Below are 230686 nucleotides of genomic sequence, written 5' to 3'. Positions count from 1 at the left end.
GAGGTGAGGTTGACCTCCTGGACGCGCTTCCAGGCATCGAGCCCCGTGTCCAGGATGGAGTCATCGTCGGGCGGTGAGATGCCGGCGTTGTTGAAGGCGACGTCGACGGAGCCGTAGGTGTCGTACGCCGTCCTGAACAGCGCCTCGACCTGCTCGGCGTCGGTGACGTCGACCTTCACGAACGTCCCGCCGACCTCCTCGGCGGCCCTCTTGCCCGCGGTCTCGTCGATGTCGCCGCACACCACGTGGGCGCCCTCGGCGGCGAGGCGGCGTGCGGTGGCCAGGCCGATGCCGCTGCCGGCACCGGTGATGACGGCGGTGCGGCCGACGAGGCGGCGGCAGATGATCTCTTCGGTCACAGTGACGAACCCTCCGTGCTGATGAAGACGTTCTTGGTCTCGGTGAAGGCGGTAAGGGCGTCCGGGCCCAGCTCACGCCCGAGCCCGGACTGTTCGTAGCCGCCGAAAGGCGTCCAGTAGCGCACGCTGGAGTGGGAGTTGACGGACAGGTTCCCCGCCCGTACCGCCTGGGACACGCGCAGCGCCCTGCCCACGTCCCGGGTCCAGATCGATCCGGACAGGCCGTACTCGGTGGCGTTGGCGAGGCGGACGGCCTCCGCCTCGTCGTCGAAGGGCAGCACGACGGCGACGGGCCCGAAGACCTCCTCGACGGCGACCGGTGACGTCGGCGCCGCGTCCGTGAGCACGGTGGGCGGGAACCAGAAGCCGGGCCCGTCGGGCGCGCTGCCGTGGATCCCCGCGCCGGACGGCACATAGGACCGCACCCGCTCCAGTTGGGCCCGGGAGATCAGGGGGCCCATCTGGGTCTTCTCGTCGGCGGGGTCACCGACGACGTACGACTCGACCGCGGGCGCGAGGTGCTCCAGGAACCGGTCGTACACGGAGCGCTGCACCAGGATGCGGGTGCGGGCGCAGCAGTCCTGGCCGGAGTTGTCGAGGAACGATCCGGGTGCGGCGAGGGCGGCGGCCTCCACGTCGGCGTCCGCGAAGACGATGTTCGGGCTCTTGCCGCCGAGTTCGAGGGTCAGACGCTTCACGCGGTCCGCGCACTTGGCCATGATCCGCTTGCCGACGCGGGTCGAGCCGGTGAACACGATCTTGGCGACGCCCGGGTGCTCCACGAGCGCGTCCCCGGCGACGGCACCCTCGCCGGGCAGGACCTGGAAGAGGCCCTCGGGCAGGCCTGCCTCCAGGGCGAGTTCGGCCAGGCGCAGGGCGGTCAGCGGGGTGGTCTCGGCGGGCTTGAGGAGCACCGCGTTGCCCGCCGCGAGCGCCGGGGCGGTGCCCCAGGCGGCGATGGGCATCGGGAAGTTCCAGGGCGCGATGACGCCGACGACGCCGAGGGGTTCGAGCATCGTGACGTTCAGGCCGCCGGGCACCGGGATCTGGCGGCCGTTGAGCCGCTCGACGCCGCCCGCCGCGTAGTCGAACAGGTCACGGGCGTTGCCCGCCTCCCAGCGCGCGTTGCCGATGACGTGCCCGGCCTCGCGCACCTCGATCCGGGCGAGCTCCTCGATGTGGTCGTCGATGACGGCGGCGAAGCGGCGGAGCAGCCGGGCCCGGTCGGCGGGGGCAGCGGCGGCCCAGGCCGCCTGCGCCCGGGAGGCGTGCGTGACGGCCGCGTCGACGTCCCGTGCGGTGGCCGCGGGGACGGTGGCGACGACGTCCTCCGTCGCCGGGTTCAGTACCTGAAGTGATTCGAGCAAGGAAGTGCCTCACATACGGTCGAGGGAGCGGACGTGCCTCACATACGGTCGAGGGAGCGGACGTGCCTCACATGCGTTCGAAGGAGCGGCGGAGCTCCCAGTCGGTCACCGCGGAGTCGAAGGCCTCCAGCTCGACCCGCGCCATGTTGCGGTAGTGCGCGACGACCTCGTCGCCGAACGCGGCCTTGGCGACGGGGCTGTTCTCCCAGAGCTCGGCGGCCTCGCGCAGCGTCGTCGGTACGTGCTCGTAGTCGGCGGTGTAGGCGTTGCCCGTGCAGGCGTCGGGCAGTTCGAGCTGCTGCTCCACGCCGTGCAGGCCCGCGGCGATCAGTCCGGCGACGGCCAGGTAGGGGTTGACGTCGCCGCCGGGCAGCCTGTTCTCGAAGCGCATCGAGCGGCCGTGGCCGACCACGCGCAGCGCGCAGGTGCGGTTGTCGTGGCCCCAGGCGGCGGCCGTGGGCGCGAAGGTGCCGGGCTGGAAGCGCTTGTAGGAGTTGATGTTGGGCGCGTACAGGAGCGAGAAGTCGCGCAGCGCGGCCAACTGTCCGGCGAGGAAGTGCCGCATCAGCGGGGACATGCCGCCCGGTCCTTCACCTGCCATGGCGTTGGTGCCGTCGGCGTCCTGGAGCGAGAGGTGGATGTGACAGGAGTTGCCCTCGCGCTCGTTGTACTTCGCCATGAAGGTGAGCGAGACGCCTTCCTGCGCGGCGATCTCCTTGGCGCCCGTCTTGTAGATGGAGTGCTGGTCGCAGGTGACGAGGGCCTCGTCGTAGCGGAACACGATCTCGTGCTGGCCCGGGTTGCACTCGCCCTTGGCGGACTCGACGGTCAGTCCCGCGGCCGCCATCTCGTTGCGGATGCGGCGGAGCAGCGGCTCGATGCGTCCGGTGCCGAGGACGGAGTAGTCGATGTTGTACTGGTTGGCGGGGGTGAGTCCTTGGTAGCCCGCGTCCCAGGCCTGTTCGTAGGTGTCCTTGAAGACGATGAACTCCAGCTCCGTGCCGACGTGGGCGGTGTAGCCGAGCTCGGCGAGCCGGTCCAACTGGCGGCGCAGTATCTGGCGCGGGGCGGCCACGACGGGCCCGCCGTCCTCCCAGGCGAGGTCGGCCATCAGCAGGGCCGTGCCCTCGTTCCAGGGGACGCGGCGCAGCGTCGCGAGGTCGCACCGCATGGCGAAGTCGCCGTAGCCGCGGTCCCAGGAGGACATCGCGTAACCGTCGACCGTGTTCATCTCGGTGTCGACGGCGAGGAGGTAGTTGCAGCCCTCCGTGCCGTGCTCCAGGACCTCGTCCAGGAAGAACCGGGCGGCGAACCGCTTGCCCTGGAGCCGCCCCTGCATGTCGGGGAAGGCCAGGACGACAGTGTCGATCTCGCCGCTCGCCACCAGAGCACGCAGCTCCTCGATGCCGAGCGGGGGTGTGCGGTCTGCCACGGGAAAAGCCTCCTTGGGTCAGCCGAGTGGCCATAAGGTATTGCGGAGAACCATTGCTTGGGAAGGGGGTACGGGCAGATGTCGCACGCGGAGGTCAACACCGCGCACGCCTCGGCCGACGACCGGTTGACGCAGGTCCTGCGTCCGGTCCGGGCCGGCAACGGCTTCGAGGAGGCCCTGGAGCAGATCCTCCAGGTGGTCCGGCTCGGCCTGGTGCCGGGCGGCGAACGCCTTCCGGCCGAGCGGGAGCTCGCCGACCGGCTCGGGATCAGCCGGGTCACGCTGCGCGAGGTCCTGAAGGTGCTCCAGGACCAGGGGCTCGTGGAGTCACGCCGGGGGCGCTACGGCGGTACGTTCGTGCGCCCGCGCCCGACGGCCGCCGGGGAGGACGAGCTGCGCCGGCGCATCGCGGACGTGGACGTGGAGGACGCGCTGCGCTTCCGCGAGGTCCTTGAGGTGGGGGCGGCGGGCCTGTGCGCCGCGCACGGGCTCGACGACGAGCAGGCCGAGCGCCTTCGTGCCGCGCTCGCGCGCACCCACGACGCGCCGCTCGCCGAGTACCGCCGCCTTGACACCCTGCTGCACCTCACGCTGGCCGAGCTGTGCGGCTCCCCCTCGCTGACCGCGCAGTACGCGGCGGTCCGCGCCACCGTCAACGACCTCCTGGACTGCATCCCGCTCCTGGTGCGCAACCTGGAGCACTCCCAGCGCCAGCACACCGCCTTGGTGGAGGCGGTCCTCGACGGCGACGCGGACGGCGCGCGGGAGATGATGCGCGAGCACTGCGGGGGGACGGCGGCGCTGCTGCGGGGTTTTCTGACGTGAGCAAGCCCCGGCCGACAGAGGCGTGTCCCCGGGAGTGCCGGCGCGGGGGCGCCCGGGGGCCATGGCGTGAGACTTCCCAGGACCGTCACCGCCGCGATCAACCGCGGTGTAACGCACAGGTCTTGCTTTCTCACCCCCGCCACCGCAAAGGTATGGCCTCACTCCATTGAAGTCCCGTCATACGCCGACGCAGGGAGCCGTGCCATGAGCCTGGAGTCCACCGAGCCGTCGAAGGCCCGCGCCGCCGATGATCCGGGCGACGACTATCTGGAACGGCGCGCGCTGCGCCGCGGCAACGCCGGCTGGGTGCTCCTCACCGGCCTCGGCGTCGCCTATGTCGTCTCCGGCGACTTCTCGGGGTGGAACTCCGGTCTGAAGGAGGGCGGCTTCGGCGGCCTCGGCATCGCGATGGCGCTCATGGGCGTGATGTACGCCTGCATGGTCTTCTCGCTCGCCGAGCTGTCGTCCGTCCTGCCGACGGCGGGCGGAGGCTACGGCTTCGCGCGGCGTGCGCTCGGCCCCTGGGGCGGTTTCCTCACCGGTACGGCGATCCTCATCGAGTACATCCTGGCGCCCGCCGCGATCGCCATCTTCATCGGCGACTACGTCGAGTCGCTCGACCTGTTCGGCCTGGAGTCCGGCTGGCCGGTGTACCTGGCCTGCTTCGTGATCTTCATCGGCATCCATCTGTGGGGCGTGGGCGAGGCGCTGCGCTTCAGCTTCGTCGTCACGGGGATCGCGGTGGCGGCGCTGCTCGTCTTCGCCGTGGGCGCGTTCATGGACTTCGACGCCTCCGGCCTGAACGACATCGCCGTCGACCACGACGCGTTCGGCGCCAACTCCTGGCTGCCGCTCGGTCTGCTCGGCATCTGGGCGGCGTTCCCGTTCGGCATGTGGTTCTTCCTCGGCGTGGAGGGCGTGCCGCTCGCGGCCGAGGAGACCAAGGATCCCGCGCGCACGCTGCCGCGCGCCATCCGCTGGTCCCTGTGCATCCTCGTCGCGCTCGCCCTGCTCACCTTCTTCGCCTCGGCGGGGGCGCGCGGCTCCGCGGCCATCCAGGACACCGGCAATCCGCTCGTGGACGCGCTCAAGACGGACGGCGAGGCGACGGCCCTGAGCCGCGTCATCAACTACGCGGGCCTCGCGGGCCTGGTGGCGTCGTTCTTCTCCCTGATCTACGCGGGCTCCCGCCAGCTCTTCGCCCTGTCCCGCGCGGGCTACCTCCCCCGCTTCCTCTCCCTCACGAGCAGCCGCAAGGCCCCCTACCTGGGCCTCCTCGTCCCCGGCGGGATCGGCTTCGCCCTGGCTGCGGCGACCGGCGACGGGGCGCGGATGCTGAACGTGGCGGTGTTCGGCGCCACCATCTCGTACGCGCTGATGTCGCTCTCGCACATCGTCCTGCGCCGCCGCGAGCCGCACCTGCCGCGCCCGTACCGCACTCCGGGCGGCGTCCTGACGTCCTCGGTCGCCCTTGTCCTCGCGTGCGCGGCGCTGGTCGCGACGTTCCTCGTCGACGTGACGGCGGCGTTCATCGCGCTCGGCGTGTACGGGGTCGCCCTCGCGTACTTCGGCCTCTACAGCCGCAGGCATCTGGTGGCGCGGGCCCCGGAGGAGGAGTTCGCGGCCCTCGCGGCGGCGGAGGCGGAGCTGGAACGCGACTGAGCGCGGACCAGCCCGAGCATGGCGCGGAACAGCACCGCACGGCACGGAACAGCCAGGCACCGTACAGCACAGCACAGCACGGCTCCATGGAGAACAAGGTGAACAAACCCCTCATCGGCATCAGCACCTACTGGGAGGCGAAGGCGAGCTGGGGCGTGTGGGAACTTCCCGCGGCGCTCCTGCCAGCCGGTTATCCGCGTCTGGTCCAGGCCGCGGGCGGCCTCGCGTCGATGCTGCCGCCGGACGACCCGGCGTACGCGGCCGACGTCGTCGCCCGCCTCGACGGCGTGGTCGTCGCGGGCGGCCCCGACGTGGAGCCGTCCCACTACGGAGCGGTGCGCGAGGACCTCACCGGGCCGCCCGCGCCCGAACGGGACGCCTGGGAACTCGCCCTGATCCGGGCGGCCCTCGACTCCGGCACCCCGCTGCTCGGCATCTGCCGGGGCATGCAGCTCCTGAACGTCGCCCTCGGCGGCACGCTCGTGCAGCACCTGGACGGCCATGTGGCGGCCCCCGGCGTCTTCACCACCCACCCGGTACGCCCGGTCCCCGGCACGCGCTACGCCGAGATCGTCCCCGACCCCACGGCGGACGTCCCCACGTACCACCACCAGTCCGTCGACCGCCTCGGCAGCGGCCTGCACGCCTCGGCCCACGCCGAGGACGGCACGATCGAGGCCGTGGAACTCCCCTCCCCCGCCTGGGCCCTCGGCGTCCAGTGGCACCCGGAGGCGGGGCGGGACACGCGGGTGATGGGGGCGTTGGTGCGGGCGGCGGAAAAGGGGCTAGGGCGCCGCACGAGTGAGACTCAGTAGTTCCCGTGCGGGCCCCGTCGGCACATGCCCCACCGGCCACACGGCCCGCAACTCGCGCCGGAGCCGCGCCCCGTCCACGGGAACGCTCACGAGCCGCCGAGCGGCCAGCTCCTCCCCCACGGCCAGCTCACTGAGCACCGCGGGCCCGGCCCCGCTCACAGCGGCGGACTTCACCGCGGTGGTCGAGGACAGTTCGAGCAGCGGCCGGGCGAGTTCGCCGAGGGCCGCCTCGAGGACCTGACGCGTACCGGACCCCTCCTCGCGCAGGATCAGCGGCGCGGCAGCCAGCTCAGCAGCTCCGACCGGCGCCCGCCGCCGCGCCCAGGCGTGTCCCGGCGCCACCACGACGACCAGTTGGTCCTGCGCGACGACCACCCCGTCGAGGCCCGCGGGCAGCCCGACCCCCTCCACGAACCCGACGTCGGCCTCCCCCGTGAGCAGCCGCCCGGTGACCGCCGCCGAGTTGCCCGCGAGCAGGGACACCGCGGTGTCGGGCCGCCGCGCCCGCAGGGCTATGAGCCAGTTGGGCAGCAGATACTCGGCGATGGTCATGCTGGCGGCGACCCGCAGCCGCGAGTCCCGTCGGTCCCGCAGTGCCTGCGCCCCCACGTCGAAGGCCTCGGCCGCCTCCACGATGCGCCGGGCCCAGTCCGTGACGAGCGCGCCCGCCTCCGTGAGCCGCGACCCGCGGGGCGAGCGGTCCACCAGGGCGACGCCCAACTGTCGCTCCATGGAGCGGACCCGGCCGCTGGCGGCGGGCTGGGAGATGCCGAGCTCACGCGCGGCCCGGCCGAGGCTGCCGAGCCGCGCCACGGCAAGCAGCAGCTCCAGGGCGGCCAGATCCGGCACCCGGTGCGCGAGGGGCGCCCCCGACGACGTACCGGAGCCGCCGTGGCCACCCGCCCCACCGGACCCAGCGGACCCACCCGAGGCAGAGGCACCAGAAGAACTCATAAGCTCAGGTTATGCCCTCATAGAAGAGAGGTCCCTGGTGGGCCGGGCCGCCCGCCCGCACCGTGGAGGCATGGTCACCGCCGTCCCCACCGCCGCCCCGGCCCGCCCGGCCACAGGGCCCCGCTTCGCCGCCCTGCGCCACCTCGGCCCGAACTGGTACGCCACCGTCATGGGCACCGCCATCGTCGCCAACGCGGGCGCCGCCCTGCCGGTGGACGTGCCCGGGGTGCGCACGGGCGCGACCGCGGTGTGGGCGCTCTCGTTCCTGATGCTTGCCGCACTGCTCACCGCCCGCGCCGTCCATCTCACGCACCACCGTGACCAGGCGCGCGCCCACCTGGCCGACCCGGCCCTGGCACCGTTCTACGGCTGCCTGTCGATGGCGCTCCTCGCCGTCGGCGGCGGCACGGTACTCGTGGGCGCGGACTGGCTCGGCACCACCGCGGCCGTCGCCGTCGACGCGGTCCTGTTCACCGTCGGGACGGCCGTCGGACTCGCCGCGGCCGTCGCCGTGCCGTATCTGATGGTGGTGCGGCACCGCGTGCGGCCGGGCTCCGCGTCGCCGGTGTGGCTGCTTCCGGTCGTGGCGCCCATGGTGTCGGCGGCCCTCGGACCGCTGCTCGTCCCGCACCTGCCCGCGGGCCAGGCACAGGAGGCCCTGCTCCTCGGGTGCTTCGCCATGTTCGGCCTGAGCCTGCTCGCCACCCTGCTGATGCTGCCGCTGATCTTCGGGCGTCTGGTGCACGGCGGCCCACTGCCGCCGGCTCTCACCCCCACGCTCTTCCTGGTCCTCGGCCCCCTCGGGCAGTCGACCACGGCCGCGGGCAAGTTCGCGGACGTCGCGCCGGGTGTGCTCCCGGCCCCGTACGACGAGGGCTTCGCCGTCTTCGCCGTGCTGTTCGGTGTGCCGGTGACGGGTTTCGCGCTGCTGTGGCTCGCGCTCGCCGCCGCCCTGGTGCTGCGGGCCCGGCGGCGCGGCATGGGTTTCGCGATGACCTGGTGGGCGTTCACCTTCCCCGTCGGTACGTGCGTGACGGGCGCCGAGGGCCTCGGTGCGCACACCGGCCTCGCGGCGTACGACTGGCTGGCCGTGGCGCTGTACGTCCTGCTGGTGGCGGCCTGGCTGGTGGCGCTCGTCAGAACCGTGCGCGGGGTCGCCGACGGCCGTTTGCTCGCGCCGCCGCGCTGACGGCGCGGAGGTCAGCGGCGAGCCGCCCGCAGTGCCGCGCCCAGCACGTCGGGGGCTTCGGCGAGCGACGGCCCGTACCAGGTCAGATGGCGCCCGCTGACCAGCGCGACGGGGAGCGTGGCGGGGAAGGCCTCGGGGCCGTCCGCGTGGGTGAAGCGGTACGGCTCGTCGGGCAGGACCACCAGGTCGAGCCCTGCGGAGCGCAGCTCGTCGAGAGGGACGCGCGGATAGCGCTCGGTGTGTGCCGCGTACGCGTTGTCGACCCCCAGGCGGGCCAGCACATCACCGGCGAACGTGTCCCGGCCGAGCACCATCCAGGGCCTGCGCCAGATCGGCACCGCCGCCCGCAGCCCGGCCACGGGCTCCCGCGCGGTGAGCCGACGGGACTCGGCCACGTCAAGCCACCGTGACTCGGCCACGTCAAGCCACCGGGGCCGCCCCGCGCCGCACACGGCGAGCACCCTGGCCAGCTCGTCGAAGGCCTGGCCGAGGCCGCGCACCTCCGTGACGAGCACCTCGACGCCTGCCGCCCGCAGCGCGTCGAGGTCCGGCGGACGGTTCTCCTCCTCGTTGGCGATCACCAGATCGGGGCGCAGGGCCACGATCGCCGGTACGTCGGGGTTCTTGGTGCCGCCGACGCGTACGACGTCGAGGTCCGCCGGGTGCGTGCACCAGTCGGTCGCGCCGACCAGGGCGCCCGGCAGAGTCGTGGCCACGGCTTCCGTCAGTGACGGCACCAGCGAGACCACCCGGATGTCGGACACTCGCACGGGCCCTCAGTGCCGCCCGTCGTCGACGGCCTCGATGTGGTCGCCGACGGCGACGACGAGGACGCGCGCGTCGGCCGCCGTGGCCCGCCAGCGGTGCCGCACCCCGCCCGTCAGGAACAGCGTGTCGCCGCCCCCGAGGCGGTAGGCGCGCCCCTCGGCCTCGACCTCGACGGCACCGGCGATGACGTACATCAGCTCGTCGTTGCGGTGCTGGAACTCGCGGCCCTCGTCGTGGTCGCCGACGTACTCGAACGCGTGCAGTTGGTGGTGGCCGCGCACCAGGTCACGGACGTGCGTCTCGCAGGTGCCGCCGGCCAGGCTCACCTCGTCGCCGGCGCGCACCAGGTCCACCGTGCAGGCCGGGTCGGCGGCGGCGAGCAGCTCCACGGCGGTCGTGTTCAGGGCGTCGGCGACCCGCTCCAGGGAGCGTGTGCTCGGCCGTGCCCGCTCGTTCTCCACCTGGCTGAGAAAGGGCACCGAGAGACCGCTGCGCGCGGCGACCACCGCAAGGGTGAGCTCAAGCTGGCGGCGCCGCCGCCGCACGGCCGAGCCCACCCGGAGGGTTTCCTTGCGCTCGTCCATGGCCCCGGCTCCCTTCTTCCTCTCCGGTCCACTGTGGCGTACGCGCGTACGCACGTGCACCCATCGTGCTGCCCGCGTCATCACCCCGAAGGGTTTTCTGCACCCTACGCATGTTCGCCAAACGGTTTCACCCGGTTGGGCACTCCGAGCGCCGGTTCCGGCCGCCGCGAGCCCCCGCGCACCCCGTACGCATCGTGCACGGCCGATCACGGCCGACGCCAGAGTAGGGACCGTCCTGGCCCGCGGGAACGCCCCGAGGGGTGGGCTTCGCCACAGGGCGACGCCCACCCCTCGGGGACGGGAAGGTTCCGGCCTGCTCGACGGCCGGGCTTCGTGCGCTATTGCACGGCCGTCATCTTCTCCTCGAAGCCCGGGTTCTTCTTCAGCCAGGCGTCGACGGCCTTGGGCTCATTGTTCTTGCCCGCCTTGTTGATCTCGTTCTCCAGGTCGCCCAGTTGCTTCTCGCTCATCTTGAAGTTCTTGAGCCACTTCGTGAGCTGCGGATACTGGTCGGGGAAGTCCTTGCTGGAGAGCGTGCGGATCGTGTTGCCCTTGCCGAAGCCGCCCTTGGGGTCCTTCAGCTTGGTGAGGTCGTACTCGCTGTACGCCCAGTGCGGCGACCAGAGCAGGACCGCGACCGGCTCCTTCTTGGCGTACGCGGCCTTCAGTTCGGACAGCATCGCGGGGGTCGAGCCCGCCGCTATCTCGTACTCGCCCTCCAGGCCGTAGCCGGGCAGGACCTTGTCCTTGAGCGCCTGCATCACGCCGGTGCCCGGCTCGATGCCGATGATCTTGCCCTTGAACCTGTCGCCCTTGCCCTTGAGGTCCTCGAGCGACTTCACGTCCTTGACGTAGGACGGGACGGCTACCTCCAGGGACGTCGGGCTGTACCAGGAGCCGAGGTCCTTGAGGTTGGCCTTGTTCTTCTCCCAGTACGTCTTCTGGGCGGTGGGCAGCCAGGCGTCGAGGTTGAGGTCGAGGTCGCCCTGCGCGAGACCGGTGTAGGCGGGGCCGACGTCGGCCGGGGTCAGCTCCATCTTGTAGCCGCGCTTCTCCAGGACGCGCTTCCACAGGTTGGTGACGGCGATGTTCTCGTCCCAGGCGAAGTACGCGGCCTTCAGCGGACGCTTGTTCTCGTCGCCGACGGCGTTCTTCGGCAGCGGCGCCATCTTGTCGAGCAGACCCGGGTTCTTCTTCATCCAGTTGCGCACGGCGTCCTGCTGCTTGCCCTTGCCGGCCTTGTTGATCTCCGCTTCAAGATCCGTGAGCTGCTTCTCGGTCATCTTGAAGTTCTTGAGCCACTTGCCGACCTCGGGGTTCTCCTCGGAGAAGCCCTTGCGCGCCATCGTGTGGACGCCGTCGCCCTTGCCCCAGGCACCCTTCGGGTCCTTGAGCTTCTTCAGGTCGAATTCGCTGTACGCCCAGTGCGGCGACCACAGCGTGGTGACGATCGGCTCCTTCTTGGCGTACGCGGCCTTCAGCTCGGAGAGCATCGCGGGCGTCGAGCCGTCGACGACCTTGTACTCCTTGCCGAGGCCGTACTCACCGAGGACCTTGTCCTTGAGCAGCCCCATCATTCCGGCGCTGGACTCGATGCCGGTGATCCTGCCCTTGAACGTACTGCCCTTGCCCTTGAGGTCCTCCAGGGAGTTGATGTCCTTCATGTACGCGGGGACGGTCAGCTCAAGAGAGGTGGGGCCGAACCAGGCGCCCAGGTCTTCGAGGTCCTTGCCGTACTTCTTCCAGTACGAGGCGTGGGTCGTCGGCAGCCAGGAGTCGGTCTGGAAGTCGATGTCGCCCTGCGCGAGCGAGGTGTACAGCGGACCGGCTTCGAGCTGGCTGGTGGTCACCTTGAAGCCGCGCTGCTCCAGGACCTCCTTCCAGAGGAAGGTGGAGGCGACGCCCTCGTCCCAGGGGATGTAGCCGATCTTGACTTCCTTGCCCTGGCCGACGTTCTTCGTGTCGGCCACGGTCTCGGAGTCGGTACCGCCGAAGATGCTCATGCCGCCCGCGACGAGCGCGAGGACGACGACGCCGACCATCGCGACGACGGGCCGGGGGCGGTAGTTCCAGACGTTGAGGCCCTGCGCGGCCCGCAGCTTGGCGAGCGCGCGGCGGCCGAGCGGGGAGACCTGGCCGCCGAGACCACTGGTGACGCGGTCCAGGTAGATGGCGAGGATCACGATGGAGATGCCCGCCTCCGCGCCGAGACCGACGTCGAGCTGACCGATGGCGGCGTTGACGTCGGCGCCGAGGCCCGGGGTGCCGACCATGCCGGTCAGGGCCGCCATGGACAGGCCGAGCATGATGACCTGGTTGACACCAGCCATGATCGTCGGCAGTGCGAGCGGCAGTTGGACCCGGAAGAGGGTGTTGCGCGGCGTGGTGCCGAACGCGTCGGCCGCCTCGACCAGTTCCTTGTCGACCTGGCGGATGCCCAGCTCCGTCATGCGCACACCGGGGGCGAGCGCGAAGACGATCGTGGCGACGATGCCCGCGGGGGCGCCCATCCGGAAGAACAGCAGCGCCGGGATGAGGTAGATCATCGCGGGCAGCGTCTGCATCAGGTCGAGCACCGGCCTGACGATGCCGCTGACCGTCTTGGAGCGGGCCGCCCAGATGCCCACGGGCACGGCTATGACCAGCGCCACGAAGGTCGAGACGAGCACCAGGGACAGCGTCATCATCGCGTTGTCCCACAGTTCCAGGGACACGATGAAGGCGAAGCCCACGAAGGCGAGCGCGCCGCCGAGCAGGCCGCGCAGCCAGAAGGCGATGACGGCGAAGATGCCCGCCATGAGCAGCGGCTCGGGCCCGGAGAGGACGTCGTAGACGCCGTCCCACATGTTCTGGAAGAGCGTCTTGATGAAGTCGAACAGCCAGTCCATATGGGTTCTGGACCATTCGACCGCGTCGTTGACCCAGTCGCCGAAGGGAATCCTAGGCACCGCTGCTCACCTTGCCCACGCTCTTGCCGCCGGCGTCGCCGTCGCCGTCACTGGTGTCCTTGGCGTTCTTGGTCTCCTGCGCCGGGATGACGGCGTCGAGCGGCACGTCGGCGGGTGCCATCGGCTCGCCGAGCACGGCCAGCAGCCGCGAGCTCGGCACGACGCCGACGAGTTCGCCGTCCGCGCCGGTCACGGCGACGGGCACGGTGCTCGTGGAGCACGGCGTGAACAGGTCGATGATCGGGGTGGACTCGGCCACGGCCGCGGGGGCGGCGGCCAGGACGTCCTTGGCGGTGCGCAGCTCCTTGCCGTCGGGCGCCGTGGTGCCGTAGACGGTGTCGGGGTCGGCCATGATGGCGCCCGCCGTCAGCACACGGGAGCGGTCGACGTCCTGGGTGAACGCCGCGACGTAGTCGTTGGCCGGGGTGACGAGGATGTCCTCGGCGGTGCCCGTCTGGACGATGCGGCCGTCGCGCATGACGGCGATCTGGTCGCCCAGGCGCATGGCCTCGTTCAGATCGTGGGTGATGAAGACGATGGTCTTCTTCAGGCGCTTCTGGAGTTCCAGGAGCTGGTCCTGCATGTCGCGGCGGATCAGCGGGTCGAGCGCGCTGAACGACTCGTCCATGAGCAGCAGGTCGGCGTCCGTGGCCAGGGCACGGGCCAGGCCCACGCGCTGTTGCATGCCGCCGGACAGCTCGTCGGGCCAGGACTTCTCCCAGCCCTTGAGCCCGGCGAGTTCGAGGGCCTCCGTGGCGCGCTTCTCGCGCTCGGCACGCGGCAGCCCCTGCACCTCAAGGCCGTAGGCCGCGTTCTCCAGGACGTTGCGGTGCGGGAACAGCGCGAAGTGCTGGAAGACCATGCTGATCTTCTTCGAGCGCACCTCCCGCAGCTCGCGGGCGCTCAGCCCGGTGAGGTCCTGGCCGTCGAAGAGCACCTGCCCGGCCGTGGGCTCCGACAGTCCGTTGAGCATGCGCAGCAACGTGGACTTGCCGGACCCGGAGAGACCCATGACGACGAAGATCTGGCCCGGTTCGACGGTGAAGGAAGCATCGATCACCGCGGCGGTGGTGCCCGCCGCGCGCAACTCTTCACGGTCGGTTCCGTGGCGGAGTTTCTCCACCGCGTCATCGGGTCGTCTGCCGAACACCTTGTACAGATGCTCGGCTTGCAGCCTGGACACATACACCTCTCGGGTCGAACCAAGACGGCCCGCCTCCCCCGACGACGGGCCGTGGAGCCGCGCGGCATCTATCCGCTTCACGTCAAGAAGTTGAAAACTCGACCGAGTGTGCTCCGCGTGCGTGCCTGCCCCCACTTGTACAGACCAAACCAAAGAGTGACCCAGGTCACTTCCGCACCAACCGGGCACCGCTCGGTTGTCAGTACGGTGCGGCATGATGCGAACGTGACTCAAGCAACGCGGCGGCTGATGCTGCTCGACACGGCGTCCCTGTACTTCCGGGCCTATTTCGGGGTCCCCGAATCCGTGCGGGCCCCGGACGGCACTCCGGTGAACGCGGTGCGCGGTCTGCTCGACTTCATCACGCGCCTGGTCCAGGACCACCGCCCGGACGACCTCGTCGCCTGCATGGACGCGGACTGGCGCCCGCACTGGCGCGTGGAGCTCATTCCGTCGTACAAGGCGCACCGCGTGGCCGAGGAGGCCCCCGAGGGGGCCGTCACGCCGGACACCGAAGAGGTGCCGGACACCCTCTCCCCCCAGGTCCCCGTCATCGAGGACGTCCTGGACGCCCTCGGCATCGCCCGCGTGGGCGTCAATCCGTACGAGGCGGACGACGTCATCGGCACCTACACCGCGCGGGCCGCGGGCCCGGTCGACATCGTCACGGGCGACCGCGACCTCTATCAGCTCGTGGACGACGCCAGGGGCGTCCGCGTCCTCTATCCCTTGAAGGGCGTGGGCACCCTCCAGATGACCGACGAGGCCTGGCTGCGCGAGAAGTACGGCGTGGACGGCCCCGGCTATGTGGACCTGGCGCTGCTGCGCGGCGACCCGAGCGACGGACTGCCCGGGGTGCCGGGAATCGGCGAGAAGACCGCGGCCAAGCTGCTCGACGCCTTCGGCGACCTGGCCGGGATCATGGCGGCGGTGGACGACCCCAGGTCCCGGCTCACCCCCTCACAGCGCAAGCGCCTCGACGAGTCGCGCGCCTATGTCGCCGTGGCGCCGAAGGTGGTCCGGGTCGCGAGCGACGTGCCGTTGCCCGACGTGGAGGTCGCCCGGCCGCGCGGACCCCGCGATCCGGGCGCGCTGGACGAACTGGCCGCCCGGTGGGGGCTCGGCGGCTCACTTAACCGACTGTTGACCGTCCTTCAGGCCTGAGGTGTTAGGTTAGGTAAACCTAACTAATTGTGGATGAGGGGAAGGCCGACCGCCATGGCAGAGCGACCCGCACGTAAAGCTCCCAAGCTCCACACCGCGCAGGTCGTGCGCACCGAGCGTCTGACGCCCCATATGCAGCGCGTGGTCGTCGGCGGTGCGGGGCTCGCGGAGTTCACCGCGGGTGAGTGCACGGACCACTATGTGAAGCTCCTGTTCCCGCCCGCGGGCGGGAGCTATCCGGCGGACTACGACATGGAGCGGGCCCGTGCGGAGCTGCCGCGCGATCAGTGGCCGGTGATGCGCACGTACACGGTGCGCTGGTGGGACCCCAAGGCCCGCGAGCTGGCCCTCGACTTCGTGATCCACGGCGACGAGGGCCTGGCGGGGCCGTGGGCGCGCAGCGTGCAGCCTGGCGAGACGATCCACATGGCGGGCCCCGGCGGCGGGTACGCCCCGGACCCGGCCGCCGACTGGCACCTGATCGCCGGCGACGAGAGCGCGCTGCCCGCCATCGCCGCCGCCCTGGAGGCGCTGCCCGAGGGCGCCGACGTACGCGCCTTCGTGGAGGTCGAAGGCCCCGATGAGGAGCAGCCGATCGACACCCACGCGAAGATCGTCTGGCTGCACCGCGACGGCCGCCCCGTCGGCCGGGCCCTCGTCGAGGCCGTCCGCGCCCTCGACTTCCCCTCCGGCGACCTACAGGCCTTCGTGCACGGCGAGGCGGGCTTCGTGAAGGAGATCCGCCGCATCCTGCGCATGGAACACCAGGTCCCGCGCGAGCGCCTCTCCGTCTCCGGGTACTGGCGCGTCGGCCACAACGAGGACGGCTGGCAGGCCTCGAAGCCGAAGTGGAACGCCCAGGTGGAGGCGGAGCAGGAAGCGGCGGCGTAGCGCACCCACCGGGCGCGTCGGCCGGAGGCGACGCCCTGACGGAGCCGCCGGGCGCGTCGGTTACCCATCCTGTCAGGGCGCGGTCCGCGGACGCGTCAGGGCGCGGTCCGCGGATGCGTCAGGATGCGATCCACGATCCGCGCGCGCATACGGGTCACGCTCCGCGCATGCGTCAGGATGCGATCCACGATCCGCGCGCGCATACAGGTCACGCTCCGCGCATGCGTCAGGGTGCGATCCGCGCATGCAGATGCATGTCGTGCCACCCGTCCTCATGCAGCACCGCGCTCCGCTTGGTCCCCTCCGGTACGAACCCGGTCTTCAGGGCCACGCGGCACGACGCCTCGTTCACCGTGGCGTGGGTGAGTTCGAGCCGGTGCAGCCCCACCGCGTCCAGGGCCCAGTCGGCCAGGGCGACGACGGCACGCGGTGCGACCCCCCGGCCCCGGAAACGGGGCCGGGTCCAGTACGCCATCTCCGCCTGCCCGTCGGCGAGATCGATCTCGCGCAGGGCGACCCGCCCCACCACATCGCCGGACCCGGCATCGGCGACCGCCCAGTGCGCACTCCGCTCCTCCGCCCAGTCCGCACGCCAGCCCTCGATCCACTGCCGGGCCTCGTTCTCGGAGTCGGCCACACGCGCATGCCATCGCTGCAACACCGGGTCCTGGAAGGCCTCGTACACGGCACCCGCGTCATCGGGTGACCAGGGCCGCAGGACAAGGCCGCCGGACGCGGGCAGGCAGGGCTGCTCCCGGCTCGCGAAGGTGCCGGGCTCCACCACGTTCGAGATCTTGTAAGGCATGCCGCCATCGTGCAGGCCGACAGCGGAACGGGACACCGGTTTTCCGGGGCGGCCCGGCACCCGCGCCGCCCCGTACGCTTGCCCGCTGTGACACGCAGACGCCGCATTCCGCCCGCTCCCCTGCCGCAGCGCGACGGCGTCGACCCGGTGCGGCTGCGGCTACCCCTGGACGGGGCGTGGACGACCGTGCGGGACCACCTCGTGGAGCGGCTCGCCGCCCCGCCCGGGGTCGTCGACGCGATGCTGGCCGAGGGCAGGGTCGTCGGCGCCGACGGGACGCCGGTGGCGCCGGACGCCCCGTACACGGCGGGCGCGTACGTGTGGTTCCAGCGGGACCTGCCGGACGAGCCACCGGTGCCGTACGACATCGAGGTCGTGTACCGCGACGAGCACATCGTCGTCGCCGACAAGCCGCACTTCCTCGCCACCATGCCGCGCGGCAGCCATGTCGCCCAGACCGCGCTCGCCCGGCTCCGCGACGGCCTCGGCATCCCGGCGCTCGGTGCCGCCCACCGCCTGGACCGGCTCACCGCGGGCCTGCTTCTTTTCACCGTGCGGCCCGAGGAGCGCGGCGCCTACCAGACGCTGTTCCACGACCGCCGCGTGCACAAGGAGTACGAGGCCGTGGCCGCCCACGACCCCGGCCTCGCGCTCCCGCGCACCGTACGCAGCCACATCGTGAAGGAGCGCGGGGTGCTCGCGGCCTACGAGGTCGCGGGCGCCGAGCCCAACAGCGAGAGCCGCGTCGAACTCGTCGAGCACGACGGCGGGATCGGGCGCTACCGGCTGCTCCCGCACACCGGCCGCACCCACCAGCTCCGCGTCCACATGAACGCCCTCGGCCTGCCCATCCTCGGCGACCCGCTCTACCCCGAGGTGCGCGAGCCGACCGCGCCCGACGACTTCCGGCGCCCCTTGCAACTCCTCGCCCGCTCCCTGCGGTTCACCGACCCCGTCACCGGCGCCGACCACCACTTCGTGAGCGGCCGCACCCTCCAGGCGTGGACCTCGTACGAGGAGTGGGCCCGCTGACCCGGAGGGCGCCCGGCGCTCGGGCCCCAGCAGCCGCGCCACGCCACCACCTCAGTAGCCGCGCCACCACTCCAGGAAGCGCCGCCAGGCACCCTTGCCCCGGACGGGCGCGCCCGCGGGCTGCGGTTCCGGCGGCGCGGCGGGGACCGCCGGTGCGGACGGCGGTACGGGCGCGGGCGGCGGCTCGAACGCCCGTGGCAGCGGTGACGACACCTCCCAGTGACTGCGCGGCGCCGGCGTGTGCGACCTCGGCATCGCCGTGATGTCCTGCGGCGGCCGCTTGCCGAAGTGCACCGGCAGCTCCACCAGATGCCGCGACATGATCGACGAACGCCAGCGCAGCTCCCGCTCGTCGATGGCGAGTTCCACGTCGGGCAGCCGCATAAGCAGCGCGTCCACACCGGTATCGGCGATGGCGCGGCCGATGTCCTGGCCCGGGCACTCGTGCGGTCCGCCGCTGAAGGCGAGGTGGGAGCGGTTGCCCTGCATGTTGGCGCCGAGGTCGGGGCGTACGACCGGGTCGACGTTGCCCGGTGCGATGCCGAGCAGGAGGCCGTCGCCCGCACTGATCTGCTGCCCGCCGAGCTGGGTGTCCTGCTTGGCGAAGTAGCCGAGCATCGCGCTGAACGGCGGCTCGTCCCACAGCGACTGCTCGACCGCCTCCGGCACGGTCATCTGGCCGCCGCTGAGCCGGGCGCGGAAGCGCGGGTCGGTGAGCACCACGCGCAGGACGTTCGCGATGAGGTTCGCGGTGGCCTCGTACGCCGCGATGAGCACCAGGCGCAGATGGGCGGCGACCTCGTCGTCGGTGAGCCGCGCGGGCTGGGCGATGAGGGCGCTGGTGAAGTCCTCCTCGGGCTGGGCGCGGCGGCGCACCACGAGCCGGGTGAGGGCCTCCATCACGAACTCGTTGCTGGCGATGGCCGTCTCGGTGCCCTTGATCATGTCGCGGGCGGCCTGCACCATCCGCTCGCTGTACTCCTCGGGCATGCCGAGGATGTGCAGCATCACCATCATCGGCAGGTGCTCGGCGAACTGACCGACCAGCTCGGCGCGGCCGGTCTCACAGATGCCGTTGAGGATCTTGTTGCTGTAGAGGTTGATGTGACGGCGGATACCGCGGTGGTCGAGGCCCGCCATGGCGGTGGTGACGGCCCCGCGAAGCCGCTGGTGCTCGGCGCCCTCCACGAAGCTGCACATCGGCTGCCAGGTGAAGACGGGCGCGAGGGGGTGGTCGGGGCCCGCGGTGCCGTCCCGTACGGCGTTCCACCGCCGGGAGTCGCGGGTGTACTGCGACGGCGTGCGGACCATGTGCAGGTTCTCGCTGTGGCCGAGCACCGCCCAGACGCGTACGTCGTTGTGGATCAGTGCCGGTGCCACCGCGCCGTGTTCGGCGCGCAGCTTCTCGTACACGCCCGCGAGGTCCTGGTCCGCCTCGGGGCCGTACAGGCGGCGCAGGCCGCCGGCGCCGAGGCCGGAGATGTCGTGGGCGGGGCAGTTGGGCGGCGGCGCGGCGTCCTGCCCGGTGCCGGGTGCGGCGGGGGAATAACGGGAGGGGGTCGTCACGGGTGTCGCTCCGGAGAGTTCAGGCCCTGGCCAGGGCGAGGGAGTGCAGATAGCGCACGAGGGTCATCAGGGTGTCCTTGCTGGAGGCCCGCTGACGCGCGTCGCACGACACGATCGGCACCCGCTCGTCCAGGTCGAGCGCCGTGCGCAGGGCGCTCACGGGGTGCCGCGGGGCGTTGGGGAAGTCGTTGACGGCGATGATGAACGGCACGCCGCGCTCCTCCAGGCGTCCGATCACGTCGAAGCTGACTTGCAGGCGGCGGGTGTCGATGAGCACGACGGCGCCCAGCGCGCCTTCGAAGAGGCCGTTCCACAGGAACCAGAAGCGCTCCTGGCCCGGGGTGCCGAACAGATAGAGCACCAGCTCTTCGGAGATGCTGATCCGGCCGAAGTCCATCGCCACGGTGGTGGCGGTCTTGGTCTCGGAGCCGTAGTTGTCGTCGACGCCGATGCCTGCCTGCGTCATGGTCTCTTCGGTGGTCAGCGGACGGATCTCGCTGACCGAACCCACCATCGTCGTCTTGCCGACTCCGAACCCGCCCACGATGACGATCTTCGCGGCGGCCGCGGCCGTGGCGGGCAGGACGTCCTGCTCGCGTGGGCCCGTGACGGCGCCGGGGGTGAGCGTGTCAGAGCTTTTGAAGTCCATGCATCACCGCTTCGAGGAGGGAACGGTCGGGGAGCGCGGAGCGCACGACGGGCGCACGCGCATGCACTAAGTCCGCCGCGAGCAACTCCGTGAGGAGCACGGTCACCACGCTGAACGGCAGCCCCATGTAGGCCGACAGCTCCGCGGCGGACAGCGGCGTCCGGCACAGCCGCAGCAGCGCGGTCTGCTCGGGCTGTGCCATCGGGGACGGATCACCCTTGGAGACGATCAGCGTGACCAGGTCGATGGGGGCCCGCTCGGTGTCCTCTCCGGTGAGGATGTACAGCCTCGCGGGACCGCCACCGGGGCCCGTCGGGCTCCCGGAGTCCGCCTCGGTCCCGGAGTCCGCCGGGGTCCCGGTACTCGTCGGGGCCCCGGATGTCGCCGGAGCCCGCGGACTGCGCCGTTCGCGCCGGACGGTGACCTCCGCCTGGAAGCGGGCGTCGGCGTTGTCGGGTGTCTCGTCCTGCAAGGGGTCTTGCGGAGGAGTCATACGGCCTGCCCGTCACGCCGCGGCGGGCTGGTGAGGTGGGCGCCGATCCGCACGACCAGGTCCCGCATGCGGTTGCTGATCATTCCGGCGTCGACGGTCTCCTCGGCGAGCACCGCCAGATACGCGCCGGCCCCCGCGGCCATCATGTAGAAGTAGCCGCCGTTGATCTCGATGATGACCATACGCATGTTGCCGTCGCTCTCGGGGATCTCCGTGGCGACGGCGGTGGCGAGGCTCTGCAGCCCCGCGCAGGCCGCGGCGAGGCGGTCGGCGCCGTCCGGGTCGCCGCCGTACCGCGCGATGCGCAGGCCGTCCGCGGAGAGCACCACGATCTGCCGGGTCCCGTACACGCCGTCGGCGAGTTCCTTGAGCATCCAGTCGAAGTTGGCGCGCTGCTGGATCACTTCCAGCCCCCCTCGTCGGCGTTGTCGGTGCTGCCGTGGTCGTTCTGGTCGCGGGACTGCTCCTTGGCCGCCTGGTCACCCGCGCTCCCGCGTGCGGGTGGGGCATCGCCGTTGAGACCCGCCATGAAGGCCTCGACCCACAGGCCGGGCTCCTTCTCCTCCTTCTTGGCGGGCACGAGCGGCGCCGGTGGTTGCGCGGCGATGGCCGCCTCGGTGCGGCGCTGGGCCTCGGCCTCCTGCGCGTAGCGCTCGCTGAGCGACATCGTCGCGCGGCTCCTGCGCTGCGGCAGGCCGTTGGCCGTCCACTCGGTGACCTCGGGGACCTCGTCCTCCATGGACAAGCCGATCGGCATGGAGGGGCGGGGCGCCGTGGTGACCTTGCGGGGCTTCTTGCGGCGGATGTCGCGGGCCTCTTCGATGAACGTGCCGTCCTCGTTCACCCGCGGCACGGCGGAGGCACCGATGCCGTGCGCGACGCCCGGCGCCTCCTCGGGCGTGATCATCTCGCGCGGCACGATGAGCACCGCGCGCACCCCGCCGTACGCGGACTGGCGCAGCGACACCTGGAGGTTGTACATCTGCGAGAGTCGGCCCACGACGGCCATGCCGAGGCGCGGCGTCTCGCTCAGGTCGGTCAGGCCCATGCCCTGCCGGGCCTCCTCCAGCATCTTCTCGGCCCGCCTGCGGCCCTCCTCGCTGAGGCTGACGCCGCCGTCCTCGATCTCCACGGCGATGCCCGTCTGCACCTCGATCGCGGTGACGTGCACCTTCGTCTGGGGCGGCGAGTAGCGCGTGGCGTTGTCGAGCAGTTCCGCGCAGGCGTGGATCAGCGGCTCCACCTTGGTGCCGTGGATGGCGACGTCGGCGATGGAGTGCAGGGCTACGCGCCGGTACTCCAGGATCCGGGACATGGCGCCCCGCAACACGCTGAACAGCGGTACGGGCTTGGGCCACTGGCGGCCGGGGCGGGCGCCGCCGAGCACCGTGACCGAGTCGGCGAGGCGGCCGATGAGGGCCGTGCCGTGGTCGATGCGGAGCAGGTCGTCGAAGACCTCGGGGTTGCGACCGTGGAACTCCTCCATGTCGCGCAGTTCCGCGGACTGTTGGTGGACGATGGACTGCACGCGCCGCGCGATGTTGACGAAGGCGCGCTGCGCGTTCTCGCGCATCGCCTCCTCGCGGTCCATGGTCTCCAGGAAGGAGCGCAACAGGATGCGCTGGGACTGCGGCAGACGGCGGTTGACCTCGTCGCCGTCGATCACGTTCCGGATGACCTCCGAGGGGGCCTCGCCCTGCCGGACCCGGAAGAAGGCCTCGGGCAGCACGTCGCGGCCCAGGCGGACGGTGTCCTCGTCGTGCGTCGCGATGCGGTGCTCCAGGTGGGCGATCTGCGCCGCGTGGCTCCTGCGCAGGTCCCGCAGGGCGCGCCCGCGGCGTGCGGCCTCGGCGCCGACGGCGACGACCAGGAGCGTGGCCACGGCACCGCACAGGGCGACCGCGGTCCGCGCCGGCTCCGTCACCACGGCGACGGCGGCTCCCGTCGCCGCCGCCATGACCATGGCCGGCAGCAACAGCACGCGTGCGTAAGGGACTTCTCGGCCACCGGGAGGCGATTGAACACTCACCATGTATGCCCTCTGAACACTCGTCTTGGGGGGGAGAAAGGGGAAGGATGCGGGGGTCCCCTGCACGAAAGAACGAACTATCGAATTTCAGGGAACAAGCGCACGAATCTGCTGTAACTTGTTCAACTCGCCGCGCTCCGGGCGAGCTTAGTCCGCTCGCATCACGCTGGAGTCATATTCGGCAACCCTCTGCGAGCGCCCGCGAACAGGCATACACTCGGCCCCATTTGCACGCGTGGCTACCGTCCGACCGCATGGAGTCACCCCGGCATGGCGGGCCGCCCCCCGGCGTGCGCCGCGGGCGCGGGCGGGCCGAGGACACAGCAGTGGCCCCCGCCGATTCACCCGGCGGGGGCCACTGCGATGCCGCGGACGTCAGCCGACGGAGCTGTACGCCACCACTCCGCGCAGCAGTTGCTCCACTGCCTTGCGCGCGTTCTTCCCGACCGTGCCGCCCGCGCGCGGCGCCGCCGCGGAGATCTGCCCCAGTACGTCGATGACCTGCTTGCACCAGCGCACGAAGTCACCGGCCGGCATCTCCGCCTCGCGCAGCACCTCGTCGAGGCCCTTGCCGCTCGCCCACATGTACGCCGCCCAGGCGAAGCCGAGGTCGGGCTCGCGCTGTCCGACGCCCTCCGCCTGACTGATCCGGAACTCCTCCTCCAGGGCGTCCAGGCGGCCCCAGATGCGGACCATCTCGCCGAGCGCCGCCTTGGCGTTGCCGGAGGGCAGCTTCGGGGCGAGCGCGTCGTCGCCGACCCGCGCCTCGTACACCAGGGCGGAGACACATGCCGCGAGCTCGGCCGGGCCGAGGCCCTCCCACACGCCCGCGCGCAGGCATTCGCTGGCCAGCAGGTCCAGCTCGCCGTACAACCGGGCGAGGCGCTTGCCGTGCTCGGTGACCTCGTCGCCGCGCAGATAGTCGAGCTCGGTGAGCAGAGCGACGATGCGGTCGAAGGTGCGGGCGATGGTGTTGGTGCGCCCCTCGATGCGGCGCTCCAACTGCGAGGTGTCACGCAGCAGGCGGTGATAGCGCTCGGCCCAGCGGGCGTGGTCCTCGCGCTCGTCGCAGCCGTGGCAGGGGTGCGCCCGCAGTTCCGTGCGCAGTTGGGCGATCTCGCGGTCGTCGGCGGCCGCCGCGCGGCCCTTGCGGTGCCGGTCGGGCACGATGTGCCCGGCCTTGGTGCGCAGCGCGGAGGCGAGGTCGCGGCGGGACTGCGGGGAGCGCGCGTTGAACGACTTCGGGATGCGCATCCGCTCCACGGCCTCGACCGGCACCGGGAAGTCCATCGACGCGAGCCGCTTGACCTGCCGCTCCGCGGTGAGCACCAGCGGGCGCGGCCCGTCCTGGTGCTCGAAGCCGCGATGGCCGTTGGCGCGGCCCGCGGGCAGACCGGGGTCGAGCACCAGGGCGAGGCCCGCGTACTTCCCCGTCGGCACATGGATCACGTCGCCCGGCTTGAGCTTCTCCAGGGCGGCCGCGGCGGCGACGCGGCGCTGGACGGCACCCTGCTTGGCGATCTCGTTCTCGCGGTCCTTGAGCTCGCGGCGCAGCCGCGCGTACTCCTCGAAGTCGCCGAGGTGGCAGGTCATCGAGGCCTTGTAGCCCTCGAGGCCCTCTTCGTTCTTCTGCACCTGCCGGGAGATGCCGACGACCGACTTGTCGGCCTGGAACTGGGCGAAGGAGGTCTCGAGGAGTTCGCGCGAGCGGTGCCTGCCGAACTGCTCGACCAGGTTCACCGCCATGTTGTACGACGGCTTGAAGCTGGAGCGGAGCGGATAGGTGCGCGTCCCCGCGAGGCCCGCCAGGTGCTCGGGGCTCATGGCGCGCTGCCACAGGACGACCGCGTGGCCCTCGACGTCGATGCCCCGGCGCCCGGCACGGCCGGTGAGCTGGGTGTACTCGCCCGGCGTGATGTCGGCGTGCTGCTCGCCGTTCCACTTCACCAGCTTTTCCAGGACCACGCTGCGGGCGGGCATGTTGATGCCGAGCGCCAGCGTCTCGGTGGCGAACACGGCCTTCACCAGGCCGCGCACGAACAGCTCCTCCACGACCTCCTTGAAGGTCGGCAGCATGCCCGCGTGGTGGGCGGCGATGCCGCGCTCCAGGCCTTCGAGCCATTCGTAGTACCCGAGGACGTGGAGGTCCTCGTTCGGGATCGAGGCCGTGCGCTCCTCGACCAGCTCGCGCACCCGCAGGCGGGCGTCGTCGTCGTTCAGGCGCAGGCCCGCGTACAGGCACTGCTGCACGGCGGCCTCGCAGCCCGCGCGGCTGAAGATGAACGTGATGGCGGGGAGCAGTCCCTCGGCGTCCAGGCGCTCGATGACCTCGGGACGGCCCGGCGTCCAGATCCGCGACCGCGACCTGCGCTCCCGCTCGCGGTCGGCCTCGCGGACCATCTTGCCCTTGCGGCGGTCCCGCGGGTTGTACGACCGGCTCGCCTCCAGGCGGGCCATCCGGGTCAGGTCCGGGTTGACCGTCCTGCGCCTGCCCTCGCCCTCCTCGAAGAGGTCGTACATCCGCCGGCCCGCGAGCACGTGCTGGAACAGCGGGACCGGGCGGTGCTCGGAAACGATCACTTCGGTGTCACCGCGGACCGTGTCGAGCCAGTCGCCGAACTCCTCCGCGTTCGACACCGTGGCCGACAGGGACACCAGCGTGACCGACTCCGGCAGGTGAATGATCACTTCCTCCCAGACGGCGCCGCGGAAGCGGTCCGAGAGGTAGTGCACCTCGTCCATCACCACGTGGCCGAGGCCGATCAGGGACTGCGAGCCCGCATACAGCATGTTCCGCAGGACCTCGGTGGTCATCACGACCACCGGCGCCTCGGAGTTGACGCTGTTGTCGCCCGTGAGCAGGCCGACCTTGTCCGCGCCGTACCGCTTGGCGAGGTCGGCGTACTTCTGGTTGGAGAGCGCCTTGATCGGCGTGGTGTAGAAACACTTCTTGCCCTGCTGGAGGGCGAGGTGCACGGCGAACTCGCCGACGATCGTCTTCCCTGAGCCCGTGGGGGCGGCCACGAGCACGCCCTTGCCGGCTTCGAGCGCCTGACACGCCTCGATCTGGAAGGGGTCGAGGCCGAATTCGTACATCTCGCGGAAGGACGCGAGTGCGGTGGCCTGCTCGACGGCACGCTTGCGCGCCGCCGCATACCGCTCGGCCGGTGAGAGGTCCTCTGTCATCGTGCTTTCGAGCCTACCGGCCACCACTGACAACGGACGATCATTATCGGGACCGGAAAAACCCGCAGATGACCGCCGCCCGGAAGAAACCCGCAGGTGACAGCGGTACGGCGGGCGGGCTCAGGGCCCGAGGATCCGCACCGCCCCCGGCACGCAGCGGGCGGTCAGCGGCAGCTCGCCGAGCCGTTCGCCGTCCGCGTACCCGGTGGTTGCGGCCGCCGCGAGTTCCACCTTGGCGGCGCGGTGCACGGTGACCTTCGGGTGATCGAGGTGCGTGCCCCTGTAGACCCGCGGGAACACCTTGAGCAGCGTGGTGCGGCTGCAGTCCCCCACCACCGTGACGTCGAAGAGCCCGTCGGCCATGTCCGCGCCGGCGCAGATCTTCATGCCGCCGCCGTACGAGGAGCCGTTGCCGACGGCGACGAGGGTCGCGTCCACCTCGTGGACGTCGGTGTCGTCGAGCGTGATGCGGTAGCGGATTGGCTTGAACGCGGCCAGTTCGGCGATCATGGCGAGGTCGTACTTGAACCGCCCGGCGGGCATGCGCATGCGGTCGCCGCGGTCGTTGACCCGCGAGTCGAAGCCGGCGGCGAGCACCGTCCCGAACCAGGTCGCGCCCACCCGCCCCGCGTCGATGTCCCGTATCCGGGCCTCCTTGAGCGCGGTGGCGACGACGCCGCCCGCGGCTGCGGGCTCCCGCACGGGCAGTCCGAGGGCGCGCGCGAAGTCGTTGCCGGTGCCGGCGGCGACCACTCCGAGCGGGGTTCGGGTCCCCGCCACGGCCTGCAGGGCGAGGCTCACCATGCCGTCGCCGCCGACGGCTATCAGGGCGCCGGTGCCCCCGTCGACGGCCGCGCGGGCCCGGCGCAGCGCGTCCCCGGCGTCCTCGCCGATGACGGTGCGCACCGAGAATCCCGCCGCCCGCAGGGCCGCCGCGGCGGGCTGGGCGGCGTGCGCACCGCGGCCGCGGCCCGCGGTGGGATTGACGAAGAGGGTGATCTCGCTGGTCACGGGCGGACCTTACAAGGCGGTGCGCCCCGGCAACCAGAAGGGGCCGGACGCGATGGGCGTCCGACCCCTGTCCCGGCGGCTCTCGCCCCGGTCAGGTCACGTCGTCGTAGCCGTTGTACTTGGCCGACCGGGAGCTGTCGCCGTTCACCTGCTCCGGCAGTGCCTTGGCGGCGGGAACGGAGTCGAGGGCGTCGACCGGGTCGGGCGTGAGGTCGAGGTCGGAGGCCTCGTCGTCGTCGAGTTCCGCGTCCGGGTCGCGACGGCGGCGGCGCTTGTCGTTCAGGACGGAGAAGCCGACCGCGAAGAAGTAGAGGACCACGATGGGACCGGCGAGCGCGAGCATGCCGACCGGGTCCGTGGTCGGGGTCGCGACCGCTCCGAAGACGAAAACGCCCATCACGACGCCCCGCCACCAGCCGAGCATGCGGCGTCCGGTGACCATGCCCGTCATGTTCAGCATCACGAGCAGCAGCGGCAGTTCGAACGAGGCACCGAAGACCAGGACCATCCTGACGCTGAAGTCGAGGATCTTGTCCATGGGCAGGATGTTCTCCGAGCCCTCGGGCGTGATGCCGAGGAGAACCCGGATGCTGATGGGCATGATCTCGTACGCGAGCCAGGCGCCGCCGAAGAACAGCGGTACGGCCGCGGCCACGAAGGCATAGGTGTACTTGCGCTCGTGCTTGTGCAGTCCGGGCGCGACGAAGGCCCAGAGCTGGTAAAGCCAGACCGGGCTCGCGACGACGATGCCCACCATGAGGGACACCTTCACCGTGGTGGTGAAGGGCGAGAGCAGGTCCATGTAAGCGACCTTGGCGCAGACGCCGCCCGTGGTCGCCTCGCCCTCCTCGCAGCGCGGCACGGGGTCGGCGAGGAACTTCATCAGGTCCTCGCTGTAGAACGCGGCGACGATCGAGACGATCGCGATCGCCAGCATCCCCTTGGCGAGCCGGTTGCGTAGCTCGCGCAGGTGGTCCGCGAGCGGCATCCGCCCCTCGGGGTCCCGCTCCTTGTTGCGGGCAGACTTAAGCAACCCACGTCCTCATCTCGTGCGGCAGGCCGGCTCGTCGGGGCCGGCCTTGGGGTCAGCGCTTCGTCGTGTCGGTCGGCTCGGCGACGGGACGCGAGCTGGTCACGTCGCCGGGGGCCGCCTGGATGGTGCGCTGGTGCGGAGCGGTCTGGTCGGCGGGCGGGGGCGGGTCGGCCGGGGCCTCCTCGTCCTTCTTGCCGTCCGACTTCATCGCCTTGGCCTCGCTCTTGAGGATCCTCGCCGACTTGCCGAGGGAACGGGCCATGTCCGGCAGCTTCTTCGCACCGAAGAGCAGGACCAGGATGACGAGGATCAGAATGATCTCGGTGGGGCCGAGCCTACCCATAGCTGTCTACCTTCTTCACCGAGGCGTCAGATTTCGGACCGGCTGTCGGACAGTCGTCCGACCGCCGGGCTTGGCAGCGATCGTAACCCCCTGGAGTAAACGCAGGGCAATCCCCGTGCATACTCCCAGTTGCGGCCCGCGCCTCACATTTCGGACCACTTCAGCAGCGTACCCGGCTGCCCCCGGGAGTCGACAGGCCACCGCCGCGCGGCAGGCTCAGCCGAGGTCCCGGCCCGCCCGGGCCACTCCCGCCGCGGCCTTCTCCAGGTCCTCGGCGGCGCGGTTGATCTTCTGCGTGGTCTCGGTCACCTGGCGGCCGAGCCGCTGGGCCTCCACGAAGACCTTGATCGCGAACACACTCAGGACGGCGAGGCCGCAAAATCCGAGGCCCACCGCCAGCATCGCCCAGAACATGGGGTCGAGCCTAGACGGTCGAGTGCAGCCGCAGCGTCCGCACCCCGCCCCCGGTGAGGAGCTCCACGATGCGCTCACCGGCGGGCTTGCGCACGGCGTTGCCGCACTCCGGGCAGGTGAAGGAGTAGAAGGTCGTCCGCCGGCTGGCACCGATGGCCAACCGCAACGCGCCCGCGGACAGCTCGAAACGCGCCCGGCAGTCGGGGCAGGCGGCCTTGAAGAGGACCGCGGCCACCGAAGGTGACGAAAGGGGCATCAGTGTCATACTGTGCAACTCTCCTCGACTCTCACGACCCACCCGGACTCTCACGACCCACCCGCTCGTGCTCCGGCCCCCGGGGCGCAGCCCCACGCCCGATCGCTCCCCTGCCCGGGGGCACGTCGCGGCGCGGTCACCGGTCGGACCCGTCCGACGGGTCGGCGTCGGCCCCCGGCGCCTCCGTCTCGTACGCGGCCAGCGCTTCGCGCGCCGCGCGCCGGGCGTTGTCCGCCAGGTCCTGCGGGGAGACGATGTGGCCCTCTCGGCCGAGGCGCAGGGCGAGGCGGCGCAGGGATGCCGGTTCGGGGGTGCGCAGGGTGATGCGCAGACCGCCGTCGGGCAGCTCCTCCGCGCTGTCGTGCGGGTAGTACTCGGCGACCCAGCGGCCCCCGGGTCCGACCTCGATCACGACCTCCGGGTCCTCGGCCGCGGGCTGCACGAGCCCGGCGGAGAGGTCCCGCAGCTCCACCTCCGGGGGCGCGGAAGGTTCGTCGAGGATCTTGATCTCGGCGACCCGGTCGAGCCGGAAGGTGCGCCGCGCCTCGGAGCGCCGGCACCACGCCTCCACATAGGTGTGGCCCACACTGACCAGGCGGATCGGGTCGATCTCCCGCTCGGTGAGCTGGTCACGGGCCGGGGAGTAGTAGCGGATCCAGAGTCTGCGCCGCTCGGAGATGGCGCGGTCGACGTCGGCGAAGACACCGCCCTCGGACTCGAAGGTGACCGAGAGCCGCGAGCTGGCCCCGGCCGCCTCGCCCGCCGCCTCCTCCAGCTTCGCCGTCGCGCGCAGCAGCGCGAGCCGGTCGCTCTCGCGCAGGCCGGGCAGCGTGGACACCGCGCGGGCGGCCACGAGCAGCGCCGTGGCCTCGTCGGCGGCGAGCCGCAGCGGCTCGGCGACGTCGTCCGGGTTGTGCCACCAGATGCGCTCGCCGTCGGTGTCGATGTCGAGCAGGTCACCGCCGCGGAAGCTGGTCCCGCACAGCGGCAGTACGTCCAGGTCGGAAATCAGCTCGTCCTGGCTGATGCCGAAGGCCCGGGCGACGTCGGCGACACGGGCGCCGGGGCGCTCGCGCAGATAGGTCACCAGGGACAGCATCCGCCTGGTCTGATCGATGGCATTCGTGACCATTGCTGGTTACGTTCCCCCTCAGCCCTTGGCCACGGCGCGCAGCCGGTCCACGACGTCGGCCCGCAGCTCGGCGGGCTCCAGGACCACCACGTCGGGCCCGAACTCCACCAGCCAGGCGTCGAGCCCGTGCCCGTACGGAATCTCCAACTCGTCCCAGTCCTCGTCCAGTTCCCGCGCGCCGACGGCCTTGGCGCGCAGCGGGTAGCCGGCGCCCTTGCGCAGTTGGATCAGCGCGGTGCGGTCGGCCTTCTCGCCCGCCCAGCTCGCCACCGTCTCCCGCACGGTGACCACGTCGGGCACCTCGACCCGGAACTTCCCCGCGCGCGAGCGGACCTTGCCGGTGATGCGGGAGAGCCGGAAGACGCGCTCGGCCTCACGGTCGCGGTCCCAGCCCGCCAGGTACCAGTGGCCGCGCCAGCACTCCAGGGCCCAGGGTTCGACGTGGCGCGGCTCGGGGCGCGCGGCGGTGGCCTTGCGGTACTCGAAGACGACGAGGCGCCGGTCGCGGCAGGCCAGCATCAGCGGCTCGAAGGCCGCCTCGTGCACGGGGATGCGGGGCTCAAGGGCGCCGTGTGCCTCGTAGGGGTCGACGTCCTCGGGCAGGCCCGCGGCGCGCAGCTTCTGCAGGGCGCCGCTCGCGGCGCCCGCGAGCCTGGCCTGCTGCCACACCTTCGCGGCGAGGCCCAGGGCGGCGGCCTCCTCGGCGTCGAGCCTGACGGGCGGCAGCCGGTTGCTGTCGCGGCGGGCCAGATAGCCGACCTCGCCGTCCATGTTCTCCACCGTCTCGATGACCAGGCCGAGTTCACGCAGGTCGTCCTTGTCCCGCTCGAACATACGGCTGAAGGAGTCCTCGGATCCGGCCGGCGGCCCGGAGAGCGCGCTGCGGCCGGGGCCGAAGGCCGCGCCGGGGCCCGGCCCGAAGGCCTCGACATAGGCCTCGATGGATTCCCTCAGCTCACGCTTGCTGAGCGGCCGCCTGGTCCCGAGCAGACACAGCGCCAGGTTCATGAGCCGCTCGGCCTTGGCAATGGCCATCGACGCCCTTTCTCTCTCCCGACCGATGACCGTACCGCCAGGGGGTGTCGCGGCAAAAGCCGAGGGCAGGTGATGCGGTCCTGAGGGGTTCCGGTACCGGACACGCGAGGGCCCATGCCGAGCAGGCATGGGCCCTCGTCGGACACGTCCGGTCGGACACGGTCGCGTTCGGTCGATGCGTTAGACCGGGACGCGATGTGTCAGACCGAGTCGCGTTGCGTCAGACCAAGACGCGACGCGTCAGACCAAGACTCAACGCGTTCAGACCGAGACCAGGTCGCAGACGAAGATCAGGGTCTCCCCGGGGGCGATGCGGCCGCCACCGGCCCCGCGGTCGCCGTACGCGAGGTGCGCCGGGATGGTCAGCTTGCGGCGGCCGCCGACCTTCATGCCCTGCACGCCCTGGTCCCAGCCGGCGATGACCTGACCGGCGCCGAGCTGGAACTCCAGCGGGTTGCCGCGGTTCCAGGAGGCGTCGAACTCCTCGCCGGTGGAGAAGGACACTCCCACGTAGTGGACCTTGACGAAGTCGCCCGCCTTGGCCACGGGGCCTTCGCCTTCCCAGATCTCGTCGATCTGGAGCTCCGTGGGCGCGTCGCCCTCCGGGAAGTCGATCTCGGGCTTGTCGATGTTCACGAATAACTCCTGCTCATGTGCGTGAGGGGCAACCGGGACAGTCTGCCATCCACCCCCGGGGGTGATCACATCTTGGCGAGGATGTCCACGGAGAAGACCAGCGTGGAGTCCTTCTTGATGGAGCTGCCCTGCGGCGGCTTGTCCCCATAGCCCTGCTTCGGCGGCACCACGACCAGGACGCGGCTGCCGACCTTCTTGCCGGTCAGGCCCTCCCGCCAGCCCGGAATGACCTGCGCGAGGGAGAACTGCGCGAGCTGGCCGCTCTTGTACGAGGAGTCGAAGTCCTTGCCGTCGGCCCAGAGCACGCCCCGGTACTGGCAGAGCAGCGTGTCGCTCGCCTTGACCTCGTCGCCGTCGCCCTCGATGACGTAACTCCCGACGACCTTCTTGGGGGCGTCCTTCTTGGGCACGTCGACCTTGGGGGCCTTGCCGTCGGTGTTCGTCCCGACCTTCGGCAGGTCCATGTTGTCCTGGGCGACTTCCTTGCCCTTGGCGGAGCTCTTGGTGCTGTACGTGTTCACGATGTCGACGACGAACACCAGGGTGTCCGTGCCCTTGATGCCCGCCTGCTTGTTGCCCTGCTTGCCGTACCCCAGCTCCGGGGGGATGGCGAGCTCGACGCGGCTGTCGACCTTCTTGCCGACCAGGCTCTGGTCCCAGCCAGGGATGACCTGGCCGACGCCGATCGGGAAGATCGTCGGTGCCTTGCGGTCGTAGGAGTTGTCGAAGACCTTGGCCGAGTCCCAGATCTGGCCGAGGTAGTGGGCCTGCAGATAGTCGCCCTTGGCGACCTCGACGCCCTTGCCCGCGATGAGGGTCTTGACCGCGAGGTCGGACGACGGCTTGCCGGAGCCCTTGGCGACGGTCGGCTTCTCGCCGAACTTGGTGCCCTTGGTCACGTCGGGCACCGGACCGTCGACGACCTTCGCCTTCGGCGGCGTGGAGTTCGACGGGGACGGGCTGTCCTTGTCCTTGACCTTCGACTTGTCGGACTTGTCGTCGTCGCCGCATCCGGCCAGGGTCAGCAGGCCGGCCGGAACGGCCAGAAGAAGTGAGCGTCGGCGCACGGTGGGGGCCTCGTATCGATCGATCTTGTGGGTTGGCGTGCGCGCAACTCTACGCAGTGAGAAGGGCGCCGTACGAGGAACGTACGGCGCCCCGCGTTGCGTTCCCACAACACCCCGGCGTCTCAGTGGCCACGAACCGGTGTCCAGCGATGTCCCGCCGGTCCCCCGGCGGCGCTTCGCCGGTCACATTCCGGCGATGAGCTTCTCCACCCGGTCGTCGACGGAACGGAACGGGTCCTTGCACAACACCGTGCGCTGTGCCTGGTCGTTGAGCTTCAGGTGCACCCAGTCCACCGTGAAGTCCCTGCGCTGCTCCTGAGCACGGCGGATGAAGTCGCCGCGCAGCCGGGCCCGGGTGGTCTGCGGGGGCACCGACTTGCCCTCGAAGATCTTCAAGTCGTTGCAGATCCGAGCGGCTTGGCCCTTCTTCTCCAGGAGGTAGTACAGACCGCGGCGGCGGTGGATGTCGTGGTACGCGAGGTCTATCTGCGCGACCCTCGGGTGCGACATCGTCATATTGTTCTTGGCGCGATACCGCTCGATGAGCTTGTACTTCATCACCCAGTCGATCTCGGTGGCGATACGGTCCAGATCCTCGGTCTCGATGGCTTCGAGGGTGCGGCCCCAGAGCTCGAGGACCTGCTCCACGGTGCCGGTGCGGATGCCGCGGCGGTCGACGAAGTCCACGGCCTTCTCGTAGTACTCACGCTGGACCTCCAGGGCGGAGGCCTCGCGGCCGCTGGCGAGGCGGACCTTGCGGCGGCCCGTGATGTCGTGGCTGACTTCGCGGATGGCCCGGATGGGGTTCTCAAGCGTCAGATCGCGCATCACCGTGCCCGCTTCGATCATCCGCAGGACGAGATCGGTCGCGCCCACCTTCAGGAGCATGGTCGTCTCGGACATGTTCGAGTCGCCGACGATCACATGCAGTCGGCGATAGCGCTCGGCGTCCGCGTGCGGCTCGTCACGCGTGTTGATGATCGGCCGCGAACGGGTCGTCGCGGACGAGACGCCCTCCCAGATGTGCTCGGCGCGCTGGCTCACGCAGTACACCGCGCCACGCGGGGTCTGGAGCACCTTGCCCGCACCGCACAGCAACTGCCGGGTGACGAGGAACGGAATGAGGATGTCCGCGAGCCGCGAGAACTCCCCGTGCCGGGCCACGAGATAGTTCTCGTGACAACCATAGGAGTTTCCCGCCGAGTCGGTGTTGTTCTTGAAGAGGTAGACGTCGCCCGCGATTCCCTCCTCGTGCAGGCGGCGTTCGGCGTCGACGAGCAGGCCTTCCAGAATGCGCTCGCCGGCCTTGTCGTGGGTGACCAGCTCGGTCACGTTGTCACACTCGGGGGTCGCGTATTCCGGGTGTGAGCCCACGTCGAGATACAGGCGGGCGCCGTTCCGCAGAAAGACGTTGCTGCTGCGGCCCCATGACACAACACGGCGGAAGAGGTAGCGCGCCACTTCGTCAGGCGACAGACGGCGCTGTCCCCTGAACGTGCACGTGACGCCGTACTCGTTCTCCAGCCCGAAAATGCGGCGGTCCATGACTGAACATTACGCCCGATGCCCCGCACTGAAACCGGGTTCGGCAGCACCGTTTCGATCATTTTCCGATGAAGCCGCAACGACCGCGTCGACCTGCGCCGACGCGAACACCCGCGCCGTGCACACCAACACGAGCAGCGCGGCGCCACCGGCGAGCCCCGGAACGGCGAACCCCCATGCCGTGCCGCCCCACTCGACCACGGGGCCGCCCGCCGCCGTACCCACCGAGGTGCCCACCGTGAACGTCGTGACGAACCAGGAGAACGCCTCCGTCACCGTGCCGCGCGGAGCGTGCCGGTCGACCACGATGAAGGCACAGGCGAGCGCCGGTGCGAGGAACACCCCCGCGAGCACCGTCAGGGTCACCATGCCCACCGCCCCCGGCGTCAGCACCAACGGCACGTAGCAGACCGCGAGCAGCGCGACGAGCACCATGAGGCGACGCTCCGGCACGCCGCTCCACTGCCGCGCCCCGTAGACCGTCCCGCCCATGAGCGCGCCGATCCCCACGCCCGCCATCATCCAGCCGTACACCGCGTCGCCGCCGTGCCCGTCCGCGTACGAGACACCGGCCACCGTGATGGCGCCGAGGGCCGTCCCGACGAACAGGAACGCGCCGAGGAGCGCGAGCAGGCCCGGGGAGCGCAGCGCGCCGAGCCAGTGCGCCTCGCGGGGCGCCGAACGCCACGCGCGCGACGGTCGCGACGCCACGACGGACAGCGCGCCGAGCACACCGATCGCGTTCACCACGAGCAGCGCGGCCGGGGCCGACCACAGCGACACCAGGCCCGTCACGAGCAGTGGCCCGACGGTGAACATGACCTCCTGGGCCACGGCGTCCATCGCGTACGCCGTGTGGACCTGCTCCTCCTTGTGGAGCACGTCGGACCACAGCGCGCGGAGGCCGCCCTCCAGCGGCGGGGTGAACAGGCCGGCCACCACCATCGCTCCGTAGGCGACGCCCGGGGTGTCGGGTCCTGTGCACGCGAACGCCGTCATGCCGAGCGCCGAGACGACCGCCGCCGGCAGCATCACCCGGGGCTGGCCGTAGAGGTCGACGAGGCGGCCGAGCAGTGGCTGACCGATCGCGTTCGCCACCCCGTACACCGCCGCGAGCGCGCCGGTCAAGCTGTAGGAGCCGCCCTCCGCGCGGACGAACAGCACGATGCCGATCGCCGCCGTCGCGTTCGGAAGACGGCCCACGAGGGTGCCCGCGAGGAGGCGCGTGGCGTACCGCGCCCGCAGGATCTCGCCGTATCCGGAAGCCATCAGTGAGCCTCTTCTCGCCCCGCCCGCGCGCCGCAGCGCCTCACGTTGTACGTATAACTTCGCGGGTCATACGTACCATGTGCGCTGTCCACCAGTCCACCGACCGCACACGCACCGCGGCGCGCCGCGCGGCACCGCCGCGGTGCGCGGCGAGGCCGGGACGCAGCACACTGCATGGCATCGCACGGCGCGGTGCCGCGTGGCACGGTGCCGTGTGCCATGTGGCACGGTGCCGTGTGGCATGGCACCGCACACACAGCGCCGCACGGCACGACCAGCGCCGTGGCACGGCACCGCACGACAGACACAGAGCACCGCACACGTAGCGCCGTACGGCACAACTCAGCGCGGTATGACACAGCACCGCGCGGCACAGAGCACCGCACAACACAGGGGCCGCATGGCACAGCGCCGCACGGCACGACATACGCCGTACGACACAGCACCGCACGACACGAAGCACCGCACAACACAGGTGCCGCATGGCACAGCGCCACACGGCACCGCACAACACGCGCGCCGTATGGCACAGCACCGCGCGGCACAGAGCACGCACCCACAGCGCCGTACGGCCCAGCACCGCACAACACAGCGCCGCAGGCACAAAGCGCCGCACGGCACACAGCACCGCACAGCACACAGCATCGCCCCGGCCCGCCCGGGGCCCACAGCGACCAGGAGGCGTCTCGTGGCCGGATCCCGGCACGACACCGCGGCCCCCCGCCCCACCAGCCGCGACGTCGCCCGCGCCGCGGGCGTGTCCCAGGCCACCGTCTCCCTCGTGCTCGGCGACAAGTGGCAGGGCCGGGTGGCCGAGCGGACCGCCGAGCGTGTCCGTGCCGCCGCGCGGGACCTCGGTTACCGCCCCAATCTGGCCGCCCGCAACCTGCGGCTCGGCCGCACCCGCACCGCCCTGCTCGTCGTGCCCGCGCTCACCAACGAGTTCTTCGCCCGCGTGCACACCGGCGCGGCCCGGGTCGCCGCCCGGCACGGCTTCGGCGTCGTCCTCTACCCCGCGCCGGACGTCACCGCCCCGGCCCGCGACCCCTTCGACTCGGCGCGCGCCTCCCTCGACGGCGTTCTCGCCTCCTCCATGGCCTCCGAGGCCCTCGCCACCATCCGCGGCGACGAACTCCCCCTCGTCATGCTCGACAGCGACCCCGCCCACAGCCTCGGGGCCGCCACCGTCAACCTCGACATCGCCCAGGGCATGCGCCTGGCCGCCGAGCACCTGCTCGCACTCGGCCACCGCGACTTCCTGCATCTCGCCGCGGACATCAACTCCTGGACGTTCGACGTCCGCCGCGACGCCCTGCGGAGCGTGCTGCACGGCACCGGCGCGACCGTGGCACCCGCCAGGTCCGCCCTCGCCGTCGACGCCGCCCGCACCGCCACGGAGGCCGCCCTGACGGCCTCCGGCACCCGGCCCACCGCCGTCATCTGTGACGACGACGTGCTCGCCGCGGGCGCCTGCAAGGCCGCGCGCCGCCTCGGTCTGCATGTGCCGGACGACCTCAGCGTCACCGGCTTCGACGACCTCACCCTCGCCACCGCCGTCGAACCCGAGCTCACCACCGTGTCCCTGCCCGCCGAACGCTTCGGCGAGCAGGGCATGGACACGCTCATCGCCGTCCTCGACGGCCGCACCCTCGAACCCCAGCCGCTGCCGGTGCGCCTGGTCGTCCGCGGCTCCACGGCACAGGGCCCCGCACCCCGACGCTGAACGCCGGGGCACGGGGCCCTTCCTTCAGATGTACGCAGCTATGGGGCTACGTGGCTACGACTCCTCGGACGGATCTGTCGAACCCTTCGAACCCTTCGAACCCTTCGAATCCTTTGAACCAGACGGCTTGGTCGAGTCCGTCGTGTCCGTCGTGTCCGTGCTCGACTCGGACTCGGACTCGGACTCGTCCTCGGAGTCCGAGTCCGCCGACGCGTCGCCGGATCCGTCCCCGCCGATCAGCCGCTCCAACTGGCGGCCCACGATCCGCTTGAACTTGCGCTGCTGCGGCCTCGTACGGTCGAGGACTGCCACCTCCAGGCGCTCGCCGGGGATCTCCCGCTCGCTGCCGTTGGTGTCCCGCGAGAGCGCCTGCACCGCGAGCTTCAGCGCCTCGGCGAGGGTCATGCCGTCCTGGTGGCGCTGATCGAGATAGGTGCTGATCTGCTCGGCGTTGCCACCCACCGCGACCGAGCCGTGCTCGTCCACGATCGAACCGTCGTGCGGCAGCCGGTAGATCTGGTCGCCGTCAGGGGTCGCGCCGACCTCCGCCACGACCAGCTCGACCTCATAGGGCTTCTCGGCATTGCTGGAAAAAATCGTGCCCAGCGTCTGCGCGTACACATTCGCCAGGCCGCGGGCCGTCACATCGTCGCGGTCGTATGTGTACCCGCGCAGGTCGGCGTACCTGACGCCGCCGATGCGGAGGTTCTCGTACTCGTTGTACTTGCCGGCCGCGGCGAAGCCGATGCGGTCATAGATCTCGCTGAACTTGTGCAGCGCTCGGGACGGGTTCTCACCGACGAACACAATGCCATCGGCGTACTGCAGCACGACCAGACTGCGACCGCGGGCGATGCCCTTGCGGGCGTATTCCGCCCGGTCGGCCATGGCCTGCTGGGGTGAGACATAGAACGGCGTCGACACCGGCTATCCGTCCCTTTCTGTCAAAAATTCACAACAACGACGGGGCACTCAGAGCAGCGCGGCCCTGGGGCCGTCCGGCTGCTCAAGACGGCGCGCCAGGATCGAGCGCGCGATCTCGGAGGTCTCCTCCTCCGCCAGCCTCCGGAATCCCTCCTCGGAGATCACCGTCACAATCGGATAGATGCGCCGGGCGACATCCGGGCCACCCGTCGCCGAGTCGTCGTCCGCCGCGTCGTACAGCGCCTGCACGACGAGCGTCGTCGCCTGCTCCTCGGTCAGGTCGGCGCGGAACAGCTTCTTCATCGCCCCGCGCGCGAACACCGAGCCGGAGCCCGTCGCCGCGAAGCCCTGCTCCTCGCTGCGGCCGCCCGTCACGTCGTACGAGAAGATGCGGCCCTTGCCGCGGTCCATGTCGTACCCCGCGAAGAGCGGCACGACCGCCAGGCCCTGCATCGCCATGCCCAGGTTGGACCGGATCATGGTCGACAGGCGGTTGGCCTTGCCCTCGAGGGAGAGCGTCGCCCCCTCGACCTTCTCGAAGTGCTCCAGCTCCAACTGGAAGAGCTTGACCATCTCCACGGCCAGGCCCGCCGTGCCGGCGATGCCCACCGCGGAGTACTCGTCGGCAGGGAAGACCTTCTCGATGTCGCGCTGCGCGATGACATTGCCCATCGTGGCCCTGCGGTCACCGGCGAGCACCACGCCTCCGGGGAACGTCGCCGCGACGATGGTCGTGCCGTGCGGCGCCTCGACCACGCCCTGCGTCGGAGGCAACTGCCGCTTTCCCGGCAGCATTTCCGGCTGGTGCTCGGAGAGGAAGTCCATGAAGGACGACGAACCGGGCGTCAGGAAGGCAGCCGGTAGACGCCCGGTGCTACGAGTGTTGGCTTCCACGCGTTTCCTTCCAGGTAATTGATGGCCCGACTGACGGGTCGGGATGTGCTCCCAACGTGCCGGTGGCCGAATTGCAGTTGAAGCACACTACGTCACAGGCCGACTCGCCCGCCCCGCAGCCGCCGTGCGCGGCGTGCAGAGCGAGGCGAAACCTATGCGGCCTTGGAATCGAAGGGCGGACCGGCTACTGGCCGCCCTTTTGCACGAAGGAACGGACGAAGTCCTCTGCGTTCTCCTCAAGCACGTCGTCGATCTCGTCCAGCACCGAGTCCACGTCGTCGCTCAGCTTCTCCTGGCGTTCCTTGAGGTCCTCCGAGGACTGCGCGTCCTGCGCCTGCTCCTCGACCTCCTCGGTGGAACGCGTTGCCTTCTGCTGTCCGCCGCCGGTGTCCTTGGTCGCCATCTACCTCACCCCGCTCGGTTCGACGTTTCTTGATCAGACCCTACAATCCGGGTCCGACATCGGCCCCGCACTTTCTGCAACGTGCGGGGCCCACCTCTGTGATTCCCCGGGCGCCGTGCTTTCAGCCGCTTTTCAACCGCCGGAGAGCACCCTGACCAGATCCTCTGCCGTGCGACAGCGGTCGAGCAGCTCCTTGACGTGATTACGCGTTCCGCGTAGCGGCTCGAGGGTAGGTACGCGCTGCAACGAGTCCCGCCCCGGCAGATCGAAGATCACCGAGTCCCAGGAGGCCGCCGCCACGTCGTCGGCGTACTGCTCGAGGCATCGGCCCCGGAAGTAGGCGCGGGTGTCCTCGGGAGGCTTGCTGCGGGCCCGCTCGACCTCGCTCTCGTCGAGCAGGCGCTTCATCTTGCCGCGGGCCGCGAGGCGGTTGTAGAGGCCCTTGTCGGGGCGTACGTCCGCGTACTGCAGGTCGACCAGGTGCAGGCGCGCCGCGTCCCAGTCGAGGCTGTCACGGCGGCGGTAGCCCTCCATGAGCTCCCGCTTGGCGACCCAGTCCAGCTCTCCGGAGAGGCTCATCGGGTTGTTCTCGAGCCGGTTCAGGACGTCTTCCCAGCGCGTGAGGACGTCCTTGGTCTGGTCGTCCGCGTCCGCGCCGTACCGCTCCTCGACGTACTTGCGGGCCAGCTCGAAGTACTCCATCTGGAGTTGTACGGCGGTGAGCGTACGACCGCTGCGCAGCGTGACCAGGTGCTGCAGGCTCGGGTCGTGCGAGATCTGGTGGAGGGTGCGTACGGGCTGGTCCACGGCCAGGTCCACCGCGATGAAGCCGTCCTCGATCATGGAAAGGACCAGGGAGGTGGTGCCGAGCTTCAGATAGGTGGAGATCTCCGAGAGGTTCGCGTCGCCGATGATCACGTGCAGACGGCGGTACTTCTCGGCGTCGGCGTGGGGCTCGTCGCGGGTGTTGATGATGGGCCGCTTGAGGGTGGTCTCCAGACCGACCTCGACCTCGAAGTAATCGGCCCGTTGGCTGAGCTGGAAGCCGTGCTCGTGGCCGTCCTGGCCGACGCCGACACGGCCTGCGCCGGTGAAGACCTGGCGGGAGACGAAGAAGGGCGTGAGATGGCGCACGATGTCCGAGAAGGGGGTCTCCCGCTTCATCAGATAGTTCTCGTGCGTGCCGTAGGAGGCGCCCTTGTTGTCGGTGTTGTTCTTGTAGAGGTGGATGGGCTGGGCGCCGGGGAGCGCCGCGGCGCGTTCCGCCGCCTCCGCCATGATCCGCTCGCCGGCCTTGTCCCACAGGACGGCGTCGCGGGGGTTGGTGACCTCCGGCGCGCTGTACTCGGGGTGCGCGTGGTCCACGTAGAGACGCGCCCCGTTGGTGAGGATCACGTTGGCGAGGCCGATGTCCTCATCCGTGAGCTGGCTGGAGTCGGCGGCTTCGCGGGCGAGGTCGAAGCCCCGCGCGTCCCGTAGCGGATTCTCCTCCTCGAAGTCCCAGCGGGCACGTCGCGCCCGGTGCATCGCCGCTGCGTAGGCGTTGACGATCTGGGACGAGGTGAGCATGGCATTGGCGTTGGGGTGGCCGGGGACGGAGATGCCGTACTCCGTCTCGATGCCCATTACTCGCCGTACGGTCATGCGGCCCTCCTTGCCCGGCGGCGTCCTCGGTCGGGGGCGCCGCTCAAGTACCGCTGGTTCTCCGGTGCGTGTGCGGTGCCCGTCCCCGCACTGCGCGACTCGGCGGTACGGAAGAGCCTAGAACGCCTCTGCGCTGGTGGGGAGATCATTTCCTGCTTTGCTCTCGCTGGGTCGATGACGCGGCTGCGAGGCGCCCGCGACCGGCGGAAAACAGTCGGCTGCGGGTACCCGAGGTGGGCACCCGCAGCCGCCCGCTCGCCTACAGGTACTGACCGGTGTTGGCCACCGTGTCGATGGAGCGTCCGGTGTCGGCGCCCTGCTTTCCGGTGACGAGCGTGCGGATGTACACGATCCGTTCGCCCTTCTTGCCGGAGATACGGGCCCAGTCGTCCGGGTTGGTGGTGTTGGGCAGGTCCTCGTTCTCCTTGAACTCGTCGATGCAAGCCTGGAGGAGGTGAGCGACCCTGAGGCCCTTCTGGTTCTGTTCGAGGAAGGCCTTGATGGCCATCTTCTTGGCGCGGCCGACGATGTTCTCGATCATGGCGCCGGAGTTGAAGTCCTTGAAGTACAGGACTTCCTTGTCGCCGTTGGCGTACGTCACCTCGAGGAAGCGGTTCTCCTCGGATTCGGCGTACATCTGCTCGACGACCGACTGGATCATGCCGTGCACCGTTGCGGCCCTGTCGCTGCCGTGCTCGGCGAGGTCGTCGGAGTGCAGCGGCAGGCGCTGCGTGAGGTACTTGGCGAAAATGTCCTTGGCCGCCTCGGCGTCCGGGCGCTCGATCTTGATCTTCACATCGAGGCGTCCGGGCCGCAGAATGGCCGGATCGATCATGTCCTCACGGTTGGAGGCGCCGATGACGATGACGTTCTCCAGGCCCTCCACACCGTCGATCTCGGCGAGAAGCTGCGGGACGATGGTGTTCTCCACGTCCGAGCTGACGCCGCTGCCGCGGGTGCGGAAGAGGGATTCCATCTCGTCGAAGAAGACGATGACGGGGGTGCCCTCACTCGCCTTCTCGCGTGCGCGCTGGAAGACCAGGCGGATGTGGCGCTCGGTCTCGCCGACGTACTTGTTGAGGAGCTCGGGGCCCTTGATGTTGAGGAAGAAGCTCTTCCCCGCGGGCTGTCCGGTGACCTCGGCGACCTTCTTGGCGAGCGAATTGGCCACGGCCTTGGCGATGAGCGTCTTGCCGCAACCCGGCGGGCCGTAGAGCAGGACGCCCTTCGGCGGCCGCAGTTCGTGCTCCTTGAAGAGATCGGGGTGGAGATACGGGAGCTCGACCGCGTCACGGATCATCTCGATCTGGCCGCCGAGGCCGCCGATCTTTTCATAACTGATGTCCGGGACCTCTTCGAGGACCAGTTCCTCCACTTCGCTCTTCGGTACGACCTCGTAGACGTAGCCGGAGCGGGGTTCGAGCAGGAGGGCGTCGCCGGCGCGGATGGTGACGTCCAGGAGCGGCTCGGCGAGCCTCACCACCCGTTCCTCGTCGGTGTGCCCGAGCACCAGGGCTCGTTCGCCGTCCTCAAGGATCTCCTTGAGGGTGACGATGTCTCCGACTCGCTCGTACTCCATGGCCTCGACCACGTTGAGCGCTTCGTTGAGCATGACTTCCTGGCCGCGCCTGAGCTCGTCGAGTTCGACGCTCGGGCTGACGTTCACGCGGAGCTTGCGGCCGCCGGTGAAGATGTCGGCGGTGCCGTCCTCGTTCGCCAAGAGGAAGACCCCGAAGCCGGCCGGCGGCTGTGCGAGCCGGTCGACTTCTTCCTTGAGGGCCACGATTTGATCGCGGGCCTCGCGGAGCGTGTTCGCAAGTCGTTCGTTCTGTGCGGATACGCCCGCCAGGTTGGTCTGCAGCTCGACGATCCGCTCTTCGAGAATCCTCGTGTGCCGCGGAGAGTCGGCGAGCTTGCGTCGCAGGACGGCGATTTCCTGCTCGAGATAGGCAACCTGACCGGCTGGGTCCTCAGACCCTCGCCCCGGCCGGATGCCGCGGTTGATGTCGTCGTCGTGGGCTGCCACGGTCCTCACCTCCTCCAAGGGGAGCTGGACGCTTCCTGACCCTACCTGGGTGGGTGCTGATTGAAACCCCTAGATCACAAAGACGGTGGGGGTGTGTCCGATCTTCACCCTTGCGCTCTCCCTCACGCCAGGGGAATACCCACCCAACAACATCGGAAAGCCGCCGGTTGTAGGGTCGAACTGTTCAACACCCGTCAGGGCTGGCCGGACTTGCGGCAAAGTCGGCCCTGCTCGACGCAGTTTCGGCAGGAGAGATGACCGTGCAGCACGAGGCGCAGACCGCGGGCGAGAGCCATGATCTGCTCGAGGTCTGGATCGATCAAGACCTGTGTACGGGCGACGGCATCTGCGTCCAGTACGCGCCGGAGGTCTTTGAGCTGGACATCGACGGACTGGCGTATGTGAAGAGCGCCGACGACGAGCTGCTGCAGGCGCCAGGGGCGACAACGCCCGTGCCGCTGCCGCTTCTCCGTGACGTCACCGACTCCGCGAAGGAGTGCCCGGGTGACTGTATTCACGTACGGCGAGTTTCAGACAGGGTCGAGGTCTACGGTCCGGACGCAGAGTGACCTGATTATTTCGCTCCGTGAGCAAAAGAGGGTCCGTGGTTACCGTCCGAAGGTATCCACGGGCCCTCTTCGGTGTCCGGCGGGTTCCCGCGGGGCCCACGGGTCCCGCGGTGCGGCGGCGCGTGGGGCGGCTGGGGCGCGCGGTACGTCAGGCCCTGCCCGCCGCGGCGGGTGTCGAGCGGGTGAACGCGCCGTTCTTCCACTGCCACTTGGCCTCGTCGCGGCGGTCGGGGCAGCAGCGGGGCACGTCGAGCGAGGAGTAGCCGAGCAGTGTCGCGGTCACGGCGCCGCCGCGCACCGCGAGGTCACTGACCGTGAGCTGGTCCTTGGTGTCCACAAGCGTGGCCACGACGCGCGGTTCGCCCGCGCGCGGGCGGGTGATGACGTACAGGGCTTCGGGCGGGGTGCCGGAGCCCGCCTCGCAGTGCGCGGACACCACGGTCTCGGGGCTGCCGTCGCCGTCGAGGTCACCGCTCGCCTTCTTGGCGACGACCGGCTTGGTGGGACAGACGAGCGGGAGGTCGGCGGCGGCCGGGGCGGGCGCGGGCGCCGGGGCGCTCCTGGACTGCGGCTCGGAGCCGGTCTGGGCGGCGGTGGCCGGGTCGGACTGCAGGAAGCCGGAGGCCGCGACGACGGCGGCGAGCGCGGCGGCGGTCGCCAGCCAGTGGATCGGGCGCGAGGCCCACGGCCGGTCCACCGTGTGGGCCAGTTCCGGGACGGCGGGTTGCTGCACGAGGAGTGTCTCCTGTGAGGGCTGTGCCGGTGGGGTTGGCGGCATGGTGCCACACCTCACACCGCCGCGGAACACCGGGGTCGTCGGCAGCGCCGGTGCGTTGTACGGGCATCAGGGACGGCGGACCGTGCCCCGGTGCGGGCGATCAGCGGGGGTTGCCGCCGTCGGCGTTCGGTCCGGTGTAGTCCTCGCCGTAGGCGCCCTTGGCGGGGCGGCGGCGGCGCATGGGCGGCTCGACGCCGTCGGCGAGGCGGCGGGCGGTGAGGAGGAAGCCGGTGTGGCCGATCATGCGGTGGTCCGGGCGGACGGCCAGGCCCTCGATGTGCCAGTTGCGGATCATCGACTCCCAGGCGGTCGGCTCGTTGAAGCCGCCGATCTCCCGGATCGACTCGACGGTGCGGGCGAGCTGCGTCGTCGTGGCGACGTAGGCGCACAGGATGCCGCCGGGCACGAGGGCCTTGGAGGCAGCCTCCAGGCACTCCCAGGGCGCCAGCATGTCGAGGATGACGCGGTCCACCTCGGTGTCGGACAGATTGTCCTGGAGGTCGCCGACGGTGAGCTGCCAGGCGGGGTGGGGGCCGCCGAAGTAGCGCTCCACGTTCTGCTGGGCGATCTCGGCGAAGTCCTCGCGGCGCTCGTAGGAGTGCAGCATTCCCTGGTCGCCGATGGCGCGCAGCAGGAAGGCGCTCAGCGAGCCGGAGCCCACGCCCGCCTCCACGACGCGCGCGCCGGGGAAGATGTCGGCGAAGGCCAGGATCTGCCCCGCGTCCTTGGGGTAGACCACGGCGGCGCCGCGGGGCATGGACAGGACGTAGTCGGGGAGCAGGGGGCGCAGCGCGAGGTAGGCGACGTTCCCCGTGGTGCGGACAACACTGCCCTCGGGAGCACCGATCAGCTCGTCGTGCGGGAAGGAACCCTTGTGGGTGTGGAAGTTCTTCCCGGCCTCGAGCGTGAACGTGTAGTGGCGTCCCTTGGGGTCGGTGAGCTGGACCTGGTCCCCGACCTTGAAGGGCCCGCGTCGGCGGGCGGCACCGGTCGGTTCGGACATGTGACCAGCCTACCGGCCGCGACAGGGCCCGCCGACCACCGAGGCCGGCCGGGGGCCGCCGCCGCGGGGTGTCAGTTCGGCCGTGCCATGGCCTTGACGAAGGCGCGCTCGACGTCGGCGGCGGACAGGACGCCGTAGATCTCGCCGGACTCCTCGACGACCAGGTACTCGCTCGCGGGGGTTGTCCGCAGCCGGTCCAGGAGGTCCTCCCCCGCCACGTCCGCGGGGATCCGCATGCCCTCGGTGATGTCCTGGGCGAGCCCGCCGACCGTCACCCAGGGGCGGCGGTGCTCCGGCACGCCGACGATGGCCGCCTCCCGGACCACCGACAGGGGGTCGCCGTCGGCGTCGACGACCACCAGGGCGCGGGCCCCGGCGGCGTTGGCGCGGCGCAGGGCCTCGGACAGCGGGGTGTCCGTCTCGACCGGGACGGCGCGCCGGGTCAGCGCGCGGGCGCGCAGCTCGGGCAGGTGCTCGCGCAGCCGGGCCATGCGCAGGCTGTTGCCGGCCCCGGTCCAGATGATGGCGGCCAGGATCGCGGCGAGCAGGGCGTCGGTGACGGTGTCCATGCCGCCGATGTCCTGGGTCTCGCCGCCGAGGGCGCCGGACTGGTTGAGGATCGGCAGGCCGACGAGTACGGAGATGGCGAGGGCGCGGCCGACCCAGGCGGCGGCGACGGTGCCGCTCATGGGCCTGCCGGTGATCTTCCAGACGACGGCACGCAGCATGCGGCCGCCGTCGAGGGGCAGGCCGGGCAGCAGGTTGAAGGCGGCGACGATGAGGTTGGAGATCATGAGACCGGCGAGCAGTACGCCCGGCACGGTGCCGGGTTCCACGGCCTGCATGCCCGCGTAGAAGACGCCCGCGAGGACGAGGGAGAGCAGCGGGCCGACGAACGCGAGCACGAACTCGCGTCCCGGCGTCTCGCTCTCCTTCTCGATCTCGCTGACGCCCCCGAAGAACTGGAGCTGGATGCGGCGCACCGGCAGCTTGAAGCGGAGGGCCGCGACGGTGTGGGCAAGCTCGTGGACGAGCACGGACGCGTAGAAGGCGACCGCGAAGAACAGTGACACGAGATAGCGGGCGTTGCCGAGCTCGGGCAGTACGCGGTCGAGCTGCCCGCCGAACACCCAGGTGATCAGCGCGGCCACCAGGAACCAGCTCGGGGCCACGTACACGGGCACCCCGAAGGGACGCCCCATGAGCAGACCGCCACCGGGGTTCTTCGGCTCCTCCTTGGGCGGCTCGCCCGGCGTGTGGTGGGCTTGCGCCCGCCGGGTGCGCGCCGCCCGGGCGGCCTCGCTCCCGTCGGCTCCTCGGTCGGCGGGGTGTTCCTTCCGGACGGACACGGAAGCACCGGGGCGCGGGGGCGCCGGGCGCTCACCCGGGGACCCGGCCGTGTCGCCGCCCACCGGGTCGGGCTCGCTGCCGACGCGGCGCTCACCTTCACCTGCCGGGCCGGGCGTGTCGTCGGTCCTTGGGGCGTCTCCCGGCCGCGTCCCGCCCGGCGCCGTGCCGTGCTCGCCGTCACGGGGGGGAGCGGGGTCGACCTCGGGCTGTGCCGGGCTCGTCGGCGCGCCGGGCTCGCCTTCCGCGGGGTCATGGCCCGTGGGCCTAGACGGGCCGGCCTCATCGCCGGGCCGGGTCGGATGTTCCCCCGGGGCGGACTCCTCGCCGAGGGGCCCGGCAGCCGGACGGGACGGCCCCACCGCCGGACCGGGCTCATCGGCCGGACCGGGCTCATCTGCCGGGCCGGGCTCATCTGCCGGGTCACGGCCGACCGCCGGACGGGACGGATGCTCCCCCGAGTCGGACCCCTCGTCGAGGGACCCGCCCACCGGACGGGACGGGCCCGACGCCGGGCCGGGCTCGTCGGACGGGCGGTGGCCGGCCGCCGGACGGGACGTGCTGGACGGCGCGCTCTCCGCCTGGGCGGGCGCGTTCTCGGACTGCGGCCTGCCGCTGCCGCCGCTTTCGTCCACGATGTCCCCTCGTTCGATGCGTCCCCCGCTCCTGCTCCGGCGCGGTACACGCACGATCATGCAGGGCGGGAGGGTCTGTCGTCGATGGTATGCGGCGGTTGTCAGTGGTGGGTCGTAGGGTCTGAGGTCATGGAAACCAGGACCGACGACATCCGGGTGGCCGCGCGCCCGGCGTCCCTGTCGCCCTCGCGCGCGAGCGACTTCATGCAGTGCCCGCTGCTGTATCGCTTCCGAGTGATCGACAAGCTGCCGGAGAAGCCGAGCGAGGCGGCCACCCGCGGGACCCTGGTCCACGCCGTCCTGGAGAGACTGTTCGACGCGCCCGCGACCGAGCGCACGGCGCCGCGGGCCAAGGCCCTGATCCCGGGACAGTGGGAGCGCCTGCGCGAAGCCAAGCCGGAGCTGGCAGAGCTCTTCGCGGACGACGACGCCGAGAACGCCGATGCCACGGACGACCGCACGGGCGACGCGGACGGCGTCGGCGAGCGCCTGGCCCGGTGGCTGGCCGACGCCGAGCGCCTGGTCGAGCGGTGGTTCACGCTGGAGGACCCGACGCGCCTGGAGCCCGCCGAGCGGGAGCTGTTCGTGGAGGCCGAGCTGGCCTCGGGCCTGAAGCTGCGCGGCATCATCGACCGCGTCGACGTCGCCCCGACCGGCGAGGTCCGCATCGTCGACTACAAGACCGGCAAGGCCCCCCGCCCCGAGTACGCGGAGGGCGCCCTGTTCCAGATGAAGTTCTACGCCCTCGTGGTGTGGCGCCTGAAGGGCCTCGTCCCCCGCCGCCTCCAGCTCGTGTACCTGGGCAGCGGCGACGTCATCACATACGACCCGGTCGAGGCCGACCTGGAGCGGGTCGAGCGGAAGCTGCTCTCCCTGTGGGACGCCATCGTCCGTGCCACCGAGACGGGAGAGTGGCGGCCGCGGCCGACGAAGCTGTGCGGCTGGTGCGACCACCGGGCGGTCTGTCCGGAATTCGGCGGCACGCCCCCGCCGTATCCGCTCGCGGTGAGGCCGCCGGAGTCGCCCGGTGACGAGCAGGGCAGAATGGGCCCGGGCTAGGCGAAGGAGAATTACGTGGCCATCCGCGTCCTACTGGTCGACGACCAGCCGCTGCTGCGCACGGGTTTCCGCATGATCCTGGAGGCCGAGCAGGACATCGCGGTCGTCGGCGAGGCCGGAGACGGCCTGCAGGCTCTGGACCAAGTGCGGGCACTACAGCCCGATGTGGTGCTCATGGACATCCGCATGCCGCGGATGGACGGGGTGGAGGCCACCCGGCAGATCACAGGACCCGGCAGGGACGGCCCGGCGAAGGTCCTCGTCCTGACCACCTTCGATCTCGACGAGTACGTGGTGGAGGCGCTGCGCGCGGGCGCCAGCGGGTTCCTCCTCAAGGACGCCCCGGCCAACGAGCTGGTGCAGGCGATCCGGGTGGTCGCCGGGGGCGAGGCGATGCTGGCGCCGAGCATCACCCGGCGGCTGCTCGACAAGTACGCGGGGCATCTGCCGTCCGGGGACGAGCCGGTTCCCGACACGCTGCACACGCTGACGGAGCGTGAGGTGGAGGTGTTGAAGCTGGTCGCCCGAGGGCTGTCCAACGCCGAGATCGCCGCGGACCTGTTCGTCAGCGAGACGACCGTGAAGACGCACGTGGGACACGTCCTGACGAAGCTGGGCCTTCGGGACCGGGTGCAGGCGGCCGTCTACGCCTACGAGAGCGGCCTCGTCCGGCCGGGGGCGCAGTAAGTCCCGCCCGGGACAGCAAGCAAGGAAAGGGGGGCGGATCCCGTACGGGATCCGCCCCCCTTTGCTGTTCCGCTCGGCGCGGCGCTCAGCCCTCGCTGCTCTGCTCGGCCCGGCGCTCAGCCCTTGCTGATCTCCCAGAAGCGGAAGACGGTCGACGCGTCCAGGCAGGACTCCACGCCGTACACGTTGTCGCGGACGACGGCGTACTGCTTGGCCTGCCAGACGGGCAGGATGGGCAGCTCCTCGGCGACGATGTTCTGGAGCCGGCCGTAGTCCTTGTCGGTCGACGTGCGGTCGCTCTGCGCGGCCGTATTGGGAATGATCTTCCCGGTGATGGTCGGGTTCTCGTAGTTGTTCGACAGGACGTTGTCCTTGCCGAAGAACGGCTGCGTGAAGTTGTCCGGGTCCGGATAGTCCGGCACCCAGCCCTTGACGTACACGCCGTACTTCCCGGCCTTGATGTCCTTCTCGTACTGTTCGAACTCGACGGACTTCACATCGGCCTCGAACAGACCGCTGGCGTTGAGCTGCTTGGCTATCGCGCGCAGCTCCTGGTCGGTTGCGGGGCCGTAGCGGGACGGCGTGGACCACAGCGTCAGCTTGGCCTTGCCGTCGATGCCCGCCTGGTTCAGCGCGGCCGCGGCCTTGTCCCGCTGCGGGCGGGCGCCGTAGGTGTCGAAGAAGGCCGTGTTGTGGCCGCCGATACCGGCCGGGACGATCGAGTACAGCGGCGTCGCCGTGCCCTGGTACACCTGGTCGACGAGCGCCTCGCGGTCCAGGAGATAGGCGATGGCCTTGCGCACGCCGGACTTGCCGGCCATCGGGTCCTTCATGTTGAAGACCAGGTGCTGCACCTCCGCGCTGGTGCCCTCGATGATCTCCATCTTCTGGTCGGAGGCGTTCTTCTCGATGTCGTCGATGTCCGCGGCGGCCAGGCCTCGATAGGCGACGTCGATCTCGTGGTCGGTGATCGCCTGCTTCAGGCCCTTGCGGTCGTTCTTGAAGAAGCGCAGGGTGACGCCGTCATTGCGGGTCTTGGCGGTGCCCTGGTACCGGGAGTTGACGGAGAACTGCGCCTCGTCCTTGCTGAACGAGTCGAGCTTGTACGGCCCCGAGCCCACGGCCTCGCCGTCCGTGCGCAGTTCGTCCATGGGGTATTCGCGGTGGTCGACGATGGAGCCGGCGCCGGAAGCGATCTTGCTGGGGAAGGTCGCGTCGGGGAACTTCAGCTTGAAGACGACCGTCTTGGCGTTCGGCGTCGTGACGGTGTCGAGCATCGACAGCATGGTCGCAGGACCGCCCTCGACGTCGATCTTCCGCATGCGGTCGAAGGAGTACTTGACGTCCTTCGACGTCAGGGAGTTCCCGTTGCTGAACTTCAGGCCGTCCCGCAGCGTGCAGGTGAAGACCTTGGCCTGCTGGTCGCTGAAGCCGCACTTGCGCGCGGCCTCGGGCTCCGGCTCGGTGGCTCCCTTGGGGAAGCTCAGGAGCGACTGGAAGACGTTGTTGAAGAGCAGCCACGAGCCCGGGTCGTAACCGGAGGCGGGGTCGGTGGCGAGGACGTCGTCGGACATCCCCACCACCACGGAGTCGCTGTCCTTGGCCGAGCCGCCGGTCTCCGACCCGCACCCCGTGAGCAGGGTCGCGGCGAGGCCGGAGGTGAGGGGAACGGTCAGCCACTGGTTGCGCAGTTTCACTTACGTGCCTTGTCGTTGTTTCCGTACACGGGTGCCGCGACCGGTCAGTCGCTCACACCGCGGGCGAGCTCCCAGAGCTGCAGATTCGAGGAGGAGTTCAGGGCCCATTCGACGCCCGTGATGTCGTCACGCGCGGCGATGTACTGCTTGCCCTGCCACAGCGGTAGCACCGGGACGTCCTCGGCGACGATGTCCTGGATCTTCTCGATGCTCTTGCTGGCGCTGAGGCGGTCGGCCTCGCGGCGGGAGGTGGGGATGAGTTCGTCGTTGATGGTGCGGTTGCGGTAGGGCGAGCCGAGGAAGTTGTCCTCGCCGAGGAACGGTGCCAGGAAGCTGTCTGCGTCGGGGAAGTCGGGGAACCAGCCCATGCCGTAGACGTCGTACTTGCCCTCGCGCTCCGCCGGGCGGAAGGTGTTCCAGATCTCGCCCTTGATCTGCACGTCGAAGAGGCCGCTGTCGTTGAGCTGCTTCTGCAGCGTCTCGAACTCCTTCTTCGTGGCCGGGCCGTAGTGGTCCGTGGTGTAGTGCATGGTCAGCTTGACCGGTGTGTCGATGCCGGCCTGGGAGAGCAACTGCTTGGCCTTCTTCGGGTCCGGGTTCTCGTACTTGTTGAAGAACGAGTTGGAGTGACCCGTGATGGTGGTCGGCACCAGGGAGTACAGCGGGTCGGCGGTGGAGCCGTACACGCTGCTCGCGACCTCGCCGCGGTCGACGATCTGGGCCATCGCCTGCCGCACGGCCTTGTTCTTGACGGTCGGCGCGGTGGTGTTGAAGGCGAGGTAGCGGATTTCGAGGCCGGGCATCTCGACGAGGTCGATGTCCTTGCCCGGGCTCTCGTCGAGATCCTTGATCTGCTGCGGCGACATGGTGCGGGTCATCAGGTCGATGTCGCCCTTGTCCAGCGCCTTGCCCATGCTGGCGGTGTTCATGAAGGTGCGCAGCTCGACCTTGTCGTTCGACTGCGTGTAAGAACCCTTGTAGTGGGAGTTCTTGCTGAAGACCGCCTTGACGACCTGGCCGTTCTTCACTTCCGACTTGACGGTGTACGGGCCGGAGCCGTCCACATCGAAGCCGTCGCGCAGCTTGTTCTTGCTGTACTTGTCGGGGCTGACGATGCCCGCGATCGGAGTGGCGAGCTTGAACGGGAACGTCGCGTCCGGGCTCTTGAGGTGGAAGACGATGCCGCGCTCGCCCTGGACCTCGATGGTCTCCACGTTCGACACCAGGCCGTCGACGCCGCTGGAGTTGGCCACCTTCATGTCGCGCACGCGCTCGATGGAGAACTTCACGTCGGCGGCGGTCAGCGGCTTGCCGTCGGCGAACTTCAGGTCCTTGCGCAGGGTGCACGCGTACCGCTCGTTGCCGGTGTCGGTGAAACCGCACTTCTGGGCCGCCTCGGGCTCCGGCTCGCCGCCCCCGCGCGGCATGGCCATGAGCGTTTGCAAGGTCTGGCGCAGTATGTTCCAGGTACCGGCGTCATAGGAGTACGCCGGGTCGAAGGGAGCCGGGATCTCCTTCGATACGGCGAACCGGTCCGTGGTGCCCACCGCGATGGGACCGTCGCCGTCCCCGCTGCCCGAACCGCCGCACGCGGCGAGCGTGGGGGCGAGCAGGCCTATGAGGGCCGGCAGCACCAGAGTCTTGCGGTTCATGCTGGACGTTCTCCAGAGCTCTTGATCCCGTGATTCCGACAACGGCGGGGTGGGGTTGATGAGGCACGGGGGGGGTGGGGCGATGTTCTCGCGACGAGATTAGTCCGCGCCACCAGGGGCATTGGAGGGGACTGGAGTTGAGCTCCCATCACGCAGTGATACAGGGCGTGGACGCACCGATAACCCGACACTGGAAGGTTTCGTGCACGACTGACCCAATCAGGACACAAGGTCATGCCGCCCTCGGGGAGTAAGGGCTCTCCTGCACAGGAGAGGCCCTCTGTCGACCCTCTTCGAGGTGGGAAACGTCACACTTTCAACTGGCCATGGGGCCTGGGTGTTTCAGCCATCGGCGGCTGTCGGCGGCCGGTTCGCCGGTCCCGTCCGTCAGGTCCGCACGAGCCCGCGCAGGAAGCGCAGGTCGACGTGTTCGAGTGTAGGGACGACGGTCCGGCTGTCGGACGGCGCGATCGGCGCGACGGACGGCACGGCGACGACCCGGCAGCCCGCGGCCTCCGCGGCGGCAACCCCGGTGGCGGTGTCCTCGATGACGGCGCAGCGGGCCGGGTCGGCGCCGAGGCCCGCGGCGGCGACCAGATAGGGGTCCGGGTGCGGTTTGGTGCGCGCCACCTCGTCACCGGCGACGGTGAGACGGAAGTGATGGGCGCCGATGGAGTCAAGGACCCGGTCGATGATGCGCCGGTGCGAGGCGGAGACGAGCGCCGTCGGCACGTCGTGGGCGGCGAGCTCGGTGAGCAGTCTCGCGGCTCCGGGCATCAGCGGCAGGGTGCGGCTGATGCGGTCCTCGAAGCCGTCGTTGAGCAGCACGGTCAGCTCGGGGACGGTGATGTCGGCGCCCGTGGCCTCGATGAGGAAGCCGGCGCTGCGCGTCATGGGGCCGCCAACGACCACGTCCCGCCAGGACTCGTCCAGGGCGTGGCCGAGCCCGGCGAAGACCTCGACCTCGGTGTCCCACCAGAAGCCCTCGGTGTCCACGAGGGTTCCGTCCATGTCGAGGAGAACCGCCTGCAGCGCGGAGCCTTCCGCCGTTCGGGTACCGAGCGCGGGGACCGTACTGGTCATACGGGCACACCTCCATCAGGGACGAGAAGGCCGGTCCCCCAAGGGGGACCGGCCTGAGCTGGACCGTTCAGTGTACGGGGCTTGCGTCCCGTGCGCCCTGGGATATCTCCCGGGGGCTCGGCGCCGTTGCGGGGGCTCTGCCCCCGGGCCCCCTTTATCGGCCTTCGGCCTCGTCCTCAAACGCCGGACGGGCTGGAAGATTCGGCCTCGCCGGACGAGCCGGAGGATCCAACCTCGCCGGACGGGCTGGAAGATCCAGCCTCGCCGGGCGGGCCGGCCATTGCCGGGCGGGCTGGGACGTCTACCGCGCGTTGAAGTACTTCGCCTCCGGGTGGTGGATCACGATCGCGTCCGTCGACTGCTCGGGGTGGAGCTGGAACTCCTCCGAGAGCTGGACGCCGATGCGCTCCGGCTGCAGGAGTTCGGCGATCTTGCCGCGGTCCTCCAGGTCGGGGCAGGCGCCGTAGCCGAGGGAGAAGCGGGCGCCCCGGTACTTGAGGGCGAACATGTCCTCGACGTCGGACGGGTCCTCACCGGCGAAGCCGAGTTCGGAGCGGACACGGGCGTGCCAGTACTCGGCGAGCGCCTCCGCCAACTGCACGGAGAGGCCGTGCAGCTCAAGGTAGTCGCGGTAGGAGTCGGCGGCGAACAGCTCGGCCGTGGCCTCGCCGATCCTGGAGCCGACGGTGACGACCTGGAGGCCGACGACGTCCGTCTCGCCGGACTCCTCGGGGCGGAAGAAGTCCGCGAGACACAGGCGGCGGCCGCGGCGCTGGCGCGGGAAGGAGAAGCGGGTGTGCTCGTTGCCCTGCTCGTCCAGGATGATCAGGTCGTCGCCCTTGGAGACGCACGGGAAGTAGCCGTACACCACGGCCGCTTCCAGGAGGTTCTTGGTCTGCAGCTCGTCCAGGAGGCCGCGCAGGCGCGGGCGGCCCTCGGTCTCGACCAGTTCCTCGTACGTCGGTCCGTCACCGGCGCGGGCCTGCTTCAGGCCCCACTGGCCCTTGAAGAGTGCGCCCTCGTCGAGCCAGGACGCGTACTCCTTGAGCTGAATGCCCTTGATGACGCGGGTGCCCCAGAACGGCGGCGTCGGCACGGGGGTGTCGACGGCCACGTCGGAGCGGGCCGGGCCCTCGGGCTCCTCGACGGCCACCGCGGGGGTTTCGCGCTTGGGCACGCGGCGCTGCTTGAGCTCGGGCAGGGTGGCGCCGGGCACGCCGCGCTTGACCGCGATCAGGGCATCCATCAGGCGCAGGCCCTCGAAGGCGTCGCGGGCGTAGCGGACTTCGCCCTCGTAGATCTCGTGCAGGTCCTGCTCGACATAGGCACGGGTCAGCGCGGCGCCGCCGAGGATGACCGGGTAGTCGGCGGCCATCTGGCGCTGGTTCAGCTCCTCCAGGTTCTCCTTCATGATCACCGTGGACTTCACCAGGAGGCCTGACATGCCGATGACGTCGGCCCGGTGCTCCCGCGCGGCGTCGAGGATGGCGGCGACGGGCTGCTTGATGCCGAGGTTGACGACGTTGTAGCCGTTGTTGGACAGGATGATGTCGACGAGGTTCTTGCCGATGTCGTGGACGTCGCCGCGCACGGTGGCGAGCACGATGGTGCCCTTGCCCTCGGCGTCGGTCTTCTCCATGTGCGGCTCCAGGTAGGCCACCGCGGTCTTCATGACCTCGGCGGACTGGAGCACGAAGGGCAACTGCATCTGGCCGGAGCCGAAGAGCTCGCCCACGACCTTCATGCCCTCGAGCAGCGTGTCGTTGACGATGGCCAGGGCGGGGCGGTCGACGAGGGCCTCTTCGAGGTCGGCCTCGAGGCCGTTCTTCTCGCCGTCGATGATGCGGCGCTGCAGCCGCTCGTCCAGCGGCAGGGCGAGGAGTTCCTCGGCCTTGCCGGCCTTCATGGACTTCATGTTGACGCCGTCGAAGAGCTCCATGAGCTTCTGCAGGGGGTCATAACCCTCGGCACGGCGGTCGTAGATCAGGTCGAGTGCGACCTTGACCTGCTCCTCCTCCAGGCGCGCGATCGGCAGGATCTTGGAGGCGTGCACGATGGCGGAGTCCAGGCCCGCCTTGACGCACTCGTCGAGGAAGACGGAGTTGAGGACGACGCGGGCGGCCGGGTTGAGGCCGAAGGAGATGTTGGAGAGGCCGAGCGTGGTCTGAACGTCCGGGTGGCGCCTCTTCAGCTCGCGGATCGCCTCGATGGTCGCGATGCCGTCCTTGCGGGACTCCTCCTGACCGGTGCAGATGGTGAAGGTCAGGGTGTCGATGAGGATGTCCGACTCGTGGATGCCCCAGTTCGTCGTCAGGTCCTCGATGATGCGCTCGGCGATGGCGACCTTGTTCTCGACGGTGCGGGCCTGGCCCTCCTCGTCGATGGTCAGGGCGATCAGCGCGGCACCGTGCTCCTGGGCGAGCGCGGTGACCTTGGCGAAGCGGGACTCGGGGCCGTCGCCGTCCTCGTAGTTCACCGAGTTGATGACCGCGCGGCCGCCCAGCTTCTCCAGGCCCGCCTGGATGACCGGGACCTCGGTGGAGTCCAGGACGATCGGCAGCGTGGAGGCGGTGGCGAAGCGTCCGGCCAGCTCCTCCATGTCCCGTACGCCGTCGCGGCCCACGTAGTCGACGCACAGGTCGAGCATGTGCGCGCCCTCGCGGATCTGGTCGCGGGCCATCTCCACGCAGTCGTCCCAGCGGCCGTCCAGCATGGCCTCGCGGAACTTCCTCGAGCCGTTGGCGTTGGTGCGCTCGCCGATGGCCATGTACGAGGTGTCCTGTCGGAACGGGACAGTCTGGTACAGCGAGGCGGCGCCCGGCTCGGGGCGCGGGTCGCGCTCGGGCGGGGTGAGGCCGCGGACCCGCTCGACCACCTGGCGCAGGTGCTCGGGCGTCGTACCGCAGCAGCCGCCGACCAGGGACAGGCCGTACTCGCGGACGAAGGTCTCCTGGGCGTCGGCGAGCTCGGGGGCGCTCAGCGGGTAGTGCGCGCCGTCCTTGCCTAGCACGGGCAGACCGGCGTTGGGCATGCAGGCCAGCGGGACCCGGGAGTGCCGGGCCAGATAGCGCAGGTGCTCGCTCATCTCGGCGGGCCCGGTCGCGCAGTTCAGGCCGATCATGTCGATGCCCAGGGGTTCCAGGGCGGTGAGCGCGGCGCCGATCTCGGAGCCGAGCAGCATGGTGCCGGTCGTCTCGACGGTCACGGAGCAGATGAGGGGCAGGTTGGCGCCGGTGGCGGTGAGGGCGCGGCGGGCGCCGAGGAGGGCGGCCTTCGTCTGCAGCAGGTCCTGGGTGGTCTCCACCAGGAGGGCGTCGGCACCGCCCGCGATCATGCCCTCGGCGTTCTGCTGGTAGGCGTCGCGCAGCAGCGTGTACGGGGCGTGGCCGAGGGTGGGCAGCTTGGTGCCGGGGCCCATGGAGCCGAGCACCCAGCGCTGCTGTCCGGTGGCGACGGTGAATTCGTCGGCGACCTCGCGGGCGATGCGGGCGCCGGACTCGGAGAGCTCGAAGACGCGCTCGGGGATGTCGTACTCGGCGAGCGCGGCGTGGTTCGCGCCGAAGGTGTTGGTCTCGACGCAGTCGACGCCCGCGGCGAAGTACTCCTCGTGTACGGAGCGCACGATGTCGGGGCGTGTGACGTTCAGGATTTCGTTGCAGCCCTCGAGGTTCTCGAAGTCCTCGAGGCTGGGGTCCTGTGCCTGCAGCATGGTGCCCATCGCGCCGTCAGCGACCACCACGCGGGTCGCCAGTGCTTCGCGGAGGGCGTCGGCCCGCTTCCCGGCGGAGGACTCCGCTGCGGAAACGGATGAGGGGGTCGGCAACGAGGCCATGAATGAGCTCCCTGGAGTGCGACGGCTGTCGGCTTTGCGGGTTCCTTGGGGACCCGCACCCGGTCAGGGTAGCCGGGACCTTGGTCCCACCGTGAGAGCGTCCCAGTGAGCGGACCCCTTTGCCATGTGGCCGGAAGTGTTCGCCCGGCCCCGTCCGGCGCGAATCCTGCACACGCACCCTTAGCCAGAGGTCGGCAACGACCGATAGTGTTCAGCATTGCCGAACGTCAAACGGGGATGGAGGACAGGACTGCGATGGCACGGAACATCCAGTCGCTGGAGCGGGCCGCCGCGATGCTGCGGCTGCTCGCGGGCGGCGAGCGCCGGCTCGGCCTCTCGGACATCGCATCCTCCCTCGGGCTCGCCAAGGGAACGGCCCACGGCATCCTGCGCACCCTCCAGCAGGAGGGGTTCGTCGAGCAGGACGCGGCCTCGGGGCGCTATCAGCTCGGCGCGGAGCTGCTGCGTCTTGGCAACAGTTATCTGGACGTGCACGAGCTGCGCGCCCGCGCCCTGGTGTGGACCGACGACCTGGCCCGCTCCAGCGGCGAGAGCGTGTACCTGGGCGTGCTGCACCAGCAGGGCGTCCTGATCGTCCACCACGTCTTCCGGCCCGACGACAGCAGGCAGGTCCTGGAGGTCGGGGCGATGCAGCCACTGCACTCCACGGCACTCGGCAAGGTGCTCGCCGCGTACGACCCGGTGGCGCACAGCGAGGTCATGGAAGGCGAGCGGCAGTCCTTCACCGCGCACACGGTGACCGAGGCCGAGTCCTTCGAAGGGGTCCTCGACCTCACCCGCGCGCGGGGCTACGCGGCCGACACCGAGGAGACCTGGGAGGGCATCGCGTCCGTCGCCGCCCCCATCCACGACCGCCGGCGGATGCCGGTGGGCGCGGTGGGCATCACGGGGGCCGTGGAGCGGGTCAGCCCCGAGGGCGAGCTGCGGTCCGAGCTGATCGCGGCGGTGCGGGACTGCGCCCGTGCGGTCTCCCGGGACCTGGGCGCAAGCCGGTTCTGACAGCCCGCGCTGGGCCCGGGTCGGCGCCCCTCCGCGGCCTCCTGCGGTCGCGGTGCTCCTGATAGCTCAGAACGATCAATAACGATCGTGTTTTCAATTACAGAAGTCTTGACGTGCTGGTAACCCCACGGCCAGACTCGCGTCCACCGGTCGGCATTGTCGAACACCTAACGGCATTACGCGTTACAGTGGGACAGGCCAGGGCCGGCAACGCCCTCACCTGAGGGCGCGGACCACCGGAGGGACCCGGGGTTCGCCTTCCCCTGGACGAAGGACAAAGGAGTCGCGGGTGTCCAGCTCCGACATCTTCATCGGCGAGACCATCGGTACCGCCGTGCTCATCCTGCTCGGCGGTGGCGTGTGCGCCGCCGTCACGCTCAAGCGCTCGAAGGCCAAGGACGCCGGCTGGCTCGCCATCACCTTCGGGTGGGGCTTCGCGGTGCTGACCGGCGCCTATCTGGCCGGCGGTGTCTCGGGCGCCCACCTGAACCCGGCGGTCACCATCGGCCTCGCGGTCGACGGCGGCACCAAGTGGAGCGACGTCCCGATCTACCTCGCCTCGCAGTTGCTCGGCGCCATGATCGGTGCGCTCCTGGTGTGGGCCACGTACTACGGCCAGTTCCAGGCCCATCTCACCGACCCGGAGATCATCGCCGCCCAGCCCGTCGAGGACGGCATGGTCGACCAGAAGGCGGCGCCGAAGGCGGGCCCCGTGCTCGGCGTCTTCTCCACCGGTCCCGAGATCCGCAACGTCGCGCAGAACCTCGTCACCGAGATCATCGCCACCACCGTGCTCGTCCTCGCGATCCTCACGCAGGGTCTCAACGACGGCGGCAACGGCCTCGGCACCCTCGGCGCCCTGATCACCGCACTGGTCGTGGTGGGCATCGGCCTCTCGCTCGGCGGCCCCACGGGCTACGCCATCAACCCGGTCCGCGACCTGGGCCCCCGCATCGTGCACTCCCTGCTCCCGCTCCCCAACAAGGGTGGCTCGGACTGGTCGTACGCGTGGATTCCGGTCGCAGGTCCGCTGATCGGCGGCGCTCTTGCCGCATACATCTTCAAGCTGTTCTGAGCGAACCCGCCGACCACACCACCACGTACTTCAGGAGCACACCGTGACCGACGCGCACACCGCAGGCACTCCTTCGCACGACGGCCCCTTCATCGCGGCCATCGACCAGGGCACCACGTCCAGCCGCTGCATCGTCTTCGACCGGGACGGCCGCATCGTCTCCGTCGACCAGAAGGAGCACGAGCAGATCTTCCCGAAGCCGGGCTGGGTCGAGCACAACGCCACCGAGATCTGGAACAACGTCGAGGAAGTCGTCGCCGGAGCCATCTCCAAGGCCGGCATCACCCGCGACGACATCAAGGCCATCGGCATCACCAACCAGCGTGAGACCACGCTGCTGTGGGACAGGACCACCGGCGAGCCGGTGCACAACGCCATCGTGTGGCAGGACACCCGCACCGACGGCCTCTGCAAGGAGCTCGGCCGCAACGTCGGCCAGGACCGCTTCCGCCGCGAGACGGGCCTGCCCCTCGCCTCCTACTTCGCAGGCCCCAAGGCCCGCTGGCTGCTCGACAACGTCGAGGGCCTGCGCGAGCGCGCCGAGACGGGCGACATCCTCTTCGGCACCATGGACTCCTGGGTCATCTGGAATCTGACGGGCGGTGTGAACGGCGGCAAGCACGTCACCGACGTCACCAACGCCTCCCGCACCATGCTGATGAACCTGCACACCATGAAGTGGGACGAGCGCATCGCCGACTCCATCGGCGTGCCGATGCGGATGCTCCCCGAGATCCGCTCCTCGGCCGAGGTCTACGGCGAGGTCAGCGGCGGCAAGCTCGGTGACCTGCTCGGCGGCATCCCGGTCGCCTCCGCCCTCGGCGACCAGCAGGCGGCCCTGTTCGGCCAGACCTGTTTCGAGGAGGGCGAGGCGAAGTCCACGTACGGCACCGGCACGTTCATGCTGATGAACACCGGTGAGAAGGCCATCAACTCCTACTCGGGCCTGCTCACCACCGTGGGCTACCAGATCGGCGACCAGAAGCCGGTCTACGCCCTGGAGGGCTCCATCGCCGTCACCGGTTCGCTGGTGCAGTGGATGCGCGACCAGATGGGCCTGATCAACTCCGCCGCCGAGATCGAGACCCTCGCGTCCTCGGTCGAGGACAACGGCGGCGCGTACTTCGTACCGGCCTTCTCCGGTCTGTTCGCCCCGTACTGGCGCTCCGACGCCCGCGGTGTGATCGCCGGTCTGACCCGGTACGTCACCAAGGCGCACATCGCGCGCGCCGTCCTGGAGGCCACCGCCTGGCAGACCCGCGAGATCACCGACGCCATGACGAAGGACTCCGGCGTCGAACTCGCGGCCCTCAAGGTCGACGGCGGCATGACCTCCAACAACCTGCTGATGCAGACCCTCTCGGACTTCCTTGACGCACCGGTGGTGCGCCCCATGGTCGCCGAGACGACCTGCCTCGGCGCCGCCTATGCCGCCGGTCTCGCCGTCGGCTTCTGGTCCTCCACCGACGACCTGCGTGCCAACTGGCGCCGGGCCGCGGAGTGGACCCCCCGCATGGACGCGGCCACCCGCGACCGTGAGTACAAGAGCTGGCTCAAGGCCGTCGAGCGGTCCATGGGCTGGCTCGAGGACGACGAGAGCTGAACCGCACTCAGCTCGCCTGACGAGGAGTCAATCAATCATGACCACCCTGCAGAGCGGCCCCGCCTTCCCGGCCCTCGGTACGCCCCCGGCCGCCGGCAGCGCGCCGAGCCGCGCCGAGACCCGCGACCGTCTTTCCAAGGCGTCCTACGACCTCCTGGTGATCGGTGGCGGAATCCTGGGCATCTCCACCGCCTGGCATGCCGCGCAGTCGGGTCTCAGGGTGGCCCTGGTGGACGCCGGCGACTTCGCCGGCGCCACCTCCTCCGCCTCCTCCAAGCTCCTCCACGGCGGTCTGCGCTACCTGCAGACCGGCGCGGTGAAGCTGGTCGCGGAGAACCACTTCGAGCGGCGTGCGGTGTCCCGTCAGGTGGCACCGCACCTCGCCAACCCGCTCACCTTCTACCTGCCGGTCTACAAGGGCGGCCCGCACGGCGCCGCCAAGCTCGGCGCGGGCGTCTTCGCCTACAGCGCGCTCTCCGCGTTCGGCGACGGCGTCGGCCACCTGCTCTCCCCCGCCAAGGCGGCGCAGGACGTGCCGGAGCTGCGCACCGACAACCTGAAGGCCGTGGCCGTGTACGGCGACGACCAGATGAACGACGCCCGCATGGCCCTGATGACGGTCCGCGCCGCCGCCGAGGCCGGTGCCGCCGTCCTCAACCACGCCGAGGTCACCGGCCTGCGCTTCACCGGCGGCCGGGTCACCGGAGCGGACCTCAAGGACCGCGTGGACGGCGCCGAGTTCGGTGTGAACGCCCGCCTGGTCCTGAACGCGACCGGCCCCTGGGTCGACCACCTGCGCAAGATGGAGAACCCGGACTCGGCACCCTCCATCCGCCTCTCCAAGGGCGCGCACCTGGTCCTCAAGCGCACCGCCCCCTGGAAGGCCGCGCTCGCCACGCCGATAGACAAGTACCGCATCACGTTCGCCCTGCCCTGGGAGGACATGCTGCTGCTCGGCACGACCGACGAGGAGTACGAGGGCGACCCGGCCGACGTCCGCGTCACCGAGGCCGACACCGCGCAGATCCTGGACGAGGCCGCGTTCTCCATCCGCGACCAGCAGCTCTCCCGCGACCTGATCACGTACTCCTTCGCGGGTCTGCGGGTGCTGCCCGGTGGCCCGGGCGACACCTCCAAGGCCAAGCGCGAGACGGTCGTCACCGAGGGCCGCGGCGGCATGCTGTCGGTCGCGGGCGGCAAGTGGACGACGTTCCGTCACATCGGCCGTACGGTCATGAAGAAGCTCGAGTCGCTCCCCGGCCACCCGCTCGGTGGGGCCGGCGAGGACTTCGTGCCGATCTCCGAGCTGCCGAAGAAGCTGCCGCTGCCCGGCATCGCCAACCCGCGCGCGGTCGCCCACCGCCTCCTCGTGGACGGCCCGGCCCCCGGCCCGCGCATGGCGCCCGACACCGCGCGCCACCTGGCCACGCACTACGGCTCCCTGTCCTTCGACATCGCCCGCCTGGCGAACGAGAACCCGGAGCTGGCCGAGCGCGTCCACCCCGACGCGCCGGAGATCTGGGCCCAGGTCGTGTACGCCCGCGACAACGAGTGGGCCGAGACGGCTGACGACGTGCTGCGCCGCCGTACGACGCTGACGATCCGGGGCCTTGCCACGGACGAGATCCGCGGCAAGGTCGAGGACCTGCTGGGCAAGAAGAGCTGAGCCCTTAGCAGTTGGTGAGGGTTGGTAAGGGGCGATCGCCATGGCGACCGCCCCTTACGCATGCCGGTGGGGTTACGATCCGCAGCGGCGTGGGGGGCCTCGCGGGGCGCCCCAGACCCGCCCCTTCACCGAAACTGGGGGCTCTGCCCCCAGACCCCCGCTCCTCAATCGCCGGAGGGGCTATAGATAGCCCGTCCGGCGATTGAGGACGAGCCGCGAAGCGGCGATCAGCGGGGGTCCAGGGGGCGGCAGCCCCCGGTTTCGGGAAAGGGGCGGGACTGGGGCGCACCGCGAGGCCCACCCACGCCCGCCCCCCAAGCCCCGACCAGGAGCCCCGGATGACGTCGACCGCTCAAGAGACCCTGCCCATCTCGGGCATCCCCCGCACCGGCCTCCCCGCCCACGCGATCGTCGTCGGCGACCCCGCCCGCGCCGCGGCGGTCGCCGACCTCCTGGACGACGCCAAGGAGGTCTCGTACCACCGCGAGTACCGCACCTTCACCGGAACCTGGCAGGGCCTGCCGGTCGTTGTGTCGTCGCACGGCGTGGGCGCGCCGGGGGCCCTGTGCCTCTTCCAGGAGCTGGCCGAAGCAGGTGTGACGCACTTCATCCGGCTCGGTACGGCGGGCGCGATCCGGCCCGGCGTCGGGGACGGCGATCTGGTCATCGCGGACGCGGCGGTGCGCGACGACGGCGTGACCCAGCAGCTCATCCCGGCCGAGTACCCGGCGTTCGCCGCGCCGGAGGCGGTGCTCGCTCTGCAGCGCGCGGCCCGCGCGGCGCACGCCCCGTTCCACCGTGGCGTGGTGTGGACCCGGGCGGCCTTCCAGTCGGGCTTCCTGCCGCTGCCCGCCGACGTCTACGAGCGGGCCGGGATCGCCGCGATCGAGATGGAGCTCTCGGCGCTGTACGTGTTCGCCTCGACGCGCGGCCTGCTCGCGGGCGGCGCGCTCGTCGTCGACGGCGCCAACGCCGACGACCTGGTCGACGAGGAGGCCACCGGCGGCTACGACCCGCACCGCTCCGTGGTCGCCGACGGGGTCGCCCGCGGCGCCCGGATAACCTTGGACGCACTGCGCCTGCTGGCCGCCGACGACGCCGGGCTGCCCGCGCAGCGAACGCCCGCCCCGTAGCCGTCCCCCGCACCGTCATCACCCCTTGAGGCGCAGCCCCTGGTAGCGGCCTCGGCCCCCTCCACATGGAACGGAACGCATGCTTCCCCTTGATCTCCTCGTCCACGGCGGCGACGTCCTCACCGTCGACGCGTCCGGCACCGTCGTCCCCGACGGCGCGGTCGCCGTGCGTGCCGGTGAGATCGTCGAGGTCGGCCCCGCGGCGCGGCTGCGTGCCGCGTACACGGCGACCGAGGAGATCGACGCGCGCGGGTGTCTGGTCCTGCCGGGCCTCATCAACACGCACACGCACCTGGCGATGACGCTGCTGCGCGGCTCCGCCGACGACCTGACGCTCCAGGGCTTCCTGGAGCGCGTCATCCCTCGCGAGGCCGAGCTGCTCTCCCCCGAGACGGTCGCGGCGGGCATCCGGGCGGCGATCGCGGAGTCCATACGCGGCGGGGTGACGGCCGCCCTTGACATGTACTGGTTCCATGAGGCGGCCGAGGAGGTGGCCCGCGCGGCCGGGTGGCGGCTGCTGACGGGGCCGACGTTCATGGATGTCCCGGAGCCGCCGGACGGCCGCCCCTACGCGGACCGGCTCGGCTGGGCCGACGCCCACCTGGCCGCCCGCACCCCGGCGCCGGGCACCCGGCCGGTGGTGTTCGCCCACTCCGCGTACACCCTGGCGCCCGAGCAGCTCACCGCGATCGCCTCGCTGGCCCGCGCGCACGGCGCGCTGCTGCACCTGCACGCCGCCGAGAACAGCACCGAGGTGGCGACCGTCACCGAGCTGCACGGCATGCGGCCCGTCGAACTCCTCGACTCGCTCGGCGTGCTCGGCCCGGACACCCTCCTCGCGCACGCCGTCGACCTGACCGACGCCGAGATCACGGCGCTCGCCCGCACGGGCACGGCAGTCGCGCACTGCCCGGTGTCCAACCTCAAGCTGGGCTGCGGCATAGCGCGGGTGCCGGATCTGACGGCGGCGGGCGTCACCGTGGGCCTGGGCACGGACGGCGCGGTGAGCTCCAACACGCTCGACCTGCTCGGCGCGGTGCGGATGGCCGCGCTCGTGCACAAGGCGGGCGGCGATCCGACGGCCGTGGGGGCCGAGCAGGCCGTACGGATGGCCACCATCGAGTCCGCGCGGGCCCTCGGGCTCGGCGAGCAGCTCGGTTCCCTGGAGCCGGGCAAACGCGCCGACCTGGTCGTCGTCGGCCTGGACCGCCCGCACCTGGCGCCCCCGCACGACCCGTACTCGACACTCGCGTACGCCGCCGGCGCCGCCGACGTGCGCGACACCGTCGTGGACGGCCGCGTCCTGATGCGCGAGTGGACCCTGCGTACCGTCGACGAGCGCCAGGCCGTCCGCGGTCTGCGCGACGCGGTGGGCGCCCCGCTCCCCCGCCCCCGCACCACCCCCGAGAACCTGACCGGAAAAAACGTCAGCACATGAGCTCCGAACCCACCCGCGGCTTCACCGGCCGCGCCCGCGCCGCCGACCGCGACCCGCGCCTGCCCCCGGGGCAGTACGACGCCCGCGACGGCTGGCCCGTCCTTTCCGCCGAGGTCACGCCGCGCCTGGCGGCCGCCGACTGGACGTTCCGCGTCGACGGTCTCGTGGCGCGTCCGCGCACCTGGACCTGGGACGAGGCGCACGCGCTTCCCGCGTCCGAGTACCGGGGCGACATCCACTGCGTGACGAGCTGGTCCAAGTTCGGGGTGCGCTTCGGCGGTGTGAGCCTGGACGCGTTCCTCGGCGCCGCCGAGCCGTCGGCCGTGGCCACGCATGTCGTCGCGTACTCCCACACCGGCTACACCGCGGGCCTGCCGCTCGCCGATGTGAGCGGCGGCCGGGCGTGGATCGTCTGGGAGTACGACGGCGCGCCGCTGCCGCCCGAGCACGGCGGGCCCGCCCGCCTGATCGTCCCGCACCTGTACTTCTGGAAGAGCGCCAAGTGGATCGCGGGCCTCACCCTCCTCGACCACGAAGAGCCGGGCTTCTGGGAGCAGAACGGCTACCACCACCGGGGCGACCCGTGGCGCGAGCAGCGGTACGCGGGGGACTGAGCCCATGGACAGGTCCTTCGTGCCCCCGACCGCCTTCGCCGTCCCCGGCCGCATCGCCGTGAGCAGCCGATCGGCGTCCCTGTGGCAGCCCGCCCTCATCACGGAGATCCGCCGCGAGACGCCCGCCGCCTCGACGTTCCGGCTCAAGGTGCCCGACTGGCAGGGCCACCTGCCGGGCCAGCACCTGATGCTGCGGCTCACCGCGCCGGACGGGTACGTCGCCCAACGCCACTACTCGCTGGCGTCCGCGCCCGACGAGAGCGGCGAGATCGAGCTGACCCTCGACCACGCGCCGGGCGGCGAGGTGTCCGGGCATCTGCACACCGTCGCGTGCGTCGGCGACACCGTGGAGGTGCGCGGCCCGCTGTCCGGTTTCTTCGCCTGGCCCGGTGACCGGCCCGCGCTGCTGCTCGGGGCGGGCTCCGGCGTCGTACCGCTGATGTCGATGATCCGCCACCACCGCCGCGCGGGTCTGACCGTGCCGCTGCGCCTGATCGTCTCTGCACGCACCCGTACGGATCTGATCTACGCGGACGAGTACGGCGACGAGACCACGGCCGTCCTCACCCGTACCGAAGGCCGCCTGAACGCCGGGCACTTGGCCCCTCACCTGGGGGCCGGGCAGCCCGACGGCGGCTGGGAGGCGTACATCTGCGGCTCCAACGGTTTCGCCGAGCACGCCTCACGGCTCCTGGTGGACGGCGGCCAGCCGGTGGACAGGATCAGGATCGAACGCTTCGGCTGAACCTCCTGCTCGGCGACGGCGGCGGTGGCGGGGCCTGGGCGACGGTGCACGTCGCGAGCGTGGAGCAGTGGCTGCGCTTCACCTTGTGAAGCATGCGTGACGGGCAGTTGACCTGGGCAGTGATCCCGGCACTCGGCGCCGCCGGGGGGCTGCGGAGGGCCCCGCGGGACGCCGTAAGGTTGGGGCGTACTTATGAGGAGAACGTCGGAAGGAGGCCTGGGTGATCGAGCTCGAGGGGGTACCCGAGCTGATCGACCCGGTCATGGTGGCCGCGTTCGAGGGCTGGAACGACGCCGGCGACGCCGCCTCCACCGCGGTCGCGCATCTCGACAAGGAGTGGAAGGGCGAGGTGTTCGCGGCGCTGGACGCCGAGGACTACTACGACTTCCAGGTCAACCGTCCCACGGTGTGGCTCGACGGCGGTGTGCGGAAGATCACCTGGCCGACGACCCGGCTCTCGGTGGTCCGCGTCGGCGGTGCGAAGCCGCGGGACCTCGTCCTGGTGCGGGGCATCGAGCCGTCCATGCGCTGGCGTTCGTTCTGCAACGAACTGCTCGGCTTCGCCCACGAGCTGGGCGTGGAGCTGGTCGTGATCATGGGCGCGCTGCTCGGTGACACACCGCACACCCGTCCGGTCCCGGTCAGCGGCGTCACATCGGACGCGGATCTGGCGCGCACCATGGACCTGGAGGAGACCAAGTACGAGGGCCCGACGGGCATCGTCGGCATTCTCCAGGAGGCGTGCACGCACGCGGGCGTCCCTGCGGTCAGCCTGTGGGCGGCCGTGCCGCACTACGTCTCGCAGCCGCCGAACCCGAAGGCGACGCTCGCGCTCCTCAACCGCCTGGAGGACCTGATCGACCTCAGGATCCCGCTGGGCGAGCTGGCGGAGGACGCGCGCGCCTGGCAGTTGGGCGTCGACCAGCTCGCCGCCGAGGACAGCGAGGTCGCCGAGTACGTCCAGTCCCTGGAGGAGGCGCGGGACACCGCGGAGCTTCCGGAGGCGTCCGGCGAAGCCATCGCGCGGGAGTTCGAGCGGTATCTCCGGCGGCGTGACGGCGGCGGGCCCGGCCAGGTCGCGGGCTCGGGTCCGGGCGGCCCGGGGTCCGTGGGCGGGCCCGGCCAGTTGGGCGGGCATGCCACGGACGGCGGCGAGGGTGCGGCCTATCTGCGCGACGCCCCGAGCGACCGCACCCGCCCTCCGAAGCCGCAGCCGCGACCCGGGGCGGGTACGGATGCCTCGGCCGGGGGCGCGGGCGGCGACCCGCGTGCGGGTTCCGCGCCCGGTGACGCCTCCGCCGACGCGGAGGGCACCGAGGACGCTGACGCACGGCCCGCCGCCGGTACCGATGCCGCGCCGAGCCAGGATTCCGGCACCCCGGCACTGGGCGGTCCGGACGGACCGAACAGCTCGGACGGACCGGACAGGCCGGACGGACCGGGCAAGGCCTCCGGCAAGAACGCCCGGGAGGACGCCGAAAACGGCACCGGCAGCAACGACAGCGGCGGCGCGAGCGACGTCGGCAGCGGCGGCGACAGCGGCAGCAGCGCGGGCGGTGACAGCAGCGGCGGCGCGGACGGCGGCAGCACCAGCGCGGACGGCGGCAGCGACAGCGGCGCGGAAAGCGACAGCGGCGCGGACGGCGGCAGCGGCGCGGACGGCGGCAGCAGCAGCGCAGACGGTGGCAGCGGCAGCGGCAGCGCGAACGACACCGGCGGCGCGGACCGTGGCCGGAGTGAGGCCGCGACCGACGATTCCTCGTCAGGAGATTCCTCCGAGGACTAGCCCGGGGGAGCACACGACGCCCTCCCCCGGCCCGCCCCCCGGCATACGATCCGGCCCAGCCGGAACCACAGCCCGGACGAGACCGGGACAGGCTCCCGACCCCGGGCCAGAAGCAGGGCCCGAAGCGAGGCTGAACCGAGGCCAGGACCAAGGCCCGACCCACGGCCAGGGCCAAGGCCCGAACCGAGGCCCGGCCCAGGGCCAGGACCAAGGCCAAGCCCGGCCCGGCCCGGCCCGGGGCACGGCACGTCGGCCGAGGCACACAGGGGCGACACCCGCGAGGGTGTCGCCCCTTCTCGTTGCCCAAGGCTCAGCTCAACACAACCGCCCCGCACGCCTTTGGCCGGTATGAGGCGTGACACGGGTTTCTTGATGAATTGCACACGTTTCCCAACTCAACTTGATTTCAAACTCTGTTGGGCGAAAAGGGTCTGGACGAGTGGGCGCGGCGGTAGCAGGGTGTGCAGCGACCGGAAGGCAGGCGGGACGCGGGACCGAAGGGAGCGGTGGAGCGATGACCGACCAGGTGCAGCGGGGCAGCGACCCCGGGGGCAGCGGCCCGGGACCCGACGGCGCGGGGTTCACCTACCGTGGCGCCGAGCAGGAGCTCATTCTCGTGGCCCGGCCCGAGGCCCAACTGCGCGCCCAGGAGCAGGGCGTCCGCTCGGCCACGGGCTCCGACGTGACCGCCCTGAACATGTTCCTGACTGATGAACAACTCACCCTGGAGCCGCTGTTCGGCAGCGAGGACCGGCTCCGGGCAGCCATGCCCGAGCAGGCGGACGACGTACCCGACCTGGCGCTCTTCTACCGGGTGCGGGGCGGCGAGGACCGCGCCGACGAACTGCGCGCGCGGATGGCCGCGCTGCCGGGCATCGACACCGCGTACGTGAAACCGGGCGCCGTGCCCGCCACGCTCGGCCGGGCCGGGCATGAGGGCAGCACCGGCGAGCCGGACGAGACCCGGCGCCGCAAGGAGGGCATGCCCGTCACACCGGACTTCAGCGGCCGGCAGGGCTATCTGCGCCCGGCGCCCGAGGGCGTGGACGCGTACTGGGCCTGGCAGCGGCTCGGCGGTGGCGGCGACGGCGTGACCGTCATCGACATCGAGGGCGCCTGGCAGCTCAGCCACGAGGACTTGACGGCGAAGCTCGCCGGCGTCGTGATCGGGACACCCGTCCAGGACCTCGCCTGGCGCAACCACGGCACCGCCGTGCTCGGCGTCATCGCCGGTGACCGCAACACGTTCGGCATCACCGGCATCGCGCCGGACACCGCGACGGCGGCCGCGTCCTTCATGCCGTCCGGCACGGCGGCGACCATCCACGCCGCGGCGGACCGGCTCGCGCCGGGCGACGTCATCCTCGTCCAACTGCACCGTCCTGGTCCGAAGTGCGAGTTCGAGGCGCGCGACGACCAGAAGGGGTACATCGCCCTCGAATGGTGGCCGGACGACTTCGCCGCGGTGCGCTACGCGACGGCGAAGGGCGTCATCGTGGTCGGCGCCGCGGGCAACGGGTCGGAGTCCCTTGACGACGCGGTGTACGAGCGCCGTCCCGACGAGTTCCCGTCGTGGTGGCGCAACCCGTTCAACCCCTCCAATCCGTCGTCCGACGCCGTCCTTGTGGGCGCGGGCGCACCGCCGCCCGGCACCCACGGCCGCGACCACGGCCCGGACCGCTCGCGGCTCGCGTTCTCCAACTACGGTGCGCGCGTGGACGCCCAGGGCTGGGGCCGCGAGACCACGACCACCGGCGGCTTCTGGAACCAGCCGGGCGATCTGCAGGGCGGCGTGGACGAGATCGCCTGGTACACGGACACGTTCTCCGGCACCTCATCGGCGTCCCCGGTCGTCGCCGGCGCCGTCGCCGCGCTCCAGGGCATGCTCAAGGCCGCGGGCCAGCAGCCGATGACGTCGTCACGGGCGCGCGCGCTGCTGCGGGCCACCGGCTCGCCCCAGCAGGACGCGCCGGGCCGTCCCGCCTCCCAGCGGATCGGCAACCGCCCCGACATCAAGGCGGCGGTCACCAAGCTGCTGCCGTCGGCGGTGGGTTCGGGCCGCGCCGAACGCTACTGGGACGAACTGATCCCGTACCCGCCCGAACTGCCGCCGCGGCTGCGTCTGTACGTGGCCGGTGAGTGGCGGAACCTGAACAATCCCACGCCCGAGATCCGCCATGCGGTGCACGCCGCCTTCGGCGGAGGCGCACCCGACGTACGCGTGTGGTTCTCGGACGAGGAGGTCGTGGGCCTGGTCGTCACGGGCTGAACCACGCGCGTCGGAACGCACCGAAGGAAGACATCAACGACCGACCATTGACGGAAGGTGGCACCCGCATGAGCACCACCCCGCAGATGAGTCAGCAGGGCCAGCAGGGCCAGCAGTACGGACAGCAGCAGGGCTACGGCCAGCAGCAGCACCAGCAGGGCCCGAGCACCGCGCCTCCGCAGCAGGGCCAGATCGGGCAGCAAGGCCAGATCGGGCAGCAGGGCCAGCAGCGGCAGATCGGTCAGCAGGGCCAGATCGGCCAGCAGCAGTTCCCCGGCCAGCAGGGACAGCAGCAGTTCCCGGGCCAGCAGGGGCAGCCCGGCCAGCAGCAGATGCAGCAGATCCCCCCGCAACTGCGCCAGCAGATGCAACAGCTCGGCCAGCAGCAGCCGTTCCAGCAGTTGCTCCAGCAGTTCGGGCAGCAGCAGGTCCCGCAGGCGCAGGCCCCCGAGATCTCCACGCAGGCACTCTCCGGCGCTGTCGCCGAGAGCTTCTGGGACGTCGTCCAGCCCCTCCCCGGCCAGGCCGCACTGCTGTACCTGCACGTGGACGGCGAGTGGCGCGTGTACATCAACCCCGACGACCGCACCCGCGACCAGGTACAGGAGGCGTTCGGGTACGGGCAGCCGGTGATCGGCTACTACGACACCAACAACCCGGGTCTGCTGCTCGCGATCGTGATCACCAGGTAGCGGCCCGTCCGGTGACGGCACAACCGATGGCGGCACATCCGGTGCCGCGTACCCGCGGCTGAGCCGTCCCGCGACACCGCGGCGCCGGGCGGAGTCCTTCCCGTCCGGCGCCGCTTCTCACGTCCCTGCCGGGCGAGGCCTACAGCGCGACGCCGAGCAGCGCGTCCACGGCGCGCGACACGACTCCCGGGGCGCCCTCGTCCGTGCCGCCGTCGGCGGTCTGGCGGGCGGCCCAGCGGTCGACGGCGGCCAGTGCGGCGGGCGCGTCCAGGTCCTCGGCGAGGGCCTCGCGGATCTCCGCGATGAGAGTCTCGGCCGCGGGCCCGTCGGGCCGGGACACGGCGGCGCGCCAGCGGGCGAGGCGCTCCACGGCGTCCTGGAGTACCTGGTCGGTCCACTCCCAGTCGGCGCGGTAGTGGTGCGAGAGCAGCGCGAGGCGGATCGCGGCCGGGTCCACGCCGTCGCGGCGCAGCTTGGAGACGAAGACCAGGTTGCCCTTGGACTTGGACATCTTGGCGCCGTCGAGAGCGACCATCCCCGCGTGTACGTACGCCTTGGCGAAGGGGTGTTCGCCGGTCAGGGCCTGCGCGTGCGACGCGCCCATCTCGTGGTGCGGGAACACCAGGTCGGAGCCGCCGCCCTGCACGTCGAAGCCCATGCCGAGGTGGTCGAGGGCGATCGCGACGCACTCGATGTGCCAGCCGGGCCTGCCGCGGCCGAGGGAGGCGCCGTCCCAGCTCGGCTCGCCCTCGCGGGCCGCCATCCACAGCATCGGGTCGAGCGGGTTCTTCTTGCCCGCGCGGTCCGGGTCGCCGCCGCGCTCGGCGGAGAGCAGCCGCATGGCGGCGGCGTCGAGCCCCGACACCTCGCCGAAGTGCGGGTCGGACTCGACGGAGAAGTAGACGTCGCCTTCGAGCTCATAGGCGGCGCCCATGTCCCGCAGCCGCTCGACGAGCGGGACGATGCCCGGTATCGCCTCGACGGCGCCGACGTACTGCTGCGGCGGGAGCAGCCGCAGGGCGGTCATGTCCTCACGGAACAGCGCGGTCTCGCTCTCCGCGAGGTCGGCCCAGTCCTTGCCGTCCCGCTTGGCCCGCTCCAGGAGCGGATCGTCCACGTCCGTCACGTTCTGCACGTAATGAACCTGCCGCTTGGTGTCGAGCCACACGCGTTGCACGAGGTCGAACGCGTTGTAGGTCGCCGCGTGACCTATGTGGGTCGCATCGTACGGAGTGATGCCGCAGACGTAGATGCGGGCGACGGGACCGGGGTCCAGGGTGACGAGGCCACCGGACGCGGTGTCGTGGATCCGGAGATCGCGGCCCTTGCCGGGCAGGGCGGGAACCTCAGAAGCGGGCCAGGCATACATGCCTTGAGCGTAACCGGACGCGCCATCCACATACGACCCGGGGCAACGAGATCTTCGACAGGTTTGCGCTGCCCACAGCGGGGGCAGCGACTCGCGCGCCTCTCCTACACCGGTGGCCACGGTATGGCCGGCCACTCCCCCGAGGGCACGGGATGCCGTCCCGTGGCGAGCAGCGCGGCGACCCGTTCACGGACCGCGTCCACCTCGGCGGCGGTCAGCAGTGCCCCGAGCCGTTCGGCGAGCGGTTCCCCGCCGGCGAGCGCCTCCCGCAGGGATTCGAGCGCCGTCACCGCCTCGTCGGGCAGCTTCTCACCGGCCCAGCCCCACAGGAGCGTGCGCAGTTTGTCCGCGACGTTGAACGTGACGCCGTGGTCGATGCCGAAGAGCCGCCCGTCGTGTCCGGCCAGGAGGTGTCCGCCCTTGCGGTCCGCGTTGTTGATCACGGCGTCGAGCACGGCGAGCCGTCGCAGTCGCGCGTCGTCCGCGTGCACGAGCAGCGCCGTGCGGCCCTCCTCCACCTGGGCGTACCCGATGGCCTTCCAGCCGTCACCGGGCTCGTCGCCCTCGACGAGGGCGAGCAGTTCGGTGCCCGCACCGGCCCGCTTCCCGGAGGATTCCACGGCGCTCTCGTCCGCTGGGGCGTCGGTGTCGGCCTCGCCGGCGTCCCCGGCCTCGACCCAGAGCTGGACCATGCCCTCGCCGTAGGGCCCGTCCCGCAGCACGGTGGGCGGCACGAGCCCCCAGCCGAGGGCCTCGGACACCTCGTAGGCGGCGACCTCCCGCTGGGCGAGCGTCCCGTCGGGGAAGTCCCACAGGGGGCGCTCACCGGCCACGGGTTTGTAGACACAGGCGGCGCGCTGCTCCTCGTACGCGATCGTGCAGTAGAGCACCGCGTTGGAGGCCTCCCGGATCTGTCCGCGTACGGTCAGTTCACCGCGGGTGAGCAGGTCCACGGCGGTCACGCTCCCCGCCGGTATCCGTTCTGGCGCGGACATACGTGTCCTTCCGGGTCGAGCGGGAGGCTGCACAGCGGGCACGGCGGTCGGCCCGCGTTCACGACGTCGAGCGCGCGCTTGGCGAAGGCCCTCGCCTGCGCGCCGGTGAGCCGTACGCGGAGCATCGGCGGGCCGTTCTCCTCGTCCTGCAGGAGCTTCTCCTCGGCCTCGGCGAGGTCCTCGTCGGAGTCCGCGTCCAGCTCGACCAGGGCCTGCGCCTCGACGATCATGCGCTCTTCGTCGCCGTCCCAGGCGAGCGCCATCGTGCCGACCCGGAACTCCTCCTCGACGGGCGCGTCGAGCGGCGCGCTGTCGGCGACCTCGGCGGGCGCGACGGCGGGCACCGCGGCACTGCCGCCACTGCGCCGGACGACCTCGTCGAGCAGTTCCTCCATGCGCTCGGCGAGCGCGGCCACCTGGGTCTTCTCCAGGGCGACGCTGGTCACGCGGACCCCTGCGGACGCCTGGAGGAAGAAGGTACGCCGACCGGGGAGTCCGACGGTTCCGGCGACGAAGCGTTCCGGCGGGTCGTAGAGGAACACCTGACGGGACACGTCCTGTCTCCATTGGAATCGACTGCATGTACTTGGCGTGACCACTGCACCCTACTGCGGGCGACGATCACGGTGCGCCCGCATCGCCCCCGACCTGAGCATCCGTGCTCACGGGCGCCTCGCGCGGGGCAAGGGAACCGAAGTCCCCGGTGTCCCCGAGGCGGACGAGGAACGGGCGCAGGCGCGTGTAGCGGATCGCCGTGACGGAACAGGGCTCCACGGAGATGCGCTGGAACAGATCCAGGTGCAGTCCGATGGCGTCGGCGACCAGGGACTTGATGATGTCGCCGTGGGAGCACATCAGATAGACGGCGTCGGCACCGTGATCGCGCTCCACGCGCGCGTTCCACTCGCGTACGGCCTCCGCGGCCCGCGTCTGCATGGCGCGCATGGACTCGCCGCCGGGGAAGGCCGCGGCGGACGGATGCTGCTGTACGACCTCCATGAGGGGCTCGTCCGCGAGTTCGGCGAGCTTGCGGCCCGACCAGTCGCCGTAGTGGCACTCGCCGATGCGGTCGTCGGTGTGGACGTCGAGTCCGGGGCGGGCGGCGAGCAGCGGTGCCAGGGTCTCCTGGCACCGCTGGAGCGGGCTGGTGACGACCTCGGCGAGCGGCAGCGCGGCGAGCCGTCCGGGCAGCGCCGCGGCCTGCTCGGAACCGCGCTCGTCGAGGCCGACGCCGGGCGTCCAGCCGGCGAGCAGGCCCGCGGTGTTGGCGGTCGAGCGTCCGTGGCGCACAAGGATCAGCGTGGGCATGCGGGCCAGCCTAAGCCGCGATGGGGTGCGTAAGAAGCTGAGGCTGGGAAGAATGCAGAACATGATCGTTGACTGCGCCAGCTACCGCCACGGCCACCGCGCCACCGAGGGACCGGAGGACTTCTCCGACGCCCTGGACGCGGCGCGGGCGACGGGCGACGCGTTCGTCTGGATCGGACTGCACGAGCCGACGGAGGACGAGTTCGACCTGGTGGCCAAGGAGTTCTCGCTGCACCCCCTGGCGGTGGAGGACGCCCTGAAGGCCCACCAGCGGCCGAAACTCGAGGTGTACGACGACTCCGTCTTCGTGGTCCTCAAGCCGGTGGTGTACGACCAGGAGAACGACACCGTGTCCTCCGGCGAGCTCATGATCTTCATGGGCGACTCCTTCGTGGTGACGGTCCGGCACGGCGACGGCGCGCCGCTCAGCTCCGTACGCCACCGCCTGGAGGCGGACCCCGACGTGCTGGAGCACGGGTCGACGTCCGTCCTGTACTCCATCGCCGACGCCGTCGTGGACCACTATCTGGAGGTCGCCGCCGAGCTCCAGACGGACCTGGAGGTCCTGGAGGCGGAGGTGTTCTCGCCGGACGTCGGCGGCTCGCGGAGCTCGGCGGCGCGGATCTACCAGTTCAAGCGCCAGATCCTGGAGTTCCGGCGGGCCACGGGGCCGCTCGCGATGCCGATCGCCCGCCTCGCGGGCGTGAATCCCTACGGCCGATCCGTGCCGTTCGTCGACGAGTCGGCGCAGCCGTATCTACGGGATGTCAGCGACCACCTGACGCGCGTGAACGAGTCCGTGGAAGGGCTCGACCGCCTGGTGTCGGACATCCTCTCGGCGCATCTGGCGCAGATGAGCGTGCGTCAGAACGACGACATGCGGAAGATCTCCGCGTGGGCGGCCATGGCCGCGGTGCCCACGATGATCGCGGGTGTGTACGGCATGAACTTCGACCACATGCCGGAACTCTCCTGGGGGTGGGCGTATCCGGCGGTGATCCTGCTCATGGCCGTCCTGGAGGTCGCCCTGTACCGCATGTTCAAGCGGCGGGGGTGGATGTAGGCCGCCCGGCGCCCGGAGCGCGCCGTCAGGCATCCGCCGGGTGGCGTCAGGCGGGTGGCGTCAGGCGGGTGGCATCAGGGCCGGTCGCGTCAGGCGAATTCGGGTGCCGAGGTGGCCGGTCCGCCGAGGGCGTCGCGACGCTGCGGCGTCTTCAGGGACACCATCCGCCGCCAGCCGCCCATGCGCTCGAACCCGTGCAGGCTGTGGATGCCCGCCGCGAGTGTCCTCGCCTTGGTCGGGGACCAGCCCAGGATGCGGCCCATGCACTCCATGACGGCGAGGCTGACGTCGCGGTAGACGCCGATCTCGACGAGCGCGCACTCGCGCAGCGTGCGCTGGATGGCGCGGCCGTGCCCGGCGTGCGCGAAGCGCAGCAGTTCCTCGTGGCAGTACGCCAGGTGGTTGTCCTCGTCATTCGAGATCATCTTCACGGCCCTGCCGACCTCGGGGTCGTGCCCGAAGTGCTTGCGGAGCATGTCCATCTGGTCGGCGGCCCGCTGTTCGGTGACACGGCTGTGCGCCAGGTACGTGATGATGTCCTGCTCGGTGAGCGGCTCGTCGGCGCGGAGCTTGTCGTGGGCGAGGCCGATGCCGTGCCTCTCCAGGAGCATCGTGTAGTCGGTCTCGTGCGGGACCTCGACCGGCTCGAGGCCGCGCTTCTTCAGGAGTGCGTTGAAGATCCGCCCGTGCTTGTCCTCGTCGGCACCGTGCCGGACGATCTTTGCCGCCAGCGGGCGCTGGCTCTCCGGAACGAGCGCGGCGATGCGCCCGTTCTCCCAGCCGCCCTGGGCCTCACCGCTCGCCGCGATGGAGCAGAACAGCCGGAACGACTCGTCGTTGTCGAGGATCTCCCGGAAGAGACTCCTGGCCGAAAGCATCGCAGGCACCTCCATGCCGTCACCGACCGCGCGCGGACTTCCGAGAAGCGTGCGCGGACTTACGCAAAGAACGAGTCAAATGCGCAGCGAGGCAGTAGGCAACACATGTGCGCGTCAGCTCCACCGAACGAAGGAACCGACGAGCCGCAGAAGGACTCGGACGGCCGAACGGGACCCTGCGGCCCGGCCCGGACGCAAGGTCGCGGAGCCGTAACCGGAGGGCTCGTCAGGGCGTTGTGCTCGATGACGGCCGTGGCGGGGAAGACCCCCGAGCCCCCACCACGGCCGCGGAAACCTCGCTACGCAAGTCCGGCCCGGTACTACGTGAGTCCGGCCCGCTCCAGGGCCTCGGTCCCCGCGCGCAGCGCCGCGATCCGCTCGTCCAGCGTGAAGCCCGCGGGTGCCAGCGTGAGCGTGGTGACACCGGCTTCCGCGTAGGCGCGCATCCGGTCGGCGATGCGGTCCACGGAGCCGAGCAGCGTGGTGGAATCGATCAGGGACTGCGGCAGGGCGGCGGCCGCGCCGTCCTTGTCACCGGCCAGGTACTTGTCCTGGACCTCGGCGGCCGCCTTCTCGTACCCCATCCGCTGCGCGAGCTTGTTGTAGAAGTTCTGCTTCCGGCTGCCCATGCCGCCGACGTACAACGCCGTGTAGGGGCGGAACACATCGGCGAGCGCGCTGATGTCGTCGGCCCCGTCCTTGCCGAGGGCGAGCGGCAGCGTCGGCACCACGTCGAAGCCGTCCATCGTCTTGCCCGCCTTCTCCCGGCCGGCGCGCAACGGCCGCAGCGCGGTCTCCTCCAGGTGCTCGGCGGCAGGGAAGATGAGGAGCGCGCCGTCGGCGATCTCGCCGGTCTGCTCCAGGTTCTTCGGGCCGATCGCCGCGATGTACAGCGGGATGTGCTCGCGCTGCGGGTGCACGGTCAGCTTGAGGGGCTTGCCGGGGCCGCCGGGCAGCGGCAGCGTCCAGTGCTCGCCGTCGTGGCTCAGACGCTCCCGGGCCATGGCCTTGCGCACGATGTCGACGTACTCGCGCGTGCGGGCCAGCGGCTTGTCGAACTTGACCCCGTACCAGCCCTCGGAGACCTGCGGCCCCGAGACACCGAGTCCGAGACGGAAGCGCCCGCCGGACAGCGAGTCGAGGGTCGCCGCCGTCATCGCGGTCATCGCGGGCTGACGTGCGGGAATCTGGAAGATCGCCGAGCCCACGTCGATGCGCTCGGTCTGCGCCGCCACCCAGGACAGCACGGTGGCCGCGTCCGAGCCGTAGGCCTCGGCCGCCCAGCAGACCGCATAGCCCAGCTTGTCGGCCTCCCTGGCGACGGCGAGGTTGTCCGCGTCCATCCCGGCGCCCCAGTAGCCGAGGTTGATCCCGAGCTGCATGGCCGAATCCCCTTACCCGTGAGTAACGTGCTTGTGCCGGGGACTGTAGCGCGCGGGCGGTCCATCCGTCAGGGGCGCTTGCCCGTACGCGTCGCCGCCGGTCCCCGTACGGGTCACCGAGTTGTCCACAGCCGACGGTTTGTCCACACGCCCGCCCGGCGCCGATGCGTGGCCGATAATCTCGCGGCCATGGAGCAGAGGCATCTCGGCCGAACAGGTCTGCGTGTGTCCCGGATCGGGCTCGGCACCCTCACGTGGGGGCACTCCGACGAGCTCGGGGAGAACGACGCCGCCGACCTGTTGAAGGTCTTCTGGGAGGCGGGCGGCACCCTCGTGGACACGGCCGACGTGTACGGCGACGGGGAGGCCGAGTACCTCCTCGGCCGGCTCGTCGAACGGCTCGTGCCGCGGCGCGATCTGGTCATCGCGACGAAGGCGGGCAGTGTGCCCGACCCCCTCCGGCGCTTCGACGGCTCGCGCGGCCATCTGCTGTCCGCCCTCGACGCCTCCCTGGCCCGCCTCGGTACCGATTACGTGGACCTGTGGCAGGTCCACGCTTTCGATCCCGGCACGCCCCTTGAAGAGACCCTGCAGGCCCTGGACATCGCCGTCAGCAGCGGCCGCGCACGCTACGCGGGCGTCTCCAACTTCAGCGGCTGGCAGCTCGCCAAGGCCGCGACCTGGCAGCTCGCGGCGGTGGGCACCCGCACCCGCCTCGCCAGCACACAGATGGAGTACTCCCTGCTCCAGCGCGGCGTCGAACGCGAGGTGCTGCCCGCAGCCCTCGACCTGGGCGTCGGCCTGCTGCCGTCCTCACCGCTCGGCCGCGGCGTCCTGACCGGCAAGTACCGCAACGCGACACCCGCTGACTCGCGCGGCGCGTCCGAGCAGTTCGCGCCGTTCGTCGAGCCGTATCTCGACGACGCCGCGAGCCGGGTCGTGGACGCCGTCGCGATAGCGGCGGACGGCCTCGCCGTCACGCCCCAGCAGGTGGCTCTCGCCTGGGTGCGCGACCGCCCCGGAGTGGCCGCCCCGATCGTCGGCGCGCGCAACGCGCAGCAGCTCACGGCCGCGTTGTCAGTGGAGACCCTTAGTCTTCCTGACGAGATCTGCCAGGCGCTCGACGACGTGTCGGCGCCCGTGCACCGCTACCCAGACCAGGACTGGAGCACGCTGTGAGTACGGAGTCCACCACCGCGGAGGCCACCGAGCCCGAGGCCCCGGAGGCCGGGGCCGCCCCCGCCGGGGGGACCGCACCGGCTGCCGGGGCCACCCCGGCCGGGGGAGCCGTGCCGGAAGCCGGGGACGAGGCCGCGGGTGCTCCGCGGGCAGCCGAGGGCGACGCGGGCGCGAACGCCGTGGCCGAATCCCCCGAAGCCGGGGCCGTCCCAGCCGAAGAAGCCGTGCCGGAAGCCGGGGACGAGGCCGCGGGTGCTCCGCGGGCAGCCGAGGGTGACGCGGGCGCGAACGCCGTGGCCGAGGGTGACGCGGGCGCGGACGCCCGGGACGAGGGTGACGCGGGCACGGACGCCCGGGACGAGGGTGACGCGGGCGGGGGCGCCGGGGACGAGGCCGAGGTAACCGGCGTCGGTGCCGACGCGGAGGACGGCGGCGACGGCGGCGTGACGGGCGGCGACGGCGTGGGCGGCGGAGGGGACGGTGATGCTGCGGCCGCCGTGTCCGAGGCCGAGGCCGAGCTGGCGGCGCAGCGGGAGCTGCGGGAGCGCATCGAGCAGCGCAAGGCCTCCAAGAAGGGCCCGGTCGAGGCCGGTACGGCGCTTCAGGGGACGGCCGCCGACCTGCTGGCGGCGGTGCGAGCCGTGGAGAGCGGCGAAAAACCCGTCGCCTCGGCGTTCCACGACCCCGAGCCGACCGTGCCGCGCAGGCCCGCTCCCGCCCCCGAGGCCGCACGCCGTCCGGTGTCGGAGGCCTCGTCCGCCGTCGCCGAGCCCGCGCAGGAGACCGTCGAGGCGGTGTCGGCCGTGCTGACTCAGGGCGGCGCGCCCGCGGCGCTCGCGGCCCGCGCCGCGGCGGTGCTCGGCGAGGGTGCCGACGACGTGCTCCGCGCGGACCCCTGGCAGTTGCTGCGCGTGCCCGGGATGCGCCTCGAACAGGTCGACGGTTTCGCCCGGGCGCTCCTCGGCCCCGACTGCGGCCCCGGGGACGAGCGCAGGGGCACCGCCCTCACGGTGTGGCTGCTCGAACAGGCCGCGCTCGCCGGGCACACGGCGCTCACGTCGGCCGCGCTCGGCGCCGCCCTCGGGCAGCGCGGGGTGCCGGAGCCTGATGACGCGGTGCAGCGTGCCGTCGCGGAGGGCGATGTGCTCGTCTTCCAGGACGCCCTGGACGCGGGGCCCGGAGCCGCCCCGGCCCCGCCCGCCCCGGCCGGTGAAGGCGCGGAGGAGGCCGAGGAAGCGGCGGTGCCCGTCCAGATCCTGCTCGGCCTCGAGCGCTACGCCCTGGCGGAGGAGAGCCTGGCGGACGGCCTCGCCCGGGTGCTGAACTCCCTCCCGAAGGACGACACTTCGAGCCCCTCGGCCACCGAGTGGGAGGAGGCGGCGAGCCGTGCCTCCGGCTCCGCCGCCGAGCTGATCCGCGCCGTCGCAGGCCACGGCCTCGTGCTGCACACCGGCGGCGAGGAGGCCCGCGCCGAGCCCGCCGCCCTGGTGACGGCGGCGCGCGCGCTGGGCCTGCGGGTGTGCGCGGCGACGCACGGCCCGGACGGACAGCGGAGGCTGGCGGGGCGCCTGGGCGGCGGTGTCGACGGCGCTCCGGGGGCTGGTCGCGCCGACGGTGCCGGTGGCCCGGGCGGGTCTGGCGGCGCTGACGGCTTCGGTGGCCCCGGCGACTCTGACGGCGTCGGCGGGTCTGGCGGCTCCCCCGGCTCCCGTGGCTCTGACGGCTCTGACGGCTCTGACGGCTCCCGTGGTCCTGGTGGGCCGGACGGTTCCAATCGGCCGGGGGGTTCCGATGGGCCGGACGGTTCCGGCAGGCCGGACGGTTCCGGTGGGCCGGGGGGTTCCGAGGGTGCCGGTGGCCTTGCCCCCGCGGGAGGCTCCGGCTCCGGCGGCGCAGCCTCCGAGGTGGCCGTCACCGTGGCGGGGCTGCTCTCCGGGCGCCAGGGCCCCGGGCGCGACGCGGACGGCGCGTTCGCCGTCGACCTGCTCGTGGTCCTGGACGCCCCGCAGTTGGACGTGGAGACGGCCGCGACGCTCGTCGAGTCGCTGCCGGACGGGGCCAGGCTGGTGCTCAGCGGCGACCCCGGTGTGCTGTGGTCCGCGGGCCCAGGCCGGGTGTTCGCGGACCTCCTGGCGGCCCGCTGCTGCCCGCAGGTCGTCTCGCGCACCCCGGACCCCGGCCCCCTCGGCGAGCTGGTCTCCGGCATCGGCGTGGGCGAGCTGGTCCAGGTCGAGGCACCGGGCAAGGAAGTCGTGATCGTCCCGGTGCGGGACGCGGCCGACGCGATCCACCGCACGGTGCAGTTGGTCGCGGACTCGGTGCCGCGGGCCATCGGCGTACCGGCCGAGCAGACGCAGGTCATCACGCCCGGCCACGGCGGAGCGGCGGGCACGCGGGCGCTGAACGCGGCGCTGAAGGACCGCCTCAACCCGGGCCCCGGCCGGTTCGGCGGCTTCGACCCGGGCGACCGCGTCGTCTACGCCCCGGTGCCGGGCCGCACGGCGCTCGGCAGGGTCGTCGGCGCCGACCCGCAGGGGCTGCGCCTGGACTGCGAGGGCGCGTCCGTCGTCGTACCGAAGGACCGCGTGGAGCAGGCGGTGCGGCACGCCTGGGCCGTCACCGCGCATCAGGCAGTGGGCCGCCGCTGGCCCGCGGCGGTAGTGGTCCTGCCGGGCGACGCGGCCGGCACCCTGACCCGGCCGTGGATCTACTCCGCGTTCAGCCGGGCCGAGCGTCATCTGTCGGTGGTGCAGGGTGTCGCGCAGGCGCTGCCCCAGGCGGTCGCCGAGCGCCCCGCCAAGGAGCGCACGACCCGGCTGCGGACGTTGCTGCGCCCGCAGCCGCAGCCACCGCAGGCAGAGGGCTAGGCCGGGCCGCCGGGGCCGCGCGGGGCCGTTGCCCGCCCGCGGCCCCGTCCGCAAGGACGGGCACCACGGGCACCCGAGGGGCACACCACGCACACACCCACGGGCACCCGAGGGGCACACCACGCACACACCCACGGGCACCCGACGGGAACGTCACGGGCACCCCCACGGGCACCCGACAGGCACGTCACGCACACACCCACAGGCACCCGACAGGCACACCACGCACACACCCACAGCCACCCGACAGGCACGCCACGCACACACCCACAGGCACCCAACAGGCACGCCACGGGTACCCCCGGGGCGTCCGATGGGCACGCCAGGCGCACACCCGCGGGCACGTCACGGGAAGCGGCAACCCGTGATCGCCCCGCCCCATCCCGCGGCCGACACCTCCGCTAGCCGACGCCCCCGCTCTTCCCCCGCTCGACGACCTCCACGTCGCCCGCCCCATCGGCGTCGTCAACATCGACGTCGACGGCGTCCTCGGCAACGTCGAAGGGCACGACCTCGTCCGGATCGAAGTCCAGATCCGCGTCGAGGTCGGGGTCGAGGTCGAGGTCGAGGTCGTCGGAGTCGGAGCCTCTGCGGACCCGTGCCGAGCGCACCGCCCGGTCGGCCTCGTCGAGGTCGTCATCGGTGTCGTCGTCGAAGACCGCGCTGACGTCGAAGCGGCAGACCACCCGCTGGGTGTCGGGCTGGTCGAAGGGGGACTCCAGCCACTCGCCGGGCTCCGCGGGCTCGTCCGCGGCGGTGACCCACAGCGTGGAGTCGCCCTCTTCGAGGCCGAACTCCTTGTGCCGGGAGGCGATCTCGTCCGGTTCGAACTCGCCGAAGAGCAGTCCGAGCGCGCCCGGCACGGTGCCCGCGAGGCGGCCCGACTCGATGTCCTGGTCCGCGGCCTCGACCCGCTCGGCCTGGGCGAGGAGCCGCTGCGGCTCCACGACTGCGTAGTCCCGCCGGATCAGCACGCTCAGGGCGTTCGGCTCCGCGGGTCCCTGATACGGCGGCAGGGCGTCCTCCGCCCCCGGGATCTCGAAGGGGGTGACCTCGTCGTACCGGTCGTAGAGCAGTTCGTCGTACGCCTCCGCGGCGGCGGCAAGCTCGTTGAACGCCTCGTAGACGTCGGGATCGTCCTCGCCCGACCTGCGTTCGACCGCCGCAAGGTGGCGGTCGAGCGCGGTCTTGACCGCCTCGGCGGCGGCACGTACCTCGGCAGCGGTGGGCTGCGCAGCATCAGACATAGTGCAGACGCTATCCGTACCGGGCCGGTGCCCGCACAATAGATGCGATGCCGGAATACGAATTTGTCGACGTGTACGTTCCGCGCGGGGTGTCCCGTAAGGAGGCCACTCGTCTGCTGACCGACCACGCAGAGTACGGACACTGGGAGCTGGACCGTCTCAGCCTGCATGCCGACGGAAGTCGGCGGGTGCGGTTGCGGCGGCGCATCATCCGCCAGGTGCGAGCCACTTGGTGACGGGCGGCCGGACGGACGGGCGGACCGCCGTGCCGATGCCCGGACTGACGGGCGGTGCGCAAACGGAGCGGGCCCCGCGATCGCGGGGCCCGCTCCGTTGTGCCTGACGGCCGGGGCCGCTCAGAAGACCGGAACCCGCCGCCGCGTCCCGGGCACGCCCACGTGAGGCACGCCCGTACCAGGCATACCGGACACGCCCACGTCGAGCGTCGGCACGCCTACGTCGAGCGTCGGCACGCCCATGCCGAGCATCGGCACGCCCGTGTCAGGCACGTGCCCTCCGGTACAGGACAGTGCCCGCGAGCAGCATGCCCGCGCCGACCGGCAGCGCGACGCCGAGCGGCAGAGTGCCGCCGGTCTGCGCGAGCTCGTCCTTGCCCTCGGGCGGCATGACCATGTGGGCGACCGGCGTGTTCGGCCCGCCCGCGCGGTCCGGCTGCTTCTGTCCGGGCTTGCCCGGCGAGCCGGGCTCCTGCGGCGAGCCCGGGTGCTCGGGCGTTCCGGGGTTGCCGGGCCGCTCGGGCTTGCCCGGGTGCTCCGGGTTGCCCGGGTTGCCGGGCTCCTCCGGGTTCCCGGGGTTGCCGGGCTCCTCGGGCTTCGTGGGCGGCTTCTCACCGGGTGGGGTGGAGCCGTAGCCGGACTCGTTGGTGCACTCGTTGCCGGAGGCGGGGTTGCCGAGGCCGACCCCGCTGGCGCTGTTGCCGCAGACATTCACGGGCGCGTCCACCGGCAACTGGATGTTGTTGCCGGAGCCCACACCCGGTGAGCCGCCGGCGTACCCGTCGGCGGTGGCGCCGCCCGAGGGCTTGCCGCCGTGGTCGTCGCCGTAGCCGCCGCCGTGGTCGTCGCCATAGCCGCCGCCGTGGTCGTCGCGGGACTCGTTGGCACACCTATTGCCCATTGCGGGGTTCAGGGCCCCGGCGACGTTCACGGTGTTCCCGCAGACATTGCCGGGGGCGTTCACGGGGACCTGGACGGAATTACCCGAAAGGACTCCGGGGGAATTCGAACTGCCGCCGCGGGCGTTCGAGTCGGCCTGGGCGTAACCACCGGTGACCGCGAGCACGCCGGTGGCGGCCGCAACGGTGATCAGGCCTTTGCGCGTGACCTGTCGCATAGCTTGTTCCTGCCTTGCCTTCCGGAAATGCGCACGGGCCCAGTGCGCCGTGCGCCCAATGCCCGTCGGCCCCGGAGCGCTTCATGGGCGCTCCGGGGCCGACGGACTTCACACCCTCAAGGGGCGCGGCCCCTCACGGGGTGAGGCACAGTGGCGTCACTTGTTGACGCAGTAGTTCCCGAAAGCCGGGTTCAGCAGCCCGATCACGGAGATCGTGTTGCCGCACGCGTTCACCGGGACGTGCACCGGCACCTGCACAGTGTTGCCCGAGACGACGCCCGGGGAGGCCACGGAAGCACCCTGCGCACCGGCGTCGGCGGCAGCGATGCCCGCACCGGCGAGCACCAGGCCTCCGGTGGCTACCGCAACCGCGACGATCTTCTTGATCATTATTCCTCCTAGTTGACAATGCGGTCCCAGCCGCGGACCGCACCACCTGTAACGAGGGGGAATGGTGGGGGCTACGTGGACAAAGCTGCTTTCACTCTTTTCGGTTAGCTACGCACGCATGGACGATTATTGAAGATTCGTTTCGGCCGGGGCGCTTGGCCGCGCGTTCAGCAGACGTCGACGGAAGGCCTACGGAAGGCCTACGGAAAACCGGCGCAAAGCTGACGGAAAGCCGACATGACGCAGGGCGCTTCGATGAACCGATCGTCATTCAGGACGCGTCGATGAACCGGTCGAGGACGCGTACACCGAACTTCAGTCCGTCCACCGGCACCCGCTCGTCGACGCCGTGGAACATGCCCGCGAAGTCCAGCTCCGGCGGCAGCTTCAGCGGCGCGAAGCCGAAGCCCCGGATGCCGAGGTCGTCGAAGGACTTGGCGTCCGTGCCGGCCGAGAGCATGTAGGGGACGGCCCGTGCGATCGGGTCCTCCGCCTGCAGCGCCGACTGCATGGCGTCCACGAGCGCGCCGTCGAACGTGGTCTCCAGGGCCTTGTCCGTGTGCACGTCCTCCCGCCGGACGTTCGGACCGAGGATGCGGTCGAGGTCGGCCAGGAACTCCTCCTCGTACCCCGGCAGGAAGCGGCCGTCGACGTGCGCGGTGGCCTGCCCGGGGATCACGTTCACCTTGTAGCCGGCGCCGAGCTGGGTCGGATTGGCGGTGTTCTGCAGCGAGGCGCCGATCAGCTTGGCGATGCCGCCGAGCTTGGCGAGCGTGGCGTCCATGTCCTCCGGGTCGAGCTCGGTGCCGAGGGCGTCGCCCAGCTCGTCGAGGAAGTGCCGCAGCGTCTTGGTGACGCGGATCGGGAACTTGTGGCGTCCGAGCCGCCCGACGGCCTCGGACAGCTCGGTGATCGCGTTGTCCTTGTGGATCATCGAGCCGTGGCCTGCGGTGCCGTCCACGGTCAGCTTCATCCAGTGCATGCCCTTCTGGGCGGTCTCCACGAGATAGAGGCGCAGGTTCTCGTTGACCGTGAAGGAGAAACCGCCGACCTCACTGATCGCCTCGGTCACGCCCTCGAAGAGGTCCGGGTGGTTGTCCACCAGGTGGCGCGCGCCGTACGTGCCGCCCGCCTCCTCGTCGGCGAGGAACGCGAGCACTATGTCGCGCGGCGGCTTGCGGCCGCTGCGCAGCCGGTCGCGTACGACCGCGAGGGTCATCGCGTCCATGTCCTTCATGTCGACGGCGCCCCGGCCCCACAGACAGCCGTCGGCGATCTCCCCGGAGAAGGGGTGGTGCGTCCAGTCCTGGGCGTTGGCGGGTACGACGTCGGTGTGGCCGTGGATGAGCAGCGCGGGCCGCGACGGGTCCTCGCCCTCGATGCGCGCCACGGTGGAGGCGCGCCCCGGGTGCGATTCGAAGATCTGCGGTTCGAGCCCCACCTCCGCGAGCTTCTCCGCGACGTACTCGGCCGCCTTGCGCTCCCCCGGGCCGGAGTGATCTCCGTAGTTGCTGGTGTCCATCCGGATCAGGTCCCGGCACAGGTCGACGACCTCGTCCTCACCGGAGACGGCCCGCGTCCCGTTCGCCCTGCCGCCCGTGGTCGGCTCGCTCACGCTGTTCCTCCCGCTGTTGCCCTTACGGTCCCTCCCATCCTCCCGCGCCGCGCCTCCGGGCCCAAGGCCCGACCCCCCTCGTCATACACCGTTCACCCCCGGGACCCGTGTGATCAGGGGCCCTCGAATGTTTGTCCGGGTGGCGGAATGGCAGACGCGCTAGCTTGAGGTGCTAGTGCCCTTTATCGGGCGTGGGGGTTCAAGTCCCCCCTCGGACACCAGCTAAGACCCCACTTCACGTGGGGTTTTCTGCGTTTCTGGGCAGTGGCGTGACCCACCACGTGACCAACGGTCCGGCCCGGTTCGGGGAGCACGTCACCAGGGCTACGGGCGGAGCGGTCGGCGTGGCCCTCAGGGGCTTGGAGGACCGGGCGGAGCGTCACGTGCCGTTGCTCGTCGGGTGCACCTGGCGCCAGGGGGCGAAGGCGGTGCCCGTGCGCGGGATCAGGGATGCCAGTTCGGGGCAGTGGCGCAGGATCACCGAGTTCATGCCGCCCTTCTGGACCCAGTCGATGCCCAGGGGGGTGTAGATCTCCGGGCGGAAGTCGACCGTGAGGAAGCGGTCGCTCTGGAGGCGGCGGGTCGCCATCAGGATGAAGATGCGGAACGCGGTGTCGCTGAAGCCGAAGCCGGTGGGCGGGTTCTCGGCGAAGAGGCCGACCATGGTGTCGATCTCGTCGACCGTGTTGTAGACGTCCTTCAGGCGGGCGAGGGTCTCGGGGTTCTCCGTGAGGTCCTCAAAGGCGCGGATGCGCTGCTTGTGCAGGCCCGCGCGGAAGTCGTTGTAGCGCGGCACCCCGCGGCGGCGGGTGCGGACGAGGTCGACGACGGACAGGTCGATGATCTCGCCCTCGCGCTCGAACTTCTGTAGTGCGCGCGGGAAGTTGTGCAGCGTGATCGCGCCGGGGTGGGCGATCCCGAAGGAGTACAGGCTGTTGGCGAGGCCCGTCTTGCGCAGGGCGCCCTCGGCCGCACCGCCGTTGATGTCGAGGAAGCCGACCGTCTCCAGGCGCTGCCCGAAGTGGTGCTCGCACAGGTCGAAGTCGTCCGGGATCAGCGGGTGCATGCGGTAGACGGTGACGAAGTCCTCGGTGAGGGAGTACGGGGTGCCGTGGTGGTCGGGCAGGGTCTTCGGGATGCCCGAGAGGGAGTGGGCCTCAAGAAGCCAGAGACCGAGCTTCTGGAGCCAACTGTCCGGCGGTCCTTCCCAGTTGGTGTGCAGCCCGAGGTCGATGGCGTCGGTGGCGAGGATCGCCGGGGTCCACTCCACCGTGTGGATCTTCGCGATGAGCGCGGAGACCACGAGCCGGGCCGTGTGGTAGACGGATTCCTCGCTCATGGAGGGGTACGTCCGGCGCAGCGCGGCGCAGACCGCATTGTGCTCGCGGGCGAACAGCGTGTGCATCAGGCTCAGACCGAGCCACCAGTTGTCGGTGAAGCCGGACAGCGGGACGCCGTGCGGGCCGATGGGCAGGTGCCCCTGCTCCAGGCGCAGGTCGGCGCCGCCGTCGGGGGCGCGCAACTGCCGCGCGGTCGCCTCGTCCGCGCCGTACACCTCGGAGCCGTCCCACCAGTGGGACGCGGTGTTGGCGAAGAGGACGGGCGGGCGTCCGCCGGGCACCGGCAGGCCCTCGTTCTCGGCGAACCGCATGACGTGCTCGGCGGGTCCGCCCGGTGTGTTGTGCCAGGCGGACCCGGGCGGCAGCGGCACCTCGACGGTCTTGGTGCCCGCGGGATGGCGGCGGTGGTTGACCCAGTCGTGGACCTGGAACTGGATCCAGGCGGCGGCAAGGACGTTGAGGGAGGTCGCGGGCACGAAGCTCTCGCGGTGCAGGAGCTGCCTGCTGACCGTGACCGGGTTCGGGGTGTCGAAGAGGTCGGGGCGGTAGACGGGTTCGAGGTTGCGCCCGAAGGCGGCGCCGACGGCGCCCATGGCGGGGGCGGACAGGTCGTTGAACGTACCGTCGTAGGAGCGCGAGGTGCGCAGGCTCTCGTGCGGGGGCAGAGGCACCGGTACGGCCTTCGGCGGTGCCTCGTGCACATCGGTGTCGATGAGGTTGAAGCGGCGCAGCGCCTTGCGCAGGAACACCAGGTTGAGCAGGCTCAGTTGCAGCGGAAGCCGGTGCCAGGGCACGACCCGGTTCAATGTCCTGAAGGCGGCGCCCACGGGCGCCCCGAGGACCCTGTTGCGCGGTGGCTCCTCGGTGCGGAAGCGCAGGCCCCCGCGGTACGCCGCGCTCGCCTCGTAGGCGGCCTTGCGGGCGCGGTTGAGGTTGCCGAGAGGGCGGAACCCGTCGGTGGTGTACCAGGGGTTGAAGGCGAGTTCGTCGACCCGGAGCGCGGCCGAGCGGGCCTCCGCGGTGTCCACGTCCTGGCTCGGGACGGTGAGCCGGGCGACGGGCACGGCGGGCGCGACGGCGTCCCGCCACTCCACCGAGCCGTCCTCGATGGGCGTGCGCCGCTCGTCGACGTACCGCTGCAGACACAGGTCGAAGGCGACGTCCGCGGTCACCAGGCGGTGGGCGAGGTCGCGGTGCAGATAGTTGGGGTCGCGGCGGTCGGGGCGGGGTCCCGGGGCGGCGCCGCCCGCCGGACGCAGCAGATAGCGTACGGGGCCCGCGTCGCCCCACAGCATGGCGCCGCGGCTCCAGAACGTCTCGGCGGCGAGGCTGGTCACGGTGTGGCGGGTCGCGGCCCTGATGTTGCGGCGCATGCGGTCGGCGGTGGCGAGGCCGACGGCGAGCGGGAGTTTCACGAAGAGGCCGAAGGCCTTCTGGAGCGGGGTGCGGGCGCCCGCCATGGACTTGGCGAAGGCGATGAACTCGCGGGCGTCCTTGGCGTGCGACACCGGCCAGTTGGTGGCGATCAGGTCGTGGCTCTCGTCCGCGGACACCTCCACCCGTACGGCGACGCCCCGCAGGTCAGGTACCGCGTCGGCCTGCCGGATGCCACTCGCGTTGGACAGGCGTACCGTCGCCGGATACTCGGCGCCGGGCTGCGCGAAGCCGTGGCGCAGCTCCTGCGGCAGGTCGTCGCGGAAGCGCAGGCGGGCGTTCTGCACCGCGAGCACGGCCTTGGCGTGCTGGGCACGTGCGGGCGCGCCGGCGCCCGCGGCGCGCGCGTCGGCGGCCTGCACCTTCATCAGTTCACGGGCGATGCGTTCGAAGAGGACGCGCTCCGCCTCGGGGCTGCCTCCGAGATAACGCTCGTAACTCCGCTCGTGCTGTCCCGGCTCTTGCTGTCCTGGGTCGTGCTGTCCCGGCTCGTGCTGTCCTGGCTCGTACTGTCCTGAAGAGACCATCGGGCGCTTCCTTCGTACGCAGGAGGAAACGGAGAGTAGCGGGTAGGTGGCAGGGCGCGTCGACGCTACTGGTGCCGCCGCCCGCCCGCAGCGGGCGAACCCGCCTATGTGCGTGGCCGCGCCACGGCTCCACCAGGGCCTCGAACTGCCGGTCGACTGGCGGGGTTTGGGCCCGTCAGGGGCGCGCGGCGCCCCCGGGTGGTGGCCCGCCGGATGTCCCGTGCGCGTCTCCTTCTCCGGCAGCCCCACCCGCCGGGGCCCCCGAATGGCCGGGTCCCGACGGGTGACACCGGTCAGTCCGGCGACGTCCGGTCAGTCGATGAAGTCGCCGTCCACGTACACCCACGCTCCGTCGACGCGCTCGAAGCGGCTGCGCTCGTGCAGGGCGTCGGGGCGGCCGCCGTCGGTGTAGTGGGCGCGGAAGGTGACGGTGCCGGTGGTGTGGAAGGCGGTGCCGTCGGCCGTCTCCTCGATGTCGAGCCCCGTCCAGCGCAACGCCGGGTCGAACTCGACGCGCGGCGGCCGGGTCCGCGGGTGCCAGGTGCGCAGCAGGTACGCCTCGTCGCGCCGGGCGAAGGCGGTGAAGCGCGAGCGCATCAGTTCCTCGGGGGTCGCGGCGGTGGCCTCGCCTCGGTGCAGGCGGCCGCAGCAGTCCTCGTACGGTACGGGGTGGCCGCAGGCGCAGGCTGCGGGCTGGGGTGTGGTGCGCCGGGGGCGGCGGGGCTGCTGTCGGGGCATGGGGACATTCTCCCCCCACCAGGGAGACGCGGGTTCGTCTGCCGGGAGCCTGTTCTCGTGCGTCTGCAGCGCCGTCGTGGCTGGTCGCGCAGTTCCCCGCGCCCCTTGGGGCGCCGTGGCTGGGGGGCGGGCTCCCCGCGCCCCGGCGGGGGCGGTCAGCGAGTGGGCGGCGGGGCCAGGATGTCCAGTTCGCGCAGGGCGCCCTCGGCGATCTCGCGGGTGAGGGCCTCGGCGCGGGGGCCGTCGCCCTCCCGTACCGCTTCGGCGACGCGTACGTGCAGGGTGACGGCGGCCGGGTCGGGGTCCTCGAACATCACGTCGTGGTGGGTGCGGCCCGCAAGGACCTCGGCGACCACGTCGCCGAGCCGGGCGAACATCTCGTTGCCGGAGGCGTCGAGGACGATGCGGTGGAAGGCGATGTCGTGCACGAGGTACTCCTCCAGGCGGCGGCCCCGCGAGGTGGCGACCATGCCGAGCGCGCACTCGGTGAGGGCCGCGCACTGCTCGGCGCTCGCGTGCCGCGCGGCCAGGCCCGCGGCCACCGGTTCGACCGCCGAGCGCAGCACGGTCAGGGAGCGCAACTGGCGCGGGCGGTCGGCGCCCGCGAGGCGCCAGCGGATGACCTGCGGATCGTAGACGTTCCACTGCGCGGCGGGCAGCACGGTCACGCCGACGCGGCGGCGCGATGCGACCAGATGCATGGATTCCAGGACGCGCACCACCTCACGCATCACCGAACGTGACACCTCGAACCGCTGCGCGAGTTCGTCCGTGCGCAGGACGCTGCCGGGCGGGTACTCGCCCGCGGTGATGGCGGGCCCGAGGCTGTCCAGTACGCGGGCGTGCAGCCCCCGGGCCTGTGCGGTCATGACGTCAGCGTACGAGGGAGGCACTGTGCTCAAAAAGTCAGACTTTTACATCACAGACTCTTGAATTCGTCAGACCTAATGGGTTTCAGTGGCGTGAACTGATCGATGTCGACGAGGACAGCGAGGCAACAGCAGCCATGAGCACCACCCACGTCGTCGTAGTGATGGGCGTAGCGGGCACCGGGAAGACCACGGTCGGCCCCCTGCTCGCGGCCCGGCTCGGTGTCCCGTACGCCGAGGGCGACGACTTCCACCCCGCGGCGAACATCGCCAAGATGTCGGCCGGCACCCCGCTGACCGACGAGGACCGCATGCCGTGGCTGGACGCCATCGGCGAGTGGGCCCACGGCCGGTCCGGCCTCGGCGGCGTGGTCAGCAGTTCCGCGCTGAAGCGGGCCTACAGGGACCGGCTGCGCGCGGCGGCCCCCGGCCTCGTCTTCGTCCACCTCACCGGTGACCGGGCCCTCATCGAGGACCGGATGTCCCACCGCGAGGGCCACTTCATGCCGGCCAAGCTCCTGGACTCGCAGTTCGCGACGCTTCAGCCGCTCGGTGCGGACGAGGCGGGCGTCGCTGTCGATGTCGCGGGGAGCCCCGAGGACATCGCGGACCGGGCGGTCACCGCCCTCACCGAGCTCGACGGCTGACCACCGGCTCTCTCGCACACAGCACCCTCACGTCCACGTACAAGGAACCCACCGTGACCAGTCTCAGCGTCGAGATGCTGGCAGCGGATCCCGTCGAACCGATCACCTCGGCGGGCCATGCCCAGCTCGGGATCGCCGTCCTCGCGGGCATCGCCGTCATCGTTCTGCTCATCACGAAGTTCAAGGTCCACGCCTTCCTGGCGCTGACCATCGGCTCGCTGGCGCTCGGCGCCTTCGCGGGCGCCCCGCTCGACAAGGCGATCAGCAGCTTCACCACCGGGCTCGGGTCCACCGTCGCGGGTGTCGGCGTGCTGATCGCGCTCGGCGCGATCCTCGGCAAGCTGCTCGCAGACTCCGGCGGTGCGGACCAGATCGTGGACACGATCCTGGCCAGGGCGGGCGGGCGTGCCATGCCGTGGGCGATGGTCCTCATCGCCTCGGTGATCGGGCTTCCGCTGTTCTTCGAGGTCGGCATCGTGCTGCTGATCCCGGTCGTCCTCATGGTCGCCAAGCGCGGCAACTACTCGCTGATGCGGATCGGCATCCCGGCGCTCGCCGGTCTGTCCGTGATGCACGGCCTGATCCCGCCGCACCCGGGCCCGCTCGTCGCCATCGACGCCGTGCAGGCCAACCTCGGCGTGACGCTCGCCCTCGGTGTGCTCGTCGCGGTCCCCACCGTGATCATCGCCGGTCCGGTGTTCTCGAAGGTCGCCGCGCGCTGGGTGGACGTGGCGCCGCCGGAGAAGATGATCCCGCAGCGGGCATCGGAGGAGCTTGAGAAGCGGCCCGGGTTCGGTGTCACGGTCGCCACCGTGCTGCTGCCCGTCGTCCTGATGCTCGCCAAGGCGCTCGTCGACATCGTCGTGGACGATCCCGAGGCGACCGTGCAGCGCGTGTTCGACGTCGTCGGGTCGCCGCTGATCGCGCTCCTTGCCGCGGTGCTCGTGGGCATGTTCACGTTGGGGCGGGCCGCGGGGTTCACCAAGGACCGGCTCTCCGCCACCGTGGAGAAGTCGCTCGCTCCCATCGCGGGTGTGCTGATGATCGTCGGGGCGGGGGGCGGCTTCAAGCAGACCCTCATCGACGTGGGCGTCGGGCAGATGATCCTCGACTTCTCCGAGGACTGGTCGATTCCCGCGCTGCTGCTCGCCTGGCTCATCGCCGTCGCGATCCGGCTCGCCACCGGGTCGGCGACCGTCGCCACGATCTCGGCTGCCGGGCTTGCGGCTCCGCTGGCCGCGGACATGTCCACCTCGCACACGGCGTTGCTCGTGCTGGCCATCGGGGCTGGGTCGCTCTTCTTCAGCCATGTCAACGATGCGGGGTTCTGGCTGGTGAAGGAGTACTTCGGGCTGGATGTCGGGCAGACCATCAAGACGTGGTCCGTGATGGAGTCCATCATCTCGGTGGTGGCGCTGGGGTTTGTGATGTTGCTTTCGCTGGTGTTGTAGTCCCCCACCCCGCCCCTTCCCGAAACCAGGGGCGCTGCGCCCCCTGGACCCCAGCCTTATCGACGCTCCGCGCCTCGTCCTCAATCGCCGGACGGGCTGGACTTTGCCGCACCGGTGAGAGTTTCAGCCCGTCCGGCGTTTGAGGACGAGGCCGCAGGCCGATACGGGGTCTGGGGCGGAGCCCCAGGACCGGGCGCCTCCCTAGCCCCGCTAGGCCCCCCGCTGGGCCCCCTGGCCAGAATCCGCTGCTTTCTCCAACTGGAACGCCTCGTTACCGAGGCCAATACGCGCATGCGCCGCAGGCCTGGCCGACTTCAGGTACGCCCCGTACCCGAGCCCCACCACCGCCGCCGACCCGATGATGCCCGGCAGGACCCAGGCGAGGGTGGAGTCGGGGCCCGTGCCGACGAGGACGTCGAAGTCCTTGACGGTGTAGCCGGCGATGAAGAGCAGGGCGACGGCGGCGAGTGCCGACGCGGTGATGCGCCAGATCTGGACGCGCGCGGCACCCCGCCGGACGAAGAAGACGATCACGGCCATGGACGCGGTGGCCATCAGGAGCAGCACGCCGAGGGCGCCGACGTTGCCGCCCCAGGTGAACAGGTGCAGGACGGGCGCGGTGGGGTCGCCGTGCGGGCCGTCGTCGGTGAGGGCGAAGCCGATCACGATGACGACGGAGACGACGGTCTGGAGCAGGGAACCCGTGCCGGGTGCGCCGCTCGCGCTGTTGGTGCGCCCGAACGCGGCGGGCAGCAGACCTTCGCGGCCCATGGCGAAGGCGTAGCGGGCGACGACGTTGTGGAAGCTGAGGACGGCGGCGAACATGCCGGTGACGAACAGGACGTGCATCACATCGGTGAAGGTGCCGCCGAGGCGGGGCTCGGTGAGCCCGAACAGCAGGCCCGCGCTCTGCTCCCGGGCGGCGGGCACGATGCCGGAGGGTCCGGCTGCGACAGTGAGCGCCCAGGAGCTGAGGGCGAAGAAGACGGCGACGAAGCCGACGGCGAAGAACATCACGCGGGCGACGACGACCTGGGGGCGGCTGGTCTCCTCGGCGTACACGGGTGCCTGCTCGAAGCCGGTGAACGCCGCTATGCAGAAGCACAGCGAGGTGGCGACGCCCGCGCCGGTGAGGGTGTCGGGGTTGAACGCGTGCAGCGAGAGCCCCTCCTGCGCCGGGTCGGCGACGGCGGCGACGTCGAAGATGACGACGAGGGCCACTTCGATCAGGAGCAGGACGCCGAGGACGCGCGCGTTGAGGTCGATCTTCAGCAGGCCGAGCGCGCCGACGAGGGCGACCGCGACGAGCGCGGGGATCCACCAGCCGACGGTGATGTCCAGGTACTTGTCGAGCAGCCCTGACACCTCGAAGCCCAGGATGCCGAACAGGCCTGCTTGCAGGGCGCTGTACGCCACGAGCGCGACGGCGGCGGCGCCCGCGCCGACGGTGCCGCCGAGACCGCGCGCGATATAGGCGTAGAAGGCGCCGGCGTTGTGGACGTGGCGGCTCATCTCCGCGTACCCGAAGCTGAACAGGGCCAGGACGACGCCGAGCATCAGGAAGAGCAGGGGCTGGCCCACGACGCCCATCACGCCGTAGGTGGTGGGCATGACACCGGCCACGACGAGGAGCGGCCCGGTGGCGGCGAGCACGGAGAGCAGCAGGCCCGCCGTGCCGAGGCGGCCCGCCCGCAGGGCCCGTTCCTCGCCCTTGTAGGTGTTGATACCCCCTTGGGGCGGAACCGTCCTGCCCCGTGATCCGGTACCGCCCCGGGGGCCGGTTCCGCCCCGGGGGCCGGTACCGCCCCGGGACCCCGCGCTGTCTGCACTGGTGCTCGATCTGCCCGTCGCCATGGTGCGGTGATCCTCTCCGCCCGTCAGGGGGCCGTTTGGTCTCTCAGGCCTTGCCGAGTGCCGCGCCGCGCGCGGCGTAGTAGGCCTGGTGCGGGTCGCGGTCCGGATACGACCAGGGGACTTCGGTCGGGTACCGGCCGATGCGGTGGAACAGCGCGGCGGCCTCGGCCGCCCGCCCCTCGCAGAACGTGGCGTGTGCGAGGAAGTTGAGGTCGACGAAAGCGCGCGGGTGCACCGACTCGTGCGGCATCTCCCACTCCAGCCACCAGTCGAAGGAAGCCTTCATCACCTGCCTGGCCCGCCGCGTCGACCAGTGCCCCGAGGCCACCGGGTCCCTGTTCTCGGTGCCCGCGGTGGCGAGCACGCGGTAGCGCTCGGTGTGCGCGATCACCGGGAGCACGGCCAACGGGGAGTGGTCGGGGGCCTGTTCGGCCGCCCAGGAGGCGAAGTCGTAGACCTCGTGGAGCGGGTCCTGGCCGGCGCCGGGCCGCCGTTCGGCGAGCCGGGCGACCATCAGGTGGTGCGCGTGGTGGTGCTCGGGGTGCCGGTGACGTACCTCGTCGAAGAGGCGTACGACGTCCTCCTCGTGGCCGAGCGAGCGCTCCAGGAGCATCAGCGCGAGCCAGGGGGTGGGGTCGGCGGGGGCCAGGGCGGCCGCCTCGCGGCAGGCGGCGCGGGCCTTCTCGGAGCGTCCCTTGCCGCGCAGCACCCGGTGCACGGCGGCGAAGGCGAGCAGGACCACGGCGTCGGCGCTCTCCGGCTCCGTGATCCGCCAGTCCCGGGCCCAGGCCGCGGTGGTGGGCTCGCGGCCGAGCACGTCGCAGCGGTGGCCCCTGCGGTCCCAGTCGTCGCCGGTGTCGGCGAGCAGCGCGCGTACCTCGGTCCAGCGTCCCTGCGCGAGCGCGGCGCGGGCGGCGACGAGTTCGGCGTCGTCGAGGGCGGCGTCGAAGCCGTGCGCGGCCTTCTTTCGGGAGCGGCCGAGCGGCGGGGGCGGAGGTGGAGACACCGCGGGACGTCCTCCCCGACGCGTTGGGCGAGCGTGTGATCACGCACAGCCAACCGGTAGGTGACTCTCCGCGTCAAGACTCCGTCATTGTTGAAACCTTGCCCAGCCCCTTACCAGCGGTTCTTCGTCCGTTTGTTCGCCCTTCGGTTCGGCCGGTACGGACGCGACGCCCGTCAACCTCCGTACCGGGAACCCGACTTGGCCCTATCCGACCGACTTCGCCGCCGCCCGCCCGGCGGCGCGACCCGAGAACAGACAGCCGCCGAGGAACGTCCCCTCCAGGGACCGGTAGCCGTGCACTCCCCCGCCGCCGAACCCCGCGGCCTCCCCGGCGGCGTACACCCCCGGCAGCGGGTCGCCGCCCTCCTGGAGGACGCGCGAGGACAGGTCGGTCTCCAGGCCGCCCAGGGTCTTGCGGGTGAGGATGTTCAGCCGGACGGCGATGAGCGGTCCTGCCTTGGGGTCGAGGACCGGATGCGGCGCGACCGTGCGCACGAGCCGGTCGCCGATGAACTTGCGGGCCCCGCGGATGGCGTTGACCTGGAGGTCCTTGGTGTACGGGTTGACGATCTCGCGGTCGCGCGCGGCGATGGTGCGGTGCAGAAGCGCCTCGTCGATGAGGGGTTCCTTGGTGAGGGCGTTCATGCCGCGCACCAGGGCGCCGAGGTCCCGTTCGACGACGAAGTCGACGCCGTGGTCCATGAACGCCTTGACCGGTCCCGGTACGTCGGCCCGCGCCCGTTCGACCACGCCGCGCACGGACCGGCCGGTCAGGTCGGGGTTCTGCTCGGAGCCGGAGAGCGTGAACTCCTTGCCGATGATGCGCTGGTTGAGCACGAACCAGGTGTGGTCGTACCCGGTGCCCATGATGTGGCTGAGCGTGCCGAGGGTGTCGAAGCCGGGGAACAGCGGTACGGGCAGGCGGTTGCCGCGGGCGTCCAGCCACAGCGAGGACGGTCCCGGCAGGATGCGGATGCCGTGCTTGTCCCAGATCGGGGCCCAGTTCTCGATGCCTTCGGTGTAGTGCCACATGCGGTCGCGGTTGATCAGGTGCCCGCCGGTGCGTTCGGCGATGCCGAGCATGAGGCCGTCGACGTGTGCGGGCACCCCGGAGATCATCTTCTCCGGCGGGCTCCCGAGGCGCTGCGGCCAATTGGCGCGGACCAGGTCGTGGTTGCCGCCGATGCCGCCGGAGGTGACGATCACGGCCTGGGCGCGGAACTCGAAGGAGCCCGTCACCTCGCGGCTGCTGGCCTTGCCCCGCTCGACGCCGGAGGGTTCGAGGACCTCGCCGGTGACGGTGTCCACGACGCCGCCGGTGCGGGTGAGACCCGTGACCCGGTGGCGGAACTTGAACTGGACCAGGCCCCGGTCCGCCCCCTCCTTGACGCGGCGGACGAAGGGGGCGAGGAGGCCGGGGCCCGTGCCCCAGGTGATGTGGAAGCGGGGTACCGAGTTGCCGTGGCCCTGGGCGTCGTAGCCGCCGCGCTCGGCCCAGCCGACCACGGGGAAGAACCGCACGCCCTGGCCGTGCAGCCAGGACCGCTTCTCGCCGGCCGCGAAGTCGACGTACGCCTCGGCCCACTTGCGCGGCCAGTGGTCCTCCTCGCGGTCGAACCCGGCCGTGCCCAGCCAGTCCTGGAGGGCCAGCTCCCGGTGGTCCTTGATGCGCAGGCGGCGCTGCTCCGGGGAGTTCACGAAGAACAGGCCGCCGAAGGACCAGTGTGCCTGGCCGCCGAGGCTCTGTTCCGGTTCCTGGTCGACGAGGATCACCCGGCGGCCCGCGTCGACGAGCTCGGCGGTCGCCGTGAGCCCCGCGAGGCCCGCGCCGATCACGATGACGTCTGCGTCGTAGGCCATGGGGCTCCTCCGAGGGTGTGCTGCCGCTGCCGGGCGGGGGGTGGTTACCGGTGGGTCAGATCCTGGGTCGGGCGGAGAGCGCAGTCAACCTTCCCGGCGGGGCCGTACGGTTGGATGGCGGAATGAGCGCAGATGTTTCCGCGGGCCGGGGCGACCTGGCGGGCGACCCGGCGGACGAGATCCTGGATGTCGTCGACGAGCACGACACCGTGGTGGAGCAGGTGCCGCGCGGCGAGGTCTACGCCCGCGGCCTTCGGCACCGCTGTGTGTTCATCGAGGCCCGCGACGCCGAGGGCCGCGTGTTCGTGCACCGCCGTACCCCGACGAAGCTGGTCTTCCCCTCCCTGTACGACATGTTTGTCGGCGGCGTCGTCGCGGCGGGCGAGTCCTACGACGACGCGGCGCTGCGCGAGGCCGAGGAGGAACTCGGGGTGACGGGCCTCCCCCGTCCGGTGCCGCTGTTCAAATTCCTGTACGACGACGGCGGCGGCCGCACCTGGTGGTCGGCGGTGTACGAGGTGCGGTGCGCGCAGCCGGTGACCCCGCAGGCCGAGGAGGTCGCCTGGCACGACTTCCTCACCGACGGGGAGCTGGCCGCCCGCGTGGGCGAATGGGAATGGGTGCCGGACGGCCTGGCCGCGTACGACCGCCTACGGGCCCTGCGGGCTCATGTGAGCCCGTCCGGCGATTGAGGGCGAGGCGCGGAGCGACGATACGGGTCCGGGGCGGAGCGCCGACATGGGGTCCGGGAGCCCCGGGCGGAAGGTACGCCTATCGTGCAAGAGTGATCACCTTCGTACAGAGCCTGCAACTGTGGTTCGCCCCCGGGCGGCTCCGCGAGGAGGGCGAGACGCCCGACTACCGTTTCTCGCTCGCCAACGAGCGCACCTTCCTCGCCTGGCTGCGCACCGCGCTGGCCCTGATCGGCGGCGGGTTCGCCGTGGACCAGTTCCTGCCCGACCTGCGCTGGGGGGTGCGCGTCGGCCTCGCGCTCGCCCTGCTCGTCGCGGGGGTGCTCTGCGCGCTGCGCGCGGTCAACCACTGGGTGCGCTGCGAGCGGGCCATGCGGCGCGGCGAGGACCTGCCCGCGTCGCGCTTCCCGGCTCTGCTCGGAGCGCTGGTGGCGGTGGTCGCGCTCGCCATGGTGGTGATCGTGGTGTTCGGGTGGGAGGGGTGAGCGTGGCACAGGCCGTGCCGCGGGACCCTGGGCTTCAGCCGGAGCGGACCCGCCTCGCGTGGCGGCGTACAACGCTCGCGTGCACGGTGGCCACGGCGCTCGGGGTGCGGGCGGTGCTGCACGACGGCGCGTCGGCGGCGGACGCCGTCATGTGTGCGCTCTGTCTGCTGCTGTGGCTGGGCGTCCTGGCCGTCGCGCACCGCAGGATGACGGCACTCAGCACGGCCCGCCCCCGCCCCCTCGGACCACGCGTCGCCGTGGCCGCGGCCCTAGGCACCACGGCCCTCGCGGTGTGCGCCATGGGGATGCTCTTCACCTGAGGCGGCGCACACGACGAGAGGCCGGGCCCGCCAAGGACCCGGCCTCTCGGACGGCGAACCCGCGCCTACCAGTAGGTGCGCGTGATCGTGTCAGGCAGGTGTCCCTGCCGCTCCCGCTCCTGGAAGATCACCGAGGCGGCCATCAGGAAAGCGCGCCGGATTCCCGGGTCCGGGTCGGGGTTCTCCACGTTCCCGACGCTTTTGTCGAGGAGCATGGCGCCGAGAGGATGTCCCTCCGCCGTGCACGGGCGGGCGACCGATGCCTCCGGGTCGATCAGAACGTTCCCGGTGGCTCCTTCCGCGGTCTCCCAGGTGTAGACGGCGGCGCCCGCTTCGAGGCAAGCAACCTTTTTGCACGTCAGGGATGCTGTCATCACCGGAACCCTATGCCGTACACCGCGGGAGCGTGCTCGTCCCAGGTGCGGCCGCGTCCAGGGTCGCCTGTGACGACCGTGACGGCCGGGTCAGCCCTGACCGGCGTGAGGGCCCGTCCTACTCCGCCCAGTCCACCGTCACCACGATCTTCCCCCGGGTGCGGCCCTGCTCGATCAGGCGGAAGGCGTCCGCCGCGCGGTCGAGGGGGAACGTCTCCTGGACGTTCACGGTGAGGACGCCCTGCTCGGCGAGTTCGGTGAGGCGGGTCAGGTCCTCGGCGTCGGGGCGCACGAAGCAGTACTGGCCGCCGAGGCCCACGACGGCGCCGTCCGCGACGGAGGCGAGGCGGCCGTCGGCGGCGAGGAGGTCGGCCGAGGTCTTGAGCGTCGCACCGCCGATCGTGTCGAAGGCGGCGTCGACGCCGCCGGGGGCGAGCGCGGCCACGCGTCCGGCGAGCCCGTCCCCGTACTCGACCGGCTCCGCGCCGAGATCCCGCAGGTAGGCGTGGTTGCGCTCGCTCGCGGTGCCGATGACCCGGGCGCCCACGTGCCGGGCGAGCTGCACGGCGAAGGAGCCGACCCCGCCCGCGGCGGCGTGCACGAGCACGGTGTCGCCCTCGGTGACGGCGAGGACCTTGACGATCACCTGGTAGGCGGTGAGCCCGGCCAGGGGCACCCCCGCGGCCTCGGCGAAGGACAGATTGCGGGGCTTGCGCGCGAGCGTGCGCACGGGCGCCGCCACGTACTCGGCGAGTGTGCCGCGCGACAGGAAGTCCTCACGTACGTAGCCGATGACCTCGTCACCGACGGCGAACTCCGGTGCGGCCACACCCGGCTGCACCACCACCCCGGCCACGTCCCAGCACGGGATCACCGGGAAGACGGCGTCCAGGGCCTGGTCGAGATGTCCCTCGCGGCACTTGTGGTCGACGGGGTTGAGGGCGGTGGCCCGCACCTTCACCAGGACGGAGTCGGGGCCGACCTTCGGGTCGCGCACATCGCCGTACTCGAGGACCTCGGGCCCGCCGTACGCCTGGTAGCTGATCGCCTTCATCGAGTCGCCCCATCGGATCGCCTTGCGGAGTCACGGATGCATGCGAAACACTTTCATAACGGGATCAAAGCGGCATCGAGTACTAGCCTGAGAGAGTCACACCGGCACGGCCCGCGGCGGTCGCACCGGCACGTCCGGAGAGGGTTCCCGCACAGAAGGTGTACGCCATGACCACGCTTCACCAGGAACACCCGGCGCACGAGCATGCCCACAGCCCGGGCTGCGGGCACCCGGAGGTCCCGCACGGCGACCACGTCGACTACGCGCACGACGGCCATCTGCACCGCGCGCACGAGGGCCACTACGACGAGTGCGAGCCCGCCGCGCACGTGGCCCACGAGGGGCACGACCACCGGCACGGCGAGGACTGCGGCCACCGCGCCGTGCCGCACGGGGACCACCTCGACTATGTGCACGACGGCCACCGGCACGCCGAGCACGACGGCCACTGGGACGACCACTAGACCCGCGACGACCGTTAGACCCGCTAGTCCCACCAGGCCCGCTAGACCCACCGGCCCACCAGGCCCACCAGGCCCACGGCCGACTGAACCATCCCCCCAGAGGCGCCCGGTCCCCCTTCCCCGGCCGGGCGCCCGCCCATGCGCACCCCCGCGATCCTGATCACGTTCGACGCGGACCCTCTGGACGACATACCGACTGGTCGGCATCATGAACGGCAACGCGCCGAAAGCACCGCTCACCGTTCACCGTTCACCGTCCGCCGTCCGCCGTCCGCCGTTCACGATCAGGAGCGACCCACTGATGAGCCCAGACCGCCCCCCGGGCCCGCCCGGCCTCGACCTCGACCGACTGCGCGCCCACCTCGACCGGGAGCGGCCCGGCCTCCTCGCCGCGGGTCCGCTCACGGGTCGGCTGATCGAGGGCGGCCGGTCCAACCTCACGTACGCCGTCTCGGACGGCACCGGGCACTGGGTGGTGCGGCGCCCGCCGCTCGGTCATGTCCTCGCCACCGCGCACGACATGAAGCGCGAGCACCGGGTGATCAGCGCGCTGCACCCGACGGCCGTGCCGGTGCCGCGCACGGTGCTCCTGTGTGAGGACGACGAGGTGCTCGGCGCCCCGTTCTACGTGATGGAGTTCGTGGCGGGCACGCCGTACCGCACGGCCGCCCAGCTCGCGCCGCTCGGCCCCGAGCGCACCCGCGCCGCCGTGCTCGGTCTCGTCGATACGCTGGTGGACCTGCACGCCGTGGACCCGGCGGCGGTGGGGCTCGGGGACTTCGGCCGGCCCGAGGGGTTCCTCGACCGGCAACTGCGCCGCTGGGGCAAGCAGTTGGCCGCGTCGCGCGGACGCGACCTGCCGGGCGTCGAGGAGCTGCACGCGGCCCTCGGCAGGGCGCTGCCCCCTTCGCCCGCCCCCACCGTGGTGCACGGCGACTACCGCCTGGACAACGTCCTCCTTGACACCTCCGGCGGCACCGGCAGCGCTGATCACATCACCGCGGTCCTGGACTGGGAGATGTCCACGCTCGGCGACCCGCTCACCGATCTGGGCCTGCTCGTGATGTACAGCGTCGAGCTGGAGGTGCCCGAGTCGCCGGTCAGCACCACGGCGAGCGCGGCGGGGCACCCCGACCCCGCCGAGCTGATCGAGCGCTACGCGGCCCGCTCCGGCCGTGACGTCTCCGCCGTCTCCTGGTACACGGCCTTCGCCTGGTTCAAGCTCGCCGTGATCCTGGAGGGCATCCACTACCGCTACACGCTCGGCCAGACGGTCGGCGCGGGCTTCGACCGCATCGGCGATCTCGTGCCCGTCTTCATCGAGCGCGGCCTGACCACCCTGAACGAAGGCTGAGAGGACCCGGACACCATGGATTTCGGTTACGACACCCGCACCGAGGAACTGCGCGCGAGGCTGCTCACCTTCATGGACGAGCACGTCCTGCCCGCCGAGCGGGTGGCCGAGGAACAGCGCGCCGCGCTCGCCTCGCCGTGGGACACGCCCGCCGTCGTCGGGGAGCTGAAGGCCGAGGCGCGCCGCCAGGGGCTGTGGAACCTCTTCCTGCCCGACGCCCGGCACGGTGCGGGCCTGACCAACCTCCAGTACGCGCCGCTCGCCGAAATCACCGGCCGCAGCCCGCACTTGGCGCCGACCGCCGTCAACTGCGCGGCGCCGGACACCGGCAACATGGAGGTGCTCGCCCAGTTCGGCACCGACGAGCAGCAGAAGCAGTGGCTGGAGCCGCTGCTCGCGGGTGAGATCCGCTCGGCGTTCGCCATGACGGAGCCCGATGTGGCCTCCTCCGACGCCACGAACATCACCACGCACATCCGGCGCGAGGGCGACGAGTACGTCGTCAGCGGCCGCAAGTGGTACATCTCCGGGGCGATGAACCCCGACTGCAAGGTCTTCATCGTCATGGGAAAGACCGACCCCGAAGGCCCCGACATCCGCCGCCAGCAGTCGATGGTGCTCGTCCCGCGCGACGCCCCCGGCGTCGAAGTGCGCCGCGCCATGCGGGTGTACGGGTACGAGGACCACTCCCACGGCGGCCACGCGGAGGTGGTCTTCGACCAGGCGCGGGTGCCCGTGAGCAACCTCGTCGGCGAGGAGGGCGGCGGCTTCGCCATCGCCCAGGCGCGCCTGGGTCCCGGCCGGATCCACCACTGCATGCGGCTGATCGGCATGGCCGAGCGGGCCATCGAGCTGATGTGCCGCCGGGCCGTGGAGCGCACCGCGTTCGGCAAGCCGCTGGCCCGGCAGGGCGTGGTCCAGGAGTGGATCGCGGACGCCCGGGTCGCGGTGGAGCAGGTGCGCCTGCTCGTCCTGAAGACCGCGTGGCTGATGGACACGGTGGGCAACAAGGGGGCGCACACCGAGATCCAGGCCATCAAGATCGCCACCCCGCGGACCGTGGTCGGCATCCTCGACCAGGCCGTCCAGTTGCACGGCGCGGGCGGTGTGAGCCAGGACTTCCCGCTGGCGGAGCTGTGGGCGGCGGCCCGTACGCTGCGCCTCGCCGACGGCCCCGACGAGGTGCACCAGCGCTCCCTGGCGCGGCGGGAGCTGAAGAAGTACGTCTGACGAGGCCGGGGGCGGCCCGGGGGCGGCTCTAGGGGCGCAGCGCGCGCAGCAGCAGGTCCGCGAGCTGGTCCGCGACCTCCTGGGGCGTCAGGGGCCCGTCGGGGCGGTACCACGTGGACAGGTGGTGGACGGAGCCGAAGTGGTAGTCCACCACCAGGTCCGCCGGGGTGGCCGTGGAGAAGACCCCGGCCTCCTGGCCCTCCTCGATCAGGGCGCGGAACCGCTCGTGGTAGCGCCGCCGCTCCGCCCGCACCTGCTTGTGCTTCTCCGGGCTGAGGTGGTGCATGGAGCGGAAGAAGATCGAGGCGTCGTCGAGGTGCGCGATGGTCGTGACGACGACGTCGGCCGCCGCGTCCCGCAGCCGCCGCTCCACCGGCTCGTCCGCGTCGGCGAACGCGTCGAGCCGCTCCTGCTGTACGCGAAGCAGCCGCGCGTACACCTCGTGCAGCAGGTCGTCCTTGGACCCGAAGTAGTGGTACAGGGCGCCCTTGGTGACGCCTGCCGCCTCGACGATCTCCTGCACGGACGTACGGTCGTAGCCGCGGTCGGCGAAGAGCCGGGTGGCGGCGGCGAGCAGCCGCTGCGGGACGGGCGTGCCGTCACCGTCCGTCGTTCTGGCCACTGCCGCCACCTGCCTTCCGTTCCATGGTCCTCAGCTCTTCCGGGTCGGATCTCTCGGGTCGGACCCGCGAGTCTGCTTCATGAGCGAGAACGCAGTTCCCGCCGGAGGATCTTCCCACTTGTCGTCTTCGGCAGTTCCGTCAGGACCTCCACCACGCGTGGGTACTTGTACGCGGCGAGCCGCTCCCTGCAGTACGCGACGAGTTCACCCGCGTCGGCTTCCGTACCGGCGCGCAGGCTCACGTACGCCTTGACGCTCTCCCCGCGGTAGGCGTCGGGCACGCCGACGACGGCGGCCTCGCGCACCGCCGGATGCGTGTACAGGACGTCCTCGACCTCGCGCGGCCAGACCTTGAACCCGGAGGCGTTGATCATGTCCTTCTTGCGGTCGACGACGTACAGCCAGCCGTCGGCGTCCATGAAGCCGATGTCGCCGGTGCGCAGCTCGCCGCCGGGGAAGGTGGCCGCGGTGGCGTCGGGCCGTTTCCAGTAGCCGGGTACGACCTGCGGGCCGCGCACCACGATCTCGCCGGGCGTGCCGAAGGGCACCTCCGCGCCGTGTTCGTCGAGGACGCGGACGACGGTGTCGGGCCCCGGCACGCCGACCGCGAGCGTCCCGGAGTCCGGGTCGACGGGCGCGGTGCGGCCGGGCGGCACCGAGGCGCAGGGCGCGGTGCACTCGGTCAGGCCGTAGCCGTTGTGGAGGTAGGGGCCGAAGCCCGCGCGGAACTTCTCCACGAGCGCGGGCGGCAGCGGCGCGCCGCCGCAGGAGATCAGCACGAAGGAGTCGAAGTGGGCGCGCGTGGCCCCCGGGTGGGCGGCCAGGGCCATGAAGGCGGTGGCGGGTCCGACGGTGTAGGCGGGGCGGTGCTCGGCGAAGGCGTCGAGGACGACGCCCGCCTCGAAGCGGTACGTGAGGGCGAGCGTGCCCGCGTTCGTCAGGCAGGCGGCCAGTTGGGCGACCATGCCGGTGATGTGGAAGAGCGGGGCGAGGGCGAAGTAGCAGGAGCCTTCGGGGATGCCGGATCCGGCGCGCTGCCGCTCGGCGTTGTAGGTGATGTTGCCGTGGGTGTTCGTGGCGCCCTTGGGGGTGCCGCTGGTCCCCGAGGTGTAGCTGATCAGCGCGGTGTCCGCCGGGCCCGGTTCGCGGCCGCCGGGGGCGGGGAGCCCCTGCCGGGCGACGGTCACCAGGTCGTCGGCGTCCGCGGCCTGCGGCAGCCGTTCGAAGCCGAGGACGCGCGGGTCGTTACGGGACTGGAGGTCCAGTTGGCAGGTGGTGAGGACGATGCGCACGCCGGTGCCCGCGGCAGTGTCCCGCAGATGGGTCTCCCAGGCCTGGTCGGCGCAGATCAGCGCGGTCACGTCGGCGTCGGTGAGCAGGTGCCGGGTCTCGGCCGACTTGTACATGGGGTTGACGGGCACGACGGTGGCGCCGGCCTTCCAGGCGCCGAGCAGCGCGATCACGAAGTGCGGGGTGTTCTGCAGGACGATCGCGACGCGGTCGCCGCGCACGAGGCCGCGGCCGGCGAGGTGCCCGGCGACGGAGTCGCTGAGGGCGTCGACCTCGCGGTAGCTGAGGCGGCCGTCGAAGTAGGCGAGCGCGGTGCGGTCGGGCGCGCCGACGACGGCGGCGCGGAAGGCGTGCACGACGGACGCGGCGGGGGCGACGGGGGCGCGCTGGGCGTCGTTCAGGAGCCCGAGCCAGGGCTTGGCCGCGTAGCGGGAGGAAGAAGTGGTCGCGGTGGCGGCGGGGCCGGGGTGCTCGGGGAGGGCGCCCTCGGCGGTCGGGGGGTGGCTCACTGCTCGGACGCCTCCCACTTCTGCTGGATGTGGTTCATGTTCAGCAGCCAGGTGTCGGGTTCCGTGGCCCGTGCCCGGTAGTACTCGGCGACATCGGGGTGCGGCAGGATCAGGAAGCGGTCCTCGGCCATCCCGGCGAACAGCGCGTCGACGACGTCCTCGGGCTCGATCGCGGTGGGGGCGAGCACCAGCTCGCCGGCGGAGCCCGCGGCCGTGAGCATCGCCGTGCGGACGCCCTGCGGGCAGATCGCGTGCACCTTGAGGCCGCGGTGCCGGTAGGTCAGCGAGAGCCATTCGGCGAAGGCGTACGCGCCGTGCTTGGTGACGCTGTACGGGGCCGCGCCCACCATGGTGAGCAGGCCCGCCGCGGACACCGTGGACACGAACCGGCCCTCGCCGCGCTCCAGCCAGTCGGGCAGCAGCGCGTGCGCGGCCCGGACGTGCGCCATCACGTTCACGTCCCAGGCGTCGGCCCACACCTGCTCGGCCGCCGCCTCCGTGCCGGCGGACGCGAGGCCAGCGTTGGCGCAGTACACGTCCACGGTGCCGTCGAGCGCGGCGAGGGCGTCGGCGACGATCGCGGAGGCGTCGCCCGGCACGGCCACGCCGCCCACCTCGTCGGCGACCGCCGCGGCTCTCGGGGCGTCCAGGTCGTTGACGACGACACGGGCCCCGGCCGCGGCGAAGCGGCGGGCCAGTTCGGCCCCGATCCCGCCGCCCGCACCGGTGACGACGACTCCCTTGCCCTGCAGGCTCTCCACGGGCGGTCTCCTTCGGCCTCGATCACGTATCGACAGCAGACTAACCAGTCGGTATGTCGTCGCGGAAGGGGGCTGCGCACCGGCGGGCGCACCTCCGTGGTGGAGCAGGCCCCACCACGCGTCGGGGTGCCTCCACGATGGCGGCGACGGCCCGCCGCACGGGATCGTGATCTTCGCGAGGGAAACACGATCCCAGGAGGACACACATGGCAAGGACCGCCCCCCTGCGGGCCTCTTTGGTACTGGTCACGGCGATCGGAGCGGGCACGCTCACCGCGCCGGGGGTGGCGCAGGCGGCTCCGCGCGCGGACGATCCGGTGCGGGCCATCGAGAGCGCCGCGCACCCGCTGCGCACCACAGGGCCCGGTGGCTCCACGAAGGATCTGCGGCCGCTGGACCGCATGGTGGGTGCCGCCGATGTCGTGGGGCTCGGCGAGGCCACGCACGGCACGCACGAGTTCTTCAGCATGAAGGACCGCCTCTTCCGCCATCTCGTCGAGGAGAAGGGATTTCGGACCTTCGCCCTGGAGACCAGTTGGACCACCGGCCTGCGCTTCGACGCCTACGTCCGCGGCGGCAAGGGCGACGTACGGGAGCTGGCCCGCCGCGAACTGGCGAAGGGCCCCTGGTACACCGAGGAGTACATCCGGCTGCTCACCTGGATGCGCCAGTACAACGAACGGCACCCGGACGACCCGGTGCGGTTCATGGGCAACGACCTCAATCACCCGGCCATCGGCGCCGAGCTGTTCGACGCGGTGACCGACCATGTACGCCGCAACGAGCCCGCGCTCCTCGGCCGGATCACGTCCCTGTACCGGCCGATCAGGAAGGTGTCCGACGGCGACGCCTACATGGCCCTGCCCCTCGCCGAGCGCGCCCGCCTCGCGAAGAACGCCCGGGCCGCGTACGACCTGGTCAAGAAGGTGCGGCCGGACGGGCACGACACCACGTACGCCTGGACCCTCCAGCACGCACGGTCCATCCTGCAGACGGCGGACATCTACGCCTTCGACACCGCGACCCCGCAGGGGCAGAGCGGCGCGATGCTCTACCGCGACCGGATCATGGCGGAGAACACCGCGTGGTGGCACCGGCAGACCGGCGACAAGGTCCTGGTGTCGGCGCACAACGCCCATCTCGGGTACGAGTCCTACGACCCGCGCTATCCGCGGATGCAGGGCGCCTTCCTGCGCGACACCTTCGGCACGAAGTACCGAAGCATCGGATTCACCTTCGCCCGGGGCTCCTTCATGGCGACGAACACCGACGACGAGGTGTACAAGCCGCGCACGGTCGGCGCGGCCACGCGCGGCATGAACGAGTACACCCTCGACAAGGTGTCCCACGACAACTACTACGTGGACACGCGCACCGCCCCCGCGGCCGCGCGGAAGTGGCTGGGCAAGAAGCGCCCGACCCGCAGCATCGGCACCGCCTACCCCGACGGCCCGCACGGCATCCGGCTCGGCGCCACCCACGACATCCTCATCCATCTGCACAAGACCACGGCGGCACACCGGGTGCGGTAGCGCCCGCCCCGCAGCGGGTCGGGTGCCGGGTCTCCCGCGTGTTCCGCCGCGCGTCTGGTCAGCGCCGCCTCCCGGCAGGACCATGCGGGCGTGAAGCCCTACTGGGAACTGACCTTTGACTCCGACGGCGACGTCGACGCCGCACAGCGCGGCCGGCTCCTCTCGGGAGCGGAGCGGGAGCGCGTCACCGATCTGCTGGTGTTCGCGCACGGCTGGAACAACGACCTGCGGACGGCCCGGAACCTGTACCGCAGGTTCTTCACGCCGTTCGCCCGGCTCGCGGGCTCCGGGGTGCGCCTCGGCTACGCGGGCGTCCTGTGGCCCGCGAGCCGTTTCCCCGACGAGCCGATCCCCGACTTCGAGCCGTCCGCGACACCCCGCGCGGCCACCCCGGCTCCCGTCCGCGACCCGGACGACGTCGCGCTCGACGAGCCCACCCTCCACCTCCTCGCCAGGGTGTTCCCCGGCCCGGCGGACGCGGCCCGCATCGACCGCCTCGGCCTGCTGCTCCAGGAGCGCTCCGCGGTCCGCTCCCGCCTCGACGAGTTCGTGCGGATCGTGCGCGACCTGGTGGCGGTGCGCGAGCCGAGCCCGGCGCACGAGTTCGGCCACGACATCGGCGGCGGCGAGCCCGCCATGCTCACCGACGACGCCGTCGAGGTCTGCGAGGTGTTCCTCGCCATGCTGGAGGACCGCGAGGGACGGCAGTTCCTCGGCGGGGCGCCTGGGCGGCTGTGGCGGGGCGCGAAGGAACTCCTTCGCCAGGCCACGTACTACGCGATGAAGCGACGGGCCGGTGCCATCGGCCGCCTTGGCCTCGGCCCCGCCCTCGGTCTGCTCGCCGGTGACGTGCCGGACATCCGGGTGCACCTCGTCGGGCACAGCTTCGGGGCCCGCCTGGTGTCGTACGGGGTGCAGGGGATGCCTGCCGGGGCGCGCTGCGTGAAGTCCGTGACGCTGCTCCAGGGCGCCTTCTCGCACTACGCGTTCAGCGGCAGGCTGCCGCACGACCGGTCGCGCGGCGGCGCGCTGCACAGGGTGCCGAGACGGATCGACGGCCCGCTCGTGTGCTGCTACTCGCGTCATGACGACGCGCTCGGGCGGCTCTATCCGCTCGCCTCCAAGCTGGCCGGGGACTCCTGCGGTTTCCTCGGTCTGTGGGAGCGGTGGGGCGCGCTCGGCTTCGACGGGATCAAGGCCGTCGACGGCGCCCGCAGGGTGGGGCTCGGCGCCGCCCTTCCGGCCCGCGGCTGCGTGAGCGTGGACGCCGCGGCCGTGGTGCGGCGCGGCGGGGCGCCCAACGGCGCGCACAGCGACATCTGTCACGAGGAACTGGCACGCACCGTGTGTGCCGCGGGCCGGATCGCCCTAGCCGCTGACGGCCGGTGACAGCCGCTGACAGCCACTGACGGCCGCGCGGGTGGTGGGAGCCCACGCGGCCGTCCGCTCACCGGTTCCGGCGCACCGGTCCGTTCACGGATTCCGGCGCACCGGTCCGTTCACCGGTGCCGGGGGAACTCCACCACCTGCTGGTAGGTCGGCCGGTTCTGCCACTGGACGGCCCGGTGCGTGATGCCGCCGAGCGCCCGGTGGATCACGGCGTCCGCGCACCACTGGTCACCGGCCTTGCAGCTCGCGTCGCCGGGGTAGACCTTCGACGCCGGTTCGGCAGCGGCCTTGGCGAGGGTCCCGATGAGTGCGTCCCGGCAGGCGTCGAGTGCGCCGCCCCCGCAGTACGCGTCCTTGGTCCAGCCCTTGACGGGCTGCCCGAGCACGGTCCGCAGGTCCTTGTCGGCGTAGCCCCACCACCCGTACTGGAAGGCGGAACCGGCGTGCGCGCCGGTCGGGCCGTGCCCGGCGGACGGCGCCTCGTCCACGCCGAGTTGCGCGGTGAGCGAGCCGTAGAGGCCGTCCCCGAGCCCCGGCTTGAACATGGCATCGACGAGCAGCGGCCACCAGGCGTCCATGATGCGCACGGCGTCGGGGTGCGCGTAGGCGTGCGAGCCCGGCGCGGTCTCCCTGCGCTGCGACCCCGCCTTCCGCCACGCCTCCAACTGCTCGACCGCCTTGGCGAGTTGCGGGTCCTGGACCGGTTTGCCGCGGACCACCTTCAGTAGCTCGGGCAGCACCTGTTCGCCCCGCAGGTCGGTGACGGCGGCCTCCGCCATGGCCCGGGTGAGCGAGGCGCGGGTCACGCCGCCCTGCTTCACGAGCTCGCGCACCCGGTCGTCGAGCAGGTCGCCGCGGTGCACGGCGCCCATGCCGAAGCTGGCCGCGCTGAAGTCCTTGGCCTGCTTGTTGTTCCAGGAGATGTAGTAGTCCTGGTCGACCGACTGCGGGTGCTCGGCGGGAGGTGTCTGCGCCGAGGTGTTGTCCTTCGGGTCGAAGTCCTGCCATTCGTGGTCCTGTCGGGCGTGCACCGGGAAGGACGGGTCGATGTCCTTGGCGCGCCTGGGGTTGGCGCCGCTGTTGTAGTACGCGGTGTCACGCGAGTCGGCGTAGAACCAGTTGAAGGCGTAGGAGATGTTCTCGGCGGCCTTCTTGAACGACGCGGCGTCCTTGACGTACCCGGGGTCGTTGAGCATCTGGAAGCCGATGATCGAGTCGGCCTCGTGGCGGTAGGTGGAGCGCAGCGAGACGTACGCGACGGGCTTGCCGTCGACGGTCGCGCGGTGCGTGACGATGCCGTACTTCGTGCGGAGGACCTGCATGCGGTAGGAGCCCGCGGGGGTGGAGTCGGCGACCGTCGGCTTCCACGCGTTCTCGCGCTCCAGCTTCTCCATCGGGGTGCACGTGCCCCGGTAGAGGTAGTGGGTGGCGTCCTTGGCCGGGGCGCCGCCGCCGGGGGCGCACAGCTCGACGGCGTAGGTGTCCGTGATGTCCTGTCCCGCGGACGTCGCCGACCACGCGTAGTCCTGGCCGCGGCCGAGCTGGACGTACATGCCGACCCCGGCGAAGGAGACGCCGCGCGCGCTGATGCCGGGCCCTTGCAGCTCCTGCTGCATGAGGAGCTGGGGCGCGAAGTAGCCGGTCTGCGGGCCGAAGACGGCCACCGGGTTGCCGCTCGCGGTGTGCTCGCCGGAGACCATCAGGGCGTTGGACATGCCCTTGCGGTGGGCGGGGTCGCCCGCCGCGCCGCCGAAGAGGTCGGCGGGCAGCACGCCGTCGTCGAACATGCCCTGTAGCGGCTTCAGCCTCTCCGGCGCCCGCACCGGGTCCTTCGCCGCCCGGTCCGGGCTCCGCGCACCGCCCTGACGGTCGTACACGAGCTGTTCGCGCGCCACCGAGCCCGGGTCGGGCAGGGCGGTGCCGCGGGCCTTCTCGGGCTTGCCCGCGTACGGGAAGGAGGTGCCGTCGTGGACGGTCCGCACGGTTTCGGGGTCGTTGCGGGCGCGGAAGGTCTCCCAGATCTCGGAGCCCTTCTCGACGCCGTACTTCTGCTGCGCCGCGAGCAGGGAGAGCGCGGACTCGACCTCGCCCCCGCCGCCGTTGCCGAACAGGCCGCCGACCACCGAGGCGAGCGCGATCATGTCGGTGACCTTGAAGGGCTCGATCTCGCCGACGTTGGTGATCGCGTCGATCTTGCCGGTGAGGACGTACTCGCCGGGGAAGTAGCGGCCGTTCTTGGACTTCACGCGGTAGGCGTTGAGCCCGTCGACGTAGGCCTGCGCGTCCTCCATGGCCTGCTTGCCGCGCTCTCCTTGCGCCGACTTGATGTAGTCGACCTGCCGCTCCAGGTCCTGTTCGGTGTACGGGGCCTGCGGCCAGAACTGCTGCTCAAGTCCCTGGTTGGCGGGGGCGCCGCCCGCGAACGGGGTCAGTTGACCGCGGCCGATGTGCCGGAACAGGTCGATGAGCCACAGCCGGTCCTGTCCGGCGGCGAAGCCCGCGCCGAACTCGGTGCCGTACCGCGTGGTGCCCTGGATGTGCGGTATGCCGTACTTCTTGTCGCGGGTGATCGTGACGTCGTCGCGCGGTTTGGTGACGGAGGCCACCTGGCCGGGTTCGACGCCGAAGGAGGCGTCGTTGAAGAACTCGGTCAGCTTCTCGTCGGTGAGCCCGGGATAACCGGACGAGAGCGCGTCGTAGGGACCCAACTGGTCGTCGGCGTGCGGGGGCTTGGTGCCGAGGACGCGGTGGCTGAGTATCTCGGCGAGGGTGGCGTTGCCGTTCGCGCCGGGCGGCAGGATGTCCGCGCAGTTGTCGCCGCAGTAGTCGGTGACGGGCGGCGGCTCGGCCGCGGCGGCGCCGGGGCCCGGGGCGAGCAGGAGGGAGGCCCCGAGGGCCAGGGCCGCTGACATGGTGAGGGTTCTGAGCCGTGCGGTGCGTCGTCGCATGGGTGCGCTCCTCCGGTCCTGCGGATGACCATGGGTGCCGGCCGCCATGAGTGCCACCGGCCGGCCATGAGTGCTTCGGAAGGCCGTCGGGGCGGAGGTTACTGTCGAGTTGACGAACCTGAAAGGTGAACAACCGTCGCCTTTTCACAACCGCCACACGGCGCCTGCTCCCTGTCCCCACGACCTGCGGTCCGGCACCTCCGTTCCCGGCCATGTCGCGCCTTCTCATGCATCACCGTTGGCCTGCGGGGCACGCGATCGAGGAAGCCACCGAAAATCGGATGGCACCAAAACGCGAGTCGATACGTCTACTCGTTGTCCGCGGGATCCACCGGCACGGAGCCCCGGGCGACGACCGAGATCGGGTGACGGAGGTGCAGGGCGATGGCCGGATTCCGGAGTCTCGCGAGACAGGTGCGTGATCCTTACAGCGATCTGGCGCTGCGGCGGTACTCACTGCGCAAGTGCCTGGAGAGATTCGCCCCTTATGGCCACCGGGCGACCTGGGACCATCTGTGCTCCCGCGCGGGGTTCGGTCCCGAGGACCGGTCGCCCGAACCGGCGCGGCTCGTGGCCGCGCTCGACGAACTGGAGGCGGCCCGCGCTGTCTGGCTCGCCTACGAGGAGGGCTTCGCGCGCCGCCGCCGCAAGGAGAAGCACGACGGGCTTCGCCGCCCCGGCAGCGTCGACGACTGGCACCGCTGCACATGGGGCGGGCACGGGGTCGCCTGGTGCGACGACCCCGGCGTCCATCCGTCCGCGCCGCTCGCCGACGTACTGCGCAAACTCATCACAGCCCTCGAACGGGACCCGGACGGCGTCTGCCCCGTGTGCGCCGAGCCTGACCTGGAGTGGCGTTACGGCCTGGCCCACGAACCCTCGTCGGGCCCGGTCTGCACGAGCTGCGGCATCGTGGTGCCCGCCCCCGTCCTCACCCCCGAGGCGGTGCGGCAGTCCCGTAGGCGGCGCTCGCGCACGCTGGTCTCCGCGTGAGCCCGCCGGTCATGTGGTGAGGCCGCCGGTCATGTGGTGAGGCCGCCGTTGCCGTGGTGAGCCGGGGCCGCGGGTGCCTCAGGGTCTGACGACGTCCGTCTGGATGGCCAGCTTGAACTCGGCGAGCATCAGCGGCGCGGCGATCTTCACGTCGCCCGGGCCGCGTGCGGATACCTTCAGGCCCACCGGGGTTCCGGGGTGCACGAACATCTGCCAGGAGTACGCGCGGTACTGCCCTCCGCGAGTCGGTACGGAGTCGGTGGTCGCCGTGGAGTTGTACCCCGTCGACAGGTTCAGCGGGTCCCGCACGAACCGCGAGCGGTACTCCGTCGGCCTGCTGTCCGGCTCCCAGAAGACCAGCGCCGTCAGGGTGCCCCACCCGTCGTGGCTCGGCCAGATCAGACCGGAGCGGGCGTCGGGGAACTTCGACGGGGTGGTGGTGCCGCCGCGGCCCGGGTCGTGCATGTGCCAGGGGTCGTACTGCTCCTCGCCGTGGACGTAGGGGAAGCGCACCAGGTGGTACCCGTCACTGTCGTAGACGATCTTCTGGCGTCCACTGCGGGCCGCTTCCCACTTCAACGAACAAACCGCGATGCTCATGTGGCCTCCCCCGTGCTGTGATGACGTCATGCAGGTATGTCTGAACGGCGCCAGGGGCGCGGACGACGGCGCGGCCGTGCCGCTGTCCCCCGGAGCGCTCGCCACGGCGGCCGCGGAGGCGGCCGCCGTCGGCGCACTCGATGTCCATGTACACCCCAAGACCCCGTGTGGGGAAGACACCGTGGCGCCCCGAGCGGTCGCGGCGACGCTCGAAGCGGTGCGTGCCGCCGTCAGCGTGACCGTGGGGGTGACGACGGGCGCGTGGGCCGAACCCGACCCGGCGGCGCGTGTCGCACAGGTGCGGGAGTGGACGGTGCTGCCCGACCACGCGTCCGTGAACTGGCACGAGCCGGGCGCGGAGGAGCTCGCGCGGGCCCTCCTCGATCGCGGGGTCGGCGTGGAGGCGGGCATCTGGTCCGGCACGGACGGCGCCGCGCGGTTCGCCGCGTCGCCGCTCGGGCCGCGGGTCCTTCGGGTCCTCGCGGAGGTCACCGACCCCGACCCGGCCACAGCCGAGGCCACGGCCCGCCACCTCCTCACCACCATCGGCACCGCCCACGGCCGCCCCGTACTCCTGCACGGCGAGGAGGGCAGCACCTGGCCCGTACTCACCCTGGCCACCCGCCTGCACCTGTCCCGCCGCATCGGCCTGGAGGACACCCTCCACCTACCGGACGGCCGCCGGGCGGGCTCCAACGCGGAGTTGGTGACGGCGGCGCTGAGGCTGGGGCTCTGAGGGGGCCCGCCCCGTCGCCGGGGGCCGGGCGACGGCTTCGGCCGGGGTGGGCGGGAGGAGCCGCAGGCCCGCAGGGCAGCCCGCGGCAGGCGCAGATCCCCGCAAGGCACGTGCCGCACACAAGCGTGCCGCCCGCGCGAGCGAACGCCGCCCGCCAGGACATGCCGTCCGCCGGCGCGTACCACCCGCACCCCTCGTACGAGGCACACCCCCCACGCCGGCGGCAGCCAAGGAGAGTGCGTCGCCCCCGGGCGGCGTCAGGTGCGGCGTTCGCCCAGGAGGCGGGAGCCGATGATGCGGTCGCCGAAGACGTCGTCGGGGTTGGACAGGACGCAGGTCTCCAGGGACAGGCAGCCGCAGCCGATACAGTCGGTGAGGTGGTCGCGCAGCCGTCCGAGCTGCGTGATGCGCTCGTCCAGCTCGGTCCGCCAGGTCTCGGAGAGGCGGGCCCAGTCCGTACGCGTGGGCGTGCGCCCCTCGGGCAGCTCCGCGAGGGCGTCCCGGATCGTGGCGAGCGGAATCCCCACCCGCTGGGCGGCACGGATGAAGGCGACGCGGCGCAGCGTGTCACGGTGGTAGCGCCGTTGATTGCCCGAGGTACGCCGACTGCTGATGAGTCCCTTGGTCTCGTAGAAGTGCAGCGCGGACACCGCCGCACCACTGCGCGCGGCCAACTGGCCGACGGTGAGTTCGTGGATCTTCTCTGGGATCTGGGGCACTCATCGAAGCCTACTGGCTGGTCCGTTGACAGCGGTCGGCGCCACCCCGCATGCTGAGCAAGCGCTTAGTACACCTACATCCGGGAGGCCGGGGCATGGCAGAGCCGAGGATCTTCACGTCAGCCGACGAACTGCGCGCCGCGGTCGGCGAGCAGCTCGGGTACAGCGACTGGCTGGAGATCGACCAGAAGCGCGTCGACCTGTTCGCGGACGCCACCGGCGACCACCAGTGGATCCACGTCGACCCGGAGAAGGCGGCCGCGGGCCCCTTCGGGACGACGATCGCGCACGGCTATCTGACCCTGTCCCTGCTGCCCGCCCTGGTACCGCAGGTGATGCGGGTCGAGGGTATGAGGATGGGCCTCAACTACGGTACGAACAAGGTGCGTTTCCCCGCCACCGTGCCGGTGGGCTCGCGGGTGCGGGCGACCGCGGTGCTCGCCGCGGTCGAGCCGACCAAGGACGACGGCGTCCAGGTCACGGCGCGCGTGACCGTGGAGCGCGAGGACGGTGGCGACAAGCCCGCATGTGTGGCGGAGTCGGTGTCCCGCTACTACTTCTGAACCAGTCCTGAACGGCTGACGCGTTACTTCGGGGCTGGGGCTACCTCTGCGGCGCGGCCCCGCCCGGCGGCACCGCCCCCACCATCCGCAGCACGAGGTCGGCGTACGTCGCGCCGACCTCGTCCGGCGTCCGCCGCCCCTCGACGTTGAACCAGCGGGCCACGTCGATGCACAGGGAGAGCACGGCGAGCGTGGTGCCGGGCACGTCGGGCACGTCGAACTCGCCCGCCCGCACCCCGTCGTTGATGATCTCCCGCACCGCCGCGTCGGACTGCCTGCGCAGCGCCACGATCTCGGTGCGGTGCTCGTCGCTGAGCGCGTCGAGTTCGTACTGCACGACCCGGGCGGTCGTGTGGTGTCCGGCGTGCCAGCGGACGAAGGAGCGTACGGCGGCGGAGAGCCGTTCGGCCGGGGTGCCCTCGCCGTCGGCGGCCGAGCGCAGGATGTCGAGCGCCTTGTCGTGCCCGAGCCTGCTGATGCGGTGGAGCAGCTCTTCCTTCGTCTTGTAGTGGATGTAGAGCGCGGCGGGGCTCATACCGGCGCGGCCCGCGATGTCCCTGGTGGTCGTGGCGTGATAGCCGCGCTCGGCGAAGGCCTCCACGGCGGCGATCAGCAGCCGCCTCGCCGCATCGGGACTGACCTCGGCCCACGGCTGTTCCTCGCCGAGGGTCTCCTTCGCCGCACCCATGCGTGCTCCTTCCACCGATCAGGACAGACACCCTACCCTGAGGGTGAGCAAGCGCTTAGGCAAGCGTGCCCTTCCGTGGCTGGCCACATCGCGGCGGTCAGAAGGCGGACACCCCGGTGAGCGCCCGTCCGATGACCAGCTTCTGGATCTGGCTGGTCCCCTCGTAGAGGGTCATCACGCGGGCGTCGCGCAGGAGTTTGCCCACCGGGTACTCGTCGATGTAGCCGTAGCCGCCGAACACCTGGAGCGCGTTGTTCGCCGCGCGCACCGCGGCCTCCGACGCGAACAGTTTGGCCTTGGAGGACTCGGTGGCGAACGGCAGGCCCCGGTCGATCAGGTCGGCGACCCGCCAGGTGAGGAGCCGGGCGGCGTCGACGTCCACGGCGATGTCGCTGATCAGCTCCTGCACCAACTGGTGCCGGGCGATGCTCTTGCCGAACTGCTCACGCTCCCCCGCGTACGCGACGGCCGCGTCCAGGGCGGCACGGGCGATGCCCACGCACCCGGCGGCGACCGACATCCGCCCCTTGGCGAGGGCCGACATCGCGACCGAGAACCCCTTGCCCTCGTCCGCCAGCATGGCGTCGGCGGGCACCCGCACATCGTCGAGGACAAGCTCGGCGGTGGCCTGCCCGCGCAGTCCGAGCTTGCCGTGCACGGTCCTGCGGGTCAGCCCCGGGGATTCGGTGGGCACGAGGAAGGCGGAGACGCCCTTGTGGCCCGGGGCGTCGTTGGTGCGCGCGAAGAGCAGCACCACATCGGCCCAGGTCCCGTTCGTGATGAACATCTTGGACCCGTTGACGATGTACGCGTCCCCGTCACGGACCGCCCGGGTGGCCAGATTTCCCGCGTCCGAGCCGGTGCCGGGTTCGGTGAGCCCGAAGCACCCGATGTACTCACCCGAGGTGAGCCCCGGCAGCCAGCGCCGCTTCTGCTCCTCGCTCCCCCAGGCCGCGACGGACTTGGCGACAAGGCCGAGGGAGACGGACACGATCCCGCGCACCGAGGAGTCGCCCCGCCCCAGCTCCTCCGTCACCAGGCAGTACGCCAGGTGGTCGCCGCCCGAGCCGCCGTACTCCTCGTCGATCGTCAGCCCCAGGAACCCGACGTCGCCGAGGCGCCGCACGATCGACTTGTCGACACTCTCGGCACGGTCCCAGGCGGTCACGTGCGGGGTGATCTCGCGCGCGACGAAGTCCTCGGCGAGCCGCCTGACGGCTTCCTGCTCCGTACTGAGCTCCAGGTCCATCGCGGGCACCCCACGTTCGCTTCCGGACGTACTTCCGGACATAAATTAGCACTGCTAGTTTCTGGTGGCAGCCCTACTATGTGCCGCATGGCCCGACCGCGCAAGCCCCTCCTCAGCCGAGATCGCATCGTCGAAGCGGCGCGCGCCCTCGTGGACGCCGAGGGCCTTCCCGCGCTGTCCACCCGCAGGCTTGCCGCCGAACTCGGCGTCAGCGGGCCCTCGCTCTACAACCACTTCCGCACCAAGGACCAGATCCTCGAAGCCGTCGCGGACTCGGTCAGCGCACAGGTCGACCTGTCGATGTTCGAGGACGGCAGGGACTGGCGCGGCGCGCTGCACGACTGGGCCGTCTCCTACCGCGCGGCCCTCACCCTGCATCCGAACATCGTCCCCGTCCTGGCCCGCGGGCCGGGGCGGCGCCCGGCCGGGCTGCGGGTCGCCGACGCGATGTTCGGGGCGATGGTCGACGCGGGGTGGCCGCCCGCCCAGGCCACGTCGATCGGCGCGCTCATGCGGTACTTCATCATGGGGTCCGCGCTCGGGTCCTTCGCCGGGGGGTTCGTCGACGACGAGGCCGCGTACGACCCCGCCGACTATCCGCATCTCGGGCAGGCGCATCTGCTTGCCGAGCGTCAGGAGGTCGTGGACGAGAGGGCCTTCGACGCGGGATTGCGGGCGCTGCTCGACGGCCTGGCGGTCCAGTACGAGCGCCTGCCCGCGGCGCGGCGTACGGGGTGAGGGACGCGTCCGGTACGGCGGGAAGGGCGCGTCCGGCCCCACGCACCCTCAGAACACCACGAGCGCCCGTCCGCCCCTGCCCGCCAGCATGTTCTCGAACGCCATCGGGATGTCGTCGAGGGTGATGCGGTCGGTGACGAGGGCGGCGAGGTCCAGGCGGCCCGCGCGGACGTGGTCGGCGAGGGCGGGGAGGTCGGTGGCGGGGTCGGAGTTGCCGTAGACGCAGCCGGACAGGGTGCGGCCCCAGTGGAAGATCTCCAGGGCGTTGAAGGTGACCTGCTGGTCCTTGCCGCCGATACCGACGACCGTGGTGCGCCCACCGCGCCGCGTCGACTCCCAGGCGGTACGGATCGTCACGGCACGCCCCACGCACTCCACGGCCACATCCACCCCGTGCCCCCCGCTCAGCTTGCGGATGTCACGGGCGGTGGCGCCGGAGGCGACCACGTACTCCGTGGCTCCCGCGGCACGCGCCAACTCCTCCTTCTGCGGCGACACGTCGACCGCGACAATCTGCGCCGCACCGGCGATACGGGCGGCCTGGAGGGCGGCGAGGCCCACCCCGCCGACGCCGAACACGGCCACCGTCTCGCCGGTACGCACCCGCGCCGCGTGGTGCACGGCCCCGTACCCGGTCAGGACCGCGCAGCCGAGCAGGGCGGCGTCGGTCAGCGGGATGCCGTCCGGCACCGGAAGCACGCAGGCCGCCGGGACCACCGTCTCCTGCGCGAACGCGGCGACGTTCAGGCCGGGGTACAGGTCGGTGCCGTCGGCCCGCCGCGCGTACACCGTGCCCGCACCCGTGAGCGCGTCCCCGCACAGCCACACCTCGCCGAGCTCGCAGGCGTGGCAGCGGCCGCAGGACGGGGCCCAGTTGAGGACCACACCGTCGCCGGGCACTACCTGCCCGACGCCCTCGCCGACGGCCACCACCGTGCCCGCCCCCTCGTGCCCGAGCACCGCGGGAACGGGCACCCGCATCGTGCCGTCGGACAGCGACAGGTCGGAGTGGCACACCCCGGCGGCGGCCAGCCGCACCCGCACCTGGCCGGGGCCCGGCTCGGGCAGGTCGATGTCGGTGATCTCCAGGGGGGAGCCGACGGCGGGCAGGACGGCGGCACGGACGCGGACCACGATGGCGTACTCCTAGCGGCGGAAGGCGGAGGCGGTGGTGGAGGAGCCGGTCAGAACTGGAGGGACTTGGTCTGGAGGTACTCGGCGAGCCCGTGGGCGCCGAGTTCGCGGCCCACCCCGGACTGCTTGTGACCGCCGAACGGCGCCAGCGGGTTGAAACTGCCGCCGTTGATGTCGACCTGTCCGGTCCGCAGCTTGCGGGCGAAGGCGGCGGCCTCCGCGTCGTCGCCCGCCCACACCGCGCCGGCGAGGCCGTACACGGTGCCGTTGGCGATGGCTTCGGCGTCGGCCTCGTCCTCGTACCGCAGGAGCGAGAGGACCGGGCCGAAGATCTCCTCCTGGGCGATGGTCATGTCCGGGGTGACGTCGGCGAAGACCGTCGGGCGTACGTAGTAGCCGTGCGCGCGCGGGGCGTCGGGGCCGCCCGCGACGAGGCGGGCGCCCTCCTCGACGCCGCGCTCGATATAGCCGCGTACGCGCGCACGCTGCCGCTCGCTCACCACCGGGCCGATGCGGTCGCCGTACTTGGCGGCGGCGGCCTTGGCGAGTTCCACCGCCTCGTCGTACCGGGATGTGTGCACCAGCATCCGGGTCCAGGCGCTGCACGTCTGGCCGGAGTTGGCCATGACGTTGGCGACGCCGACGTTGACGGCCTTGACCAGGTCGGCGCTCGGCAGGATGACGTTGGCGGACTTGCCGCCGAGTTCGAGGGCGACGCGCTTGACGGCCGCGCCCGCGATGGCGCCGATCTGCTTGCCGACGGCCGTGGAGCCGGTGAACGACACCAGGTCCACGCCCTCGTGCTCGGCGAGCGCCTGGCCCGCGACCGGGCCGAGGCCGGTGACGAGGTTGAACACGCCCGCGGGCAGGCCCGCGTCGTGGGCGATCTCCGCGAACAACTGCGCTGTCAGCGGGGTGTTCTCGGCGGGCTTGAGGACCACCGTGCAGCCGGCGGCGAGGGCCGGGGCGACCTTGGCGACGATCTGGTGGAGCGGGTAGTTCCAGGGCGTGATGGCACCGACGACGCCCACGGGCTCGGCGTACACCGTGGAGTTGCCGACCGTCTCCTCGAAGGGATACGTGGCCGTGAGGTCCGCGTAGGACCCCGCGACCAGGATCGGGACGGCGGCGTGCACGGCCTGTGAGAAGGCGAGCGGGGCGCCCAGTTCGGCGGTGACGGTCTCGGCGATCTCGTCCTTGCGGGCGACGAGGCCGTCGCGTACGGCACCGATCTTCGCCGCGCGTTCGGCGGGCGGGGTCGCCGACCAGGCGGGGAGCGCGGCCCCGGCAGCGCGCACGGCCGCGTCCACGTCGTCCGCGGTGCCCGCGGGGACGTGGGCGACCACCTGTTCGTCGGCCGGGTTGACGACCGGGATCGTGTCCCCCGTCGTGGCCGGGCGCCATGCGCCCGCGATGTACATCCCGTCGTGGGCCTTCATCCCGTTCCTCCCCAGCACAACCGCGCACGGGTGCCGTCCGGCACTCGTCGGGGACCCAAACTAGCGCCGTTAGTTTTTTGCCGCCAGGGCGCTCTTGTCGGGGCGGCCCAGCGGGTGCGCCGGCCGCAGCCCCAGACCCGCCGCCACCAGGAGCAGCGCGCCGAGCGTCACGAACGGCGCCCCCACCCCCGCGACGCCCGCGATGGCACCGGCGCCCGCGGGGGCGGCGACCTGGCCGAGGCGGTTTCCGGTGAGCCGCAGGGCCAGTGCCGTGGACCGCGCCTCCACGGGGGCCGCCTGGACCACCGTCGTCATGGACAGCGGCTGGCCGACGCCGAGGCAGAAGCCGAGCAGGACGAGCAGGGCGGCGAGCCCCCACACGGGCACCGGCAGCGCGATCGCGGCGCACAGCACTCCGCCGAGGAAGCATGTGACGGTGATCAGCGCGCGCCGCCCGAGGAGCCGGAGCAGCGGAGTCATCACCAGGCGGCAGGCGATCGTGGCGCCCGCCCGCAGGCTCAGCAGGATGCCGACGGTGGCGGGGGCGATCCCCCGGTGTTCGCCGACGACCGGCAGGTAGGCGGTGAGAATGTCCGTCGCGGAGAGCACGGCGAGGCTGATGAAGATGCCCGCGGGCACGCCCCGCGCCCGCAGGATCCCGAGTACGGGCACCTTGGCCGCGGTGCGGGGCGGCCCCGCGGACCCGGGCGCGCCGGTCGCCCCCGTGGGTGGGGGCGCCCCGTCCGGCCCGCGCCCGGTGACGTACTCGATCCGCCACAGCGAGGTGACCGCGGCCGCGGCCACGGCGGCCGAGGCCACCAGGGCGAGGGCGCTGCTGCGGTCCATGTCGGGGCCGATGAGGGCGCCCGCGGCGATGGGCCCCACGAGCTGGCCGAGGGAGGCGCCGATGGTGAAGTGGCCGAAGTTGCGGTCCTGTTCGGCGGGCGCCGACTGCCGGGCGACGAGGGACTGGGCACCGATGACGAAGCAGAGGTGGCCGAGGCCCATGAGCCCGCTCCACGCGGCGAGCGCGCCGAGGGACGACGCCGTACCGCTGAGCGCGCAGCCGCCTGCGATGAGGGCGACACCCACCGGGAGGAGCGGTGCGCAGCGGCCGTGGTCGGTGCGGCGGCCGAGCGGCACGGCGGCGAACAGCGGAAGCAGCGCGTACACCCCGGCGATGACGCCGACGGCCCGCTCGTCGGCGCCGAGGGACAGCGCCCGGTAGGAGACGGCGGGCCGCGCCATCGACACGGCGCCCTGCGCGAAGCTGAAGGCGATGACGAGACGCAGCAGCCAGCCCCGGCCGGGCGGCCGGGAGCCGGTGCCGCGTCCTGGCCGCATCAGATGATGCCGAAGAGGATGCCCGCGCCGAGCACGACGAGCGAGGTGAGCACGGCCCATTTGACGGTGAAGCGGGTGTGGTCGCCGAACTCCACCTTGGCCATGCCCACGAGGACGTACACGGCGGGCACGAGCGGGCTCGACATGTGCAGGGCCTGGCCCGCGATGGAGGCGCGGGCGATCTCCAGGGTGGAGACGCCGTGCGCCTGGCCCGCTTCGGCGAGGACCGGCAGGACGCCGAAGTAGAAGCCGTCGTTGGACATGAAGTAGGTGAGCGGGATCGAGAGCAGGCCGGTCACCAGGCCCATCTGGCCGCCCATGCCGTCGGGGACGGTGCCGACGAGCCAGTCGGCCATGGAGTCGACCATGCCGGTGCCGGTGAGGACGCCGGTGAAGACGGCGGCGGCGAAGACCATGCCGGTGACGTTGAGGACGTTCTCGGCGTGGGCGGCGATGCGGGCCCGCTGGTCCGGCATGTGCGGGAAGTTGACGGTGAGGGCGAGGGCCGCGCCGAGCAGGAACAGGACCGGGATCGGCAGCCACTCCATGATCATCGCGGTGAGGAGGAGGACCGTCAGACCGGCGTTGAACCAGTAGAGCTTGGGGCGCAGGGTGGGGCGGTGGGGGTCGAGCCCCTGGAAGCCGTCGTCGTCGGGCTCCCCACCGGGGGCGTCCCCACCGGCGGCGGCTCCACCGGCAGCGGCTCCACCGGAAGTGCCCTCGCCGGAGGCGGTCTCGCCGGAAGTGCCCTCGCCGGAGGTGTCGGCACCCGTTCCGGAACCCGCCCCGCCGGACGGCGACGTCTTCGTCAGGTCCGCCCGCGCCGCACCTGCGCGCGTACCGCCCCCGGCCCCGGCGCCGACGAGCACCGTCTCCCCGGCCGTCTCCGTCTCGGTCTCGGTCTCCGTCTCCTTCGTCAGGACCTCGTCGAGCGAGAGCACCCCGAGCCGCTTGCGCTCCCGCAGGCCGAGGGCGTACGCGAGGACGAAGACGGCGACGAGCCCGCAGGCGAGCGCCGGGATCATGGGGACGAAGATGTCGCCGGCGTCGACCTTGAGGGCGGTGGCCGCGCGGGCGGTGGGGCCGCCCCAGGGCAGCGTGTTCATCACGCCGTTGGCGGTGGCGGCGACACCGGTCATCACCACGAGGCTCATCTTCAGCCGCTTGTAGAGCGGATACATCGCCGAGACCGTGATCATGAAGGTGGTGGAGCCGTCGCCGTCGAGCGAGACGATCGCGGCGAGCACGGCGGTGCCGACCACGATCCGCATCGGGTCCGCCTTGCAGAAGCGCAGGATGCCGCGGACGATCGGATCGAAGAGGCCGACGTCGATCATGACGCCGAAGTACACGATGGCGAACATGAGCATCGCGGCCGTGGGCGCGAGATTGCCGACGCCTTCGAGGACGTAGTCCCCGAGGTGGGCGGCCTTTCCGACGAAGACACAGAAGAGCGCGGGAATCAGCACGAGTGCCGCGATCGGCGACATCTTCTTCATCATGATCAGCACCAGGAAGGTGGCGATCATGACGAATCCGAGGATTGTCAGCATGGGGGCTACCTAACGTTCACCATCGAACTCCCACCAGGTCTGGCGGTTTCGGATGACCGTAGGACCGGCGATCCAGCGTTAACAAGATGTTGACGCGCGAGCAATAAGCGCAAAACTCCAGGTCAGCGAAGTTCCGCCGGGCGTGGCGAGGTGACGGAGACCGGGAAGCCGTTGAGCACCGCGGTGCCGGAGAGCGGGTCGAGGAGGGTGCCGTCCAGGAGCTGGTTGACGTTCGCGCCCGGGTCGGCGGCGGCCACGCTCAGCTTGGTGCCGGGCCGGTCGTGACCCCAGCCGTGCGGCAGGCTCACGACGCCGGGGCGCACGGTGTCGGTGATCTCCACGGGTACGGTGATCTCGCCGCCCGCGGCGCCGACCCGCGCGGGCCCGCCGTCGTCGAGGCCGAGCCGGGCGGCGTCGTCGGGGTGGACGTGCAGGGTGCAGCGGTTGGAGCCGCCGACGAGGGTGGGCACGTTGTGCATCCAACTGTTGTTGGAGCGCAGATGGCGGCGGCCGACCAGGACGAGCCCGCCCCCGTCCGTGCCCGCGGCGCGCCGCGCACGTGCGTCCTCCAGGGCGGTCCTGAGGCGCGGGATGTCGGCGGCGATCGGCCCCGGCAGCAGTTCGATGTGTCCGCTGCGGGTCTTGAGGAGTTGCGGGACGCGCGGGGTGAGGGGGCCTAGGTCGATGCCGTGCGGGTGGTCGAGGAGGCGCCGGAGGCTGAGTCCTTCGGGCTCCGCGCCGAACCCGTCGCCGTACGGGCCGAGGCGCAGCATCATGTCGAGGCGCCGCTCGGGGCCGCTCTCCCCGGTGAGCCGGGCCGCGAGTTCCTCGGGGTCGCGGCCGTGCACGCGCGTGTGCGGCTCGGTGACGGCCTTGGCGAGCGCCCGCTGGACGGCCAGAGCGTCGACGGCCGCCGGGTCGGCGCCGTGCAGGCCCGTGACGGCGAGCACCAGACGGGCCTGGATCTCGGTCTCCGCCATCCTGCCCTCCTCCAGGGGCACGGCGGCGCGGGTGTAGCGGACCTGGTTGCGTACGGCGAAGGCGCTGAAGGCGAAGGCGTGGTGGGCGCTCTGCGCGGGCGGGGGCGGCGGCAGGACGACATGCGCGTGCCGCGCGGTCTCGTTCAGGTACGGGTCGACGCTGACCATGAAGTCCAGGGATGCCAGGGCCTTGTCGAGGCGGTCCCCGTCGGGGGCGGAGAGGACGGGGTTGGCGGCGATGCAGACGACGGCACGAACGGGGCTCGCACCGAGACCCCCGCCGGGCGCGGCGCCCAGTCCTCCGGCGGACCCGCCGGGCCCAGCGCCCAGACCCCCCTCCACCCCGCCGGGCCCAGCGCCCAGACCCCCCTCCGCCCCGCCGGGCACGCCGTCGATCTCCTCCGCGAGGGCGGCGAGCGGCAGTTCGCCCTTCGCCTCCGGGTGGCCGCTCGCCCGACTGCGCCAGCGCCCGAGCGCGAAGCCCCTGCCGGGTCCGGCGGGCCGCGGTGCGCGGTCCGTGGCGGCGAGGGGGAACATGGCGCCGCCGGGCCGGTCGAGGTTGCCGGTGAGGACGTTCAGGACGTCGACCAGCCAGCAGGTGAGGGTGCCGAACGCCACGGTGCTCGCGCCGACGCGTCCGTACACGGCGGCGCTCGGCGCGGCGGCGAGGTCACGGGCCAGGTCCCGGATGGTGGCGGCGGGCACGTCGCAGGCGTCCTCGACGGCTTCCGGGGTGAACTCCCGTACGGCGTCGGCGACCTCCTCGACCCCGGTCACGTGCCGGTCGAGCCTGCCCAGGGCGACGAGCCCGTCCGTGAAGAGGACCTGGACCATCGCGGCGAGCAGCAGCGCGTCCGCGCCGGGCCGGATCGCCACATGCCGGTCGGCCAGCTTCGCGGTACGGGTGCGGCGCGGGTCGACGACGGTGAGCCTGCCGCCCCGTGCGCGCAGCGCCTTGAGCCTGCCGGGGAAGTCGGGTGCGGTGCACAGGCTGCCGTTGGATTCGACCGGGTTGGCGCCGAGCACGAGCAGGTGGTCCGTGCGGTCCAGGTCCGGTACGGGGATGGCGAGCGGGTCGCCGAAGAGCAGCCCGCTGGAGACATGCTTGGGCATCTGGTCGACGGTGCTCGCGGTGAACAGGCTGCGGGTGCCGAGCCCGCCGAGCAGCAGCGGCGGATAGAGGGCGCCCGCCATGGTGTGCACGTTCGGGTTGCCGAGCACGACGCCCACGGCGTGCGGCCCGTACCGCTCGACGATTGGCCGGATCCCCGCCGCGACGGCGTCGAACGCCTCCTCCCAGGTCGCCTCCTCAAGGCGTCCGCCCCGGCGCACCAGGGGCCGCCGCAGCCGGTCCGGATCCCCGTCGGCGGCACCGAAGGACGCGCCCTTCGGGCAGATGAACCCCCGGCTGAACACGTCGTCCTTGTCGCCGCGCACACCGGTCACCCGGCTGCCTTCGACAGTGAGCGTGAGACCGCAGGTGGCTTCGCAGAGGGGGCAGATGCGCGGGGCGGTGCGGGGCATGGCGGCCTCCAGGGCGGCAGCGGCGGCAACGTGGCGACGGCGCGCGGACAAGGCGAGCGTACCGACCGGTATGCATGCTGGCGAGGGCCGAGCGCCGCCCCCGGCACGTCAGTCGAGAACTCCCGCCAGATACGCCCGCAGCACCACCCCCGCCTCCGCGACGATCGCCTCGTCCCCGGCGGGGTCGACGCGGAAGGCCAGGCGGAAGAGCGCGTCGGCGGTCTCGACGGCGACCAGGAAGGCGCGGCGCAACGCAGGGCCGGGCGGGCGGGAGAGGTGCGCGTCGGGCGGCCGGGCGAGGTGCGCGTCGGGCGGCCGGGCGAGGTAGTAGGGAGCGAGGAGGCGCGCGAGGTGGTCGGCGACGCGGTGGTTGGGGGCGGCGCCGGGGTCACCGACGGGGATCTGGGTGCCGAAGTCGACCAGGGTGAAGCCGGGGGCGGTGCGCTTCATGGTGACGTACTCGTCGAGCACCACGTCGAGGGCCGTACGCCAGTCGGCCGTCCCGGTCGCGGCGAGGCGGTGGGTGACCCGCTCGGCATAGCGCTCCAGGTTCCGGTGGGCGAGCGCGTCGGCCATCGCCCGCTTGTTGCCGAAGAAGCGGTAGACGGAGCCGATGGGGACGCCCGCGCGTTCGGCGACGGCCCGGGTGGTCAGGTCCTCGTAGCCGACCTCGTCCAGGAGCGCCGCGCAGGCGTCGAGGATGCGGGTCAGGCGCTCGGCGCTGCGGCGCTGGACGGGGGCGCGGCGCAGGGCGGCGGCGGTGGCGGCGGGCCGGTGCCCGGGGGTGCTCGGGCCGGGCGTCCCGGGAGATTCGGGCATCCCGGGAGGGTAGAGCACCGTTCACATTTCATCGATCCTCTTGCGCAGGGAAAAAGCGAATCCTACGGTGCTCCATAGGAATCAGGTCCGTGCCGCAGGGCCGGGCCTCAGGGTCAGCCTCACTGACCGGGGAGCCAAGGGAGCTGTGATGAGCGGGGAACACCCGAGCAACGACACACGCAAGACCGCCGAGGGCCTGGGTTACCTCTCCGGCTTCGGCAACGAGCACAGCTCCGAGGCCCTGCCGGGCGCCCTGCCGCACGGCCGCAACTCCCCCCAGCGCGCCCCCCTCGGGCTGTACGCGGAGCAGCTCAGCGGCACCGCGTTCACCGAGCCGCGCGCCCACAACCGCCGCTCCTGGCTCTATCGCATACGCCCGTCGGCCGCGCACCCGGCGTTCACACGCGTCGACAACGGAGCGCTCCGCACGGCCCCCTTCACCGAGGCGGTGCCCGACCCCAACCGGCTGCGCTGGAACCCGCTGCCCGCGCCCGCGCCCGGCACGGACTGGCTCGCGGGCCTGTGGACGCTCGGCGGCAACGGCGACGCCACCCAGCGCACGGGCATGGCGGTGCACCTCTACCACGCCAACTCCGCCATGACCGACCGGGTGTTCAGCGACGCCGACGGCGAGCTGCTCATCGTGCCCGAGCACGGCGGGCTCCTGCTGCGCACCGAGTTCGGGCTGCTGCGCGCGGAGCCCGGCCATGTCGCCCTGATCCCGCGCGGCGTCCGCTTCCGCGTCGAGCTGCTCGACGAGAGCGCCCGCGGCTATGTCTGCGAGAACTACGGCGCGGCCTTCCAGCTCCCCGACCTCGGCCCGATCGGCGCCAACGGCCTGGCGAACGCCCGTGACTTCCAGGCTCCCGTCGCCGCGTACGAGGACGTCGAAGGGCCGGTCGAGGTCGTCAACAAGTTCTGCGGCAACCTCTGGTCGGCGACCTACGGCCACTCCCCGCTCGACGTCGTCGCCTGGCACGGCAACCACGTCCCGTACGTGTACGACCTGCGCCGCTTCAACGTCATCGGCTCCATCTCGTACGACCACCCGGACCCGTCGATCTTCACGGTGCTCACCTCGCCATCGGACACCCCGGGCCTCGCGGGCGTCGACTTCGTGGTGTTCGCGCCGCGCTGGCTGGTCGGCGAGGACACCTTCAGGCCGCCGTACTTCCACCGGAACGTGATGAGCGAGTACATGGGCCTGATCGAGGGCGCGTACGACGCCAAGGCGGAGGGCTTCGTGCCTGGCGGCGGCTCGCTGCACAACATGATGTCGGCGCACGGCCCCGACCGGGAGACCTTCGAGAAGGCCAGTGCCGCCGAGCTGAAGCCGCAGAAGATCGACGACGGCCTCGCGTTCATGTTCGAGACCCGCTGGCCGGTCACGGCCACCGAGCAGGCGGCGAACGCGGACCACCTGCAGCGCGGCTACGACGACGTGTGGCAGGGTCTTGAGCGTCATTTCCGGCCGTAGTACCCCCACTTCCGGCCGCTGTCCGCGTCGTTACGGAAGTACGGAGTCGCTCGTGACCGCTTTCGCCCCGGACTCGATCGTCCTGAACCGAAAGCTGCCGCTCTGGTATCAGGTGTCGCAGTCGCTGCGTGCCTCGATACTCGGCCGGGCGCCGGAGGCCCCGCTGCGCCTGCCCACCGAGGAGCAGTTGGCGGGGCACTACGGCGTCAGTGTGCTCACCATGCGGCAGGCGCTCAAGGAGCTGGAGGACGAGGGCCTGATCAGCAGGCACCGCAGGCGGGGCACGTTCATCGAGCCCGGGGTGCAGCGCGGGTCGCCGGTGCGGCTGCTGGGCTCCGTCGACGCGATCGTGGCCCAGCAGTCCGGCATGGACACCGAGCTCCTGTCCCACGGGCAGGAGCCGGTGCCCGCCGAACTCGCCGAGTACTTCCCGGACGTGGACCGGGTCGCCACGTACCACCGGCTTCGCAGCGACGCCAAGACCGGTGAGCCCACCAACCACGCCCGCAACCACGTCCGTCCCGACCTCGCGGACCGCGTCGACCCCGCCGCCCTGGAGCGGTGGCCGATGACGAAGGTCCTGCGGGACGTGGTGGGCGTGGAGATCTCCCGCATCACCGACACCGTGGAGGCCCGCCTCGCCGACCCGGAGACGGCCCGCCTCCTCCAAGTGCCGCTGCTCAGCCCGATCCTGCACTACACCGGCATCACCTACGACGACCGCGGGCGGGCCCTCGACGTGGTGCGGATCCACTACCGGGGGGACCGGTTCTCCTTCACGGTCACGCTGGACGCGACCTGACGGCGGCTGACGGCGGCGGCCTGATGGCGACCCCCGGTGCCGTCGTACGATGCCGGGCGTGACGCACGACGAAGCGCCGCTGCTCGCGGATCTCATGCCGTGGTCCGTCGCGCCGCTCAGGCCGGGGCGCGGGTGGCCGATGGGGCCCGACGCCGCGTCCCTGAAGGCACGGTGGGACGCGTTCGTCCGTGCCGAGGGCGCCGACCGTGAGGCGCTGTTCGGGCCCACCCGGGCGCGGACCCTGCACACCGCCGTCGCGCAACTGCCGGGCTTCGACGGCGCCACGGAGCGGCTCGCCCGCGCGGCGGGGCCGTGTCCCGAGCCCGTCCGGGTGCTGCACGGGCCCTTCGACGAGCAGTGGCTCATCCCCGACCACCGGCTCATCGACGTGGCACGGCCCGAGCTGTGGCGGGTCCTCGGCGAGGGACAGTTGTTCCTGACCGAGCAGGGATACGTCGCCGACGCCGGCGCGGGCCCCCCGGTCCTGGCGTCCACCGTGCTGCCCGACGGACGCTCGCCCGCGGGGCGGCCCGGCCGTATCCGGCCGCTGTTCCGGCGCCCCGGCGGCGCCGAACCCAACCTGGCCCCCGGCCTGTTGCCGTTCCTCGCCACCGTGTACGGCACCGACGTCACCGCCGAGGACGTCCTCGCGTGGGTCCTCGCCGCCGCGCGGGCCTCGGCGGCCAACTGCGCGGTGCCGCTGCCCGCCGACGCCGGGACGTGGGCGCGGGGAGTGGCCGCGGGGCGGCGCCTTCGGTGGCTGCATGTGCGCGGCGCGGGCGGTGAGCGGCCCAGGCTGCCGGGCGGGCGGCGGCCCTACGTACGCTCGCCGCTGCCCGCGCGGCCCGGAGCGCTCGCGTACGCGCCCGACGACGAAGCCCTCCTGGTGGGCGACGGCGGGGTCGTCTCGCCGGTGCCCGCGGGGGCCTGGGACTTCCGGGTGAGCGGAGTACGGGTGCTCCCGCTGTGGTTCGACCGGCGCGTGGCCGCCGCGGAGCCGGGCACCCTGGAGGCCGTCCGCCCCGCCGTCTGGCCCCAGACCTGGACGTCCCAGCTCCTGGAACTGATCACGGTCCTCGCGCTCCTCGCCGAGGAGGAGCCCTTCGCCGTGGGGGACGGCGACCTGATCACCGGCGCGGAGCTGCGGGCTGCCGGGGTGCTCCCCGTACCGGAGTGGGCACGCCGTCCCGCGTCCGTGCTCGACCATCACGAGGAGGGGCCGGGGGGCCAGTTCGCGCTGCTGTGAGCGCGACGCCAGGGGCGGGGGCCGCCACACCCGCCGCTCACGGCATCCCACCCGTCCCGGGGAGCCCGGCCAGGTTGTACGCCGAGGGGCTGCCGCGGGTCCACGTCCGCGTCACGTTCCCGCTGACGCGGGCGGCGAACGCCCAGCGCGAGGCCGAGTCGGGGCACGGCCGGGGGGAGGTGGTTCTCAGCCGGGGAGGCGGGCCGAGCGGATTGTCGGCCCTTGGGGCCCGCCCGTAGGGAAAGGGACGGGTGCGGCTCAGCCAGGCAGAGCGGACCGAGTGAGTTCTCGGCCGTGGGGCCCGCCGGGGGAAAAGGGCGAGTGGGTGGGAAGAAGGACGGCGGGGCGCCACAGCCCGGTGCGGACGGCGCCCACGCCAGAGAAGAGTGGGGAAGAGACGGCGGGACGCCACGGCCCGATGCCAGCGGCGCCCACGCCAGAAACTAGTGGTTGCCGAACAGCGAGCGCCGCAACCTGCGCAGCGGTGCGAACAGCGAGACCCTGCGTACCCGAGCACGCCTCCCGCCGCTGCGGTCGTGCGCGACGTCACGCGAGGTGAGCTCGCGCATCAGCAGCGTCGCCTCGGCCGCCTCGCGCTGCGGGACGGCGGGACCGCCCAGCACCGAGAGATGACGGTCGAGGCGCGAACTGCTCGCGCCGCTCCCACAAGTGATCGCAGGGACCCTCGCCCTGCTGCGCACTGTTATCTGTTCCATGTCACTCCCCACCCGTCGAGGGCACCCGGCCCAGGGCAGGTTAACCCTATCGCCCCACCGTGACACTCGTGTATCCCGGTCACAGGATTCACCTTCCCTGCAAGGAGGTTGACGATTACTCTCCGAATCCAACTGATTTCAGGGTGAGTTGGACAACCGGCGAAGACGTGGGCCGTGACGAGCCCCCGGCCGGTTCAACGGTCACAGCGAGTGACTCCGCGCTGGTACGGAGACCGTGCGCGACGACGGGCGTCTCGCCGTCGAGGAGGCCGAGCGAGCGGGGCGGCGCCCCGGCGCGGGTCACCCACAGTTGATGCGCCCGGCCTTCGGGCGGGCCGCCGAGACCGGCGGCGGTCACCACGGCCTGTCGTCGCTCCCGAGAGGCGACGACCCCGAGACCGCGCCCGCGCGCGTCCCGCGCCTGGGCCGCGCGGGCGTCGGGCGCGGCGAGGACGTGGGCGATCTCACGTGCGGCGGCCTTCTCCTCGTCGAGCCGCGCGTCGGCACGGACCAGGGCGAAAGCGAGCAGACCGGCAGCGACCAGGGCGAGCGCGGCGGCGGAAGCGGCGAGCGCGGCGAGAACGGGCGCACAGACACGCACCGGGGCGCTCCGGCCGCCCCGCACTCCCGGCACGGGCGCTGACTGCGGATCGGGCGGCGCATCCGACTGCGGCCGCGGATGCGGCGCTTCCTGTTCCATGGCGCGCACGGCGGCCAGGATCCGTTCCCGCAGATCCGGCGGCGCCGGTACGGCGGCGGCCCGCGCCAGGCGCACGGTGTCGGCGGCGAGCGCGCGCACCTCGTCGGTGCAGCGCGGGCACCGCTCCAGATGCGTCTCGAAGCGGCGCGTCTCCGGCGGGTCGAGGGCGTGGAGCGCGTACGGCACGGCGAGCGAGTGCGGGCTGCGGCCGACGCGCAGGCCGCCCGCGTGCTGCCGGATCCGGCCGAACAGGCCGGCGCCCGGTCTCATGCGGCGGCGCCCGGACAGTCGCGCAGCCGCAGCAGTCCGTCCCGCGGTTGCGTCTTGACGGTGCCGAGCGGGACGGAGAGGTGCCGGGCGCCGGGCAGGACCCGGTGGGCGAGCCCGTACACCGGTCCGGAGACCAGGCCGTACAGCTTCTCGAAGACCTTCTGGTCGCCCCGGGCCACCCGTGGCAGCAGACAGTCGGCGTCCACTGTGTCCCTGCCCTCCCCCCCCACCGGTCCCGCTCCCGGGCGCCAATTCTGGACGCGGCAGTGGAGCAGAGCGAGCCCCCGGAGGGGGATTGGTGTTCAAGGGGGCCGCAACCGCGCTCGGTTGAGCTACTTTTGTGGAGAATCGCACGGCTGCGAAGGGGGGCCTCGTGACCGACGGAGCACGAGTGATCGCGGGGCGCTACCGCCTCCTGGCCCCGCTCGGCGAGGGCGGCATGGGCACCGTGTGGCGCGCCAGAGACGACGTCCTCGGCCGCGAGGTCGCCGTCAAGGAGGTCCGCGCGCCCGTGGGTCTTCCGGCGAGCGAGGTCGAGCGGCTCTACACCCGCCTGGAGCGCGAGGCCTGGGCTGCCGCCCGTATCCCGCACCGCAATGTGGTGACGGTGTACGACGTCGCCATGGACGAGGACCGGCCGTGGATCGTGATGGAGCTGGTGCGCGGCCTGTCCCTTTCCGACGCCCTGGAGTCCGAGGGTCCGATGCCCCCGCGGCGGGCCGCGTACATCGGCGCGGAGGTCCTGGCGGCGCTGCGGGCTGCGCACGACGCGGGGGTGCTGCACCGGGACGTCAAGCCGGGCAACGTACTCCTGGCCAACGACGGCCGTGTGGTGCTCACGGACTTCGGGATCGCGATGGTGGAGGGCAGTTCGGCCCTCACCATGACGGGCGAGGTCGTCGGCTCGCCCGAGTTCCTCGCGCCGGAGCGTGCGCTGGGGCGCCGTCCAGGGCCTGAGTCCGACCTCTGGTCCCTCGGCGTGCTCCTGTACGCGGCCGTGGAGGGCGTGTCGCCGTTCCGGCAGAACACCCCGCTGAGCACGCTGCGCGCCGTCGTCGACGAGGAGTTGCCGCCGCCGCGGAGCGCGGGACCGCTGGCGCCCGTCATCGAGGGGCTGCTGCGCAAGGACCCGGCGGAGCGCTCGCTCGCGGCGGACACCGAGCGCGATCTGCGCCTGGTGGCCGAGGGGCACCCCCCGCGCGCGGAGTCCTCCTCGTCACCGTCCTACCAGCCGACCGTCACCGCCCACCGGCGGCCCGACGCCACTCCCCCGCTCCCGCCCGCAGGCCCGCGCTCCACCGCCCCGACCAGCACGACGCCCGCCCCCGGCACCACCACGACGTCAGGGCCCCGCGAGCGCCGCGCCCGCACGGCCCTGATCGCGGGCTGCACCGTCCTGGCCCTGGCCATCGGCGGCATCACGTACGCCCTGGTGAACGACGACTCGGGCGGCGAAGGCGGCAACGACACCAGCTACGACACCGGCGGCGGGAGCGACGGCGACGGCACCGGCGGGAACGGCACGGGCGGAAGCAGCGGGGGCGCAGACGGCGGCTCCGACGGCGGGTCCGGTGCCGACGGCGGCGGGAACGGCGACAGCGGCGGCACGGACGGCGGTTCGACGGGCGGCGGCTCCACCGGCGGCAAGAACGGCGGCGCAGGGAACGGCGGCGGGGGCGGTGGCGGTGGCGACAACACCCCCCAGTCCGTGCACGTCACCGTCACCGGTCACCGCACCTCGTACACCGGCCCGTGCCCGGCGCCGTCCGCGGCGGCGCCGTCGGTCACGGCCCGGTTCACCGTGGGGCGGACGCCCGTGACCGTGCGGTACCGCTGGGTCGCCGCCGCGGGCGAGTCGAGCGATCCGGGGTGGAAGTCCCTGTCCTTCCCCGCGGGGGGCGGCAGGATCAAGGAGGCGCGGCATGTCGAGGTGCCGTCCTGGACGGATGCGGGCACGCACCGGGGCGCCGCCCACGTCGAGGTCCGAAGCCCCGCGAACGTCACGTCGAACTCCGTCGGTTACGCCGTGACCTGCGAGGACGAGGAGGAGCCCACGACCGGCGGGGGCTCCTCATCGCCCTACGGCCAGTGATGCCCCCTCAGGAGGCGGCTCCACGGAAGACGGGGAGGTAGCCGCCGGACTGACCCGCGGCCGTCGGGTGGTACGACTCGCCGATGTTGCCCAGGTTGAGGCTGTGCAGCCACGCGTCGCCGGAGCAGATCTCGTGCCCGGAGAAGGTGGAGGTGACGTCGCCGAAGGTGAAGCCGTGGTCGGCGGCGCGCTTGGCGGTGGCGGTGTTGAGGTGGTCCGCGGCACCGTTTATGGCGCGCCGCTCCCCCTCGGTGAGACCGGCGAGGCAACTGCCTCCCAGCTTGTAGAAGCGCGGGTAGCCGAGCACCACCACGCGCGCGGACGGCGCCCTGCTCTCGATCGCCGAGTAGACCCGGTCGAGCTGGCCGGGCAGGGTCGAATCGACGTACGCCTTCGCCTGGTTGACGCGGTTGACGCAGGCGGACTCGGACTGGAGCACACAGGTCGTCATCACGTCGGCGAAGCCCGCGTCGTTGCCGCCGACACTGATGGACACCAGGCCGGTGCCGGAGTTCAGCGGGCCGAGCTGGCCCGAGAGGACATCGCCGGTGCGCGCGCCGGAACACGCGGTGAAGCTGAAGCTCGCGGGTCCGTTCTGGGCGGCCCACAGGGCCGGGTAGGCACGGGTGCTGCGTTTGCAGGAGCCGCTGCCGCTGTCGTAGCTGCCGGCGCCGACGCCGGAGGAGTAGGAGTCGCCGAGGGCCACATAGGCGGGTGCCGCGGCCTTCTTGTCGCCGGAATCCGCGTGCGCCGCGGCGACCCCGGTGAGGGTGCTCGCGGCGGCCAGGAGAAGCGAGGAAGCATAAGCCGTGAATCGGGACAATCTCATAGAACCTCCCTTAGCAGGATTTCTGCCTCGACAGTGGTAGCACGCACCCCGAATCGCGGGTAGTGTCCATGTCAATTAATTCTTCAGTAATTTCTTTGCCCACCAGAGGAGTTCATCGATCGGACGGCGGTCCGACAACGAACATCTGCACACACCCTCCGCATCTTGACGGGCCGCCGGAGACTGGGTCACATTGAAGCCCGGCATCCGGCGTTTTTGGGGGGCAAATTCGCCCATGCAGAGCATCAGAAGCACATACGCGCGATATGGGCAGGACGCCGACCACGTACCGCTCCTCGCGGGCGTGGGCGTGGCCGCCGGATGCGTGGGAGCGGCCTTCGCGCTGCTCGACCTCTCCTCGCCGCTGCGCGGCCCGTTCGTGCTCTTCTTCCTCCTCGGGGCGCCGGGCTTCGCCCTGTCGCCCTGGCTGCGCGGACTCGACATCCGGGGCCGCGCCGTGGCCTGTGCCTCCGGGGCGGTCGTGGTCAATCTGTTCGTCGCCCAGGCCATGCTGGCCCTTCATGTGTGGTCGGTCCGCGGCGGTGTCGTGGCGGTCGGCGGGGTCAGCGCACTCGTCTTCCTGTCGGCACTGGCGCGGCGACGGCGACGGCGCGCCCCGAGTGGACGGACCCCATGACGTGGACATCACCGTGTACCGTCCCGGTGAACTCAGCGCCGCCGACCGGGTGGCATGGACCGGCATGCAGTCCAAGGCCCATCTGAACGGCAGCCCCGGCCTCTCGAACCCGTTCCTGTCTCCGGAGTTCACGCTCGCCATGGGACGCGTCCGCAAGAACGTACGCGTCGCCGTCGTCACGGAGGACGGCGAGCCGGCCGCGTACCTCCCGTTCCAGAGGTCGAGAACCGGCGTGGGCCGGGCCGTCGGCCTGGGTGTGTCCGACTGCCAGGGCGTGCTGCACCGCCCCGGCTACACCTGGGACGCGCACCAACTCCTGCGGGGCTGCGGCCTCGTGCTGTGGGAGTTCGACCACCTCACGGCCGGCCAGACCGCCTTCGAGACCGGGGCGACCGGCTTCTTCCCTTCCCCCGTGATGGATCTCGACCAGGGGTACGAGGCCTACCTCGACCGGGTGCGCGCCCGCTCGCCGAAGTTCCTGCGCTCCACCCTCGCCAAGGGCCGCAGGCTCAGCCGCGACCACGGCGAGCTGCGCTATGTGCACGACGAGCGCGACCCCAGGATGCTGCGCACACTGCTCGGCTGGAAGTCCGCGCAGTACCGCAGGACGGGCCGCAGCGATCGCTTCGCGCACAACTGGATCACGAGCCTCGTGCACCAGTTGTTCCACACCCGCCGCGAGACCTTCGCCGGCACGCTGTCCATGCTCTACGCCGGGGACGTCCCGGTCGCCGGGCACTTCGGGCTGCGCAGCGAGCGGGTGCTCGTGAACTGGTTCCCCGCGTACGACCCGGACTTCGCCCGGCACTCGCCGGGTCTGCTGCTCCATCTGCGCATGGCCGAGGCGGCCGCCGCGGACGGCATCGCGCACCTCGATCTGGGCCGGGGCCGGAAACAGTACAAGGATTCGCTGAAGACACGTGAGCTCACCGTGTCCGAAGGGTGGGTGGCATCGCGCCACCCCATGGCTCTCGGCCATCGTGCGCGCCGCGCTCCGGCCCGCGCGCTGCGCAACACCGTCGTCGGGCGACCGGCGTTGTTCGGACCGGCAGACCACCTGCTCAAGAGCCTGGGAAAGATCCGTTCCTGGCAGCGGAAAGAGTAGGAATCGCACAGGAAGCGACAAGGAACGTCACCGAAAAATAGAGTTCCGGACATCTGTTCAGTGTCTGAAGAGACGGTCAAATATCCGAAACGTGAGACCCCGTTCCAGGTCTTGCTATACCGTCGCAAGCATCAATACCGTCGTACATCAACCCGCATCGGTTCATCGGCTGTCGGTCTAGGGGAGGGCTCAAGACCGCGATGGTTCCGGCGTGGGGCGCGGTAGGGGGGTGCCCGTGTCCGGTGATCGAATTTCTGCCGGAACACGTGCCGCGCAGTTATGCCAGCTCGCTCGGCATGCCTGGAGATCGATTCCGGCATGGCCGCAGTGAGAATCCCCCCTTTCGAACCGGATCGACAACCGGACCACCCGGGGGCGGGCGGTCCACCGGACGAGAGGGATCAGACTCATGAGTTCTGCTGTGTGCCCGGCCGGCCCGGGACAAGATCCTTTGATGGAGCCGACCGCTAACTCGGCGGCGGGCTCCGAAAAGGCCGTACTGCCCGAAGAACCGGTCATTGTGGGATTGCCCGCCATTCCCAGTCAGCACGAATACCGGCCGGTCTCCTCACACCTGGCCATTGCGCCACCGGTGAGTGTGGTCATTCCCGCCATGAACGAGGCGGAGAATCTTCCCTACGTGTTCAAGACCTTGCCCGCGTGGGTTCATGAAGTCGTCCTGGTGGACGGCAATTCCACCGACGACACGGTCGCCGTGGCCCGGGAGCTGTGGCCGGATGTGAAGGTGGTGCGCCAGCTCGGCAAGGGCAAGGGCGACGCGCTCATCACCGGCTTCGAGGCCTGCACCGGCGACATCATCGTGATGGTCGACGCGGACGGCTCGGCGGACGGCCACGAAATAGTCAGCTATGTCTCCGCGCTCGTCTCCGGCGCCGACTTCGCCAAGGGCTCCCGCTTCGCCAACGGCGGCGGCACCGACGACATGACCTTCATCCGCAAGCTCGGCAACCACGTCCTGTGCTCCGTGGTCAACGCCAAGTTCGGCGCCCGCTACACGGACCTGTGCTACGGCTACAACGCCTTCTGGCGGCACTGCCTCGACAAGATCGAACTCGACTGCACCGGCTTCGAGGTCGAGACGCTGATGAACATCCGCGTCGTCAAGGCCGGACTCAAGGTGCAGGAGATCCCGAGCCACGAGTACCTGCGCATCCACGGCGTGAGCAACCTCCGCGCCGTGCGCGACGGCCTGCGGGTCCTCAAGGTGATCCTCACCGAACGCTCCAACAGGCGTACGCAACGACAGGGCGCGCGCACCGCGGGCCGACCACACCGGGGAGAAACTTCTTGACCTCCATCTCGGTGGTCGTCTGCGTGTACACCGAGGACCGCTGGGAGGACATCCTCGCGGCGGTCTCCTCGGTTCGCGCGCAGTCCCACAAAGCCCACGAGACCCTGCTCGTGGTGGACCACAACACGCCACTGCACGACCGCCTCGCCAGGGAGTACAAGGAAACGGGAGAGGTGCGGGTGCTCGCCAACGCGGGCCCCCGCGGCCTGTCCGCGGGCCGCAACACCGGCATCGCGGAGTCCACCGGGGAGATCATCGCCTTCCTGGACGACGACGCCGTCGCCGAGCGGGACTGGCTGCTCCGCTTCGCCGAGGGGTACACCGACCCGAAGGTGTTCGCGGTCGGCGGGCGCACCCTGCCCGCCTGGGCCTCCGGGCGCAGGCCCCGCTGGTTCCCCGAGGAGTTCGACTGGGTCGTCGGATGCATGTACCGCGGCCATCCGACGGGCCGGGCACGGGTGCGCAACGTCCTCGGCGGCAACGCCTCCTTCCGGCGCACCGCCTTCGACATCGCGGGCGGCTTCGCGAACGGCATCGGCCGCGACGGCGACAAGCTGCCGCTCGGCTGCGAGGAGACGGAGCTGTGCATCCGGCTCACCCGCGCACGGCCCGACGCGGTGCTGCTCATCGACGACCGCGCCATCATCCACCACCGGGTGCCGCCCGCGAGGGAACGCTTCGCCTACTTCCGCACCCGCGCGTACGCCGAAGGCCTCTCCAAGGCCCTGGTGTCGCGCAGTGTGGGAGCGGACAAGGGACTCGAGTCGGAGCGGCGCTACACCACCCGGGTGCTGCCCGCCGGTGTCGGCCGCGGGCTGCGGGACGCGCTCCTGGCCCGTCCCGGCGGCGCCGGGCGCGCGGGCGCCATCGTGGCGGGCGTGGCCGCGGCCGCGGGCGGGTACGTCGTCGGGAGCGCCAGGGCGCGCCGGTCGGGCGCGACGTTCTCGGTCGTGGATATCGCCGGTGCGGCGTCCGGACCGGAGACGGCCGGGGGCCCGGCGGACCCGGCGGACCCGAGTGGCGCCAAGGGCTCGCAAGGCGCCGAGGGCACAGCGGACCGGGAGGGCTCGGAGAGCGCGAAGGGCTCGGCGGGCTCGGAAGGAGCCAAGGGCTCGGCGGGCTCGGAGGGCGCGGAGGGCTCGGAGGGCGCGGAGGGCTCGGAGGGCGCGGAGGGCTCGGAGGGTGCCAAGGGCTCGGGGGGCGGGGAGGCCGCCGCATGAGCTCGGGCATACCGATCCTGATGTACCACTCGGTCGCGCGTCGGCCGAACGAGGCCACGCACGACCTGTCCGTCGCGCCGGAGGCCTTCGCCGAGCAGATGGAGGTCGTCCGCGCGCTCGGCTGCACACCGCTCACCACCGCCCAACTGGCCTGGCACTGGCGCAACCCAGGAAGGCCGCTGCCCACCCGCCCGGTCCTGATCACCTTCGACGACGGTTACGAGGGCGTGCACCGGCACGCGCTCCCGGCCCTCGCCCGGCACGGCTACGCCTCGACGCTGTTCGTCGTCACGGCCTGGCTGCGCGGGACGTACGACAACAGGGGCGGCCTCGACACCATGCTCGACTGGGACCAGGTGCGCGATCTGGCCGCGGCGGGCACGGAGATCGGCGGGCACAGCCACACGCATCCCCAGCTCGACCAACTCGGTGACGACGCGCTCTGGTTCGAGCTGGTGCGCTGTCGTGAGATCCTCGCCGACGAGCTGGGCACGCCGCCCGTGTCGTTCGCCTACCCCTACGGCTACTCGTGCCGCCGGGTACGGGATGCGGTGCGGGGTGTCGGGTTCGGGCAGTCGCTCGCCGTGGGCAACGCTCTGGCCCGGCGCCGTCAAGGCCCGTACGCTCTGCGCCGGGTGACGGTGCGGCGCAGCACGGGTGTCGACGAGTTCGAGCGCCTGTTGCTCGGCCGTTCGATCACCCGGTGCTTCGCCAGGGACCGGGTGCTCAGCAAGGGATACGCCATCGTCCGCAGAGCCCGACAAGCCCGCCGGAAGGCAGCTCGCGCCCGTGTCTGACACGAAGACCACCGCAGCGGCAGAGGTCACAGGAACCGATGCGCGGGACGGCGGGGCGCGACGCCTGCGGCTGCCCGGAGCGCGGAGGGGCGGGGGCAGCACTCCGCTCTTCCGCAACGCCTACGCGCTCATGCTCAACACCGGCATCTCCGGCCTGCTCGGCCTCGGCTTCTGGCTGGCCGCCGCCCGGTACTACTCGGAGTCGGCGGTCGGCCAGGGGTCGGCGGCCATCGCGGCGATGAAGCTCCTCGCGGGCATCACCGCCGTCACCCTCATGGGCGCGCTCGCCCGTTTCATCCCGGTGGCGGGCCGTGCCACCGGGAAGCTCATCTTCCGTACCTACGCGGGAAGTTCCGTCGTCGTCGGCCTCGCGGCACTCGCCTTCCTGTTCACCCTGGACCTGTGGGGGTCGTCCTACCGTTTCCTGCACGGCCCGCTCGCCGGTGTCGGCTTCGTCGCCGCGGTGATCGCGTGGTCGCTCCTGACGCTCCAGGACGGCGTGCTCACCGGGCTGCGCAACGCGCTGTGGGTGCCGGCGGGCAACACGGTGTTCTCGGTCGTGAAGCTGGTGCTCCTGATCGTCGTCGCGGCGGCCATACCCACGGCCGGGGTCTTCGTGTCGTGGGTGGCCGCGATCGCCTTCTCGGTGATACCGCTCGGCTGGCTGGTGTTCCGGCGGCTCGTGCCACGCCATGTCGAGGCCACCGAGGGCCGCACACGGCCGCCCTCGATGCGCGAGATATGGCGCTTCCTCGCGGGCGACTACACCGGTTCGCTGTGCTCGCTGGCCGTGGTGTACCTCGTACCGGTGATCGTGGCCGCCCAGGTGAGCTCCGAGGACAACGCGTACTTCTACATCGCCACGACCATCGGCGGCACCACGAACCTGCTCGCCATCAACATGGGCGCGTCCCTGACCGTGGAGGGCGCCCACGACCCGGCCCGGCTCGCCGCCAACACCCGGGCCGCGCTGCGCCGGATGGCCCGGATCATGCTTCCGGTGTGCGCGATCCTCTTCGTCGGCGCGCCGTACATCCTGCACGTCTTCGGCTCCGGCTACTCGGAGGCGGCGACCGGGCTGCTGCGCTGGTTCGCGGTGGGCGCGGTGCTGCGGGTCGTCATGGAGACGTACTTCGCCGTCCTGCGCGCCCAGAGCCGCACCTCCGGACTCGCCTGGCTGCAGGGACTGCTGTGCGTCCTGGTGCTCGGTCTGACGCTGCTGCTCCTGCCGCGGATGGGGCTGGCGGGCGCGGGCGTCGCGGAGATCTCCAGCCTGGCGCTGATCGTGGCGATCGCGGCGCCCAAGCTGTACGCGATCACGCGGACGGCACCGGGAGAGCGCGCGGCACCGGACGGCGACCTGGCGGATCTGGGCGCCCCGGGCTCCCCCGCGCCGCGCACGGCGCCCGCCGAAGCCGGTCAGGAGCATCCGCAGCACCCGGACCGGCGGCGGCACGGGCCCGCGTGGGCGCTGCGCGAGTCCCTCGACTCCGACACACTGCAACTGGCGGTCCAGATCGACCTGGACCATCAGGAGCGGCGTCCGGACGTACGTCCGGGTCTGACGGCACGGGGGCCCGCGGGGGCGGGCGAGGGGGACAACTCGATGACAGGACACCGGCCGACGTGGGCGGTCAGGTCGGCGCTCACGACGCCCTCCTCGGACAAGGCGGCCGAGGTGGTCGAGGACAAGGCGGTCGAGGACGAAGCGGTCGAGGACGCGCCGCCCGCCGCCCGACCCGGCAAGCGCGGGGTGGTGCTCAGCAAGGCGGGGGCCGGGCCCGCCGAGGCCGACGTTCACGACGCGGCGGGCGAGACAGCCCGAGCGGCGGCAGACGCAGCAACAGAAAGAGAAGCAGAAACAGGAACAGGAACAGGAACAGGAACAGAAACCGAAGAAGGAGTGGTGGAAGGACCGAACACGCTGGACGCGCTGGACGGCCTGAGCGACGTGGACGGCCTCGGCGGTCTGGGCGGTCTGAACGGATCGGGCGCCGCGAAGCCACCGGCGAAGGAACCCTGGCCGACCGTGGTGAACCCGATGGCTCCGCCGGCCGCCGTGCCCCCGCAGGCACTCGGCACCCGCGGAGCCAAACCCACACCGGCGGCCCCCACCACTCCCCCTGCAGCACAGGGAACCCCCGCGGTCCGCGCGACCCCGGCCGCCGCGTCCCCGCCCCGGACGGGTGCCACGCCGCGTCCGGGAGCGGACCGGGCGGCACGGCGTCGCCCCCTCGTCCTCGGCGCACTCCTCGTCGCGGCCCTCGGCCTGTACTGGCTGCCGGTGTCCGGGCTCGGCGAGCGGGACCTCGACCGCATGGGCGGGCTCGGCCTCGTCTCCGTGCTGCCGCTGCCCACGCTCCTCGGGGCCGCGCTCCTCGTGGGCGTGTTCGCGACGCTGCTGTGGCAGGAGCGCCCGCACCGGCGGCTGCTCCTGCTGACCCTGGTCGCCACCGTCGTGTCTTTGCACGCGCTCCCGGCCGTCATCGAGACGGAGCCGCGGTTCGCGACGGCCTGGCAGCACCTGGGCTTCCTCGAGTACATCGACCGGACCGGCACGGCGGTGCCCGACCTGGACGCGCGCTGGAGCTGGCCCGGCTTCTTCGCCGCCGCCACATTCATCGCGAAGGCGTGCGGCGTCTCGGACATGACCGAGGTCATCCGCTGGTGGCCGACGGCGATCCAACTGCTCTACCTGGTACCGATGCTGCTGCTCACCCGCTCCCTGCGGGCGAGCTGGCGCGCCAAGTGGGCGGGCCTGTGGATCTTCGTCCTGAGCGGCTGGGTCGGCCAGGACTACTTCTCGCCGCAGGGCTTCACGTATCTCCTGTACATCGCCTTCGTGGCCGTCCTGCTCGTGTGGTTCCGCGCGCCGCGCGTGGTCTGGACGAAGTGGCGGCCCGGCGAGGCCGAGGTCGAGCCCACCGACCGCCGCCAGCAGGCGGTGCTCCTTCTCGTCCTGCTGGGCCTGTTCGCGGGCACGGTGCCCGCCCACCAGCTCACGCCGTTCGTGATGCTCGGCGTCCTCACGGTCCTGGTCCTGGTGCGCCGCTGCGAACTGCGCGGCATGCCGCTGCTGTGCGGTGTCCTGGTCGCCGTGTGGCTCGGCTTCTTCGCGGAGCCCTACTGGTCGGGGCACTTCAGCGAGCTGTTCGGCGGGGTCGGCGGGGTCGGCGGCAATGTGTCGTCGTCGGTGTCGGGGCGCATCGAGGGCGGCAGCGAGACGCACAAGCTGGTCCTGTACGTCCGGGTGGCGCTCGCGGGTTCGGTGATGGCGCTCGCCTGCTGGGGCTGGTGGCGCAGGCGCGGGTACAAGTACCGCGAGGTGTCGCTCCTCGTCCTCACCTTCGTGCCGTTCCTCGGCTTCGGCATGCAGAGCTACGGCGGCGAGATGGCGCTGCGCGTGTTCATGTTCGCGCTGCCGGGTGCCGCGCTGCTCGCCGGGCTCGCGCTGTTCCCGCGTACGGGTGTCACGGCCGGGGAGCGCGACCGCGACAGGGGGAGCCGCGCACCGCTGGCCGCGCTGCTCGCCGGACTCGTCCTCGTCGGCGGCTTCCTGGTGGCGCGCTGGGGCAACGAGCCCTTCGAGCGGGTCAGGACCGGCGAGGTCGCCGCCATGGAGTACGTGTACGCGCACGACGACCCGACGGTACGGCTGCTGTGGATGAGCAACGACACCGTCAACAACGTCACGCCCGCGATCCCCTGGGGCAAGCAGGACGCCGAGAAGGTCGAGTACGTACCCACCCTTGCGCCCGTGGACCCGGCCCTGGTGTCGAGCCTGGTGAAGGCGCTCAAGGACGCGGGCCCGAACTCGTACCTCATGATCAACCGCAGTCAGACCGTCTATCTCCAGATGGACACCGGCTATCCGGACAACTGGGACACCCGTCTCGCCCGCTCCCTCGACAAGCGCACGGAGCTGAAGAAGGTGTACGGCAACGCCGACTCGATGCTGTACGCGCTGCGCTCGCAGCCCGAGACCCCCGTCGCGAAGGCCGAACCGGGCGCGGTCGGGCCGAAGGTGACGTGGACCCCGTGGTCGGTGGTGGGCGGCCTCGCCGTGCTCGCGCTGATCGCGCTCCTCTCGGTGCGGGAGGTCGTACGGGTGGCGGCGGCGCCCAGCGTGGGGCAGCAGCGCTGGCTGCAGAGCAGCTTCTGGTTCTCGCTGCCGCTGCTCGCGGTGTTCCTCGCGTCGCTGATCCAGCGGTTCCTGACGATGGCGTAGCGGGCGGCTCAGCGGGTGAGCCACTTCACTTCGTACGCGGCCATGGCGAACCGTTCACCGTCGACCTCGGCGCTGATCTTCCGGTCCTGGGTGTTCACCACCAGGACCGTCTCGTCATCGGCGAGGACGCGGACGTTCGACGCGTCGCCCGCGACGGACACCTTCTCGTAGCGGGTGCCGGGCGGGAAGGCGTGGGAGAAGCGGGCGAGTGTGCGCAGCATGGGCAGTTCGCGGCCGCCGTCGGGGAGCTGGGTCGCGGTCCACAGGCAGCCCGCGCACTTCTCGCCCCGCTTCTGCGGGTTCCAGTAGAAGGCGCTGGTCGCGCCGCCGCGGGCCATCGCCATCAGGCCGGAGGCGTGTACGGCGACGCGGCGCGGCTCGCTCCAGTCGTCGCGGTTGTCCTCGCTGTCGCCCAGCTCCACGTAGTACTCGGCCCACCACAGCGGCAGCCCTCCGGTGCGCTCGCGCACCCAGCGGCCGACGGCGGTCAACTTGTCCGTGGCCCCGAACTCGTCGGGCAGCAGCTCGTCGTCGACGGTGTACGTGGCCCCGTCCACGACCACGAAGTCGGCGCCCGCCTTGTGCTTGTTCCAGTAGTCGAAGGCCTCGACGGACGGCTTGTTGAGGCGGCCCCAGGGCCCCTTGACGTCCGAGGCGTTCTCGGTCTGGCGCGGGTGGACGCTGTCCATCACGAGGTAGGGGCCGCCCACCATGATGTCCTTGTTGACCTTCTTCAGGGCCTTGTACACCAGGTTGTAGAACTTGGTGTAGCCCTCGTAGTCCCAGCGGTTCTCGGGGGTGTTCCAGAAGCCCTTGAACTCGTTCCAGACGAGGAAGTGCCGTACGTCGGGGTAGCGTTTCGCGACGGTCGCGGCCAGGGCGGCGAAGTCGTCGAAGTGCTCGGGCCGGGGCGCGGTCTCCAGGGACTCCTGGCTCCAGTCCGTGTTGTCGGAGCCCGGTTCGCCGCCCTTCATCCAGTCCGGGGCGCAGCACAGCGTCACGACCGGCGCGCCCTTGGTGGCCCGGATGAAGTCGATGCGCTGGTCCATCGCCTCGAAGTCGTAACGCCCCTTGACCGGCTCGGGGTTGCCCGCGCCCCAGCCCATGAGGTGCTGGATCTGCGGCAGCGGGCGCCGCTGGTCGGCGAGGAGGCGCTTGGCGCGGCCGACCGCCGCGTCCTCGCCGTCGTCGGCGCTGTACTGCGTGTGCGTGAAGCCCCAGCCGACCTCCGGGTCCGGGTCGCCGGGAGGCATGGCGGGGGTGCCGTACACCTTGTCGCCGTCCGGAGTGGTGCCGGCCGTGCTGCCCCGGTTCTGCTCGGGGACGTTGAGCACGGTCACGACCAGGGCCAGAGCGGCCAGACCAATACCGATGAGGGCGGCGAGACGCCACCGCCGCGCATCCGAACTCCACCCATGCCGTCGCATCAAGGGCCAGGGTAGCGGCGTGTCTTCGCGCTGGGGCCGGTTCCACTCGACACGCCCGGCATGGGTGAGGGCACGGGTTGCGGACATCCGCCCCCGTGCGGCGTGCACGCCGGTACGCGGCGGCGCACTGGGGAAACCGCGTGCACGAGGGCGCATGCGTGACGGATCATGGCGGCATGTCTGCGAACCCTCAGGACGCCTTGCCGATCCGGCTCAACGTCGACGACAGCGACTCTCCGGCGGACGTCGTGGACGCGCTGTTCCTCGGCCGCTTCGCGACGGGCGAGCAGCCGTACTCGCACAGCGCCAACATCGACCGCGTCAAACCGGGGTCCGCGCTGCTCCCGCCGGGCGCGACGGTGTTGCGGGCCGCCCGTGACGACGACCGCAGCGCCACGCTCGCCCAGGGTGACGGCTGGACGCTGCTGGTGTCCCGCTGGAACCGCGGCGCGGACGTCACGGTGACGGCCGCCACCGCCGAGCTGGCCGAGAAGATCCTCAAGGAGGCCACGGACGGCGCGCAGGACGAGCCCGAGCCGCAGCCGGAGAACGTGACCATGGGGTTCTGGTACGTATCGCCGCGGCGCGGTCCGCACCGCACGACGCGGCAGATCTCGGCGGGCACGTGGGCCGAGGTGCGGGAGAACTACACCGCGCCGGTGGCCGGGGCCATGGACAAGCTGATGAAGACCACGCCGGAGGACATCTCAGGACGGCTCCTTCTGCTCCACGGCCCGCCGGGCACCGGCAAGACGTCGGCGCTGCGCACGCTCGCCCGGTCCTGGCGCGACTGGTGCCAGGTGGACTGCGTCCTGGACCCCGAGCGCCTCTTCACCGACGTCGGCTATCTGATGGACATCGCCATCGGTGAGGACGACGGCACCGCGAAGGGCCGCTGGCGGCTGCTGCTCCTAGAGGACTGCGACGAGCTGATCCGCGGCGAGGCCAAGCACACGGCGGGGCAGGCGCTCTCCCGGCTGCTCAACCTCACGGACGGGCTGCTCGGGCAGGGCCGCAATGTCCTCGTCGGTGTCACCACCAACGAGGACCTGGAGCGGTTGCACCCGGCGGTCGTGCGTCCCGGACGGTGTCTCGCTCGTATCGAGGTGGGGCCGCTCACCCCCGCGGAGTCTGCCGACTGGCTCGGCACGACGGAGGGGCTCCCTCGTGAGGGCGCGACCCTGGCCGAGCTGTACGCCCTCCGGCGGGGGTCCTCCCCCACGTCCCTTCCCTCCGCCCGGGACGGGGCCGACGCGGGGCTGTACCTGTAGCTCCCGCTGCGGGATTCCAGCCCGTCCGGCGTTTGAGGACGAGGCGCCCCGTGAGTGTTGCCCGCGGGCCAGGAACCCCAGCCCGTCCGGCGTTTGAGGACGAGGCGCGGAGCGCCGATACGGGGGCCAGGGGCGGAGCCCCGTGAGTGTTGCCTGCGGGCCGGTGGGGGTTGCGCGCGCAGTTCCCCGCGCCCCTTACGGGGCGGATCCCCCGTACGCCGCGCGCAGGGCGTCCCGGGCCACGGCCAGAGCGTCCTGTTCGGAGAGTCCGAGGCGCCGGACCCGTTCGGCATAGCCCTGCGCTGCCCCGGCGGCGCCCCGCGCGGCGGCGTCCCCCGCCGCGGCCACGAACGTCCCGTTCCGCCCCCGCGTCTCGATGACCCCGTCCTCCTCGAGGGCCCGGTACGCCTTGGCGACGGTATTCGCGGCGAGCCCCAGCGTCTGGGCGAGCCCCCGCACCGTGGGCAACTTGTACCCCACGGGCAGACTCCCGCTCCGCGCCTGCGCGGCGATCTGCTCCCGCACCTGCTCGTAGGGCGCGGCCACGGCCCGCCCCTCCGCACCCTCGTCCAGCACGATCGTCAACGTCACGCAGCGATTGTCCCGTACCCCCCGGGAGAAAAAGGAGAGGCGCCCCCCGAGCGCTCCCGCGTACGGTCCAGGCCATGACAGAAGTACTGGTCCGCGCCCTGCGCCCCACCGGCCCGGCGGACGCCTCCGCGTTCGCGGCGATCCGCCGCGCCTGTGTGCCCGCCATGCTGGCGACCTCCGCCTCCGTGGCGTTCGACGCGGCGCACGCCCATCCGGACGCGCACTACCTCCAGTTGCTCGCGGAGTCCGGCGGCGAACCGGTCGGTACCGCGCAGGTCGGCATCGCGTACGACAGCCCCGAGCCGGGGCAGGGCTTCGCGAACGTCTATGTCCACCCCGAGCACCGCGGCCGCGGCGCGGGCTCGCTGCTCGTGCGCACGGCGGAGGAGCACCTGGCGGGCAAGGGTGCGACGGCACTGTACTCCTGGGTCCTGGACGCCCCGGAGAACCTGGCGTTCGCCGCCCGCCGCGGCTACCGCGCGAGCCGGTCCGCGCACTTCCTCAGGCTGGACCTGGCCGGCGGCGAACTGCCGCCCCGGCAGTTGGTCCCGGCCGGCGTGGAACTGCGAACGGGCGCCGACTTCGCGGCCGACCCGCGCCCGCTGTTCGAGCTGGACGCGGAGACCGTGGCGGACGAACCGAGCGATGTGGCGGCCGAGTTCACGGACTACGAACACTGGCTGGCCGAGACCTGGCAGCATCCCCTCGTCGACCGCGAGCTGACCACCGTCGTGCTGGTCGAAGGGCGCCCCGCGGCGTTCACCCTGGCCCGCACGGACGACGCGTTCCGCTACGCCAGCGGCATGACCGGCACGGCGCGCGCCCACCGCGGCCGCGGCCTCGCCAAGCTCGCCAAGAACGACTCGCTGCACCGGGCCCGGGCCGCGGGCTGCACGGCGGCGTTCACCGGCAACGACGCGGAGAACGGCCCGATGCTCGCGATCAACAAGTGGTTCGGCTACGAGATCTGTGACACGGAGGTACGTCATGTCCGTACCCTCGGCTGAGCCCGCCGAGGTGGAGGTCCACCTCCGCAAGGCGGGCCGCACGAAGATCCGCTACCCGGCCCAACTGCTCGCTGACGACGGCACCCGCGTCACCGTGCGGGCGCCTTGGGCGGGCGCGGGCGTGCGGGACTTCGGTTTCGTCCGGTTCGAGCCCGGCGATGTGTTCGTCGAGCACTTCTGGCGCGACCGCTGGTACGCGGTCAAGGAGGTCCACGCCGCCGACGGCACCCTCAAGGGCTGGTACTGCGACGTGACCCGGCCCGCCGTGCGCGCGGGCGCCGTGGTGACGGTGGAGGACCTGGACCTCGACCTGTGGTGTTCCGCGGACGGCTGCACGGTCCTGCGCCTGGACGAGGACGAGTTCGCGGCGAGCTCCCTGCCCACCACGGACCCGGCCGCCGCGCGGGCCGCCCGTGCGGCCCTGGACGCACTGGAGCGGCTCGCCCGGTCCGAGGGGCTGCGCGCGGGCCTCGGGCTCCGCTCGGGACAGGAGACGTGAGTTCTGACCGGCGGCGCGGGCCCTGATCGGAAGCCTGGGTTCCGATCGAGTCGTGCTGGAGCCGACCCGCCGGTTTGTGTCATCGGGCCGTTGTGTGGGTACGGCAGGACGAACAGGCAGGGAGGCCGTATGCGCCGAGTGACCGTGCACAAGACCGTCGCGAAGTCCGCCGTTCGCCGCGAGCGGGAGAGCCGGGAGGCCCGTGAGGGCACGGACCGGTCGTCCCGTGAGCGGCCCGAGGTCCGCAGAGACGTGCTGCGTGTGTGGTGGCCCACCGAGTAGCCCGCCCCGGGCTGCTCGCCGGTGGCCGTCAGGGCGTGAGGCGCTTGCGGTAGTGGAAGCGGTCGTAGACGCCCTCGACGCGGCGCTCCACGAACTCGTAGCCGAACCGGGGGTAGATCTTCTGGTTCTCCCACATCATCGCGTTGGTGTAGAGCCGGATCTCGGGCAGGCCGAGGGCGCGTGCGCGGTCCTCGACGAATTCGAGCAGGACGCGGCCGAGGCCCTGTCCCGCCGCGTCGGGGTGGACGGCGATGTTGTCCAGGTAGAGGTGGTCCTCGTGGGCGTAGAGGACCACCAGGCCGGTGACCGTGCCCGCCGCGGGTCCGGTGACGTACACCCGCCCCGCCGCCACGTTCTCGGCGTGGTCCGACTCCATGGGGGCGGGCACACGGCCGATGCGCTCGATGTAGTGGTGGTACGCCGCGTCGGTGACCGCCTGCACGGCGGGCACGTCGGCGGCTTCGGCGGGGCGGATCTCGTACGCCGTGCGGGGTTCGGGTGTCATTCCGTCACGTTACGACGGGACTTCAGCGGGCCGCGCGCCAGTTTCCGCAGCAGCGGCCAGAGCACGATCAGCGCGACGACGGCGTACACGGACACCGAGAACGGCGTGTCCACCAGGCCGCTGACGCTGCCGTCGCTGATCTGCAGGGCGCGGCGCAACTGCTGTTCGGCGTTGGGGCCGAGGATGACGCCGATGACGGCGGGCAGGACGGGCAGCCCGTAGCGCCGCATGCCGAATCCGATCAGGCCGATGATCAGCAGGATCACCAGGTCGATCGCCTCGCCGCCGACCGCGTACGCGCCGACCGCCGCGAAGAACAGGATGCCCGCGTAGAGATAGGGGCGCGGGATGCGAAGGAGCTTCGCCCAGAGCGGGGCGAGGGGCAGGTTGAGGGCGAGCAGCAGCACCATGCCGACGAACAGGGACGCGATCAGGCCCCACACCAGCTCCGACTCCCGCTCGAAGAGCAGCGGGCCCGGCTGGATGCCGTACTGCTGGAAGGCGGCAAGCATCACGGCGGCCACCGCGGTCGTGGGCAGTCCGAGCGTCAGCATCGACACGAGGGTGCCCGCGGCCGACGCGGAGGACGCGGACTCCGGGCCCGCCACGCCCTCGATGGCGCCCTTGCCCCACTCGTCCTTGTGCTGGGAGAGGCGCTTCTCCGTGACGTAGGAGAGGAAGGTGGGGATCTCGGCGCCGCCCGCCGGGATCGCGCCGAAGGGGAAGCCGATGAGGGGGCCGCGCAGCCAGGACTTCCAGGTGCGCCGGACGTCCTGCCTGCCGAGCCAGGGGCGGCCCACGGGGATGGCCTGTCCGCTGGTGCGGCGAAGGTGCGCGGCCACCCACAGCGCCTCACCGATCGCGAACAGGCCGACGGCCACGATCACCACGTCGATGCCGTCGGCGAGTTGGAGCGAGCCGAAGGTCAGGCGCTGCTGTCCGGTCATCTGGTCCAGGCCGACCAGGCCGAGGGTGAGGCCGATGAGGAGGGAGGCGAGGCCGCGGATGCGGGAGGAGCCGAGGACGGACGTCACGGCGATGAACGCGAGCACCATGATGGCGAAGTAGTCGGGCGCGCCGATGTCGACGGCCAGGTCGGCGACCTTGGGGGCGAGCGCGACGAGCAGGACCGTGCCGATCATGCCGCCCGCGAAGTGACCGATGGCGGCGGCCGCGAGGGCCTGGGCGCCGCGCCCCGACTTGGCCATCGGGTTGCCTTCGATGGCGGCGACGACGGCGGCGCTCTCGCCGGGCGTGTTCAGCAGGATGGAGGTGGTGGAACCGCCGAACATCGCGCCGTAGTAGATGCCCGCGAACATGATGAAGGCGCCGGTGGGTTCGAGCCCGTACGTCACCGGGAGCAGCAGCGCCACCGCCATCGCGGGGCCGATGCCGGGCAGGACGCCGATGGCCGTGCCGAGGAGTACGCCGACGGCGGCCCACAGGAGGTTGATGGGGGTCAGGGCGGTGCCGAAGCCGTCCATCAGGGAGCTGAAGGCGTTCATGTCACAGCACTCCCATCAGGGGGCCGCCGGGCAGCGGCACTCCGAGCAGGTTGTTGAAGACGACGTAGGTGGCCAGGGACAGGCCCGCCGCGATCAGCGGGTCGCGGTGGAAGGACCGGCTGCCGAGGGCGTAGGCGGCGCCCCAGAACAGCAGCGCACCGGCGACGGGGAAGCCCACCGGCTCGATGAGGACGGCGGTGGCGAGGAAGACCCCGGCGAGCAGCAGCACGGTGCGCCAGTCGGCGGGTTCGGACAGGTCGACATCCTCGCCGCCCTCGGCCTTTCCGCGGCCACCGCGCAGTACGTCGACGGCGAGCAGGACGGAGACGGCGAGCAGCCCTATGCCGACGGCGACGGGCACGGTCTTCGGGCCGACGGGGCCGCGCTGGGTGATCTCGACGTCCATGGTGAGGGCGTCGGTGAGGACGACGGCACCGAGGGCGAGCAGCATGACGCAGACGCCGAGTTCGGAGTGCTCGCGCAGCCAGGTGCGGCGGTCCCGCCGCTCCGGGGGGACATCGGTGGTGGTCACAGGCCCAGCTCCGTCAGTACCGAGACGACGCGTCGGTCCTGGGCGGCGAGGAAGTCACCGAACTTGTCGCCGGGGAGGAAGGCGTCGTCCCAGCCGTTCTTCTTCAGGGACTCGCGCCACTCGGGCGAGCCGTGGAGCTCGCGGACGAGGCCGGTGAGTTTGTCGCGTTCGGCGTCGGAGAGTCCGGGCGGTGCGACGATGCCGCGCCAGTTGGTGAAGTCCACGTCGTAGCCGGACTCCTTGAGGGTGGGCCCGTCGAGTCCCTCGACCCGCTTCGGTCCGGTGACGGCGAGCAGCCGCAGTTCGCCGGACTTGATCTGGTCCAGGTACTCGCCGACCCCGGAGACGCCGAAGGCGACCTTGCTGCCGAGGATCGAGGCGAGGAGTTCGCCGCCGCCGTCGAACGGGACGTAGTTGACGTCCTTGGGCGCGATGCCCGCGGCGCGGGCCATGAGCATGGGGGCGATGTGGTCGGGCCCGCCGGGCGAGGACCCGCCGCCGACGGGCATCTTGCCCGGCTTGGCCTTCCAGGCGTCGACGAGCTGCCCGATGGTCCTGTACGGGGAGTCCTTGGCGACCACGACGACGTCCTGCTCCTCGGTGAGGCGGGCGATCGGGGTGGTGTCGGCGAGGGTCTTGGGCGCGTGGTTGGAGTGGACGGCGCCCACGACGCCGAGGCCCATGGACATCGCGAGCTTGCCGTTGCCGTGTTCGCCCACCAGGCGGCTGAGGCCGACGGTGCCGCCGGCGCCGGGCAGGTTGAACACCTCGATGTTGTGGGTGAGCCCGGCGTCCTCGGCGTTCTTGGCGGCGGTGCGGGCGGTGATGTCGTAGCCGCCGCCGGGGGTGTTGGGGACCATGAGGCGCAGTCCGGGGATCTTGGTGCCGGTGTCGTCGCCGCTGCCCGTGGTGAGCAGCGGCGGCCCCACAAGCACGAGCAGCGCGGCCCCGCACAGGGCCAGGGGGGTGCGTAGTCGCCGGGGGGTGCGTAGTCGCACGGGTGCCTCCGCCTGTCCGGCCGGATACGGGTGTGAAGTGGCCCACATGTTGCCCGGGTGTGCGGAACCTGTCTCTCTTCCGCAATCAACGGACGTTGTGGTCCTTGTGGTCACGCTCGTAACCTGCGGCGACGACGAGGGGGCGAGGGAGCGTGCCGATGACGAGGGTGCTGGTCGTCGACGACGACTTCATGGTCGCCAAGCTGCACAGCCGGTATGTCGCCACGGTGGACGGCTTCACGGTGGCGGGCGTGGCGCACAGCGGGGCGCAGGCGCTGCGCGCGGCGGAGCGGCTGCGGCCCGATCTGGTCCTGCTCGATGTGTATCTGCCGGACCTGGACGGCATCGCGGTGCTGCGGGAGCTGCGGGCGGCGGAGGAGCGGGATCCCGGCAGGGCGCCGGTGGACGTCCTGTTCATCACGGCCGCGCGGGACGCGGAGGTGGTCCGTGCCGCGCTGCGCGCCGGGGCCCTGCACTATCTGATCAAGCCCTTCAACCGGGCGGCCCTGGCAGAGCAGTTGCGGCATGTCGCGGCCCTGCGGGCCCGGCTCGACGGTCTCGCCGAGGCCCGCCAGGAGGATGTCGACCAGATCTTCGGCCCGCGCCCGCCGGGCTCCCGCGAACTCCCCAAGGGCCTCGCGCCGCACACCGCGGACCTGGTGGAGCACACCTTGCGCGGCCACCCCGCGGGCCTGTCCGCATCCGAGTGCGCCGAGGCGGGCTCCCTCTCCCGCGTCAGCGCCCGCCGCTACCTGGAGTACTTCGTGGTCACGGGCCGGGCGGAGGTGACCTTGAGGTACGGCGGTGCGGGACGGCCGCAGCGCAGGTACCGGTGGGTGACCTGAGGGGAGGCTGAGGGGGTCCTTAACGGGAGCATAAGGATCGCCTCCGCGGCGGGTGTGGCGCCGCTCGCCCTGACCGTGTTCACCGCCGCGCCCGCCGTCGCGCACGGTTCGATGACGGACCCGGTGAGCCGGGTGTCCGCCTGTTGAGCACACCCGGTCCGACTCCCCCGAGGCGTTCTACACCTGCTCGGACGTCGTCTTCGGCGGAGGCGGCCGCACCGCCACGAACCGCCAGGGGCCACGAACCGCCAGGGGTCGCGGAGACCCGTCAGCAGCCGCTAGGCCGCGAGGGAGCCCGGCACGATCGCCCCGGGGCCGAACCTCTCCCTGGCCCGGTCGGCCACCTCCTCGATGCGGCGGGCCTTGTCGTCCAGGGGGTCGAAGGTCAACTGGTAGGAGGAGTGTTCGGCGGGGTCGAGGCCTTCGGCGCGCAGGGCGATCACCCGGACGCGGGCGCGCTGGAGGCCGAGCGCCTCGTACATGTCGTACGCCGCCCTCGTCAGCGCCGCCGAGTGCGCGGTCGGTTCCTTCAGGGTGCGGCTGCGGGTGGTCGCGGAGCGGTCGGCGTAGCGGACGGTGAGGGTCAGGGTGCGGCAGACCTTGTCGAGGGCGCGCAGCCGGGTGCCCAGTTCCTCGGCGGCCGAGAGCAGGGCGCGGCGGTGCCTGCCGGCGTCCAGTTCGTCGCGGCCGAAGGGGCGTTCGGTGGCCAGGGAGCGGGAGACCCCGTTCGGGACCACCCGGCCGCGGTCGACGCCGCTCGCCTTCTCGCGCAGCTCGCGTCCCGCCTTCGCGCCGATCAGGCGCTGGAGCGTGGACAGGGGTGCGGCGGCGACAAGGCCGAGGGTGTCGAGGCCGTACTCGCACAGGGTGCGGGCGGTCGCGGGGCCGACGCCCGGCAGCGCGGCGACGGGCCGGCCGGCGAGGAACTCCGGCACGGCGTCCCCGGCCACCTCGCACACCCCTCCGGTCCTTGCCTCGCGCAGCGCCATCCGGGCCAGCATCGGCGAAGGCCCGGCGCCGATCGCGCAGTCGACGCCGTGCAGCGCGAGGGCGCGGACGCGGATCACCGACGCGAGGTCGGCGGCGCCGCGCCCGAAGTACCGTTCGGCGCCGCGCAGATCGGCGAGCGCCCCGTCCGGCGGCAGCGCCTCGACCACCGGCGTGAACTCCTCCAGGAGCCCGAGCAGCCCCGGCAGGGCCGCCTCGTACATCGGCGGCAACTGGAAACGTACGCAGAGGATGGTCATCCCGCACTCCCCGGACTCTGGTGCCACAACTTCCGTCCTGTCGCCGCCCTTTCCCCGGGTGGCGACAGGTCCGCCCATGGATGCATCTCGTATCCGGTCTCCCACCGGACGCGCCGCCCGTTGCCCGGGTCATTCCCGGCGGCGGGTGGGGCATCCGCGGCGACCGGTTCCGCCGGGCCTTTTTCGGCCAGGCGCGGCGCCACCGCTTCGAGGCCGCCCTCGCGGCGCAGCTCCACGAGCTCCGCGAGGTTCCACGCCGCCGTGCCGATGACGCTGAAGCTGCGCGGCCCGCGCCGCTGCACGACGCCGCGCACGAGCAGCAGCCAGGAGTGGAAGACGGTGTGCGCGCAGGTCTCGTGGCTGTCGTCGAAGAAGGTCAGGTCGACCAGGCCCGTGCCGTCGTCGAGGGTGGTGAAGACGATGCGCCTGCCGGAGCGGATCGCCGGGGTCTGGGTGGCCGCCTTGGCCCCCGCGACCAGGACCGTGTCGCCGTTCCGTGCCGAGCGCAGATGGCGCGCGGAGGTCACGCCGAGTTCGTCGAGGAAGGCGCGGTGGTCGTCCATCAGGTTCCGGGAGGTGTCCATGGAGAGCACCCCGAGTTCGGCGCTCAGACGCTCCGCGTCGTCGAGGTCGGGCAGGCCCGCGGACGCGGTCCGCCGTCCGCCCGGGAGCGGGAGCTGGGGGCCGCGTGCGCCCCGGGCGCCCCGTTGCAGCTCCGTCAGGTGCAGTTGCAGGTCGCGGCGGTTGGCGCCGAACGCGTCGAGCGCGCCGACCTGGGCGAGGCGGGTGGCGAGCGGACGGCTCGGCCTGGCCCGCTCCCAGAAGTCGAGCAGGGATGTGTAGGGCTGTCCTGCCGCGATGCGCTCGGCCTCCGGCTCGCTGATGCCGTGCACGTCGGACAGCGCGAGCCGCACGCCCCACTTCCCAGATTCGGACTCCAGTTCGATGCGATGGGCGACCGCGGACCGGTTCACGTCAAGGGGCAGCACCGGCACCCCGCGCCGCCGCGCGTCCGCGAGCAGCAGCCGCTTGGGGTACATGCCGGGGTCGTGCGTGAGCAGCCCCGCGTAGAACGCCGCCGGGTGATGGGCCTTCAGCCACGCGGACTGGTACGTGGGCACGGCGAAGGCCACCGCGTGCGCCTTGCAGAAGCCGTACGAGCCGAAGGCCTCGACGATCTCCCAGGCCCGCCCGATCGTCTCGGCGTCGTACCCCTTGGCGGCCGCCGCCTGCGCGAACCAGACGCGGATGCGGCCCTGCGACTCGGGGTCGGAGAGCCCGCGCCGCACCCGGTCCGCCTCGCCGCGGCCGCAGCCGGTCATCAGGTGCACGATGTCGATGATCTGCTCGTGGAAGACGACGACTCCGTAGGTCTCCTCAAGGGGTTCCCTCAGGTCCGGGTGCGGATAGCGGGCGGGTGCGCGGCCGTGCCTGGCCTCGATGAAGGGCCGCACCATGTCGGCGGCCACGGGCCCGGGACGGAACAGCGAGATGTCCACCACCAGGTCGTGGAAGGTCGCGGGCTGGAGGCGGCCCACCAGGTCGCGCTGGCCGGGCGACTCGATCTGGAAGCAGCCGAGCGTCTCGGTGGAGCGGATGAGCCGGTACGTCGCCTCGTCGCCCTCCTCGATCGCGTCCAGGTCGACCCGCTCCCCCGTGGCCCGCTCGGTCTCTGCGACCGCGTGCGCCATCGCCGACTGCATCCGCACCCCGAGGACGTCGAGCTTGAGCAGGCCGAGGTCCTCGACGTCGTCCTTGTCGAACTGGGACATCGGCAGGCCCTCGCCGCTGGTGGGCACGACGGGGGTGCGCCGCAGCAGCGAGGCGTCGGAGAGCAGCACCCCGCACGGGTGCATGGCGACCCCGCGCGGCAGCGCGTCGAGCCCTTCGACCAGTTCCCAGAGCCTGCCGTGCCGCTCCGCCCCGGCCGCCACCTCGCGCAGTTCGGGCAGTTCCGCCATCGCCGCGCGGGCGTCGCGGGCGCGGATGTGCGGGAAGGCCTTGGCGATCCTGTCGATGTCGGCGGGGTCCATGGACAGGGCGGCGCCCACGTCCCTGATCGCGTGCCGGACGCGGTACGTCTCCGGCATCGCGACCGTCGCGACGCGCTCCTCGCCGAACCGGCCGATGATCGCGCGGTAGACCTCGATGCGGCGCGCGGACTCCACGTCGATGTCGATGTCCGGCAGGACGGGCCGCCGCGTGGACAGGAACCGCTCCATGAGCAGCCGGTGCTCGACCGGGTCCGCGTGCGCGATGCCGATCAGATGGTTGACCAGGGACCCGGCGCCGGAGCCGCGCGCCGCCACCCGGATGCCCAGATCCCGTACGTCGTCCGCGACTTGAGCCACCGTCAGGAAGTAGGAGGCATACCCGTGGTGGGCGATGATGTCCAGCTCGTGGTGCATCCGCTCCCAGTACGTACGGGCGTCCCGGCGGCGGTCGTAGCCGCGGAGCACCATGCCTGCGGCGGCCCTGGAGGCGAGGACGCGCTGCGCGGTGCGGCGCCCGGCGCCGACCAGGCCCGGCTCGGGGAAGCGCACGGAGCCGATGCCGATGTCGTCCTGAGGGTCGACCAGACACTCGGCGGCGGCCGCCCGGGTCTGTTCGAGCAGGCGGTACGCGGTGTCGCGGCGGAACCCGGCGGCCTCCACCACCCGCTCGGCGACGGCCAGCATGGCGGCCTCGTCCTTCAGCCAGCGCTCGCCGCTGTCGAGGGGGCCCGACGGGTCGATGGGCACCAGGCGGCGCGCGGCGTCCAGGACGTCGGCGACGGGTCCCTGGCCGGGGTCGGCGTAGCGGACGGCGTTGGTCAGGACCGGGCGCAGGCGCTGCTCGGCGGCGAAGCCGACGGTGCGGGCGGCCAGGCGCAGCGAGCCGGGTCCGGTGCCCGAGCGGCCGTGCCAGACGGCTTCGAGGCGCAGCGCGTCGCCGTACCGCTCGCGCCAGGGGGCGAGGAGGCGGGCGGCCCGGTCGGGGCGGCCCGCGGTGAGCGCGCGGCCCACGTCGGACGCCGGGCCGAGCAGCACGGTCAGGCCGTCGCCCGCGCAGTCCTCCCAGCGCAGGACGGGCGGCCCTTCGCCGCCCCGGTGCACGGCGCTGACCAGGCGGCACAGGTCGGCCCAGGCGGCGGCGCCGTCCCTGGCCAGGAAGGTCACCCGGGGAGTCGACTCGTCGATGAAGGCACCGCCGCGCACCGGGGTCCGCCGCCGTGCGCCCCGCCCGTCACGGCCACCCCGCTCCGGGGCCGCAGGCGGCTCGACCGCGAGCTCCGCCCCGAACAGCGGCCGCACCCCGGCCTTCTCGCAGGCCTTGGCGAACCTGACCGTGCCCGCGAGGGTGTCCCTGTCGGTGAGCGCGAGCGCGTCCATGCCCCGCTCCGAGGCCTGCTCGGCGAGGCGCTCCGGATGCGAGGCCCCGTACCGCAGGGAGAACCCGGAGACGGTATGCAGATGCGTGAACCCTGGCACACGCACCTCCTGACCTTCCGCTTCGCTGAATCCCCTCCTCCACCATAAACCACTTTCGAACCTTCGTTCGATGTACTGTTCGATATGCGTTCGATATCCGTGGGCGAGCCGCCATCCACCTGAGCGTCACCCGTTCGGACCGCTCCGCCTGCGTGCGCCGCCGGTGCCTCGGAGCGTGGGGGCATGACCTTCGCCGACGAGTTGAAGAGCGCCGTCACCCCGCGAGCAGCCCTGCTCGTCATCGGTGTTCTGGCCCTGCAGTTGCTGTTCATCGCCTCCTACGTGGGGGCGCTGCACAACCCGAAGCCGAAGGACGTGGCCTTCGGGGTCGTCGCCCCCGGTGAGGCGGCCGCGCAGACCAAGGACAAGCTGGCGAAGCTGCCCGGGAAGCCGCTCGATCCGCGCGTGCTCAAGGACGAGGGCGAGGCGCGTCGCCAGATCATGGACCGGAAGATCGACGGCGCCCTGGTCGTCGACCCCCGGGGCACACAGGACACCCTTCTGGTCGCCTCCGGCGGCGGCAAGGCCCTCGCCAACGCCCTGGAGACGATCACCACGAAGACCGAGGGCGCCGAGAAGCGCACCGCGAAGACCGTCGACGTGGCCGCCGCCTCGTCCCAGGACTTCAACGGGCTCTCGTCGTTCTACCTGGTCGTCGGCTGGTGCGTGGGCGGCTATCTGTGCGCCTCGATCATGTCGATCAGCGCGGGAACGAAGCCCCCCAATCCGCAGCGCGCGGCGATCCGGCTCGGCGCCCTGGCCCTGCTCGCCATCGCCGGGGGCATCGGCGGCGCGGTCATCATCGGCCCGATCCTCGGCGCCCTGCCCGGCTCGATCATGGGCCTGTGGGGCCTCGGCGCCCTCGTCACCTTCGCGGTCGGCGCGGTCACGCTCGCCCTGGAGGAACTCACCGGCATCGTCGGCATCGGCCTGGCGGTGCTGCTCATCGTGGTCGCGGGCAACCCGAGCGCGGGCGGCGCCTTCCCGCTCCCGATGCTCCCCCCGTTCTGGAACGCGATCGGGCCCGCCCTGCCACCCGGCGCCGGGACCTGGGTGGCCCGTTCCATCGCCTACTTCCGGGGCAACGCGGTCACCGGTCCGCTGCTTGTGCTTTCGGCGTGGGCGGTGGTGGGGACGGTGGTCACCTTGCTGGTGGCGATGCGCAAGACCCGCGAACGCGCGGGCGCCCACTGACGTTTCAGCCCGTCCGGCGCTTGAGGGCGAGGCGCGGAGCGCCATAAGCCAGGGGCGGAGCCCCGGGTGTTTTGTCTGCGACCCGGCGGGGGCTGGGCGCGCAGTTCCCCGCGCCCCTTTGGGGGGCTTTGGTTCCGGCCAACCCCGGAGGGGTCGCCAAGGGGGTCGGTGGCACATTCCGGCTATCGGGGGAACTTCCACCGATAGCGCTTCCCACCGGTCACGAGGGGTGCATAGTTCTCAACCGACCGTGAAGAGTCACCCCTTCACGCCACTACGCACAGTTTTCAATCAACGACTGAAAGTCAGCTCCCGATGTGCTTTCGGGGACACCTTGGGCAAGACTCCGATCCGTTCCGTTCGTTATCCGAAACGACAAGCAAGGGAGTGTTCGAAATGCGGTACATCTCTGGGGGAATCGCACTGGGCGCCGCTCTGGCTCTCGGCGGCCTGGCCACCGCGGCCACCGCCGTGCCCACGGCCACGCCCACGGCCGCCGCCACCTCCGCACGCGGCTACGCGCCCTCCGAGCTGGTCCTGACCATCGGCTACGGCGACAAGGCGGCCACCGCCTCGATCCAGCGCGCCGTGACGCTCGGCTGTTCCTCCGGCGGCGTCGGCAGCCACCCCGACGCGGCGGGCGCCTGCGACCAGTTGCGCGCCGTGGGCGGCAAGTTCGACAAGGTGACCAAGGCGCCGTCGAACCGCGCCTGCACCAAGGAGTGGAAGCCGATCACGGTCACCGCCCAGGGCGTCTGGGAGGGCCGCCGCGTCTCCTACGAGCACACCTTCGCCAACGCCTGCGCGCTGACGGGCGGCCAGGGGAAGGTCTTCAACTTCTGAGCCACGGGATCACGGCCCCGGGCCCGCTCGCCCGACGTGCACGTGGCCGAAGGGCCCCGGAAACCGAAAGGTCTCCGGGGCCCCTGCCGTTGCGGACCCAGGCGTCAGCCGATTTCCGCCCCGAAGGCTTCCAGAGCCTCCGGCACCGGCTGGAAGAACGTCTCACCGCCGCCGGAGCAGTCACCGCTGCCGCCGGACGTGAGGCCGAGCGCCGTGTCGCCCGCGAACATCGCGCCGCCGCTGTCGCCGGGCTCGGCGCACACATCGGTCTGGATGAGGCCGTTGACGATGTCGCCGTTGCCGTAGTTCACGGTGGCGTCGAGGCCCGTCACCTTGCCGTCGTGCAGTTGCGTGGTGGAACCGCTGCGCTGCACCTGCTGGCCGACGGTCGCCGCGCCCGCCTTGGTGATCTTCTGGGTGCTGCCGTTGTACAGGTTCACCTCGCTCGGGTGCGCGGTGTCGCCGCTGTACTTGACGATGCCGTAGTCGTTCTCGGGGAAGCTGGAGCCCGCGTTCTCACCGATGGCGGGGCCGCCCTGCTTGTCGGACCAGCTCGTGACCGACTCGGTGCAGTGCCCCGCGGTCAGGAAGTGCGGCGCACCGTCCTTGACCACGTTGAAGCCGAGCGAACAGCGGCTGCCGCCGCCGAAGATGGCGTCGCCGCCGGCGACGAAGGGCTTGAACTCTCCCTTGGTGTGCTTCAGCTCGGCCTTGCCACCGAGGCTCTCGACGACCGACGTCAGCTTCTTCAGGTCCGCGCCCTTGACGGTGCGGTCCGCGGTGACGACGACCTTGTTGGTGGCCGGGTCGGTGGCCCACGAGGTGCCGGGGACCGAGGCCTTGTCGGTGAGCGTCGTGCGGGCGCCCTTGAGCTCCGCGAGGGAGTTCTCGACGAGTCTGGCCTTGGCACCGGCCGACTCGACGGCGTTCTTGGCGTTCTCGTCGAGCACGTTCACGACGAGGTTCTTGGCCCGCGCGTCGTAGTACGTGCCCGCGGCGTCCGCTCCCAGGTCCTTGCCGAGCGAGGAGGCGAGCTTTCCGGCCTTCGCGATGGACAGCGTGTCCGGCTTGGGGGTGGGGGTGTCCTCACTCGCGTTCGCAGTCTGGAAGGTGACGGCCGCGCCGATCAGGGCGACGACGCCCGCGCCTGCCATGGCGGCACGGCGCTTGGGTATGCGGCGGTGCTTCAACTCGCGTCCTCCTGTGGGGGGTCGAACCGCTCCGGCGTGGGGGCCTCGGCGGTCCGAAAGGCGTACGCGCACGGACTGCGGCGCTGGATAAGCCGCGTCCATGCCAATCAGGACGCGGCCCACTATTCCCAGCGCGCGATGCCGCACACAAGGGCTGCTTCCGGACGCCCGACCGGCAACGAACGTAAGCCTCATGGCCGTTGACCGACCGTGGTCACGCCACGTCGGTTCCCGATGCAAACACCGCGTGCGAGGAGTGATCGGCAGTGGGTGAGGACTAGTCCTGTCTTGTTCTCGACGGTCGGGCGGCGGTCGGATGACAACAGGAAGCCCCCGCCCGGGATGCGGGCGGGGGCTTCGGAGCCGCCGGAGCGGCGACCGCGTACGGGGATTCAGAGGATCAGGGTCAGTACACGCTCACGTTGTACGCGCGCAGGGCCTCGGTGACCGGCTGGAAGTACGTCGTGCCGCCGGAGGAGCAGTTACCGCTGCCGCCGGAGGTCAGGCCGAGCGCCGTGGAACCGGCGTACAACGGGCCGCCGCTGTCACCGGGTTCGGCGCACACGGTGGTCTTGATCATGCCGTAGACCACGTCGCCGCCACCGTAGTTCACCGTCGCGTTCAGGCCCGTGACGCGGCCGGAGTGGGTGCCGGTGGTGGAGCCGCGGCGGGTCACGTTCTGGCCGACGGTCGGGTCGGCGGCGCGGGTGATGTCCTGACTGCCCACCGTTCCCGACTTGGTGATCGAGTCGTTCGTGTACCGCACGATGCCGTAGTCGTTGGTCGGGAAGCTGGAGCCGTGTGTGCTGCCGAGCACGGTGGTCTTCGCCGAGTTGGCCCACCAGGTGCCCGCACCGTCGGTGCAGTGTCCCGCGGTCAGGAAGTAGTACGTGCTGCCGCTGCGCACGTTGAAGCCGAGGGAGCAGCGCCAACTGCTCGCGTAGGTGGCGTCGCCGCCGGATATGTACCGCTGGAGCTTGCCCGGTGTCCGCTCGATCCTCAGGGCGCCCGCCTTGTCGCCCGCGGCCTGCTTCAGCTCGGCGATCTCGGCCCTGGAGACGGTGCTGTCGGCGGTGACGAGGACCCGGTCGGTCTTCGGGTCGATGCTCCAGGCGGTGCCCGCGACGTCCGCCCGCAGGACGGCGTCACCGGCCGCCGTGAGGTCGGAACCGCTGTAGGTACGGGCCTGGTCGGCGGAGGTGGAGGGCATCGCGCTTGCGGCGGGTATCGCGAGGGCGGCCGTTGCCACGAGCCCGGTCGCGACGGCGACCGTGCGGGAGAGTCTGGCGGTACCGCGGCGGGGGGTGGTGCGCTTGATCCTCACTGCTGGTTCCTCCCGAGGGAAGTCAGGGGACCCGTGTGGGTGGGGGTCCGTGAGGCGCGGTCAGAGCCAGGGCGGATTCCGGTCGCGCCGTGCCCCTGACAAGCGCTGCTCGGGAGTATTGGGGCCTCCGTGGCACCGCACAAGGGTGCCTTTCGGCCGGATCGGCGGATACACGCCGACCGGCCCCGGTGGTTGTCGCGCCCTGGGGCGCGCCACCGGGGCTGGGGGCATCGCTCCCTGCCGGACGTCTCCCCGTCAGACGTCCCGGTGCCGCGAAAGGTTCCTCTCGCCCGCGGCGATCTCAGCGGTGAGGGTGTTGCCGGGCGGCGGGAAGGGGCAGATGAAGTGGTCGGCGAAGGCGCACGGCGGCAGCAGGGCGCGGTTGAAGTCGACCGTCGTGCGGCCCTGTCCGTCGGGCGCGGCGGGCCGCAGGAAGCGGAAGCGGTAGCTGGAGACGCCGCTGGTGGCGTCGGCGAACACCGCCCACAGCGAGCCGTCGTCCTGCACGGACACCCGCAGCGTGTGCTCCTGCCCGGCGAGCGTGAAGGCGAGTTCACCGCCGAGTCCGAGCCCGCGCTCCACTCCGTCCGCGTTGCCGACCCGCACGGTGCGGTGCTCCGCGTACGGCGTGAAGCGGCCCCCGGTCACGAAGCACGGGTCGGGCCCGGTCACCTCGATGCCGGTGAAGGCGCGCCGCGCCGGTGCGTCCGGGTCGAAGTCGCGCACCGCCCAGAGCCCTTCGCGGCGCAGCACGACGAGGCGCCGCTCACCGAGACCGAGCCGGGCGGCGGTGACGGGTCCGGGGTCGGGCGTCAGCCGGACGGTGCCGGTGAGGGGCCGCCCGTCCAGGGTGAGGCCGTCCTCGTCGGCGGCCGTCAGGGCGAGTTCGTCGCCGGCGTCGGCCCAGCGGCCCGGCAGGCCGGGGAGCTCTCCGTCCGGGTGGTCGGCGAGCCAGTGCGTGCCGGTGAGGGCCAGCGGGCCGTAGGGCGCGGAGACGGTGGCCGTGCGCTGCTCGTGCCACTGCGCGAAGTCCCGCAGCGCCTCGTCGGTGGTGGTGCTCATGGTGATCAGCCTTTCCGTACGGGCTCGGGCAGCCCGAGGTGTGAGCGCAGCGTCGTCCCCGCGTATTCCGTACGGAACACGCCGCGCTCCTGGAGCAGCGGCACCACCCGTTCGACGAACTCGTCGAGCCCGCCCGGAGTCAGGTGCGGGACGAGGATGAAGCCGTCGGCGGCGTCGGCGGCGACGAACTCCGTCAACTGTCCGGCGACCGCGTCGGGGGTGCCGACGAAGGACTGCCGGGCGGTCGTCTCCAGGACGGTCTGGTGCAGGGACAGGCCCTTGGCCCGGGACAGGGCCCGCCACCGCTCGGCGACGGCCGACGGGTCGCCGACCCCGACCCGGCCCTGGACCAGGTCGGAGTGCGGATCGGGGTCGACGGCGGGCAGCGGGCCTTCCGGGTCGTGCCCTGACAGGTCGACGCCCCACACCTGCTCCGCGGCGAGGATCGCGTTCTGCGGCGAGACCTGTAGCCGGCGGATCTCGGCGGCCCGCTCCTGGGCCTCGGCCGCGGTGTCCCCGAGGACGACGGTGACGCCGGGCATGATCTTCAGGTCGTCGGGTGCGCGCCCGTACGCCGCGAGTCGGCCCTTCACGTCGGCGTAGAAGGCGCGCCCGGCCTCCAGGGTGCCGTGCCGTGTGAAGACCACATCGGCGGCGGAGGCAGCGAACTCGCGGCCCTCGGGCGAGTCCCCTGCCTGGATCACGACCGGGTGGCCCTGCGGCGAGCGCTCGACGCCGAACTCCCCCGCGATGTCGAAGTGCTGCCCTCGGTGCGTGAACGGGTGCGGCGCCCCGGGCGGCCCGTCGGGCCCCGCGGGCGGCCAGGTGTCCCACAGCTCACGGGCAGTGGCGACGAACTCGGCGGCACGGGTGTAGCGGTCGGCGCGGTCCAGGAAGCCGCCGCGCCGGAAGTTCTCGCCGGTGAAGGCGTCCGACGACGTGACGACGTTCCAGGCGGCCCGGCCCCCGCTGAGGTGGTCGAGCGAGGCGAGCCTGCGGGCGAGTTCGTAGGGCTCGTTGAAGGTGGCGTTGACGGTGGCGGCGAGGCCGAGCCGGTCGGTGACGGCGGCGAGGGCGTTCAGGACGGTGATCGACTCGGGGCGTCCGACGACGTCCAGGTCGTGGATGCGGCCCTTGTGCTCCCGCAGCCTGAGCCCCTCCGCCAGGAAGAAGTAGTCGAAGAGCCCGCGTTCTGCGGTACGGGCCAGATGCTCGAAGGAGGCGAAGTCGATCTGGGACCCCGAGCGCGGGTCCGTCCACACGGTGGTGTTGTTGACGCCCGGGAAGTGGGCGGCGAGGTGCATCTGCTTGCTGCTGTGCGTCCGGGTCATGTGGGGTCCCCCGCGAGTGCGGCGTACCGGTTGGCGGGCCGGGTCAGGCCGAGGTGGTCGCGGAGCGTGGCGCCCGGGTAGAAGGTGCGGAAGAGACCGCGGTGCTGGAGCAGTGCCACCGTGCCGTTGACCAGGCGCTCCAGGTCGCGCCGCGGTTCGACGGGGGTGAGGTGGAAGCCGTCGACGGCACCCGCGCCGTGCCAGGTGGCGATGAGCTCGGCGAGGTCGACGGGGCCGCCGCGGTAGAGGGGGCCCTCGGCGGTGGGCAGCGGGCCGCCGCCGTGTCCGGGCTGCGCCGCGTGTTCGCCGCCGCCCAGATCCACGACCAGTGCGGCGAGCACCCTCAACTCCCCCGGTCTGCGGCCGTGTTGAGCGGCGCGGCGGTGCAGTTCGGCGCGTACGGCGTCGGCGCGGGCGGGGCTCGCGGCGCGCACCAGGGCGACGTCCGCGTGCCGGGCCGCCGTCTCCCGGGTGTGGCCGTCGGTCGCGTCGACGACGACCACCGGGTGCCCCTGCGGCGGCCGCGGCACGATGGAGGGGCCCCGCACGGAGAAGGTGCCGCCCGTGAAGTCGACGTGGTGCAGCTTGTCCCGGTCGATGAAGCGGCCGGTCGCCGCGTCGCGGATCTCGGCGTCGTCCTCCCAACTGTCCCAGAGCCGCCGTGCCACGTCGGCGACTTCGCCCGCCTCCCGCCACAGCGCCTCGCGGGATGCGACCCGGCGGCGCCCGAACAGCCTGGCCTCGGCCTCGGTCGCCGAGACGGCCACGTGCCAGCCGGCCCGGCCGTGGCTCACCCAGTCCAGGGTCGCCACGGCCGCCTGCACGTGGAAGGGCTCGGTGTGCGTGGTCGTCACGGTCGGCACCAGACCGACGCGCCCGGTCTTGGGGGCCACCCGGGCGAGCACGGCCAGGGCGTCGGGCCCGTGCCGCGCGAAGGAGTCCCCGAGCGTGACGAAGTCGAGCGCACCGCTCTCGGCGAGCCGCGCGAGCTCGGTGTAGGGGGCGGCGTCGAAGACGCCGGGCAGGTCGAGGGCGGCGGCGAGGTGCAGGGGGCCGCGGCCCGGGTCGGACGGTGTCATGAGGGTCGGACCTCTCTCGACGGAAGATGCCCGCAGCCGCGGGGGACTTCCGGGGCCGCCGGGCTCCCGGAGTGCTCCGCGGCCCGTGCGGGGCCTGGAGTGATGGACGGGTACGGGGCGGGGTGCCCGGCCCCCTCGTCGCGCTCACCGACGCCGGAGCCACGCTCACCCGCACGGGAGCCACGCGCCCCGGCGAGGGCCTCGCGTGCCTCCGCGCGGGGGTCGCCCGCCCCCGCGAGGGAGCCACGTACCCCGGCGAGGGAGTCACGCACCCGGGCGAGGGAGCCACGCACCTCCGCGCGGGAGTCACCCGCCCCCGCGAGGGAGTCACGCACCCCGGCGAGGGAGTCACCCACCTCCGCGCGGGAGTCACCCGCCCCCGCGAGGGAGTCACGCACCCCGGCGAGGGAGTCACCCACCTCCGCGAGGGAGTCACCCACCTCCGCGCGGGAGTCGCCCGCCCCCGCGAGGGAGCCACGCACCCCCACGCGGGAGTCGCCCGCCCCCGCGAGGGAGCCACGCACCCCCACGCGGGAGTCGCCCGCCCGCACGGCAGAACCACGCGCCCCCGCGAGGGCATCGCGTGCCTCCGCGAGGGAGCCGCCCGCCGCCGCGAGGGAGTCGCCCGCCCCCGCGAGGGAGCCACACGCCCCCGCGAGGGAGTCACGCACCCCCGCGCGGGAACCGCGCACCCGCACGGCAGAACCACGCGCCCCCGCGAGGGAACCGCGTGCCTCCGCGAGGAACACGAGCACAGCGCGCGCCGTGGCGTCGTTCTGGCGGAACGAGGGGCTGTTGGTGCGGGGCCGGGTGAAGGCGCCCGCGCCGCGGGCGTCGGTGTGGGGGCCGAGGGCGAAGCGGCGGGGGTGCGGGGTGCCGCCGGCGTCACGGATGCGGCCGTCGGCGGGGTCGACGGACAGCAGACCGTCGGCGGTCTCGGCGACACCGTCCAGGTGCAGCGCGCGAAGCAGCGGGTCACGGGTGCGCGCGAGCGTGGGCTGCGGCAGCCGCGCCTCGACGAGGGCGCGGGCCTCGACGACCGCCCCTGGCACGGTCGCGCTCCGTGCCCGGAACACTCCCCCGCCCGTCTCCACCCTCATGCCGGCGCCGAGGAACCGCACCACCCCGGCCCGCGAGAGGGCGAGCAGTTGCCTGAGGCGGGGCCCCGGCGGCCCCGAGGCGAGGTAGCTGAAGAAGCCGTGCCACCAGGGCCCGATGTCGCCGAGCCGCATCAACTGCCCGTACACGGAGAGAAGCCCGAGGAAGACGGCCAGGTCCGGGCTGTGCGCGGGGTCGTGACGGCGGGTGAGGTCGGCAGCGACGTAGGCCCGCATGCCCTCCTGGAGGCTTTCGTACGAGGGGTGGCGGACGCCGTCGAGGGGGTGGTCGAGCGCGGTGAGGTCGAGGCGGTCGGCGGGGTCGGGTACGGCGGACGAGACGAGGGCGGCGAGTTCGGGGCTGCCGGGCGGGCAGACCGCGTACTTCTCGTCGAAGTCCCGCCAGGCGACGGCGGTGCGTTCGGGGTGGGCGGAGAACAGGCGGTGGTAGTGGGCGAAGCCCAGCTCCTTCTCGATCAGGGGCCACACGTCGCGGGCGAAGTCGTACCCGCCGGGGCGCGCGAGGAGCTCGTCGATCTGCTCGGGCCCCAGATGGCGGGGCAGTGGCGGCCGCTCGCCGTCGTCCCAGATGTAGCCGATCTTGGAGTGGTAGGGCACGCCGCGCCGGGAGCCGACGTGCAGGACGGGCTCACGGCCCGAGGGCACGTACGTGTCACCCTCGTACCGCCCGCCCCTGCCCTCGGTGAGCAGCACCATCAGGTCCACGAAGGCGAGCCCGAACCCGCGCACCAGGACGGGCTCGCCGCCTCGCAGTGCGCTCAGGTCGGCGTCGGCGGTGAAGTCGGGCGGCAGGTGGACGAGTCCGTGGCGCCGGGCGTAGGCGGCGAGATCGCTCTGCTCGTCGTCGAGTTCGGCGTCCAGGTGCCCCTGGGCGAGGACGACGAGGTCGGCGACGAGCGGGTACTTCCCGCCTTCGAGCCAGACCTTCTGCGGGCCGCGGCGGGGTCCGGTCAGACGTGTGGCACGGCAGGCGTGGTGGCGGACGGTGACACCGGACGGCAGGGCGGCCACGGCCTTCTCGTACACCCAGCGCAGATAGCCGCCCTGCGTCCGCCGTCCGGCGAAGGCCTGCCCCTCGACGTCCGCCCACTCGTGCAGCGCGGGCCCCGGCAGCACGGGCCCGGTGACCTCGACCGTGTCGTCGGTGAACATCGTGACGTCCCGCGCGTGCGAGTTCATCCACAGCAGCGGCGACTGCTGCTCGCGCCAGATCCGGCCGGGCCCCGGCGGGTAGGGGTCGACCAGGTGGATGGTCAGGGGCGCGTGCCCGTACAGCTCGGGGGCGTTGGCGGCGATGCGTTCGAGCAGGCCGGTGGCGCGCGGGCCGGCGCCGACGATCACCAGGGTGGGTGTCCCGGGCCGCGGGGCGGTCATCGCGTCCGCTTTCCGGCAGGGTTCGGCGGACGGACGGGGACTTCGGCGAGGGTCTCGGATGACATGTGAAGGCTTTCGTCAGGATGAGCAGGACGAACAAGACGACAGAGCCAATGCCGCCTTCACATGGGGCGCGCGCCGGGGCGCGGCCGACACGGACCCAGCCCCTCAGCAAGGGTCCGCCTCTTCGAGATTACGGGAAGCTTCGCGCCCCCTGTCAAGGCTGTCCGGAAGCAGCCCGCAGGCTTGTCCAGAATATGAGCCGTACGTCTCAGGGCAGTTGACGGAGAAATGGATGCCTGTTCCACTTGGGCTTATGCATCCACAGCAGTGGCTGGTCAGGCGCTCCCACATCGACTTCGGTCGCGTGTGGTCGGCGTCGTGTTGATGCACTTCCGCGCTGGCCCGTCAGCACTTTCGAGCTGACCTTCAGCTTTTCGAACTGACCCGTCAGCACTTCTGAGCTGACCTGTCCCGCCTGCGCCGCGCGCCCGGCCTCCTCGCCCCGCGCGTCCCATGATGCGGACAGCCGTCTCAGTTTCTCCGAACTCATCCGCGCTCCGGCGCCGTTGCTCAGCCTTCACACGCGTACGTGTACGCGCCCCCTCCCCTCGCACCGCCCGCACCCCGCCACTGATAGCCCGTCACCGAGGCCCCGCCGCCCCGGCTCAGTCACAGCACGAGCAGCACTCGCAGCAGTCGCAGTCGCAGTCCCGGCAGACGCCCTCGCGCTTCTTCCGGGACCACGGCCCCTCGTACTCCTTCGCGCAGCACAGTCGGCACGTACAGCACAGCCCGATCGCGACGGCGCACCCGGCCCAGAACCCACGCCGCGGCTTGGGCGGCTGTCCCCCCGCCGACCAGCCGCCGGAGCCACCGCCGTGCCCGCCGCCGCCGTAGTGGTCCCGGTAGTTCCCGGAGTAGTTCCCGGAGCCGTACGAGGACCCGTCGCCGCCGTACGAACCAGAGCCCGAACCAGAGCCCGTCCCCCAGGAACCGTCACGCGCTGTCACCTCGTGCCCGGCCTCGCCCCCTGTCCGCTGCGGGGCGTGGCCGCACGAGCCGTTGCCGAACGCGCGGTCCACCGAGCGCGTCAGTTCGTGCACGAGCAGGAAGTGCGCCAGCTTGCTCTCGGTGAACCGCACCTCGGCGAGGGCGAGCCGGATGCCGTGCAGCGCGTCGTCGGCGAGCCGCCGGGCCTCGGCGCGGGACGTGCCGAGAGCCGTGAGCGGGTTCCAGGCACCGGCCGCGGCGTCCGCCTGCCGGTCCTCGACCGCGTCCAGGAGGTGCGCGAGCCTTCCGAAGAGCCGCCCGGCCTCGGCCAGCGGCTCCGCGTTGCCGGGCTGTCCCGCGAGCACGGCGGTGTGCGCGAAGGCGGCGGCGGTCGCGGTCTCGGTCGGCTCGGTGACGGTGAGCAGGGAGGTGCCGGGGCCCGCCAAGGCCTCGATGCCCCCCTGCCGTTCGACGGCGTCGAGCAGGACCGCCGTGTCGAAGCCCACGTCAGCGCCCGTACCGGCCCCCGCACGGTCCCATCGCCCCGCCACCCGGCGCGCGGCGGCGGCCACAGGACCGCGCGCCAACAGGCCGTCGCCGTCGACGACGTGGTCACGCACCTTCGCCGACGCGAGCACCAGCGAGACGGCCGCGGCGAGCCGTGCCCCCTCCCCCTGGGCGACGGACGCGGTACGCATGCCGCGCAGCGGACAGGGCCCCGCGGTGCGCCTGTGGCCCTCGGACCGCTCGGCCTGAGCCTCCGTCAGAACCGAGATGATGAGCCCGTCGTAGTTGGTCACGACGCGTGCGAACTGCCCGTGGTCCCCGCGCAGTGCCAGGCAGAGGCCGCACAGATGCGCCATCCACTCGGCCTTGAGACGGTCCCCGAGTCGATGACTGCAAGGCCTGACGATTCCGAACAAGACGGCTCCCCCGTGGCTCCGATGTCGAACTCCGGCATCGTAGCGAGCAGTCCGTTCACCCGTACGCACCGTCCGTCACCCGTACGCCGCCAACCATCATATTTCACTCTCAGTCAGCAGCCGTACGTGACACGACCCTTGAAGAACCACGTTTATCGCCGTCTTTACTGTGCACCAGTACCGTCACGAAAACCGTGCGCGGCGACTATCCCCTTGGCGCACCATCCGCATCATGGACGACCATAGGGATGCGGAACGCAAGCAGACCGCTGCGAGAGGAGGCGTCCATGGGATCGGTGCGCAAGGCGAGTGCCTGGCTTGGCCTCGTCGACGACAACAACGACGAGCGTTACTACGACGGATACGAAGACGACGGGTCGGACGGCCCCGAGGCGGCCGAGCCCTGGGTCACGGACCCGCGCGTCAAGGTGACGGCGGACGCGGCCGAGAACGCCGAGAACAGGGCGCCCAGGATCGGCACGGTCACCCCGGACAGTTTCCGCGACGCCCGCGGCATCGGTGAGCTGTTCCGGGACGGCGTGCCCGTCATCGTGAACCTGACGGCGATGGACCCCGCCGACGCCAAGCGTGTCGTCGACTTCGCGGCCGGGCTCATCTTCGGCCTGCGCGGCTCCATCGACCGGGTGGCCCACCGTGTGTTCCTGCTCACGCCCGCTCACACGGAGATCGTCAACGGGGAAGCAGTCCCCAACCGTACGGACGGTTTCTTCAACCAGAGCTGAGGCAAGGCCGCTCGCCGCGCCCACGCCCCCGCGCCGCGGGGTGCCGCGCGCGCTCAGCGGAAGGCGTCGAGTCCGGTGAGCGCCTTGCCGAGGACGAGCTGGTGCATCTCGACGGTGCCCTCATAGGTGAGCACCGACTCCAGGTTCGTCGCGTGCCGCATCACGGGGTACTCGAGCGAGATGCCGTTGGCGCCGAGGATCGTGCGCGCGGTGCGGCAGATCTCGATGGCCTCCCGTACGTTGTTCAGCTTGCCGAAGCTGACCTGCTCGGGCCGCAGATGTCCCGCGTCCATGCGGCGCCCGAGATGGTGGGCGAGCAGGATGCCCTTGTGCAGTTCGAGGGCCATGTCGGCGAGCTTGGCCTGGGTGAGCTGGAAGCCGCCGATGGGCCTGCCGAACTGCTCGCGGCTCTTGGAGTACTCCACGGCCGCCTCGAAACAGGCGCGGGCGGCGCCCATCGCGCCCCACACGATGCCGTAGCGCGCGTGGGACAGACAGCTCAGCGGCCCTTTGAGCCCGGTGACGGCGGGCAGCACGGCATCGGCGGGCAGCCGCACCTCGTCGAGGACCAGCTCGCTGGTGACGCTGGCCCGCAGCGACCACTTGTGCTTGATCTCCGGCGCGGAGAAGCCCGGGGTGTCCGTGGGCACCGCGAACCCCCGGATCCCCTCGTCGGTTTGCGCCCATACGACAGCCACCCCGGCGACCGACCCGTTCGTGATCCACATTTTGCGCCCGGTCAGGACCCAGTCGGTGCCGTCCTTCTTGGCGTGCGTGCGCATCGAGGCCGGGTCGGAGCCGACGTCGGGCTCGGTGAGCCCGAAGCACCCGATGATCTCGCCCGCGGCCATCCCCGGCAGCCAGCGCTGCTTCTGCTCCTCGGAGCCGAAGCGGTGGATGGCGTACATGGCGAGCGAGCCCTGCACCGAGACCAGGGACCTGATCCCGGAGTCGGCTGCCTCCAGCTCCAGACAGGCGAGCCCGTACTGGACGGCGCTCGCGCCCGCGCAGCCGTAGCCCGTCAGCGACATGCCGAGGGCGCCGATGGCCCCGAGCTCCCTGGCCAACTCGCGTACGCCCGGCAGTTCGCCGCTCTCGTACCACTCCGCGATGTGCGGCAGAACGCGGTCCGCGGTCCAGGCCCTGACCGTGTCACGGACCGCCAGGTCCTCCGCGTCCAGCGTTTCGTCGAGGCCCAGGGGGTCCTTGGGATCGAAGGGGGGCGGGGCTTGACGGCTTGCGGTCGACATGAGGGCCTCCGGCGGACTTGACTAGCGCTGGTAGTCACAGGGAACGGGCCTGACGCTACGACGCGCGCACTCCGGCGTCCAGCAGGGGTTGTGGGCCTTTGGGTCCTCGCGGTGCGCCCCAGTCCCGCCCCTTCTCCGTTCCTGCGGCACATATTCAGCCCGTCCGGCGTTCGAGGACCGGGGGTCCAGGGGGCGGAGCCCCTTGGTTACGGGAAAGGGGCGGGACTGGGGCGCTCCGCGGGGACCCCCACCCGCTCGCGCGCCGCAGGCACCCCGCAGTCCATGACCCGCGGCAACCGCAGCGCGGCCAACGCCCCGACAAGGAGCAACCCGGCGCTGACCAGCAGGGTCACATGCAGACCGTGCACGAAGGAGTCCCGCGCGGCAGCGCGGAGGGCTTCGCCCTGGCCGCCCCCGAGCCGGGCGGCGACCTCATAGGCCTCGCCGAGGGAGTGGCTCGCCGCGGCACTGTCCGCCGCGGGCACCCCCCGCACGGCCGAGAGCCCGGGCGCGTACGCGGCGTTCATGACACTGCCGAGCAGCGCGATACCGATACCGGCGCCGAGCTGGTAGGACGTCTCGCCGATCGCGGCGGCCCCACCCGCCTGGGCCTGCGGCGCCTCGCTGAGCATGGACTCGTACGCCCCGAAGAGCGTGGTCTCCAGGCCGAAGCCGAGCAGCACGAAGCCGGTGAGGAGCAGCGGCGCGTTGTCGTCGGCGCCCATGCCGGTGAGCGCGGCGACGGCGAAGGCGGTGAGGCCGAAGCCGGTGGCGACCATCGTGCGCGGCCCGAAGCGCTGGAGCATCCGCGATCCGGCGAGGCCCGCGGCCATGGCGGCGATGGTGAGTGGGAGCAGCCGCAGACCTGTCTCCAGCGGGGACAGGCCAAGGACGAGCTGGAGGTACTGCGCGGCGATCAGCTCAAGGCCGACCAGGGCGAGCATCGCGAGCACGATGCACCCCACGGACGTGCTGAACGCGGGGCGCGTGAACATCGTCAGGTCGACGAGCGGATGACACCGGCGGCGCTGGCGTCGTACGAAGGCGACGAGCAGACCGCCGCCCACCGCGAGCGAGACAAGCGTGGTGGCGCCGAGCGGCGACTCCCCGCCACCGAGCCGCTTCACGCCGAGCACCAGGCCGAACAGGCCACCGGCGGCCATCAGCGCGCCCGCCACGTCCCACGGCCCGTCGTACCCGCCCGTCGACTCGGGCAGGAGCCAGCGCCCGACCGGCAGGCTGACCAGCATCAGCGGGATGTTGATGAGGAAGACCGAACCCCACCAGAAGTGTTCGAGGAGGAAGCCGCCGAGCAGCGGGCCGCAGGCGGCGCCCACGGCCGCGACCGCGCTCCAGACGCCGATCGCGAGGGCCCGCTCCCGCCGGTCGGGGAAGACCTGGCGCAGGATCGACAGGGTCGCTGGCATGATCATCGCGCCGCCGACGCCGAGCAGCGCACGGGCCGCGATCAGGACCTGCGCGGTGTCCGCGAGGGCGGCGACGGCCGAGGCCACGCCGAACAGGCCGTAGCCGAAGAGGAGCACGCGTCTGCGGCCGACACGGTCACCCAGGGTGCCGAACAGGATGAGGAGCGAGGCGCAGACCAGTGGATAGATGTCCACGATCCACAGCAGCTCGATCCCGCCGGGCCTCAGGTCCTCGGTGACGGCGGGCACGGCGACGTGCAGGACGGTGGCGTCGACGGCGACGAGCAGCAGGCTGACGCAGAGGACGACGAGCACCACCCAGCGGTTCGCGCCCGCACCGGGGGTCCGACGGCCGAATGCAGCGGCGGCCGTGGTCGTCCCGGACATGTGCGTTCCTCCCAGTGATTCCTCGCGAGTGCGGCCAGGTGGGGGGCCGGCGGGACCCTACGGGATCCGGTCGTCCGGCTGTGGCGGCTGTGAACGGCGAGTGGCCGTCAGCGTACGCGAGTCCGTGGCCGGGCCGCGTGGCGGACCTCTCATGGTTGCGCTGCGGAGGTGTGGCATGTACCACGTTCGCTCGTGCTGGTGATCTTTCGGCGGGCGCGAGCAGTGGCGTGTGCGGTCGATAATCGAGCCCGTGACCGATCTTGATCAGCGCCCCGCCACGGGGCACGGGTTCGCCGACGCGCTGCGCCGGGCGGCGCCCGCGCTCTTTTTGTACGCCGGGGTGCGCGCGCTGGGGCTCGTGACGCTCGCCTTGTGGGGCGCCGCGGCGGGCAAGAGTCCCCACACGCTGCTCTCCGCCCGCTGGGACTCGCTCTGGTACACCCGCGTCGCCGACTTCGGCTACGGCTGGGAGGTGACGCTGCCGGACGGCAGCGTGCACTCGAACCTGGCGTTCTTCCCGCTGCTCCCCTGGCTGGAGCGGGCGCTCTCGGCGGTGAGCCCGCTGTCGTACGCGGACGCGGGCCTGGCGGTGAGCGCGGTGGCTTCGCTCTGCGCGGCGGGCGGGATCTTCGCGGTCGCGGACCGCCTGTACGGCAGCCGGGCCGGTGTCTGCGCGGTCGCGCTGTGGGCCGTGCTCCCGGTCGGGATCGTGCAGTCGATGGCCTACAGCGAGTCGCTCTTCACGGCGCTCGCGGCCTGGGCGCTGTACGCGGTCCTGACCGGGCGCTGGGTCACGGCGGGCGTGCTCGCCTCGCTGGCCGGGCTGACCCGGCCCGTGGGCGCGGCGGTGGTCGCCGCGCTGTGGGTGGCGGTGGCGCTCGACGCGCGCCGCCGGGGGCGGCTCGCCGCGCGCCCGGCGCTCGGCGCCCTGCTCGCCCCGCTCGGCGCGGCCGGCTACGTCCTGTGGGTGGGGCACCGCACGGGCGACGGCCTGTTCGGCTATCTGGACGTGCAGAAGCAGTGGGGCAACGGCTTCGACGGCGGCTACGCGTTCGCCCGCTTCATCGGCGAGAAGTTCACGTCCCTGCCGGGGGCGCTCGCCGGGATCGGCCTGATCGTGGGGGTCGCGGGGCTGATCTGGCTGTATGTCACCGGGGTGCGGCAGCACCAGCCGCCCGCGCTGCTCGTCTACACCGGCATCGTCGTGGTGCTCGCGCTGTGCGCCTCGGGCTACTTCGGCTCCAAGCCGCGCCTGCTCATGCCCGCCTTCCCGGTGCTCCTGCCGCTGGCGGTCGCCCTCGCGCGGCTGCGTACGCGCCGGTCGGCGTGGATTCTGGGCGGGGTCGCGGCGGCCGGGGCGGTGTACGGGGCCTTCTGGCTGCACGGCTCCGGGCCGCCGTGATCCCGCCAAGATCACCTCTCAAGATCGTTTCAGCGCGCATCCGGTGAGCGCCCGGTGAGCACCCGGAGAATTCCGCACCAGCCCCGGGTGAACGAATTCGGAATCCGCCTAAAACCGCCCGCGTAATGATCAGCGCATTGGGTAAAGCAGACACCATTGAAAAGGCATTCCGGTCGGAATAAACCACGGCCTGAGATCAATGCCACATCACATCGTCATCACAAAGCCTCTGATTCGGCCGAGTGCGGCACTCACTCGCTGTAACGTCGATTGGGTGCGTACCGAACGAAGTCTGACCCGTCTGGACCGGCTCTTCGCCCGGCTAGACCGTGAGCCGGAACGGCCGGCCCACCTCGACGAGCCGAGGATGAGCCCGCACCGGGTCGTGCTCTTCAGCGCGACGCTGGCCTTCTACGCGGCCATCGTCGTCGCCGTCGTGACCACGTCCTGGCTCGTGCGGTTCGACTGGCAGGTTATGTTCTTCCGGCCCTACCAGCAGTGGCCCGAGATCCACGGCTTCCTGGACTACTGGGTGGTCCTCGGCCAGCGCGGCCCGACCGCCGTGATGGTCGCGGCCTGGCTCGGCTGGCGCTCCTGGCGGCAGCACACGCTGCGGCCGCTGCTCATGTTCGGCGCGGCCCTGCTCCTCCTCAACGCCACGGTGGGCGCCGCCAAGATCGGCATGGGCCGTCTCGGCCCGCACTACGCCACCGTCATCGGCTCGAACGAGATGGGCCAGGGCGGCGATATATTTCCTTCGGGCCACACCGCCAACGCCGTCGTGACCTGGGGAATCCTGGCCTATCTCGCCTCCACCCCGCGCACTCGGCGCTATCTGTCGGCGCTCTCCGCCGTGGTCTCCCTGAGCGTCGGCCTCACCACCGTCTACCTCGGTACGCACTGGCTGAGCGACGTCCTCCTCGGCTGGGCCGCGGGCCTGCTCATCCTGCTCGCGCTGCCCTGGGTCGAGCCGCTCATCAGCGTCGTCGAGTCCTGGATCCTCGGCATCAGGGACGCCTTGCGCCGTCGCGGCGGCGTACCCGTGCCGCTGCCGGTCACCCCCGCATCCCTGCTCCCGCAGCGCTCCCCCGCGGGCTCCCGCGACGAGCAGGCACCCGCGCGCGAGCCGGTCACCGCCGCCCGCTCCCGCGCCCCCGCCTACCTCGCCCCCGGCCCGCACACCGCACGCTGCGAGCGGACGCCGGTCACCCCGCAGGGCACCCGCCGTCCGCCGCACCCCGAGCGGGTGCGCGGCACCTCGGCACGGCCGCTCGCCGGCGGCTGAGCCGCCCCACCGACCGCGGGAACGGTACGCACAGCCGGCCCCCGCACGACGAAGGCCCCGGAGACCGTCGAGGTCCCCGGGGCCTTCGGCTGTCGGCGGTGGCGCGCTCAGCCCTTCCAGCAGCGCTTCACTACGCCGTCCGCGACCTCGAAGTTCAGCCGTCCCGCGAGGTACTCCATCGTGATGAACGTGCCCGGCGGCAACGACCTGACGGTGGACCAGCCGCGTTCGCGGGCCCGGCGCTCGGCGTCCTCGGCGGCGAGGCCGAGGTAGCAGTCCGGCTCGTCCTGCGGTTCGGCGGCGGGTGTCGGTAGGGGTGCCATACCCGCCACGTTAGGCCGCGGGTCCGTTCCGGGGAAGCCCGGAGCCGTGCACCATGTGTCACCGGCGCCCCTCCGGTCACGCTTTTGTCACAGGATCACGACGCGCGTTTCATCGCCGACTGGTCACACGTACGAGCGGTTCGAGTCCGTCAAGGGCGTAATTCAGAAGGAACTCGGGGCCGTTCGGGGCCCCCTCGGAGAAGCACGGGAAATGCCGGGCGGAGTACTCCGGGCGGGGTACTCGACCGCTCCGTGAATGCCCGCGCACGCCCTTTGCCGATCCTGCGCATTTCCGATTACCGGGCGCCCCGCGGGATGTGACACGGCATAGGGAATTCTTGATTCCGCCGCGGTGCGCGCCCCCGTGCCCGGCACCGTTCGCGGCACGCCGTCGTACGCCCTCTGTCGGACCCGGGTCCCCGGCGAGCATCATGGCGGGTGCTTCGGGCAAGCCCAGGACGCAGACGGCGAAGGGGCACGCAATGGGGACGCAGACGGAGCAGGTGGCGGCGCGGCCGGTACCGCGGCGGACGGCGGGCCGCATCCTCGTCGACTGGCTGACCACCACCGACCACAAGAAGATCGGCCACCTCTACCTGATCACGTCGTTCGCGTTCTTCCTGATCGCCGGTCTGATGGCCCTGATGATGCGGGCCGAGCTGGCCCGCCCCGGGCTCCAGCTCATGTCCAACGAAGAGTTCAACCAGATGTTCACCATGCACGGCACGATCATGCTGCTGCTCTTCGCGACCCCGACGTTCGCGGGCTTCGCCAACGAGATCATGCCGTTGCAGATCGGCGCGCCGGACGTGGCCTTCCCGCGCCTGAACATGCTCTCCTACTGGCTGTTCCTCTTCGGCGGCCTGATGGTGCTCGGCTCCCTGCTCGTGCCGAGCGGGCCCGCGGCCTTCGGCTGGTTCGCGTACGCGCCGCTGAACAGCCTGGAGCGCTCCCCCGGCATCGGCGCCGACCTGTGGATCATGGGGCTCGCGCTCTCCGGGTTCGGCACGATCCTCGGCTCGGTGAACTTCCTGACCACGATCATCGGCATGCGCGCACCCGGGATGACGATGTTCCGGATGCCCATCTTCACCTGGAACGTCCTGTTCACCTCGATCCTGGTGCTGCTCGCGTTCCCGGTGCTCGCGGCGGCGCTGCTCGTCCTGGAGGCCGACCGGCGGTTCCACTCGGTGGTCTTCGACGCGCAGTTCGGCGGGGCGCTGCTGTGGCAGCACCTCTTCTGGTTCTTCGGGCATCCGGAGGTCTACATCATCGCGCTGCCGTTCTTCGGCATCGTCACGGAGATCATCCCGGTGTTCAGCAGGAAGCCGGTGTTCGGCTACATCCCGCTGATCGGAGCGACGATGGCCATCACCGGTCTTTCGGTGGTGGTGTGGGCGCACCACATGTTCGCGACCGGCGCGGTGCTGCTTCCGTTCTTCTCCTTCATGTCGTTCCTGATCGCGGTGCCGACGGGGGTGAAGTTCTTCAACTGGACGGGCACGATGCTGAAGGGGTCCCTCTCGTTCGAGACCCCGATGCTGTGGTCCGTCGGGTTCCTGGTGTCGTTCCTGTTCGGCGGTCTGACGGGCGTCATCCTCGCCTCACCGCCCCTTGACTTCCACGTCACCGACTCGTACTTCGTCGTGGCGCACTTCCACTACGTCGTGTTCGGCACCGTCGTGTTCGCGACCTTCGCGGGCTTCTACTTCTGGTGGCCGAAGCTCACCGGCAAGATGCTCGACGAACGCCTCGGGAAGATCCACTTCTGGACGCTCTTCGTGGGCTTCCACACCACGTTCCTCGTCCAGCACTGGCTGGGCGCGGAGGGCATGCCCCGGCGGTACGCGGACTATCTGGCGGCGGACGGCTTCACGGTGCTCAACACGGTGTCGTCCATCGGCGCCTTCCTGCTCGGCCTGTCGACGCTGCCGTTCCTCTACAACCTCTGGAAGACGGCCAAGTACGGCGAGAAGGTCGAGGTCGACGATCCCTGGGGGTTCGGCCGCTCCCTGGAGTGGGCGACCTCGTGCCCGCCACCGCGGCACAACTTCCTGACGCTGCCCCGGATCCGCTCGGAGTCCCCCGCGTTCGACCTGCACCATCCCGAGTACGCGGCGCTGCGGGCGCCGGACGACCAGACGGATCACCCCGGTCCAGGGCCCGGCTCAGGCGGTCCCTGACCGCCCGCAGTCGCTCGGCGAGATCGTCTTTTTCCCCACCCGCCCGCCCTTACGGGCGGTCAGGTGCACGCCTGCGTGACGTCCCGGGGCTCCGGCGGGCAAGTTTCAGCCCGTCCGGCGTTTGAGGACGAGGCCCGGAGGGCCGATGGGGGGGAAAGGGGCGCAGCCCCAGGGGAGGCACCACACTGCGCGGCGCGGGTCGGCTAGGCGACGCGGATCGACAGGTCGTTGTCGACGGTGTAGTAGGGGCCGACCTCGACGGTACCGCCACCCCGGGCGGGCACCCGCTTCACCGGATAGGTGAAGATCGGCTTCTTGTCGGCGACGTCGTCGAGAAGCCGGGCGAGCCGAACCCGCGGCCCCTCCTCCCCGGCGGGCCACAGCCACAGGTTCCAGACCCCCACGCCCTCGGCGAGCGCCCCGTACCCGAGATCGAAGCGGAACTCCGAGGCACCCGCGGACCCCGCGGTCACCGGGGCGCGTACCACCCGCCCCGGCTCACCGCGCAGACCGGCCTCGACGTACGCGGCGTCGGTCAGCCCGGTGCCGTACACCCGGCCGTGCCCGGCGAGCCCCGCGGCCTCGATGACCAGCTCCCCGGTCTCCGCGTGCGGGGCGCGCAGCCAGGACCGCACCGACAGGTTGCCCTGCTTGGTGGCGTAGGGGATGCGCACCGCGACATGGCCACGGCTACCGCTGGGCGCGCGGTCGACCAGCGAGCGCAGATCGTTCACGCCCGGCATCAGACGGCGCGGCTCACCGCTCTCCACCTGCGCGTACGCGTTCCAGCGCCCCTCGGGCAGCTCGACGCTGCTGGGCAGGGCGGCCCGCAGCCGCCCGTCACCGGCCGGGGTGAGCGGCAGCCGTACCTCGACGGCCGGGTCGGAGTCCCGCAGCCGGAGGAGCAGATGCGCGGCGCCCCCCTCACCGGGGTCGGTGACGTCGAAGGTGAGCCCGCCCGCGGAGTCCGCGATGCAGTCGGCGCGCGGCGGCAGCAACTGCCCGTCGGCGCCCGCGGCCTCCCGCGAGCCGTCCAGCGTGCCCCGTGTGAACACGGCCGTCATGCCAAGCGCCCCTTCGTCGGTACGGTTCTTCCGGCGTCCCGCACGGCGTACGCGCCGCCGAGCAGCGCGCCCCGCGCCCGGTGCATCGAGCCGCGCACCCGGCCGCCCAGCGAGCCGCCCCGCTGGAGCATGCCGTCGAACATGTCCTCGTAGCGTTCGGCGATGTGGGCGGGGTCGAAGCGCTCGGAGTCCTGGAGCGCGGCGCCCGCCATCCGCTGCCGCAGCGCGTCGTCGTTGATGAGTTCCAGGAGACCGCCGGCGATGGCGTCGGCGTTGCCGACCTCGACGAGCCTGCCGTCGACACCGTTGTCGATGATCTCGCCGGGCCCGTGCGGGCAGTCGGTGGCCACCACGGGCAGCCCGCAGCGCATCGCCTCCACGATCGTCATGCCGAACGACTCGAGGCTGGAGGTGACGGCCGCTATGGAGCCCTTGGCCCACTCCGGCTCGATGGGGTGCGCGGGGCCCATGAGGAACACGTGGTTGTACAGGCCGAGGTCGTCGATCAGCTTGCGCAGCTTGTCCTTCTGCTTGCCGCCGCCGTAGATGCGAAGGCGCCAGTCGGGACGCTCGCGGCGCACCTTGTCGAAGGCGCGTATCAGCAGGTCGTACCGCTTCACGGGAGCGAGTCGCCCGGCCGCTACCACCCACTTGTGGGAGCCGTCGGCGGGCTCGATGCCGGGGGCGGGCACGGGGTTGGGCACCGCCTGCACGTGTACGCCGGGCAGCCGCATCTTCTTGCGGTACGCCGCCGCGTCGGCCTCGGTCGTCGTGGTCAGGACGTCCAGGCGCGGATAGACGCTGCGCAACTGCAGGCGCAGGGCCTTGGAGTGGCTGTCGAGCGTGAGGTGCTCCTGGCCGACGCGCAGCACGCCGCGCCGGGCCTGGCGGGCGATGTGCACGTTGAGGCCGGGCCGGGTGCCGATGACGACGTCGGACTGCAGGGAGGTCAGGTGGGCCGCGATGCGCTCGTCGGTCAGGGCGCTGTACTGGCCGTAGCGGCCCTCCGCGCTCGGGAACACCTTCGCCGGGGTCCGGTAGGCCTCGGTGTCGCCCTCGTATCCGGGGCTGTCCTTCCTGATGTCGACGAGATGGCTCAGCCTGACCCGCGCGTCGGGTGTGAAGACCGGCTCGTCCCGGTGCCGCAGCACCGACACGACATCGACGTCATGGTGCTCGGCGAGTGTGTTCGCCAAGTTGTACGTCGTCCGGATCGTCCCTCCGATCCCGTACGCGTTGTGGATCAGGAAAGAGATATGCATACGTCCCCGTATTCCGCGCTTGCCTGTGGACAGTCCGTCTCGTCCGCCTACCGAGGGGTTAGACGGAAAACTTGGGCCAAAGGTTGGGTCCCCTTTCCGTCTTGTTCTGCAACGGATACAAGATCGATAGCCGGAATCGGGAACTCCATGACTGGTACAGCCATCAGGGCTGGTAGGAGAGCTGTGGTACGTCGAAGCAGGTGCGGTTCATATCGCCCTGTGTGACCCACCCCTCACTGTCCTTCCAACGGGCCACGGACAGACATGTGTGGCGGGTCCTCGGTGGCTTCGCCCTCCGCTCGTACGTCACGGGCAGCAGCAGACCGTCGGCGTCATAGGGGGCGCCCGGGCCCAGGTACCGGTCGACGCACGCCCGCGTGACGTCGCCCCCGGACGCCGCGCACGACCTGGCCGCGTCCGTGAACCACATCGCGGCGGCCCAGCCCTCCAGTTGCCACTGGGAGTGGGTCTTCGCGTCCTTCGTGGCCTCCCGGAAGGCGCGTACCGCCGGGTGGCCGGTGTCCTCGTGATTGCGGCTCGATCCCGTCGCCCACAGGGCGTTGCGGCAGCGGGGCGCGTCCTTGTAGTCGTCGGCCACCGTGGACGACCAGTTCTGGACGTTGGTGACCTTCGCGGTGACCTCGGCGCCGACGTCGTCCATGGCCTCGCACAACTGCGCGTTGCCGTGGGTGTCCATGGCGTCGAAGACGAGGTCGGCGTCCCGGTCCTTCAGGTCGGCGGCGACCGCGCGGAAGTTGGGCAGCGCGAAGTCCACCTGCTCGGTGACGACTTCGTAGCCCTCGGCCTCCAGACCGCGCTGCACCAGGCGGGCGTACGCGGCCGACGCGGCCTGGTTGTAGGAGACGACGGCGGCGGTACGGGCGCCGTGCTCGCGCTTGAAGTAGCGGTAGACCTCGGTGCCGCCGTACAGACTGCCGTCCCAGCCCGGTTTCCCCGTGCGCGGGGCGAGGCTGCCGTAGATGCCGTACAGGTGCGGATGGGTGTCGTAGGCCGGGCCGATGGGCTGGCCGCCGATGTCGGGCACGCGCGCGCGGGACACGCGCGCGGCGCCCGCGTAGTCGAGGACGGTGGTGGCGACGAGCGCGACGACCTTCTTCTCGTCGAGCAGCTTGTGCACGCACTCGTTGTTGCCGACGCCGCTGCCGCCGTCGTCGCAGGTGTGCACCTCGACGGGGCGGCCGCCGACGCCGCCGCGGTCGTTGAGGCGCGCGAAGTAGGCCTTGGCGCCGTCGCGCGGCCCGGTGAAGGCGGAGCCGCCGACGGGGCTGGTGGCGCTGGCGATGATGCCGACCCGCAGCGGCGGCCCCTGCGGGTTGCCGCGCGACGTGGGCGTCCGCGCCTCGAAGTCGCTCTCCGGCAGCCTGCTGCCACAGGCCGTGCCCGCGAGCAGTGCGGCGACGGCGAGGACCGCGAAGGGCACGTTCCGGAGCCGCGACACCTCAGCAGCCGGGTCCCGGCGACGCGCTGCCGCTCAGCTTCACCAGCGCGCACAGCGTCTTGACGGACACCTTCCAGGTGTCGTCCTGGTTCACGGCCGTACCGCTGGCGGTGGGCAGCGCGGTCGCGCCCTTGAGCGTGAGCGCGTACGTCACGTCTGCCTCGGCCGGCGAGGTGAACTCCACCTTGCCGACCTTCGCGCGGACCTGCTTGCCGCGCTCGTCCCCGCTGAAGCCCGCAAGGACCGCGCGCATCTCCTCGCCGTTCTCCAGGACGGCTTCCTTGTCCCGCATCGGCGTGGCCGGGTCGAAGAACTTCTCGAAGTTGCGCCGCACCTGTTTCTCGGCGGCCGCGGGGTCGGCGGGCGCGTCCGCCGGCGGCTTCGACGAGGTCTCCACCGAGGGTTCGGGCGGCTTCCTCTCGTCGCCTCCGCTGTCGTCGCCGCAGGCCACGGCGGCCGATGCGATCAGCAGGACGACGACGGCCACCGGCACCGTGCTCCGCGCCCTTCCCCGCCGGGGATCGCTCCCCCGCCCAGGCCTTGTCCAGAGCACCATCTGGCTCACCACCGGGTGTCGGTCCGGACGCAGAGCGCCCGGTGTTTTCAGGGTCGGCTTCCAGAAGGCATAGTGCAAGCACTTGGCCGACATGAACAGACCCGGTCGGCCACGGCGGACTCACGTCGTCTCCCAGGGGGCCCTCGATGCGGGCGGCAAAGACGGATCAGACCTCTCCCGCCGCGGCTCCGGCGGCCTCCAGGGCGGCGGCCCGACTGCGGGCGGTGCACCCGCTCCTCTGGGCGGCGTACGCGGCCCTCGCCACCGGGGCGGTGCTCTGTGTGACCGGCTGGTACGGCATCTCCGGCGAGCGCTTCGCCGAGCGGCAGTTGCCCTACCTCGCCTCGTGCACGGTCCCGGGCGCCGCGCTGATCGTCGCGGGCGCGGTGCTCCTCGCACACGGCCGCGGGGCGCTCGCCGCCGCGCGCGTCGAGGAGTTGTACGGGCTTCTCGTGGCCCTCGACGACCAGGTCCCCGGCGCCGGACCCGCCGAGCAGGCCGCGACGCCCCTCGCCACCAGCGACGCCCTGCTGATCGTGCCCGGCGGCGGGCTCCTGCACCGCGCGGACTGCCCCCTGGTGTCCGGCAAGGCGGACGCGGTGCCGCCCGCCGCGCGTGACCTGCGCGCCGGTGCCGCGGCGCCCTGCCCGATCTGCGCTCCCCCGCTCCGGCAGGGCTCCACGGACCCGACAGGCCCGGAGGACTGACCCGGTGGCCTCCCTGAGCTACGACCTGACGCTGGCCGGGCTCGCCGTCGGCAGTGCCGCCGCCCTGACCGGGATCGGCCTGATCGTCACCTACCGCGCCACGGGCGTGCTCAACTTCGCGCACGGCGCCGTCGCGATGGTGTGCGTGTACCTGCTGCGCCAGTTCACCGTCGGATGGGGCTGGCCGCTCTGGCTCGCCGCCGCGGTCACCCTGTTCGCCGTGGCACCCGCCATCGGCCTCGTCCTCGAACGCGCCGTCTTCCGGCCCCTCGCCGTCCTCGGCGGCGACCCGGCCCAGACCCTGGTCGCGTCGATCGGCGTGTTCGTGCTCCTCGTCGGCGGGGCGGCACTGCTCTGGGGGCAGGGCGCGCGGGCCGACGTGCCGACGCTGGTCGAGGCGGACCCCTGGGCGCAGTTGGCGGCCGCGGTGGTGCTCGCCGTCGCGGTGTGGGCGGGCACCCGGTTCACCCGCTTCGGCGGCGAACTGCGCGCCGTGGTCGACGACCGCCGTCTCGCCGTCCTCACCGGGATCGACGCCGACCGGGTCGCGGCGGCCGGGTGGGCGTTCGGCTCGTTCACCGCGGGCCTCACCGGCGTGCTGCTCGCTCCCTACGTACGCCTCGACCCGTACGGTCTTCCGCTGCTCGTGATGGAGGTCGTGGCCGTCGCCGTGGCCGCCCGGATGCGCCGTCTTACGGTGGCCGTGGTGGTGGCGCTCGGCATCGGCGTGGCACAGAGCCAGTTGACCCGGCTGCACCCCTCCGGCTGGGGCGAGCCGCTGCTCCAGGCCGTCGGCGCGAACCTGTTCGTGGTGGCGCTGCTGTTCGCCGCGCTCGTCCTGCCGGGCATCGGCACGGGGGACGCGCTGCCGCGCACGGCCACGGCCCGGGTGCGCACACCGGCCGGCGCGTGGATCGTGGCCCTCGTCCTCTTCCTCCTCCCGCTCGGCTTCGCGGGCTCCGACCTCACCACCTCCGTCCAGGTGCCCGCGCTCGGCGTCATCCTGCTGTCCCTGGTCGTGGTCACCGGGCGCGGCGGGCAGATCTCCCTCGGCCAGGCGGCGTACGCGGGTCTCGGAGCGCTGTTCACCGCGCTGTTGGTGCACGGGCGCTTCCCCGGCCTGCCCGAACTTCCGCCGCCGCACGCCCTCGCGGTGGCCGTCCTGCTCGTCGCCCCGCTCGGCCTGCTCACCGGCCACCCCGCGATCAGCCGCCACGGTCTGGCGCTCGCCCTCGCCACCTTCGCCGTCGGGGTCGGCGTCAGCCGGTTCGTGTTCGCCCAGCCGTACGCCGCGTCCGGTCTCACCCTCGGGCGGCCCGCGGGCTTCGGCGGTGACCGCGCGTACTACCTCCTCGAACTGGTTCTGCTCGCGGGTGCGCTGCTGCTCGTCGCGGCGCTGCGGCGGGGTCGTACCGGGCGGGCGCTCGCCGCGATGCGGGACCACGAGGCGGGGGCCGCGGCCGCCGGGGTGCCCGTGCGGGCGCTGAAGCTCTCCGCGTTCGTCGTCGGGGCGGGGCTCGCCGCGCTCGGGGGCGGGATGCTCGGCATGGGCGTCGGGGCGTTCGACCCGGGTGCGTACGACCCCGTGCGGGGGCTGCTGTGGTTCGCGGCGGTCGTCGTGCTGGGGGCCGACAGTCTGCTGGGGGCGCTGCTTGCCGCCGCGTTGCTCGTCGGGCTCGACGCGGGGGCGCGTGGGGGTGTGGCCGCCGCGGTGGTCGGCGTGCTCGCGATTCTCGTCGGCCGCTTTCCCGGGGGGCCCTATGAGGCTCTGCGGACCGCTACGCGGGGGGTGCGGAGGCATCCTGCGTTGACGCCGTTGGGGGTGCGGGTACGGGGTGCCCTTACCGGCACGTCGGCTTCCCGGGGCCCTGCCTCGGCTGACGTCTCGTCGAGCGGTGCCCGGCGCCGGGGGCTGTGCCCACCCTTCCCCAAGCTCTCGGCTCCGCTCGAGCAGGGGAGACCCCACTCGCCCTGCGGCACGATTGCCCACGGTGGTAGCGGCAGTAGCGGCAGTGGGGAGCCTCGGCCGGGCGCCGCCTCAGGCGCGAAGCCGCAGACCGGCGCCGCCTCCGGCACAGAGCCGCAGACCGGCGCCGCCTCCAGCGCAGACCCGCGGACAGGCGCCGCCTCCGGCGTCAAGCCGCAGGACGTTGACGGCTCCGATGGGTGGCGGTTGGCCGGTGTGCGGGGGTGTTCTCGGGTCGGTGCGGGGCTCGAAGCGCGTCGGTTGCGGCTCGCCTATGGGAAGTTCGTCGCTCTGCGGGACGTGTCGCTCAGCGTGCCCCCGGGGCGGGTCACCGCTGTCGTCGGGCCCAACGGGGCCGGGAAGAGCAGCCTGTTCCACTGTCTGGCCGGGACCGTGCGGCCGGGAGGTGGGCGGGTGGTGTTCGGAGGCCGGGACATCACGCGGCTGCCGGCGCACGCGCGTACCCGGGCCGGTCTGGCCCGTACGTTCCAGCAGCTCGCGGTGTTTCCGACGCTCACCGTCGCCGAGAACGTCCGGGTGGGCGCCGAGCAGGGGCGGGTGCGCGACCCCGGGGCGCCGGACCGGGCGCTGCGCCTCCTCGGCCTCGACACGGTGCGCGACCGTCCGGCGGCGGACCTGCCCACCGGCACCCTGCGCCGGGTCGAACTGGCCCGGGCCCTCGCGGGCGACCCGTACGTCCTCCTCCTCGACGAGCCCGCGGCCGGCCTGGACACGGCCGAGGTGGCCGCGCTGACGCGGATCCTGCGCGCCCTCGCCGCGGACGGCACGGCACTGCTCGTGGTGGAGCACGACCTGGACCTGGTGGCGGGCCTCGCCGACACGGTGTACGTCCTTGCGGCGGGCCGCATCGTCGCCGAAGGCCCAGCGGACCAGGTCCTGGACGGCGCGCACGACGGAGGCGGGACGCGATGAGCACCCTGGAGCTGCGTGCGGCCCGGGTGCGTTACGGCCCGCTCGAGGCACTGCACGGCGTGCGGCTCGCCGCGCCCGCCCCCGGCCTGACGGTCCTCGTCGGCCGCAACGGCTCCGGCCGTACGACCGCCCTGCGCGCCCTGGCCGGGACCGTGCCGCTGTCCGGGGGCGCCGTCGTGTGGGACGGCACGGACGTCACCCGGGTGCCCGCGCACGAACGCGCCCGCCGGGGCCTGTGCTTCGTACCGGACCGGCAGGCCGTGTTCGGGTCGCTGACGGTGCGCGAGAACCTGGAGCTGGCCCGGGCCCGCGGCGGCTTCGCCCCGGCCCTGGACGCCTACCCCGAGCTCGCCCCGCTCCTCGGGCGCCGCGCGGGCACCCTGTCGGGCGGCGAGCAGCGCATGCTGGCGCTCTCCCGGGCCCTGCTCGCGCGGGCGGGCGTGGTCCTCGTGGACGAACCCACGCAGGGCATGTCCCCGCCGGTCGCCGCCCGTACGTACGGTCTCCTGCGGGGCCTGGACGCGTGCGTGGTCCTCGCCGAGCAGCGGCTGCCGCCCGGCCTTCGCGAGCGCGGCGGCCGGGCGGCGACGGTGGTGTACGAACTGCGCAGGGGCGAGGTCGTGTTCGCGGGCGAGCCCGGGGAGCTGCCGGAGGAAAGCCCCGTCGCGGCACCGCCCGTCACGGGATGACGAGCACCATGCCGACGTCGATGCGGTCGGGACGCGGTCCGACGGTGGTGCGGTTGGCCTGGTAGAGGGCCTTCCAGCCGCCCTTGACCTGGTGCCTGCGCGCGATGGAGCTGAGCGTCTCGCCGCGCTTGACCACGTGGGTGATCCGCACCGGGTTGAGCGCGTCCCCGGCGAGTCCGGCCGCCAGGACCTTCTTGGAGCACACGGGCCAGGCCTTCCAGCCCTGGGTGCGCAGGACCTTCTGGGCGACCTTGATCTGCTGCTCGCGGGTGGCGAGGTCCGCGCGCGGCGCGTACGCGAGGCCGCCGTGCTCCACCCAGGTGGGCTGGTAGAACTGCAGGCCGCCGTAGTAGCCGTTCCCGGTGTTGGCGTCCCAGCGGCCGTTGCTCTCGCATTGGGCGAGGCAGGCCCACGGCCCTTCGGCGCGCGTGCACTCGTACAGGTTCCGCGTCGGCGACGCCGTGGCCGGTGGCGTCAGGAGCGCGAGGGCAGCGGTGGCGAGCAGAGTGACGGACCGAAGACGTGTGTTCGACATCGGGTGCATCGGTCACGCTAAGCACGCCTTCGAAGGGCTCGGAGTCCGCCGCGCCGTCGCGGTGCCGCGGCCCCACCCGGTCGGCCGATGTGGCCGGGGGCGGGGCCGCGACGGACGTCAGACCGTGAGCCGCTGGCCGGGCACGATCACGTCCGGGTCGCCGCCGATGACCCCTTGGTTGGCTACGAAGATCCGCTGCCAGTCGGTGCCGTGCGCCGCGGCGATGCGGCTGAGCGTGTCACCGGACCGGACGGTGTAGTTCCCCGAACCGGCATCGGCGCGGGCCGTGCCGCGCTCGCTGCGGGCCGGAGCGCGGTACTGCGGAGCGGGCTGCTCCGGGGCCGCCTTCGGCGCGGCGGGCCTGGGCGCCGCCTGCTTCGGTGCCGCCTGCTGCGGTGCCGCCCGCTGCGGTGCGGCGGGAGCGGCGGCCGCACCCGGCGCGGCGCCCTGGGCCCCGGCCCGTGCCGAGCAGGACGGCCACGCGCCCCACCCCTGCGCCCGCTGGACCTTCGCCGCGACGGCGATCTGCTGTGCCTTGGACGCCCTGTCGGCGGTCGGCGCGTAGGCCGTGCCGCCGTACGCCCGCCAGGTCGCGGCGGAGAACTGGAGCCCTCCGTGGTAGCCGTTCCCTGTGTTGATCTGCCAGTTCCCGCCGCTCTCGCAACGGGCGATCCGGTCCCACACTCCGCTGTCCGCGGCGGCCTGGCCGGTCGCGGTGAGCAGTGCGAGGGGCGCGAGGATCGCGGCTCCGCCGAGCACTGCCGTCCTGCGAATGTACTGGGGACGAACGGACATGTATTTCCCTCTCCAAGGACCCGGGCTCCCCCTGGCTCCGCGGGCCCCGCGCGCGTCCGGCGCCGGGTGCCCGCCGAGCCCCGCCCGCCCGGGGCTGCCGAAAGGATCGGCGGCGCGTTCGGCGGACGTACCCGAGCGGTGCTCGCTGCACACGGCGGTGGAATCTAGGAGCGCACTCGCCCCGCCATCAACCAGCGGCCCGTCGGGCCAGGCCAGTTGACTGTTACCTGCGGTAGCGACGAGATCAGGACACCCACTGAGTTCCCTGATATCCGCATTTACCATCCCGCCGCCGAATCGATCTGTGACTCACTTCACCAACTCAACTTCCTTTTACGCAAGCGCTGTTGGCGCGGAGTGACGGATACGGGCCGGGAACTCACGCTCCGCTGCGGATAGTTCAATTCCGTTCCCCCCTGCGCGTGACTTGCACCACTGATCGCCCGTTGTCTCCTTTATGAGCCGGGCACCACCCGGACACCCCACGCATCGATCCCGAGGAGTCACCCGTGCCGCGCATGCTCGACCTCAGCGACGAGGTACGTGCCGAGATCGGCGATGAAGAAGCCGACCGCCTGCTCGCCGGAGAGAACGCCCCGGGCGCCTACGACTGCACCTCCTGTCGCACCCCGGGCGACTCGGAGCGCGAACGCACCAGCACGGTCCTCTTCGTCGGCGACGAGACCGCCGTGCTCGCCTTCGCCCACGCCACCTGTCTGCCGTCCCAGATCGTCGAGGTCGCCGAGGAGCAACTCCAGGGCGCCGTCCGTTCGATCACCGGCGAGGCGGGCGGCGCGGCCAGGACCGTCCCCGACCTCCCCCCCGAACAGGCCGTGCTCGGCGTCACCAGCGGGCTGGTCCTGATCGAGAACGAGTTGCAGCCCGCCCTCGTCGTGGAGCCCACCGGGCCGATCGCCCGCCCCAGCGCCGCGCCGAGCGGCGGCGACGACTTCCTGCCGCTCCTGATCGAGCAGGGCTTCACGCCGATGACGAGCCTGGCGGGCGTGCCGCCGACGGTGCACGGCTGGTCGGTGCTGCTCGCCATGGGCCAGCTCCACGCCATCCTGCAGCCCGGTACGGGCGGCGGCCCCCAGGTCGCCTGGTGGCAGGCGCACCAGCCGCTCCAGGTCACCGAGGGCTGGCGGGCCGCGGCGAACAAGCTCCAGTCGGTGCTCCTGTTCGCGGCGCCCGCCGGAGCCATCGGCCGCCAGCCCCGCGAGGACCTGCTGCGTGACGCCCTCGACCGGTCGGCGGCGCGCGGCCAACTGGTCGCCTGCGCCATGCCGTTGGCCGGCACGTGAGCGCGGTCCGCGCGCCGGGCGCCCGCCGTGCGTCCGGCGCCCGGACGAACCCGCTCCCAGTGCCGCCTACCAGGCGAAAGAGGGGGTTCGCCCCGCATCCGTCGGGCCTCGGTGTCGTTGGCCCAGACGTGCACGCATACGACCCCTCAGCCCACCGGCCGTACCAGAGCCCCATCCCGTCCATGCGCACGGCGCAGGACGCCGTGGCCACCCCCTCGGCCACGCCGATCTACGACGCGCTGTACTCGGAGTACCGGCGGGCGTTCCGCGCCCTGCCCGGTGACAGGACCGGCGAGGAAGACCTGAGGTTCACCGCCTTCGGCCCCGGGCCGTACCCGCAGCACGGCGCCGGACGTCACGAAAACCGCCACGACCGGCACCTGTCCCGGCACGAGGCGCGCTACGACTCCCGGGTCGACCCGCGGCACCAGCCGTTCCACGTGGCCCGCTACGGCCAGCAGGGCCAGGCCGACCACCACACCGGCTACGGCCAGCTCTTCCCCGCCGCGCTCCCGCCGGGCCCGCGCCGCGGGCTCTGAACCGCGCCCCGCGCCCCGAAAGAAGCCGATGCCCGGCCTTCCCTCTGGAAGGCCGGGCATCGGTGCGCGGAGAGCCGGACCCGCTACTTCTTCTTCTGGTTCTTCTGGCCGCGCTTCTCGCGCACCCGCACCGAGATGTGGATCGGCGTGCCCTCGAAGCCGAACTCCTCGCGGAGCCTGCGCTCCACGAACCGGCGATAGCCGTGCTCGATGAAGCCCGACGCGAACAGCACGAACCGCGGCGGCTTCGTGCCCGCCTGGGTGCCGAACAGGATGCGCGGCTGCTTGCCGCCGCGGACCGGGTGCGGATGCGCGGCGACCAGTTCGCCGAGGAAGGCGTTCAGACGGCCCGTCGGCACCCGGGTCTCCCAGCCCGCGATGGCCGTCTCGATCGCCGGGACCAGCTTCTCCATGTGGCGTCCGGTGCGCGCCGAGACGTTCACCCGGGGCGCCCAGGCCACCTGGGCCAGCTCGGTCTCGATCTCCCGCTCCAGGTAGTAGCGGCGCTCCTCGTCGAGGGTGTCCCACTTGTTGTACGCGAGGACGACCGCGCGGCCCGCCTCCACCGCCATGGTGACGATGCGCTGGTCCTGCACGCTGATCGACTCGCTGGCGTCGATCAGGATGACCGCGACCTCCGCCTTCTCGACGGCCGCCGCGGTGCGCAGCGAGGCGTAGTAGTCGGCGCCCTGCTGGAGGTGGACGCGCTTGCGGATGCCGGCGGTGTCCACGAACTTCCAGGTGACGCCGCCGAGCTCGATCAGTTCGTCGACCGGGTCGCGGGTCGTGCCCGCGAGTTCGTTGACGACGACGCGGTCCTCGTTCGCCACCTTGTTCAGGAGGGAGGACTTGCCGACGTTCGGGCGGCCGATGAGCGCGATGCGGCGCGGGCCGCCGACGGCCGTGCCGAAGGTCTGCGCGGGCGCCTCCGGCAGCGCTTCCAGGACGGCGTCCAGCATGTCGCCGGTGCCGCGGCCGTGCAGCGCGGACACCGGGTGCGGCTCGCCGAGGCCGAGCGACCACAGCATCGCCGCGTCCGCCTCCGCCGAGGGCCCGTCGACCTTGTTGGCGCACAGCACGACGGGCTTGCCCGCCTTGCGCAGGAGGCGCACGACGGCCTCGTCGGTGTCCGTCGCGCCGACCGTGGCGTCCACCACGAACACCACGGCGTCGGCGGCCTCGATCGCGTACTCCGCCTGTGCGGCCACGGAGGCGTCGATGCCGAGGACGTCCTGCTCCCAGCCGCCGGTGTCGACGACCTTGAAGCGGCGGCCCGCCCACTCGGCCTCGTACGTCACCCGGTCGCGGGTGACGCCCGGCTTGTCCTCGACGACGGCCTCGCGGCGGCCGATGACGCGGTTCACCAGGGTCGACTTGCCGACATTGGGGCGCCCGACGACGGCGAGCACGGGCAGCGGGCCGTGGCCCGCCGCCTCGATGGCGCCCTCGACGTCCTCGATGTCGAAGCCCTCTTCGGCGGCGAGCTCCATGAACTCCGCGTACTCGGCGTCGCCAAGCGCCCCGTGCTCGTGCTCGTCCGAGCTCGGCCCGGAGGGGTTCTGGTCGTTCATGAAGTCCGTACCTCGTTCATCGTGGTCATCGGTGGCCCGGCCAAGGCGGTCGGTCCACTACTGAAAGTCTCGCTCAGCGCCCGGTCAGGCGCCTGGCGTTTTCCAGGTGGCCGGTCAGCCGCCCCTGGATCCGTACGGTGGCCTCGTCGAGGGCCTTGCGGGTGCGCCGCCCGCTGCTGTCGCCCGCCTCGAAGGGGTCACCGAAGACGACGTCGACGCGGGTGCGCAGCGGCGGCAGCCTCTTTATCAGCCGCCCGCGCCGCTCCGTGCTGCCGAGCACGGCGACCGGCACGATCGGGGCTCCGGTGCGCACCGCGAAGTACGCGAGCCCGGCCCGCAGCGAGGCGAAGTCGCCCTCGCCCCGGGTGCCCTCAGGGAAGATCCCGAGGACGCCGCCCTGGCCGAGCACCGCGAGCGCGTCCGTGACGGCCGTGCGGTCGGCCGTCGTACGGTCGACCTGGAGCTGGCCGATGCCCCGCAGAAACGAGCCGAGCGGCCCGACGAACGCTTCCTTCTTGATCAGGAAGTGGGTCGGCCGGGGCGCCACACCCATCACCATGGGGCCGTCGACGTTGTGCGAGTGGTTCACGGCGAGGATCACCGGGCCTGCCGCGGGGACCCGCCAGGCCCCGAGGACGCGGGGCTTGAACAGGCCGTACATGAGGCCGACGCCGATGCGGCGGCCGACGTCGGCGCCGCGCTCGGAGGGCGCCGCCCGCCCGGCCGGTACGTCGGTCACTTGCCGGCCCGCTTCTCCTCGACGAGCGTGACGACGCACTCGATGACCTGCTGCAACGTGAGCTCGGTGGTGTCCACCTCGACGGCGTCGTCCGCCTTGGCGAGGGGCGAGGTCTTCCGGCTGGAATCGGCCGCGTCCCGCTTGACCAGGGCCTCCCGGGTGCTTGCGACGTCGGCGCCCTTCAGCTCGCCGGAGCGGCGGGCCGCACGGGCCTCCGGGGACGCCGTCAGGAAGATCTTGAGGTCGGCCTCCGGCAGGACCGTGGTGCCGATGTCGCGGCCCTCGACGACGATGCCCTCGTCCGCGCCGCCCGCGATGGAGCGCTGCAGCTCGGTGATCCGGGTGCGCACCTCGGGAACGGCGCTGACCGCGCTCACCTTGGAGGTGACATCGGCCGTGCGGATCGGGCCCGCGACATCCGTGCCGTCGACGGTGATCGTCGGGGCGGAGGGGTCCGTGCCGGAGACGATCTCCGGCTTCCCGGCCACGGCGGCGATGGCGGAGGGGTCCGTGAGGTCGATGCCGTTGTGCACCATCCACCACGTGATCGCCCGGTACTGGGCGCCGGTGTCCAGATAGCTCAGGCCGAGCTGGGCCGCGACCGCCTTTGAGGTGCTCGACTTCCCCGTGCCGGAGGGACCGTCGATGGCGACGATCACGGGAGCCGGGCCTGCGGCGGCGGTCTTTTCCACGGATTCCACGGGGAGCGGACACCTTTCTCGGTGCGGGGGACGGGGTGGGCCGCCTGCTCGGCGCCCCGCACAAGGTTACTGGCTTCAGGCCGTGGCCCTTCCCGGGTCCCGCGGCGCAAGCTCCCGTGCGCCCCCCGCCGGGCCCGGGCCAGGCCCCGTCAGGCCCCGTCAGGCGACACTGTCGCCCCCCTGGGTCACTGCTGGCGCAACGACCACCCTCGCTCGCGCAGCGCCACCGCGAGCTGTGCCGCCGCCCTGGGTTCGACCATGAGCTGGACGAGGCCCGCCTGCCGCCCGGTGGCGTGCTCGATGCGGACGTCCTCGACGTTGACGCCGGCCCGCTCCGCGTCGGCGAAGATGTGGGCGAGCTGTCCGGGCTGGTCGTCGATGAGCACGGCCACGACCTCGTACACCGTGGGCGCGGTGCCGTGCTTGCCCGGCACCCGTGCCTGCCCGGCGTTGCCCCGCCGCAGCATGTTCTCGACGCCCGTCGCGCCGTCGCGCCGCTTGCTCTCGTCGGCCGACTGCAGCTCCCGCAGCGACGTGACCGCCGAGTCCAGGTCGGCGGCGACCTCCGCGAGCAGGTCGGCGACCGGGCCGGGGTTCGCGGAGAGGATGTCGATCCACATCCGCGGGTCGGACGCCGCGATGCGGGTGACGTCCCGGATGCCCTGGCCGCAGAGGCGTACCGCCGTCTCCTCGGCGTTCTCAAGACGGGCCGCGACCATGCTGGAGACCAGGTGCGGCATGTGCGAGACGAGGGCGACCGCGCGGTCGTGGGCGTCCGCGTCCATGACAACGGGCACGGCCCGGCACTGGGCGACCAGTTCGAGGGCGAGGTTCAGGACGTGGGTGTCGGTGTCCCCGGTGGGCGTCAGGACCCACGGCCTGCCCTCGAAGAGGTCCGCCGAGGCCGCGAGGGGCCCGCTGCGCTCACGCCCGGACATCGGATGCGTGCCGATGTACGAGGCCAGGTCGAGGCCCATGGCCTCGAGCTCGCGGCGCGGTCCGCCCTTCACGCTCGCCACGTCCAGGTAGCCGCTCGCGGCCCCGCGGCGCATCGCGTCGGCGAGCGTGGGAGCGACGTAGGTGGGCGGCACGGCGACCACGCACAGGTCGACGGGCCCCTCCGGCGGCTCGCTCGTGCCCGCCCCGAGCGCGGCCGCGGTGCGCGCCTGCTCCGTGTCGTGGTCCGCGAGGTGCACGGTGACGCCGCGGCGCGCGAGGGCCAGGGCGGCCGAGGTGCCGATGAGGCCGGTGCCGATGACGAGGGCGGTCTTCACCTGGTCACGTCCTCACGCAGAAGGACCCCACGCAGAGCGGCCCCACGCAGAGGGCCACGCAGAGCAGCCTCACGCGGGGCGGCCGTCGTGCCGGCCCGTGTCCTGGTCCGCCCCGGCCGCGCGACCTCGGCCCCGCGCTCCACGCCGGTCCACAGCCCGTGCCGCCCCGGCCCGACGGCCCCCCGTACCCCTCGTACCGTCACCGTGCTGCTCCTCGCTCGTGTGCACCCGTCGTGCCCGGCCGTGCCGTGTGACGCCGCCGCGCTCCCCCGCAAAGGGTAGTCAGCCCGGCGTGCGACCACGTCAAAGGTTCCCCGGGCGAGGTTCTTCCGACGTATCGGCGGTTCACCCCGGTTGTATCGCGGCCGCACCCGCCAAGACCGACAGGCCTACAGGTCGACTTCCTTCATCAGCATGCCGACCTCGGTGTTGGAAAGACGGCGCAGCCAGCCCGACTTCTGGTCGCCGAGCGTGATCGGGCCGAAGGCGACCCGCACCAGCTTGTCGACGGGGAACCCGGCCTCGGCGAGCATGCGGCGCACGATGTGCTTGCGGCCCTCGTGCAGGGTCACCTCGACCAGGTAGTTCTTGCCGGTCTGCTCGACGACGCGGAAGTGGTCCGCGCGGGCGTAACCGTCCTCGAGCTGGATACCGTCCTTGAGCTGCTTGCCCAGGTCACGCGGGATCGGGCCGACGATGTGCGCGAGATAGACCTTCTTCACGCCGTACTTCGGATGGGTCAGGCGGTGCGCAAGCTCACCGTGGTTGGTGAGCAGGATGACGCCCTCGGTCTCGGTGTCGAGCCGCCCCACGTGGAACAGCCGCGTCTCGCGGTTGTTCGTGTAGTCGCCGAGGCACTGGCGCCCTTCGTTGTCCTCCATGGTGGAGACGACACCGGCGGGCTTGTTCAGCGCGAAGAACTGGTACGACTGCGTGGCCACGGTCAGGCCGTCGACCTTGATCTCGTCCTTGTCCGTGTCGACCCTGAGGCCCTGCTCCATGACGATCTCGCCGTTGACCTCGACGCGGGCCTGCTCGATCAGTTCCTCGCAGGCGCGCCGGGACCCGTAGCCCGCGCGGGCGAGGATCTTCTGCAGCCGCTCGCCCTCCTGCTCGGCGCCGGGGAAGGTCTTCGGCGGGGAGACCTTCGGCTTGCCCGCGTACCGCTCGCGGTTGCGCTCCTCGGCGCGCGTCTCGTACTCACGCGAGCGCCCGGGGGCCGGGCGGCCGCCGCGCTGTTCCTGGCTCCGCTTGGGGCCGCCCTTGGCACCGCCGCGCGCGGAGGCGCCGCGGCCCGACTTCGGGCCCTCGTGCGTGGCGCCCGGGCCCACGTCGTAGCGACGCTCCTCGGGGCGGGGCTTGCTGGGGCGGCTCGGCTTGTCGTCCCGGTCGTTGCCGGCAGCGCGGTAGTTGCCGCGGCCACCGCCGCCGCCCGCACCGCCCCGGGGAGCGTCGCCCCGGCCGCCCGCACCGCCCCGGGGAGCGTCGCCCCGGCCGCCCGCACCGCCCCGGCCGCCGCCGGTCCGGCCACCGCTGTTGCCGCGGCCGCCGCTGTTGCCACCACGGCTCCCGCCGTTGTTTCCGCTGCTGTTCCTGCCGCTGCTGCTTCGCATCAAAGTTCCGTCTGGTCGTCTGCGTCTCGTGTATCCGGCGCATCGGGTGCGTCCGGGTCGAACGACGGGAGGCCTTCCTGCGTCTCCGCCTCGATCGCGTCCGCCTCGGGGAGGAAGGGCGCGAGCTCGGGGAGCTCGTCAAGGCCGCGCAGGCCCATCCGCTCCAGGAAGTAGTTCGTCGTCCTGTACAGGATCGCACCTGTTTCGGGTTCCGCGCCCGCCTCCTCCACCAGACCCCGCTGCAACAGGGTGCGCATGACCCCGTCACAGTTCACGCCGCGCACCGCGGAGACGCGCGAGCGGCTGACCGGCTGGCGGTAGGCGACGACGGCGAGCGTCTCCAGGGCCGCCTGGGTGAGCCTGGCGTGCTGCCCGTCCAGGACGAAGCCCTCGACGGCCGCCGCGTACGCCGGGCGGGTGTAGTAGCGCCAGCCTCCCGCCACCAGACGCAGCTCGAAGCCGCGCCCCTGGACGGTGTACTCGTCGGCCAGCTCCCGCAGCGCGACGGCCACCGCTCGCCGGGGCCGCTGCAGGACCTTCGCCAGGTGTTCCTCGGTCGCGGCCTCGTCCACGACCATGAGGACGGCCTCCAGGGCGGGCTTGAGGTCGAGCCCGGCGACGGCGGACCGCAGGTCCCCGGCAGGACTGTTCTCCGTAGGCACGGCACCGTCTTCGGCGGGTACGGCGTCTTCGGCGGGCACGGCGCTCACGGCTTCTTCTCCTCGTCCGGCTCGGGGGCGCGGTCGAACTCGTCGGTCACGGTCGGTGCCGCGTCGGCGTCGCCGCCGGTCCAGCGCACCAGGAGCTCGCCGAGCGCGGTCTCCTGCTCCAGGGCGACGGCCTTCTCCCGGTACAGCTCCAGGAGCGCCAGGAAGCGGGCGACGACGGTGAGGGTGTCATCGGGGCCAAGATCTTCGATCAGCGCCCGGAAACTGGCCTCGCCGTGCTCCTTGAGCCGCGCGACGACGACCGCGGCCTGCTCGCGCACGCTCACCAGCGGCGCGTGGATGTGGTCGACGTACACCTGCGGCTTCGCCCTGGGCTGCATCGCCTTCACGGCGAGCTTGGCGAACCCTTCGGCGCCGATGCTGATGACGACCTCGGGCAGCAGCTCGGCGTGGTGCGGCTCAAGGCCCACGGTGCGCGGGTAGCGGCGGGCCTCCTCGTCGAGCCGGCCGCTGAAGATGTCGGCGATCTGCTTGTACGCGCGGTACTGGAGCAGCCGCGCGAACAGCAGGTCGCGCGCTTCGAGCAGCGCGAGGTCGGCCTCGTCCTCGACCTCGGCCGCGGGCAGCAGCCTGGCCGCCTTCAGATCGAGCAGGGTGGCCGCGACCACGAGGAACTCGGTCGTCTGGTCCAGGTCCCAGTCAGGACCCATGGCCCGGATGTACGCCATGAACTCGTCGGTCACCTTGGACAGCGCGACCTCGGTCACATCCAGCTTGTGCCGGGCGATCAACTGGAGCAGCAGATCGAAGGGCCCCTCGAAGTTCGCGAGCCGAACCTTGAACCGCCCGTCGTCGGGCTCCGGCGCTTTCTCCTGCTCCGGCGCCTTCTCCTGCTCCTGCTCCGCAGGGGGATCCGGAAGCTCCGGGGGCGGGTCCTGAGGCGCCTCCACCCCCGGCCCCCGCCCCAACGACCGCCGGGAACGGCGTGGCTCGGCAGGGGCGGAGTCGATCTGCATCACGGTCCAAGGAAAGCGGCGGCGTACTGGCCGGCAGGCTACCGCTAGCGTCCGCGCAGCCGTCGTACGAGGATGCTCGCGTCCCCCCGCGATTCGAGATCGGCGAGCACCACGGCCACCGCCTCCCGCACGATGCGCCCGCGGTCCACCGCGAGCCCGTGCTCGCCGCGCAGCACCAGGCGGGCGTGTTCGAGGTCCATGAGTTCCTCGGCGGAGACGTACACGGTGATCTTCTCGTCGTGCCGCTCGCGCCCGCTGGGCCGCCGGTTGGCGGCGCGGGCGCGGCGGCGCGCCTGCGCGGGCGTGGTGCCGGACGCGTTGGCGGACTTGCCGCCGCCGGCGGCGGACCCGGCAGAACCTTCCTGCGCGGCCCGGCGCCCCGAGCCCTTCTCGTCGGTGCCGGCCGCGCCCCTGCTGCGCGAACCGGCGCCGGACTCCGCGTCCGCCGTGGCGTGTTCACTGCTCTCGGGGTGCTCGGCGGCCGCACCGGCCTCCTGCGGGGCGGCGTGGGACTCCTCGGCGGCCGCCTCGTCGCTCTCGCCCGCCGGTGCGGGCACCCTCGCCTCGCCGTTCGCCTGGCGGCGCGGGCTCGACGACTGCAGCGCCATCCCCCCGGTCGTGCGGAACAGTTCGTCGGCCCCCGGCAGACTCACTCGGCGTGACACCGGGCGAGCACCTCCCTGGCGAGCTGGCGATAGGCTGCCGCGCCCACCGAGTTGGAGGCGTACGTGGTGATCGGCTCACCGGCGACCGTGGTCTCCGGGAAGCGCACGGTCCGACCGATCACGGTGTGGTAGACGTGATCGTCGAACGCCTCGACCACGCGGGCGAGGACCTCGCGGCTGTGCACCGTACGCGAGTCGTACATCGTGGCGAGGATGCCGTCGAGCTCCAGGTCGGGGTTGAGCCGCTCCTGGACCTTCTCGATGGTCTCGGTGAGCAGGGCCACACCGCGCAGCGCGAAGAACTCGCACTCAAGCGGCACGATCACCTTGTGGGCCGCGGTGAGCGCGTTGACCGTGAGCAGGCCGAGCGAGGGCTGACAGTCGATCACGATGTAGTCGTAGTCGGCCATCAGCGGCTTCAGGGCGCGCTGCAGCGTGGACTCGCGCGCGACCTCGCTGACCAACTGCACCTCGGCGGCCGACAGGTCGATGTTGCTGGGCAGCAGGTCCATGTTGGGGACCGCGGTCTTCAGCAGGACCTCGTCGGCGGCCATGCCCCGCTCCATGAGCAGGTTGTAGACCGTGAGGTCGAGCTCCATCGGGTTCACACCGAGACCCACCGAGAGCGCGCCCTGCGGGTCGAAGTCGACGAGCAGCACCCGGCGTCCGTACTCCGCGAGCGCCGCGCCCAGGTTGATGGTCGACGTGGTCTTGCCCACGCCGCCCTTCTGGTTGCACATCGCGATGATCTTCGCGGGTCCGTGGTCGGTCAACGGCCCCGGGATCGGGAAGTACGGCAGCGGGCGTCCCGTGGGGCCGATGCGCTCGCGGCGCTGACGGGCAGCGTCCGGGGCGAGCGTGGCCGCGTACTCGGGATCGGGCTCGTACTCCGCGTCGGGGTCGTAGAAGTGACCCTGGGGCAGTTCCTCGTAGTCGGCGAGGGGGGTGGGGGTGGTGTTCTCGCCACTCCGGTCGCCGGCCATGGCGTTCACGTGATGGCCATCCATGCTCTGGGGTGCTGACTGTGTCGGCTGCGGACTCTGGCGGGCTTCGAAGGCGCGGACAGCGACGGAGCCGACAGCCTGGAGCCCGACGGGGCCCTGGCCTCGTCCAGACATTCCTGGTTGACCACCCCCGGGAGCAAATGTCGACTCATTCACAAGTCGTCTTACCTCCTTGGTGACCAGGAAATTTCTCGATAGGTCAGCGTGGCACCATGCCGACGATTGGCGACTCTATGGCGTGTCACCACTCCGCAGCAACACAATCCGCCGGACCCGGCCCGATGTGTCGGCAATGGAACATCCCGATGTCAAGGGTGCACCGCATGTCATCGCTGCGTTTGCGTGGTGGACGAATCGCCCAAATGTTTACGTTCAAGGCGAGTTGAGCGAGTGTACGCCCAACCGCCCGCGGCCGGACCCCTCACGAGGTCCGGCCGCGGGCGTGAGATTGACGACTCCGGTTGACCGGGGTCAGCCGAGCAGCGACTCGATCCCGACGTGCTCGAGACCGTGGGCCTCGGCGACCTCCCGGTAAACGACCTTGCCGTCATGGGTGTTGAGACCCAGGGCGAGCGCCGGGTCGCGGCGCAGGGCCTCGACCCAGCCGCGGTTCGCCAGCTCGACGATGTACGGCATGGTCGCGTTGGTCAGCGCGTACGTGGAGGTGTTGGGCACCGCGCCGGGCATGTTGGCGACGCAGTAGAAGACCGAGTTGTGGACCGGGAAGGTCGGCTCGGCGTGCGTGGTCGGGTGCGAGTCCTCGAAGCAGCCGCCCTGGTCGATCGCGATGTCGACAAGGACACTTCCCGGCTTCATCCGCGAGACCAGCTCGTTGGTGACCAGCTTCGGGGCCTTGGCGCCCGGGATGAGGACGGCGCCGATGACGAGGTCGGCCTCCAGGCAGGCCTTCTCCAGCTCGAAGGCGTTGGAGACGACGGTCTGGATCTTCGTGCCGAAGATCTTGTCGGCTTCCTTGAGCTTGTTGATGTCCCTGTCGAGCAGGGTCACGTGGAAGCCCATGCCGATGGCGATCTGCATGGCGTTCCAGCCGGAGACGCCACCGCCGATCACGACGGCCCTGCCCGCGGCCACGCCCGGGACGCCGCCCGGCAGGACGCCGCGGCCGCCGTTGGCGGCCATCAGGTGGTAGGCGCCGACCTGCGGGGCCAGGCGGCCCGCGACCTCGGACATCGGGGCGAGCAGCGGGAGGGCGCGGTTGGCCGTCTCCACGGTCTCGTACGCGATGGCGGTGGTGCCGGACTCCAGGAGGGCGTCCGTGCACTCCCTGGAGGCGGCCAGGTGCAGGTAGGTGAAGAGCGTCTGGTCCTTGCGGAGGCGGTGGTACTCCTCGGCGATCGGCTCCTTGACCTTCAGGAGCAGGTCGGCCGTGGCCCACACCTCGTCGGCCGTCTCCAGGATCCGGGCGCCCGCGGCGACGTACTCGTCGTCCGTGATCGAGGAGCCGACACCGGCGTTCCGCTCGATGACGACCTGGTGGCCGTGGCGCACCAGCTCGTGCACGCCGGCGGGGGTGATGGCCACCCGGAACTCGTTGTTCTTGACCTCGCGGGGGATACCGACCTTCACGTCGATCACGGTCCTTGGCTCAGGGGGGTTCGGGCAAAGCAGTACATACCGGTACGCACACGGGCGCATCGGAAGACACCACGGAAGCACGCGGCGGAGCCAGTCTAATGAAGGATTTCTCGGTGTCTAGCCTTCCAAAGCTTTAAACCTGACCGAAAGCACTACGGATTTCGTAGGCGGAGGTGGACGCTCCACCAGCATTCCTGTGATCCGAGGGCATCCGCACGCGCCCTCCCCCGTCCGCTCTCGTCCGCTCAGGGAACCGCCGCGTCCCCTGTGACCTCAGTGAACTCACTTCCCAGCATGCGCTCGGCGGCCGCGCGGTGCAGCCCGGCGGCGGTCGGGTCGCCCAGGCGCTCCAGGGTGTCGGCGAGCCGTACCTGGAGCGCCGCCTGCAGCCGTACGTCCGCCGCCTTCCGCGCCCACTCGGCGGCCTCCCGGCAGGTGCGCAGACACTCCTCGGGCCGCCCCGCGTACTCCTGGACGCGCGCCATCTCGCTCAGGGCCCGCGCCCGGCCCGCGATGTCGCCGGTCTTGCGCAGTCCCGCGACGGCCGAGCGCCAGTTGCGCAGGGCCTCGCCGTAGCGCCCCGCGTAGGTGTGGGCGGTGGCGATGCGGCCGTGCAGCCGGGCGGCGTCCGCCCGCTCACCGCGGGCAAGACGCTGGGCCAGGGCCCTGCCGTACCAGTCGGCGGCCCGCTGCCAGTCCCCGAGGTCCTGATGGGCGCCGCCGATGGATTCCATCGCGCGGCCGGTCGCGTACGGGTCCCCGGCGGCCCGGCCGCAGTCGAGCGCGGCGCGGTAGCGGGTGAGGGCCTCGTGCGTACGTCCCGTCTGCGCGTCCAGGTCCGCGAGGTTCAGCAGGGCCGCGGCCTGCTCGCGCGGCAGTTCCCGGCGCTCGGCGACGTCGAGGACGAGCTGGTGGATGCCGTACAGCTCGGGGGCCGCCGCCTGGGTGCCGCGGTGGGCGACCAGGGCGCGGGCGAGGGCGGACATCAGCCGGCGCGCCAGGGTGTCGAGCTCGCCGTCGGCGACCGCGAGCCGGGCCGCGGCGAGCAGCGCGGGCTGCCTGATCTCCAGCCACTCGGCGGCGGCGCGCGGGCTCGGAAAGCGCAGTGCCCGTGGCAGCCCTGCGAGCTTCTTGCGCGCCGCCGAGCCCTCGGGCTCGGTGACGGCCCGGCAGGACTGGAGCAGCCGCACGGTCCGCTCCAGCATCCTGGCGCGGGCCAACTGCACTTCCCCCGGCTTGTCGTGAGCCCTCGTCAACTCCTTCAGGAGCGGCACGAGACAGCCCGGGACCTCGTACTGCGGCAGTTCCGACGCCACCGGGCGCAGCAGGCCGAGCACGACGAAGTCGTCGAGGGCGTCGCGCGCGGCGGACACCGAGCAGCCCGCGAGCGCGGAGGCGGTGTGCGGGTCGACATGGCCCGCGGGGGCCAGCGAGAGCAGGCGCAGCATCCGTGCGAGGGGGGTGGGCAGGGCGGCGTAGGTGTGCTGGAAGACCCGGGTGAGGCCGGAGTCCGCGGCGCCCTCCTCGATATGGTCGCGGACCTGCTTGGCCAGATCGGCGACGGCCGCCTTGGGCCGGGCGGCGAGCCAGCCCCCGGCGAGGACGAGGGCGGCGGGATTGCCGCCGCAGCCCTCGACCAGGCTCTCCGCCGAGCGCGGGTCGACGGTGATGCGCACCGACCCGGCGCTGCGGGCGAGCAGGTCGAGCGCGGCCTTGGTGTCCAGGCCGCCCAGGGTGCACGGGCGGACGTCGGGGATGCCGGTGAGCGGCCCCGCCGACACGGCCACGACCAGGCAGTCCGGGGTGTCGGGGAGCAGCGGGTCGACCTGGGCGGCGCCCTCGCCCTCGCCGTCGCCGTTCGCCACGTCGTCCAGGAGCAGCAGGGCACGGCGGCCGTCGAGCGCGGCGCGCAGGGTGGCGGACAGGTCGTCCTCGCCTGCCCCGGCGGGCGCGGACTCGCCGAGGGCGCCGAGGAGTTCGCGGGCGGTGCGCCCGGTGGGTACGGGGGTGCCGTCGGGGTCGGTGAGGCGGGCGCGAAGTACGCCGTCGGGGTAGTCGTCGGCGAGTTGCCGGGCGAGTTCCTCCGCGAGCGCGGTGCGGCCCGAGCCGGGGCGCCCCGCGACGAGCAGCACCCGGGCGCGCGGCGTCTTCCGCCCCGAGAGCGTGTCGAGCCCCGTCCGCCCGATATCGGCCCGGAGCTCCTTCAGCTCCCGGTCCCGCCCCACAAACCAGCCACCACCCCCACCGCCGGCGGCCCCGGCACCCGCCGGACCACGGCCTGATTCCGGCTCGGCAACCGAGCGTGCGGCAGAACCCGTGACCGTCGAACCGGCGGTAGCGGAACCCGCGGCAGCCGCGTCCCCGGCGGTGGTACCGGTGCCCGTCGGGCCGGGGTCCGTCGCGCCCGCGGCTTCCGGCCCCGCGCCCGCGGGTTCCGGGTCCGCCCGCGAGGGTTCCGGGTCGGTGACCACCCGGTCGGTGACCGCCGGGCCCAGGGCCCCCGCGCCAGAGCGGGCCCCCGTGCCAGAACCCGTCGAACCGTCCGTGTCGACCGCCTGATCCGTCACGGGTAACGCTCCCGTCCGCCTGCGCACGAACCCGCCGGGACTCCGGGCGGGACGCTTTCAGAGCCTAGTTCAGGCGGTGCGCCGTTCCTGGACGTACGGCGCCCGGAAGTCGCCCGATCGGATCAAGGGATCGTCCGACCGCGGGCCGCCGGACGGGGGACGCCGCGCTCAGGCCTCGAACGGTCGTGCGGGCCACGGCGCGTCGGCCGGGCGCAGGGAGTCCACGCCCTCGCCCTGGAGCACCGCGGTGAGCGAAAGGGCGCCCACGACGAGGCAGTTGTTGTGCAACTCCCCCGCGAGCACGCCGCGTACGAGATCGGCCAGGGGCACCCGAGCGAGCTCCATGTCGGACTCCTCCTCGGAGACCTCGAAGCGCTCGCCCTCGGCCTCGGAGAGGTCACGGGCGAGGAACACGCGCACGGCCTCGTCGCAGCCGCCGGGCGTGGTGTACACATCGGTGAGCACCCGCCAGTCCTCGGCCTTGACGTGCGCCTCCTCGTACAGCTCGCGCTGAGCGGCGTGCAGCGGGTTCTCGCCGGGAACGTCGAGCAGACCGGCGGGGATCTCCCAGAGCTTGTGGCGCACGGGGTGGCGGTACTGACGGAGGACCAGGACGCGGTTCTCGTCGTCGAGCGCGAGCACGGCCACCGAGCCGGGGTGGACCTGGTAGTCGCGGCGCACGACCGACCCGTCCGGCATGACGACGTCGTCGGTGCGCACCGAGGTCTTGTTGCCGACGAACGGAGTCTCGCTCGCCGTGACCTGCCACTCCTCGGCGGTGTCCTTGATCGTCATGTCGCGCTGTCCTCCCACGTGCTACGTGCAAACAAAACAGAAACCGGGGTGCGCGCCCCGCAAGGCGCGTACCCCGGCAACCGTATCCCGGCGTTACTTCGCGGCAGCCTGCTGCCGTTCCACCGCGGCCTTCACCAGACCCGCGAAGAGCGGGTGCGGGCGGGTCGGCCGGGAGCGCAGCTCCGGGTGCGCCTGGGTGGCGACCAGGTAGGGGTGCACCTCGCGCGGGTACTCGACGTACTCGACGAGCTTGCCGTCGGGCGACGTGCCGGAGAAGAGGATGCCGGCCCTCTTCTCCAGGTCGGCGCGGTAGGCGTTGTTCACCTCGTAACGGTGCCGGTGGCGCTCCTCCACGTACTCCTTGCCGTCGTACACCTCACGCACGATGGAGCCCTCGGCGAGCTTCGCGGGGTACATGCCGAGCCGCATGGTGCCGCCCATGTCGCCCTCGCCCGCGACGATGTCGAGCTGCTCGGCCATGGTGGAGATGACCGGGTGCGAGGTGGCGGAGTCGAACTCGGTGGAGTTGGCGTCCGGGATGTCCGCGAGGTTGCGCGCCGCCTCGATCACGATGCACTGCAGGCCGAGGCAGAGGCCGAGCAGCGGCACCTTGTTCTCGCGGGCGTACTGGATCGCGCCGACCTTGCCGGACACACCGCGGTCGCCGAAGCCGCCGGGGATGCAGATCGCGTCCACGTCACCGAGCTGCTTGGCGGCGCCCGCCGGGGTCTTGCAGTCGTCGGACGTGACCCACTTGATCTTCACTCGGGCCTTGTTCGCGAAGCCGCCCGCGCGCAGTGCCTCGGTCACCGACAGATAGGCGTCGGGCAGGTCGATGTACTTGCCGACCAGGGCCATCGTGATCTCGTGGTCGGGGTTGTGGACCCGGTCGAGCAGGTCCTCCCACTGCGTCCAGTTCACATCGCGGAACGGCAGGTCGAGCTTGCGCACGACGTAGGCGTCCAGGCCCTCGGTGTGCAGCACCTTCGGGATGTCGTAGATCGACTTGGCGTCGATGGCGGCCACCACCGCGGCCTCGTCGACGTCGCACATCAGCGAGATCTTGCGCTTGATGGCGATCGGGACGTCACGGTCGGCGCGCAGCACGATCGCGTCCGGCTGGATACCGATGTTGCGCAGCGCGGCGACGGAGTGCTGGGTCGGCTTGGTCTTCAGCTCGCCGGAGGGGCCGATGTAGGGCAGCAGCGAGATGTGCACCACGAAGACGTTGTCGCGGCCGACCTCGTGCCGCACCTGGCGGACGGTCTCAAGGAACGGAAGGGACTCGATGTCGCCCACGGTGCCGCCGACCTCGGTGATGACGACATCGACGTCGTCGGTCGCCATACGCCGGATGCGGTGCTTGATCTCGTTGGTGATGTGCGGAATGACCTGCACGGTGTCGCCCAGGTACTCGCCGCGCCGCTCCTTGGCGATGACCTGCGAGTACACCTGGCCTGTAGTGACATTGGCGGAGCCGTCCAAGTCGACGTCGAGGAACCGCTCGTAATGTCCGATGTCGAGGTCGGTCTCGGCGCCGTCGTTGGTGACGAACACCTCACCGTGCTGGAAGGGGTTCATCGTGCCGGGGTCGACGTTCAGGTACGGGTCGAGCTTCTGCATCGTGACCCTGAGGCCCCGGGCCTTGAGGAGCGCACCCAGGCTGGAGGCCGTGAGGCCCTTGCCGAGGGAGGAGGCGACACCCCCGGTGACGAAGATGTGCTTGGTCGTCGTGGATGTGGGTGGCATGGCCAAGGGGGGGCTCCCGTGCGTCGCGGTCTCAGGGGTGCGTGGCCGTCCGCTCCAGGTGCGGAGGGAGGTGCCGTCGCTGCGGTTCGGGGGTTCGATGACCACCGGCTCACGGGCTACCAGGGTATCAGCGACGGGAGGGGGCCGCTTCCGGCCACGTCCTGACACGCACCTTCACATCAATTACATGATCTTCATTGCATGGGCACAGGACCGGTGCCGGACGGGCACCGTCCGGATCCGGAACACGTTCGGCGTAGTCACGTTGCCGGGACGAGCGGGCAGATTTCCGGGACGTCGATGTATGTTGCTCGGACACTCTCTGCCGAGCCGTGTGCCCGGGCGGAACCACCCCCGTCGGCACTTCCGGAAGACCATGGGAAACATCCGGGGCCGGCAGTTCGTTTTACAGCGAACCCTTGACCGTAGAACGAGCGCCCCGTGAGCGGGCGAACGTGGCCGTTTGAATGGGGATGCACGTGGCCGGGCGCATCGAGGATTACGCACTCATCGGAGACATGCAGACAGCGGCGCTGGTCTGCCGGGACGGCACGGTCGACTGGCTGTGTCTGCCCCGCTTCGACTCCCACGCCGTCTTCGCCGGCCTGCTCGGCACGGAGGAGCACGGCTTCTGGCGGCTCGGCCCTGCCCATGCGCCGGGCTCGCAGCCACCGAGGGCGGCCCGCAGGTCCTACCGCGGGGACTCCCTGATCCTGGAGTCGGAGTGGGACACCCCGCGCGGCACGGTCCGGGTCACGGACTTCATGCCGCCGCGCGGGACCGACAACCCGCAGCTCACGCGGATCGTGGAGGGCGTAAGCGGCCGGGTGCCGATGCGCTCGGCCCTGCGGATGCGCTTCAGCTACGGCCGTGTGGTGCCATGGGTGCACAAGGTCGACGGGCGCACGGTGGCCGTCGCCGGGCCGGACTCGGTGTGGCTCGACACCACCGCGGAGACCTTCGGCAAGGACCTGACGACGTACTCCGACTTCACCGTCGCCCCCGGCGACCGGGTCGCCTTCACCATCTCCTGGCTGCCCTCGCACAGGGGCCAGCCCGCCCACCCGGAGCCGGAGGCCGCCCTCTCCACGACGGAGGAGTTCTGGCGCGAGTGGGTCGAGCAGTGCACGTACCACGGGCCCTACCGCGAGGCCGTGGTCCGCTCCCTCATCACCCTCAAGGCCCTGACGTACGCCCCCACGGGCGGCATCGTCGCCGCGCCCACCACCTCCCTGCCGGAGGACATCGGCGGCTCCCGCAACTGGGACTACCGCTTCACCTGGCTGCGCGACGCCGCCATCACGCTCTCCTCGCTCCTGCGCACCGGCTACCGCGACGAGGCCCGCGCCTGGCGCGAGTGGCTGCTCCGCGCGGTCGCGGGCGACCCCGAGAACCTCCAGATCATGTACGGCATCGCGGGCGAGCGCGAGCTCGGCGAGGCGGAGCTGGACTGGCTACCGGGGTACGAGAACTCGGCACCGGTCCGCGCGGGCAACGGCGCCGCCCACCAGCTCCAGCTCGATGTGTACGGCGAGGTCACCGAGGCCCTGCACCTGGCGCACATGACCGGCCTCGCCCGCAACGACTACGCCTCACTGCTCCAGCTCAAGCTGATCCGCTATCTGGAGACGCACTGGGACCAGCCCGACGAGGGCATCTGGGAGGTGCGAGGACCGCGCCGCCACTTCGTGCACTCCAAGGTGATGGCCTGGGTCGCCGTGGACCGCACCATCAAGCTCATCGAGTCCGGCGACGCGGACGGCCCCCTGGACAAGTGGCGCGACCTGCGCGACGACATCCACCGGGACGTCTGCGAGCGGGGCTACGACAAGGAGCGCAACACCTTCACCCAGTCCTACGGCTCCAAGGAGCTGGACGCCTCCCTGCTGCTCATCCCGCAGGTCGGCTTCCTGCCGCCGGACGACAAGCGCGTCATCGGCACGATCGAGGCCATCCAGCGCGAGCTGTCCACGCCGGACGGCTTCATCCTGCGCTATCCGACCTCCGGCGACAACGAGGGCGTGGACGGCCTCGAAGGCGACGAGGGCGCGTTCCTCGCCTGCTCCTTCTGGATGGCCGACGACCTGGCGATGATCGGCCGCGTGGACGAGGCCCGCAGGCTCTTCGAGCGCCTCCTCGCCCTGCGCAACGACCTCGGCCTGCTCGCCGAGGAGTGGGACCCGCGCCTGCAGCGCCAGGTCGGCAACTTCCCGCAGGCGTTCAGCCACGTGCCGCTCATCGACACGGCCCTGCGGCTCACGGCCTCGGGGGCGTACGGGGGCTGACGGGGGCTGAGGGCGCCCTCGTCGGACTCGGCGCGGGCGACCGCGCCGAAGTCCCGGCGCCGGGACGGCCGGGGAGCTCCCGCCCTGGTCAGGTAGCGTCCGCCCCATGGACAGTCAGGACACCCAGGGCGGCATCACCGTACAGCGGGCGCTGGAGCTCCCCGGGCTGCGCGGCGGGCTGCCGGAGGTCGTGGCGGGCGCCGAACGGCTCCAGCGGACGGTGCGGTGGGTGCACGCGGGCGAGGTGCCGAATATCGCCTCGCTGCTCAAGGGCGGCGAGCTCCTGCTGACCACCGGGCTCGGGCTCGGCGCCCGCCCCGCCGAGCAGCGCGCCTTCGTCCGCGAACTCGCCGAGCGCGGCATCGCGGCCCTGGTCGTCGAGCTGGGGCCGCGCTTCGCGCGGCTCCCGGCCGCCCTCGTGGACACGGCACGCGCCGCGGGTCTGCCCCTGGTGCAGTTGCACCGCGAGGTGCCCTTCGTGACCGTCACCGAAGAGGTGCACACGGAGATCGTCAACGGCCACTACACGCTCCTGCGCCGCGCCGAGGAAGTGCACCGGCGCTGCACCGAAGCCCTGCTCTCGGGCGGCGGCGTCCCCCAAGTCCTCGCCGTCCTCGCGGAGTTCAGCGGCAACCCGGTGTTCCTTGAGACGACGGACGGCCAGCTCCTGTACGCCGCCGGGGCGGGCAGCGCCTGCGCGGACCCGCTCCAGGTCTGGGAGGGGCTGCGCGGGCGCCCCGACGACCGGGCCGAGCCGCCTGCCGGAGCGGTCGTCGTGGACGTGCCGGGCGGCGGTCCCGGAGCCGGATCGGTGCGGGCCCGCCTGGTCCTGCTCGCCGTGGAGTCACCGCTGCTCCCCGTCCACCGGATCGCGGCCGAGCGAGCCGCGGGCAGCCTCGCGGTCGTCCTGATGCAGGCGCGGCAGGAGGAGGAGCTCGCGGCCCGCGGCCGTGGTGACTTCCTCACCGACCTCGCCGAGGGCCGGATCACCGCCGACGACGCGCCCGCGCAGGCGCGCGTGCTCGGTTTCAAGCCGGGTTCGAGCCCGCTCCTTCCCATGGTCATGCGAGTCCCCGACGGGCTGCCGACCGGCGCCGCCCTCGCGGTGCTCGCCCGCGCCGTCAGCGAGGAGCTCGCGGCCGTGGGAGTGCCGGTTCTGCTCGGCGTACGCCCGGTGGAGGGAAGAGTTCCACTTCTTCTCGGGCTGCGGACCGAGGCCGAGCGGGGTACTGTCGCCGACCGCGTGGCCGCGGCGCTGCGGGCCGGGGTGGAGCGGGCGGGCATGCGGCGGCCCGGCGCGCAGCCGCCGGTCGTGGTGGTCGGCGTGGCGGGCGGCTGGGCGGCGGCGGCCTCGGGCCTGCGGCACGCGGCGGAGACGGCCACGGCGGCGCAGGGGCTGCCGGACAGGGCCTGGTACGACGCGCGGCGCCTGGACATCGACCTGCTCCTGTGGCGGCTGCACCGGCACGACCCCACCGCGCTCGCCGCGTTCGTGGACCGGGCGATCGGCCCGCTGCGCGCACACGACCGCCGCTCCAAGCCGCCCCTCCTGCCCACCCTCCAGACCTATCTCGCACACGCGGGCCGCAAGGCGGAGACCGCGCGCGAACTGCACCTCAACCGCCAGACGCTGTACAACCGCCTGGCCCGGATCGGCGAACTGCTCGGCACCGACCTGGACGACCCGCAGACGGTCCTGGCCCTGAGTCTGGCCCTGCGGGCACGGCGGCACGTGGCCTGAGGGCCTGTGCACGTGGCCCGGCGGGCCTGCACGTGACCCGGCGGGCCTGCACGTGACCCGGCGGGCCTGCACGTGACCCGGCGGGCCTGCACCGAGGCCTGAAGGCCTCAGTACGACGTGAGGGGCTGGGTCAGCTCGTCGTAGACCCTGAGGACCTGCGCGACCGTCTCGTCCTCGGTCGGCCAGGTCGCGGCCTGGGCGGCGCCCCGTTCCTTCAGCTCCTGTCTGCGTACGTCGTCGGCGAGCAACCGGATGACGGCCTCGGCGAGGGCCTGGGCGTCGCCGTACGGGACGAGTTCCGCGGCGTCGCCGACGAGTTCGGGAATGCCGCCGACGGCGGTGGCGACGAGCGGTACACGCGCGTGCAGGGCCTCCTGGGCGAGCAGGGAGCGCGACTCCCACTGGCTCGGAAGCACCACGAGGTCGGCGGCGGCCAGGAGTTCGGGGATGTCCTCGCGCCGCCCGACGAGGCACGCGGGCAGACCTTCGGCCTCGATGCGGGCCTGTAGGGCGGCCCGTTCGGCCCCCTCCCCCGCCACGACGAGCAGCGGCTGCGGTTCGAGCCCGCACCACGCGTGCGCGGCGTCGAGGAGGACGTCGTAGCCGCGGTGCGCGTCGAGCGATCCGACGGCGAGCAGCAGCGGGCGGTCCACGGCGCCGAGGTCGGCGCGGGCCTTGTGGCGCTGCCCCCTGGGCTCGGCGTCCGCGTCGGGGTCCCGGCGCTGCGCGGGCAGTGCGACGGGGGCGAGGCGGGCGTCACGGGCGCCCCGGCCGCGGGCGCGGTCCACGAGGTCGGAGGAGGTGCCGAGGACGACGGTGGCGGCCCTTGCGACCCGCCGCTCAAGGGCCCGCAGCACATGGGCGCGGGTGCCGGCGGCGTGGGCGCGGGTGTGCCAGGTGACGACGAGCGGGACGCGGCGCCCCGTCAGGGCGAGCGTGGCACGCAGCGCGGCGTGCAGTCCGTGCGCGTGCACCAGGTCGGCGTCCGCGCACGCCGCCCGCAGGGCCGCGAGGGACGCCGGGTCGCTGCGCCGCGGCACGGGGACGTGGTGGGCGCCGGTGCCCGCGAAGTCGTATGCCTCGTCCGCCTCACAGGGGGCGCAGACGGTGACGCGCACGCCCCGTGCGGCGAGCCCTGCGGCCAGGGACCTGACGTGCGCGCTGCTGCCCGCACTGCCACCGCCGAGTACCTGCACGGCGTGCAGACGCGGCCTGGACTGCGGGACGGGGGTGCTCACGTGGCTCACGTGGCCGGGGCTCCTGGGTCGGGTCGGCGGCTGGACGGCGCACCGGGGGGTGGGGGGCGCCGGTGGTGCGGGCGGGCGGACGCTCGGCCGTCCGTGCACTGCGCCAAGAATGCCAGTACGTATGCCCGTCCGGCACCGCTGAAAGGTCCCTTCAGCTTCGGCCCTGACAACTCCCGGCACCGGATCACCCACTCGGGCGAGCGCACGCCCCGCGCCGGGTCCCGTCCACCCGCCGTCTCCCCCTTCGATCCCCCTCCCCGCATCTTCGCGATGTGGGGTTCGGACCCAACTGGGAGCCCCCGATCCCGCCCCTTCTCCGATCCTGGGGCTCCGCCCCAGACCCCGCTCCTCAAACGCCGGAGGGGCTATTCACAGCCCGTCCGGCTTTGAGTACGAGGCGCGGAGCGCCGATGAGGCTGGGGTCCAGGGGGCGCAGCGCCCCTGGTTCGGGAAGGGGCGGGACCGGGGCGCCCCGCGAGGGCACTCGCCTAGCCGTCCCCCCGGGCCGCCGCCAGCAACTCCTCCGCATGCGCCCGAGCGGTCTCGGAGTCCTCCTGCCCGGCGAGCATGCGCGAAAGCTCCCGCACCCGGTCCTCCCCTTCGAGCACCTGCACCCCGGACCGTGTCACGGACCCGTCGCTGGTCTTCTCGACGAGCAACTGCCGGTCGGCGAACGCCGCCACCTGCGGAAGGTGGGTGACGACAACGACTTGCGCGGACTTCGCGAGCCGCGCGAGCCGCCGCCCGATCTCGACCGCGGCCTTGCCGCCGACCCCGGCGTCGACCTCGTCGAAGAGATAGGTGGGCACGGGGTCCGTACCGGCGAAGACGACTTCCACGGCCAGCATGACCCGGGACAGCTCGCCTCCTGAGGCCCCCTTGGCGATGGGCCGCGGCGGCGCCCCCGGGTGGGGGGCGAGGAGCAGTTCGACCTCGTCGACGCCGGCGGGCCCGTACGCGACCGTGCGCCCGTCGATCTCGACGCCGTGGGGGTCGTCGGCCTGCCGCACGTCGATCGTCACGCGCGCGTGCGGCATGGCGAGGGAGGCCAGCTCTTCGGTGACGGCCGCGGCGAACCGCGTGGCGGCCTCGACGCGCGCCTCGGTCAGGGCCAGGGCGAGACCGGAGAGTTCGGCACGCAGGGCGTCCCGCTCGGCGGTGAGTTCGCTCAGGCGGCCGTCGTCGCCCTCCAGTTCGGTGAGCCGCGCGGCGCCGTCCTCGGCCCAGGCGAGCACGGCACCGACGTCCTCGCCGTACTTGCGGGTCAACTGGGTGAGCGCGGCCCTGCGCTCCTCCACGGCGGCGAGCCGCAGCGGGTCGGCGTCGAGGTCGTCGGCGTACCCGGCGAGCTCGCCCGCCACGTCCGACAGGAGGATCCCGATCTCGCCGACGCGGTCGGCGAGGGCGGAGAGGGACGCGTCGTGGGAGCGGACGGCCTCCAGGGCCCGGTGGGCGCCCGCGACCAGGGTGGTGGCGTCGACGCCCTCGGGGTCCTCGGGGTTGCCCGCGAGGGCCGCGTGCGCGAGGGCCGCGGCGGAGGCGAGGGCTTCGGCGTGGCCGAGCCGCTCGGCCTCGGCGGAGAGTTCGGTGTCCTCGCCCGCGCGCGGTTCGACGGCGGCGATCTCCTCCAGGCCGAAGCGCAGCATGTCGGCTTCCTGGGCGCGCTCGCGGGCACGCGTGGTGATCTCGTCGAGCTCGGTGGTGACGGCACGCAGCCTGCGGTACGCGGCGCTGTACTTGTCGAGCGGCCCGGCGACGGCCTCGCCCGCGTACCGGTCGAGCGCGCCGCGCTGCCGTGCGGGCTTGAGCAGGCCCTGCTGATCGGTCTGGCCGTGCACGGCCACGAGTTCGTCGGCCAGCTCGGCCAGCACGCCGACGGGCACGGAACGCCCGCCGAGGTGGGCCCGGGAGCGGCCCTCGGCCGAGACGGTGCGGCTGACGAGGAGCGCCCCGTCGTCGAGTTCGGCCCCTGCCTCCTCCGCGCGCACGGCCGCGGCGGCGCCCGCGGGCACGGTGATCCGCCCCTCGACGACCGCCGACTTGGCGCCGATCCGCACCAGGGCGGGGTCGGCTCTCCCGCCGAGCAACAGGCCGAGGCTCGTGACGACCATGGTCTTGCCCGCGCCGGTCTCACCGGTGACGGCGGTGAAGCCGGGCGACAGCTCGACCACCGCGTCGTCGATGACTCCGAGCGACCGTATCCGCATCTCCTCCAACACGGACATGACCATACGAGGTCAGGGGGCCGCCGTGCGACGTGCCCTGGTGCCCGGGTGTGAACGCGCAGGTGGTGGAGGTCGCCAGGAACGCCTCTGTCACCCGCCGGGGTGGGGTTTTCCCCAGGGGAACGCTGCGGCCCACACCATGGTGCGGGCACATCCCGCGCCGGATCATGATCGACATGAGTACAGGAATGGCGCGGGCTGCACTGCGCTCCCACCGCCCGGCGTTCGTGGGCACGGCCGTCGCGGCGCTCTTCGCGGCGACCGTGGTGAGCGCGTCGACGACGATGCTGCGGACCACGAGCACGGACGGACTCCCGGCGGACGTCCGGCACCGGCTCACCGAGAACGGCGTGGGCGACACGGCGGTCGTCCTTCTGATCGGTTCCATCTACATGTCGATATTCGTGGTCGCGTCGACCATGGGCACCGCCGTGGTCCAGCAGCATCGCGAGCTCGCCCTCGTCCGCTCCATCGGCGCCCGGCCCCGGCAGGTCCGCCGCGCGGTGGCCGTCCAGGCCGTCGCCGCGTCCGTACCGGCGGCGCTTGTCGGCTTCGCGCTCGGCGGTGTCCTCGCCCGGGTCTGGTTCCGCGGCATGGTCACCCACGGTCTGGTCCCGGCCGAGGTGCCCTTCCGCCTGAGCTGGCTCGCGCTGCCCGTCTGCCTGGGCGTGGCCGTGGTCACATCGGCGCTCGCCGCGGTGCTCTCCTCGCTCCGGTTCTCCCTGCTGCGCCCGGCACGCGCGCTGGACGAGGCGTCGGCGGGGCGGCGGGGGCTCGGTCTGCTGCGGGCTCCCCTCGGCGTCCTCGCGGTCGCGGGCGGCGTCGCCCTGTCGGTGCTCCTTTCGCGACAGCCCGCGGACGAGGCGAGCGAGGGTGCGTTCCTCGTCCTGATCCTGTTCTGCGCGGGCGCGGGGCTGCTCGGGCCGCGGATCATCGGGCCCGCGGCCTGGCTGGTCTCCGCGGCCGTGGGCAGGCTCGGCGGCGGCACGGCGCGCCTGGCGATGCTGAACGTGCGCTCACAGCCCCGCCGCTTCTCCGCGGCGGTGGTGCCGCTGCTCCTGGTCGTCGGCTTCGGCCTCACGAAGATCGCCATGCATACGACGGCCGAGCACCACACCGGCTCGGCGGGCAGCACCGGCGAAGTCTGGATGGACTACATGGGCACGTCGCTGTACGCCGGCTTCGCCGCCATAGCCTCGGCGAACACCCTCGCCATGATCTCCTTCGAGCGCCGCCGCGACCTCGCCCTGCTGCGGGTCGTCGGCTCCCAGCGCCGCCAGGTGCGGGCCATGGCGGCGTGGGAGGCGGTGGTCGTCGCCGGTACGGCACTGCTGCTCGGCGGCGCGATCGCCCTCGCCACCCTCGCACCGATGCTCAGCACGGCCTTCGGCTCGGCGGTGCCGCATCTGCCGTGGGCGGTACCGACGGGCATCGCGGCGGGCACCCTGCTCCTGACCCTCGGGGCCACCGGCCTGCCGGTGACGGCGGCGCTGCGACGCAGAGCAATAACGGTGCTAAACGCGACCTGACCCCACCCCGCGGGATGGCCACCCCGCAGGATGGGCGCCCCGCGGGATGACCGCCCCGCAGGATGGGCGCCCCGCAAGGGGCGCGGGGAACGGCGCGACCAGCCCCCACCGACCCGCAGAGGATGAATCCCGGCACGCCCCGCAAGGGGCGCGAGGAACGGCGCGACCAACCCCCACCGACCCGCAGGCTGACACCCCGCAGGATGGCGCCCCGCAGGGGGCGCGAGGAACTGCGCGACCAGCCCCCACCGGCCCGCGGCCAAGCACCCAACCGCCCCGCGGGACGAGCACCCCCCGCCCCGCGGACCAAGCACCCCCGCCCCGCGGGGCAACCACCCCAACCGCCCCGCACAACCCCCCGCACATCCAGCGAAGCGCTAGTGCGGAGCCCCCCGCCACCCCGACACCGGCAACGCGAACTTCGCCACGAGCCGGTCCGTGAACGAGGCATGGTGCAACCGGGCGAGCCGCACCGGCACGGCACCCCTGCGCACCTCCACACGCGCCCCGTCGGGCAGCTCCAGGGTCCGCCGCCCGTCGCACCACAGCACCCCGTGCGGCGTGTGCGGCTGGACCTCGACTGCGAGGACGGAGTTCGGCGAGGTCACCAGGGGCTTGGCGAAGAGGGCGTGGGCGCTGATCGGCACCATCAGGAGCGCCTCGACCTCCGGCCACACCACGGGCCCGCCCGCCGAGAACGCGTACGCCGTCGACCCGGTCGGGGTCGCGCACACGATGCCGTCGCAGCCGAACCCGGTGACCGGGCGCCCGTCGATCTCCAGGACGACCTCCAGGATCCGCTCGGCCGACATCTTCTGCACGGCGGCCTCGTTGAGGGCCCAGTCCCGGTGCACGACATCGCCGTTGCTGTGCACGAGGACGTCGACGGTCATCCGCTCCTCGACCTCGTACGCCTTGGTGACGACGCGGTCGACGACCTTGTCCAGGTCGTCCCGCTCGGCCTCGGCGAGGAAGCCGACCCGGCCCAGGTTCACGCCGAGCATCGGCACCCCGGAGGCACGGGCGAACTCGGCGCCGCGCAGCAGCGTCCCGTCACCGCCGAGCACGATGAGGAGTTCGCAGCCGTCCAGGCAGGCGGGTGTCGCCTCCTTGACGAGCTGCACCGACGGCGGCAGCGGCAGGTCCACCGCCTCCGCCGCGAGCACCCGCACGCCGATGCCGCTGCGCAGCAGCCCCTCCACGACTAGTTCGGCACTGCGGATGGCCGCGGGCCTGCCGGTGTGCGCCAGGAGAAAAACAGTACGAGCTCGGGTCTGACTCAACGGGGCCCCTCCGCCACGGCACGGTCGACGTCCGCCGGGTCGAGTTCCGGCGCCCCGGCGCGCAGCCACAGAAAGTACTCGACATTCCCCGAGGGCCCTGGCAGCGGGCTCGCGGTCACCCCGCGCACTCCGAGGCCGAGCCCCCATGCCTGCCGTGCCACGGTCCGCACGGCCTCGGCCCGCAGCTCCGCGCTGCGCACCACACCACCGCTGCCCAGGCGCTCCTTGCCGACCTCGAACTGCGGCTTGACCATCAGGACGAGGTCCGCGTCCGGCGCCGCGCAGCGCGCGAGGGCGGGAAGCACGAGCCCCAGCGGAATGAAGGAGAGATCGCCGACGACCAGGTCGACGGGCACGCCGTCGATGAGGTCGAGCGTCAACTCGCGTACGTTCGTACGATCCTTGACGGTGACCCGGTCGTCGCTCTGGAGCGACCAGGCGAGCTGTCCGTAGCCGACGTCGACGGCGACGACGTGCGCCACGCCCGCGCGCAGCAGTACATCGGTGAAGCCGCCGGTGGAGGCGCCCGCGTCCAGGGCGCGCCGCCCCTCGACTGCGAGCCCTTCCGGTACGAAGGCCGCGAGGGCGCCCGCGAGTTTGTGGCCGCCGCGCGAGACGTAGTCGGGGTCGCCGTCGTCCTGGGTGACGACGATCGCGGCGGCGGTCTCCACCTGCGTGGCCGGCTTGGTCGCGAGGGTCTTGCCGACGCTCACCCGGCCGGCGGCGATCAACTGACTTGCGTGCTCGCGCGAGCGCGCGAGCTTCCGGCGCACCAGCTCGGCGTCGAGGCGGCGGCGTGCCACTCCTGCCACGTTCGGTTCAGCTCCTGTCGTACGAGGGTCCGGGCGTGCCCGAAGGCGCGGGCGGCCCAGGGCGTGCGTCGAGCGCGGTGAGCGCGTCGCGCAGGCCCCGGTGGACATCCTCGTACACCTCGATGTGGCCGTCCGTGGCGAGGTGGTCGGCGTCGGCGAGACGCTGCAACCACGCGTCGACCTCGGCGTTGCCCGTGGGTGTGCGGACCACTTCCAGGGGGGCGGGTTCGGCGGGGGCGGCGCCCGCCTCCACCGCTGCCCCCACGGCGGCGTCCGGCACTGCCCCCACGGCGGCGTAGGCCACTGCCTCCGCGGCGGCTTCCGGCGTCGCCGAAAGCCCGTGCTCCGCCTCTCTGAGCTCGGGCTCGGGGCCCGGCGTCCAGTCGCTCATGGCACGACGCTACATCGAAGCCCTGCGGTACCGTCGATCACGATGGTGACCATGGCGGAGTGCCGCAGCGCACTCGACAGACTCTCGGACAACCTCGCGGGCGCCGACGGCGACGTACGCAGTGCGGCCGCCCTCGACCGCTCCCTGAGCTGCCACATCACCGATCTGGACGGCACGTTCACCGGGCGGCTTGAGAACGGCCGGATCGAGGTCGTCGACCAGCACTCGGGTCCGCCCCGAGTGAAGGCCCAGATCCGCCTCGTCATGACCGCCCCCGACCTGCTCGCCCTCGTCGACGGCGACCTGAACTTCACCAAGGCGTGGGCCGGAGGCAGGATCAGACTGGAGGCGGGCCTGCGGGACCTGCTGCGCCTGCGGTCGCTGCTGTGACGGCTGCCAGAACCAGCTACGTGGCCACGCGGGCCTTACGGGCGGCAGGCACGACCAAGGGCGTCCCCGTCTCCGGGTCGTCGATGACCCGGCAGTCGATCCCGAAGGCCTCCCGCACCAACTCGGCGGTGACGATCTCCAGCGGCGGGCCCTCGGCGAGCACCTTTCCGTCGCGGAGTGCGATGAGGTGTGTGGCGTAGCGGGCGGCGTGGTTCAGGTCGTGCAGCACGGCGACCAGCGTGCGCCCCTGCTCCTCGTGCAGATCGGCGCAGAGGTCGAGGACGTCGATCTGGTGCTGGATGTCGAGGAACGTGGTCGGCTCGTCGAGCAGAAGCAGCGGTGTCTGCTGGGCGAGCGCCATGGCGATCCAGACGCGCTGGCGCTGACCGCCGGACAGCTCGTCGACGTACCGGTCCGCGAGCTCGGCGACGCCGGTGGACTCCATGGACTCGCGCACGATCCGCTCGTCGTCGCCCGACCACTGCCGCAGCAGTCCCTGGTGCGGGTAGCGGCCGCGGGCCACCAGGTCGCCGACCGTGATGCCGTCAGGGGCGATGGAGGACTGCGGGAGCAGACCGAGGGTCCGCGCGACCTTCTTGGCGGGCAGCGAGTGGATGGTCCGGCCGTCGAGGAGCACCCGCCCGGCCGACGGCTTGAGCATCCGGGACAGGGCGCGCAGGAGCGTCGACTTGCCGCAGGCGTTCGGACCGACGATCACGGTGAAGGAGTTGTCGGGTATCTCGACGGACAGCTTCTCCGCGATGACGCGCTGGTCGTAGCCGAGGGTGACGTCGTCGGCGATCAGCCGGTTCACAGGGCACGCTCCTGGTCGTGGGTGTCTTCGTACGCGGACGAGGGCTGCGGCCCCGCAGACGTCGGCGGCATGGGCTGCGGCCCCGCAGATGTCGGCAGCATGGGCTGCGGCCCCGCAGATGTCGGCAGCATGCGCTCAGGCGGCATGCGTGTCGGCCTCATATGCGTCCCGCCTTGCGCTCGGTGACGAGCAGCCACAGCAGATACACGCCGCCGAGGACACCGGTGACGACGCCGACGGGCAGTTGGTCGGCGCCGAAGACCCGCTGCGAGGCCCAGTCGGCGACGACGAGGAGGGTGGCGCCCATGCACAGGGCGGGCACCAGGTTCGGGCCCGGTGAGCGGGTCAGGCGGCGGGCCAACTGGGGCGCGGTGAGGGCGACGAAGCTGACGGGCCCGGCGGCCGCGGTCGCCGCCGCCGTGAGCAGCACCGCGGCGGTCATCAGGACGACGCGGGTGCGCTCGACGGGCACCCCGAGCGCGTACGCGGTGTCGTCGCCCATCTCCAGCATCCGCAGTGGCCGCGCATGCGCGACGATCAGCGGCAGGAGCACGGCGCACAGCGTGAGCAGCGGCCACACCTGCTCCCAGTCGCGCCCGGCCAGCGAACCGGTCATCCACACGACCGCCCGCGCCGCGTCGACGAGGTCGGCCTTGGTCAGGAGGTAGCCGTTCACGGCGACGGCGAAGGCGTTCACGCCGATGCCGACGAGGACGAGACGGTAGCCGTGGACGCCCTGCTTCCAGGCGAGGAGGTACATCGCGGCGCCGGTGACCAGGCCGCCGACGAGCGCGCCGCCGGCGACCTCGGTCGCGCTGCCCTGGAAGATCACGATCATCAGGAGGGCGCCCGCGGTGGAGCCCTGCCCGATACCGAGGACGTCCGGGCTGCCCAGCGGATTGCGGGAGATGGACTGGAAGAGCGCGCCGCCGAGGCCGAGCGAGGCGCCGACAAGGAGGGCGACGACGACCCGCGGCAGCCGCAGGTCGTTGATGATGAACTCCTGGCCGGGGTCGCCGTTGCCGAGCAGGGTGCGGATGACGTCCACGGCCGGGATGTCGAAGTCGCCGGTGCCGATGAGGGCGACGCTCGCGGCGAGCGCGGCGACCACGAGCGCCGCCACGACCACGGCCGCGCGGACGTCGAAGCGGACGGACACTCCGCCATGGGTGCGCAGCGCGCGGGCGCGCGGCGCTGAAGTACGCGTCGCGCGGGTACCTAGGGCCTTCACAACTGGGCCGTCCTCCGCCGTCGTACGAGCAGGATGAACACCGGGGCGCCGACGGCCGCGGTGACGATGCCGACCTGGAGCTCGGCGGGCCGCGAGACGATCCGGCCGAGCACATCGGCGCCGAGCAGCAGGACGGGCGAGAGGACGGCCGCGAACGGGAAGATCCAGCGCATGTCGGGTCCCGTGAAGGAGCGCACGATGTGCGGCACCATGAGGCCGACGAACATGATGGGCCCGCACGCGGCGGTCGCGGCGCCGCACAGCAGCGTCGCCGAGACCATGGAGAGCGCGCGGGTGCGGGTCAGATGGGCGCCGAGCGCGCGGGCGGTGTCGTCGCCCATCGCCACGGCGTTGAGGGGCCGGGCGAGGCCGAGGGCGAGCAGGGTGCCGACGGCGAGGAACGGCGCGACCTGCTGGATCGTCTCCATCTTGGCGGAGGCCAGCGAACCGACCGTCCAGAAGCGCATCTTGTCGAGCGCGGCGTTGTCCGTGATCATCACGGCCTGGAGATAGCCGGAGAGCGCCGCGGTCAGCGCCGTACCGGCGAGGGCGAGCCGCACCGGTGTGGCACTGCGGGTGCCGCCGAGCGCGTACACAAGGGCACCGACGACCGCCGCGCCCGCGAAGGCGAACCACACATAGCCGGTCAGCGAGGTGACGCCGAAGAAGCTGATGGCGGTGACGACGGCGGCGGACGCGCCCATGTTGATGCCGAGCAGTCCTGGGTCGGCGAGCGGATTGCGGGTCAGCGCCTGCAGGACGGCGCCGGACAGGCCGAGCGCCATGCCCGCGAGGACACCGAGCAGCGTGCGGGACACCCGCTCGCCGACGACGATGTCGGCGTACGTCCCCGAGTCCTCGAAGAGGCCGTGCCAGACCTGGTCCATGGAGAGCGGTTTGGCTCCCACGGCGATGCTGGCGAACACCAGGGCGAGCAGCACCACGACGGAGAGCAGGAGCCCGGCGCCGCGTATCGCGCGGCGACCGGGTGGCGCGGGAGCGGTCTCCGCGCTGGGTTCGGGGGGACTGTCGACCAACACCCGGTTAGGTTAGCCTACCCTGCCAACGCTCTTCGACGAGAGAAGTGCCACGTATGCCCCGGTCAGTCCCCACATCCGAGCCCTCCCCCACCCGCCGCGGACTGCTCGCGGGAGGTGCTGCTCTGGGCCTGGGTGCGCTGCTCGCCGCGTGCGGCAGCGAGGACGGGCTCGACGCCGAAGAACATCGTGGCCTTCATCAGCACGGCCGCCGCCCTGCATGACTACGGCGTCGAGTGCACCGGCGCCTTCGGCCCCTGAGGAGAGACCACGCCGGTCTCATCCTGATCGACAACCGCTCGACCTCGTTCTCCGCCCAGCAGCTCGCGAAGAAGCCGACCTGGAACCAGCTCCCCGCCGTCAAGGCCGGACAGACCGCACAGAGACGAACCGGACCGGGCGGCGAGGAAGCCCGAGGGGCGACGGTTTCAGCGCGCCCCGGCGAAGATCCAGCCCGTCCGACGTTTGAGGACGAGGCGCGGAGCGCCGATAAGCGGGGGTCCAGGGGGCGCAGCGCCCCTGGTTCGGGAAGGGGCGGGATTGGGGAAGCCCCCCCTACAACCCCAGCCGAGCCAACGCCTTCCCCCCATCAAGCCCACAAACCCCGTCCCCCGCCTGGGCCCAGGCCACCGCACAAAGCACCCGCAACCCATCCAAAGCATCCCCCTCCCCCTCAAGCACCAGCGCCTCACCCCTCACAGCAGCACTGAACCCACCACAACGAAACCCCTCCCCCTCCGCCACCACCTCAGGCTGCCCAGCGAGAAGCCCCCGCAGATCCCCGTCCACATAAGTGGGCCGATGCTCGGGCCGAGCAGCAAGCAACTGCGCCCCGTCGGTGACCCCGGTCAGAACGAGCAACGAGTCCACACCCCCGTTGAACGCCCCCTCGATATCGGTGTCGAGCCGGTCCCCGACAACCAGCGGCCGCTCAGCCCCCGTCCGCAGAATCGTCTCCCGGTGCATGGGAGGCAACGGCTTCCCCGCCACCTGCGGCTCCGCGCCCGTAGCGATCCGCACGACCTCCACGGCGGCGCCGTTGCCGGGCGCGATACCACGCCCGCTCGGGATGGTCAGGTCGGTGTTGGACGCGAACCACGGCACGCCGCGCGCGACGGCGTAACTGGCCTCCGCGAACCGCGACCACGCGAGGTCGGGCCCGCCGTACCCCTGCACCACGGCCACCGGCTCGTCGTCGGCGGACTCCACGGGTTCGAGCCCGCGCTCACGCAACGCGACCCGCACCCCCTCGCCACCGATCACCAACACCCGCGCCCCGGAAGGCACTTGCTCGCTCACGAGCCGCGCGACGGCCTGTGCCGACGTGATCACGTCCGACGCGTCGGCCGGGATGCCGAGCTCCGTCAGATGGGCGGCGACCGCGTCCGGCGTGCGCAGCGCGTTGTTCGTCACGTACGCGAGACGCATACCGTCGGACCGGGCCGTGTCCAGCGACTCGACGGCGTACGCGATGGCCTTGCCGCCCGCGTACACCACCCCGTCGAGGTCGAGCAGCGCCGTGTCATAGCTGACGTTCAAGGGCTTCGCACTGCCCGCGGGGCGGGTCCTCACGGGCTCGCTGCGCGTCCGGCTGCCGGTCTGGCTCATTACGTATCGCTCCTCACTATGTGCACTGCCCCGATCATCGCGCATGCCAGGGACACACTTACGATGCACTAATGAACACAGCGGGTGACAACGACGTCCAGGGCCTCGATCTTGTTCCGTTCCGAGGTGTGCGCTACGACCCCGAGAGGGTGGGCTCACTCGCCGCCGTGACGTCACCGCCGTACGACGTGGTCGTGCGGCCCGACGGCCTCCTCGAACTGGAGTCGGCCGACCCGCACAACATCGTCCGTCTGATCCTGCCGCAGGCGACCACGCCCGCCGCCCGCAACCGCCAGGCCGCCGACACCCTCCACGAGTGGCTCGGCGAGGGCGTCCTCGCCCCCGATCCGGTACCCGGTCTGTACGTGTACGAACAGCGGGACGACGACATGCTGCAGCGCGGCATCATCGGCGCCCTGCGGCTGTCCGAGCCCGCGGCCGGGGTCGTCCTGCCGCACGAGGACGTCATGCCGCACGTCGTGGAGGACCGCGCGGCCCTGATGCGCGCGACGGCCGCGAACCTCGAACCGCTGCTGCTCACCTACCGCGGCGACGAGCCGACGAGCGGCGTGGCCGCCGTCATAGAGCGCGCCATACAGCACAAGCCGCTGCTGTCCACGACGACGGAGGACGGCTACAACCACCGTCTTTGGGCGGTGACCGAACCGGCGGAGATCACTGAAATCCGGTCGGATCTGGCGCACCACCAGGCTCTCATCGCCGACGGGCACCACCGCTGGGCCACGAATCTGCGCCTTCGCGCCGAGCACCCGTCGCCGGGCCCCTGGGACTTCGGCCTGGTCCTGCTCGTGGACACGGCCCGCTATCCGCTGCGGGTCCGCGCCATCCACCGGTATCTGCACGGGCTGCCGGTCGCGGAGGCCCTGGCCGCCCTCGAAGGCTCGTTCCGGGTACGTACTCTGCGGTGCTCCCTGCCCGACGCCCAGGCAGCTCTCGCGGGCGCGGCGGCGGAAGGCAACGCGTTCCTGCTGGCGGGTGACGGCGCGTACCACCTCGTCGACCGTCCATCCGCCGATCTCCTGGACCGTACGATCCCGCTCGGCCGCCCGGAGACCTGGCGCACCCTCGACGCGACCGTCCTGCACTCCGCGATACTCGACCACCTCTGGCGCGTACCCGACGCCCCGGAGCACATCGCGTACATCCACCACACGGAGGCCACGGTCGAGAAGGCCGAGCGTGAGGGCGGTACTGCGGTGCTGATGCACCCGGTGCGCGAGGAGGTCGTGCGGGAGCTGGCGCGGCAGGGGGTCACGATGCCCCGCAAGTCGACGTCGTTCGGCCCGAAGCCGGCGACGGGTCTGGTCCTGCGCGACCTGGCGTTCTGACGCCGCCGACCGCGCGGGCCGTCGCATACGACGAAGGGGTGGGCCTCCGGTCGGAGGCCCACCCCTTCACTCACTCTTGTCCACCGCCTGCCTGCCGCGGTGAAGAGATCTTTCAGTCCTCGTCACGCTCGCTGTCGCGCTCGCTGTCGCGCTCGATGACCGCGACGTCCTCGACCGTCTCGACGGCCTCGGCGGCCGGGCGGACCGCCGGGTCTTCGTCTTCATCCGTCTCGGCGGCGCGGGTCGGCTGGGCGTCGCGGGTCGGCTGGGCGTCGCGGTCCGGCTCGGCCTGGCGGACCGGCTCGGCCTGGCGGACCGGGTCAGCTTCGCGGACCGGCTGCGCGTCGTGGTCCGGCCCGGCTTCGTGGTCCGACTCAGCCTCGCGGACCGGCTGCGCGTCGTGGTCCGACTCGGCATCGGGGTCCGACTCGGCATCGAGGTCCGGCTCCGCTTCGTCGCCGGTGAGGGCGTCGACGAACTCGACTCCGTCCAGTTCGGCGAGCCGGTCGGAGGCGTCGGTGCTGCCGTCCTTGTCGGCCTCGACGGCCTTGGCGAACCACTCGCGCGCCTCGCCCGCACGCTCGGCGGCGAGCAGGGCGTCGGCGTAGGCGTACCGCAGGCGGGCGGTCCAGGGCTGCACCGAGCTGGACGCGAGCTCGGGGCTCTGCAACGTGACGATGGCGGCGTCGACCTGCCCCATGTCGCGTCGCGCACCGGCGGCGACGAGCCGCATCTCGACCTGTCCCGCCTTGTCGAGCTTGTGCACCTCGGGGGCTCCGGCCATGTCGAGCGTCTTCTCGGGCCGTCCGAGCCCGCGCTCGCAGTCGGCCATGACCGGCCACAGCTCCACACTGCCGGTCATGCGCCGCGCGGCCCGGAACTCGGCGAGCGCCTCGCTGAACTTCTGGTTGGCGTACGCGGCGAAGCCTGCGGCCTCACGGACGGCGGCGACGCGTGAGGCGAGCCGCAGCGCGACCCTCGAGTACCCGTAGGCACCCTCGGGGTCCTCGTCGATGAGCTTGGCGACCATCACCAGGTTCCTTGCGACGTCCTCCGCGAGCCCCTTCGGGAGGCTCTGCAGCTCCTGCCGTACGTCCTGGTCGATCTCGTAGCCCGTGACGTCGTCCGGGATCGGCAGCCGCTTGATCGGCTCACGGTCCCGCTCACGGTCGTCGCGCCGGAAGCCACCGCGGTCGCCCCGATCGCCCCGGTCACCCCGGTCGTCACGGCCGCGGAAGCCGCCGGGACGGCCCCGGCTGTCGTCACGACGCGGTCCGTGCCCGCGGTCGTCGCGACCACGGAACCCGCCGCCACCGCGGTTGTCGTCCCGACGGTCGTCGCGTCGGTCGTCACGGCGGAAGCTGGGGCGGTCACCGCGGCCGCCGTCGTCACGACGGAACCCACCACGGTCGTTGTCGCGCCGGTCATCACGGCGGTCGTCGCGGCGGAAGGGGGGCCGACTGTCGTCACGACGGAAGCCACCACGATCGCCACCGCGGTCACCACCGCGATCGTCCCGGCGGTCATCACGTCGGAAGGGGGGCCGACTGTCGTCACGACGGAAGCCACCACGGTCACCGCCACGGTCACCACCGCGATCGTCCCGCCGGTCATCGCGCCGGTCGTCGCGCCGGAACGGCGGCCGACTGTCATCACGACGGAACCCACCACGGTCACCACCACGGTCACCACCGCGATCATCCCGGCGGTCATCACGGCGATCGTCGCGCCGGAACGGCGGCCGACTGTCATCACGACGGAACCCACCACGGTCACCACCACGGTCACCACCACGGTCACCACCGCGATCATCACGTCGGAAGGGGGGCCGACTGTCGTCACGACGGAAGCCACCACGGTCGCCACCGCGGTCGCCACCGCGATCGTCCCGCCGGTCATCACGACGGTCGTCGCGCCGGAAGGGGGGCCGACCGTCATCACGACGGAACCCGCCACGATCGTTGTCACGCCGATCGTCACGCCGGAAGCTGGGGCGGTCGCCTTCGCGCCGGTCGTCGCGGCGGAACGAGGGCCGGCCGCTGTCGCGGTCGTCACGGCCTCGATAGCCGCCACCGCCGCCACCGCCGCTACCGCCACGGTTGTCGTCGCGGCGGGACCCGCCACGATCACCACCACGGTCTCCGTCACGGCGGTCGTCGCGCCGGAAACCACCACGGTCTCCGTGGTCGCTACGGCCGCCGCGGTCACCGCCGCGATCGTCCCGGCGGTCGTCCCGGCGGTCGTCCCGGCGGAAGCCTCCGCGGTCTCCACCGCGGTCGTTGTCGCGTCGTGGCCCACCGCGGTATCCGCCCCGGTCGCCACCATCCCGGCTGCGCTGGTCGCGCTCCGGTCGCTCGTCGGGAGAGTTGGTGGACATGGGTGACTCCTAGTCTTCGGTACCGCAGTCATTCTGACGCAGCCGAGTAGTCGGCGCTCTTCGAGCAAAACAAAAAGGACCCTTGGTCCCAGCGTGAACGCTGGGACCAAGGGTCCTCCAAAGATTGTTCGGCGGCGTCCTACTCTCCCACAGGGTCCCCCCTGCAGTACCATCGGCGCTGTGAGGCTTAGCTTCCGGGTTCGAAATGTAACCGGGCGTTTCCCTCACGCTATGACCACCGAAACCCTATGAAACATCCCGCCGATAGGCGAAATCACAAACAGGGCAGCGAACAAGCACACTTTTCAATTAAGTAAGTGGAACTGTTCAGCCGACACAACTGTTCGTTGTTTCAGAACAACACAGTGGACGCGAGCAACTGAGGACAAGCCCTCGGCCTATTAGTACCAGTCAACTCCAGCGGTTGCCCGCCTTCCATATCTGGCCT

Annotated in this window: 190 protein-coding genes, 1 tRNA gene, 1 rRNA gene and 6 pseudogenes (1 of these 198 cut by a window edge); 75 read left to right on the top strand and 123 right to left on the bottom strand. The window is 71.9% G+C overall.

Annotated features, from left to right (window positions below; all coding sequences use genetic code 11):
- The 3 genes from IG78_RS0106280 to IG78_RS0106270 form a co-directional block, all read right to left on the bottom strand.
- Window positions 1-359, bottom strand: the 5' portion of a protein-coding gene (locus tag IG78_RS0106280; protein ID WP_030560321.1) for a 3-oxoacyl-ACP reductase. The gene continues 424 nt to the left of window position 1, outside the view; 359 of the gene's 783 nt are visible here — the first part of the coding sequence; it begins with the start codon at window positions 357-359; its stop codon lies beyond the left edge, outside the window.
- On the bottom strand, window positions 356-1726 hold the full coding sequence (locus IG78_RS0106275) for an aldehyde dehydrogenase family protein (RefSeq protein ID WP_030560319.1): 1371 nt from the start codon (window positions 1724-1726) through the stop codon (window positions 356-358). Before IG78_RS0106275 ends, IG78_RS0106280 begins: the two co-directional genes overlap by 4 nt.
- A gap of 67 nt (window positions 1727-1793) precedes the next feature.
- Window positions 1794-3158 carry a glutamine synthetase family protein gene (locus tag IG78_RS0106270; RefSeq protein WP_030560318.1) on the bottom strand — a complete coding sequence of 455 codons (1365 nt, stop codon included), beginning with the start codon at window positions 3156-3158 and terminating at the stop codon, window positions 1794-1796.
- Between the two features lie 78 nt (window positions 3159-3236).
- Between IG78_RS0106270 and IG78_RS0106265 the strand changes: the two genes are divergently transcribed.
- The 3 genes from IG78_RS0106265 (at window position 3237) to IG78_RS0106255 (ending at window position 6460) form a co-directional block, all read left to right on the top strand.
- Window positions 3237-3983, top strand: coding sequence for a FadR/GntR family transcriptional regulator (locus IG78_RS0106265; protein ID WP_030560317.1), 747 nt, complete (start codon window positions 3237-3239; stop codon window positions 3981-3983).
- A 204-nt stretch (window positions 3984-4187) separates the two neighbouring features.
- Window positions 4188-5645 carry an ethanolamine permease gene (gene eat / locus IG78_RS0106260; RefSeq protein ID WP_030560315.1) on the top strand — a complete coding sequence of 486 codons (1458 nt, stop codon included), beginning with the start codon at window positions 4188-4190 and terminating at the stop codon, window positions 5643-5645.
- Between the two features lie 86 nt (window positions 5646-5731).
- Window positions 5732-6460 (top strand): gamma-glutamyl-gamma-aminobutyrate hydrolase family protein, encoded by a 729-nt coding sequence (locus IG78_RS0106255; RefSeq protein WP_030560314.1) that lies wholly within the window; start codon window positions 5732-5734, stop codon window positions 6458-6460.
- On the opposite strand, the gene IG78_RS0106250 is transcribed toward IG78_RS0106255, so the two are convergent.
- On the bottom strand, window positions 6431-7414 hold the full coding sequence (locus IG78_RS0106250) for a LysR family transcriptional regulator (RefSeq protein ID WP_078964759.1): 984 nt from the start codon (window positions 7412-7414) through the stop codon (window positions 6431-6433). The two genes, IG78_RS0106255 and IG78_RS0106250, sit on opposite strands and share 30 nt — an antisense overlap.
- A 70-nt stretch (window positions 7415-7484) precedes the next feature.
- Here IG78_RS0106250 and IG78_RS0106245 point away from each other — a divergent pair, with 70 nt between their 5' ends.
- Complete coding sequence (locus IG78_RS0106245) at window positions 7485-8603, top strand: TDT family transporter (protein ID WP_030560311.1); 1119 nt, start codon at window positions 7485-7487, stop codon at window positions 8601-8603.
- An 11-nt stretch (window positions 8604-8614) separates the two neighbouring features.
- Here the strand turns inward: IG78_RS0106245 and IG78_RS0106240 are convergent, their stop codons facing one another.
- From IG78_RS0106240 to IG78_RS0106225, 4 genes are all read right to left on the bottom strand, one after another.
- On the bottom strand, window positions 8615-9367 hold the full coding sequence (locus IG78_RS0106240; RefSeq protein WP_225881958.1) for a helical backbone metal receptor: 753 nt from the start codon (window positions 9365-9367) through the stop codon (window positions 8615-8617).
- A gap of 12 nt (window positions 9368-9379) precedes the next feature.
- On the bottom strand, window positions 9380-9955 hold the full coding sequence (locus tag IG78_RS0106235; protein WP_030560308.1) for a helix-turn-helix domain-containing protein: 576 nt from the start codon (window positions 9953-9955) through the stop codon (window positions 9380-9382).
- A gap of 338 nt (window positions 9956-10293) precedes the next feature.
- Complete coding sequence (locus IG78_RS0106230; protein ID WP_030560307.1) at window positions 10294-12903, bottom strand: ABC transporter permease/substrate binding protein; 2610 nt, start codon at window positions 12901-12903, stop codon at window positions 10294-10296.
- Window positions 12896-14086: a quaternary amine ABC transporter ATP-binding protein gene (locus IG78_RS0106225; protein ID WP_037684991.1), complete on the bottom strand. Its 1191-nt coding sequence runs from the start codon at window positions 14084-14086 to the stop codon at window positions 12896-12898. Before IG78_RS0106225 ends, IG78_RS0106230 begins: the two co-directional genes overlap by 8 nt.
- A 249-nt stretch (window positions 14087-14335) precedes the next feature.
- Here IG78_RS0106225 and IG78_RS0106220 point away from each other — a divergent pair, with 249 nt between their 5' ends.
- Together IG78_RS0106220 and IG78_RS0106215 are read left to right on the top strand one after the other, a co-directional pair.
- On the top strand, window positions 14336-15250 hold the full coding sequence (locus tag IG78_RS0106220) for a 5'-3' exonuclease (protein WP_030560304.1): 915 nt from the start codon (window positions 14336-14338) through the stop codon (window positions 15248-15250).
- A 54-nt stretch (window positions 15251-15304) separates the two neighbouring features.
- On the top strand, window positions 15305-16141 hold the full coding sequence (locus IG78_RS0106215) for a siderophore-interacting protein (RefSeq protein WP_030560303.1): 837 nt from the start codon (window positions 15305-15307) through the stop codon (window positions 16139-16141).
- A 226-nt stretch (window positions 16142-16367) separates the two neighbouring features.
- Here the strand turns inward: IG78_RS0106215 and IG78_RS0106205 are convergent, their stop codons facing one another.
- The gene (locus IG78_RS0106205) at window positions 16368-16946 is read right to left on the bottom strand and encodes a GNAT family N-acetyltransferase (RefSeq protein WP_030560302.1); all 579 of its coding nucleotides are present in this window, start codon (window positions 16944-16946) and stop codon (window positions 16368-16370) included.
- An 87-nt stretch (window positions 16947-17033) separates the two neighbouring features.
- Between IG78_RS0106205 and IG78_RS0106200 the strand changes: the two genes are divergently transcribed.
- Window positions 17034-17978, top strand: coding sequence for an RluA family pseudouridine synthase (locus IG78_RS0106200; RefSeq protein WP_030560301.1), 945 nt, complete (start codon window positions 17034-17036; stop codon window positions 17976-17978).
- A gap of 51 nt (window positions 17979-18029) precedes the next feature.
- On the opposite strand, the gene IG78_RS0106195 is transcribed toward IG78_RS0106200, so the two are convergent.
- The 17 genes from IG78_RS0106195 to IG78_RS0106115 form a co-directional block, all read right to left on the bottom strand.
- Window positions 18030-19544, bottom strand: a complete 1515-nt coding sequence (locus IG78_RS0106195) for a cytochrome P450 (RefSeq protein WP_030560299.1) — start codon at window positions 19542-19544, stop codon at window positions 18030-18032.
- Between the two features lie 19 nt (window positions 19545-19563).
- Window positions 19564-20193 carry a GTP-binding protein gene (locus IG78_RS0106190; protein ID WP_030560298.1) on the bottom strand — a complete coding sequence of 210 codons (630 nt, stop codon included), beginning with the start codon at window positions 20191-20193 and terminating at the stop codon, window positions 19564-19566.
- Entirely contained in the window at window positions 20174-20686 is a 513-nt protein-coding gene (locus IG78_RS52595; RefSeq protein ID WP_030560297.1) for a DUF742 domain-containing protein, read from the bottom strand. Before IG78_RS52595 ends, IG78_RS0106190 begins: the two co-directional genes overlap by 20 nt.
- On the bottom strand, window positions 20683-21090 hold the full coding sequence (locus IG78_RS0106180) for a roadblock/LC7 domain-containing protein (RefSeq protein ID WP_030560295.1): 408 nt from the start codon (window positions 21088-21090) through the stop codon (window positions 20683-20685). The genes IG78_RS52595 and IG78_RS0106180 overlap by 4 nt, the downstream gene beginning before the upstream one ends.
- Window positions 21087-22718, bottom strand: coding sequence for an ATP-binding protein (locus tag IG78_RS0106175; protein WP_078964760.1), 1632 nt, complete (start codon window positions 22716-22718; stop codon window positions 21087-21089). The genes IG78_RS0106180 and IG78_RS0106175 overlap by 4 nt, the downstream gene beginning before the upstream one ends.
- 372 nt (window positions 22719-23090) lie before the next feature.
- On the bottom strand, window positions 23091-25901 hold the full coding sequence (locus tag IG78_RS0106170; protein WP_031128327.1) for a DEAD/DEAH box helicase: 2811 nt from the start codon (window positions 25899-25901) through the stop codon (window positions 23091-23093).
- Between the two features lie 120 nt (window positions 25902-26021).
- On the bottom strand, window positions 26022-26912 hold the full coding sequence (locus tag IG78_RS0106165; RefSeq protein ID WP_030560291.1) for a diacylglycerol kinase: 891 nt from the start codon (window positions 26910-26912) through the stop codon (window positions 26022-26024).
- Between the two features lie 91 nt (window positions 26913-27003).
- Window positions 27004-27900, bottom strand: a complete 897-nt coding sequence (tatC, locus tag IG78_RS0106160; protein ID WP_051852405.1) for a twin-arginine translocase subunit TatC — start codon at window positions 27898-27900, stop codon at window positions 27004-27006.
- Between the two features lie 97 nt (window positions 27901-27997).
- On the bottom strand, window positions 27998-28288 hold the full coding sequence (gene tatA, locus IG78_RS0106155; RefSeq protein WP_030560289.1) for a Sec-independent protein translocase subunit TatA: 291 nt from the start codon (window positions 28286-28288) through the stop codon (window positions 27998-28000).
- Between the two features lie 216 nt (window positions 28289-28504).
- The gene (locus tag IG78_RS0106150) at window positions 28505-28702 is read right to left on the bottom strand and encodes a hypothetical protein (protein WP_030560287.1); all 198 of its coding nucleotides are present in this window, start codon (window positions 28700-28702) and stop codon (window positions 28505-28507) included.
- A gap of 10 nt (window positions 28703-28712) precedes the next feature.
- Window positions 28713-28967: a hypothetical protein gene (locus IG78_RS0106145; RefSeq protein ID WP_037684964.1), complete on the bottom strand. Its 255-nt coding sequence runs from the start codon at window positions 28965-28967 to the stop codon at window positions 28713-28715.
- A 127-nt stretch (window positions 28968-29094) separates the two neighbouring features.
- A complete protein-coding gene (locus tag IG78_RS0106140; protein WP_030560285.1) occupies window positions 29095-30090 on the bottom strand; it encodes a helix-turn-helix transcriptional regulator in 996 nt (331 codons plus the stop codon).
- Window positions 30091-30108: 18 nt separating this feature from the next.
- Entirely contained in the window at window positions 30109-31125 is a 1017-nt protein-coding gene (locus IG78_RS0106135) for a helix-turn-helix transcriptional regulator (RefSeq protein ID WP_030560283.1), read from the bottom strand.
- Window positions 31126-31386: 261 nt separating this feature from the next.
- The gene (locus IG78_RS0106130) at window positions 31387-31761 is read right to left on the bottom strand and encodes an FKBP-type peptidyl-prolyl cis-trans isomerase (protein ID WP_030560282.1); all 375 of its coding nucleotides are present in this window, start codon (window positions 31759-31761) and stop codon (window positions 31387-31389) included.
- 65 nt (window positions 31762-31826) lie between these two features.
- Entirely contained in the window at window positions 31827-32828 is a 1002-nt protein-coding gene (locus tag IG78_RS0106125) for an FKBP-type peptidyl-prolyl cis-trans isomerase (RefSeq protein WP_030560280.1), read from the bottom strand.
- Window positions 32829-33011: 183 nt separating this feature from the next.
- A complete protein-coding gene (pafA, locus tag IG78_RS0106120; RefSeq protein WP_030560279.1) occupies window positions 33012-34373 on the bottom strand; it encodes a Pup--protein ligase in 1362 nt (453 codons plus the stop codon).
- A 9-nt stretch (window positions 34374-34382) separates the two neighbouring features.
- On the bottom strand, window positions 34383-35642 hold the full coding sequence (locus IG78_RS0106115; RefSeq protein ID WP_030560278.1) for an MFS transporter: 1260 nt from the start codon (window positions 35640-35642) through the stop codon (window positions 34383-34385).
- A gap of 688 nt (window positions 35643-36330) precedes the next feature.
- On the opposite strand from IG78_RS0106115, the gene IG78_RS0106110 reads away from it, so the two are divergent.
- Window positions 36331-37365, top strand: a complete 1035-nt coding sequence (locus IG78_RS0106110) for a LacI family DNA-binding transcriptional regulator (RefSeq protein WP_030560276.1) — start codon at window positions 36331-36333, stop codon at window positions 37363-37365.
- A 54-nt stretch (window positions 37366-37419) separates the two neighbouring features.
- Here the strand turns inward: IG78_RS0106110 and prcA are convergent, their stop codons facing one another.
- From prcA to arc, 5 genes are all read right to left on the bottom strand, one after another.
- Window positions 37420-38289: a proteasome subunit alpha gene (gene prcA, locus IG78_RS0106105; protein ID WP_030560275.1), complete on the bottom strand. Its 870-nt coding sequence runs from the start codon at window positions 38287-38289 to the stop codon at window positions 37420-37422.
- Window positions 38290-38337: 48 nt separating this feature from the next.
- Window positions 38338-39183: a proteasome subunit beta gene (prcB, locus tag IG78_RS0106100; protein ID WP_030560273.1), complete on the bottom strand. Its 846-nt coding sequence runs from the start codon at window positions 39181-39183 to the stop codon at window positions 38338-38340.
- Between the two features lie 184 nt (window positions 39184-39367).
- Window positions 39368-39586 (bottom strand): ubiquitin-like protein Pup, encoded by a 219-nt coding sequence (locus IG78_RS0106095; protein WP_030560272.1) that lies wholly within the window; start codon window positions 39584-39586, stop codon window positions 39368-39370.
- Between the two features lie 132 nt (window positions 39587-39718).
- Window positions 39719-41230, bottom strand: coding sequence for a depupylase/deamidase Dop (gene dop, locus IG78_RS0106090; protein WP_347400150.1), 1512 nt, complete (start codon window positions 41228-41230; stop codon window positions 39719-39721).
- Between the two features lie 259 nt (window positions 41231-41489).
- Window positions 41490-43256 (bottom strand): proteasome ATPase, encoded by a 1767-nt coding sequence (gene arc / locus IG78_RS0106085; RefSeq protein WP_030560269.1) that lies wholly within the window; start codon window positions 43254-43256, stop codon window positions 41490-41492.
- A gap of 254 nt (window positions 43257-43510) precedes the next feature.
- On the opposite strand from arc, the gene IG78_RS0106080 reads away from it, so the two are divergent.
- Window positions 43511-43825, top strand: a complete 315-nt coding sequence (locus IG78_RS0106080) for a ferredoxin (protein WP_030560268.1) — start codon at window positions 43511-43513, stop codon at window positions 43823-43825.
- 148 nt (window positions 43826-43973) lie between these two features.
- Here IG78_RS0106080 and IG78_RS0106075 read toward each other — a convergent pair whose 3' ends face one another.
- The 3 genes from IG78_RS0106075 to IG78_RS0106065 form a co-directional block, all read right to left on the bottom strand.
- Window positions 43974-44558: a hypothetical protein gene (locus IG78_RS0106075; protein ID WP_030560266.1), complete on the bottom strand. Its 585-nt coding sequence runs from the start codon at window positions 44556-44558 to the stop codon at window positions 43974-43976.
- 145 nt (window positions 44559-44703) lie between these two features.
- Window positions 44704-45606 (bottom strand): tRNA (adenine-N1)-methyltransferase, encoded by a 903-nt coding sequence (locus IG78_RS0106070; protein ID WP_030560265.1) that lies wholly within the window; start codon window positions 45604-45606, stop codon window positions 44704-44706.
- Window positions 45607-45677: 71 nt separating this feature from the next.
- Window positions 45678-47648 carry a site-2 protease family protein gene (locus tag IG78_RS0106065; protein ID WP_430738984.1) on the bottom strand — a complete coding sequence of 657 codons (1971 nt, stop codon included), beginning with the start codon at window positions 47646-47648 and terminating at the stop codon, window positions 45678-45680.
- A 69-nt stretch (window positions 47649-47717) separates the two neighbouring features.
- Between IG78_RS0106065 and IG78_RS0106060 the strand changes: the two genes are divergently transcribed.
- The gene (locus IG78_RS0106060; RefSeq protein ID WP_030560262.1) at window positions 47718-48647 is read left to right on the top strand and encodes a RecB family exonuclease; all 930 of its coding nucleotides are present in this window, start codon (window positions 47718-47720) and stop codon (window positions 48645-48647) included.
- 15 nt (window positions 48648-48662) lie between these two features.
- Window positions 48663-49334, top strand: a complete 672-nt coding sequence (locus tag IG78_RS0106055) for a response regulator (RefSeq protein WP_030560260.1) — start codon at window positions 48663-48665, stop codon at window positions 49332-49334.
- 116 nt (window positions 49335-49450) lie between these two features.
- Here the strand turns inward: IG78_RS0106055 and IG78_RS0106050 are convergent, their stop codons facing one another.
- The 4 genes from IG78_RS0106050 to metH form a co-directional block, all read right to left on the bottom strand.
- Window positions 49451-51031, bottom strand: a complete 1581-nt coding sequence (locus tag IG78_RS0106050) for an ABC transporter substrate-binding protein (protein WP_030560258.1) — start codon at window positions 51029-51031, stop codon at window positions 49451-49453.
- 44 nt (window positions 51032-51075) lie between these two features.
- Window positions 51076-52683, bottom strand: a complete 1608-nt coding sequence (locus tag IG78_RS0106045) for an ABC transporter substrate-binding protein (RefSeq protein ID WP_030560257.1) — start codon at window positions 52681-52683, stop codon at window positions 51076-51078.
- Window positions 52684-53070: 387 nt separating this feature from the next.
- Entirely contained in the window at window positions 53071-53766 is a 696-nt protein-coding gene (locus tag IG78_RS0106040; protein WP_030560256.1) for an HAD family hydrolase, read from the bottom strand.
- 301 nt (window positions 53767-54067) lie between these two features.
- The gene (gene metH, locus IG78_RS0106035) at window positions 54068-57598 is read right to left on the bottom strand and encodes a methionine synthase (RefSeq protein WP_030560254.1); all 3531 of its coding nucleotides are present in this window, start codon (window positions 57596-57598) and stop codon (window positions 54068-54070) included.
- 255 nt (window positions 57599-57853) lie between these two features.
- Here metH and IG78_RS0106030 point away from each other — a divergent pair, with 255 nt between their 5' ends.
- The 11 genes and pseudogenes from IG78_RS0106030 to IG78_RS0105980 all read left to right on the top strand — a co-directional run bounded on the left by IG78_RS0106030 (window position 57854) and on the right by IG78_RS0105980 (window position 71639).
- Entirely contained in the window at window positions 57854-58618 is a 765-nt protein-coding gene (locus IG78_RS0106030) for an IclR family transcriptional regulator (RefSeq protein ID WP_030560252.1), read from the top strand.
- A 289-nt stretch (window positions 58619-58907) separates the two neighbouring features.
- Window positions 58908-59693, top strand: coding sequence for an MIP/aquaporin family protein (locus tag IG78_RS0106025; RefSeq protein ID WP_030560251.1), 786 nt, complete (start codon window positions 58908-58910; stop codon window positions 59691-59693).
- 43 nt (window positions 59694-59736) lie between these two features.
- Entirely contained in the window at window positions 59737-61296 is a 1560-nt protein-coding gene (gene glpK, locus IG78_RS0106020; RefSeq protein ID WP_030560249.1) for a glycerol kinase GlpK, read from the top strand.
- A 37-nt stretch (window positions 61297-61333) separates the two neighbouring features.
- Entirely contained in the window at window positions 61334-62962 is a 1629-nt protein-coding gene (locus IG78_RS0106015; RefSeq protein WP_030560248.1) for a glycerol-3-phosphate dehydrogenase/oxidase, read from the top strand.
- Between the two features lie 338 nt (window positions 62963-63300).
- On the top strand, window positions 63301-64095 hold the full coding sequence (locus IG78_RS0106010; protein ID WP_030560247.1) for a phosphorylase family protein: 795 nt from the start codon (window positions 63301-63303) through the stop codon (window positions 64093-64095).
- Between the two features lie 79 nt (window positions 64096-64174).
- Window positions 64175-65533, top strand: a complete 1359-nt coding sequence (locus IG78_RS0106005; protein ID WP_030560245.1) for an amidohydrolase — start codon at window positions 64175-64177, stop codon at window positions 65531-65533.
- Window positions 65530-66147, top strand: a complete 618-nt coding sequence (locus IG78_RS0106000) for a sulfite oxidase-like oxidoreductase (RefSeq protein WP_030560244.1) — start codon at window positions 65530-65532, stop codon at window positions 66145-66147. The genes IG78_RS0106005 and IG78_RS0106000 overlap by 4 nt, the downstream gene beginning before the upstream one ends.
- A 4-nt stretch (window positions 66148-66151) precedes the next feature.
- Window positions 66152-66892 carry a ferredoxin reductase gene (locus tag IG78_RS0105995; protein ID WP_030560242.1) on the top strand — a complete coding sequence of 247 codons (741 nt, stop codon included), beginning with the start codon at window positions 66152-66154 and terminating at the stop codon, window positions 66890-66892.
- A gap of 220 nt (window positions 66893-67112) precedes the next feature.
- A pseudogene (locus tag IG78_RS0105990) lies at window positions 67113-68138 on the top strand (PAC2 family protein); the annotation flags it as partial.
- 1054 nt (window positions 68139-69192) lie between these two features.
- On the top strand, window positions 69193-70947 hold the full coding sequence (locus IG78_RS0105985) for a S8 family peptidase (RefSeq protein WP_030560240.1): 1755 nt from the start codon (window positions 69193-69195) through the stop codon (window positions 70945-70947).
- Between the two features lie 68 nt (window positions 70948-71015).
- The gene (locus IG78_RS0105980) at window positions 71016-71639 is read left to right on the top strand and encodes a hypothetical protein (protein ID WP_030560238.1); all 624 of its coding nucleotides are present in this window, start codon (window positions 71016-71018) and stop codon (window positions 71637-71639) included.
- A 139-nt stretch (window positions 71640-71778) separates the two neighbouring features.
- On the opposite strand, the gene mshC is transcribed toward IG78_RS0105980, so the two are convergent.
- The 4 genes from mshC to IG78_RS0105960 all read right to left on the bottom strand — a co-directional run bounded on the left by mshC (window position 71779) and on the right by IG78_RS0105960 (window position 75311).
- The gene (gene mshC, locus IG78_RS0105975; protein ID WP_030560237.1) at window positions 71779-73008 is read right to left on the bottom strand and encodes a cysteine--1-D-myo-inosityl 2-amino-2-deoxy-alpha-D-glucopyranoside ligase; all 1230 of its coding nucleotides are present in this window, start codon (window positions 73006-73008) and stop codon (window positions 71779-71781) included.
- Between the two features lie 104 nt (window positions 73009-73112).
- Window positions 73113-74003 (bottom strand): SCO1664 family protein, encoded by an 891-nt coding sequence (locus tag IG78_RS0105970; RefSeq protein WP_030560236.1) that lies wholly within the window; start codon window positions 74001-74003, stop codon window positions 73113-73115.
- Window positions 73967-74557 carry a DUF3090 domain-containing protein gene (locus IG78_RS0105965; protein ID WP_030560235.1) on the bottom strand — a complete coding sequence of 197 codons (591 nt, stop codon included), beginning with the start codon at window positions 74555-74557 and terminating at the stop codon, window positions 73967-73969. The genes IG78_RS0105970 and IG78_RS0105965 overlap by 37 nt, the downstream gene beginning before the upstream one ends.
- A 67-nt stretch (window positions 74558-74624) precedes the next feature.
- Window positions 74625-75311: a histidine phosphatase family protein gene (locus IG78_RS0105960; RefSeq protein ID WP_030560234.1), complete on the bottom strand. Its 687-nt coding sequence runs from the start codon at window positions 75309-75311 to the stop codon at window positions 74625-74627.
- Window positions 75312-75372: 61 nt separating this feature from the next.
- Between IG78_RS0105960 and corA the strand changes: the two genes are divergently transcribed.
- Window positions 75373-76374 (top strand): magnesium/cobalt transporter CorA, encoded by a 1002-nt coding sequence (corA, locus tag IG78_RS0105955; RefSeq protein WP_030560233.1) that lies wholly within the window; start codon window positions 75373-75375, stop codon window positions 76372-76374.
- 89 nt (window positions 76375-76463) lie between these two features.
- On the opposite strand, the gene IG78_RS0105950 is transcribed toward corA, so the two are convergent.
- A complete protein-coding gene (locus IG78_RS0105950; RefSeq protein WP_030560232.1) occupies window positions 76464-77252 on the bottom strand; it encodes a hypothetical protein in 789 nt (262 codons plus the stop codon).
- Between the two features lie 320 nt (window positions 77253-77572).
- Window positions 77573-78634 (bottom strand): LLM class F420-dependent oxidoreductase, encoded by a 1062-nt coding sequence (locus IG78_RS0105945; protein WP_030560230.1) that lies wholly within the window; start codon window positions 78632-78634, stop codon window positions 77573-77575.
- 189 nt (window positions 78635-78823) lie between these two features.
- Between IG78_RS0105945 and IG78_RS0105940 the strand changes: the two genes are divergently transcribed.
- Both IG78_RS0105940 and IG78_RS51100 read left to right on the top strand, forming a co-directional pair.
- A complete protein-coding gene (locus IG78_RS0105940) occupies window positions 78824-79813 on the top strand; it encodes an aldo/keto reductase (protein ID WP_030560229.1) in 990 nt (329 codons plus the stop codon).
- The gene (locus tag IG78_RS51100) at window positions 79810-82680 is read left to right on the top strand and encodes a helix-hairpin-helix domain-containing protein (protein WP_404827654.1); all 2871 of its coding nucleotides are present in this window, start codon (window positions 79810-79812) and stop codon (window positions 82678-82680) included. Before IG78_RS0105940 ends, IG78_RS51100 begins: the two co-directional genes overlap by 4 nt.
- 401 nt (window positions 82681-83081) lie before the next feature.
- Here the strand turns inward: IG78_RS51100 and IG78_RS0105930 are convergent, their stop codons facing one another.
- Window positions 83082-83927 (bottom strand): hypothetical protein, encoded by an 846-nt coding sequence (locus IG78_RS0105930; RefSeq protein ID WP_031128338.1) that lies wholly within the window; start codon window positions 83925-83927, stop codon window positions 83082-83084.
- Between the two features lie 47 nt (window positions 83928-83974).
- Between IG78_RS0105930 and IG78_RS45340 the strand changes: the two genes are divergently transcribed.
- A complete protein-coding gene (locus IG78_RS45340; protein WP_016641768.1) occupies window positions 83975-84163 on the top strand; it encodes a DUF5703 family protein in 189 nt (62 codons plus the stop codon).
- A 120-nt stretch (window positions 84164-84283) separates the two neighbouring features.
- Here IG78_RS45340 and IG78_RS49055 read toward each other — a convergent pair whose 3' ends face one another.
- The 4 genes from IG78_RS49055 to IG78_RS0105910 all read right to left on the bottom strand — a co-directional run bounded on the left by IG78_RS49055 (window position 84284) and on the right by IG78_RS0105910 (window position 87285).
- Window positions 84284-84436, bottom strand: a complete 153-nt coding sequence (locus IG78_RS49055; RefSeq protein ID WP_157855766.1) for a hypothetical protein — start codon at window positions 84434-84436, stop codon at window positions 84284-84286.
- Window positions 84429-85280, bottom strand: coding sequence for a chaplin (locus tag IG78_RS0105920; protein WP_030560225.1), 852 nt, complete (start codon window positions 85278-85280; stop codon window positions 84429-84431). Before IG78_RS0105920 ends, IG78_RS49055 begins: the two co-directional genes overlap by 8 nt.
- A gap of 156 nt (window positions 85281-85436) precedes the next feature.
- The gene (locus IG78_RS0105915; protein ID WP_030560223.1) at window positions 85437-85670 is read right to left on the bottom strand and encodes a chaplin; all 234 of its coding nucleotides are present in this window, start codon (window positions 85668-85670) and stop codon (window positions 85437-85439) included.
- Window positions 85671-85941: 271 nt separating this feature from the next.
- Window positions 85942-87285 carry a M20/M25/M40 family metallo-hydrolase gene (locus IG78_RS0105910; protein ID WP_030560222.1) on the bottom strand — a complete coding sequence of 448 codons (1344 nt, stop codon included), beginning with the start codon at window positions 87283-87285 and terminating at the stop codon, window positions 85942-85944.
- A gap of 133 nt (window positions 87286-87418) precedes the next feature.
- On the opposite strand from IG78_RS0105910, the gene IG78_RS0105905 reads away from it, so the two are divergent.
- A tRNA-Leu gene (locus tag IG78_RS0105905) sits at window positions 87419-87506 on the top strand.
- A 158-nt stretch (window positions 87507-87664) separates the two neighbouring features.
- On the opposite strand, the gene IG78_RS45335 is transcribed toward IG78_RS0105905, so the two are convergent.
- The 3 genes from IG78_RS45335 to IG78_RS0105890 all read right to left on the bottom strand — a co-directional run bounded on the left by IG78_RS45335 (window position 87665) and on the right by IG78_RS0105890 (window position 92193).
- Window positions 87665-90586, bottom strand: coding sequence for a peroxidase family protein (locus tag IG78_RS45335; RefSeq protein WP_051852404.1), 2922 nt, complete (start codon window positions 90584-90586; stop codon window positions 87665-87667).
- 312 nt (window positions 90587-90898) lie between these two features.
- Window positions 90899-91324 carry a YchJ family protein gene (locus tag IG78_RS0105895; RefSeq protein WP_030560219.1) on the bottom strand — a complete coding sequence of 142 codons (426 nt, stop codon included), beginning with the start codon at window positions 91322-91324 and terminating at the stop codon, window positions 90899-90901.
- 155 nt (window positions 91325-91479) lie between these two features.
- On the bottom strand, window positions 91480-92193 hold the full coding sequence (locus IG78_RS0105890; protein WP_030560218.1) for a FadR/GntR family transcriptional regulator: 714 nt from the start codon (window positions 92191-92193) through the stop codon (window positions 91480-91482).
- Between the two features lie 137 nt (window positions 92194-92330).
- On the opposite strand from IG78_RS0105890, the gene IG78_RS0105885 reads away from it, so the two are divergent.
- Window positions 92331-92840, top strand: a complete 510-nt coding sequence (locus IG78_RS0105885; RefSeq protein ID WP_030560217.1) for a gluconokinase — start codon at window positions 92331-92333, stop codon at window positions 92838-92840.
- A gap of 53 nt (window positions 92841-92893) precedes the next feature.
- Window positions 92894-94291, top strand: a complete 1398-nt coding sequence (locus tag IG78_RS0105880) for a GntT/GntP/DsdX family permease (protein ID WP_030560216.1) — start codon at window positions 92894-92896, stop codon at window positions 94289-94291.
- 210 nt (window positions 94292-94501) lie between these two features.
- On the opposite strand, the gene IG78_RS0105875 is transcribed toward IG78_RS0105880, so the two are convergent.
- From IG78_RS0105875 to IG78_RS0105865, 3 genes are all read right to left on the bottom strand, one after another.
- On the bottom strand, window positions 94502-96145 hold the full coding sequence (locus tag IG78_RS0105875; protein ID WP_030560215.1) for an APC family permease: 1644 nt from the start codon (window positions 96143-96145) through the stop codon (window positions 94502-94504).
- 43 nt (window positions 96146-96188) lie between these two features.
- Window positions 96189-97151: a hypothetical protein gene (locus IG78_RS0105870; protein ID WP_030560213.1), complete on the bottom strand. Its 963-nt coding sequence runs from the start codon at window positions 97149-97151 to the stop codon at window positions 96189-96191.
- A 204-nt stretch (window positions 97152-97355) separates the two neighbouring features.
- Window positions 97356-99011 (bottom strand): FAD-binding dehydrogenase, encoded by a 1656-nt coding sequence (locus IG78_RS0105865; RefSeq protein ID WP_030560212.1) that lies wholly within the window; start codon window positions 99009-99011, stop codon window positions 97356-97358.
- A 122-nt stretch (window positions 99012-99133) separates the two neighbouring features.
- On the opposite strand from IG78_RS0105865, the gene IG78_RS0105860 reads away from it, so the two are divergent.
- The 3 genes from IG78_RS0105860 to IG78_RS0105850 all read left to right on the top strand — a co-directional run bounded on the left by IG78_RS0105860 (window position 99134) and on the right by IG78_RS0105850 (window position 100508).
- Window positions 99134-99703 (top strand): NUDIX hydrolase, encoded by a 570-nt coding sequence (locus tag IG78_RS0105860; RefSeq protein ID WP_051852403.1) that lies wholly within the window; start codon window positions 99134-99136, stop codon window positions 99701-99703.
- Between the two features lie 92 nt (window positions 99704-99795).
- Window positions 99796-100188 (top strand): YidH family protein, encoded by a 393-nt coding sequence (locus IG78_RS0105855; RefSeq protein ID WP_030560209.1) that lies wholly within the window; start codon window positions 99796-99798, stop codon window positions 100186-100188.
- A complete protein-coding gene (locus tag IG78_RS0105850; protein WP_225881950.1) occupies window positions 100185-100508 on the top strand; it encodes a DUF202 domain-containing protein in 324 nt (107 codons plus the stop codon). The genes IG78_RS0105855 and IG78_RS0105850 overlap by 4 nt, the downstream gene beginning before the upstream one ends.
- A 65-nt stretch (window positions 100509-100573) precedes the next feature.
- Here the strand turns inward: IG78_RS0105850 and IG78_RS0105845 are convergent, their stop codons facing one another.
- Complete coding sequence (locus IG78_RS0105845; protein ID WP_030560206.1) at window positions 100574-100882, bottom strand: hypothetical protein; 309 nt, start codon at window positions 100880-100882, stop codon at window positions 100574-100576.
- Between the two features lie 118 nt (window positions 100883-101000).
- Window positions 101001-101936, bottom strand: a complete 936-nt coding sequence (locus IG78_RS0105840; protein ID WP_030560205.1) for an NADP-dependent oxidoreductase — start codon at window positions 101934-101936, stop codon at window positions 101001-101003.
- A gap of 167 nt (window positions 101937-102103) precedes the next feature.
- Between IG78_RS0105840 and IG78_RS0105835 the strand changes: the two genes are divergently transcribed.
- The 3 genes from IG78_RS0105835 (at window position 102104) to IG78_RS0105820 (ending at window position 104984) form a co-directional block, all read left to right on the top strand.
- Window positions 102104-102400, top strand: coding sequence for a hypothetical protein (locus IG78_RS0105835; protein WP_030560204.1), 297 nt, complete (start codon window positions 102104-102106; stop codon window positions 102398-102400).
- Window positions 102401-102701: 301 nt separating this feature from the next.
- Window positions 102702-103754, top strand: coding sequence for a phosphotransferase family protein (locus tag IG78_RS0105825; RefSeq protein WP_030560203.1), 1053 nt, complete (start codon window positions 102702-102704; stop codon window positions 103752-103754).
- Window positions 103755-103769: 15 nt separating this feature from the next.
- Entirely contained in the window at window positions 103770-104984 is a 1215-nt protein-coding gene (locus IG78_RS0105820) for an acyl-CoA dehydrogenase family protein (protein WP_030560202.1), read from the top strand.
- 28 nt (window positions 104985-105012) lie between these two features.
- Here the strand turns inward: IG78_RS0105820 and IG78_RS0105815 are convergent, their stop codons facing one another.
- The 3 genes from IG78_RS0105815 to IG78_RS0105805 all read right to left on the bottom strand — a co-directional run bounded on the left by IG78_RS0105815 (window position 105013) and on the right by IG78_RS0105805 (window position 108166).
- Window positions 105013-105606, bottom strand: coding sequence for a TetR/AcrR family transcriptional regulator (locus IG78_RS0105815; protein ID WP_030560201.1), 594 nt, complete (start codon window positions 105604-105606; stop codon window positions 105013-105015).
- A gap of 77 nt (window positions 105607-105683) precedes the next feature.
- A complete protein-coding gene (locus tag IG78_RS0105810) occupies window positions 105684-107297 on the bottom strand; it encodes a class I adenylate-forming enzyme family protein (RefSeq protein WP_051852420.1) in 1614 nt (537 codons plus the stop codon).
- 104 nt (window positions 107298-107401) lie between these two features.
- Window positions 107402-108166, bottom strand: a complete 765-nt coding sequence (locus IG78_RS0105805) for an SDR family oxidoreductase (protein ID WP_030560199.1) — start codon at window positions 108164-108166, stop codon at window positions 107402-107404.
- Between the two features lie 206 nt (window positions 108167-108372).
- Here IG78_RS0105805 and IG78_RS0105800 point away from each other — a divergent pair, with 206 nt between their 5' ends.
- Together IG78_RS0105800 and IG78_RS0105795 are read left to right on the top strand one after the other, a co-directional pair.
- The gene (locus IG78_RS0105800; RefSeq protein WP_031128344.1) at window positions 108373-109698 is read left to right on the top strand and encodes an erythromycin esterase family protein; all 1326 of its coding nucleotides are present in this window, start codon (window positions 108373-108375) and stop codon (window positions 109696-109698) included.
- A gap of 90 nt (window positions 109699-109788) precedes the next feature.
- Window positions 109789-111087 (top strand): hypothetical protein, encoded by a 1299-nt coding sequence (locus tag IG78_RS0105795; protein WP_030560196.1) that lies wholly within the window; start codon window positions 109789-109791, stop codon window positions 111085-111087.
- 110 nt (window positions 111088-111197) lie between these two features.
- Here IG78_RS0105795 and IG78_RS0105790 read toward each other — a convergent pair whose 3' ends face one another.
- On the bottom strand, window positions 111198-114035 hold the full coding sequence (locus IG78_RS0105790) for a penicillin acylase family protein (RefSeq protein WP_030560195.1): 2838 nt from the start codon (window positions 114033-114035) through the stop codon (window positions 111198-111200).
- Window positions 114036-114419: 384 nt separating this feature from the next.
- Here IG78_RS0105790 and IG78_RS0105785 point away from each other — a divergent pair, with 384 nt between their 5' ends.
- Window positions 114420-115028: a hypothetical protein gene (locus tag IG78_RS0105785; RefSeq protein ID WP_030560193.1), complete on the top strand. Its 609-nt coding sequence runs from the start codon at window positions 114420-114422 to the stop codon at window positions 115026-115028.
- Window positions 115029-115106: 78 nt separating this feature from the next.
- Here the strand turns inward: IG78_RS0105785 and IG78_RS0105780 are convergent, their stop codons facing one another.
- On the bottom strand, window positions 115107-115628 hold the full coding sequence (locus IG78_RS0105780) for a hypothetical protein (protein WP_030560192.1): 522 nt from the start codon (window positions 115626-115628) through the stop codon (window positions 115107-115109).
- 28 nt (window positions 115629-115656) lie between these two features.
- Between IG78_RS0105780 and IG78_RS0105775 the strand changes: the two genes are divergently transcribed.
- Entirely contained in the window at window positions 115657-116364 is a 708-nt protein-coding gene (locus IG78_RS0105775; protein ID WP_030560190.1) for a 3-keto-5-aminohexanoate cleavage protein, read from the top strand.
- A gap of 257 nt (window positions 116365-116621) precedes the next feature.
- Here IG78_RS0105775 and soxR read toward each other — a convergent pair whose 3' ends face one another.
- Window positions 116622-117083, bottom strand: coding sequence for a redox-sensitive transcriptional activator SoxR (gene soxR, locus IG78_RS0105770; RefSeq protein WP_030560189.1), 462 nt, complete (start codon window positions 117081-117083; stop codon window positions 116622-116624).
- A 95-nt stretch (window positions 117084-117178) separates the two neighbouring features.
- Here soxR and IG78_RS0105765 point away from each other — a divergent pair, with 95 nt between their 5' ends.
- Entirely contained in the window at window positions 117179-117646 is a 468-nt protein-coding gene (locus IG78_RS0105765) for a MaoC family dehydratase (protein ID WP_030560188.1), read from the top strand.
- A 40-nt stretch (window positions 117647-117686) separates the two neighbouring features.
- Here the strand turns inward: IG78_RS0105765 and IG78_RS0105760 are convergent, their stop codons facing one another.
- Window positions 117687-118334 carry a TetR/AcrR family transcriptional regulator gene (locus IG78_RS0105760; RefSeq protein ID WP_030560187.1) on the bottom strand — a complete coding sequence of 216 codons (648 nt, stop codon included), beginning with the start codon at window positions 118332-118334 and terminating at the stop codon, window positions 117687-117689.
- A 97-nt stretch (window positions 118335-118431) separates the two neighbouring features.
- The gene (locus tag IG78_RS0105755; protein ID WP_030560185.1) at window positions 118432-119583 is read right to left on the bottom strand and encodes an acyl-CoA dehydrogenase family protein; all 1152 of its coding nucleotides are present in this window, start codon (window positions 119581-119583) and stop codon (window positions 118432-118434) included.
- 87 nt (window positions 119584-119670) lie between these two features.
- Between IG78_RS0105755 and IG78_RS0105750 the strand changes: the two genes are divergently transcribed.
- Window positions 119671-120321, top strand: coding sequence for a TetR/AcrR family transcriptional regulator (locus tag IG78_RS0105750; RefSeq protein WP_030560184.1), 651 nt, complete (start codon window positions 119671-119673; stop codon window positions 120319-120321).
- Window positions 120322-120369: 48 nt separating this feature from the next.
- Here IG78_RS0105750 and IG78_RS0105745 read toward each other — a convergent pair whose 3' ends face one another.
- The 6 genes from IG78_RS0105745 to IG78_RS0105720 form a co-directional block, all read right to left on the bottom strand.
- Window positions 120370-121455: a Zn-dependent alcohol dehydrogenase gene (locus tag IG78_RS0105745; RefSeq protein WP_030560182.1), complete on the bottom strand. Its 1086-nt coding sequence runs from the start codon at window positions 121453-121455 to the stop codon at window positions 120370-120372.
- Between the two features lie 50 nt (window positions 121456-121505).
- On the bottom strand, window positions 121506-122894 hold the full coding sequence (locus IG78_RS0105740) for an aldehyde dehydrogenase family protein (RefSeq protein WP_030560181.1): 1389 nt from the start codon (window positions 122892-122894) through the stop codon (window positions 121506-121508).
- 69 nt (window positions 122895-122963) lie between these two features.
- Window positions 122964-124238: an MFS transporter gene (locus tag IG78_RS0105735; RefSeq protein ID WP_030560179.1), complete on the bottom strand. Its 1275-nt coding sequence runs from the start codon at window positions 124236-124238 to the stop codon at window positions 122964-122966.
- Window positions 124238-125791 carry a CitMHS family transporter gene (locus tag IG78_RS0105730; RefSeq protein ID WP_030560178.1) on the bottom strand — a complete coding sequence of 518 codons (1554 nt, stop codon included), beginning with the start codon at window positions 125789-125791 and terminating at the stop codon, window positions 124238-124240. The genes IG78_RS0105735 and IG78_RS0105730 overlap by 1 nt, the downstream gene beginning before the upstream one ends.
- Window positions 125792-125913: 122 nt before the next feature.
- Window positions 125914-128295, bottom strand: coding sequence for a molybdopterin oxidoreductase family protein (locus tag IG78_RS0105725; RefSeq protein WP_030560177.1), 2382 nt, complete (start codon window positions 128293-128295; stop codon window positions 125914-125916).
- A 108-nt stretch (window positions 128296-128403) separates the two neighbouring features.
- Complete coding sequence (locus tag IG78_RS0105720; RefSeq protein WP_078964762.1) at window positions 128404-129114, bottom strand: TetR/AcrR family transcriptional regulator; 711 nt, start codon at window positions 129112-129114, stop codon at window positions 128404-128406.
- 148 nt (window positions 129115-129262) lie between these two features.
- Between IG78_RS0105720 and hmgA the strand changes: the two genes are divergently transcribed.
- The 3 genes from hmgA to IG78_RS0105705 are packed head-to-tail and all read left to right on the top strand — an operon-like array spanning window position 129263 to window position 132639.
- The gene (hmgA, locus tag IG78_RS0105715) at window positions 129263-130591 is read left to right on the top strand and encodes a homogentisate 1,2-dioxygenase (RefSeq protein WP_030560174.1); all 1329 of its coding nucleotides are present in this window, start codon (window positions 129263-129265) and stop codon (window positions 130589-130591) included.
- Window positions 130592-130643: 52 nt separating this feature from the next.
- On the top strand, window positions 130644-131393 hold the full coding sequence (locus tag IG78_RS0105710) for a GntR family transcriptional regulator (protein ID WP_030560173.1): 750 nt from the start codon (window positions 130644-130646) through the stop codon (window positions 131391-131393).
- A gap of 49 nt (window positions 131394-131442) precedes the next feature.
- Window positions 131443-132639 (top strand): type ISP restriction/modification enzyme, encoded by a 1197-nt coding sequence (locus IG78_RS0105705; protein WP_030560172.1) that lies wholly within the window; start codon window positions 131443-131445, stop codon window positions 132637-132639.
- Between the two features lie 443 nt (window positions 132640-133082).
- Here IG78_RS0105705 and IG78_RS0105695 read toward each other — a convergent pair whose 3' ends face one another.
- The 3 genes and pseudogenes from IG78_RS0105695 to IG78_RS52590 all read right to left on the bottom strand — a co-directional run.
- Window positions 133083-133355: a hypothetical protein gene (locus IG78_RS0105695; protein ID WP_030560169.1), complete on the bottom strand. Its 273-nt coding sequence runs from the start codon at window positions 133353-133355 to the stop codon at window positions 133083-133085.
- 115 nt (window positions 133356-133470) lie between these two features.
- A complete protein-coding gene (locus IG78_RS0105690) occupies window positions 133471-134325 on the bottom strand; it encodes an anti-sigma factor (RefSeq protein ID WP_078964772.1) in 855 nt (284 codons plus the stop codon).
- Window positions 134326-134420: 95 nt separating this feature from the next.
- Window positions 134421-134531, bottom strand: a pseudogene (locus IG78_RS52590) (RNA polymerase subunit sigma); the annotation flags it as partial.
- Between the two features lie 233 nt (window positions 134532-134764).
- Here IG78_RS52590 and IG78_RS0105680 point away from each other — a divergent pair.
- Window positions 134765-136417 (top strand): serine/threonine-protein kinase, encoded by a 1653-nt coding sequence (locus tag IG78_RS0105680; RefSeq protein WP_249926086.1) that lies wholly within the window; start codon window positions 134765-134767, stop codon window positions 136415-136417.
- Between the two features lie 7 nt (window positions 136418-136424).
- Here IG78_RS0105680 and IG78_RS0105675 read toward each other — a convergent pair whose 3' ends face one another.
- Window positions 136425-137246, bottom strand: a complete 822-nt coding sequence (locus tag IG78_RS0105675) for an SGNH/GDSL hydrolase family protein (RefSeq protein WP_030560163.1) — start codon at window positions 137244-137246, stop codon at window positions 136425-136427.
- A 235-nt stretch (window positions 137247-137481) separates the two neighbouring features.
- On the opposite strand from IG78_RS0105675, the gene IG78_RS0105670 reads away from it, so the two are divergent.
- The 6 genes from IG78_RS0105670 (at window position 137482) to IG78_RS0105645 (ending at window position 146545) form a co-directional block, all read left to right on the top strand.
- Window positions 137482-137883 (top strand): hypothetical protein, encoded by a 402-nt coding sequence (locus tag IG78_RS0105670; protein ID WP_030560162.1) that lies wholly within the window; start codon window positions 137482-137484, stop codon window positions 137881-137883.
- A gap of 1 nt (window position 137884) precedes the next feature.
- Window positions 137885-138988: a GNAT family N-acetyltransferase gene (locus IG78_RS0105665; protein ID WP_030560160.1), complete on the top strand. Its 1104-nt coding sequence runs from the start codon at window positions 137885-137887 to the stop codon at window positions 138986-138988.
- Window positions 138989-139397: 409 nt separating this feature from the next.
- Window positions 139398-140300 carry a glycosyltransferase family 2 protein gene (locus IG78_RS0105660; protein ID WP_225881951.1) on the top strand — a complete coding sequence of 301 codons (903 nt, stop codon included), beginning with the start codon at window positions 139398-139400 and terminating at the stop codon, window positions 140298-140300.
- Window positions 140297-141520, top strand: a complete 1224-nt coding sequence (locus IG78_RS0105655; RefSeq protein WP_404827655.1) for a glycosyltransferase — start codon at window positions 140297-140299, stop codon at window positions 141518-141520. The genes IG78_RS0105660 and IG78_RS0105655 overlap by 4 nt, the downstream gene beginning before the upstream one ends.
- Window positions 141517-142317, top strand: coding sequence for a polysaccharide deacetylase family protein (locus IG78_RS0105650; RefSeq protein WP_030560156.1), 801 nt, complete (start codon window positions 141517-141519; stop codon window positions 142315-142317). The genes IG78_RS0105655 and IG78_RS0105650 overlap by 4 nt, the downstream gene beginning before the upstream one ends.
- A complete protein-coding gene (locus IG78_RS0105645; protein ID WP_037684971.1) occupies window positions 142310-146545 on the top strand; it encodes a lipopolysaccharide biosynthesis protein in 4236 nt (1411 codons plus the stop codon). The genes IG78_RS0105650 and IG78_RS0105645 overlap by 8 nt, the downstream gene beginning before the upstream one ends.
- 8 nt (window positions 146546-146553) lie before the next feature.
- On the opposite strand, the gene IG78_RS0105640 is transcribed toward IG78_RS0105645, so the two are convergent.
- On the bottom strand, window positions 146554-147972 hold the full coding sequence (locus IG78_RS0105640) for a GH39 family glycosyl hydrolase (protein ID WP_030560153.1): 1419 nt from the start codon (window positions 147970-147972) through the stop codon (window positions 146554-146556).
- Window positions 147973-148148: 176 nt separating this feature from the next.
- Here IG78_RS0105640 and IG78_RS0105635 point away from each other — a divergent pair, with 176 nt between their 5' ends.
- Window positions 148149-149243 (top strand): DUF5925 domain-containing protein, encoded by a 1095-nt coding sequence (locus tag IG78_RS0105635; RefSeq protein ID WP_030560152.1) that lies wholly within the window; start codon window positions 148149-148151, stop codon window positions 149241-149243.
- A 195-nt stretch (window positions 149244-149438) separates the two neighbouring features.
- On the opposite strand, the gene IG78_RS0105630 is transcribed toward IG78_RS0105635, so the two are convergent.
- Window positions 149439-149834 (bottom strand): GntR family transcriptional regulator, encoded by a 396-nt coding sequence (locus IG78_RS0105630; protein WP_030560151.1) that lies wholly within the window; start codon window positions 149832-149834, stop codon window positions 149439-149441.
- Window positions 149835-149908: 74 nt separating this feature from the next.
- On the opposite strand from IG78_RS0105630, the gene IG78_RS0105625 reads away from it, so the two are divergent.
- The 3 genes from IG78_RS0105625 (at window position 149909) to IG78_RS50045 (ending at window position 151622) form a co-directional block, all read left to right on the top strand.
- The gene (locus tag IG78_RS0105625; protein ID WP_030560149.1) at window positions 149909-150841 is read left to right on the top strand and encodes a GNAT family N-acetyltransferase; all 933 of its coding nucleotides are present in this window, start codon (window positions 149909-149911) and stop codon (window positions 150839-150841) included.
- Complete coding sequence (locus IG78_RS0105620; protein ID WP_030560148.1) at window positions 150822-151340, top strand: ribonuclease FAU-1 family protein; 519 nt, start codon at window positions 150822-150824, stop codon at window positions 151338-151340. The genes IG78_RS0105625 and IG78_RS0105620 overlap by 20 nt, the downstream gene beginning before the upstream one ends.
- A gap of 129 nt (window positions 151341-151469) precedes the next feature.
- On the top strand, window positions 151470-151622 hold the full coding sequence (locus IG78_RS50045) for a hypothetical protein (protein WP_169749676.1): 153 nt from the start codon (window positions 151470-151472) through the stop codon (window positions 151620-151622).
- A gap of 28 nt (window positions 151623-151650) precedes the next feature.
- Here the strand turns inward: IG78_RS50045 and IG78_RS0105610 are convergent, their stop codons facing one another.
- The 4 genes from IG78_RS0105610 to IG78_RS0105595 are packed head-to-tail and all read right to left on the bottom strand — an operon-like array spanning window position 151651 to window position 155126.
- A complete protein-coding gene (locus IG78_RS0105610) occupies window positions 151651-152127 on the bottom strand; it encodes a GNAT family N-acetyltransferase (protein ID WP_030560147.1) in 477 nt (158 codons plus the stop codon).
- Window positions 152124-153632: a tripartite tricarboxylate transporter permease gene (locus IG78_RS0105605; RefSeq protein ID WP_030560146.1), complete on the bottom strand. Its 1509-nt coding sequence runs from the start codon at window positions 153630-153632 to the stop codon at window positions 152124-152126. Before IG78_RS0105605 ends, IG78_RS0105610 begins: the two co-directional genes overlap by 4 nt.
- A gap of 1 nt (window position 153633) precedes the next feature.
- The gene (locus IG78_RS0105600; RefSeq protein WP_030560145.1) at window positions 153634-154164 is read right to left on the bottom strand and encodes a tripartite tricarboxylate transporter TctB family protein; all 531 of its coding nucleotides are present in this window, start codon (window positions 154162-154164) and stop codon (window positions 153634-153636) included.
- A complete protein-coding gene (locus IG78_RS0105595) occupies window positions 154161-155126 on the bottom strand; it encodes a Bug family tripartite tricarboxylate transporter substrate binding protein (protein ID WP_030560144.1) in 966 nt (321 codons plus the stop codon). The genes IG78_RS0105600 and IG78_RS0105595 overlap by 4 nt, the downstream gene beginning before the upstream one ends.
- Before the next feature lie 194 nt (window positions 155127-155320).
- Between IG78_RS0105595 and IG78_RS0105590 the strand changes: the two genes are divergently transcribed.
- Both IG78_RS0105590 and IG78_RS47685 read left to right on the top strand, forming a co-directional pair.
- Window positions 155321-156007 (top strand): response regulator, encoded by a 687-nt coding sequence (locus tag IG78_RS0105590; RefSeq protein WP_030560143.1) that lies wholly within the window; start codon window positions 155321-155323, stop codon window positions 156005-156007.
- A 30-nt stretch (window positions 156008-156037) separates the two neighbouring features.
- A pseudogene (locus IG78_RS47685) lies at window positions 156038-156151 on the top strand (chitin-binding protein); the annotation flags it as partial.
- 134 nt (window positions 156152-156285) lie between these two features.
- Here the strand turns inward: IG78_RS47685 and IG78_RS0105580 are convergent.
- Window positions 156286-157254 carry a DNA polymerase Y family protein gene (locus IG78_RS0105580; RefSeq protein WP_030560141.1) on the bottom strand — a complete coding sequence of 323 codons (969 nt, stop codon included), beginning with the start codon at window positions 157252-157254 and terminating at the stop codon, window positions 156286-156288.
- Entirely contained in the window at window positions 157251-160724 is a 3474-nt protein-coding gene (locus IG78_RS0105575; protein ID WP_030560140.1) for a DNA polymerase III subunit alpha, read from the bottom strand. The genes IG78_RS0105580 and IG78_RS0105575 overlap by 4 nt, the downstream gene beginning before the upstream one ends.
- Window positions 160725-160907: 183 nt before the next feature.
- On the opposite strand from IG78_RS0105575, the gene IG78_RS0105570 reads away from it, so the two are divergent.
- Window positions 160908-161918 (top strand): membrane protein, encoded by a 1011-nt coding sequence (locus tag IG78_RS0105570; protein ID WP_030560139.1) that lies wholly within the window; start codon window positions 160908-160910, stop codon window positions 161916-161918.
- 396 nt (window positions 161919-162314) lie between these two features.
- Window positions 162315-162761 carry a subtilase-type protease inhibitor gene (locus IG78_RS0105565; RefSeq protein ID WP_030560138.1) on the top strand — a complete coding sequence of 149 codons (447 nt, stop codon included), beginning with the start codon at window positions 162315-162317 and terminating at the stop codon, window positions 162759-162761.
- A gap of 104 nt (window positions 162762-162865) precedes the next feature.
- Here IG78_RS0105565 and IG78_RS0105560 read toward each other — a convergent pair whose 3' ends face one another.
- The 7 genes and pseudogenes from IG78_RS0105560 to IG78_RS0105530 all read right to left on the bottom strand — a co-directional run bounded on the left by IG78_RS0105560 (window position 162866) and on the right by IG78_RS0105530 (window position 173155).
- Window positions 162866-163951 (bottom strand): S1 family peptidase, encoded by a 1086-nt coding sequence (locus tag IG78_RS0105560; RefSeq protein ID WP_030560137.1) that lies wholly within the window; start codon window positions 163949-163951, stop codon window positions 162866-162868.
- 406 nt (window positions 163952-164357) lie between these two features.
- The gene (locus IG78_RS0105555) at window positions 164358-165275 is read right to left on the bottom strand and encodes a S1 family peptidase (RefSeq protein ID WP_030560136.1); all 918 of its coding nucleotides are present in this window, start codon (window positions 165273-165275) and stop codon (window positions 164358-164360) included.
- A 255-nt stretch (window positions 165276-165530) separates the two neighbouring features.
- Window positions 165531-166337, bottom strand: a complete 807-nt coding sequence (locus IG78_RS0105550; protein WP_030560134.1) for a DUF1684 domain-containing protein — start codon at window positions 166335-166337, stop codon at window positions 165531-165533.
- A gap of 5 nt (window positions 166338-166342) precedes the next feature.
- Window positions 166343-167668 carry an NtaA/DmoA family FMN-dependent monooxygenase gene (locus tag IG78_RS0105545; protein WP_030560133.1) on the bottom strand — a complete coding sequence of 442 codons (1326 nt, stop codon included), beginning with the start codon at window positions 167666-167668 and terminating at the stop codon, window positions 166343-166345.
- Window positions 167665-168747: an LLM class flavin-dependent oxidoreductase gene (locus tag IG78_RS0105540; protein WP_030560132.1), complete on the bottom strand. Its 1083-nt coding sequence runs from the start codon at window positions 168745-168747 to the stop codon at window positions 167665-167667. Before IG78_RS0105540 ends, IG78_RS0105545 begins: the two co-directional genes overlap by 4 nt.
- Window positions 168748-169481: 734 nt before the next feature.
- Window positions 169482-171239: pseudogene (locus tag IG78_RS0105535) on the bottom strand (FAD/NAD(P)-binding protein); the annotation flags it as partial.
- Window positions 171240-171907: 668 nt separating this feature from the next.
- Entirely contained in the window at window positions 171908-173155 is a 1248-nt protein-coding gene (locus IG78_RS0105530; protein WP_030560129.1) for a DUF5685 family protein, read from the bottom strand.
- 287 nt (window positions 173156-173442) lie between these two features.
- Between IG78_RS0105530 and IG78_RS0105525 the strand changes: the two genes are divergently transcribed.
- Entirely contained in the window at window positions 173443-173898 is a 456-nt protein-coding gene (locus tag IG78_RS0105525; RefSeq protein ID WP_030560127.1) for a cell division protein SepF, read from the top strand.
- A gap of 53 nt (window positions 173899-173951) precedes the next feature.
- On the opposite strand, the gene IG78_RS0105520 is transcribed toward IG78_RS0105525, so the two are convergent.
- Both IG78_RS0105520 and IG78_RS0105515 read right to left on the bottom strand, forming a co-directional pair.
- Window positions 173952-175148: an acyl-CoA dehydrogenase family protein gene (locus IG78_RS0105520; RefSeq protein WP_030560126.1), complete on the bottom strand. Its 1197-nt coding sequence runs from the start codon at window positions 175146-175148 to the stop codon at window positions 173952-173954.
- 206 nt (window positions 175149-175354) lie between these two features.
- Window positions 175355-176962, bottom strand: coding sequence for an MFS transporter (locus IG78_RS0105515; protein ID WP_030560124.1), 1608 nt, complete (start codon window positions 176960-176962; stop codon window positions 175355-175357).
- Between the two features lie 250 nt (window positions 176963-177212).
- On the opposite strand from IG78_RS0105515, the gene IG78_RS0105510 reads away from it, so the two are divergent.
- A complete protein-coding gene (locus tag IG78_RS0105510) occupies window positions 177213-178364 on the top strand; it encodes a glycosyltransferase family 39 protein (protein WP_030560123.1) in 1152 nt (383 codons plus the stop codon).
- Between the two features lie 274 nt (window positions 178365-178638).
- Window positions 178639-179649 carry a phosphatase PAP2 family protein gene (locus IG78_RS0105505; RefSeq protein WP_030560122.1) on the top strand — a complete coding sequence of 337 codons (1011 nt, stop codon included), beginning with the start codon at window positions 178639-178641 and terminating at the stop codon, window positions 179647-179649.
- Between the two features lie 107 nt (window positions 179650-179756).
- Here IG78_RS0105505 and IG78_RS0105500 read toward each other — a convergent pair whose 3' ends face one another.
- Window positions 179757-179972, bottom strand: coding sequence for an I78 family peptidase inhibitor (locus tag IG78_RS0105500; protein WP_030560120.1), 216 nt, complete (start codon window positions 179970-179972; stop codon window positions 179757-179759).
- A 482-nt stretch (window positions 179973-180454) separates the two neighbouring features.
- Between IG78_RS0105500 and ctaD the strand changes: the two genes are divergently transcribed.
- Complete coding sequence (gene ctaD / locus IG78_RS0105495) at window positions 180455-182155, top strand: aa3-type cytochrome oxidase subunit I (RefSeq protein ID WP_030560119.1); 1701 nt, start codon at window positions 180455-180457, stop codon at window positions 182153-182155.
- A 203-nt stretch (window positions 182156-182358) separates the two neighbouring features.
- On the opposite strand, the gene IG78_RS0105490 is transcribed toward ctaD, so the two are convergent.
- The 4 genes from IG78_RS0105490 to IG78_RS0105475 all read right to left on the bottom strand — a co-directional run bounded on the left by IG78_RS0105490 (window position 182359) and on the right by IG78_RS0105475 (window position 186496).
- Window positions 182359-183219: a hypothetical protein gene (locus tag IG78_RS0105490; RefSeq protein ID WP_107054820.1), complete on the bottom strand. Its 861-nt coding sequence runs from the start codon at window positions 183217-183219 to the stop codon at window positions 182359-182361.
- Window positions 183216-184481 (bottom strand): glycosyltransferase family 4 protein, encoded by a 1266-nt coding sequence (locus IG78_RS0105485; RefSeq protein ID WP_030560116.1) that lies wholly within the window; start codon window positions 184479-184481, stop codon window positions 183216-183218. Before IG78_RS0105485 ends, IG78_RS0105490 begins: the two co-directional genes overlap by 4 nt.
- Window positions 184482-184644: 163 nt before the next feature.
- Window positions 184645-185922, bottom strand: coding sequence for an ABC transporter substrate-binding protein (locus tag IG78_RS0105480; protein WP_225881952.1), 1278 nt, complete (start codon window positions 185920-185922; stop codon window positions 184645-184647).
- Between the two features lie 19 nt (window positions 185923-185941).
- Window positions 185942-186496, bottom strand: a complete 555-nt coding sequence (locus IG78_RS0105475) for an MTB12 C-terminal domain-containing protein (protein ID WP_404827656.1) — start codon at window positions 186494-186496, stop codon at window positions 185942-185944.
- Window positions 186497-186642: 146 nt separating this feature from the next.
- Between IG78_RS0105475 and IG78_RS0105470 the strand changes: the two genes are divergently transcribed.
- Genes IG78_RS0105470 through IG78_RS0105460 form a run of 3 tightly spaced genes read left to right on the top strand, consistent with a single transcriptional unit; the run spans window position 186643 to window position 190791 of the window.
- On the top strand, window positions 186643-187203 hold the full coding sequence (locus IG78_RS0105470; protein WP_225881953.1) for a hypothetical protein: 561 nt from the start codon (window positions 186643-186645) through the stop codon (window positions 187201-187203).
- A gap of 4 nt (window positions 187204-187207) precedes the next feature.
- A complete protein-coding gene (locus tag IG78_RS0105465; protein WP_030560111.1) occupies window positions 187208-190102 on the top strand; it encodes an ABC transporter permease subunit in 2895 nt (964 codons plus the stop codon).
- Window positions 190099-190791 (top strand): ATP-binding cassette domain-containing protein, encoded by a 693-nt coding sequence (locus IG78_RS0105460; RefSeq protein ID WP_051852400.1) that lies wholly within the window; start codon window positions 190099-190101, stop codon window positions 190789-190791. The genes IG78_RS0105465 and IG78_RS0105460 overlap by 4 nt, the downstream gene beginning before the upstream one ends.
- Here the strand turns inward: IG78_RS0105460 and IG78_RS0105455 are convergent.
- Both IG78_RS0105455 and IG78_RS0105450 read right to left on the bottom strand, forming a co-directional pair.
- The gene (locus IG78_RS0105455; RefSeq protein ID WP_107054827.1) at window positions 190781-191326 is read right to left on the bottom strand and encodes a LysM peptidoglycan-binding domain-containing protein; all 546 of its coding nucleotides are present in this window, start codon (window positions 191324-191326) and stop codon (window positions 190781-190783) included. The two genes, IG78_RS0105460 and IG78_RS0105455, sit on opposite strands and share 11 nt — an antisense overlap.
- 117 nt (window positions 191327-191443) lie before the next feature.
- Window positions 191444-192121: a LysM peptidoglycan-binding domain-containing protein gene (locus IG78_RS0105450; RefSeq protein ID WP_030560108.1), complete on the bottom strand. Its 678-nt coding sequence runs from the start codon at window positions 192119-192121 to the stop codon at window positions 191444-191446.
- 509 nt (window positions 192122-192630) lie between these two features.
- On the opposite strand from IG78_RS0105450, the gene IG78_RS0105445 reads away from it, so the two are divergent.
- Entirely contained in the window at window positions 192631-193422 is a 792-nt protein-coding gene (locus tag IG78_RS0105445) for a hypothetical protein (RefSeq protein WP_030560107.1), read from the top strand.
- Window positions 193423-193604: 182 nt separating this feature from the next.
- Complete coding sequence (locus tag IG78_RS0105440) at window positions 193605-193961, top strand: hypothetical protein (RefSeq protein WP_051852399.1); 357 nt, start codon at window positions 193605-193607, stop codon at window positions 193959-193961.
- Window positions 193962-194044: 83 nt separating this feature from the next.
- Here the strand turns inward: IG78_RS0105440 and der are convergent, their stop codons facing one another.
- From der to pyrG, 13 genes are all read right to left on the bottom strand, one after another.
- Entirely contained in the window at window positions 194045-195532 is a 1488-nt protein-coding gene (gene der / locus IG78_RS0105435; protein WP_030560105.1) for a ribosome biogenesis GTPase Der, read from the bottom strand.
- Between the two features lie 73 nt (window positions 195533-195605).
- A complete protein-coding gene (locus IG78_RS0105430) occupies window positions 195606-196310 on the bottom strand; it encodes a lysophospholipid acyltransferase family protein (RefSeq protein ID WP_225881954.1) in 705 nt (234 codons plus the stop codon).
- Complete coding sequence (gene cmk, locus IG78_RS0105425; protein WP_199813225.1) at window positions 196268-196972, bottom strand: (d)CMP kinase; 705 nt, start codon at window positions 196970-196972, stop codon at window positions 196268-196270. Before cmk ends, IG78_RS0105430 begins: the two co-directional genes overlap by 43 nt.
- A 185-nt stretch (window positions 196973-197157) precedes the next feature.
- The gene (locus IG78_RS0105420) at window positions 197158-198246 is read right to left on the bottom strand and encodes a prephenate dehydrogenase (protein WP_030560101.1); all 1089 of its coding nucleotides are present in this window, start codon (window positions 198244-198246) and stop codon (window positions 197158-197160) included.
- A 389-nt stretch (window positions 198247-198635) separates the two neighbouring features.
- Entirely contained in the window at window positions 198636-199859 is a 1224-nt protein-coding gene (locus IG78_RS0105415) for a pseudouridine synthase (protein ID WP_030560099.1), read from the bottom strand.
- Window positions 199859-200491 (bottom strand): SMC-Scp complex subunit ScpB, encoded by a 633-nt coding sequence (scpB, locus tag IG78_RS0105410; protein WP_030560098.1) that lies wholly within the window; start codon window positions 200489-200491, stop codon window positions 199859-199861. Before scpB ends, IG78_RS0105415 begins: the two co-directional genes overlap by 1 nt.
- A gap of 74 nt (window positions 200492-200565) precedes the next feature.
- The gene (locus tag IG78_RS0105405) at window positions 200566-201543 is read right to left on the bottom strand and encodes a segregation and condensation protein A (RefSeq protein WP_051852398.1); all 978 of its coding nucleotides are present in this window, start codon (window positions 201541-201543) and stop codon (window positions 200566-200568) included.
- Between the two features lie 44 nt (window positions 201544-201587).
- A complete protein-coding gene (locus IG78_RS0105400; protein ID WP_169749675.1) occupies window positions 201588-202208 on the bottom strand; it encodes a hypothetical protein in 621 nt (206 codons plus the stop codon).
- Window positions 202193-203326 (bottom strand): ParA family protein, encoded by a 1134-nt coding sequence (locus IG78_RS0105395; protein WP_078964764.1) that lies wholly within the window; start codon window positions 203324-203326, stop codon window positions 202193-202195. Before IG78_RS0105395 ends, IG78_RS0105400 begins: the two co-directional genes overlap by 16 nt.
- Window positions 203327-203683: 357 nt before the next feature.
- Window positions 203684-204808, bottom strand: coding sequence for an alanine dehydrogenase (ald, locus tag IG78_RS0105390; protein ID WP_030560091.1), 1125 nt, complete (start codon window positions 204806-204808; stop codon window positions 203684-203686).
- 245 nt (window positions 204809-205053) lie between these two features.
- Entirely contained in the window at window positions 205054-207033 is a 1980-nt protein-coding gene (locus IG78_RS0105385) for a tetratricopeptide repeat protein (protein ID WP_404827659.1), read from the bottom strand.
- 510 nt (window positions 207034-207543) lie between these two features.
- Window positions 207544-208170 carry an NUDIX domain-containing protein gene (locus IG78_RS0105380; protein WP_030560089.1) on the bottom strand — a complete coding sequence of 209 codons (627 nt, stop codon included), beginning with the start codon at window positions 208168-208170 and terminating at the stop codon, window positions 207544-207546.
- Between the two features lie 93 nt (window positions 208171-208263).
- Window positions 208264-209919: a CTP synthase gene (gene pyrG / locus IG78_RS0105375; RefSeq protein ID WP_030560088.1), complete on the bottom strand. Its 1656-nt coding sequence runs from the start codon at window positions 209917-209919 to the stop codon at window positions 208264-208266.
- A 473-nt stretch (window positions 209920-210392) separates the two neighbouring features.
- Here pyrG and IG78_RS0105370 point away from each other — a divergent pair, with 473 nt between their 5' ends.
- Together IG78_RS0105370 and IG78_RS0105365 are read left to right on the top strand one after the other, a co-directional pair.
- On the top strand, window positions 210393-212204 hold the full coding sequence (locus tag IG78_RS0105370; RefSeq protein WP_030560086.1) for a glycoside hydrolase family 15 protein: 1812 nt from the start codon (window positions 210393-210395) through the stop codon (window positions 212202-212204).
- A 106-nt stretch (window positions 212205-212310) separates the two neighbouring features.
- Window positions 212311-213945, top strand: coding sequence for a PucR family transcriptional regulator (locus IG78_RS0105365; protein ID WP_030560085.1), 1635 nt, complete (start codon window positions 212311-212313; stop codon window positions 213943-213945).
- 107 nt (window positions 213946-214052) lie between these two features.
- On the opposite strand, the gene IG78_RS0105360 is transcribed toward IG78_RS0105365, so the two are convergent.
- Complete coding sequence (locus IG78_RS0105360) at window positions 214053-215192, bottom strand: glycosyltransferase family 4 protein (protein WP_030560083.1); 1140 nt, start codon at window positions 215190-215192, stop codon at window positions 214053-214055.
- Window positions 215193-215680: 488 nt separating this feature from the next.
- Entirely contained in the window at window positions 215681-217423 is a 1743-nt protein-coding gene (gene recN / locus IG78_RS0105355) for a DNA repair protein RecN (RefSeq protein WP_030560082.1), read from the bottom strand.
- Window positions 217424-217593: 170 nt separating this feature from the next.
- Here recN and IG78_RS0105350 point away from each other — a divergent pair, with 170 nt between their 5' ends.
- The gene (locus IG78_RS0105350; protein WP_225881955.1) at window positions 217594-218946 is read left to right on the top strand and encodes an FtsX-like permease family protein; all 1353 of its coding nucleotides are present in this window, start codon (window positions 217594-217596) and stop codon (window positions 218944-218946) included.
- Window positions 218947-219323: 377 nt separating this feature from the next.
- Here IG78_RS0105350 and IG78_RS0105345 read toward each other — a convergent pair whose 3' ends face one another.
- Genes IG78_RS0105345 through IG78_RS41765 form a run of 3 tightly spaced genes read right to left on the bottom strand, consistent with a single transcriptional unit; the run spans window position 219324 to window position 221432 of the window.
- Window positions 219324-220229: an NAD kinase gene (locus IG78_RS0105345; RefSeq protein WP_078964765.1), complete on the bottom strand. Its 906-nt coding sequence runs from the start codon at window positions 220227-220229 to the stop codon at window positions 219324-219326.
- Window positions 220226-221041 (bottom strand): TlyA family RNA methyltransferase, encoded by an 816-nt coding sequence (locus tag IG78_RS0105340; protein ID WP_030560079.1) that lies wholly within the window; start codon window positions 221039-221041, stop codon window positions 220226-220228. The genes IG78_RS0105345 and IG78_RS0105340 overlap by 4 nt, the downstream gene beginning before the upstream one ends.
- Before the next feature lie 7 nt (window positions 221042-221048).
- Window positions 221049-221432 (bottom strand): hypothetical protein, encoded by a 384-nt coding sequence (locus IG78_RS41765; RefSeq protein ID WP_030560078.1) that lies wholly within the window; start codon window positions 221430-221432, stop codon window positions 221049-221051.
- Window positions 221433-221474: 42 nt separating this feature from the next.
- Between IG78_RS41765 and IG78_RS0105330 the strand changes: the two genes are divergently transcribed.
- Complete coding sequence (locus tag IG78_RS0105330) at window positions 221475-221822, top strand: SCP2 sterol-binding domain-containing protein (RefSeq protein WP_030560076.1); 348 nt, start codon at window positions 221475-221477, stop codon at window positions 221820-221822.
- Between the two features lie 16 nt (window positions 221823-221838).
- Here IG78_RS0105330 and IG78_RS0105325 read toward each other — a convergent pair whose 3' ends face one another.
- The 3 genes from IG78_RS0105325 to IG78_RS0105315 all read right to left on the bottom strand — a co-directional run bounded on the left by IG78_RS0105325 (window position 221839) and on the right by IG78_RS0105315 (window position 224907).
- On the bottom strand, window positions 221839-222636 hold the full coding sequence (locus tag IG78_RS0105325) for an ABC transporter ATP-binding protein (RefSeq protein WP_030560075.1): 798 nt from the start codon (window positions 222634-222636) through the stop codon (window positions 221839-221841).
- A 157-nt stretch (window positions 222637-222793) separates the two neighbouring features.
- Window positions 222794-223867: a FecCD family ABC transporter permease gene (locus tag IG78_RS0105320; protein ID WP_030560073.1), complete on the bottom strand. Its 1074-nt coding sequence runs from the start codon at window positions 223865-223867 to the stop codon at window positions 222794-222796.
- Complete coding sequence (locus IG78_RS0105315; RefSeq protein ID WP_030560071.1) at window positions 223864-224907, bottom strand: FecCD family ABC transporter permease; 1044 nt, start codon at window positions 224905-224907, stop codon at window positions 223864-223866. Before IG78_RS0105315 ends, IG78_RS0105320 begins: the two co-directional genes overlap by 4 nt.
- 53 nt (window positions 224908-224960) lie before the next feature.
- Between IG78_RS0105315 and IG78_RS50040 the strand changes: the two are divergent.
- Window positions 224961-225162: pseudogene (locus tag IG78_RS50040) on the top strand (ABC transporter substrate-binding protein); the annotation flags it as partial.
- Between the two features lie 297 nt (window positions 225163-225459).
- Here the strand turns inward: IG78_RS50040 and IG78_RS0105305 are convergent.
- Window positions 225460-226512: an HAD-IIA family hydrolase gene (locus tag IG78_RS0105305; protein ID WP_030560070.1), complete on the bottom strand. Its 1053-nt coding sequence runs from the start codon at window positions 226510-226512 to the stop codon at window positions 225460-225462.
- A gap of 71 nt (window positions 226513-226583) precedes the next feature.
- Between IG78_RS0105305 and IG78_RS0105300 the strand changes: the two genes are divergently transcribed.
- Window positions 226584-227861 (top strand): DUF1015 family protein, encoded by a 1278-nt coding sequence (locus IG78_RS0105300; protein ID WP_030560069.1) that lies wholly within the window; start codon window positions 226584-226586, stop codon window positions 227859-227861.
- 456 nt (window positions 227862-228317) lie between these two features.
- Here IG78_RS0105300 and IG78_RS51095 read toward each other — a convergent pair.
- Window positions 228318-228999 (bottom strand): annotated as a pseudogene (locus tag IG78_RS51095) (tetratricopeptide repeat protein); the annotation flags it as partial.
- 138 nt (window positions 229000-229137) lie between these two features.
- On the opposite strand from IG78_RS51095, the gene IG78_RS50035 reads away from it, so the two are divergent.
- Window positions 229138-230244, top strand: coding sequence for a hypothetical protein (locus tag IG78_RS50035; RefSeq protein ID WP_031128369.1), 1107 nt, complete (start codon window positions 229138-229140; stop codon window positions 230242-230244).
- A 120-nt stretch (window positions 230245-230364) separates the two neighbouring features.
- Here IG78_RS50035 and rrf read toward each other — a convergent pair.
- Window positions 230365-230481, bottom strand: a 5S ribosomal RNA gene (gene rrf, locus IG78_RS0105290).
- Between the last annotated feature and the right edge of the window lie 205 nt (window positions 230482-230686).

The organism is Streptomyces aureocirculatus (assembly GCF_000720475.1).
Taxonomy (GTDB): Bacteria; Actinomycetota; Actinomycetes; order Streptomycetales; family Streptomycetaceae; genus Streptomyces; species Streptomyces aureocirculatus.
The sequence above is the reverse complement of the archived record's forward strand: the minus strand, read 5'-3'. Positions and strand labels throughout refer to the sequence as shown.

Bases quoted from the DNA above. Each gene is read 5' to 3' on its own strand.
- IG78_RS0106265 (WP_030560317.1), top strand. From the start codon at position 3,237: ATGTCGCACGCGGAGGTCAACACCGCGCACGCCTCGGCCGACGACCGG.
- eat (WP_030560315.1), top strand. From the start codon at position 4,188: ATGAGCCTGGAGTCCACCGAGCCGTCGAAGGCCCGCGCCGCCGATGAT.
- IG78_RS0106255 (WP_030560314.1), top strand. From the start codon at position 5,732: ATGGAGAACAAGGTGAACAAACCCCTCATCGGCATCAGCACCTACTGG.
- IG78_RS0106250 (WP_078964759.1), bottom strand. From the start codon at position 7,414: ATGAGTTCTTCTGGTGCCTCTGCCTCGGGTGGGTCCGCTGGGTCCGGT.
- IG78_RS0106245 (WP_030560311.1), top strand. From the start codon at position 7,485: ATGGTCACCGCCGTCCCCACCGCCGCCCCGGCCCGCCCGGCCACAGGG.
- IG78_RS0106235 (WP_030560308.1), bottom strand. From the start codon at position 9,955: ATGGACGAGCGCAAGGAAACCCTCCGGGTGGGCTCGGCCGTGCGGCGG.
- IG78_RS0106220 (WP_030560304.1), top strand. From the start codon at position 14,336: ATGCTGCTCGACACGGCGTCCCTGTACTTCCGGGCCTATTTCGGGGTC.
- IG78_RS0106215 (WP_030560303.1), top strand. From the start codon at position 15,305: ATGGCAGAGCGACCCGCACGTAAAGCTCCCAAGCTCCACACCGCGCAG.
- IG78_RS0106205 (WP_030560302.1), bottom strand. From the start codon at position 16,946: ATGCCTTACAAGATCTCGAACGTGGTGGAGCCCGGCACCTTCGCGAGC.
- IG78_RS0106190 (WP_030560298.1), bottom strand. From the start codon at position 20,193: ATGGACTTCAAAAGCTCTGACACGCTCACCCCCGGCGCCGTCACGGGC.
- IG78_RS52595 (WP_030560297.1), bottom strand. From the start codon at position 20,686: ATGACTCCTCCGCAAGACCCCTTGCAGGACGAGACACCCGACAACGCC.
- IG78_RS0106175 (WP_078964760.1), bottom strand. From the start codon at position 22,718: ATGGTGAGTGTTCAATCGCCTCCCGGTGGCCGAGAAGTCCCTTACGCA.
- IG78_RS0106170 (WP_031128327.1), bottom strand. From the start codon at position 25,901: ATGACAGAGGACCTCTCACCGGCCGAGCGGTATGCGGCGGCGCGCAAG.
- tatC (WP_051852405.1), bottom strand. From the start codon at position 27,900: ATGCCGCTCGCGGACCACCTGCGCGAGCTACGCAACCGGCTCGCCAAG.
- tatA (WP_030560289.1), bottom strand. From the start codon at position 28,288: ATGGGTAGGCTCGGCCCCACCGAGATCATTCTGATCCTCGTCATCCTG.
- IG78_RS0106150 (WP_030560287.1), bottom strand. From the start codon at position 28,702: ATGTTCTGGGCGATGCTGGCGGTGGGCCTCGGATTTTGCGGCCTCGCC.
- IG78_RS0106145 (WP_037684964.1), bottom strand. From the start codon at position 28,967: ATGACACTGATGCCCCTTTCGTCACCTTCGGTGGCCGCGGTCCTCTTC.
- IG78_RS0106140 (WP_030560285.1), bottom strand. From the start codon at position 30,090: ATGGTCACGAATGCCATCGATCAGACCAGGCGGATGCTGTCCCTGGTG.
- IG78_RS0106135 (WP_030560283.1), bottom strand. From the start codon at position 31,125: ATGGCCATTGCCAAGGCCGAGCGGCTCATGAACCTGGCGCTGTGTCTG.
- pafA (WP_030560279.1), bottom strand. From the start codon at position 34,373: ATGGACCGCCGCATTTTCGGGCTGGAGAACGAGTACGGCGTCACGTGC.
- IG78_RS0106115 (WP_030560278.1), bottom strand. From the start codon at position 35,642: ATGGCTTCCGGATACGGCGAGATCCTGCGGGCGCGGTACGCCACGCGC.
- IG78_RS0106095 (WP_030560272.1), bottom strand. From the start codon at position 39,586: ATGGCGACCAAGGACACCGGCGGCGGACAGCAGAAGGCAACGCGTTCC.
- dop (WP_347400150.1), bottom strand. From the start codon at position 41,230: ATGACCGTACGGCGAGTAATGGGCATCGAGACGGAGTACGGCATCTCC.
- IG78_RS0106080 (WP_030560268.1), top strand. From the start codon at position 43,511: ATGACCGTGCAGCACGAGGCGCAGACCGCGGGCGAGAGCCATGATCTG.
- IG78_RS0106070 (WP_030560265.1), bottom strand. From the start codon at position 45,606: ATGTCCGAACCGACCGGTGCCGCCCGCCGACGCGGGCCCTTCAAGGTC.
- IG78_RS0106065 (WP_430738984.1), bottom strand. From the start codon at position 47,648: ATGATCGTGCGTGTACCGCGCCGGAGCAGGAGCGGGGGACGCATCGAA.
- IG78_RS0106060 (WP_030560262.1), top strand. From the start codon at position 47,718: ATGGAAACCAGGACCGACGACATCCGGGTGGCCGCGCGCCCGGCGTCC.
- IG78_RS0106045 (WP_030560257.1), bottom strand. From the start codon at position 52,683: ATGAACCGCAAGACTCTGGTGCTGCCGGCCCTCATAGGCCTGCTCGCC.
- IG78_RS0106040 (WP_030560256.1), bottom strand. From the start codon at position 53,766: ATGACCAGTACGGTCCCCGCGCTCGGTACCCGAACGGCGGAAGGCTCC.
- metH (WP_030560254.1), bottom strand. From the start codon at position 57,598: ATGGCCTCGTTGCCGACCCCCTCATCCGTTTCCGCAGCGGAGTCCTCC.
- IG78_RS0106030 (WP_030560252.1), top strand. From the start codon at position 57,854: ATGGCACGGAACATCCAGTCGCTGGAGCGGGCCGCCGCGATGCTGCGG.
- IG78_RS0106015 (WP_030560248.1), top strand. From the start codon at position 61,334: ATGACCACCCTGCAGAGCGGCCCCGCCTTCCCGGCCCTCGGTACGCCC.
- IG78_RS0106010 (WP_030560247.1), top strand. From the start codon at position 63,301: ATGACGTCGACCGCTCAAGAGACCCTGCCCATCTCGGGCATCCCCCGC.
- IG78_RS0106005 (WP_030560245.1), top strand. From the start codon at position 64,175: ATGCTTCCCCTTGATCTCCTCGTCCACGGCGGCGACGTCCTCACCGTC.
- IG78_RS0106000 (WP_030560244.1), top strand. From the start codon at position 65,530: ATGAGCTCCGAACCCACCCGCGGCTTCACCGGCCGCGCCCGCGCCGCC.
- IG78_RS0105995 (WP_030560242.1), top strand. From the start codon at position 66,152: ATGGACAGGTCCTTCGTGCCCCCGACCGCCTTCGCCGTCCCCGGCCGC.
- IG78_RS0105985 (WP_030560240.1), top strand. From the start codon at position 69,193: ATGACCGACCAGGTGCAGCGGGGCAGCGACCCCGGGGGCAGCGGCCCG.
- IG78_RS0105980 (WP_030560238.1), top strand. From the start codon at position 71,016: ATGAGCACCACCCCGCAGATGAGTCAGCAGGGCCAGCAGGGCCAGCAG.
- mshC (WP_030560237.1), bottom strand. From the start codon at position 73,008: ATGTATGCCTGGCCCGCTTCTGAGGTTCCCGCCCTGCCCGGCAAGGGC.
- IG78_RS0105970 (WP_030560236.1), bottom strand. From the start codon at position 74,003: ATGTCCGCGCCAGAACGGATACCGGCGGGGAGCGTGACCGCCGTGGAC.
- IG78_RS0105960 (WP_030560234.1), bottom strand. From the start codon at position 75,311: ATGCCCACGCTGATCCTTGTGCGCCACGGACGCTCGACCGCCAACACC.
- corA (WP_030560233.1), top strand. From the start codon at position 75,373: ATGATCGTTGACTGCGCCAGCTACCGCCACGGCCACCGCGCCACCGAG.
- IG78_RS0105950 (WP_030560232.1), bottom strand. From the start codon at position 77,252: ATGCTTTCGGCCAGGAGTCTCTTCCGGGAGATCCTCGACAACGACGAG.
- IG78_RS0105945 (WP_030560230.1), bottom strand. From the start codon at position 78,634: ATGCAGCTCGGGATCAACCTCGGCTACTGGGGCGCCGGGATGGACGCG.
- IG78_RS0105940 (WP_030560229.1), top strand. From the start codon at position 78,824: ATGGAGCAGAGGCATCTCGGCCGAACAGGTCTGCGTGTGTCCCGGATC.
- IG78_RS0105930 (WP_031128338.1), bottom strand. From the start codon at position 83,927: ATGTCTGATGCTGCGCAGCCCACCGCTGCCGAGGTACGTGCCGCCGCC.
- IG78_RS45340 (WP_016641768.1), top strand. From the start codon at position 83,975: ATGCCGGAATACGAATTTGTCGACGTGTACGTTCCGCGCGGGGTGTCC.
- IG78_RS0105920 (WP_030560225.1), bottom strand. From the start codon at position 85,280: ATGCGACAGGTCACGCGCAAAGGCCTGATCACCGTTGCGGCCGCCACC.
- IG78_RS0105915 (WP_030560223.1), bottom strand. From the start codon at position 85,670: ATGATCAAGAAGATCGTCGCGGTTGCGGTAGCCACCGGAGGCCTGGTG.
- IG78_RS45335 (WP_051852404.1), bottom strand. From the start codon at position 90,586: ATGGTCTCTTCAGGACAGTACGAGCCAGGACAGCACGAGCCGGGACAG.
- IG78_RS0105895 (WP_030560219.1), bottom strand. From the start codon at position 91,324: ATGCCCCGACAGCAGCCCCGCCGCCCCCGGCGCACCACACCCCAGCCC.
- IG78_RS0105890 (WP_030560218.1), bottom strand. From the start codon at position 92,193: ATGACCGCACAGGCCCGGGGGCTGCACGCCCGCGTACTGGACAGCCTC.
- IG78_RS0105885 (WP_030560217.1), top strand. From the start codon at position 92,331: ATGAGCACCACCCACGTCGTCGTAGTGATGGGCGTAGCGGGCACCGGG.
- IG78_RS0105875 (WP_030560215.1), bottom strand. From the start codon at position 96,145: ATGGCGACGGGCAGATCGAGCACCAGTGCAGACAGCGCGGGGTCCCGG.
- IG78_RS0105865 (WP_030560212.1), bottom strand. From the start codon at position 99,011: ATGGCCTACGACGCAGACGTCATCGTGATCGGCGCGGGCCTCGCGGGG.
- IG78_RS0105860 (WP_051852403.1), top strand. From the start codon at position 99,134: ATGAGCGCAGATGTTTCCGCGGGCCGGGGCGACCTGGCGGGCGACCCG.
- IG78_RS0105845 (WP_030560206.1), bottom strand. From the start codon at position 100,882: ATGACAGCATCCCTGACGTGCAAAAAGGTTGCTTGCCTCGAAGCGGGC.
- IG78_RS0105840 (WP_030560205.1), bottom strand. From the start codon at position 101,936: ATGAAGGCGATCAGCTACCAGGCGTACGGCGGGCCCGAGGTCCTCGAG.
- IG78_RS0105835 (WP_030560204.1), top strand. From the start codon at position 102,104: ATGACCACGCTTCACCAGGAACACCCGGCGCACGAGCATGCCCACAGC.
- IG78_RS0105825 (WP_030560203.1), top strand. From the start codon at position 102,702: ATGAGCCCAGACCGCCCCCCGGGCCCGCCCGGCCTCGACCTCGACCGA.
- IG78_RS0105820 (WP_030560202.1), top strand. From the start codon at position 103,770: ATGGATTTCGGTTACGACACCCGCACCGAGGAACTGCGCGCGAGGCTG.
- IG78_RS0105800 (WP_031128344.1), top strand. From the start codon at position 108,373: ATGGCAAGGACCGCCCCCCTGCGGGCCTCTTTGGTACTGGTCACGGCG.
- IG78_RS0105790 (WP_030560195.1), bottom strand. From the start codon at position 114,035: ATGCGACGACGCACCGCACGGCTCAGAACCCTCACCATGTCAGCGGCC.
- IG78_RS0105785 (WP_030560193.1), top strand. From the start codon at position 114,420: ATGGCCGGATTCCGGAGTCTCGCGAGACAGGTGCGTGATCCTTACAGC.
- IG78_RS0105780 (WP_030560192.1), bottom strand. From the start codon at position 115,628: ATGAGCATCGCGGTTTGTTCGTTGAAGTGGGAAGCGGCCCGCAGTGGA.
- IG78_RS0105775 (WP_030560190.1), top strand. From the start codon at position 115,657: ATGCAGGTATGTCTGAACGGCGCCAGGGGCGCGGACGACGGCGCGGCC.
- IG78_RS0105765 (WP_030560188.1), top strand. From the start codon at position 117,179: ATGGCAGAGCCGAGGATCTTCACGTCAGCCGACGAACTGCGCGCCGCG.
- IG78_RS0105760 (WP_030560187.1), bottom strand. From the start codon at position 118,334: ATGGGTGCGGCGAAGGAGACCCTCGGCGAGGAACAGCCGTGGGCCGAG.
- IG78_RS0105755 (WP_030560185.1), bottom strand. From the start codon at position 119,583: ATGGACCTGGAGCTCAGTACGGAGCAGGAAGCCGTCAGGCGGCTCGCC.
- IG78_RS0105750 (WP_030560184.1), top strand. From the start codon at position 119,671: ATGGCCCGACCGCGCAAGCCCCTCCTCAGCCGAGATCGCATCGTCGAA.
- IG78_RS0105740 (WP_030560181.1), bottom strand. From the start codon at position 122,894: ATGAAGGCCCACGACGGGATGTACATCGCGGGCGCATGGCGCCCGGCC.
- IG78_RS0105735 (WP_030560179.1), bottom strand. From the start codon at position 124,238: ATGCGGCCAGGACGCGGCACCGGCTCCCGGCCGCCCGGCCGGGGCTGG.
- IG78_RS0105730 (WP_030560178.1), bottom strand. From the start codon at position 125,791: ATGCTGACAATCCTCGGATTCGTCATGATCGCCACCTTCCTGGTGCTG.
- IG78_RS0105725 (WP_030560177.1), bottom strand. From the start codon at position 128,295: ATGCCCCGCACCGCCCCGCGCATCTGCCCCCTCTGCGAAGCCACCTGC.
- IG78_RS0105720 (WP_078964762.1), bottom strand. From the start codon at position 129,114: ATGCCCGAATCTCCCGGGACGCCCGGCCCGAGCACCCCCGGGCACCGG.
- hmgA (WP_030560174.1), top strand. From the start codon at position 129,263: ATGAGCGGGGAACACCCGAGCAACGACACACGCAAGACCGCCGAGGGC.
- IG78_RS0105705 (WP_030560172.1), top strand. From the start codon at position 131,443: ATGCCGGGCGTGACGCACGACGAAGCGCCGCTGCTCGCGGATCTCATG.
- IG78_RS0105695 (WP_030560169.1), bottom strand. From the start codon at position 133,355: ATGGAACAGATAACAGTGCGCAGCAGGGCGAGGGTCCCTGCGATCACT.
- IG78_RS0105690 (WP_078964772.1), bottom strand. From the start codon at position 134,325: ATGAGACCGGGCGCCGGCCTGTTCGGCCGGATCCGGCAGCACGCGGGC.
- IG78_RS0105680 (WP_249926086.1), top strand. From the start codon at position 134,765: ATGGGCACCGTGTGGCGCGCCAGAGACGACGTCCTCGGCCGCGAGGTC.
- IG78_RS0105675 (WP_030560163.1), bottom strand. From the start codon at position 137,246: ATGAGATTGTCCCGATTCACGGCTTATGCTTCCTCGCTTCTCCTGGCC.
- IG78_RS0105670 (WP_030560162.1), top strand. From the start codon at position 137,482: ATGCAGAGCATCAGAAGCACATACGCGCGATATGGGCAGGACGCCGAC.
- IG78_RS0105660 (WP_225881951.1), top strand. From the start codon at position 139,398: ATGAGTTCTGCTGTGTGCCCGGCCGGCCCGGGACAAGATCCTTTGATG.
- IG78_RS0105650 (WP_030560156.1), top strand. From the start codon at position 141,517: ATGAGCTCGGGCATACCGATCCTGATGTACCACTCGGTCGCGCGTCGG.
- IG78_RS0105640 (WP_030560153.1), bottom strand. From the start codon at position 147,972: ATGCGACGGCATGGGTGGAGTTCGGATGCGCGGCGGTGGCGTCTCGCC.
- IG78_RS0105635 (WP_030560152.1), top strand. From the start codon at position 148,149: ATGTCTGCGAACCCTCAGGACGCCTTGCCGATCCGGCTCAACGTCGAC.
- IG78_RS0105625 (WP_030560149.1), top strand. From the start codon at position 149,909: ATGACAGAAGTACTGGTCCGCGCCCTGCGCCCCACCGGCCCGGCGGAC.
- IG78_RS0105620 (WP_030560148.1), top strand. From the start codon at position 150,822: ATGTCCGTACCCTCGGCTGAGCCCGCCGAGGTGGAGGTCCACCTCCGC.
- IG78_RS50045 (WP_169749676.1), top strand. From the start codon at position 151,470: ATGCGCCGAGTGACCGTGCACAAGACCGTCGCGAAGTCCGCCGTTCGC.
- IG78_RS0105610 (WP_030560147.1), bottom strand. From the start codon at position 152,127: ATGACACCCGAACCCCGCACGGCGTACGAGATCCGCCCCGCCGAAGCC.
- IG78_RS0105605 (WP_030560146.1), bottom strand. From the start codon at position 153,632: ATGAACGCCTTCAGCTCCCTGATGGACGGCTTCGGCACCGCCCTGACC.
- IG78_RS0105590 (WP_030560143.1), top strand. From the start codon at position 155,321: ATGACGAGGGTGCTGGTCGTCGACGACGACTTCATGGTCGCCAAGCTG.
- IG78_RS0105580 (WP_030560141.1), bottom strand. From the start codon at position 157,254: ATGACCATCCTCTGCGTACGTTTCCAGTTGCCGCCGATGTACGAGGCG.
- IG78_RS0105570 (WP_030560139.1), top strand. From the start codon at position 160,908: ATGACCTTCGCCGACGAGTTGAAGAGCGCCGTCACCCCGCGAGCAGCC.
- IG78_RS0105565 (WP_030560138.1), top strand. From the start codon at position 162,315: ATGCGGTACATCTCTGGGGGAATCGCACTGGGCGCCGCTCTGGCTCTC.
- IG78_RS0105550 (WP_030560134.1), bottom strand. From the start codon at position 166,337: ATGAGCACCACCACCGACGAGGCGCTGCGGGACTTCGCGCAGTGGCAC.
- IG78_RS0105545 (WP_030560133.1), bottom strand. From the start codon at position 167,668: ATGACCCGGACGCACAGCAGCAAGCAGATGCACCTCGCCGCCCACTTC.
- IG78_RS0105540 (WP_030560132.1), bottom strand. From the start codon at position 168,747: ATGACACCGTCCGACCCGGGCCGCGGCCCCCTGCACCTCGCCGCCGCC.
- IG78_RS0105525 (WP_030560127.1), top strand. From the start codon at position 173,443: ATGGGATCGGTGCGCAAGGCGAGTGCCTGGCTTGGCCTCGTCGACGAC.
- IG78_RS0105520 (WP_030560126.1), bottom strand. From the start codon at position 175,148: ATGTCGACCGCAAGCCGTCAAGCCCCGCCCCCCTTCGATCCCAAGGAC.
- IG78_RS0105515 (WP_030560124.1), bottom strand. From the start codon at position 176,962: ATGTCCGGGACGACCACGGCCGCCGCTGCATTCGGCCGTCGGACCCCC.
- IG78_RS0105500 (WP_030560120.1), bottom strand. From the start codon at position 179,972: ATGGCACCCCTACCGACACCCGCCGCCGAACCGCAGGACGAGCCGGAC.
- ctaD (WP_030560119.1), top strand. From the start codon at position 180,455: ATGGGGACGCAGACGGAGCAGGTGGCGGCGCGGCCGGTACCGCGGCGG.
- IG78_RS0105490 (WP_107054820.1), bottom strand. From the start codon at position 183,219: ATGACGGCCGTGTTCACACGGGGCACGCTGGACGGCTCGCGGGAGGCC.
- IG78_RS0105485 (WP_030560116.1), bottom strand. From the start codon at position 184,481: ATGCATATCTCTTTCCTGATCCACAACGCGTACGGGATCGGAGGGACG.
- IG78_RS0105475 (WP_404827656.1), bottom strand. From the start codon at position 186,496: ATGGTGCTCTGGACAAGGCCTGGGCGGGGGAGCGATCCCCGGCGGGGA.
- IG78_RS0105470 (WP_225881953.1), top strand. From the start codon at position 186,643: ATGCGGGCGGCAAAGACGGATCAGACCTCTCCCGCCGCGGCTCCGGCG.
- IG78_RS0105460 (WP_051852400.1), top strand. From the start codon at position 190,099: ATGAGCACCCTGGAGCTGCGTGCGGCCCGGGTGCGTTACGGCCCGCTC.
- IG78_RS0105455 (WP_107054827.1), bottom strand. From the start codon at position 191,326: ATGTCGAACACACGTCTTCGGTCCGTCACTCTGCTCGCCACCGCTGCC.
- IG78_RS0105450 (WP_030560108.1), bottom strand. From the start codon at position 192,121: ATGTCCGTTCGTCCCCAGTACATTCGCAGGACGGCAGTGCTCGGCGGA.
- IG78_RS0105440 (WP_051852399.1), top strand. From the start codon at position 193,605: ATGCGCACGGCGCAGGACGCCGTGGCCACCCCCTCGGCCACGCCGATC.
- der (WP_030560105.1), bottom strand. From the start codon at position 195,532: ATGAACGACCAGAACCCCTCCGGGCCGAGCTCGGACGAGCACGAGCAC.
- IG78_RS0105415 (WP_030560099.1), bottom strand. From the start codon at position 199,859: ATGCGAAGCAGCAGCGGCAGGAACAGCAGCGGAAACAACGGCGGGAGC.
- IG78_RS0105405 (WP_051852398.1), bottom strand. From the start codon at position 201,543: ATGCAGATCGACTCCGCCCCTGCCGAGCCACGCCGTTCCCGGCGGTCG.
- IG78_RS0105395 (WP_078964764.1), bottom strand. From the start codon at position 203,326: ATGTCTGGACGAGGCCAGGGCCCCGTCGGGCTCCAGGCTGTCGGCTCC.
- IG78_RS0105380 (WP_030560089.1), bottom strand. From the start codon at position 208,170: ATGACGATCAAGGACACCGCCGAGGAGTGGCAGGTCACGGCGAGCGAG.
- pyrG (WP_030560088.1), bottom strand. From the start codon at position 209,919: ATGCCACCCACATCCACGACGACCAAGCACATCTTCGTCACCGGGGGT.
- IG78_RS0105370 (WP_030560086.1), top strand. From the start codon at position 210,393: ATGCACGTGGCCGGGCGCATCGAGGATTACGCACTCATCGGAGACATG.
- IG78_RS0105365 (WP_030560085.1), top strand. From the start codon at position 212,311: ATGGACAGTCAGGACACCCAGGGCGGCATCACCGTACAGCGGGCGCTG.
- recN (WP_030560082.1), bottom strand. From the start codon at position 217,423: ATGGTCATGTCCGTGTTGGAGGAGATGCGGATACGGTCGCTCGGAGTC.
- IG78_RS0105350 (WP_225881955.1), top strand. From the start codon at position 217,594: ATGAGTACAGGAATGGCGCGGGCTGCACTGCGCTCCCACCGCCCGGCG.
- IG78_RS41765 (WP_030560078.1), bottom strand. From the start codon at position 221,432: ATGAGCGACTGGACGCCGGGCCCCGAGCCCGAGCTCAGAGAGGCGGAG.
- IG78_RS0105330 (WP_030560076.1), top strand. From the start codon at position 221,475: ATGGTGACCATGGCGGAGTGCCGCAGCGCACTCGACAGACTCTCGGAC.
- IG78_RS0105305 (WP_030560070.1), bottom strand. From the start codon at position 226,512: ATGAGCCAGACCGGCAGCCGGACGCGCAGCGAGCCCGTGAGGACCCGC.
- IG78_RS0105300 (WP_030560069.1), top strand. From the start codon at position 226,584: ATGAACACAGCGGGTGACAACGACGTCCAGGGCCTCGATCTTGTTCCG.